General features: G+C 51.5%; 243 protein-coding genes, 7 tRNA genes and 10 pseudogenes (2 of these 260 cut by a window edge). 85 read left to right on the top strand and 175 right to left on the bottom strand.

Annotated elements, in window-relative coordinates; translation table 11 throughout:
• The 17 genes from arnD to xerD form a co-directional block, all read right to left on the bottom strand.
• On the bottom strand, positions 1-5 hold the start of the coding sequence (arnD, locus tag K6K13_RS03650; RefSeq protein ID WP_222159579.1) for a 4-deoxy-4-formamido-L-arabinose-phosphoundecaprenol deformylase. It extends 916 nt beyond the left edge of the window; only the first 5 of its 921 coding nucleotides appear in the window; its start codon is at positions 3-5; its stop codon lies off the left edge, out of view.
• Positions 2-1,981, bottom strand: coding sequence for a bifunctional UDP-4-amino-4-deoxy-L-arabinose formyltransferase/UDP-glucuronic acid oxidase ArnA (arnA, locus tag K6K13_RS03645; RefSeq protein WP_222159578.1), 1,980 nt, complete (start codon positions 1,979-1,981; stop codon positions 2-4). The genes arnD and arnA overlap by 4 nt, the downstream gene beginning before the upstream one ends.
• The gene (arnC, locus tag K6K13_RS03640; protein ID WP_222160952.1) at positions 1,978-2,970 is read right to left on the bottom strand and encodes an undecaprenyl-phosphate 4-deoxy-4-formamido-L-arabinose transferase; all 993 of its coding nucleotides are present in this window, start codon (positions 2,968-2,970) and stop codon (positions 1,978-1,980) included. The genes arnA and arnC overlap by 4 nt, the downstream gene beginning before the upstream one ends.
• A gap of 1 nt (position 2,971) precedes the next feature.
• Entirely contained in the window at positions 2,972-4,111 is a 1,140-nt protein-coding gene (gene arnB, locus K6K13_RS03635; RefSeq protein WP_222159577.1) for a UDP-4-amino-4-deoxy-L-arabinose aminotransferase, read from the bottom strand.
• A 396-nt stretch (positions 4,112-4,507) separates the two neighbouring features.
• Positions 4,508-5,050, bottom strand: coding sequence for a ferredoxin-type protein NapF (gene napF, locus K6K13_RS03630; protein WP_222159576.1), 543 nt, complete (start codon positions 5,048-5,050; stop codon positions 4,508-4,510).
• A complete protein-coding gene (locus tag K6K13_RS03625) occupies positions 5,050-5,643 on the bottom strand; it encodes a TorD/DmsD family molecular chaperone (RefSeq protein WP_222159575.1) in 594 nt (197 codons plus the stop codon). The genes napF and K6K13_RS03625 overlap by 1 nt, the downstream gene beginning before the upstream one ends.
• 55 nt (positions 5,644-5,698) lie before the next feature.
• Entirely contained in the window at positions 5,699-6,475 is a 777-nt protein-coding gene (locus K6K13_RS03620; protein ID WP_222159574.1) for a dimethyl sulfoxide reductase anchor subunit family protein, read from the bottom strand.
• A complete protein-coding gene (locus tag K6K13_RS03615) occupies positions 6,468-7,094 on the bottom strand; it encodes a DMSO/selenate family reductase complex B subunit (protein WP_222159573.1) in 627 nt (208 codons plus the stop codon). Before K6K13_RS03615 ends, K6K13_RS03620 begins: the two co-directional genes overlap by 8 nt.
• Before the next feature lie 13 nt (positions 7,095-7,107).
• Positions 7,108-9,543: a DMSO/selenate family reductase complex A subunit gene (locus K6K13_RS03610; RefSeq protein ID WP_222159572.1), complete on the bottom strand. Its 2,436-nt coding sequence runs from the start codon at positions 9,541-9,543 to the stop codon at positions 7,108-7,110.
• A 455-nt stretch (positions 9,544-9,998) separates the two neighbouring features.
• Positions 9,999-10,069 (bottom strand) — tRNA-Gly (locus K6K13_RS03605).
• 82 nt (positions 10,070-10,151) lie between these two features.
• Positions 10,152-10,835, bottom strand: coding sequence for a LysE family translocator (locus K6K13_RS03600; protein ID WP_222159571.1), 684 nt, complete (start codon positions 10,833-10,835; stop codon positions 10,152-10,154).
• A gap of 67 nt (positions 10,836-10,902) precedes the next feature.
• Positions 10,903-11,670, bottom strand: coding sequence for an AraC family transcriptional regulator (locus K6K13_RS03595; protein WP_222159570.1), 768 nt, complete (start codon positions 11,668-11,670; stop codon positions 10,903-10,905).
• 141 nt (positions 11,671-11,811) lie between these two features.
• Entirely contained in the window at positions 11,812-13,329 is a 1,518-nt protein-coding gene (gene lysS / locus K6K13_RS03590) for a lysine--tRNA ligase (RefSeq protein ID WP_222159569.1), read from the bottom strand.
• An 8-nt stretch (positions 13,330-13,337) separates the two neighbouring features.
• Positions 13,338-14,436 (bottom strand): peptide chain release factor 2 gene (prfB, locus tag K6K13_RS03585; RefSeq protein ID WP_222159568.1). Its coding sequence is split into 2 segments (ribosomal slippage): positions 13,338-14,360 and positions 14,362-14,436, totalling 1,098 coding nucleotides; the frame shifts between segments, so codons are not numbered across the junction.
• A gap of 249 nt (positions 14,437-14,685) precedes the next feature.
• Positions 14,686-16,419: a single-stranded-DNA-specific exonuclease RecJ gene (recJ, locus tag K6K13_RS03580; protein WP_222159567.1), complete on the bottom strand. Its 1,734-nt coding sequence runs from the start codon at positions 16,417-16,419 to the stop codon at positions 14,686-14,688.
• Between the two features lie 74 nt (positions 16,420-16,493).
• Complete coding sequence (gene dsbC / locus K6K13_RS03575) at positions 16,494-17,210, bottom strand: bifunctional protein-disulfide isomerase/oxidoreductase DsbC (protein WP_222159566.1); 717 nt, start codon at positions 17,208-17,210, stop codon at positions 16,494-16,496.
• A gap of 78 nt (positions 17,211-17,288) precedes the next feature.
• Positions 17,289-18,188, bottom strand: a complete 900-nt coding sequence (xerD, locus tag K6K13_RS03570) for a site-specific tyrosine recombinase XerD (protein ID WP_222159565.1) — start codon at positions 18,186-18,188, stop codon at positions 17,289-17,291.
• 318 nt (positions 18,189-18,506) lie between these two features.
• On the opposite strand from xerD, the gene K6K13_RS03565 reads away from it, so the two are divergent.
• Both K6K13_RS03565 and fldB read left to right on the top strand, forming a co-directional pair.
• Positions 18,507-19,832 (top strand): MFS transporter, encoded by a 1,326-nt coding sequence (locus tag K6K13_RS03565; protein ID WP_222159564.1) that lies wholly within the window; start codon positions 18,507-18,509, stop codon positions 19,830-19,832.
• 409 nt (positions 19,833-20,241) lie between these two features.
• The gene (gene fldB / locus K6K13_RS03560) at positions 20,242-20,760 is read left to right on the top strand and encodes a flavodoxin FldB (protein ID WP_222160951.1); all 519 of its coding nucleotides are present in this window, start codon (positions 20,242-20,244) and stop codon (positions 20,758-20,760) included.
• Positions 20,761-20,808: 48 nt separating this feature from the next.
• On the opposite strand, the gene K6K13_RS03555 is transcribed toward fldB, so the two are convergent.
• On the bottom strand, positions 20,809-21,240 hold the full coding sequence (locus K6K13_RS03555; RefSeq protein WP_222159563.1) for a protein YgfX: 432 nt from the start codon (positions 21,238-21,240) through the stop codon (positions 20,809-20,811).
• Complete coding sequence (gene sdhE, locus K6K13_RS03550; protein WP_222159562.1) at positions 21,221-21,487, bottom strand: FAD assembly factor SdhE; 267 nt, start codon at positions 21,485-21,487, stop codon at positions 21,221-21,223. Before sdhE ends, K6K13_RS03555 begins: the two co-directional genes overlap by 20 nt.
• Before the next feature lie 258 nt (positions 21,488-21,745).
• Between sdhE and ygfZ the strand changes: the two genes are divergently transcribed.
• Positions 21,746-22,747, top strand: coding sequence for a tRNA-modifying protein YgfZ (ygfZ, locus tag K6K13_RS03545; RefSeq protein ID WP_222159561.1), 1,002 nt, complete (start codon positions 21,746-21,748; stop codon positions 22,745-22,747).
• Between the two features lie 61 nt (positions 22,748-22,808).
• Here ygfZ and trhA read toward each other — a convergent pair whose 3' ends face one another.
• Positions 22,809-23,456: a PAQR family membrane homeostasis protein TrhA gene (gene trhA / locus K6K13_RS03540; RefSeq protein WP_222159560.1), complete on the bottom strand. Its 648-nt coding sequence runs from the start codon at positions 23,454-23,456 to the stop codon at positions 22,809-22,811.
• Positions 23,457-23,579: 123 nt separating this feature from the next.
• A pseudogene (locus tag K6K13_RS03535) lies at positions 23,580-25,090 on the bottom strand (alpha/beta hydrolase).
• A 437-nt stretch (positions 25,091-25,527) separates the two neighbouring features.
• Here K6K13_RS03535 and K6K13_RS03530 point away from each other — a divergent pair.
• A complete protein-coding gene (locus tag K6K13_RS03530) occupies positions 25,528-26,136 on the top strand; it encodes an HD domain-containing protein (RefSeq protein ID WP_222159559.1) in 609 nt (202 codons plus the stop codon).
• A 74-nt stretch (positions 26,137-26,210) separates the two neighbouring features.
• Here K6K13_RS03530 and gcvP read toward each other — a convergent pair whose 3' ends face one another.
• The 3 genes from gcvP to gcvT form a co-directional block, all read right to left on the bottom strand.
• The gene (gene gcvP / locus K6K13_RS03525; protein ID WP_222159558.1) at positions 26,211-29,084 is read right to left on the bottom strand and encodes an aminomethyl-transferring glycine dehydrogenase; all 2,874 of its coding nucleotides are present in this window, start codon (positions 29,082-29,084) and stop codon (positions 26,211-26,213) included.
• Between the two features lie 309 nt (positions 29,085-29,393).
• On the bottom strand, positions 29,394-29,789 hold the full coding sequence (gcvH, locus tag K6K13_RS03520; RefSeq protein WP_222159557.1) for a glycine cleavage system protein GcvH: 396 nt from the start codon (positions 29,787-29,789) through the stop codon (positions 29,394-29,396).
• 129 nt (positions 29,790-29,918) lie between these two features.
• Positions 29,919-31,013: a glycine cleavage system aminomethyltransferase GcvT gene (gene gcvT, locus K6K13_RS03515; RefSeq protein ID WP_222159556.1), complete on the bottom strand. Its 1,095-nt coding sequence runs from the start codon at positions 31,011-31,013 to the stop codon at positions 29,919-29,921.
• Positions 31,014-31,665: 652 nt separating this feature from the next.
• On the opposite strand from gcvT, the gene fucO reads away from it, so the two are divergent.
• Both fucO and K6K13_RS03505 read left to right on the top strand, forming a co-directional pair.
• Entirely contained in the window at positions 31,666-32,817 is a 1,152-nt protein-coding gene (gene fucO, locus K6K13_RS03510) for a lactaldehyde reductase (protein ID WP_222159555.1), read from the top strand.
• A gap of 149 nt (positions 32,818-32,966) precedes the next feature.
• Complete coding sequence (locus K6K13_RS03505; RefSeq protein ID WP_222159554.1) at positions 32,967-33,257, top strand: DUF1435 family protein; 291 nt, start codon at positions 32,967-32,969, stop codon at positions 33,255-33,257.
• A 79-nt stretch (positions 33,258-33,336) separates the two neighbouring features.
• Here K6K13_RS03505 and K6K13_RS03500 read toward each other — a convergent pair.
• Both K6K13_RS03500 and K6K13_RS03495 read right to left on the bottom strand, forming a co-directional pair.
• Positions 33,337-33,422, bottom strand: a tRNA-Leu gene (locus K6K13_RS03500).
• Between the two features lie 121 nt (positions 33,423-33,543).
• Positions 33,544-34,440, bottom strand: a complete 897-nt coding sequence (locus K6K13_RS03495) for a LysR family transcriptional regulator (RefSeq protein WP_222159553.1) — start codon at positions 34,438-34,440, stop codon at positions 33,544-33,546.
• Between the two features lie 112 nt (positions 34,441-34,552).
• On the opposite strand from K6K13_RS03495, the gene K6K13_RS03490 reads away from it, so the two are divergent.
• Entirely contained in the window at positions 34,553-35,551 is a 999-nt protein-coding gene (locus tag K6K13_RS03490; protein ID WP_222159552.1) for an aldo/keto reductase, read from the top strand.
• Between the two features lie 68 nt (positions 35,552-35,619).
• Here the strand turns inward: K6K13_RS03490 and rsmC are convergent, their stop codons facing one another.
• Positions 35,620-36,666 (bottom strand): 16S rRNA (guanine(1207)-N(2))-methyltransferase RsmC, encoded by a 1,047-nt coding sequence (rsmC, locus tag K6K13_RS03485; protein WP_222159551.1) that lies wholly within the window; start codon positions 36,664-36,666, stop codon positions 35,620-35,622.
• Between the two features lie 244 nt (positions 36,667-36,910).
• Between rsmC and K6K13_RS03480 the strand changes: the two genes are divergently transcribed.
• The 3 genes from K6K13_RS03480 to rimI all read left to right on the top strand — a co-directional run bounded on the left by K6K13_RS03480 (position 36,911) and on the right by rimI (position 38,491).
• Positions 36,911-37,456: a chorismate mutase gene (locus tag K6K13_RS03480; protein WP_222159550.1), complete on the top strand. Its 546-nt coding sequence runs from the start codon at positions 36,911-36,913 to the stop codon at positions 37,454-37,456.
• A gap of 162 nt (positions 37,457-37,618) precedes the next feature.
• The gene (locus K6K13_RS03475) at positions 37,619-38,035 is read left to right on the top strand and encodes a DNA polymerase III subunit psi (protein ID WP_222160950.1); all 417 of its coding nucleotides are present in this window, start codon (positions 37,619-37,621) and stop codon (positions 38,033-38,035) included.
• Between the two features lie 15 nt (positions 38,036-38,050).
• Positions 38,051-38,491, top strand: a complete 441-nt coding sequence (gene rimI / locus K6K13_RS03470; RefSeq protein ID WP_222159549.1) for a ribosomal protein S18-alanine N-acetyltransferase — start codon at positions 38,051-38,053, stop codon at positions 38,489-38,491.
• Positions 38,492-38,540: 49 nt separating this feature from the next.
• Here rimI and K6K13_RS03465 read toward each other — a convergent pair whose 3' ends face one another.
• From K6K13_RS03465 to fhuD, 3 genes are all read right to left on the bottom strand, one after another.
• The gene (locus tag K6K13_RS03465; RefSeq protein ID WP_222159548.1) at positions 38,541-40,799 is read right to left on the bottom strand and encodes a TonB-dependent receptor; all 2,259 of its coding nucleotides are present in this window, start codon (positions 40,797-40,799) and stop codon (positions 38,541-38,543) included.
• Between the two features lie 101 nt (positions 40,800-40,900).
• A complete protein-coding gene (gene fhuB / locus K6K13_RS03460; protein ID WP_222159547.1) occupies positions 40,901-42,865 on the bottom strand; it encodes a Fe(3+)-hydroxamate ABC transporter permease FhuB in 1,965 nt (654 codons plus the stop codon).
• Entirely contained in the window at positions 42,862-43,782 is a 921-nt protein-coding gene (gene fhuD / locus K6K13_RS03455) for a Fe(3+)-hydroxamate ABC transporter substrate-binding protein FhuD (RefSeq protein WP_222159546.1), read from the bottom strand. Before fhuD ends, fhuB begins: the two co-directional genes overlap by 4 nt.
• A gap of 63 nt (positions 43,783-43,845) precedes the next feature.
• Here fhuD and fhuF point away from each other — a divergent pair, with 63 nt between their 5' ends.
• Positions 43,846-44,592, top strand: a complete 747-nt coding sequence (gene fhuF, locus K6K13_RS03450; protein ID WP_222159545.1) for a siderophore-iron reductase FhuF — start codon at positions 43,846-43,848, stop codon at positions 44,590-44,592.
• 134 nt (positions 44,593-44,726) lie between these two features.
• Positions 44,727-45,206 carry a discoidin domain-containing protein gene (locus tag K6K13_RS03445; protein ID WP_222159544.1) on the top strand — a complete coding sequence of 160 codons (480 nt, stop codon included), beginning with the start codon at positions 44,727-44,729 and terminating at the stop codon, positions 45,204-45,206.
• A 100-nt stretch (positions 45,207-45,306) separates the two neighbouring features.
• Here K6K13_RS03445 and deoD read toward each other — a convergent pair whose 3' ends face one another.
• The 5 genes from deoD to K6K13_RS03420 form a co-directional block, all read right to left on the bottom strand.
• Positions 45,307-46,026 carry a purine-nucleoside phosphorylase gene (deoD, locus tag K6K13_RS03440; protein WP_222159543.1) on the bottom strand — a complete coding sequence of 240 codons (720 nt, stop codon included), beginning with the start codon at positions 46,024-46,026 and terminating at the stop codon, positions 45,307-45,309.
• Between the two features lie 50 nt (positions 46,027-46,076).
• Positions 46,077-47,300, bottom strand: coding sequence for a phosphopentomutase (gene deoB, locus K6K13_RS03435; protein ID WP_222159542.1), 1,224 nt, complete (start codon positions 47,298-47,300; stop codon positions 46,077-46,079).
• A 63-nt stretch (positions 47,301-47,363) separates the two neighbouring features.
• Positions 47,364-48,698 carry a thymidine phosphorylase gene (deoA, locus tag K6K13_RS03430; RefSeq protein ID WP_222159541.1) on the bottom strand — a complete coding sequence of 445 codons (1,335 nt, stop codon included), beginning with the start codon at positions 48,696-48,698 and terminating at the stop codon, positions 47,364-47,366.
• Between the two features lie 41 nt (positions 48,699-48,739).
• Positions 48,740-49,519 (bottom strand): deoxyribose-phosphate aldolase, encoded by a 780-nt coding sequence (deoC, locus tag K6K13_RS03425; RefSeq protein ID WP_222159540.1) that lies wholly within the window; start codon positions 49,517-49,519, stop codon positions 48,740-48,742.
• A 378-nt stretch (positions 49,520-49,897) separates the two neighbouring features.
• Positions 49,898-51,421 (bottom strand): methyl-accepting chemotaxis protein, encoded by a 1,524-nt coding sequence (locus tag K6K13_RS03420; RefSeq protein ID WP_222159539.1) that lies wholly within the window; start codon positions 51,419-51,421, stop codon positions 49,898-49,900.
• A gap of 289 nt (positions 51,422-51,710) precedes the next feature.
• On the opposite strand from K6K13_RS03420, the gene K6K13_RS03415 reads away from it, so the two are divergent.
• The gene (locus K6K13_RS03415; RefSeq protein WP_222159538.1) at positions 51,711-52,013 is read left to right on the top strand and encodes a GIY-YIG nuclease family protein; all 303 of its coding nucleotides are present in this window, start codon (positions 51,711-51,713) and stop codon (positions 52,011-52,013) included.
• 5 nt (positions 52,014-52,018) lie between these two features.
• Here K6K13_RS03415 and K6K13_RS03410 read toward each other — a convergent pair whose 3' ends face one another.
• Positions 52,019-52,528, bottom strand: a complete 510-nt coding sequence (locus K6K13_RS03410) for a GNAT family N-acetyltransferase (RefSeq protein WP_222159537.1) — start codon at positions 52,526-52,528, stop codon at positions 52,019-52,021.
• Positions 52,522-53,046 (bottom strand): ubiquinone anaerobic biosynthesis accessory factor UbiT, encoded by a 525-nt coding sequence (ubiT, locus tag K6K13_RS03405; RefSeq protein WP_222159536.1) that lies wholly within the window; start codon positions 53,044-53,046, stop codon positions 52,522-52,524. The genes K6K13_RS03410 and ubiT overlap by 7 nt, the downstream gene beginning before the upstream one ends.
• Before the next feature lie 504 nt (positions 53,047-53,550).
• Between ubiT and ubiU the strand changes: the two genes are divergently transcribed.
• From ubiU to K6K13_RS03390, 3 genes are all read left to right on the top strand, one after another.
• Positions 53,551-54,546 (top strand): ubiquinone anaerobic biosynthesis protein UbiU, encoded by a 996-nt coding sequence (gene ubiU / locus K6K13_RS03400; protein WP_222159535.1) that lies wholly within the window; start codon positions 53,551-53,553, stop codon positions 54,544-54,546.
• 25 nt (positions 54,547-54,571) lie between these two features.
• Positions 54,572-55,450, top strand: coding sequence for a U32 family peptidase (locus K6K13_RS03395; protein ID WP_222159534.1), 879 nt, complete (start codon positions 54,572-54,574; stop codon positions 55,448-55,450).
• A gap of 97 nt (positions 55,451-55,547) precedes the next feature.
• On the top strand, positions 55,548-56,579 hold the full coding sequence (locus K6K13_RS03390; RefSeq protein WP_222159533.1) for a luciferase-like monooxygenase: 1,032 nt from the start codon (positions 55,548-55,550) through the stop codon (positions 56,577-56,579).
• Positions 56,580-56,636: 57 nt separating this feature from the next.
• Here K6K13_RS03390 and cptA read toward each other — a convergent pair.
• The 11 genes and pseudogenes from cptA to K6K13_RS03335 form a co-directional block, all read right to left on the bottom strand.
• Positions 56,637-58,360, bottom strand: a pseudogene (gene cptA, locus K6K13_RS03385) (phosphoethanolamine transferase CptA).
• A 318-nt stretch (positions 58,361-58,678) separates the two neighbouring features.
• Positions 58,679-60,448, bottom strand: coding sequence for a DEAD/DEAH family ATP-dependent RNA helicase (locus K6K13_RS03380; protein ID WP_222159532.1), 1,770 nt, complete (start codon positions 60,446-60,448; stop codon positions 58,679-58,681).
• 176 nt (positions 60,449-60,624) lie between these two features.
• Positions 60,625-61,509 (bottom strand): lipoprotein NlpI, encoded by an 885-nt coding sequence (gene nlpI / locus K6K13_RS03375; RefSeq protein WP_222159531.1) that lies wholly within the window; start codon positions 61,507-61,509, stop codon positions 60,625-60,627.
• A 130-nt stretch (positions 61,510-61,639) separates the two neighbouring features.
• Positions 61,640-63,766, bottom strand: coding sequence for a polyribonucleotide nucleotidyltransferase (pnp, locus tag K6K13_RS03370; protein WP_222159530.1), 2,127 nt, complete (start codon positions 63,764-63,766; stop codon positions 61,640-61,642).
• Positions 63,767-64,066: 300 nt separating this feature from the next.
• Entirely contained in the window at positions 64,067-64,336 is a 270-nt protein-coding gene (gene rpsO, locus K6K13_RS03365; protein WP_222159529.1) for a 30S ribosomal protein S15, read from the bottom strand.
• A gap of 134 nt (positions 64,337-64,470) precedes the next feature.
• A complete protein-coding gene (gene truB, locus K6K13_RS03360) occupies positions 64,471-65,415 on the bottom strand; it encodes a tRNA pseudouridine(55) synthase TruB (RefSeq protein ID WP_222159528.1) in 945 nt (314 codons plus the stop codon).
• Complete coding sequence (gene rbfA / locus K6K13_RS03355; protein WP_222159527.1) at positions 65,415-65,816, bottom strand: 30S ribosome-binding factor RbfA; 402 nt, start codon at positions 65,814-65,816, stop codon at positions 65,415-65,417. Before rbfA ends, truB begins: the two co-directional genes overlap by 1 nt.
• Before the next feature lie 94 nt (positions 65,817-65,910).
• The gene (gene infB / locus K6K13_RS03350) at positions 65,911-68,553 is read right to left on the bottom strand and encodes a translation initiation factor IF-2 (protein ID WP_222159526.1); all 2,643 of its coding nucleotides are present in this window, start codon (positions 68,551-68,553) and stop codon (positions 65,911-65,913) included.
• Positions 68,554-68,579: 26 nt separating this feature from the next.
• Entirely contained in the window at positions 68,580-70,091 is a 1,512-nt protein-coding gene (gene nusA, locus K6K13_RS03345; RefSeq protein ID WP_222159525.1) for a transcription termination factor NusA, read from the bottom strand.
• Positions 70,092-70,112: 21 nt separating this feature from the next.
• Complete coding sequence (rimP, locus tag K6K13_RS03340) at positions 70,113-70,565, bottom strand: ribosome maturation factor RimP (protein WP_222159524.1); 453 nt, start codon at positions 70,563-70,565, stop codon at positions 70,113-70,115.
• A gap of 219 nt (positions 70,566-70,784) precedes the next feature.
• Positions 70,785-70,861 (bottom strand) — tRNA-Met (locus tag K6K13_RS03335).
• 441 nt (positions 70,862-71,302) lie between these two features.
• Here K6K13_RS03335 and K6K13_RS23070 point away from each other — a divergent pair.
• The 4 genes from K6K13_RS23070 to K6K13_RS03295 are packed head-to-tail and all read left to right on the top strand — an operon-like array spanning position 71,303 to position 79,241.
• Positions 71,303-72,097 (top strand): two-partner secretion domain-containing protein, encoded by a 795-nt coding sequence (locus K6K13_RS23070; protein WP_252120411.1) that lies wholly within the window; start codon positions 71,303-71,305, stop codon positions 72,095-72,097.
• 10 nt (positions 72,098-72,107) lie between these two features.
• Positions 72,108-74,393: a beta strand repeat-containing protein gene (locus K6K13_RS03330; RefSeq protein WP_252120410.1), complete on the top strand. Its 2,286-nt coding sequence runs from the start codon at positions 72,108-72,110 to the stop codon at positions 74,391-74,393.
• 41 nt (positions 74,394-74,434) lie between these two features.
• Positions 74,435-77,473: a beta strand repeat-containing protein gene (locus K6K13_RS23065; protein ID WP_252120409.1), complete on the top strand. Its 3,039-nt coding sequence runs from the start codon at positions 74,435-74,437 to the stop codon at positions 77,471-77,473.
• 16 nt (positions 77,474-77,489) lie between these two features.
• The gene (locus tag K6K13_RS03295; RefSeq protein ID WP_222159523.1) at positions 77,490-79,241 is read left to right on the top strand and encodes a ShlB/FhaC/HecB family hemolysin secretion/activation protein; all 1,752 of its coding nucleotides are present in this window, start codon (positions 77,490-77,492) and stop codon (positions 79,239-79,241) included.
• 57 nt (positions 79,242-79,298) lie between these two features.
• On the opposite strand, the gene K6K13_RS03290 is transcribed toward K6K13_RS03295, so the two are convergent.
• From K6K13_RS03290 to rlmE, 7 genes are all read right to left on the bottom strand, one after another.
• Positions 79,299-80,450 carry a hypothetical protein gene (locus K6K13_RS03290; protein ID WP_222159522.1) on the bottom strand — a complete coding sequence of 384 codons (1,152 nt, stop codon included), beginning with the start codon at positions 80,448-80,450 and terminating at the stop codon, positions 79,299-79,301.
• 365 nt (positions 80,451-80,815) lie between these two features.
• Positions 80,816-80,902: transfer RNA gene (locus tag K6K13_RS03285), tRNA-Leu, on the bottom strand.
• A 16-nt stretch (positions 80,903-80,918) separates the two neighbouring features.
• Positions 80,919-81,254, bottom strand: coding sequence for a preprotein translocase subunit SecG (gene secG, locus K6K13_RS03280; protein ID WP_222159521.1), 336 nt, complete (start codon positions 81,252-81,254; stop codon positions 80,919-80,921).
• Between the two features lie 252 nt (positions 81,255-81,506).
• The gene (glmM, locus tag K6K13_RS03275) at positions 81,507-82,844 is read right to left on the bottom strand and encodes a phosphoglucosamine mutase (RefSeq protein ID WP_222159520.1); all 1,338 of its coding nucleotides are present in this window, start codon (positions 82,842-82,844) and stop codon (positions 81,507-81,509) included.
• 6 nt (positions 82,845-82,850) lie between these two features.
• Positions 82,851-83,684, bottom strand: coding sequence for a dihydropteroate synthase (gene folP / locus K6K13_RS03270; RefSeq protein ID WP_222159519.1), 834 nt, complete (start codon positions 83,682-83,684; stop codon positions 82,851-82,853).
• Positions 83,685-83,960: 276 nt separating this feature from the next.
• The gene (gene ftsH / locus K6K13_RS03265) at positions 83,961-85,853 is read right to left on the bottom strand and encodes an ATP-dependent zinc metalloprotease FtsH (protein ID WP_222159518.1); all 1,893 of its coding nucleotides are present in this window, start codon (positions 85,851-85,853) and stop codon (positions 83,961-83,963) included.
• A 47-nt stretch (positions 85,854-85,900) separates the two neighbouring features.
• On the bottom strand, positions 85,901-86,530 hold the full coding sequence (gene rlmE / locus K6K13_RS03260; RefSeq protein ID WP_222159517.1) for a 23S rRNA (uridine(2552)-2'-O)-methyltransferase RlmE: 630 nt from the start codon (positions 86,528-86,530) through the stop codon (positions 85,901-85,903).
• 188 nt (positions 86,531-86,718) lie between these two features.
• Here rlmE and yhbY point away from each other — a divergent pair, with 188 nt between their 5' ends.
• Positions 86,719-87,012: a ribosome assembly RNA-binding protein YhbY gene (gene yhbY / locus K6K13_RS03255; protein WP_222159516.1), complete on the top strand. Its 294-nt coding sequence runs from the start codon at positions 86,719-86,721 to the stop codon at positions 87,010-87,012.
• 118 nt (positions 87,013-87,130) lie between these two features.
• Here the strand turns inward: yhbY and greA are convergent, their stop codons facing one another.
• Positions 87,131-87,607 carry a transcription elongation factor GreA gene (gene greA / locus K6K13_RS03250; protein ID WP_222159515.1) on the bottom strand — a complete coding sequence of 159 codons (477 nt, stop codon included), beginning with the start codon at positions 87,605-87,607 and terminating at the stop codon, positions 87,131-87,133.
• A 260-nt stretch (positions 87,608-87,867) separates the two neighbouring features.
• On the opposite strand from greA, the gene dacB reads away from it, so the two are divergent.
• Positions 87,868-89,316, top strand: a complete 1,449-nt coding sequence (dacB, locus tag K6K13_RS03245; protein ID WP_222159514.1) for a serine-type D-Ala-D-Ala carboxypeptidase — start codon at positions 87,868-87,870, stop codon at positions 89,314-89,316.
• 86 nt (positions 89,317-89,402) lie between these two features.
• Here the strand turns inward: dacB and cgtA are convergent, their stop codons facing one another.
• The 4 genes from cgtA to rplU all read right to left on the bottom strand — a co-directional run bounded on the left by cgtA (position 89,403) and on the right by rplU (position 92,476).
• Positions 89,403-90,575, bottom strand: a complete 1,173-nt coding sequence (gene cgtA, locus K6K13_RS03240) for an Obg family GTPase CgtA (protein WP_222159513.1) — start codon at positions 90,573-90,575, stop codon at positions 89,403-89,405.
• A 252-nt stretch (positions 90,576-90,827) separates the two neighbouring features.
• Positions 90,828-91,787 (bottom strand): DMT family transporter, encoded by a 960-nt coding sequence (locus tag K6K13_RS03235; RefSeq protein WP_222159512.1) that lies wholly within the window; start codon positions 91,785-91,787, stop codon positions 90,828-90,830.
• 99 nt (positions 91,788-91,886) lie between these two features.
• Positions 91,887-92,144 (bottom strand): 50S ribosomal protein L27, encoded by a 258-nt coding sequence (gene rpmA / locus K6K13_RS03230; RefSeq protein WP_132454179.1) that lies wholly within the window; start codon positions 92,142-92,144, stop codon positions 91,887-91,889.
• Between the two features lie 20 nt (positions 92,145-92,164).
• A complete protein-coding gene (gene rplU, locus K6K13_RS03225) occupies positions 92,165-92,476 on the bottom strand; it encodes a 50S ribosomal protein L21 (protein WP_222159511.1) in 312 nt (103 codons plus the stop codon).
• Between the two features lie 253 nt (positions 92,477-92,729).
• On the opposite strand from rplU, the gene ispB reads away from it, so the two are divergent.
• The gene (gene ispB, locus K6K13_RS03220) at positions 92,730-93,701 is read left to right on the top strand and encodes an octaprenyl diphosphate synthase (protein ID WP_222159510.1); all 972 of its coding nucleotides are present in this window, start codon (positions 92,730-92,732) and stop codon (positions 93,699-93,701) included.
• A gap of 12 nt (positions 93,702-93,713) precedes the next feature.
• On the opposite strand, the gene K6K13_RS03215 is transcribed toward ispB, so the two are convergent.
• Both K6K13_RS03215 and K6K13_RS03210 read right to left on the bottom strand, forming a co-directional pair.
• Positions 93,714-94,097, bottom strand: a complete 384-nt coding sequence (locus K6K13_RS03215) for a DNA-binding protein (protein ID WP_222159509.1) — start codon at positions 94,095-94,097, stop codon at positions 93,714-93,716.
• 255 nt (positions 94,098-94,352) lie between these two features.
• Positions 94,353-94,739, bottom strand: coding sequence for a DNA-binding protein (locus K6K13_RS03210; protein ID WP_222159508.1), 387 nt, complete (start codon positions 94,737-94,739; stop codon positions 94,353-94,355).
• A gap of 184 nt (positions 94,740-94,923) precedes the next feature.
• On the opposite strand from K6K13_RS03210, the gene K6K13_RS03205 reads away from it, so the two are divergent.
• Positions 94,924-95,205, top strand: a complete 282-nt coding sequence (locus tag K6K13_RS03205) for a helix-turn-helix domain-containing protein (protein ID WP_222159507.1) — start codon at positions 94,924-94,926, stop codon at positions 95,203-95,205.
• A 59-nt stretch (positions 95,206-95,264) separates the two neighbouring features.
• Here K6K13_RS03205 and mdh read toward each other — a convergent pair whose 3' ends face one another.
• Positions 95,265-96,215, bottom strand: a complete 951-nt coding sequence (gene mdh / locus K6K13_RS03200; RefSeq protein WP_222159506.1) for a malate dehydrogenase — start codon at positions 96,213-96,215, stop codon at positions 95,265-95,267.
• A 484-nt stretch (positions 96,216-96,699) separates the two neighbouring features.
• Here mdh and argR point away from each other — a divergent pair, with 484 nt between their 5' ends.
• On the top strand, positions 96,700-97,170 hold the full coding sequence (gene argR, locus K6K13_RS03195; RefSeq protein ID WP_222159505.1) for a transcriptional regulator ArgR: 471 nt from the start codon (positions 96,700-96,702) through the stop codon (positions 97,168-97,170).
• 68 nt (positions 97,171-97,238) lie between these two features.
• On the opposite strand, the gene tsaD is transcribed toward argR, so the two are convergent.
• On the bottom strand, positions 97,239-98,252 hold the full coding sequence (gene tsaD, locus K6K13_RS03190) for a tRNA (adenosine(37)-N6)-threonylcarbamoyltransferase complex transferase subunit TsaD (protein WP_222159504.1): 1,014 nt from the start codon (positions 98,250-98,252) through the stop codon (positions 97,239-97,241).
• A gap of 230 nt (positions 98,253-98,482) precedes the next feature.
• Here tsaD and rpsU point away from each other — a divergent pair, with 230 nt between their 5' ends.
• The 13 genes from rpsU to K6K13_RS03130 all read left to right on the top strand — a co-directional run bounded on the left by rpsU (position 98,483) and on the right by K6K13_RS03130 (position 114,647).
• Positions 98,483-98,698 (top strand): 30S ribosomal protein S21, encoded by a 216-nt coding sequence (gene rpsU, locus K6K13_RS03185; protein ID WP_001144069.1) that lies wholly within the window; start codon positions 98,483-98,485, stop codon positions 98,696-98,698.
• 137 nt (positions 98,699-98,835) lie between these two features.
• Positions 98,836-100,584, top strand: a complete 1,749-nt coding sequence (gene dnaG, locus K6K13_RS03180; RefSeq protein ID WP_222159503.1) for a DNA primase — start codon at positions 98,836-98,838, stop codon at positions 100,582-100,584.
• Positions 100,585-100,804: 220 nt separating this feature from the next.
• Positions 100,805-102,652, top strand: coding sequence for an RNA polymerase sigma factor RpoD (gene rpoD / locus K6K13_RS03175; RefSeq protein ID WP_222159502.1), 1,848 nt, complete (start codon positions 100,805-100,807; stop codon positions 102,650-102,652).
• Between the two features lie 158 nt (positions 102,653-102,810).
• A tRNA-Ile gene (locus K6K13_RS03170) sits at positions 102,811-102,886 on the top strand.
• Between the two features lie 505 nt (positions 102,887-103,391).
• A complete protein-coding gene (locus K6K13_RS03165) occupies positions 103,392-104,129 on the top strand; it encodes a glycine zipper 2TM domain-containing protein (RefSeq protein WP_222159501.1) in 738 nt (245 codons plus the stop codon).
• Positions 104,130-104,215: 86 nt separating this feature from the next.
• Positions 104,216-104,698: a hypothetical protein gene (locus K6K13_RS03160; protein WP_222159500.1), complete on the top strand. Its 483-nt coding sequence runs from the start codon at positions 104,216-104,218 to the stop codon at positions 104,696-104,698.
• 341 nt (positions 104,699-105,039) lie between these two features.
• Positions 105,040-105,990, top strand: coding sequence for a tellurite resistance domain protein (locus tag K6K13_RS03155; RefSeq protein ID WP_252120407.1), 951 nt, complete (start codon positions 105,040-105,042; stop codon positions 105,988-105,990).
• 49 nt (positions 105,991-106,039) lie between these two features.
• Positions 106,040-106,600 carry an SrfA family protein gene (locus tag K6K13_RS23060; protein ID WP_252120406.1) on the top strand — a complete coding sequence of 187 codons (561 nt, stop codon included), beginning with the start codon at positions 106,040-106,042 and terminating at the stop codon, positions 106,598-106,600.
• Positions 106,601-106,605: 5 nt separating this feature from the next.
• A complete protein-coding gene (locus K6K13_RS23055; protein WP_252120405.1) occupies positions 106,606-107,478 on the top strand; it encodes an SrfA family protein in 873 nt (290 codons plus the stop codon).
• Between the two features lie 8 nt (positions 107,479-107,486).
• Positions 107,487-110,555: a virulence factor SrfB gene (locus K6K13_RS03145; protein ID WP_222159499.1), complete on the top strand. Its 3,069-nt coding sequence runs from the start codon at positions 107,487-107,489 to the stop codon at positions 110,553-110,555.
• Positions 110,555-113,269 carry a putative virulence factor gene (locus K6K13_RS03140; RefSeq protein ID WP_222159498.1) on the top strand — a complete coding sequence of 905 codons (2,715 nt, stop codon included), beginning with the start codon at positions 110,555-110,557 and terminating at the stop codon, positions 113,267-113,269. The genes K6K13_RS03145 and K6K13_RS03140 overlap by 1 nt, the downstream gene beginning before the upstream one ends.
• Positions 113,263-113,508, top strand: coding sequence for a hypothetical protein (locus K6K13_RS03135; protein WP_252120404.1), 246 nt, complete (start codon positions 113,263-113,265; stop codon positions 113,506-113,508). The genes K6K13_RS03140 and K6K13_RS03135 overlap by 7 nt, the downstream gene beginning before the upstream one ends.
• A 182-nt stretch (positions 113,509-113,690) precedes the next feature.
• Positions 113,691-114,647, top strand: a complete 957-nt coding sequence (locus tag K6K13_RS03130; RefSeq protein WP_222159497.1) for an Rpn family recombination-promoting nuclease/putative transposase — start codon at positions 113,691-113,693, stop codon at positions 114,645-114,647.
• Here the strand turns inward: K6K13_RS03130 and K6K13_RS03125 are convergent.
• The 8 genes and pseudogenes from K6K13_RS03125 to K6K13_RS03095 all read right to left on the bottom strand — a co-directional run bounded on the left by K6K13_RS03125 (position 114,644) and on the right by K6K13_RS03095 (position 122,636).
• Positions 114,644-115,291 carry a tail fiber assembly protein gene (locus K6K13_RS03125; RefSeq protein ID WP_222159466.1) on the bottom strand — a complete coding sequence of 216 codons (648 nt, stop codon included), beginning with the start codon at positions 115,289-115,291 and terminating at the stop codon, positions 114,644-114,646. The two genes, K6K13_RS03130 and K6K13_RS03125, sit on opposite strands and share 4 nt — an antisense overlap.
• Positions 115,291-116,196 carry a phage tail protein gene (locus K6K13_RS03120; RefSeq protein WP_222159465.1) on the bottom strand — a complete coding sequence of 302 codons (906 nt, stop codon included), beginning with the start codon at positions 116,194-116,196 and terminating at the stop codon, positions 115,291-115,293. Before K6K13_RS03120 ends, K6K13_RS03125 begins: the two co-directional genes overlap by 1 nt.
• Before the next feature lie 380 nt (positions 116,197-116,576).
• The gene (locus tag K6K13_RS03115; RefSeq protein ID WP_222159464.1) at positions 116,577-116,918 is read right to left on the bottom strand and encodes a hypothetical protein; all 342 of its coding nucleotides are present in this window, start codon (positions 116,916-116,918) and stop codon (positions 116,577-116,579) included.
• A gap of 110 nt (positions 116,919-117,028) precedes the next feature.
• Positions 117,029-117,274: pseudogene (locus tag K6K13_RS23050) on the bottom strand (IS3 family transposase); the annotation flags it as partial.
• Positions 117,275-117,501: 227 nt separating this feature from the next.
• Positions 117,502-118,566 carry a CblD like pilus biogenesis initiator family protein gene (locus tag K6K13_RS03110; protein ID WP_222159463.1) on the bottom strand — a complete coding sequence of 355 codons (1,065 nt, stop codon included), beginning with the start codon at positions 118,564-118,566 and terminating at the stop codon, positions 117,502-117,504.
• A gap of 35 nt (positions 118,567-118,601) precedes the next feature.
• A complete protein-coding gene (locus K6K13_RS03105) occupies positions 118,602-121,232 on the bottom strand; it encodes a TcfC E-set like domain-containing protein (RefSeq protein WP_222159398.1) in 2,631 nt (876 codons plus the stop codon).
• Between the two features lie 128 nt (positions 121,233-121,360).
• Positions 121,361-121,801: a CS1 type fimbrial major subunit gene (locus K6K13_RS03100; protein WP_252120395.1), complete on the bottom strand. Its 441-nt coding sequence runs from the start codon at positions 121,799-121,801 to the stop codon at positions 121,361-121,363.
• A gap of 100 nt (positions 121,802-121,901) precedes the next feature.
• Positions 121,902-122,636, bottom strand: a complete 735-nt coding sequence (locus tag K6K13_RS03095; protein WP_222159396.1) for a fimbrial protein — start codon at positions 122,634-122,636, stop codon at positions 121,902-121,904.
• 665 nt (positions 122,637-123,301) lie between these two features.
• Between K6K13_RS03095 and K6K13_RS23525 the strand changes: the two genes are divergently transcribed.
• From K6K13_RS23525 to K6K13_RS03080, 3 genes are all read left to right on the top strand, one after another.
• Entirely contained in the window at positions 123,302-123,565 is a 264-nt protein-coding gene (locus K6K13_RS23525) for a helix-turn-helix domain-containing protein (protein ID WP_222160937.1), read from the top strand.
• 121 nt (positions 123,566-123,686) lie between these two features.
• Positions 123,687-123,926, top strand: coding sequence for an excisionase (locus K6K13_RS03085; RefSeq protein WP_222159395.1), 240 nt, complete (start codon positions 123,687-123,689; stop codon positions 123,924-123,926).
• Positions 123,927-123,936: 10 nt separating this feature from the next.
• A complete protein-coding gene (locus tag K6K13_RS03080) occupies positions 123,937-124,971 on the top strand; it encodes a tyrosine-type recombinase/integrase (protein ID WP_222159394.1) in 1,035 nt (344 codons plus the stop codon).
• 458 nt (positions 124,972-125,429) lie between these two features.
• Here K6K13_RS03080 and K6K13_RS03075 read toward each other — a convergent pair whose 3' ends face one another.
• From K6K13_RS03075 to K6K13_RS02945, 28 genes are all read right to left on the bottom strand, one after another.
• A complete protein-coding gene (locus K6K13_RS03075) occupies positions 125,430-126,716 on the bottom strand; it encodes a hypothetical protein (protein ID WP_222159496.1) in 1,287 nt (428 codons plus the stop codon).
• 111 nt (positions 126,717-126,827) lie between these two features.
• Entirely contained in the window at positions 126,828-126,953 is a 126-nt protein-coding gene (locus K6K13_RS23420) for a hypothetical protein (protein ID WP_286206779.1), read from the bottom strand.
• Positions 126,953-127,585, bottom strand: coding sequence for a tail fiber assembly protein (locus K6K13_RS03070; RefSeq protein WP_350338149.1), 633 nt, complete (start codon positions 127,583-127,585; stop codon positions 126,953-126,955). Before K6K13_RS03070 ends, K6K13_RS23420 begins: the two co-directional genes overlap by 1 nt.
• On the bottom strand, positions 127,582-128,193 hold the full coding sequence (locus tag K6K13_RS03065; protein ID WP_252120485.1) for a phage tail protein: 612 nt from the start codon (positions 128,191-128,193) through the stop codon (positions 127,582-127,584). Before K6K13_RS03065 ends, K6K13_RS03070 begins: the two co-directional genes overlap by 4 nt.
• Positions 128,194-128,228: 35 nt before the next feature.
• On the bottom strand, positions 128,229-128,717 hold the full coding sequence (locus K6K13_RS03060; protein ID WP_222159495.1) for a phage major capsid protein: 489 nt from the start codon (positions 128,715-128,717) through the stop codon (positions 128,229-128,231).
• A gap of 127 nt (positions 128,718-128,844) precedes the next feature.
• The gene (locus K6K13_RS03055; protein WP_222159494.1) at positions 128,845-129,804 is read right to left on the bottom strand and encodes a hypothetical protein; all 960 of its coding nucleotides are present in this window, start codon (positions 129,802-129,804) and stop codon (positions 128,845-128,847) included.
• A gap of 33 nt (positions 129,805-129,837) precedes the next feature.
• Complete coding sequence (locus K6K13_RS03050; protein WP_222159493.1) at positions 129,838-130,137, bottom strand: hypothetical protein; 300 nt, start codon at positions 130,135-130,137, stop codon at positions 129,838-129,840.
• The gene (locus K6K13_RS03045) at positions 130,134-131,759 is read right to left on the bottom strand and encodes a portal protein (protein ID WP_252120403.1); all 1,626 of its coding nucleotides are present in this window, start codon (positions 131,757-131,759) and stop codon (positions 130,134-130,136) included. The genes K6K13_RS03050 and K6K13_RS03045 overlap by 4 nt, the downstream gene beginning before the upstream one ends.
• A 2-nt stretch (positions 131,760-131,761) precedes the next feature.
• A complete protein-coding gene (locus K6K13_RS03040) occupies positions 131,762-131,986 on the bottom strand; it encodes a hypothetical protein (RefSeq protein ID WP_222159492.1) in 225 nt (74 codons plus the stop codon).
• Positions 131,986-133,584 carry a terminase gene (locus K6K13_RS03035; RefSeq protein ID WP_222159491.1) on the bottom strand — a complete coding sequence of 533 codons (1,599 nt, stop codon included), beginning with the start codon at positions 133,582-133,584 and terminating at the stop codon, positions 131,986-131,988. The genes K6K13_RS03040 and K6K13_RS03035 overlap by 1 nt, the downstream gene beginning before the upstream one ends.
• A gap of 39 nt (positions 133,585-133,623) precedes the next feature.
• The gene (locus tag K6K13_RS03030) at positions 133,624-134,271 is read right to left on the bottom strand and encodes a hypothetical protein (RefSeq protein WP_252120402.1); all 648 of its coding nucleotides are present in this window, start codon (positions 134,269-134,271) and stop codon (positions 133,624-133,626) included.
• Between the two features lie 257 nt (positions 134,272-134,528).
• The gene (locus tag K6K13_RS03025) at positions 134,529-135,116 is read right to left on the bottom strand and encodes a Rha family transcriptional regulator (RefSeq protein ID WP_222160945.1); all 588 of its coding nucleotides are present in this window, start codon (positions 135,114-135,116) and stop codon (positions 134,529-134,531) included.
• Positions 135,117-135,329: 213 nt separating this feature from the next.
• Positions 135,330-136,019, bottom strand: a complete 690-nt coding sequence (locus K6K13_RS03020) for a Rha family transcriptional regulator (protein ID WP_222159490.1) — start codon at positions 136,017-136,019, stop codon at positions 135,330-135,332.
• A gap of 215 nt (positions 136,020-136,234) precedes the next feature.
• Entirely contained in the window at positions 136,235-136,768 is a 534-nt protein-coding gene (locus tag K6K13_RS03015) for a hypothetical protein (protein ID WP_252120401.1), read from the bottom strand.
• Positions 136,765-137,292, bottom strand: coding sequence for a lysozyme (locus tag K6K13_RS03010; RefSeq protein WP_222159489.1), 528 nt, complete (start codon positions 137,290-137,292; stop codon positions 136,765-136,767). Before K6K13_RS03010 ends, K6K13_RS03015 begins: the two co-directional genes overlap by 4 nt.
• A complete protein-coding gene (locus K6K13_RS03005) occupies positions 137,292-137,546 on the bottom strand; it encodes an HP1 family phage holin (RefSeq protein WP_222159488.1) in 255 nt (84 codons plus the stop codon). Before K6K13_RS03005 ends, K6K13_RS03010 begins: the two co-directional genes overlap by 1 nt.
• Before the next feature lie 181 nt (positions 137,547-137,727).
• On the bottom strand, positions 137,728-138,474 hold the full coding sequence (locus K6K13_RS03000) for a BRO-N domain-containing protein (protein WP_222159487.1): 747 nt from the start codon (positions 138,472-138,474) through the stop codon (positions 137,728-137,730).
• Between the two features lie 266 nt (positions 138,475-138,740).
• On the bottom strand, positions 138,741-139,130 hold the full coding sequence (locus tag K6K13_RS02995) for an antiterminator Q family protein (RefSeq protein WP_222159486.1): 390 nt from the start codon (positions 139,128-139,130) through the stop codon (positions 138,741-138,743).
• Positions 139,127-139,285, bottom strand: a complete 159-nt coding sequence (locus tag K6K13_RS02990) for a helix-turn-helix domain-containing protein (protein WP_222159485.1) — start codon at positions 139,283-139,285, stop codon at positions 139,127-139,129. The genes K6K13_RS02995 and K6K13_RS02990 overlap by 4 nt, the downstream gene beginning before the upstream one ends.
• Complete coding sequence (locus K6K13_RS02985) at positions 139,282-139,743, bottom strand: hypothetical protein (RefSeq protein WP_222159484.1); 462 nt, start codon at positions 139,741-139,743, stop codon at positions 139,282-139,284. Before K6K13_RS02985 ends, K6K13_RS02990 begins: the two co-directional genes overlap by 4 nt.
• Before the next feature lie 2 nt (positions 139,744-139,745).
• Positions 139,746-139,946, bottom strand: coding sequence for a hypothetical protein (locus K6K13_RS02980; protein ID WP_222159483.1), 201 nt, complete (start codon positions 139,944-139,946; stop codon positions 139,746-139,748).
• The gene (locus tag K6K13_RS02975; RefSeq protein ID WP_222159482.1) at positions 139,943-140,290 is read right to left on the bottom strand and encodes a hypothetical protein; all 348 of its coding nucleotides are present in this window, start codon (positions 140,288-140,290) and stop codon (positions 139,943-139,945) included. Before K6K13_RS02975 ends, K6K13_RS02980 begins: the two co-directional genes overlap by 4 nt.
• The gene (locus tag K6K13_RS02970) at positions 140,290-140,742 is read right to left on the bottom strand and encodes a YbcN family protein (RefSeq protein ID WP_222159481.1); all 453 of its coding nucleotides are present in this window, start codon (positions 140,740-140,742) and stop codon (positions 140,290-140,292) included. The genes K6K13_RS02975 and K6K13_RS02970 overlap by 1 nt, the downstream gene beginning before the upstream one ends.
• A 201-nt stretch (positions 140,743-140,943) precedes the next feature.
• Positions 140,944-142,350, bottom strand: coding sequence for a DnaB-like helicase C-terminal domain-containing protein (locus K6K13_RS02965; protein ID WP_222159480.1), 1,407 nt, complete (start codon positions 142,348-142,350; stop codon positions 140,944-140,946).
• The gene (locus K6K13_RS02960) at positions 142,347-143,132 is read right to left on the bottom strand and encodes a helix-turn-helix domain-containing protein (protein ID WP_222159479.1); all 786 of its coding nucleotides are present in this window, start codon (positions 143,130-143,132) and stop codon (positions 142,347-142,349) included. Before K6K13_RS02960 ends, K6K13_RS02965 begins: the two co-directional genes overlap by 4 nt.
• On the bottom strand, positions 143,129-143,293 hold the full coding sequence (locus tag K6K13_RS02955) for a hypothetical protein (protein ID WP_222159478.1): 165 nt from the start codon (positions 143,291-143,293) through the stop codon (positions 143,129-143,131). The genes K6K13_RS02960 and K6K13_RS02955 overlap by 4 nt, the downstream gene beginning before the upstream one ends.
• Positions 143,294-143,326: 33 nt before the next feature.
• Positions 143,327-143,605, bottom strand: a complete 279-nt coding sequence (locus K6K13_RS02950) for a CII family transcriptional regulator (protein ID WP_222159477.1) — start codon at positions 143,603-143,605, stop codon at positions 143,327-143,329.
• Positions 143,606-143,815: 210 nt separating this feature from the next.
• Entirely contained in the window at positions 143,816-144,004 is a 189-nt protein-coding gene (locus K6K13_RS02945) for a Cro/CI family transcriptional regulator (RefSeq protein ID WP_222159476.1), read from the bottom strand.
• A gap of 104 nt (positions 144,005-144,108) precedes the next feature.
• On the opposite strand from K6K13_RS02945, the gene K6K13_RS02940 reads away from it, so the two are divergent.
• From K6K13_RS02940 to K6K13_RS02930, 3 genes are all read left to right on the top strand, one after another.
• Positions 144,109-144,840 carry a LexA family protein gene (locus K6K13_RS02940; protein WP_222159475.1) on the top strand — a complete coding sequence of 244 codons (732 nt, stop codon included), beginning with the start codon at positions 144,109-144,111 and terminating at the stop codon, positions 144,838-144,840.
• A gap of 595 nt (positions 144,841-145,435) precedes the next feature.
• The gene (locus K6K13_RS02935) at positions 145,436-145,807 is read left to right on the top strand and encodes an antitermination protein (RefSeq protein WP_222159474.1); all 372 of its coding nucleotides are present in this window, start codon (positions 145,436-145,438) and stop codon (positions 145,805-145,807) included.
• Between the two features lie 37 nt (positions 145,808-145,844).
• Complete coding sequence (locus tag K6K13_RS02930) at positions 145,845-146,126, top strand: hypothetical protein (protein WP_222159473.1); 282 nt, start codon at positions 145,845-145,847, stop codon at positions 146,124-146,126.
• Here the strand turns inward: K6K13_RS02930 and K6K13_RS02925 are convergent.
• A pseudogene (locus K6K13_RS02925) lies at positions 146,106-146,634 on the bottom strand (super-infection exclusion protein B). The gene K6K13_RS02930 and the pseudogene K6K13_RS02925 overlap by 21 nt on opposite strands.
• A 386-nt stretch (positions 146,635-147,020) precedes the next feature.
• Between K6K13_RS02925 and K6K13_RS02920 the strand changes: the two are divergent.
• From K6K13_RS02920 to K6K13_RS02905, 4 genes are read left to right on the top strand one after another with little or no spacing between them, the layout of a single operon-like run.
• Positions 147,021-147,203: a hypothetical protein gene (locus K6K13_RS02920; protein WP_222159472.1), complete on the top strand. Its 183-nt coding sequence runs from the start codon at positions 147,021-147,023 to the stop codon at positions 147,201-147,203.
• A complete protein-coding gene (locus tag K6K13_RS02915) occupies positions 147,196-147,504 on the top strand; it encodes a hypothetical protein (protein ID WP_222159471.1) in 309 nt (102 codons plus the stop codon). The genes K6K13_RS02920 and K6K13_RS02915 overlap by 8 nt, the downstream gene beginning before the upstream one ends.
• Positions 147,501-148,241: a phage recombination protein Bet gene (gene bet, locus K6K13_RS02910; RefSeq protein WP_222159470.1), complete on the top strand. Its 741-nt coding sequence runs from the start codon at positions 147,501-147,503 to the stop codon at positions 148,239-148,241. Before K6K13_RS02915 ends, bet (K6K13_RS02910) begins: the two co-directional genes overlap by 4 nt.
• Positions 148,225-148,848 (top strand): lambda exonuclease family protein, encoded by a 624-nt coding sequence (locus K6K13_RS02905; protein ID WP_222159469.1) that lies wholly within the window; start codon positions 148,225-148,227, stop codon positions 148,846-148,848. Before bet (K6K13_RS02910) ends, K6K13_RS02905 begins: the two co-directional genes overlap by 17 nt.
• Before the next feature lie 69 nt (positions 148,849-148,917).
• Here the strand turns inward: K6K13_RS02905 and K6K13_RS02900 are convergent.
• The 3 genes from K6K13_RS02900 to K6K13_RS02890 form a co-directional block, all read right to left on the bottom strand.
• A tRNA-Gly gene (locus tag K6K13_RS02900) sits at positions 148,918-148,995 on the bottom strand.
• Between the two features lie 15 nt (positions 148,996-149,010).
• Positions 149,011-149,472 (bottom strand): CCDC90 family protein, encoded by a 462-nt coding sequence (locus tag K6K13_RS02895; RefSeq protein ID WP_222159468.1) that lies wholly within the window; start codon positions 149,470-149,472, stop codon positions 149,011-149,013.
• 95 nt (positions 149,473-149,567) lie between these two features.
• Positions 149,568-149,768 (bottom strand): hypothetical protein, encoded by a 201-nt coding sequence (locus K6K13_RS02890; RefSeq protein ID WP_222159402.1) that lies wholly within the window; start codon positions 149,766-149,768, stop codon positions 149,568-149,570.
• 344 nt (positions 149,769-150,112) lie between these two features.
• Between K6K13_RS02890 and K6K13_RS02885 the strand changes: the two genes are divergently transcribed.
• Positions 150,113-151,279: a pectate lyase family protein gene (locus tag K6K13_RS02885; RefSeq protein ID WP_222159401.1), complete on the top strand. Its 1,167-nt coding sequence runs from the start codon at positions 150,113-150,115 to the stop codon at positions 151,277-151,279.
• Here the strand turns inward: K6K13_RS02885 and K6K13_RS02880 are convergent.
• From K6K13_RS02880 to K6K13_RS02860, 5 genes and pseudogenes are all read right to left on the bottom strand, one after another.
• Positions 151,272-151,517, bottom strand: a pseudogene (locus K6K13_RS02880) (integrase core domain-containing protein); the annotation flags it as partial. The gene K6K13_RS02885 and the pseudogene K6K13_RS02880 overlap by 8 nt on opposite strands.
• Positions 151,518-151,744: 227 nt before the next feature.
• Positions 151,745-152,836: a CblD like pilus biogenesis initiator family protein gene (locus K6K13_RS02875; protein ID WP_222159399.1), complete on the bottom strand. Its 1,092-nt coding sequence runs from the start codon at positions 152,834-152,836 to the stop codon at positions 151,745-151,747.
• 35 nt (positions 152,837-152,871) lie between these two features.
• On the bottom strand, positions 152,872-155,502 hold the full coding sequence (locus tag K6K13_RS02870; protein ID WP_222159398.1) for a TcfC E-set like domain-containing protein: 2,631 nt from the start codon (positions 155,500-155,502) through the stop codon (positions 152,872-152,874).
• A 128-nt stretch (positions 155,503-155,630) separates the two neighbouring features.
• Positions 155,631-156,071: a CS1 type fimbrial major subunit gene (locus K6K13_RS02865; protein WP_252120395.1), complete on the bottom strand. Its 441-nt coding sequence runs from the start codon at positions 156,069-156,071 to the stop codon at positions 155,631-155,633.
• A gap of 100 nt (positions 156,072-156,171) precedes the next feature.
• The gene (locus K6K13_RS02860) at positions 156,172-156,906 is read right to left on the bottom strand and encodes a fimbrial protein (RefSeq protein ID WP_222159396.1); all 735 of its coding nucleotides are present in this window, start codon (positions 156,904-156,906) and stop codon (positions 156,172-156,174) included.
• A 665-nt stretch (positions 156,907-157,571) separates the two neighbouring features.
• Here K6K13_RS02860 and K6K13_RS23520 point away from each other — a divergent pair.
• The 4 genes from K6K13_RS23520 to K6K13_RS02840 all read left to right on the top strand — a co-directional run bounded on the left by K6K13_RS23520 (position 157,572) and on the right by K6K13_RS02840 (position 160,504).
• A complete protein-coding gene (locus tag K6K13_RS23520; protein WP_222160937.1) occupies positions 157,572-157,835 on the top strand; it encodes a helix-turn-helix domain-containing protein in 264 nt (87 codons plus the stop codon).
• Between the two features lie 121 nt (positions 157,836-157,956).
• On the top strand, positions 157,957-158,196 hold the full coding sequence (locus tag K6K13_RS02850; RefSeq protein ID WP_222159395.1) for an excisionase: 240 nt from the start codon (positions 157,957-157,959) through the stop codon (positions 158,194-158,196).
• A 10-nt stretch (positions 158,197-158,206) separates the two neighbouring features.
• The gene (locus K6K13_RS02845; protein ID WP_222159394.1) at positions 158,207-159,241 is read left to right on the top strand and encodes a tyrosine-type recombinase/integrase; all 1,035 of its coding nucleotides are present in this window, start codon (positions 158,207-158,209) and stop codon (positions 159,239-159,241) included.
• Between the two features lie 318 nt (positions 159,242-159,559).
• The gene (locus K6K13_RS02840) at positions 159,560-160,504 is read left to right on the top strand and encodes an Rpn family recombination-promoting nuclease/putative transposase (protein ID WP_222159467.1); all 945 of its coding nucleotides are present in this window, start codon (positions 159,560-159,562) and stop codon (positions 160,502-160,504) included.
• Here the strand turns inward: K6K13_RS02840 and K6K13_RS02835 are convergent.
• The 8 genes and pseudogenes from K6K13_RS02835 to K6K13_RS02805 form a co-directional block, all read right to left on the bottom strand.
• The gene (locus K6K13_RS02835; RefSeq protein ID WP_222159466.1) at positions 160,501-161,148 is read right to left on the bottom strand and encodes a tail fiber assembly protein; all 648 of its coding nucleotides are present in this window, start codon (positions 161,146-161,148) and stop codon (positions 160,501-160,503) included. The genes K6K13_RS02840 and K6K13_RS02835 overlap by 4 nt on opposite strands.
• Entirely contained in the window at positions 161,148-162,053 is a 906-nt protein-coding gene (locus K6K13_RS02830) for a phage tail protein (protein WP_222159465.1), read from the bottom strand. Before K6K13_RS02830 ends, K6K13_RS02835 begins: the two co-directional genes overlap by 1 nt.
• Before the next feature lie 380 nt (positions 162,054-162,433).
• Entirely contained in the window at positions 162,434-162,775 is a 342-nt protein-coding gene (locus tag K6K13_RS02825) for a hypothetical protein (RefSeq protein WP_222159464.1), read from the bottom strand.
• A 110-nt stretch (positions 162,776-162,885) separates the two neighbouring features.
• Positions 162,886-163,131: pseudogene (locus tag K6K13_RS23045) on the bottom strand (IS3 family transposase); the annotation flags it as partial.
• 227 nt (positions 163,132-163,358) lie between these two features.
• Entirely contained in the window at positions 163,359-164,423 is a 1,065-nt protein-coding gene (locus K6K13_RS02820) for a CblD like pilus biogenesis initiator family protein (protein WP_222159463.1), read from the bottom strand.
• 35 nt (positions 164,424-164,458) lie between these two features.
• Positions 164,459-167,089, bottom strand: coding sequence for a TcfC E-set like domain-containing protein (locus K6K13_RS02815; RefSeq protein WP_222159398.1), 2,631 nt, complete (start codon positions 167,087-167,089; stop codon positions 164,459-164,461).
• A gap of 128 nt (positions 167,090-167,217) precedes the next feature.
• Positions 167,218-167,658 (bottom strand): CS1 type fimbrial major subunit, encoded by a 441-nt coding sequence (locus tag K6K13_RS02810; protein WP_252120395.1) that lies wholly within the window; start codon positions 167,656-167,658, stop codon positions 167,218-167,220.
• A gap of 100 nt (positions 167,659-167,758) precedes the next feature.
• Entirely contained in the window at positions 167,759-168,493 is a 735-nt protein-coding gene (locus K6K13_RS02805; protein ID WP_222159396.1) for a fimbrial protein, read from the bottom strand.
• Positions 168,494-169,158: 665 nt separating this feature from the next.
• Between K6K13_RS02805 and K6K13_RS23515 the strand changes: the two genes are divergently transcribed.
• Complete coding sequence (locus K6K13_RS23515; RefSeq protein ID WP_222160937.1) at positions 169,159-169,422, top strand: helix-turn-helix domain-containing protein; 264 nt, start codon at positions 169,159-169,161, stop codon at positions 169,420-169,422.
• Positions 169,423-169,545: 123 nt separating this feature from the next.
• Positions 169,546-169,611: pseudogene (locus K6K13_RS23510) on the top strand (hypothetical protein); the annotation flags it as partial.
• Between the two features lie 33 nt (positions 169,612-169,644).
• Here the strand turns inward: K6K13_RS23510 and K6K13_RS23505 are convergent.
• From K6K13_RS23505 to K6K13_RS02780, 4 genes and pseudogenes are all read right to left on the bottom strand, one after another.
• Positions 169,645-170,310, bottom strand: a pseudogene (locus K6K13_RS23505) (replication protein); the annotation flags it as partial.
• Positions 170,297-170,461 carry a hypothetical protein gene (locus tag K6K13_RS02790; RefSeq protein WP_222159462.1) on the bottom strand — a complete coding sequence of 55 codons (165 nt, stop codon included), beginning with the start codon at positions 170,459-170,461 and terminating at the stop codon, positions 170,297-170,299. The gene K6K13_RS02790 and the pseudogene K6K13_RS23505, both read right to left, overlap by 14 nt.
• 34 nt (positions 170,462-170,495) lie before the next feature.
• Positions 170,496-170,774 carry a CII family transcriptional regulator gene (locus K6K13_RS02785; RefSeq protein WP_222159461.1) on the bottom strand — a complete coding sequence of 93 codons (279 nt, stop codon included), beginning with the start codon at positions 170,772-170,774 and terminating at the stop codon, positions 170,496-170,498.
• A 203-nt stretch (positions 170,775-170,977) separates the two neighbouring features.
• A complete protein-coding gene (locus K6K13_RS02780) occupies positions 170,978-171,226 on the bottom strand; it encodes a Cro/CI family transcriptional regulator (protein ID WP_222159460.1) in 249 nt (82 codons plus the stop codon).
• Positions 171,227-171,320: 94 nt separating this feature from the next.
• Between K6K13_RS02780 and K6K13_RS02775 the strand changes: the two genes are divergently transcribed.
• The 7 genes from K6K13_RS02775 to K6K13_RS02745 all read left to right on the top strand — a co-directional run bounded on the left by K6K13_RS02775 (position 171,321) and on the right by K6K13_RS02745 (position 175,364).
• Positions 171,321-171,959 carry a S24 family peptidase gene (locus K6K13_RS02775; protein ID WP_222159459.1) on the top strand — a complete coding sequence of 213 codons (639 nt, stop codon included), beginning with the start codon at positions 171,321-171,323 and terminating at the stop codon, positions 171,957-171,959.
• Between the two features lie 458 nt (positions 171,960-172,417).
• Entirely contained in the window at positions 172,418-172,789 is a 372-nt protein-coding gene (locus K6K13_RS02770; RefSeq protein ID WP_252120400.1) for an antitermination protein, read from the top strand.
• Between the two features lie 333 nt (positions 172,790-173,122).
• Positions 173,123-173,392 (top strand): hypothetical protein, encoded by a 270-nt coding sequence (locus K6K13_RS02765; protein WP_222159458.1) that lies wholly within the window; start codon positions 173,123-173,125, stop codon positions 173,390-173,392.
• Between the two features lie 141 nt (positions 173,393-173,533).
• Positions 173,534-173,719, top strand: coding sequence for a hypothetical protein (locus tag K6K13_RS02760; RefSeq protein ID WP_222159457.1), 186 nt, complete (start codon positions 173,534-173,536; stop codon positions 173,717-173,719).
• Entirely contained in the window at positions 173,712-174,020 is a 309-nt protein-coding gene (locus K6K13_RS02755; RefSeq protein ID WP_222159456.1) for a hypothetical protein, read from the top strand. Before K6K13_RS02760 ends, K6K13_RS02755 begins: the two co-directional genes overlap by 8 nt.
• On the top strand, positions 174,017-174,757 hold the full coding sequence (bet, locus tag K6K13_RS02750; protein WP_222159455.1) for a phage recombination protein Bet: 741 nt from the start codon (positions 174,017-174,019) through the stop codon (positions 174,755-174,757). Before K6K13_RS02755 ends, bet (K6K13_RS02750) begins: the two co-directional genes overlap by 4 nt.
• The gene (locus K6K13_RS02745) at positions 174,741-175,364 is read left to right on the top strand and encodes a lambda exonuclease family protein (protein WP_222159454.1); all 624 of its coding nucleotides are present in this window, start codon (positions 174,741-174,743) and stop codon (positions 175,362-175,364) included. Before bet (K6K13_RS02750) ends, K6K13_RS02745 begins: the two co-directional genes overlap by 17 nt.
• 71 nt (positions 175,365-175,435) lie before the next feature.
• Here K6K13_RS02745 and K6K13_RS02740 read toward each other — a convergent pair whose 3' ends face one another.
• Positions 175,436-175,918 carry a CCDC90 family protein gene (locus K6K13_RS02740; protein ID WP_222159453.1) on the bottom strand — a complete coding sequence of 161 codons (483 nt, stop codon included), beginning with the start codon at positions 175,916-175,918 and terminating at the stop codon, positions 175,436-175,438.
• Between the two features lie 266 nt (positions 175,919-176,184).
• Positions 176,185-177,906 carry a hypothetical protein gene (locus K6K13_RS02735; protein ID WP_222159452.1) on the bottom strand — a complete coding sequence of 574 codons (1,722 nt, stop codon included), beginning with the start codon at positions 177,904-177,906 and terminating at the stop codon, positions 176,185-176,187.
• 109 nt (positions 177,907-178,015) lie between these two features.
• On the opposite strand from K6K13_RS02735, the pseudogene K6K13_RS23690 reads away from it, so the two are divergent.
• From K6K13_RS23690 to K6K13_RS02715, 7 genes and pseudogenes are all read left to right on the top strand, one after another.
• A pseudogene (locus K6K13_RS23690) lies at positions 178,016-178,126 on the top strand (IS5/IS1182 family transposase); the annotation flags it as partial.
• 356 nt (positions 178,127-178,482) lie between these two features.
• Positions 178,483-179,361, top strand: coding sequence for a Rha family phage regulatory protein (locus tag K6K13_RS02730; protein ID WP_252120399.1), 879 nt, complete (start codon positions 178,483-178,485; stop codon positions 179,359-179,361).
• A gap of 66 nt (positions 179,362-179,427) precedes the next feature.
• Positions 179,428-180,213 carry an antA/AntB antirepressor family protein gene (locus tag K6K13_RS23030; protein ID WP_252120398.1) on the top strand — a complete coding sequence of 262 codons (786 nt, stop codon included), beginning with the start codon at positions 179,428-179,430 and terminating at the stop codon, positions 180,211-180,213.
• A 9-nt stretch (positions 180,214-180,222) separates the two neighbouring features.
• Entirely contained in the window at positions 180,223-180,432 is a 210-nt protein-coding gene (locus K6K13_RS23685; RefSeq protein ID WP_434064592.1) for a ParE family toxin-like protein, read from the top strand.
• Positions 180,433-180,447: 15 nt separating this feature from the next.
• Positions 180,448-180,609: a protease FtsH-inhibitory lysogeny factor CIII gene (locus tag K6K13_RS23800; RefSeq protein ID WP_498072977.1), complete on the top strand. Its 162-nt coding sequence runs from the start codon at positions 180,448-180,450 to the stop codon at positions 180,607-180,609.
• Positions 180,610-180,757: 148 nt separating this feature from the next.
• Positions 180,758-181,000 carry an excisionase gene (locus K6K13_RS02720; RefSeq protein ID WP_350338148.1) on the top strand — a complete coding sequence of 81 codons (243 nt, stop codon included), beginning with the start codon at positions 180,758-180,760 and terminating at the stop codon, positions 180,998-181,000.
• 10 nt (positions 181,001-181,010) lie between these two features.
• A complete protein-coding gene (locus K6K13_RS02715; RefSeq protein WP_222159394.1) occupies positions 181,011-182,045 on the top strand; it encodes a tyrosine-type recombinase/integrase in 1,035 nt (344 codons plus the stop codon).
• 342 nt (positions 182,046-182,387) lie between these two features.
• Here K6K13_RS02715 and K6K13_RS02710 read toward each other — a convergent pair whose 3' ends face one another.
• The 6 genes from K6K13_RS02710 to K6K13_RS02685 are packed head-to-tail and all read right to left on the bottom strand — an operon-like array spanning position 182,388 to position 187,469.
• Positions 182,388-182,999, bottom strand: a complete 612-nt coding sequence (locus tag K6K13_RS02710) for a tail fiber assembly protein (protein ID WP_222159451.1) — start codon at positions 182,997-182,999, stop codon at positions 182,388-182,390.
• Complete coding sequence (locus tag K6K13_RS02705) at positions 182,999-184,501, bottom strand: phage tail protein (RefSeq protein ID WP_252120397.1); 1,503 nt, start codon at positions 184,499-184,501, stop codon at positions 182,999-183,001. Before K6K13_RS02705 ends, K6K13_RS02710 begins: the two co-directional genes overlap by 1 nt.
• Positions 184,494-185,165: a baseplate wedge 1 family protein gene (locus tag K6K13_RS02700; protein ID WP_222159450.1), complete on the bottom strand. Its 672-nt coding sequence runs from the start codon at positions 185,163-185,165 to the stop codon at positions 184,494-184,496. Before K6K13_RS02700 ends, K6K13_RS02705 begins: the two co-directional genes overlap by 8 nt.
• On the bottom strand, positions 185,162-186,361 hold the full coding sequence (locus K6K13_RS02695; protein ID WP_222159449.1) for a baseplate J/gp47 family protein: 1,200 nt from the start codon (positions 186,359-186,361) through the stop codon (positions 185,162-185,164). Before K6K13_RS02695 ends, K6K13_RS02700 begins: the two co-directional genes overlap by 4 nt.
• Positions 186,361-186,714 carry a contractile injection system sheath initiator gene (locus tag K6K13_RS02690; protein WP_222159448.1) on the bottom strand — a complete coding sequence of 118 codons (354 nt, stop codon included), beginning with the start codon at positions 186,712-186,714 and terminating at the stop codon, positions 186,361-186,363. The genes K6K13_RS02695 and K6K13_RS02690 overlap by 1 nt, the downstream gene beginning before the upstream one ends.
• Positions 186,714-187,469, bottom strand: a complete 756-nt coding sequence (locus K6K13_RS02685; RefSeq protein WP_222159447.1) for a Gp138 family membrane-puncturing spike protein — start codon at positions 187,467-187,469, stop codon at positions 186,714-186,716. Before K6K13_RS02685 ends, K6K13_RS02690 begins: the two co-directional genes overlap by 1 nt.
• Before the next feature lie 218 nt (positions 187,470-187,687).
• Here K6K13_RS02685 and K6K13_RS02680 point away from each other — a divergent pair, with 218 nt between their 5' ends.
• Complete coding sequence (locus K6K13_RS02680) at positions 187,688-188,050, top strand: hypothetical protein (protein WP_222159446.1); 363 nt, start codon at positions 187,688-187,690, stop codon at positions 188,048-188,050.
• Positions 188,051-188,086: 36 nt separating this feature from the next.
• On the opposite strand, the gene K6K13_RS02675 is transcribed toward K6K13_RS02680, so the two are convergent.
• From K6K13_RS02675 to K6K13_RS02495, 38 genes are all read right to left on the bottom strand, one after another.
• Entirely contained in the window at positions 188,087-188,434 is a 348-nt protein-coding gene (locus tag K6K13_RS02675; RefSeq protein ID WP_222159445.1) for an STY1065/STY2022 family phage-derived protein, read from the bottom strand.
• A complete protein-coding gene (locus K6K13_RS02670; protein WP_222159444.1) occupies positions 188,434-189,537 on the bottom strand; it encodes a baseplate hub protein in 1,104 nt (367 codons plus the stop codon). Before K6K13_RS02670 ends, K6K13_RS02675 begins: the two co-directional genes overlap by 1 nt.
• A 2-nt stretch (positions 189,538-189,539) precedes the next feature.
• The gene (locus K6K13_RS02665; protein ID WP_222159443.1) at positions 189,540-189,842 is read right to left on the bottom strand and encodes a phage baseplate plug family protein; all 303 of its coding nucleotides are present in this window, start codon (positions 189,840-189,842) and stop codon (positions 189,540-189,542) included.
• Complete coding sequence (locus K6K13_RS02660; protein ID WP_222159442.1) at positions 189,839-190,462, bottom strand: phage baseplate protein; 624 nt, start codon at positions 190,460-190,462, stop codon at positions 189,839-189,841. Before K6K13_RS02660 ends, K6K13_RS02665 begins: the two co-directional genes overlap by 4 nt.
• Positions 190,462-192,456 (bottom strand): transglycosylase SLT domain-containing protein, encoded by a 1,995-nt coding sequence (locus tag K6K13_RS02655; protein ID WP_222159441.1) that lies wholly within the window; start codon positions 192,454-192,456, stop codon positions 190,462-190,464. Before K6K13_RS02655 ends, K6K13_RS02660 begins: the two co-directional genes overlap by 1 nt.
• Entirely contained in the window at positions 192,446-192,598 is a 153-nt protein-coding gene (locus K6K13_RS02650; protein WP_222159440.1) for a DUF6889 family protein, read from the bottom strand. Before K6K13_RS02650 ends, K6K13_RS02655 begins: the two co-directional genes overlap by 11 nt.
• 35 nt (positions 192,599-192,633) lie before the next feature.
• Complete coding sequence (locus K6K13_RS02645) at positions 192,634-193,059, bottom strand: phage tail assembly chaperone (RefSeq protein ID WP_222159439.1); 426 nt, start codon at positions 193,057-193,059, stop codon at positions 192,634-192,636.
• Between the two features lie 3 nt (positions 193,060-193,062).
• Positions 193,063-193,503, bottom strand: coding sequence for a DUF3277 family protein (locus tag K6K13_RS02640; RefSeq protein ID WP_222159438.1), 441 nt, complete (start codon positions 193,501-193,503; stop codon positions 193,063-193,065).
• A gap of 9 nt (positions 193,504-193,512) precedes the next feature.
• Positions 193,513-194,658 carry a DUF3383 family protein gene (locus K6K13_RS02635; protein WP_222159437.1) on the bottom strand — a complete coding sequence of 382 codons (1,146 nt, stop codon included), beginning with the start codon at positions 194,656-194,658 and terminating at the stop codon, positions 193,513-193,515.
• A gap of 3 nt (positions 194,659-194,661) precedes the next feature.
• A complete protein-coding gene (locus tag K6K13_RS02630) occupies positions 194,662-195,204 on the bottom strand; it encodes a phage neck terminator protein (protein ID WP_222160939.1) in 543 nt (180 codons plus the stop codon).
• Entirely contained in the window at positions 195,197-195,601 is a 405-nt protein-coding gene (locus K6K13_RS02625; RefSeq protein ID WP_222159436.1) for a head-tail adaptor, read from the bottom strand. The genes K6K13_RS02630 and K6K13_RS02625 overlap by 8 nt, the downstream gene beginning before the upstream one ends.
• Before the next feature lie 2 nt (positions 195,602-195,603).
• On the bottom strand, positions 195,604-196,104 hold the full coding sequence (locus tag K6K13_RS02620) for a phage virion morphogenesis protein (protein WP_222159435.1): 501 nt from the start codon (positions 196,102-196,104) through the stop codon (positions 195,604-195,606).
• Positions 196,104-196,520, bottom strand: a complete 417-nt coding sequence (locus K6K13_RS02615) for a DUF4054 domain-containing protein (RefSeq protein WP_222159434.1) — start codon at positions 196,518-196,520, stop codon at positions 196,104-196,106. The genes K6K13_RS02620 and K6K13_RS02615 overlap by 1 nt, the downstream gene beginning before the upstream one ends.
• Positions 196,489-196,791, bottom strand: coding sequence for an STY1053 family phage-associated protein (locus tag K6K13_RS02610; RefSeq protein WP_222159433.1), 303 nt, complete (start codon positions 196,789-196,791; stop codon positions 196,489-196,491). Before K6K13_RS02610 ends, K6K13_RS02615 begins: the two co-directional genes overlap by 32 nt.
• 45 nt (positions 196,792-196,836) lie before the next feature.
• Entirely contained in the window at positions 196,837-197,778 is a 942-nt protein-coding gene (locus K6K13_RS02605) for a DUF2184 domain-containing protein (RefSeq protein ID WP_222159432.1), read from the bottom strand.
• Positions 197,779-197,789: 11 nt separating this feature from the next.
• Complete coding sequence (locus K6K13_RS02600) at positions 197,790-198,284, bottom strand: structural cement protein Gp24 (protein ID WP_222159431.1); 495 nt, start codon at positions 198,282-198,284, stop codon at positions 197,790-197,792.
• Between the two features lie 11 nt (positions 198,285-198,295).
• Positions 198,296-199,492 carry a DUF2213 domain-containing protein gene (locus K6K13_RS02595; RefSeq protein WP_222159430.1) on the bottom strand — a complete coding sequence of 399 codons (1,197 nt, stop codon included), beginning with the start codon at positions 199,490-199,492 and terminating at the stop codon, positions 198,296-198,298.
• A gap of 52 nt (positions 199,493-199,544) precedes the next feature.
• The gene (locus K6K13_RS02590) at positions 199,545-200,093 is read right to left on the bottom strand and encodes a phage head morphogenesis protein (protein ID WP_222160938.1); all 549 of its coding nucleotides are present in this window, start codon (positions 200,091-200,093) and stop codon (positions 199,545-199,547) included.
• A gap of 61 nt (positions 200,094-200,154) precedes the next feature.
• Positions 200,155-201,600, bottom strand: a complete 1,446-nt coding sequence (locus tag K6K13_RS02585) for a DUF1073 domain-containing protein (RefSeq protein WP_222159429.1) — start codon at positions 201,598-201,600, stop codon at positions 200,155-200,157.
• 245 nt (positions 201,601-201,845) lie between these two features.
• Positions 201,846-203,246: a PBSX family phage terminase large subunit gene (locus K6K13_RS02580; RefSeq protein WP_222159428.1), complete on the bottom strand. Its 1,401-nt coding sequence runs from the start codon at positions 203,244-203,246 to the stop codon at positions 201,846-201,848.
• Entirely contained in the window at positions 203,173-203,988 is an 816-nt protein-coding gene (locus tag K6K13_RS02575) for a hypothetical protein (RefSeq protein WP_222159427.1), read from the bottom strand. Before K6K13_RS02575 ends, K6K13_RS02580 begins: the two co-directional genes overlap by 74 nt.
• 2 nt (positions 203,989-203,990) lie before the next feature.
• Entirely contained in the window at positions 203,991-204,218 is a 228-nt protein-coding gene (gene lysC / locus K6K13_RS23680) for an Rz1-like lysis system protein LysC (RefSeq protein ID WP_434064603.1), read from the bottom strand.
• Positions 204,148-204,516: a DUF2570 family protein gene (locus tag K6K13_RS02570; RefSeq protein WP_222159426.1), complete on the bottom strand. Its 369-nt coding sequence runs from the start codon at positions 204,514-204,516 to the stop codon at positions 204,148-204,150. Before K6K13_RS02570 ends, lysC begins: the two co-directional genes overlap by 71 nt.
• Entirely contained in the window at positions 204,513-205,040 is a 528-nt protein-coding gene (locus K6K13_RS02565; RefSeq protein ID WP_222159425.1) for a lysozyme, read from the bottom strand. Before K6K13_RS02565 ends, K6K13_RS02570 begins: the two co-directional genes overlap by 4 nt.
• Entirely contained in the window at positions 205,040-205,294 is a 255-nt protein-coding gene (locus K6K13_RS02560; RefSeq protein WP_222159424.1) for a phage holin, read from the bottom strand. The genes K6K13_RS02565 and K6K13_RS02560 overlap by 1 nt, the downstream gene beginning before the upstream one ends.
• Positions 205,295-205,376: 82 nt before the next feature.
• On the bottom strand, positions 205,377-205,604 hold the full coding sequence (locus K6K13_RS02555) for a putative hemolysin (protein WP_222159423.1): 228 nt from the start codon (positions 205,602-205,604) through the stop codon (positions 205,377-205,379).
• Between the two features lie 167 nt (positions 205,605-205,771).
• Positions 205,772-206,593: a phage antirepressor N-terminal domain-containing protein gene (locus K6K13_RS02550; protein WP_222159422.1), complete on the bottom strand. Its 822-nt coding sequence runs from the start codon at positions 206,591-206,593 to the stop codon at positions 205,772-205,774.
• Between the two features lie 225 nt (positions 206,594-206,818).
• On the bottom strand, positions 206,819-207,157 hold the full coding sequence (locus K6K13_RS02545; RefSeq protein WP_222159421.1) for an antiterminator Q family protein: 339 nt from the start codon (positions 207,155-207,157) through the stop codon (positions 206,819-206,821).
• Complete coding sequence (locus tag K6K13_RS02540) at positions 207,154-207,312, bottom strand: helix-turn-helix domain-containing protein (protein WP_222159420.1); 159 nt, start codon at positions 207,310-207,312, stop codon at positions 207,154-207,156. The genes K6K13_RS02545 and K6K13_RS02540 overlap by 4 nt, the downstream gene beginning before the upstream one ends.
• Positions 207,309-207,671: a RusA family crossover junction endodeoxyribonuclease gene (locus K6K13_RS02535; RefSeq protein ID WP_222159419.1), complete on the bottom strand. Its 363-nt coding sequence runs from the start codon at positions 207,669-207,671 to the stop codon at positions 207,309-207,311. The genes K6K13_RS02540 and K6K13_RS02535 overlap by 4 nt, the downstream gene beginning before the upstream one ends.
• Positions 207,668-207,958: a DUF1364 domain-containing protein gene (locus tag K6K13_RS02530; protein ID WP_222159418.1), complete on the bottom strand. Its 291-nt coding sequence runs from the start codon at positions 207,956-207,958 to the stop codon at positions 207,668-207,670. Before K6K13_RS02530 ends, K6K13_RS02535 begins: the two co-directional genes overlap by 4 nt.
• A 2-nt stretch (positions 207,959-207,960) precedes the next feature.
• Positions 207,961-208,476 carry a phage N-6-adenine-methyltransferase gene (locus K6K13_RS02525; protein WP_222159417.1) on the bottom strand — a complete coding sequence of 172 codons (516 nt, stop codon included), beginning with the start codon at positions 208,474-208,476 and terminating at the stop codon, positions 207,961-207,963.
• A complete protein-coding gene (locus K6K13_RS02520; RefSeq protein ID WP_222157262.1) occupies positions 208,473-208,910 on the bottom strand; it encodes a recombination protein NinB in 438 nt (145 codons plus the stop codon). The genes K6K13_RS02525 and K6K13_RS02520 overlap by 4 nt, the downstream gene beginning before the upstream one ends.
• Before the next feature lie 171 nt (positions 208,911-209,081).
• Complete coding sequence (locus K6K13_RS02515; protein ID WP_222159416.1) at positions 209,082-210,458, bottom strand: replicative DNA helicase; 1,377 nt, start codon at positions 210,456-210,458, stop codon at positions 209,082-209,084.
• The gene (locus tag K6K13_RS02510; protein WP_222159415.1) at positions 210,455-211,267 is read right to left on the bottom strand and encodes a replication protein; all 813 of its coding nucleotides are present in this window, start codon (positions 211,265-211,267) and stop codon (positions 210,455-210,457) included. Before K6K13_RS02510 ends, K6K13_RS02515 begins: the two co-directional genes overlap by 4 nt.
• Positions 211,254-211,418, bottom strand: coding sequence for a hypothetical protein (locus K6K13_RS02505; protein WP_222159414.1), 165 nt, complete (start codon positions 211,416-211,418; stop codon positions 211,254-211,256). Before K6K13_RS02505 ends, K6K13_RS02510 begins: the two co-directional genes overlap by 14 nt.
• 33 nt (positions 211,419-211,451) lie before the next feature.
• Positions 211,452-211,730 carry a CII family transcriptional regulator gene (locus K6K13_RS02500; RefSeq protein ID WP_222159413.1) on the bottom strand — a complete coding sequence of 93 codons (279 nt, stop codon included), beginning with the start codon at positions 211,728-211,730 and terminating at the stop codon, positions 211,452-211,454.
• Positions 211,731-211,927: 197 nt separating this feature from the next.
• Entirely contained in the window at positions 211,928-212,152 is a 225-nt protein-coding gene (locus K6K13_RS02495) for a transcriptional regulator (protein WP_222159412.1), read from the bottom strand.
• 89 nt (positions 212,153-212,241) lie between these two features.
• On the opposite strand from K6K13_RS02495, the gene K6K13_RS02490 reads away from it, so the two are divergent.
• From K6K13_RS02490 to K6K13_RS02450, 9 genes are all read left to right on the top strand, one after another.
• Complete coding sequence (locus K6K13_RS02490; protein WP_222159411.1) at positions 212,242-212,592, top strand: hypothetical protein; 351 nt, start codon at positions 212,242-212,244, stop codon at positions 212,590-212,592.
• A 474-nt stretch (positions 212,593-213,066) separates the two neighbouring features.
• Entirely contained in the window at positions 213,067-213,438 is a 372-nt protein-coding gene (locus tag K6K13_RS02485; RefSeq protein ID WP_222159410.1) for an antitermination protein, read from the top strand.
• 106 nt (positions 213,439-213,544) lie between these two features.
• Entirely contained in the window at positions 213,545-213,748 is a 204-nt protein-coding gene (locus K6K13_RS02480) for a hypothetical protein (RefSeq protein ID WP_222159409.1), read from the top strand.
• The gene (locus K6K13_RS02475; RefSeq protein WP_222159408.1) at positions 213,745-213,981 is read left to right on the top strand and encodes a hypothetical protein; all 237 of its coding nucleotides are present in this window, start codon (positions 213,745-213,747) and stop codon (positions 213,979-213,981) included. Before K6K13_RS02480 ends, K6K13_RS02475 begins: the two co-directional genes overlap by 4 nt.
• A gap of 145 nt (positions 213,982-214,126) precedes the next feature.
• A complete protein-coding gene (locus tag K6K13_RS02470) occupies positions 214,127-214,255 on the top strand; it encodes a protease FtsH-inhibitory lysogeny factor CIII (RefSeq protein WP_222159407.1) in 129 nt (42 codons plus the stop codon).
• 70 nt (positions 214,256-214,325) lie between these two features.
• Entirely contained in the window at positions 214,326-214,607 is a 282-nt protein-coding gene (locus tag K6K13_RS02465; RefSeq protein WP_222161238.1) for a hypothetical protein, read from the top strand.
• Positions 214,556-215,179 (top strand): ERF family protein, encoded by a 624-nt coding sequence (locus tag K6K13_RS02460; RefSeq protein WP_222159406.1) that lies wholly within the window; start codon positions 214,556-214,558, stop codon positions 215,177-215,179. Before K6K13_RS02465 ends, K6K13_RS02460 begins: the two co-directional genes overlap by 52 nt.
• Positions 215,180-215,593, top strand: coding sequence for a single-stranded DNA-binding protein (locus K6K13_RS02455; protein WP_222159405.1), 414 nt, complete (start codon positions 215,180-215,182; stop codon positions 215,591-215,593). It abuts the gene before it with no gap.
• A gap of 75 nt (positions 215,594-215,668) precedes the next feature.
• Complete coding sequence (locus tag K6K13_RS02450) at positions 215,669-215,992, top strand: hypothetical protein (RefSeq protein WP_222159404.1); 324 nt, start codon at positions 215,669-215,671, stop codon at positions 215,990-215,992.
• Between the two features lie 9 nt (positions 215,993-216,001).
• Here K6K13_RS02450 and K6K13_RS02445 read toward each other — a convergent pair.
• The 3 genes from K6K13_RS02445 to K6K13_RS02435 all read right to left on the bottom strand — a co-directional run bounded on the left by K6K13_RS02445 (position 216,002) and on the right by K6K13_RS02435 (position 216,816).
• Positions 216,002-216,078 (bottom strand) — tRNA-Lys (locus K6K13_RS02445).
• Positions 216,079-216,091: 13 nt separating this feature from the next.
• Positions 216,092-216,520, bottom strand: coding sequence for a CCDC90 family protein (locus K6K13_RS02440; RefSeq protein WP_222159403.1), 429 nt, complete (start codon positions 216,518-216,520; stop codon positions 216,092-216,094).
• Between the two features lie 95 nt (positions 216,521-216,615).
• Positions 216,616-216,816 carry a hypothetical protein gene (locus K6K13_RS02435; protein ID WP_222159402.1) on the bottom strand — a complete coding sequence of 67 codons (201 nt, stop codon included), beginning with the start codon at positions 216,814-216,816 and terminating at the stop codon, positions 216,616-216,618.
• Positions 216,817-217,160: 344 nt separating this feature from the next.
• Here K6K13_RS02435 and K6K13_RS02430 point away from each other — a divergent pair, with 344 nt between their 5' ends.
• Positions 217,161-218,327, top strand: a complete 1,167-nt coding sequence (locus K6K13_RS02430; RefSeq protein WP_222159401.1) for a pectate lyase family protein — start codon at positions 217,161-217,163, stop codon at positions 218,325-218,327.
• Here the strand turns inward: K6K13_RS02430 and K6K13_RS02425 are convergent.
• The 5 genes and pseudogenes from K6K13_RS02425 to K6K13_RS02405 all read right to left on the bottom strand — a co-directional run.
• Positions 218,320-218,565 (bottom strand): annotated as a pseudogene (locus K6K13_RS02425) (integrase core domain-containing protein); the annotation flags it as partial. The gene K6K13_RS02430 and the pseudogene K6K13_RS02425 sit on opposite strands and share 8 nt — an antisense overlap.
• A gap of 227 nt (positions 218,566-218,792) precedes the next feature.
• Positions 218,793-219,884 carry a CblD like pilus biogenesis initiator family protein gene (locus K6K13_RS02420; protein ID WP_222159399.1) on the bottom strand — a complete coding sequence of 364 codons (1,092 nt, stop codon included), beginning with the start codon at positions 219,882-219,884 and terminating at the stop codon, positions 218,793-218,795.
• Between the two features lie 35 nt (positions 219,885-219,919).
• The gene (locus K6K13_RS02415; RefSeq protein WP_222159398.1) at positions 219,920-222,550 is read right to left on the bottom strand and encodes a TcfC E-set like domain-containing protein; all 2,631 of its coding nucleotides are present in this window, start codon (positions 222,548-222,550) and stop codon (positions 219,920-219,922) included.
• A gap of 128 nt (positions 222,551-222,678) precedes the next feature.
• Positions 222,679-223,119, bottom strand: a complete 441-nt coding sequence (locus K6K13_RS02410) for a CS1 type fimbrial major subunit (RefSeq protein ID WP_252120395.1) — start codon at positions 223,117-223,119, stop codon at positions 222,679-222,681.
• A gap of 100 nt (positions 223,120-223,219) precedes the next feature.
• On the bottom strand, positions 223,220-223,954 hold the full coding sequence (locus K6K13_RS02405; RefSeq protein ID WP_222159396.1) for a fimbrial protein: 735 nt from the start codon (positions 223,952-223,954) through the stop codon (positions 223,220-223,222).
• A 665-nt stretch (positions 223,955-224,619) separates the two neighbouring features.
• Between K6K13_RS02405 and K6K13_RS23500 the strand changes: the two genes are divergently transcribed.
• The 5 genes from K6K13_RS23500 to K6K13_RS02380 form a co-directional block, all read left to right on the top strand.
• On the top strand, positions 224,620-224,883 hold the full coding sequence (locus tag K6K13_RS23500) for a helix-turn-helix domain-containing protein (protein WP_222160937.1): 264 nt from the start codon (positions 224,620-224,622) through the stop codon (positions 224,881-224,883).
• A gap of 121 nt (positions 224,884-225,004) precedes the next feature.
• Entirely contained in the window at positions 225,005-225,244 is a 240-nt protein-coding gene (locus K6K13_RS02395) for an excisionase (protein ID WP_222159395.1), read from the top strand.
• A 10-nt stretch (positions 225,245-225,254) separates the two neighbouring features.
• Positions 225,255-226,289: a tyrosine-type recombinase/integrase gene (locus tag K6K13_RS02390; RefSeq protein ID WP_222159394.1), complete on the top strand. Its 1,035-nt coding sequence runs from the start codon at positions 225,255-225,257 to the stop codon at positions 226,287-226,289.
• Positions 226,290-226,371: 82 nt separating this feature from the next.
• The gene (locus K6K13_RS02385; RefSeq protein ID WP_222159393.1) at positions 226,372-227,214 is read left to right on the top strand and encodes a hypothetical protein; all 843 of its coding nucleotides are present in this window, start codon (positions 226,372-226,374) and stop codon (positions 227,212-227,214) included.
• Positions 227,211-229,011, top strand: partial view of a vWA domain-containing protein gene (locus K6K13_RS02380; RefSeq protein ID WP_222159392.1) — the 5' portion only. It continues 161 nt past the right edge of the window; the window shows 1,801 of its 1,962 coding nt (coding positions 1-1,801); its start codon is at positions 227,211-227,213; its stop codon lies beyond the right edge, outside the window. The genes K6K13_RS02385 and K6K13_RS02380 overlap by 4 nt, the downstream gene beginning before the upstream one ends.

The following is a 229,011-nucleotide window of genomic DNA, read 5'->3' as shown; positions in this document are numbered from 1 at the left end:
TTCATGGGGTAGAATCCGGTGAAGCGTTAGCGCGCAGGAAAAAGTCCAGCGTTTCGTCAATCGTCTGACGGATCTCAACCTGAGGCTCCCATCCCAAAAGGCGGCGGGCATTGGCGATGCTCGGTTTACGGTGCTCCACATCCTGATAGCCCTTGCCGTAGTAACTGCCGCTCTCCACCACGCACATGCCAGCAAATGGCGGATAGCTATGCCGAAGCGGATGACGTTCAAAGCTTTCGAGCAACATCTGCGCGAGTTCGCGGATACTGGCCTCATTCTTCGGGTTACCGATATTGATGATTCGCCCATCACAGGCGTTATCACGATTTTCAATGATGCGGAATAACGCCTCGATGCCATCATTGATATCGGTAAAACAGCGCTTCTGTTCACCACCATCAATCAGCTTGATGGGCGATCCTTCCACCAGATTCAGGATCAACTGCGTAATGGCACGCGAACTGCCGATTCGGGCAGCATCCAGACTATCAAGCCGTGGCCCCATCCAGTTGAAGGGGCGGAACAGCGTGAAACGCAGCCCCTGCTTCTCGCCGTATGCCCAGATCACCCGATCCAGCAGTTGCTTCGATACCGAATAGATCCAACGCTGTTTGTTAATCGGCCCAACCACCAGCGATGAGCAATCTTCATCGAACACCTTATCGCTGCACATTCCGTACACTTCAGACGTAGAAGGGAAGATGATGCGCTTGTGATGTTTGACACAGCTACGCACGATTTTCAGGTTCTCTTCGAAATCCAGTTCGAACACCCGCAGCGGATTGCGCGTGTATTCAATCGGCGTGGCAATGGCAACCAGCGGCAAAATCACATCACATTTTTTGATGTGATACTCGATCCACTCCGAGTGAATGGTGATGTCGCCTTCAACAAAGTGGAAACGCGGGTTAAGCAGGAAACGGGCAATGGCATCGGAACCGATATCCAGGCCGTAGACTTCGTATTTTTCATCTTGCAGTAACCGTTCCGTCAGGTGGTTGCCGATAAAACCGTTTACCCCGAGGATCAATACCCGCACGCGCGTTGGCTGACACGGCAAGCGGGCATTCAGCCTGGCCCCTTCCACCATGCCCACGGTTTGTGCCAGTTGCTCACCCGCCATAAATACACTGTTATCACTCTGCCCGGTCACTATCTCCAGCGCATCGCTGCCGCAGGCAACCACCAGCGGTGAGACAGATAATACCGTTCCACTCGGTGCACAAGGGAAATCCTGCCGCAGACGGGAAGACCACACCGTCAAGCGTGTTGCACCGGCATAACAAAAGGCACCCGGCCACGGGTCCGTGACCGCCCGCACCAGGTTGTGCAATTCATGCGCAGGTCGCGACCAGTCCATCCGCCCCGCCTCCGGGGTTCGCCGGGTGACATAGCTGGCCTGTGCGTGATCCTGTTCCTGTTGTGGATAGTTACCGGATTTGATCGCTGGCAGGATATCGCGTAACAGACTGTCTGCGGATTCGCACAGTTTATGGTGCAAACCAGGCGCATCGTCATCTGGTGCAATATCGACCCGCTGTTGTGCGATAATCGGGCCTGCATCGGGTTCTGACGTCATGCGGTGCAGCGTGACGCCCGTTTGCGTCTCTCCGTTGACCAATACCCAATTCAGCGGTGCGCGACCACGGTATTGCGGCAATAGCGAGCCATGCAGGTTAAATGCCCCTAAGGGGGCGCACTGCAAAATCGCGTCACTCAGCACGCGGCGGTAATAGAAAGAAAAAATGACCTGCGGCGCGAGCGCGCGAATGCGTTCACGCCACAGCGGATGATTCACGTCTTCCGGTGTATAGACAGGAATACCCATTCTGGCGGCAATACGCGCCACTGAGCCAAAAAACGGATTTTCACCGGGCGTATCCGCATGGGTGAAAATAGCACTGATGCGATAGCCAGAGGCCAGCAAGGCATTGATGCCAACGCATCCCATATCATGGTAAGCAAAAACAACGGTATTCATTTCACATTACTTTCTTGGCGAGTCTCGTCTTTGCGGGTCTCACCCTTAACGACGCGTTGCACAAAATAACGAGGGCGAGCACGCACATCGTTGTAAATACGGCCAATATATTCACAGAGTATCCCCATCCCCACGAACTGGGCGCCGATAAAGCTGAACAAAAAGGCGAACAGCATGAAAACGCCCTCGGCCGCCCACTCGGGCCCAAGTACCAGACGCAACGCTACCAGCACAAAGGTCAGCAAGAACCCTGACAGCGCGATAGCACTACCTATCACGCTAAGCAGACGCAAGGGGGTCGTGGTCAGGCAAGTCACCAGGTCATACATCAGGCTGATCAAACCGATCATGCTGTATTTGGAATCGCCGTGCTGGCGCTCAGCGTGCTCGACAGGAATCTCCGTCGCCTTACGCGCAAAGATATTGGCAAGGATGGGGATAAAGGTGCTGCGTTCGTGGCAGGTCAACATGGCATCGACGATATGGCGTCGATAAGCGCGCAGCATACAGCCATAATCGCCCATGACCTTGCCGGTGGTACGCTGGATAAAACGGTTTATCAGGCGCGATGATATTTTGCGAAACAGGCTATCCTGACGGTTTTGACGCACCGTGCCGACCACGTCGTAGCCTTCATCGGCCTTTGCCACCAAACGCGGGATCTCTTCCGGTGGATTCTGGAGATCGGCATCCAGCGTAATGATCACATCGCCCGAGGCATGGCTAAATCCCGCCATGATCGCGGCATGCTGACCGTAATTCCGGTTAAGCAATACGGCAATCACGTGGCTATCTGGCATTTCACTGGATTGCACCATCAGTCGCGCCGAATTGTCATTGCTGCCATCATCAACCAATACAATCTCATAGGCCCTACCCAACGTTTCACAGGTCGCCACCGTGCGCTGAATCAGCGCAGGCAGGCTCTCTTGCTCGTTGAATACCGGGATGACAACGGAGACTTTTTTTATCGTAGGAAAGGTAAACATATCAACCGCAGGCAAGTTTGCGCAGCGCATCGATAACGCGTGATGTGTCGTCATAAGTCATATCCGGAAACAGGGGAATGGATAACAGGCGTTCGCTGTTCCATTCCGTATGAGGAAGTTCAAGTGCGGGAAAACGTTCACGGTAAAATTTCTGGGTATGGACAGCGCGAAAATGCAGACCAGTGCCAATCCCTTGCGCTTGCAGTGCAGCCATCAACGCATCGCGTGAAATACCGCAGCGTTCTGCATCAACACGCAAAATAAACAGGTGCCAGGCGTGGTGATGGGGCCATTCAGGCTGACGTAGCGGCAGCAGTGGCGTATCGGCAAGCGCTGATAAATAGCGTTGCGCAATCTCCTGACGCTGCTGATTAATATGCGCCAGCTTGCCAAATTGCACTAACGCAATCGCGGCATGGATATCACTGAGATTGTATTTGTACCCCGGTGTTATCACTTCTGCCTGTGGTGCTCGTCCCTGTGCGAGTCTGTCATAGGCATTCACGCCCAGTCCGTGAAATTTAAGGCTGCGGATACGTTCGGCAAGCTGGTCATTATCGGTGACCACCAGTCCGCCCTCGGCACAGGTCATATTTTTGATGGCATGAAAGGAGAAAATCGCGGTGCCTGTCGCCCCAACAGGGGCGCCGCGATACTCGGCCCCGACGGCATGAGCAGCATCTTCAATAACGGGGATGCCGTGACGATGCCCGATGGCGCGAATCGCGTCTATATCGGCGGGTGCGCCAGCGTAATGCACGGGAATAATGGCGCGCGTGCGAGGCGTGATAGCCGCAGCAATGGCCTCAGGTGTGACCATCAGCGTATCGCGATCGACGTCCACCATCACGGGCACAGCGCCAAGCAAGACAATCATGTTGAGGGTAGAAACCCAGGTCAGCGAGGGGGTAATAACTTCATCGCCAGGGGAGATATCCAGCGACATCAAGGTGACGTGCATCCCGCCCGTCGCAGAACTGACCGCAATGGCGTGCTTGTTGCCAGTCAATGTACAAAAAGCAGCTTCCAGTTGCTGATTTTTTGGCCCTGAGGTGATCCACCCGGATAACATGACCGTATTCACGGCAGCAATCTCTTCCTCTCCCAAAGAAGGGCGAGAAAAAGGTAAAAAATCAAGCATGACATTATCCTGGTGATAAAATAATAAGCGTAAAAAACGTCATAGTTTCACCACCTTAATTTATACTCCCTCACAAAAGAGAATAAGAAAAAATCTGGCTGATAAATATAGCCGAGTCCCGTTTTTTAACCATTACAAATAATGATACATGTATGCATTACTAAAATAACTCAGATTAACACCCTAAACAAGCCCCATCCGAATTGTGTTTAAAATACGTTTAATTAAACCACTCAATTAAAAGTTCAATCAGTGCTTATTATTTTATACATTCATTGATGTTTTATTTAAAATTAATAATGGTCATTGGCGTCACAATAACATGATGTTTAAAAATAAAAATCACAGTGTCACTGCGAAAATGACGGTATGACGGGGGAGATATTGACGCGTTATTTAAGCGAATGGGGTCAATGAAATTGCCTGGATTTCACACTGAATCAAGCATTCTCCACAGCCATAACACCGCGCGTTGTCGACATCCGGCAATCCGCGCTCACTGAGGGAAAGTGCCTGACTCGGGCAGGTATCGATGCAACTACGGCAGTGGCGTTGCTGACTGATGCAGGTAGCGCCGATCGTCGGACGTAATCCGGTATCAAAGTGTGCCTGCGGCAATAGCGCCCCCGAGGGGCAATGCGCGATGCATGTCTGACAGCCATCGCAACTGGCGTATTCAATGGCCAACTGCGGATAACCGTCTTCATTGACGGTCAACACGCCCATTGGGCAAGCCTTAACGCACTGCTGGCAACGGTTACACTGTTGATAAAACTGCGGTGCAGGCAACGCACCAGGAGGACGTGGCGCACGCAGTTGAGCGCTATCGGGTAGCGGCTCAGGCGGGTGCGAGGCATTAAGAAAGGCGCGGAATAACCCGCGCCGACTGACGTAGCGATGAGACAAATATCCACGATAGTAGCGCTCATCCTTTTCCATTAGAAAAACATCCGTGGCGTTTCGGGCTGCAACCCATAATGACGCTGCATCCCTTGTAGTAGCAAGCGAGTCACGACGGCCAGTTGAGCGTAGAACGGGCTGTGAGGATTTTGCTGTAAGCGTTCCAGATAACGATCGCTCCAAGGCAGCAAATACGTTTCCAGCAGCGTGTGTGCGGCCTGCGCTTCCTCTCGTTCCAACAGTGCAGCGAGCGCCAGCAGCACCAACCCAAATTGATCCTCCGGCTCCTGCTGCGCACCAGTAAACGACAGCCCGTGCTGATGGAGGAAAGCGCGATAGCGAGCCGTACTTTCCCCCATGAGCAGGTTGTCGTTTTCCAGATAGACCGACGCCCAGGGCGGTGCAAACATCTCCCCCTGCCCTTCAAATAGCACCGAGTATTGCCAGATAAACGCGTCTGCATCAGGCACCGGCCAGTGCTGGCACAATGTTTCCATTTCGGTGCGCTCTGCCCAAGGGCACAGCGTGGGCAGCGCAGATAAGCTCACAACAATAGCCTGCACATCGGGGTGTGTCGGCGGATAGTAAAAGAGTGCGCCCAGAAAACGTGGCAACACGGCTATAGATGACATCGGGCTCTCCCCTTAGGATGCCGCCCCGAGCGATCGCTCGCAGGGCGGCACGGCATTACATCGGTAACGTCCACAGGTTATAGAACGCGACACGGCCCGCCAGCTCAGCAACAATCACCACCAGCGCACTGGCCGCCAACAGTGAGCGTCCGGTGTTATAACGGACATGCACTATCGCCCCCACGACCCCCACCGCGAGCAGAATGGCCTGCGCACTGAACCAGGCAAGCTGTGCACTGGTCAGCGCACTGTCTGCGCTCATCAAGGTTGCCATGTAGCCCGGACGCAGGCAGAAGCTCGCCAGCGTCGCCACTACGCTAACGGCCAGCCCAATCCGGCGTGCACCCAATACCGCCGCCAGCGCACCGCCACCAATCATCGGCGTCAGCAGCATCATCAACAGCGTGTAGCTGGTGTTCCAGGTCGCCACGGTCGGCAACTGATAAATGCGCGGGATAGCCAACAAGAACAGCACCCCCACCACCGCAGCGATCCAGGTCAGCGCGCTGAACAGGCGTTGTGCGCCGCGATTAAGCAGCAACCCCAGCGCCCCGAGACCGCCGAACGCGCAAAACAGCGACGACAGCACGATTTCGTTGCTCATCGGCGAGTGCCCGGCGCGCAGCAGCACGTTCATGGCACGCAGTGGCTGCCCGAGATGCAACCCCGCGATCGGCAGGGCCAGGCCAAACAGACACATTGCAGCAAACAGCCCAATCGCTAACGGCCGCGCCTCCACCTGTTTTAACACCCCCGCCACCAACAGCAGGATAAACGCCCCCACCGCACTCTGCGTGAGCACGGTAAAAAACACCAAAGGCAACTCATGCATGGCGCACCTCCTGCAAGTTTTGAATAGCACCGTCTTTATCGCCGCTCGGCCGCGCTTTCGGGTGCGGTTTGACGATCAGATTCGGGTGCGTCAGCGACGCAGAAGGTAACGGTGCGATCTCGTTTTCGGTGCCGTATTTGGCACGCAGTTCATCAATAGGCCCAAAATCCAGTGCGCGTTGCGGACAGGAATCGACACAGATCGGACGCAGATTTTTCTGCAACCGATCCAGACAGCCGTCACATTTGCGCATCACCTTGGCGTGCGCATCAAACTGCGGCGCACCGTAGGGGCAACGCATCTCACAGTAACGGCAGCCAACGCACACGTTCTCATCCACCAGCACCAGCCCATCCTCTTTACGCTTGTGCATGGCACCGGTTGGACAACCGGCCACACAGGTCGGATCGTCACAGTGGTTACAGGCGATCGACAGGTAGTAGCTGTAGGTGTCGTTTTGCCAGGATTCGCCCTCTTTTACCCAATTGCCGCCGCCGTATTCATAGACACGGCGCAGTTTCGGGCCAAGATCCAAATCTTTATTATCCTTGCAACTGACCTGACAGGTTTTGCAGCCCGAACAGCGCGAGGAGTCAACATAAAAGCCATATTGTGTCATCAGTTATTTCCCCTTAAGCGCGCTGAATCTCAACCAGGTTGGTGTGTTGCGGATTACCTTTCGCCAGCGGCGAAGGATCCTGGGAGGTCAGGGTGTTAATGCACCCGCCAACATCGACGCCCGCGCTGTCAAGGCGCGTCCAGGCCCCTTGCGGCATAGCGGCGACGCCAGGGAGAATACGCTGTGTGACTTTGCAGGGGATTTCCACCACGCCGCGGTCGTTAAATACCCGCACGCGATCGCCAGATTTCAGTTGGCGCGCCGCCGCATCTATCGGGTTGATCCAGACTTCATCCGGCACGGCTTCATGCAGGAATTGTACGTTGCTGTAGGTGGAGTGGGTGTGGCCCTTGGTATGGAACCCACTGAGTTGCAGCGGATATTTGGCCGTCATGGTTTTATTGAGATGAGATTCACGCACCACGCAGAACTCAGAGATCGCCGGAATACGATCGCCTTCCGGCAACGTCCAGGTTTGAGCCAGTTTGGCTAGCGCTTCGGAATAGATCTCTATCTTGCCTGACGGTGTTTTCAGCGGATTGGCCTGCGGATCTGCTCGGAAATCCAGAAAGGCAATACTCTGTTTTTCCGTCGCGATCTGTTGATCGATAACGCCCTTCTCTTTCGCAACAGACCACTCCGGCAAGTAGGTGCGTTTCTCTTTCACCTGTTGGTAATGTTTCTCCACCCACTGCGCCTGCGTGCGGCCTTCGGTGAATTGTTCTTTCAGCCCCAGATGACCCGCGATATCGGCACAGATGTCGTAGGTGCTGCGCACTTCCCACATCGGCGTGATGGTTTTCTGGATAGCGATCATGTAGTTGTGCGAGCCCGTTGAGTACGAGCTATCAACCAGATCTTCCGCTTCCAGATAGCTGGTTTCCGGCAGCAAAATATCGGCGAACTTGGCGCTGGGCGTGATGTGGTTATCAATCACCACGATGGTTTCACACAGGGTGTCATCCGCCAGAATTTTACGCGTACGGTTGATATCACCGTGCTGGTTCAACAGCGCCTGCCCTGCCTGATTGACCACCATTTTAATGCCGACGCGCAGCTTTTCCGCGCCTTTCACGCCCATGGTGGTGGCCGTCATTTTTTCCGGATTCAGAATGGCATCCGTCCAAAGATAGCAAGGGATCGAGGTTTTGATCGGGTTGCTGCCCACGGGCAAGGTTGGAACACCGTAGGGTGTACCATAAGGCCAGTTGCCGTTGTTGGTGCCCTGCAACCCAAAGTGACCGGTAAGCGCTGGCAATGTCTGGATAGCGCGTACGGTTTGTTCACCGTTAGCGTGGCGCTGCGGCCCCCAGCCCTGACCGATATAGCAGGCGCGCGCACCCGCGATTTCCCGCGCCAACTGACGAATGCGCACCGCCGGAATACCGGTAACGTTCGCCGCCCATTCTGGCGTTTTGGCAATACCATCTGGTCCGGTTCCCAGAATATAGTCCTTGTAGCTGGCATTCGGTGCCGCAGACGCAGGCAACGTGCTGGCGTCAAACCCGACGCTATAGCGGTTGACCAACGCTTCATCGATCAGGTTTTCGCTAATCAGGGTGTGAGCCAGCCCCGCGACCAATGCTGCATCGGTGGTTGGACGAATCGCTAACCACTCAGCATGCTGGGTGATGACGGAATCGGTGTAACGTGGATCGATGATCACCACGCGGGCCTGCGATTTTTCTAACGCGCGACGCAGCTCTTCCACCTGCCCGCCACCAGACATACGGGTTTCCGACAGGTTGAGGCCAAAAAATACCACCAGATCGGAATGGGCAATCTGCGTAAAGTGGCTGCCGACATAGGTACCGTGCGTATACGGCGTAGCAGTCGCGATTTGCGCGGTAGAGTAGGTGTTGTGATAGTTCAGGTAGCCGCCCGTCAGATTCAGCAGGCGTTTCCACGCGTGCGTTCCCTGATTGTGATAATAGGCGCCGGATTGATAGTTATAGTAGATCGCCTCATTGCCATATTTTTCAGCAATGCGCTTCATTTCCGAGGCGACAAACGCGGTCGCCTCTTCCCAACTGATGCGTTTGAATTTGCCTTCACCGCGTTTACCGACACGCTTCATCGGGTATTTGATGCGATCCGGGCTGTAAACGCGCCAGCGGTTAGAACGCCCGCGCAGACAAGGGCGAATCTGGTGTTCACCGAACACGCTGTCATCTTTGGCATCTTCCGGCTCGATACGCACGATGCGATCGTCCTTCACAATCACCTTCAGCGGACAGCGACTGCCGCAGTTAACCAAACACGCACTGTGACGAACGGTTTCATTGTCATTCACCACACCGGTTGGCGTCACCGACGGTTGAGCATTGGCAGAAAACGGCAAGCTGATAGCGCTGGTAATCGCCACCGCCGAGCCGATTTTCGCGGCATCGATCACCGCGTCCCGACGAGATATTTCCTGGTGTAAAAGGTCTTCAATAATTTTCTTCATGATTATTATCCCACTTTGCTTACCCTGCTAACCATAAAGGCTTGCTAATAATGTGGGATTGATATCGATCAAGCGGGTAGGAGCTATTACCCCCAAAAGGGTAGATATGTGATCACGGAACGTCGTTATTTACTTAAATATACAGCGATTTTGGTATTAAATGCTGCTTTTGTTCAAAATATCAGGTAATGATAATGATATTTATTGCTGTTTGTGAATAGTATTTCATCTATCTATAAGCAAATGAAAACATCACTATGCAGAATTTATAAAAGATATTTACCTTGAAGATCAAAAAACAGCCTCCCGTTTATTTACACAAAAAATCAACAGGTTAAATGAAACGTTCTCAAGGCACGCTCGGCGACGTTATCGGGGAAATACGGGAAAGTGTGTACATCAGCCTGAGCCATTGGCGAGAACAAGGAGACTACACAGATCAACGCATAGATTTGCGTAAGTGAAGGGAATCGAACCCTCGTATAGAGCTTGGGAAGCTCTCGTTCTACCATTGAACTACACTCGCATCAGGTGTGCGTTGCGCATTATAGCGCTATCCGCTTGCCGGGCAAGCAAAAACCCGGCGAAAGTGGTGGCGTATTGAGCAATCAGTCAGCCAGCGTCAGCGGGACCAGCAACGTTTGGTAGCCGTGGTAGATAACCTGCACGGCAAAATAGGCAAACAGCAGTGCCGAGATGACATAGCAGTAAAAGGTCAGCAGCCCTTGCAGCGCTTGTCGGCCAAACTTGATCATGCCCGCCAAAAACAGCGTCCACAGCAGTCCACCGATAAAGAAACCGCTGAGAAACACACTCACCATCAGCGTTGAGCCGTCCGTTGACTGCGCGATAATCGAGCCGCCAATCGCAGCAAACCACAGCAGCGCGGTCGGTGATGCCAGCGCCATCCCCATGCCGCTCAGAAAATCATAGCCGCGAAACCGTTTTGCTACCGTCGCCGCATCCACGACATCCGCATCCACTGGCGCTGAACGCTGCGTCTGATAATCACGCCAGGCCATACGCGCCATGTTCCACGTCATCCACAGCAGAATGGCACCGCCACCAATCCACAGCGCCCAGCGTACCGGCAGCGCGGTAAAAATAACCGCTAAACCAAACGCGGAAAGTGCCGCGTAAACCAGATCGCCAAAACAGGAACCAAAGCCAATCATAAACGCGGCACGCGGCCCGTCACGCATACCCCGATTAATGATCGCCGTATTCACCATCCCCAAATCCAGGCACAGCGAGAGGGAAAGCAAAATGCCATTAAGCACCACTAACAACATAACCGCCATAACTCCACAGACATCAACAATACGCACAAGTCTACGGGGTAGATGGCAGGACGTATTGTCAGAAATTGATACGCTGAAAACGCCCCGGCGTCATGGCATTAAAGCGGTTGAAGGTTTTGGTAAAGTGCGCCTGATCGGCAAAGCCAAGACTAAGCGCAACCTCACTGATACTCATGCCCTGACGCAGCAACTCACGCGCTTTGCCGATACGGCGCTGCATCAGCCAGGCCAGCGGCGGCATACCGGCTTCCTGATGAAAACTGCGCACCAAATGCGCCACGGTAATGTGTTCATCACGCGCCAACGTATCCAGATTGGGCGGTTCTGCCAGGCAATCGAGTAAACGCGCCTTGATGCGTTTGACTCTGCCACCCTCGCTGACCATCTTTAACGGCGCAGGGCTGCCCATGTCGTTGTCCATCAATGCGGCCAGTAGCAGCACCAGCCGCTCCTGATACATCGCCCCCTCGCCTGGCTCATCGCTGGGGCTTGCCAATAGCTTCAACTGTTGCGCCAGAACGGGAGTCTGTTGCACGCCTTGTGCAAACCGAAAGGCACGACCAAAGAAATGCTCAAACGCGCCGGGTTGTACGTAGAGTGAGGCACATTGCCAGCGCCCATCGCTGTTATCACCACTTTGTAGCTGATGCGGATTGTAGGTGGTCACCATCAGGGGATCGACATCAAAGGTGTTGCCATCCAGCCAGACATGCTCCACGCCGTTAAGATTGGCGCTAATCACATATTCATCATGGGTGTGGCGTGGAAATCCGCCGGTATTTTCTAACAACGCCAGTTCAAACCAGCCATCACGATAGGTGATCATGGAGCCACTTCCCCCCGAAACAGAAGCGTGACGGTAGCATTTTTCGCTGTGGGTTTACCAGCATGGCTCGCGGGATGACCAGGGATAAAAAAAACCCCATGCAAGCATAGGGTTTATTACGCATCCGTCGTTCGAAGAAACTTACTTCTGCGGACGCATCGCTGGGAACAGGATCACGTCACGAATGGTGTGGCTGTTGGTAAACAGCATCACCATACGGTCGATACCGATGCCCAGTCCCGCGGTTGGCGGCAGACCGTGTTCCAACGCGGTAACGTAGTCTTCATCGTAGAACATGGCTTCGTCGTCACCCGCATCCTTTGCACGTACCTGATCGGCAAAACGCTCCGCTTGATCTTCTGCGTCGTTCAACTCGGAGAAGCCATTACCAATTTCACGCCCACCGATGAAGAATTCGAAACGATCGGTGATTTCCGGGTTGTCATCATTACGACGCGCCAACGGGGAGACTTCCGCCGGGTATTCGGTGATAAAGGTCGGTTGGATCAGATTCGCTTCCGCGGTTTCTTCGAAGATCTCGGTCACGATACGGCCCAGACCCCAGCCTTTTTCGATCTTGATCCCGAGAGATGTTGCAATCGCCGATGCTTTATCAAAATCGTCCAGATCCGTCACGTTGGTTTCCGGACGATATTTGCAGATTGCCTCGCGCATGGTCAGCTTCTCAAACGGCTTACCAAAATCAAACGTCTGATCGCCGTAAGGCACCGTGGTACTGCCCAGCACGTCTTGTGTCAGGGTGCGGAACAGGCTCTCGGTCAACTCGATGAGATCTTTATAATCGGCATAGGCCATATAAAGTTCCATCATGGTGAATTCCGGGTTGTGACGCGGCGAAACCCCTTCGTTGCGGAAGTTACGGTTGATTTCGAACACGCGTTCAAAACCCCCCACCACCAGACGCTTCAGGTACAGTTCCGGCGCAATACGCAGATACATGTCAATATCCAGCGCATTATGGTGAGTCACAAAAGGACGCGCGGAAGCGCCACCGGGAATCACCTGCATCATCGGGGTTTCAACTTCCATAAACCCACGTTCCACCATGAAACGGCGGATACCGGACATGATCTGCGAACGCACGCGGAAGGTGTTGCGCGATTCATCGTTGGCAATCAGATCCAGATAGCGCTGGCGATAGCGGGTTTCCTGATCCGCCAGACCGTGGAATTTGTCCGGCAGCGGACGCAGCGCCTTGGTCAGCAAACGCAGTTCAGTACAATGGATGGAAAGCTCACCGGTCTTGGTTTTGAACACCTTGCCACGTGCGCCCAGGATATCGCCCAGATCCCACTTTTTGAACTGTTCGTTATAGATGCCTTCCGCCAGGTCGTCACGCGCCACGTACAGCTGAATGCGGCCACCCACATCTTGTAACGTCACGAACGAGGCTTTACCCATGATGCGGCGCGTCATCATACGACCCGCCACGACCACGTCGATGCCCAGCGCTTCCAGCTCTTCGTTTTCTTTATCGTCGTAAGCCGCATGCAGCGCATCAGAAGTGGAATCACGGCGGAAATCATTAGGAAAAGCGATACCGTGTTCACGCAGCGCCGACAGCTTTTCGCGGCGCGCTTTCAATTCGTTGTTCAGATCCAGCGCCTGATCGGCACCCTGTGATTGTGACTCAGCCATGTGACTTGTTATAACCCCGCTTTTAAACTTGCTTCAATAAATCGGTCCAGATCGCCATCCAACACAGCCTGGGTATTACGCGTTTCCACCCCGGTGCGCAGGTCTTTGATTCGGGAATCATCCAGTACGTAGGAACGAATCTGGCTGCCCCAACCGATATCGGACTTGTTGTCTTCCAGCACCTGCTTCTCAGCATTTTTCTTTTGCATCTCAAACTCATACAGCTTCGCTTTCAGCTGCTTCATCGCTTGATCTTTGTTCTTGTGCTGGGAACGGTCATTCTGACACTGGGTAACAATGTTGGTGGGCAAGTGGGTAATACGCACCGCAGATTCGGTACGGTTAACGTGCTGTCCACCGGCACCGGAGGCGCGATATACGTCAATACGCAGATCTGCCGGATTGATTTCGATATCAATATCATCATCCACTTCCGGGTAGACAAACGCGGAACTGAATGAGGTATGGCGGCGACCACCGGAGTCAAACGGGCTCTTACGCACTAAACGGTGCACGCCCGTCTCGGTGCGCAGCCAGCCAAACGCATAGTCACCGATAATCTTGATGGTGGCCGATTTGAGACCCGCGACTTCCCCTTCAGACTCTTCAATCACTTCGGTCTTGAAGCCTTTGCTCTCGGCCCAACGCAGGTACATGCGCAGCAGCATGCTGGCCCAATCCTGCGCTTCCGTGCCGCCGGAGCCGGATTGAATATCGAGGTAGCAGTCGGCGCTGTCGTATTCGCCGGAGAACATGCGGCGGAATTCAAGCTGTGCCAGCTTGGCTTCCAGCCCATCCACTTCGGTGATGGTATCGTTGAACGTCTCTTCGTCGTCCTCTTCCACTGCCAGTTCAAGCAGGCCGGAAACGTCTTCCAGTCCCTGTGTCATCTGATCGATGGTGTCGACGATCGCTTCTAGCGAGGAACGCTCTTTACCCAGCGCTTGTGCGCGCTCAGGTTCATTCCAGACGTCGGGCTGTTCCAGCTCGGCGTTTACTTCTTCCAGGCGTTCTTTCTTGGCATCATAGTCAAAGATACCCCCTCAGAACAGCTGTCCGGTCAGACAGGTCCTGAATGCGGTTTTTTACCGGATTAATTTCAAACATGATTAGCGTCTTACGTTAGCCGTCAAACGACGGAGAAAAATGGATATATACCCTAAATAATTCGAGCTGCGGGAAGGCGGCAAGCGAACGAATCCCGATGAGCTTACTCAGGTAAGTGATTCGGGTGAGCGAGCGCAGTCAACGCACCTGCAACTTGAAGTATGACGGATATAAACCGGTTATTCTAGCGGAATACACACCAGGTTTACAGCCGTCTGGCGCAATTTTACCCCTGCGTGCAATGACTCACTACAGCGGCCACAAATGCTGTATCAACAATTGCACACTGCGTTTACCGCGAAACTCGTTAACCTCAAGGCGGTAAGCCAGCTCAGCCTCACGAATGCTGCTGTCGGGCCAGCAACGGGTATCCACGTTAAACGCGATACCGTCCAGCAGCGGACCGCCGTTAACCGGCTCTACCATCAGCTTCAGGTGACGCTCTTTCAACAGCTTCTGCTGCAAGATACGAAAACGCCCGTCAAACGTGGGCTCAGGAAACGCCTGTCCCCACGGCCCGGCATCGCGCAGCATCTCTGCCGTCACCAGATTCAGTTCGGTTTGTATCAGTTCACCGTCCGACCAGATAACGCCTTCCAAATGCGATTCATCCAGCCACTCGCCGACCAGTTCACCAAAGCGCGCGCGGAAAATATCAAACTGATGCTCTTCCAGCGATAGCCCCGCCGCCATCGCGTGACCGCCAAATTTAACCATCAGCCCTGGATAGCGGGTATCCAGGCGCTCCAGCGCATCGCGCAAGTGCAGACCGGGAATCGAACGTCCCGATCCCTTGAGCACGCCCTCACCCGCCGGTGCAAACGCAATCACCGGGCGATGGAAACGCTCTTTAAGCCGCGATGCCAGAATACCGACCACGCCCTGATGCCATTCGGGGTGGTACATAGCGATGCCCATAGGCAGTTGATCGAGGCCGTGCTCCAGCTTTTCGCACAGTTGCATGGCTTCCGCCTGCATCTCTTGTTCAATTTCACGCCGCGCCAGATTGAGCGCATCCAGATCGCTGGCCTGCATCCGCGCTTCGACGATGTCATCGCACAGCAGCAGCGCCACGCCAATCGACATATCATCCAAACGTCCTGCCGCATTGAGACGTGGCCCAATCGCAAAACCCAGATCGCTGGCCACCAGTTGGCTGGCATCGCGATTAGCGATTTCCAGCAAGGCGCGAATACCAGGGCGACACTTGCCGGCACGAATGCGATTTAGTCCTTGCGATACCAGAATACGGTTATTCGCATCGAGTGGCACCACATCGGCCACGGTGCCTAGCGCTACCAAATCGAGCAGTTCGGCCAGCTTCGGTTCCGCCAAGCTTTGCTGGCTAAACCAGCCGCTGTCGCGCAGACGCACAAACAGCGCCATCATCAGATAAAACGCTACGCCGACACCGGCCAGCGATTTGGAGGGAAAAGAACAGTCGCGCAAATTGGGGTTAATCATCGCATCGGCGGCAGGTAACGTTTCCCCCGGCAAGTGATGGTCAGTCACCAGCACCTGAATGCCGCGCTGATGGGCATCATCCACGCCGGCATGGGATGAAATGCCGTTATCCACCGTCAGGATCAACTCTGCGCCTAGCTTCTCTGCTTGCACCACCACTTCTGGACTCAGGCCATAGCCATCTTCAAAGCGGTTCGGCACCAGATAGGTCACCTGGCTACCGCCCATGCTGCGCAGCGCCAACACGGCCAGCGCGGTGCTGGTCGCGCCGTCGGCATCAAAATCACCGACCACGACGATGCGCCGTTGTTCTGCCAGCGCCTGCTGCAGCAACGCCACCGCGTCATCAATGCCATCAAGCAGGCGATAATCAAGCAGACCACGCAGGCTGCGATCCAATTCCTGGCCCTCGGTGACACCGCGCTGCGCGTACAGACGACGTAGTAACGGCGAAAGCGTTGCAGGAAGCCCACTGCCTTCCGCCAGCGGACGCCGGCGGAGTATGGTTTTTAATTCCACTGTATTTTCAATTCCACTGCGTGACGGCGTGCATTACACGTTATCGTTTTTTAATGGAGCAACTGGACGACAATTTACGCGCCCGGTTTGGCCGCCGCTCGATGCGCATTCAGCATGGCTAACATCTCTTTCGGTGCCTGATAACCCGGAACCACGGTGCCGTCTTCCAGCACGATCGCTGGCGTGCCTTGCACACCGAACTGAATGCCCAGTTCGTAATGCGCACCGATATTAGTCTTGCAGGTTGCCGGGGAGATAGCCTCACCGCGCGACGCGGCGTCATACGCCTTGTTACGGTTAGCGGTGCACCAAATAGACTGCATGTCTTTTTCCGTCGGCGAATTCAACCCCTGACGCGGGAAAGCCAGGTAGCGAATGGTAATGCCCAGATCGTTGTAGTCTTTCATCTGCTCATGCAGTTTATGACAGTAACCACAGGTGATATCGGTGAAAACGGTAATCACATGTTTTTCCTGCGCCGCTTTGTAGACGATCATTTGATCCTGCAAGGCATCCAGTTTGCCCTTGAGAATCTGGTTGGTCACGTTCACCGGCGTGCCGCCATCCAATGCGTAGAGCGGCCCTTGCAGCAGGTGTTTGCCATCTTCTGTTACGTAGAGCACGCCGCTTTCCGTCAACACCGTTTTAAGGCCAGCGACCGGCGCAGGCTGGATCTCTATTTTTTCAATGCCCAGTTTGGTCAGCGTCTGCTTAATCGCCGCGTCGTCGGCGTGTACTGCGCTGCTCGTCGCCGCGAGCAGTAAGGAAAGCGCCATTAGCCCTTTTTTCATCGTATTCAGTCCCGTTCATGCTGTATTCCGCCGGTAAAGGGCGCGTTCAGCCGTCTACCCTTTGTTTCGCCTGCAATCTCAGGCGCGCGGATGATGCTGTTGATGCAATTGCTTCAGCCGTTCAGTGGCAACGTGTGTGTAAATTTGCGTTGTTGAAAGATCGCTATGTCCCAACAACATTTGTACGACACGCAAATCAGCCCCGTGGTTCAGCAAGTGCGTAGCGAAAGCATGGCGTAAAACATGCGGTGAAAGCTTCTCACTGTCAATGGATGCCAGCACGGCATAGTGTTTGATTCGGTGCCAAAAGGTTTGGCGCGTCATCTGCTGCGCCCTGGAGCTTGGAAACAGCACATCCAGCGTTTGTCCGTTCAGCAACCAGGGCATACCGTGCTCAAGGTAGCGCTCCAGCCAATAAATGGCCTCTTCCCCGAGCGGCACCAGCCGTTCTTTATTGCCTTTACCAATCACCCGCACGACACCCTGGCGTAAACTGACATCTGCAATGGTCAGCCCCACCAGTTCCGAGACGCGCAGCCCGGTGGCATACAGCACCTCAAGCATGGCTTTATCGCGCAGTTCGAGTGGTTCTTCGACACAGGGCGCTTGCAGCAACGCATTCACCTGCGCCTCGCTGAGGTCTTTGGGCAAACGCTGGGGCAACTTAGGAGAAGACAATACCGCGCTGGGATCGTCACTACGCCGTTTTTCCCGGTATAAATACTGAAAAAAACGACGCATGGCACTCAATAAACGCGCCGAACTGGTCGCTTTGTATCCCCCTTCCACGCGTTCGGCGAGATAAGCTTGCAGATCCAGCGCCTGCACCTGCAATAAATCATTGTCAGCATGCTCCAGCCAATCGGCCAGTGCGGTTAAATCTCGCCGGTAGGAGGTCAGCGTGTTGTCCGCCAGGTTTCGCTCCAGCCACATAGCTTCAAGAAACTGTTCGATATGTGCCCGATCCTGTGCTTGCATACGCTTCTCCTCGCTGTACGGCGTGCAGGGTAAAACCCTGTGGTTATTATGCCCGAAGTGACGGTAAAAGGGGCAGGATCATCACCTGAATTCGCGCCGCCGATTTTTCATGCAAATTTATTTTATGCTGCATTATTCAGCGACAGACGCTACAAAATAGGGTAAAGCATAACTTATATCACAGGAAGTATTTACAATCGCGCAACTCGCCAAAGCAGGCTCTGTAGCCGCTTTTTCACTTTTTGGGCTAGCATTGAAATGCTTTTTTTCTGTGACTAGAATGACAGTTCTGTCGATAAAAAAAGATAATAGAGTCCTATGCAAGCCACCATCACGCCCACTCTCGATGCAGAGGCGGACGCAGCCCCGGTTAACTCCCGCAGTAAGGTTGTTGTCGCTTCATTGATCGGAACCGCGATCGAATTTTTCGATTTTTATATCTATGCCACTGCCGCTGTGCTGATTTTCCCGCATATTTTCTTCCCGCAGGGCGATCCGACCGCCGCGACGCTACAGTCGCTCGCCACCTTTGCCATTGCCTTTGTGGCTCGCCCGATTGGTTCTGCGCTGTTTGGCCACTTCGGTGACCGCGTCGGCCGTAAAGTGACGCTGGTCGCTTCTCTGCTGACCATGGGGATCTCTACCGTACTGATCGGCCTGCTACCAACCTACGCAAGCATTGGCATTTTCGCACCGTTGCTGCTGGCATTGGCGCGTTTTGGTCAAGGACTGGGTCTGGGCGGTGAGTGGGGCGGAGCAGCATTGCTGGCTACCGAAAACGCACCCGCCCACAAGCGCGCACTGTATGGATCATTCCCGCAATTGGGCGCACCGATCGGCTTCTTCTTCGCCAACGGCACGTTCCTGCTGCTCTCCTGGTTATTAAGCGAAGAGCAGTTCATGACCTGGGGATGGCGCGTGCCTTTCGTTGCCTCGGCGGTATTGGTCTTGATCGGCCTGTATGTGCGTGTCTCTCTGCACGAAGCGCCCGTGTTTACCAAAGCAATCGAAGCGGGCAAGAAAGTCCGTATTCCGCTGGGAACGCTGCTGAACAAGCATCTGAAAGCAACCATTCTTGGCACGTTCATCATGCTTGCTACCTATACGCTGTTCTACATCATGACGGTCTATTCCATGACCTTTGGCACCTCGCCAATCCCCAAAGGGCTGGGCTTCTCGCGTAACAGCTTCCTGTGGATGCTGATGGTAGCGGTTATTGCCTTTGGTCTGCTGATCCCGGTTGCCGGACTGTTGGCAGATGCCTATGGCCGCCGTAAGACCATGATTGTTGTTACCTGCGGCATGCTAGTGTTCTCGATGCTGTTCCCATCCCTGTTAGGATCTGGCAGCCAACCGCTGGTAATGTTATTTCTGGTGCTGGGCCTGGGTCTAATGGGCTTAACCTTCGGGCCAATGGGTGCATTGCTGCCTGAACTGTTCCCCACCGAAGTGCGTTATACCGGCGCGTCGTTCTCCTATAACGTTTCGTCGATTCTGGGCGCATCGGTTGCACCGTATATTGCCGCCTGGCTGACCGCCAACTACGGTCTGTTCTACGTGGGTGTCTACCTGTTCGCCATGGCGTCCTTAACGCTTATCGCATTATTGCTGACCAAAGAAACACGTCATCAGGCACTCGAATAAGCCTTACAGGCAAACGTGAAGCGGGGTGAAGGTAATCTTCACCCTTTTTTTTACACCGTGTTTTCTCACAGCACACGCACCCGACATCTACGCCATATCCTAAATAATTCGTGTTGCAGGACAAAACGTTAACATTTTGAACGGCACCTGCGCTGGCCCGTAGGGTGAATCTCAGGGATGAGATTCATCAATCCCGATGAGCTTACTCGGGTAAGTGATTCGGGTGACAAACCTGCCGGGAGCAGATTTGAACGCCGTGTGCGGCGGCCTCGTTAGAGGTGAGGTCCAGGGATGGGCCGAATAACCAACGCCGCCAACGCACCTGCAACTTGAAGTATGACGGATATATACCTCGCTGTAAGATTCGGTTAGGCTTATGGCAAGTTTGTTTAATACGCTGCAATTGCATATGAAAATTGGTTTGTTCTACGGCTCCAGCACCTGCTACACCGAGATGGCAGCAGAAAAAATTCGCGATATCTTGGGCGAATCGCTGGTCGACCTGCATAACGTGAAAGATGTCGATACGCAGAAGATGGAAGAGTATGAATTCCTGATTCTGGGTATCCCAACGTGGGATTTCGGTGAGATTCAGGAAGATTGGGAAGCCCTTTGGGGACAGCTATCCTCGTTGAATCTGCAAGGGAGAATCGTTGCGCTGTATGGCATGGGTGACCAGCTAGGCTACGGTGAATGGTTCCTTGATGCCCTCGGCATGTTGCATCAGCAGCTGGCCGCGAGCGGTGCAATATTTATTGGCTATTGGCCCACCGAAGGCTATGAGTTCACTACCACCAAACCGCTCACGCCGGATGGGAAATGCTTTGTCGGGCTGGCGCTTGATGAAGTGAATCAGTATGACCTAAGCGATGAGCGCTTACAGCAGTGGTGTGAGCAGATTTTACTGGAAATGGCTGAGCAGATGTAATCGCCGGAAAGACATCAGCCGACAGCGTGCTGCCGGCTGAACCTGAAACTACTGTGCGTCCGGGTTTTCTCCCGCCCACGCCTTATTCTCCAGCAACAGCTGGCGCAAGTGTCGCCACTCCTGCTTATCCATGTTGTCTGATGCCAGCCAGAGCCGCTGCCGCCGCTTGCCGTCACTGCGCCGCAGCGACAGTAAGATACCGTTTTTCAACATCCACGGACGGCGGATAATGCGCCAGCGATGATGCTGCCACTCTAGGTTTGCTTCAGCCTGCAACACGATTTCGCCGTGGCGCGCTTTGATATTACGCTGGCTGCGGATAAACCCGAACACCACCAGCGTCATCAGCGAGAGCCAGAGCACCGCATAACCGTCCGGCCACGGTGCCAGCAGAATCAACAGCAGCAACGGCCCGTGCACCAGCAAAGAAAATACCTGCATGCGCCAGGAGACGCGTAAATCACAGCGCCACAGGGCCACGATCTTTATTTCGCGTCTGAATAAGAGAGATCATGCGTTTCGGTTCCCCATCTTCCGGTTCTCCGTGGTTCATCAACCAGTTGAACAGGTCAGGGTCATCGCACTGCAATAAACGCACAAAAGCGCGTTTGTCATCATCGTTTAGCACATCATACTCATGTTCAAAAAAGGGCATGATGGCGATATCCAATTCTCGCATTCCTCGGCGGCACGCCCAGTGAATTCGCGCCTTATTATCGATATCCATTGCTTTTCCTACTTTTTATCGACGCCAACGTGTAGTGTAACTCGGATGTCTAGATAAACATTCAACTAAATGTAACATTTTGACATATTTTAGCGCATATTAGCGTATCGCGCAGAAGGACATCGATCGCGCGCACTCAGTAACGCTTTCAAATATGCTAACTGAAAATCATGGGGGCAATGGCACGAATAACTGCTTGCAAACCCTGCAAGCTCTTTTACCATTAGGCCAAACGCAAACCTTCGCGAGGATGGTTACATGGCAACCCCATTTCCCTTTGCTGCACAAACCGTTAAATCAAACGCCATCATGGCCTCGGCGCAGCTTCCCGCTACGCTGATAGCACTTGATGACTGGGCTCTGGTGACGCTGACCGGCCCGGACACGCGCACTTACCTGCAAGGCCAGGTAACGGCCGATGTTAACGCGTTAGCCCCCGATCAACATGTACTTTGCGGCCACTGTGATGCCAAGGGCAAAATGTGGAGCGCACTGCGTCTGTTTGCCCACAACGATGGCTTCGCTTATCTGGTACGTCGCAATCTGCGTGATACGCAGTTAAATGAGTTAAAAAAATACGCCGTATTCGCCAAAACCACTATCGCCGCTGAGGACAATCTCCAGCTTATCGGTGCTGCGGGAAGCACTATACGCGAACGTTTAGCCGAGGTCTTCTCTGCGCTGCCAGACAGTGAGCACCCCGTCGTCAGTCACCCCTTCGGTACGCTGCTCTATTTTTCCCTTCCTGCTGAGCGTTTCCTTCTGGTACTGAACCAAGAAGGCACCGCCGCGCTAAGCGCCGCACTGGCAGACAGCGTACAATGGGCCAACAGTCAACAGTGGCTGGCACTGGATATTGAATCCGCACTGCCGATTATTGACAACGTAAACAGCGCGCAGTTCATCCCGCAAGCAACGAATATACAGGCACTTAACGGCATCAGTTTTAATAAAGGCTGCTACACCGGGCAGGAGATGGTGGCGCGGGCAAAATTTCGCGGAGCCAACAAGCGGGCGCTTTATTGGCTGGCGGGCACGTCACCGCGCGTGCCAGAAGCGGGCGAAGATCTGGAACTGAAAATGGGTGAAAACTGGCGTCGCACCGGTACGATACTCGCCGCCTGCCCGTTAAGCGATGGCACACTGTGGGTGCAAGCGGTACTGAATAACGATCTGGAAGCAGATAGCGTATTGCGAGTGCGGGACGCAGCCGAGAGTCAACTGAGCCTGCAACCGCTGCCTTACTCACTGTCTGAATAATGTCGTCACTGAACGCCGTTTCTGTTTCTACTGGAAACGGCGTCAAAGGGAAATTTAGCGGCTAAACGTAAAGGTAGATCGCCAGAAAATGGCACAGGCTGCCACCCAGGACAAAACCATGCCAGATGGCGTGGTTATAGGGGATACGTTTACAGACGTAAAAAATCACGCCTAACGTATATACCGCGCCGCCCACCGCCAATAAGGTGACACCAGCCGGTGCCAACACCTGCACCAACTGATAAATCACAATCAGTGACAGCCATCCCATCACCAGATAGGTCACCAGCGACAGCACTTCAAAACGATGCGCGAAGGCCAGCTTAAATAACACCCCGACCAGCGCCATGCTCCAAATGACAATCATCAGGCCACGGGCCAATGGCGAATCCAGCCCCACCAACAGAAATGGCGTGTAAGTACCCGCTATCAGCAGATAGATGGCGCAGTGATCGAACCGTTTGAGCCAGGGTTTAGCGCGCGGACTGGGAATCGCATGGTAGAGCGTGGAGGCCAGGAACAGCAGAATAATGGTGCCGCCATACAAACTGTAGCTGGCGATAGCCATGCTCGTCGCGCCATTGTCCACCGCTTGTACCAGCAACAGCACCAACCCGACTATCCCCAACACCACGCCAGCGCCATGACTGATACTGTTGGCTATCTCCTCCGCCAACGTATAACCCGCATTACTCTCTGATTTCACCATATTCCGTTTTTGCTCCCGGTACGATTGGCAGTACAAACTTCGCGCAATCTCATCGAGCAGAGTGTAATCGAGAATAGTTTCAGAGTACAAGCGCACGCTGAAACTATTTATCAACCCGGCATGCTACTGGGCTTGAACCGAACCCGGCATGGGCCCCGGTTCCCTTTCGCCAGGAATAACCTCATCAATGCGCTGCATCATGTAGTCATAGAAGGGGTTGGAAGAAAGGCGCAGCAACGTATCCAAATCGAGAATCAGTACCCCACGTTCACCGCGCGCGGCAATACGTCCGAGTGGAATACCAAACTCATAGGGCGGCGTGGAGAAACGGCCATAAAGCGAATCGCTGTCAGAAAACGGCAGCGCGACGTGCGATAGCGAATAGACATCTTCGGGGTAATCCATCCCGAGATCGCGGCGCGTGACTTCCATACTGCCCGATTTGGTGTCAAAGGCGACCGCCTTTGCGCTGTGTACCGATGCATTGGTGATAACCGTCGTGCCGTACAAACGGGGGGTCGGCGGCAGCCATTGCCCAATCGCCGCTGCTGACGCGTCCCGCAGTAACAGACCGAAATTGATGGTGCGATTGACATAAACAGCACCAAATCATTGTCGTTTTGCGGCAGCAGATTATAGAACGCGCTAATCACCGCCCGTGTGCTGACGGTAAAATCCATCACTGACTGGAAGGTGATAATCGGCGGGAGTTCTGACAGCCTGCGCTGCCGCGCTTCCTGCTCAAGCTGTGACTGCAACACGCTGGTGAGCAGATAAGACTGGCGCGCACCGTTCACCGGGAACGAGTTGTACTTGAACGGGTTGAATTCCGGCACAATACCGAGCCAGGCCGCTTTGGCAAACGGCGGGAAAATCGCGGGTAACCCGGCTAAACCGGCGAAACGTGCGTAAGCCGTAATGCCAATCATCGGAGAGATCAGGACCAACTGGTCGGCCTTGGGCAACGAGGGATCGCTAATCGTATCGAGCGCATATTTCAACGTTAGCGCCCCGCCGTTAGAAAAACCAACGATATGCAGCGGTAAGCGTTCTCCCCCGTTCGTGGGCGTAACAAAATGCGCGGCTTCGCGCACTGCTAAACGCGTGGCCGCCAGCCAATCTTCCCAACGGACTTTGGTCAATGCACCGGGCACGGTACCGTGTGCCGGAATACGCAGACCAATGGCGACAAAGCCGTGCTGACGATAAAGCTCAGCCACATTGCGCATACTATAGGGAGAATCGGTTAGCCCATGCAAAAGCACCACCGCACCTTTGGGCTCGCCTTCCGGCATCAATTCATAAGAGTGGTTCCAGTTATGAGCAAAGCGCCCGGCGTAAACGGGGCTGCCGACAAAATAGCGGTTTAAGGCGACCTGCTCATCCCTGTCCAGCGTCTGGGTGACTTGCTCGGTCACTTGCTGAAACAAGCGCTCCTCATGAGCCAGATACTGTTCCCAGTTAGCACGATCGAGTTGATCAGGCGTCATCTCTGTCGGCACATAAATATGCCAAGGCGCCAGTGCAGGTCCCCGCTGTGAGTCAAACACCCGAATAACCAGAAACGTCAACGCAATGGCCAACACGATAACCACCGCATATTTGATCGTGCGTCGAATGATACGAATAGGCATCATTGCCCCCTTATTATTAGCGCTTTTATCCCCGTCATACTTCAAGCTGCAGGTGCGTTAGCGGCGTTCAAATCTGTTCCAGACAGATTTGTCACTCCCTTGCCGCCTTCCTGCAACTCGCATTATTTAGGGTGAATTGTGATTTTTACTTCGCCCTGTCACGGACTCAATGCCAACCTCGCCTTATGCATTGCGCATAGTGCGTTTGGGATGATCGGTAAAACAGATTGTTTTGTGCCCTGACTATAACGATAGTCGACAATTCCCCCTCCCGAAAGGTCTGTTATAAGACGGAATAGTCAGTGCCAAAGGGACGTCAGCGCGGAATAAAGCGTGTAAATTCTCACCCGCTTCCCCTACAATGAGCCGGTTTTGTTTGACTGCGCAGTGTTTGATACAGCCGCGTTTGACACATCTTTGGATGTAAGGTGGTTTTGATGTCCCTGGCTTTACCCACTCTTGAGTTCGGTACGCTGACCGAAGTAGTTGGTTTCCTGATGGAAATTGATAAGCTAAAAAGCGTACAGCGTCGTTCAAAAATTATCGGCAGTTCCCGCCACGAAGATTCCGCAGAGCACAGTTGGCACTTTGCCGTTGCCGCGATGAGCCTGGCACCCTACGCCAGTCAGGACGTGGATATTCAGCGCGTGATTCAAATGGCCTTGGTGCATGATATCGTCGAGATCGATGCTGGCGACGTGATGGTCTACGATCTTAGCGCTCGAGAAGCGATTCAGGCGCAGGAAGAAGCTGCTGCCGTTCGGTTATTTGGCCTGCTGCCCGAACCGCAACGTCAGCATTTTCTGCAACTGTGGCAGGAATATGAAGCGGGCGACACCGCGAACGCGCGTTTTGCACTGATGATCGACCGCATTATGCCTATCCTGATGAACCTGCATAACGGTGGGCAAAGCTGGGTCGAAAACGGTATCCGACTGGAGCAAGTATTGGGACGCGCCAGCTTTATTGCCGAGATCAATCCTGAACTGTGGCGCTACCTGAAAGATCACCTGGAAACGGCGCAGGCCAAAGGGTGGTTAGGGTAATAGCGGCTTGTCTGATACAAACAGCCCGACAAAAAACCCGCCATACGGCGGGTTTTCATTTTTTATAACCTGAATTACGCGTAATCGCCAATCGGTACGCAAGAGCAGAACAGGTTGCGATCGCCGTACACGTCATCAAGGCGTTTTACGCTCGGCCAGTATTTATGCTCAGCCCCTGCCGGGAATACGGCCAGTTCGCGACTGTAGGGATGCGACCACTCACTGACGATCTCCTGCTGGGTATGCGGCGCATTCACCAACGGGTTGTCCTCCAGCGGCCATTCACCCTGCTCCACACGCTGAATTTCTGCACGGATCGCCAGCATTGCATCAATAAAGCGATCCAACTCGACCTGACTTTCTGATTCCGTCGGCTCTACCATCAGCGTTCCCGCCACCGGGAACGACATGGTCGGCGCGTGGAAACCATAGTCGATCAAACGCTTGGCAATATCCATTTCGCTGATGCCAGTGCTCTCTTTCAGCGGACGAATATCCAGAATGCACTCATGCGCCACACGGCCATCACGGCCGGTGTAAAGCACCGGATAAGCGTCCTTCAAACGCGTTGCGATATAGTTGGCATTGAGGATCGCCACCTGACTGGCGTTCTTCAGTCCTTCAGCTCCCATCATACGGATATACATCCAACTGATAGGCAGGATGGACGCGCTGCCAAAAGGTGCAGCAGATACCGCGCCCTGCGTGGTCAGCAAGCCATCAATCTGCACCACCTGATGCCCCGGTACAAACGGTGCCAGATGGGCTTTCACCCCAATCGGTCCCATACCCGGCCCGCCACCGCCGTGCGGAATGCAGAACGTTTTATGCAGATTCAGGTGCGACACATCCGCGCCAATGTAGCCCGGCGTGGTGATACCGACCTGCGCGTTCATGTTTGCGCCGTCCAGATACACTTGTCCGCCATGTTGATGCACAATCTGACACACTTCACGAATGGTCTCTTCATAAACACCGTGCGTGGAGGGATAGGTCACCATGATGCAGGAGAGGCGATCGCCCGCCTGCGCGGCTTTCTCCCGCAGATCGTGCAGATCAATATTCCCTTGTTTGTCACACGCCACCACGTCTACCGCCATACCGGCCATCTGTGCTGATGCCGGGTTAGTGCCGTGCGCAGAGCTTGGGATCAGACACAGCGTGCGCTGAGCATCGCCTCTGCTCTCATGGTAACGGCGAATGGCCAGCAAACCGGCATACTCGCCCTGCGCTCCCGAGTTGGGCTGCATACACACGGCATCATAACCAGTGAGTTGCACCAACCAACCGGAAAGCTGTTCGATCATCACACGATAGCCTTGCGCCTGTTCCGGTGGACAGAACGGATGCAGTTCAGCAAACTCCGGCCAGGTGATTGGCAGCATTTCCGCCGCCGCGTTCAGCTTCATGGTGCAAGAACCCAGCGGGATCATCGCACGGTTCAGCGCCAGATCTTTATGGGCCAAGCGATGCAGATAACGCATCATCTCGGTTTCACTGTGATAACGGTTGAACACCGGGTGGGTCAGAATGGCATCCGTGCGCAATAACGCAGCGGGAATGGACGACGAGCCACCGCTGAATGCCGCATCCAGCGTAGCAATCGACAGACCGTGCCCCTCTCCCAGCAGCACGTCAAACAACGCTGCGACATCTTCTCGAGTGGTGGTTTCATCCAGCGTGATACCGACGCCGTGATAGAGATCGGTACGCAGGTTGATCACGGCATGCAACGCGCGTTCGATGACGGCATTCTTGTCGCTAACCTCAACCGCCAGCGTATCAAACCAGGTGGTGTGCCACAGTTTCAAGCCCCCCTGCTGCAACCCGGCGGCCAGAATATCGGTTAAACGATGAATACGTTCAGCGATACGCTTGAGTCCCTGCGGCCCATGATACACCGCATAGAAACCGGCGATATTCGCCAGCAGCACCTGAGAGGTGCAGATGTTTGAGTTGGCTTTTTCACGGCGGATATGTTGCTCACGCGTCTGCATCGCCATACGCAGCGCCGTGTTACCCGCTGCATCACGCGAAACGCCGATAATGCGCCCCGGCATGGCACGTTTATATTCATCCTTGCAGGCGAAGAAAGCCGCATGCGGACCACCGTAGCCCATCGGCACGCCAAAACGCTGGGCGGAGCCAAACACAATATCAGCGCCCTGTTTGCCCGGTGCCGCCAGCAGTACCAGAGCCATGATATCAGCGGCGACACTGACGATGATCTTGCGCGCATTCAGTTGCGCGATCAGTTCGCGGTAATCATGCACTTCACCGTAGGTATTCACCTGCTGCAACAGCACGCCAAACACACCTTCCGTTTCCAACGCGGCGGCGACATCGCCGACCACCACTTCAAAACCAAAGGTCTCGGCACGGGTGCGCACCACATCCAGCGTTTGCGGATGCACATGCTCCGCCACGAAGAAGCGGTTAGCCTGTTTCAGCTTGCTGACGCGTTTGGCCATTGCCATCGCTTCCGCTGCTGCCGTCGCTTCATCCAGCAGAGAGGCAGAGGCCAGCTCCAGCCCGGTCAAGTCTTGCGTCATCTGTTGAAAATTCAGCAAGGCTTCTAACCGCCCTTGCGAAACTTCAGGCTGATAAGGCGTATAGGCAGTGTACCAGCCGGGATTTTCCAGCAGATTACGCAAGATAACCGGTGGCATATGCACAGCGGTGTACCCCATGCCGATATAGCTTTTGTAGCGCTGATTGCGCCCGGCAATCGACTTAAGCTCCGCCAACGCCTGATGCTCGGGCAGCGCATTGCCTACCGCTGGCGGATTGGGCAACTGGATATCTGCCGGCACAATCTGTCGAATCAACGCCGACAAGGAATCTGCGCCGAGCGTTTCCAGCATGTGAGCCTGCTGCGCGGGCGTAGGGCCGATATGACGTTCCACGAAAGCGGCGTCATGTTCGAGTTGGCTGAGAGTCTGAGTCATTAGGGGTATTTCCTGCTTCAAGCAATTGTTATACCCGTCATACTTCACGTTGCAGGTACGTTGGCGGCGTTCGTTATTCGGCCCATCCCTGGACCTCACCTCTAACGAGGCCGCCGCACGCGGCGTTCAAATCTGTTCCAGACAGATTTGTCACTCCCTTGCCGCCTTCCTGCAACTCGAATTATTTAGGGTATAGAACGTTCATGGCAAACAACAAGTGCGAACGCGGTTGACGGCGCTCACTGCCTTACATTCTGACAAATCGATTTACCCCGTGATGCGCGATAAAACCGTCACGGGGTGACAAGGTTATTCGTCTTCTTCTAACAGCGCCTGATAAGCCGTGGCATCCAACAGATCGTTCAGTTCGTTTTCATCAGACGCTTTGATACTAAACAACCAACCGTCGGCATAAGGCGCGCTGTTGACCAGCTCCGGTTGCCCTTCCAGCGCATCGTTTACTGCCAGGATCTCACCGCTCAAAGGCGCATAGATATCTGAGGCGGCCTTGACCGACTCCGCGACAGCGCAGTCGTCGCCCATCGCAACCTGCGTGCCAACGTCAGGCAAATCGACAAAAACCATGTCCCCTAACAGTTCCTGGGCATGTTCGGTGATACCGACACGATAGACACCCTCGCCTTCGGCCTGGACCCACTCATGGGATGAGGTGTATTTCAACGCGGTTGGGATTGTGCTGCTCATTGCCTGCTCTCCTTAAAAATCGCTTCGTCGTATCGAATCGCGCGATACCCGCCTTCGTGCAACACGAAGGTGCTGCGGCATATATCGCGCTAACGTTAATCAATAATCATGGTCAGATCGGGGACCGCGTCAAACCAGTGCCTTTCCGCCACGAATAAATACCGGTTTGGTTACCTCTACGGGCACTTCGCGCTGGCGAATTTGCACCACCGCCGTGTCACCAATACCTTGCGGCACGCGGGCCAGTGCAATACTGAAACCCAGCGTGGGAGAAAAGGTACCGCTGGTTATCATGCCTTCTTGTACCGTGCCACTCGCATCGGTAAAGCGCACAGGCATTTCATGGCGCAGCACCCCTTTTTCACGCAGCACCAGTCCGACCAACTGCTCAGTGCCTTCGCGGCGTTGATGGGTCAGCGCGTTCCGACCAATAAAATCCCTGTCTTCCGGCTGCCAGGCGATGGTCCAGCCCATATTGGCAGCAAGCGGTGAAACGCCTTCGTCCATGTCCTGTCCATACAGGTTCATGCCCGCTTCAAGGCGCAACGTATCGCGCGCCCCGAGGCCACATGGTTGCACACCGGCCGCCAGCAGTTGTTGCCAGAACGTCACTGCCTGCTCTGCGGGCAGGGCGATTTCATAGCCCGGCTCACCGGTATACCCAGTGGTAGCAATGAAGTAGCCGCCGGTTTGCACGCCGAAAAAGGGTTTCATGCCCGTCGTTGCCGCGCGTTGTTCCGCACTGAGTAACGCCTGCACTTTCTCCTGCGCCAATGGCCCTTGCACAGCAATCAGCGCCAGTTCGTCGCGTTCCTGCCACACCACGTTGAACGCGTTGGCATGTTCGGCGATCCAGGCCAGATCTTTCTCCCGCGTGGCGGAGTTCACCACCAGACGGAAATGCGTTTCCGTCAAAAAGTAGACGATGAGATCGTCAATGACGCCCCCCGAGGCGTTTAGCATCCCGGTATAAAGCGCCTTACCCGGTTGCGTAAGTTTGGCAACGTCATTCGCCAGCAGATAACGCAGGAATTCGCGCACGCGTGCGCCCTGTAAATCCACAATGGTCATGTGCGACACATCGAACATGCCCGCATGACGCCTCACGCTGTGATGTTCATCCAACTGTGAGCCGTAGTGCAGCGGCATCATCCAACCGTGAAAGTCGACCATCTTCGCGCCATCGGCGACATGCTGCTGATACAACGGAGTTTGCTGTGTCATTTTTTCCCGAACCTCTCCTTGCGAACGGCGCGAATCACGCCACGCAAACGCTTTCTTTGCGTTGAACTTACCACCTCTTCCACAGGGCTACCACACCCTTTGTCATAAGTTAAACTATATATCAGCCGTAGAAGACAAAAAGAGTGCCAGAGCACAAGGCAACGAAACGCGCCAAATTAAAGTCATTAATTAGGATAAAACACCAATAACTTAGGATTAAAACAAAAATAGTGACACAAATATTCACATCACTAGAGAATGATCGCCGCAACGATATTTACAATGGATTAGTTTTTGTAATGCAAAAAAATGGCTGAAATTAGATTATTTCAACCAAAGGCCACGATCGCGTCGTGGTGGCAAAAACGCTAAAGATGACGGCGATCACACCCACCTTGCGCTCACTGCCATCGCCTCACCGCCGATGGCAACGAGGGGAAGGCAATTTATCTGTCACATATCCATACTGATTAAAAGGGTAATATCGATTTATCAGCGATCCATCACGGTCTTTCCGGTATTGATGGCATAGAAGCTAACGCTATGAGGATTAACATTTCGCGCCTTGAGGGCGTTTCCCGCCCCGCTCGCTAGCGCTACCCGACCCTTTTCAGCACCCATTTGAAATCAAAATGTTATGGAGAATATGACGATGACCCAAAGAATGATCCTTAACGAAACCTCGTATTTTGGTGCGGGGGCGGTTAACCATATCGTGGAAGAGATAACCCGGCGTGGTTTCCACAAAGCACTGGTGGTTACCGACAAAGACCTGGTGAAATACGGTGTGGTAAGTAACGTCATCTCACTGCTCGATCAGGCGGGCCTGCCCTACGACGTATACGATGACGTGGTGCCTAACCCCACTATCCGTGTGGTGACCGCAGGCATTGAGCGCTACAAGGCCGCGCAGGCCGATTACCTGATCGCCATTGGTGGCGGTTCGCCGCAGGATACCTGTAAAGCGATTGGCATCATCATTAACAACCCGGAATATGCCGATGTACGCAGTCTGGAAGGCGTTGCGCCTACACGTCGCCCCAGCGTACCGATCTTCGCGATCCCGACCACCGCAGGCACCGCTGCTGAGGTCACGATTAACTACGTGATCACTGATGAAGAAAAACGACGCAAGTTTGTCTGCGTCGATCCGCATGACATCCCTATCGTCTCATTTATCGACGCCAACATGATGGCCAGCATGCCCGCCTCACTCAAGGCGGCAACCGGCCTGGATGCCTTGACGCACGCGATTGAAGGCTTTACCACCAAAGGCGCGTGGGAACTGACCGACATGCTGCATCTGAAGGCCATCGAAATCATCAGCCGTTCGCTGCGCGATTCCGTGGCGGGCCATGCCGCCGGCGTGGAAGCCATGGCGTTGGGGCAGTACGTCGCTGGCATGGGCTTCTCCAACGTGGGCCTGGGACTGGTTCACGGTATGGCACACCCGCTGGGCGCGTTCTATGACACCCCGCACGGCGTGGCAAACGCCATCCTGCTGCCTCATATCATGGCGTTCAATGCGGATTATACCGGTGACAAATTCCGGCAAATCGCGGTAGCAATGGGCGTCGCGGACGCACAACAGATGCCGATCGCGCAAGCGCGGGAAGCGGCCATTGCCGCCGTGAAGCAACTTTCTCAGGATGTGGATATCCCAGCACGTCTGCGCCAGGTGGGCATGAAGGAAGAGGATATTCCGGCGTTGGCGCAGGCCGCCTTTGACGATGTTTGCACTGGCGGCAACCCGCGTGATGTGACACTGGAGCACATCACGGCGCTATATCAGTCAATTTACTGATTCCCCCCTCACAGATTTCCCTTCACTATTTCTACTCCCCCGGCATCGCTTGCCGGGGTTTACGCCTGTCTGTAAATGATATAAATTCACATATGATATTGGTTATCATTATCAGTCATGAGTTTCATCATCCATAGAGGAACGCAGCCATGCTAACCGCAATGATTACCGCATGCGGATTATGGGGTGCCAGTTGGTGTCTGGGTAAACGCCTGAGCAGTGCCTGGGGTATTCTGCTACCCGCCGCACTGATGCCGTTGCTTGCACTGCTCGATCTTCAACTCAACAGTTGGAAGCTGATCGTGGCAATTGCGCTGCTGGCGACCGCTGTCATGCTGTTCCATCCCCGCTTGCGCCATTATCTGCTGCTGCCTTCCTGCATTGCACTGGCGGGTGGATTGAGCGCGTTAGTGGTCGCATTCAGAACGACGTGGCCGTAACGGGCAATATGTCCCGTAGTACCAGAAAAATGTTTGATCGATACGAATAAATAAAAAAGAAGGGAAAAACATTAAGAAATGGTGCGAAGAGAGGGACTTGAACCCTCACGTCCGAAGGACACTAACACCTGAAGCTAGCGCGTCTACCAATTCCGCCACCTTCGCAACGCCGTCACACGATCTGCATCGTGCCACCACGGGGGCGAATTCTAGAGATTTTCTCAACAACGTCAATGATTATTTCCGCTTGGGCGCTGGGTTTGCTGCAAAAATCGTCATATTGACCTTATAACGGACGCGCGAAGCACTCCCGCAACCAATCGATAAACACGCTGACGCGCGGTGCCAGGAAATGCCCGGCAGGGTACATGATATATAACGGCATATCCGGTGGCGGCATCTCAGGCAGAACCTCCACCAGTTCACCGCTTTCCAACCAGTGCCGCACACCATAACGCGGAGACTGGATCAGCCCCAATCCGGCACGACACGCCGCCACATAGACATCCGCCCCGCTGACATCGATCTGGCTGTTTAGGGTACGCTGCTCGCACACCCCCTGCGACATAAAATCCAGCGGATAGTGGCGGGTGGTGCGCTGAGAGAAATAGCCCACTGCTTGATGTGTGGCTAAATCATCCAGCGTTTTAGGTATACCATAGCGCTCAATGTACTCTGCCGACGCGCAGGTTACCTGCTCCAACGCGGGAAGATGGCGCGCAATTAACGACTCATCTTCCACCTGCCAGGCGCGCAGTACACAGTCTACCCCCTCACGCAGCACATCAATCGATGCATCATTGGCGCTCAGGCACAGCGTAATCTCTGGGTAGCGCTGATAAAACTGCGGCAGCGCGGGAATCACAATCTCACGCGCCAGCGAGTGTGGCATATCGACGCGAATACGCCCGGAAGGGCGCAATTTCTGGCGTGAGAACAGCGTATCCGTTTCGTCTATCTCTGCCAGCAATCGCAGGCAGCGCTGGTAGTAAATCTGTCCTTCAGCCGTCACCTGTACCTGACGCGTAGTGCGTAACAACAACCGGACGCCAAGACGCGCTTCGAGCCGCTTGATCGTATGGCTGACGGTGGCACGCGGTAAATTCAGTTTTTCAGCTGCCCGACTGAAATTACCCAGTTCGATAATCCGCACAAAGGTGCGCATCGCCTGAATATTATCCATCCACACCCCAATTGTTGGTGATTTTCGAACAGTGTTGCACATTATCCGCCATTTATCTTTATTACATGAACAATCACACTGTTTCCATCTTACGAGCGAGGGAGAATACACAATGCAACAACGTCAACTTGGCAAAACGGGACCGCTGGTTTCCAGCATCGGGCTTGGCTGCATGGGCATGAGCGACTTTTATTCGACCGCGCAGGATGAAAAAGAGGCGATCGCCACGCTGCACCGCGCACTGGAACTGGGCGTTACGCTACTGGATACCGCCGATATGTATGGCCCACACACCAATGAAGCGTTGGTCGGGCGCGCCATCAAAGGCAAACGCCAGCAGGTGGTGCTCGCCACCAAGTTTGGGATCATGCGCGATCCGAGCAACCCGCATGCACGCGGTGTCTGTGGTCGTCCGGATTATGTACGCCAGGCAGTCGAAGGCAGCCTGAAACGCCTCGGTGTCGATGAGATTGATCTTTACTACCAGCACCGCGTCGATCCGAGCGTACCGATTGAAGAGACCGTCGGCGCATTGAGCGATTTGGTGACCGCTGGCAAGATCCGCTACATCGGATTAAGTGAAGCGCCGGTTGCATTGCTGGAACTCGCACACCGCGAACACCCAATTACCGCGCTGCAAACGGAGTATTCTCTCTGGACGCGCGATGTGGAAGCGGAGATCCTCCCGGCGTGCCGCCGGTTGGGGATTGGCTTTGTCCCCTATAGCCCGCTCGGGCGTGGCTTTTTAAGCGGTACGTTACGCAGCCCGGAGGATTTGGCTCCGGATGATTTCCGCCGTACCAATCCGCGCTTTATGGGGGATAACTTCGCCAAAAACCTGGCACTGGTTGAGCAAGTAGAACAACTGGCGCAGGCAAAAGGCGTCCCCCCTTCGCAGTTGGCGCTGGCATGGGTATTGGCGCAGGGTGACGATATCGTGCCAATTCCGGGCACCAAACGTCGTCGCTATCTGGAGGAGAATATCGCCGCACTGGATGTTCAACTGGCACCAGAGGAAGTGGCAGCGATTGAAGCCATCTTCCCCTTCGCCGCCGCCGCAGGCGAACGTTACGGCACGGAGAGCATGGCCACCATTAATAGTCTCCGCTAACCGCGCGTGACACGCAATACCAGTAGCAGCATTACGGGCCTCGGTGTATCACCAAGGCCCGTACACGGTTAGCGAGCAGTCGATTTGGCATGCTTGCTGGCACGCGTTAATGTGGCCTGATACACCTTAAAGCGCCCGGTTTGCGCCAGCACTTCATGGTTACCAAAAGTGGCATCCAGCAATGCCGGATAAGGCAGGAAGGCGTTAGCGACAATGCGTAACTGCCCGCCGATATTCAGGTGCTTGGGCGCTTCACGAATCAGACGATCGGCCGCACTCAGGCTGGTTTGCAAGCCATCGTGAAACGGTGGATTGGAGACGATCAGGTCAAAACGCCCGGCGATATCCGAGTAAACGTCGCTGGCAATCACATCACCTTCCAATTCGTTTAACGTCAATGTCGCACGGCTGGTCAGCAACGCTGCCGCGTTGACATCGCTCAGCGTCAAGCGCAGCTTAGAGGACTGTTTTGCCAACACCGCTGCCACTACGCCACTGCCGCTGGCAATATCCAGCACCTTGCCTTTCATGTGCGGCGCAAAGGTGGATAACAGCAGCGCGCTGCCGACATCAAGACCATCGCGGCTAAAGACGCCCGGCAAGGTCGCGACCGGCACATCCTCGACGTAATAGCTGTCTTTCCAGTCATCGAGATTAAACTCAACAGAAGCGTCTAATTGACCATGGTAAAGCCCACAGCGCCGCGCGCTGTCAATTTTGGTCAAGGTGGCAAAGCCTTCGAGAATGCCTTCCGCGCTGCGCACACCGCTGCGGTTCTCACCCACTACAAAAATCTCGCTGCCAACGGCAATATGCGATAACAGGTCGGCGAGCTGGAACTGTGCTTCCTGTTTGCTCTTCGGCCAGTAGTAAATCAGGGTATCGCAAGCGGCAACCTGCTCAGCATCCACCAGCAAACCAAACTGCGCGTTATCGCCCATGGCTTTGTTCAGCGGTAACCAGTGGTGATATTGCGTGAGATGCACGTGCACCTCCGCCGCGTCAAACTGCGCTGGTAACGTGTCTTGAATGTCGCCGGCAAACAGCACGCGGCGTGAAATAAATTCGTCACTGTGGCGCAGTATCACTTCACTGGCGGGGGTTAATGCTGACATCAGGTGTTCGCTCCTCAAAAATAGAACGGCGATTATACCCTAAATTCACCCGGTTGCAGGGGCGCAAAACGGCAAGAATGCAAACACAACGCCGTTGCCAGCTTTGGCAATGACGCGCAGGTACGCGAGATGGCTATCTATTAAGCCTGCGTTTATTAACGCATTTGGCTGACCCGCTATTATTCCCATCGATGGAATCTACATCGAAGGCATATATCCCCCTAACAGCAAAAGGTGACGTTAAATGTTTAGTAAAGTGTCAGCAAGGTCGCTACTTTTAGCCGGACTGTTTTTTTCCGAAACAGCATTAGCCTCCCCGGCTGATTGCGGCGATCTGGCCTCATTGATTAACCAGCGGTTGTCTTACATGAAGGATGTGGCAGGGTATAAAGCGGAAAAACACCTTGCTATTGAAGACGTCCCTCAGGAAATCAATGTGCTGACCAACTCAGTCGCAGTGGCAGAAAAGCTCGGGTTGCGCGGCGAGTCGGTAAAACCGTTTATCCAGGCACAGATGGATGCCGCTAAAGCCATCCAATATCGTTACCGCGCTGACTGGCTGTCTGTTGCAGAAAGTGGCTGGCGGCCAGACCCACTGCCTCAGGTAAGATCAAAAATAAGCGTGTTGAACACCGATATTCTCTCTTGCATTACGGCAACCTTGACTCAAGGCGAGCAGTTCACCGACAAGGTCACCTTTCTCCATATTCTTGACCAGGCTAACTTAAAAGACAGCGACAAAGAGCGCATCTGGTACTCATTGCAACAAATCACATTGAAGCGTCATTAACGTGAACTCTTTTACTTTCCGCTGAGACCGGTGTGAAAAATACGGCAATGGTCATTATCAGGCGTAAAGGGGAACGCGCTGCTGCGGTTCACTTTATTGGCGCATCCGTATCAGGTTTGTTAGCATAGCGCAGCTATCATGGCGAACCGAGCACGGGATATCATGGCACCAAGACGCGATTGGCTTTTACAACAGATGGGGATTACGCAGTGGACGTTACGTCGCCCCACGGTGTTGCAGGGCGAGATTGCCGTTACCCTGCCCGCTCAAACGCGTCTGGTGATCGTTGCCACTCCGCTCCCCGCCGCCCATGACCCTCTGATTGGCGATGTGCTGCACAGTTTCTCACTGCGCCCTGAACAGGTGTATCCCCTTACACCGGAACAGATTGCCATGCTACCCGCCTCGACGCATTGCCATAGCTGGTGCCTGGGGGTTGATGTGCCGCCCACCTGGACGGGTGTGCAATTGAACAGTCCGACGCTGGACGCGCTTTACGCCAACCCCAGTGCCAAACGCGCCCTGTGGCAACAAATCAGTGAACATCTTCCCTTGCTGGCAGCCTCAGAGGCCCATTAATTCAGGTTGTTTATCATGCACGTTATTTCGCCCCTCACGCCCCACGATTTGCACGCTGCCTTTGCCATCGAAAAGGCAAGCCACGCTTTTCCGTGGACGGAAAGCACCTTTAACAGTAATCAGGGCGAATGCTACCTGAACCTGAAATTAACGCTCGACGATGCGCTGGTGGCGTTTGCCATTACCCAGGTGGTGCTGGATGAAGCGACATTGTTCAATATTGCCGTGCATCCCACCCACCAACGGCAAGGCCACGGTCGGCATCTGCTGGAACAACTGATTGAAACGCTGGAGGCGCGCGGCATTACCACGCTGTGGCTGGAAGTTCGCGCGTCCAACGCCAACGCCATCGCCCTGTATGAGCAATTGGGGTTTAACGAAGTGTCGCTGCGGCGTAACTATTACCCGGCGGCCAATGGGCGCGAAGATGCGGTGATCATGGCGTTGCCGCTGTAAATCATAACGCGCCTGCGCCAGTAAATCCTGGCAACAGGCGCGGTCAGTATTAGAAATCCACGGATACCGAGAGTTTCAGCGAGCGCGGATCGCCCTGTGTCACGTACGTTCCGCTATCATCCACCGAGGCCCAATATTTTTCGTTGGTGACGTTCTCGACATTGGCACGCCACACCAGCGTATGATCGTTCATTGGCGTACTGTAGCGCACACCCAGATCCAATCGCGTCCAGGGTTTCAGTTTTAACGTATTGGCTTCGTTGGCGTATTGTGAACCGTAACGCAACACGGTGCCAGACAGCGTCAAGCCCTCCACCGAGGGGATATCATATTCACTGCCAAACACCAGTTGGTAACCGGGTGTGCCCACCACGTCATTGCCGTCATTGGCGCCTGCGCGCGTTTTGGTCAGAGTGGCATCCAGCCAGGTAGCGCTGCCGTTAAGGCGCAGACCATACATCGGCTCACCAAACACATTCAGTTCCACGCCGCGATTACGCTGCTCGCCGTTCAGACCATAGAGCTTGGTCACAGGATCGATAAAGCTGTTTGGTCGCTTGATCTCGTAAAACGCCAGCGACCCGCCGACGCGCTGATAGTCAAATTTAATCCCAACTTCATTTTGCTTGGCGACGTAGATACCTGATACCTGTCCACGGTTCAACGCTTCCGAGGATGACGTTTTGGTGCCAGGCTGCAATGCCTCAATGTGGTTAGCATAAAGCGAAACGTGTTCCCAGGGTTTTACCACAATGCCCAATACCGGGCTCACCTTAGTACGATCAAAACGCCCCCCGGTGCCGCTCTCAATACCGGAGTATTCATAATTGCGCACCAGAATCTCCTGGCGGCGCAGCCCGGCGGTAAAGCGCACGCTGTCATCCAGCACCGAGAGCGTATCCGACAGTGCCAGCCCCCAGTTTTGCATACGGTTGCGTATTTTCGGTGAGTCCATGCTCCCAGCGCTGCTGGTGGTCGCAGGAAAATCTACTACTGGCGTGTTATAGATATTCGTGGCGTAGTCATACTTGGACATGGTGTACGCCACTTTGGTCTTGGTATGGATACCCGAATAACCCAGGTTGACTTCGTGCTTGATCGGGCCGGTATCAAAATTACCGCGAATACCCGCCAACGAGGCAGTGTTCTGAGCGATATACGCCGTGCTTAAACGCCCGAGCGTCGCGCTACCGTCACCGGCCAGGGTCAATTTCGGCGTGCTGTAATTGCCTATCTCTTCGGTGTTGCTTAGGCCAAGGCCAGAATAGAGCGTCCAATGATTATCCAGATCGTACTCGCCGCGCAGCATCCCGAAGCGGGATTTCATATCGGTGTAGATCCAGCGCTGGCTGTAGTTATGGGTATTGGTTGGCGGTTCAGGGATGGCTTGTAACCCGGTAGTCGAAACGTTAATCCCCAAACGCCCACCGTGCAGATACTGATGCTGGTAGCCCGCATCCAGTGAGGAACGGAAACGATCGCCACGATAATCCAGCACGACGGCGGCCAATGAAACCCGCTCGCGTTGATCGTCAATCGCGGCTTCGCCTTCGCGGTGCAGCAGGTTGACGCGTACCCCAAAGCGGTTATCGTCGCCAAAACGCCGCCCAACATCGAGCGCGCCCCCAACCTGTGAGGAAGAGGTGTAGTCCAGCGTAGCGCGCGTGAGCGGCACATCGTCAGCGTGTTTAGGCTCCACGTTTACTGCACCGCCCACGCCGCTGCCGCCTGCGGAAACACCGTTAAGAAACGCGTTGGACCCTTTCAGGATCTCAACCCGATCAATCATGTTGGTGGAAACAATCTGACGCGGCATCACACCAAACAGGCCGCCCATGGTGATGTCATCGCCGTCCAGTTTAAAGCCGCGAATACGGTAGGCTTCCGCAAAGTTGCCGTAGCCGCGCACGCTTTGCACCGAGGCATCGTTCTTGACCACATCGCCCAAGGTTTGCGCCTGCTGTGATTCAATCATTCTGCTGGTGTAGCTGACGACATTGAACGGCACATCGCGCGCATTTTGCTGGCCGAGGAAGCCGACGCGTCCGCCGTTGGCGATCTGTCCATCCAGATAAGCAGGCACCAACTGATCGCCACCGGCACGGAAGTTATCTTCCGCTTTGGCAATCACCGTCATGGTATCTTTGCTGTTTGCGCCATCGCTTGGAGAGGCCGGCTGTGCTGCCGTGTTGGCAGCCACTGAGGCGGTGTCCTGTGCCAGAATCGGCAATGCCATCGTGCCACAGAACGCCCCGATGAGCACCGCAAGCCGGGTTGGCTTACGTGCTATATGAATTAACGCTGTCATTTTTATCCCTTTATTGCAAATGTAAATCATTATTATTCTGCTTCGCAATTATGCGAATTCGATTTACAAATGCAAGCAGCGATACGCTTTACTTCTTACTCTCAGGCAGAATGTTGCCGACGTAACAGCAGGATAAAATACGGCGCCCCCAGGAATGTCGCTAACAGACCGGCAGGAATTTGATAAGGGAAAATCAACACGCGCCCCAGCCAATCGGCAATCAGCATCAGCATGCCGCCAAGCAATGCAGCGATAACAACCTGTTGCAATGCGCGGCGAAACCCGAGAAAACGGGCAAGATGGGGCGCCATCAAACCAACAAAACTAAGCGGGCCGATCACCAATGTCGCGGTTGCGACCAGGCCTGCCGCCAGCAGTAAAATCAACATACGCGCAGGACGCAACGCAACCCCCACGGACTGGGCCACGCTCGCGCCCAGCGGCATGATGGCAATCCAGCGGCGTATCAGCGGGGTAGCGCTCAGTAATGCCAGTGCAATAAGGGCCGATATGTACGCCTGCTGCGGACTGACTTTATAGGTTGAACCGGCCAGCCAGGCCAATAGCGCGCCGGTACGGGGATCGCCACTCGCCAAAATAAACGTCAGCAGGGTAGAAAACACGGTACTCAGCGCAATCCCCACCAACAGAAGACGACTGGAAGAATAACCGCCGCGGTTCGCCAACAGCATGATCAGCAGCAGTGTGCCACCCGCACCGGCACTCCCCGCCAGCCAACGCCACGATGACACATCCCCCGGAACCAACAGCAGCAGCAAAACCACGCCAAAAGCAGCCCCCGAGGTGACGCCCAGCACTTCCGGGCTGGCCATCGGATTTCCTGTCAACTTCTGCATCAAGGCGCCCGCGACAGCCAGCATCGCACCCGCTGAAAGCGCGGCAGTCACGCGCGGCCAGCGCCATTGCCACATCTCATGCAGCGACCAGTACCAGCCGTTTTGATCTTGTCCGCTGGCCAACGCAATCAACAGAAGGAGCAGCAACAACGCCGCGTAGAGGGTCAATAGCGGCGTGCTCAGCGCGCGTTCACGCACCGATTGGTGAACCGTGTCCACCGAAGGCACATTCACATGGCGCAGATGTGGCAGTAACCACAGCATAACCGGCGCGCCCACCAGTGCGGTCGCAACCCCCGTCGGTACCTCGCGCCAGTAGTGTGCAAGCAGAATGATGCACTGATCGCTGATGACCAGCAGCAGAGCCCCCACCAGCATCGCCAACGCAAGCTGCGGCCCGAACCTTCTGGCACCCAACATGCGCGCCAGTAACGGGGCAAACAGACCAATAAAACCGATCACACCGGCTACGCTCACCAGCATGGCACTCAGCACCATGGCGATGCCCAACCCGGCGATACGCGCCATCGTCAGGTTTACCCCCAGACTGCGGATCACAGCGTCGTCCAAAGCCAGCATCGCTAACGGACGGATCATCAATAACACGATCACCAGGCCAATCAGCATCCGAGGCCACAGGAACGAAACGGCGCTCCAGTCATACTGATTGAGCATACCGCTGCCCCACAGAAACAGGCTTTGCAAACGTTCATGGTTGAACAGCGTCAGCAAACTTTTCACCGCACCACAATACAGACCCACCACCAATCCGGCGAGAATCAGGGTAATGGGCGACATACGCCGCCCCGATGCCACCCCAAACACAATGGCACCCGCTGCTATTGCACCAACAATCGTCGCCAACTGCCGCGTTGTCTCTCCGCCAGGCAGGGCCCACAGCGTTGCCAGAGCCAAGCCTAATTGCGCGCCCGCAGAAACGCCGAGCGTCGCAGGCTCCGCCAGCGGGTTACGCAAAATTTGCTGAAACAACACGCCAACCAGCCCCAATGAGGAGCCTACCAGCAGTGACAGCACCGTCCGGGGTAGCAGGCTGAAATGAAACAACATCTGGTTGGCATCTTGCCCATCCGGGTTCCAGATGCTGTGCCACCAGAGGTGTGACGGTACCAGTTGACTAAAATTCACGCCAGTGAGCCCAATTGCCACCAACGTCAGCGCAGATAACCACAGCAGGCCAAAAGTTCTCATGCCTTCGACTCCAACGCCTGCACCAGAAGCCGTGCAAAGCGTAGCGCTGAGAACGTTGCACCGTAAAACCAGACCGCAGGCAAGGTCTTCCAGCGGTTGTCCCGAACAAAGGGCATCATGCGCCACAGCTCTGATTGGGACACCGCATCCAGCAGTGCGGTATCGCCCTGAACAAAGAACAGCGCTTGAACATCCTCATAGCGCACCAGGCGCTCAATGCCTACCACGGCGCTTCCCCAAAAGTTGGTTTCTTCCTGCCAGGCATTGGTTAAGCCGAGTCGGGTGAGCACGTTGTTAAACAAGCTGTTATGGCCCATAACCAGCGCACGGCGGCTATCAAGCAGCGAGAACAGCAGCAAAGGACGGGGCGAATAAGCACCAAGCCGTTGTGCCAGGGTATCCAGTTCACGATCACATTCGATCAGATGCTGTTCAGCAATACGCGTCAGGTTCAAGCGTTGGCCGAGCAAAAGCAGATCGCGCCGGGCGGCATCAAGCGGTTGGTGTTGCGCATCGCGGAAACCTGACGCGAAGCAAGGCGCCAAACGGGTCAATGGTTCAATATCGGGCCCAAACCCTTGCGACACCAGAAACAGAGAGGGATTGAGGCGTTGCAACAATTCCATATTGGGCTCGTTGCGTAACCCGACATCAATCACACGGTCAGACAACGCTGGCTCCACCACCCATCGGTGATAATTGCCCTTCTCCGCCACGGCAAGCGGCGTAATGCCCAGAGCCATCAGCAGTTCCACGGGTCGCCACTCCAGCGCGATTATCCGCTCAAGATTGACAATAGGGTCAGATGCCGAGACAAAGCCCGACGTAAACCATGGAGAGAGCGCAGCCAGTTTCAATAAATGACGGCGAGAAAAAGCACCCGATAAGCCAATCATGAGAAAAGTAATTATTATCATTCCAATTTTGCGTCGTATTATGCAAAATCCTCCTTCTGTTGCCAATGCCCCATCGGAGTCGGTGTGAATAGCTGTGGCCTAGAACAACAACATGCGGAAATCAGACGCGCAATAGAAACGCGTTTTTTGCTCTCTGCGCCTGACGGGGCCGCACTTTTTCCCACTACGCTGCTGCAAGCGCCGCTAACAGCGGGACTGCCATCATGGTTGCACACGCTGACCCAAGGGCAGCCAGAGCAGGCGATTCCCTACCTGATATCCAGATGGTCACAGTGGTATTTTGCGTTACTGGTTGCACCCTGGGTCTATGTCCACCTGCGCCATCAGTGGCAACTTCCTTATCATCTGACTGATATTGCTTATGTGCAGAGCGAACAAGGCACGCCACAACGCTTTGTGCTCTCCTCGCTCGGCAGTCCAGTTGAGGAGCGCCAGTGGCAGGCTTTTTTACCGCTGATCGATGAACACATCGCTCCCGTATGCCAACAGCTCTCCGCACTCTCAGGGCTAAGTGCGGCGCTGTTTTGGAATAATGCTGGCGTGCGTTTTTACCAGGGGATGAATCAGGCGGAACAAGAGGGGGCGGATGTGCGCCACGCTGCTGATTTACTTGATAGAGCAGAGCTTGCCAACGGCGAAAAAAATCGTCTGTATCAACCGATCCGTTTACGTACCCTTCCCTCTGGTGAGCAAAAAAAGGAACGGCGGCACTGCTGTCTGATTTATCGTCTGGAAGGCGGAGCTCTCTGCCCGAGCTGCCCACGTTTGCGCGCAGAACACCGCAAACGCACAACAGGTATAAAAGGCTGACCACATTTTGCTGCTACGCCGATCGCAATAACGCGACGCGGGTAACTGAAATAGCATTTCTTTTTTTTCATACTCTCATTTCACATTAACGCAACGGATCTGCGTTCCTTTATCCCTGTGAATGAGGTAAAAAAATGAAAAAATACGCTCTGGTCACTGCCTGTGTGTTAGGCCTGTTTTCACTTTCTGCTACCGCCGCGCAAGTCACCAATGTTACCGCTTCCGGCTATGACTCCGATAAGGGCCATACCCCAGCCAACATTGCTGACGGTAACAACAAAACGCGTTGGGCGGTAAACGGTGAAGGTTGGGTGCAGTTGGAACTCGATAAGGCGCAATCCATTGAAAACTTTGTCTTGGTGCCGTTCAAAGCGGAAGAGCGCAAGCTGAAGTTCTCTGTGTCCTACTCCGCTGATGGCAAGAGCTGGACCAAGCTGGCTGATAATCTGGTCACGTCTAACGATGCCAAAGAGGGGGAGAAATTCACCTTCCCTGCGGTCAACGCGCGCTTTATCAAGCTGGAAACGTTTGGCACCGATACCAATAAATGGAGTGCCATCAACGAAATCACGTTTAACAGTGCAGCACAGGTTCCTACGCGAGCCATTAAATAAGCCCGTTGTACCCTGACCGCGTTGTAATCACGCAGAACTGATAACCAAAAGCCCCGGCCAAACAGATGCCGGGGCTTTTTTATGAGCGCTACCCATCGGATTAGCGGCGATCGCCCAACAGCACAGATTCCAGCGCAATGGTGATCATGTCATTGAACGCGGTTTGGCGTTCATGCGACGTGGTCTGTTCGCCGGTGCGAATATGGTCAGAGACGGTGCAAATGGCCAACGCCTTGGCACCAAACTCAGCCGCGACGCCATAAATCCCCGCGGCTTCCATTTCGACGCCAAGAATGCCGTATTTTTCCATCACGTCGAACATCTGCGGGTCTGGCGTGTAGAACAGATCGGCAGAGAACAGGTTGCCCACCCGAACGGTAATGCCTTTATCCTGAGCCGCGTCAACCGCATTACGCACCAGATCGAAATCGGCAATAGCTGCAAAGTCATGATCTTTAAAGCGCAGACGGTTTACTTTTGAATCCGTGCATGCGCCCATGCCAATCACCACGTCATACAGCTTCACATCCTCGCGCACCGCACCGCAGGAGCCAACACGAATGATGGTTTTCACATCGTATTCCGTGATCAGCTCTTTGGTATAGATAGAGCAGGACGGGATACCCATACCGTGCCCCATCACCGAAATCGCGCGCCCTTTGTAGCTGCCGGTATAGCCCAGCATGCCGCGCACATTGTTGACTTCACGGGCATTTTCCAAAAAGGTTTCGGCAATGTACTTCGCACGCAGCGGATCGCCCGGCATCAGTACAACATCGGCAAAATCCCCTTTTTCCGCATTGATATGTGGCGTTGCCATTTTTTGATTCCTTATAGAGTACGTCGTGTGAATTCAGTAAATACCGGCGATCACAGCATCGAGGTGCCGTAGTCCATAGCGGACACGCCAAAATAGTGCGCCACCGTTTGGCCGACATCAGCAAACGTGGAGCGGTGCCCGCGCGAACCCGGCGTCACATTCGGCCCATAGATCAATACCGGCACATGTTCGCGGGTGTGATCGGTGCCCGGCCAGGTGGGATCGCACCCGTGATCGGCGGTCAGAATCAGAATATCGCCCTGTTTAACCCGCGCCAGCATTTCCGGCAAGCGGCGATCGAACAGTTCCAACGCTGCTGCGTAGCCAGCAACATCGCGTCGATGGCCATAGGAAGAGTCAAAATCAACGAAATTGGTAAAGACAATGCTATCGTCGCTTGCGGCATCCATCTCTTTCAGCGTGGCATCAAATAACGCATCGATACCGGTCGCTTTGACCTTCCTAGTGATCCCCACCTGGGCATAGATATCGGCAATCTTGCCAACGGAAACCACCTGCCCGCCTTTTTCATCCACCAGTTTTTTCAGTACGGTAGGCGCAGGCGGTTCAACGGCTAAATCGTGACGGTTACCGGTGCGTTGAAAATTTTCCGGCTTATCGCCAACAAAGGGGCGAGCGATAACACGCCCAATGTTGTAGCCCCCATCGGTAAGCGCCTCGCGCGCGATGTCGCACAGTTCATACAATCGGTCCAGCCCAAAGGTCTCTTCATGACAGGCGATTTGGAACACAGAGTCGGCCGAAGTGTAGAAAATCGGTTTCCCGGTTTTCATGTGCTCTTCACCCAGTTGCTCAAGGATAACGGTGCCGGAAGAGTGGCAATTGCCCAGATACCCCGGCAAATTGGCACGTTCTACCAACAAATCCAACAATGCCTGTGGGAAGCTGTTTTCCTGATCGCTGAAATAGCCCCAATCAAACAGCACCGGCACCCCTGCCAACTCCCAGTGGCCCGACGGCGTGTCTTTACCAGAGGATATTTCACTGGCGTGCGCATACGCACCGATGATGTCTGCCTTAGCATCCAATCCCGCAGGGAAATGCCCGGTAGAGGCTTCCGCCGCCTTGCCCAGCCCTAAACGGGTTAAGTTCGGCAGATGGAGTGGCCCACTACGACCTTGATTGGCTTTGCCCTCGGCGCAGGCTTGCGCAATGTGACCAAGGGTATCAGAACCGGCATCGCCAAAACGCGCCGCATCTGCGCTGCTACCGATGCCGAATGAATCCAGAACCATAATAAATGCACGTTTCATTGTTTTCTCTCATCTTTCGTAAGCGACGTTTGCGTTGCTCGATGTTGCACCAGTGACTCGCGGTTAATCAGCCTGATCGGCACCGATACAGCGATAAACCATTGGCATGGCTATTGGCGATTCATCACCAATGCTGATGGCGGTTTGCACCGCCAGCGCCGCCGCTTGCCATACGGTTTCACTGTTGGCATGAATTACCGCCAGAGGACGCGAGGCACCCACGCTCTCGCCCACGCTCACCACAGCGTCTAACCCGACGCTGTGATCGATAGCATCCCCCGCCTGACGACGACCGCCGCCTAGCGCGACCACCGCCATGCCGAGCGCCCGGGTATCCATCGCAGTAACGATACCGCTGCGGACGGGAAACACCGGTTTACTGAGTACGGCTACCGGTAAATAAGCGTCCATCTGCTCGACAAAATCCGTTGGCCCGCCCTGTGCTGCCACCATACGGCCAAATACCTCAGCGGCGCGTCCACTATCCAGCACCGCTTGCAGACGCTGGCGTGCCACATCAGGGGTTTCTGCAAGACGGCCTGCCTGCAACATCTCAATGCAAAGCGACATGTTAACATCATACAGCCGGGAATTACGGTGCTCACCCGTTAAAAACCGAACCGCTTCACGGACTTCCAACGCATTACCCGCACTCGATGCCAGCACCTGATTCATGTCGGTTAACAGCGCCGTGGTACGGCAACCCGCTCGATTTGCTACGCTAACGATGGATTGCGCCAGCTGTTCCGACAGCGCGTAAGTGGGCATAAAAGCGCCCGAGCCCATTTTGACATCCATCACCAACGCATCCAGTCCTTCCGCCAGCTTTTTACACAGTATTGAGGCGGTGATCAATGGGATAGAGTCGACCGTTGCGGTGATATCACGCGTGGCGTAAAAACGCTTATCGGCAGGTGCCAGAGAACGGGTTTGCCCGATGATCGCCACGCCAACCTGACGAATGATGTCGCGAAACCGCTCGTCTTCCGGAAAGATGTTGAGGCCGGGTATCGACTCGAGTTTGTCCAGTGTGCCGCCCGTGTGGCCCAAACCGCGCCCGGATATCATCGGCACATAGCCGCCGCACGCCGCCACCATGGGTCCCAGCATCAGGGAGGTGACATCGCCTACGCCGCCCGTCGAATGCTTGTCCACCAGCGGACCATTCAGGTTGAGATCGCCCCAGTGTAATCGGCTGCCCGAATCGCGCATCGCCAGCGTTAGCGCCACGCGCTCATCCATGGTCATGTCGCGAAAACAGATGGCCATCGCCAGCGCGGCGATCTGCCCTTCTGAGACGCTGTTATCGCATATCCCATTGATGAAAAAACGAATTTCATCTTCGCTCAACGTCTTGCCATCACGCTTGTTGCGAATGATTTCCTGAGTCAGAAACACAGCCATGCCTCCCGATCAAACTGCCGTAATGCACCACGCCATCAGTAGCCCGACGACGAGGGAGCGCCCTTCTGCCCCAACGTAGTCAGGAGATCGCCTAACAGGCCGGATGCGCCAAAGCGGAAGTGGCGGACATCGGCCCACCCTTCACCCATGATGTCATCAGCCAGCTTCAGGTAAATCGCCGCATCCTGTGCGGTGCGCACACCGCCTGCGGCTTTGAAGCCCACGCGATCGCCGACGTTTTTATCACGAAGGGTTTGCAGCATGATTTCAGCGCTGTGCGGCGTGGCGTTAACCGCCACTTTTCCCGTGGAGGTTTTAATAAAATCGGCGCCAGCATCGATGGCTATTTCACTTGCCTGACGAATCAAGGCATCCGTTTTTAACTCACCGCTTTCAATGATCACTTTCAGCAGCACGCCAGCCTTCTGGCACAGCGTGTGGCAGGCAGCCACCAGCGTATGACCGGTTTCCGTGTCCCCCGCCATTAATGCACGATAGGGAAACACCACGTCCACCTCATCGGCACCATAGGCTATCGCCGCCAGGGTTTCCGCGCAGGCGATATCAATATCATCACCGCCCTCAGGAAAATTGGTTACGGTCGCAATACGGATGTCTGGCGTGCCCTGCTCACGCAGCGTTTTACGCGCCAGTGGGATAAAACGGGGATAAATACAGATGGCAGCCGTGTTTCCTGCCGCGCTGCGCGCCTGCTGACAGAGTGCGATCACCCGCGCTGGTGTATCATCGTCGTTCAGGGTGGTCAAATCCATTAGCCCCAGCGCACGTTGCGCTACAGCAGTTAAGTCAGTCATAGCAATATCCTGTATGTTATGGTTTTTCACGCTTTATTGTGAGAATAATAACAAAAAACAAGTATAATGTAATTTAAACAACATTAATGCGGTCAGAGTCACTCTTCCACCATGCTGCTCGATAAGTATAAGACGGGAGGAGAGATCGCGATGTGCCGTGGGCTATTAATGGGGCGGCAAGGACGTTATATACCCTCAATAATTCGAGTTGCAGGACAAAACGTTAACGTTTTGAACAGCGCTTGCGAATGAATCCCGATGAGCTGCCTCAAGTAAGTGATTCGAGTGGATAAGCCCAGCCAACGTACATGCAACTTGAAATATGATGGGTATAACGGGTCAGAGAGAAACACATCCTTGTGTTTCGATTGATGATAATCAGATGCGGAATGCACCAACGGCCATACTGAGCTCTTCTGCACGTTCTGCCAGCGAACTGGCAGCAGCAGATTCATTCACCAACGCCGCGTTCTGCTGAGTGACCGTCTCCATTTGTGAAATCGCCGTATTAATTTGCCCAATCCCTAAACTTTGCTCATGGCTGGCAGTGGAGATTTCGGTCACCAGTGAGGCCACCTGCTTAATCTCCGTCACCACCTCTTGAATAGCATTACCCGCATTCCTGACGACATGACGACCTTGGCTCACTTGTTCAACCGAGGCGTTGATGAGCTCATTAATCTCTTTAGCCGCACTGGCACTGCGCTGCGCCAGCGAACGTACCTCTCCGGCCACCACGGCAAAACCACGCCCTTGCTCACCGGCTCTCGCCGCCTCTACGGCGGCATTGAGTGCCAAAATATTGGTTTGAAACGAGATGCCCTCAATCACGTTAATGATGCTGGTAATTTTCTGCGATGAGGTCACCATCAGCTCCATCGCCGCAATCACCTCCACCATCATGTCCCCGCCTTTGACCGCCTGCTGAGAGGCAGACACCGCCAGCTGGCTGGCATGTGCTGCATTGGTCGCATTCAGCGTTACCGACGAGGTGATTTGCTCCATTGAAGCAGCCGTCTCTTCCAAAGAACTGGCCTGTTGCTCGGTGCGAGACGAAAGGTCGATATTGCCGCTACTGATCTGGCCGGACGCTGTGGCAATGATATCGGCATTGCGGTGAACGCGTTCAACGATACCAGTCAGGTTCAGCATCATCTCTTGTAATGCCGTCTGAAGTTGCCCCATTTCATCACGCGACGTGATGTCAACCTGATGGGTAAGATCGCCACCCGCGACGCTCCTCGCCACTTCAACCGCATGCTTGATGGGCACCGCAATCGACATAATCAATCGCCAGCCGGAAAAGGCTACTATCAAGACACCGGCTAAAAATATAATCACAACCATTGATAATATCTGACTCAAATCACTTTGAGATTCAGAATATAGTGCACTGCCGACGTCAGACTGAAGCTTGATAAGCTGGTCGATAATCTGTTGTAACGGTAAATACTCTTTTTTTAGCGAATGGTTAATAATATCTTCCAACTTATCTTTGTCATGATTCTTTATGGCATTGATAGCAGGAATAATAACGTTCTGATGATACGTTTCGCGTAATGCAGCATACTTTTCAAACAGCGTTTTCTCTTCGCCTGTCAGATAGGTATTACTGTATAGCGTCCATTGTTGATCATAGGTTTTAAGTGCATTTTCAATCTGGCCTAGCGCATTACTGACATTATCTGGCTGGGCCAGATCAACGCTGGCGATTTCAAACATCACGCTGTCCGTCTGGCGAGTGACGTTAGCCAAATACCCCAGTGCCACCAACCTGTCGTTATACAGGGTTTTCATCGACTGATTAACGTTATTAATACCCGATAGTCCTATTATCGTAACGACACCCAGTAGTAATGCCATCAACGTCATAACTGAAATCAATTTTAATTTAATGCTCATAGAAAAATCCCTGGATAGAAGATTTACCAGCATAGCGATCCCTGGATTAAAGTATTCATCGCGTCTCAAAAAAAATTTTAAAAACAATGAACGCCCCGATAAGATATATTTACATCTTATGCCCTTTAAAAAGGGGGCTATTCATACTAAAAAGGAAGTGCGTCGCGTTATATTATCAAGGCAAGTAAAGTTATCGTTACATCAAAGACGCATTAAATATAAGGTTTTTTGAATTCAGCGCTTCGGGCTACACTGCGCTTATCGTGACTGATAAAGATGCCCCTTACCCATGACAGACGCCTTACGCCCCCAATGGCAACTCTATATGCTGCGCACCGCCAACGGCGCACTTTATACTGGCATCACGCGCGATATAACGCGCAGAGTGGCACAACATCAGGATGGAAAGGGTGCAAAGGCACTGCGAGGAAAAGGCGAACTGACACTGGTGTATCACTGTGAAGTGGGGGATCACACCACGGCGTTACGGCTGGAATACCGTCTCAAGCAACTGAGCAAGCAGCAAAAAGAGAGGCTGGTACGCGACCAGCCGACGGCACTCTCTGACTATATATGCATCGATATTCCCTGAAGCGATCAGGGGAGAAAACGTTGGAAGGGCGCAGCATAATCCACAATGCCACTCACGCCTTCAAAATGGTTATCGGAAAGCGGATACATCTGGAAGGCGTCATCGCTATCAGGCCAGCGGCAGCGTAACTGCTGCTCCCGCGCAGGCACAAAGCCAAAACGGGCATAATATGCAGGAGAACCAAGTACCACCACGGCGGTGTAGCCAAACTCGTTTAGCGCATCCAGCCCTTCGTAAACCAGTTTTTCTCCCCATCCTTGGCAGCGCAGCGTTTCATCTATCGCCAGCGGCCCCAAAGCGACCCATTGTCGGTCTTCCTCTGCGATGGTTACCGGGCTAAAAGCGACGTATCCCATCACTACGCCTTCGTCATCCGTCGCGACAACGCCAAGTGTTAACAGCCCGTCTTCTCGCAGTTGATGAACCAGTTCGGCCTCTGCCGAGGTGGGAAACGCACGACGCAGCAGCGCATCAATACCTGCTGCATCTACCGGAATTTCCACCCGTACTAACATGTTGTAGCCGCGCGATCGTCAGCGTGCATCGCGCCCTCATGTAATCCCGCCTCAACGAAATCGGCTAAACGCAGCAGGCCAATACGCAACGGCGCAGGCATGGCATCCAGATCGATAGAATCCATCAGGTTTTTAACATACAGACCCAGTTCGGTGTCCCCCTCAATGCGCAAGCGACGCTGGAAAAACAGCGTATCGGGATCTTCACGACGTGCGGCGATCAGCACCAGATCGTTGGCTTCAGCACTGAAACTGACGTCTTCCACTTCATGCTGGCTCACTACCAGGCGATCGTCTCGCAAGGTGACGAACCAGGTCAGCCCAACATCACGGACTTCTACTTTCAGCCAGCGTTCTGTCAGAAATGACAGCTCGCCTTCATCCAACGCCTGCTGAAACTGCCAGCTCAGCACCCGTTCCAACACCTGCCGCTGTATGGCAAATGGGTTAAAATTCAGAGGCTTACCTAACAAGCCCGGACCTTGACGCACAATCTGTGCCCGTAGTTTTTCCAACACTGATGTACCCCTTATAAAGCAAACCGTTCAATCCAAGCCACTCACCCGCCGAACGCAGGCTCCACTCAGGCCATGCGCACCGCATGTGCTGCTTTTCTCATCAGGCTATTTTGCCACAGCCCAGTACAGCAGACGCGATGCCGGGTCAATAATTTCATTATTATGCACGGAAATCTCGGTAATGCATGCAAGCAATCCCTATTCATTACACGATAAGCTGGCCTAAATCAAAGTCCTGCACCAGCGGGTTAATTAAGATTCCCTAACGTTAAAGAAGGGTCATGCGTTGATAATCGATTGTTATACCCTAAATAACTCAAGTTGCAGGAAGCCGGCAAGCGAACGAATCCCCAGGAGCTTACCCAGGTAAGTGACTCGGGTGAGTGAACGCAGCCAACACACCTGCAACGTGAAGTATGACGGGTATATACCCATTTTCCGCATGCCCCCCCCTGCATCAGCCCTGACATGACATCAGGCAGCCTGATGAATGAGGAAACCCGTATGGAATTACTGTGCCCCGCAGGGAACCTGCCCGCACTGAAAGCGGCAATTGATAACGGTGCCGACGCTGTTTACATCGGGCTAAAAGACGATACCAACGCACGCCACTTCGCCGGGTTGAACTTCACGGACAAAAAGTTGCAGGAGGCGAGCGACTATGTGCATCGCCATCAGCGCAAACTACATATCGCCATCAATACGTTCGCCCACCCCAACGGCTATCAACGCTGGGAGCGCGCTGTCGATATGGCCGCCAACATGGGGGCCGATGCGCTGATCCTGGCTGACCTTGCCATGCTTGAGTATGCCGCAGAGCGCTATCCGCATATTGAACGGCACGTCTCTGTACAAGCATCTGCCACTAACGAAGAGGCAATTCGTTTTTATCAGCGCCATTTTGCGGTTCACCGCATCGTACTGCCTCGCGTGCTGTCGATCCATCAGGTTAAACAGTTGGCGCGAACCAGTCCGGTGCCGCTGGAAGTGTTCGCGTTCGGCAGCCTGTGCATCATGGCTGAAGGTCGCTGTTACCTCTCCTACTACCTGACGGGAGAATCTCCCAATACCGTGGGTTCCTGTTCGCCTGCTCGTTTTGTGCGCTGGCAGCAAACCGAAAAAGGGATGGAATCGCGCTTGAACAATGTCCTGATCGACAGATATCAGGACGATGAAAATGCCGGTTATCCTACCCTGTGCAAAGGGCGTTATCTGGTCGGGGGCGAGCGTTACCACGCACTGGAAGAGCCAACCAGCCTGAATACGCTGGAGTTACTGCCGGAGCTAATGGCAGCCAACATTGCCTCAGTGAAAATAGAAGGACGCCAGCGCAGCCCAGCCTACGTCAGCCAAATCACCCGCGTCTGGCGACAAGCCATTGACCGTTGCCTCGCGTCTCCCAGCACCTTCACCCCGAGTGCGGAGTGGATGTCGGCGCTCGGGGCAGTGGCAGAAGGCACGCAGACCACGCTGGGTGCGTACCACCGTAAATGGCAATAAGCGGCAGGTGAGAGAAGAGAACAGTATGAGATATGCGTTAGGTGCCATCCTTTACTATTGGCAAAAAATGGATGTGGAAGCCTTTTATCAGGCAGCCAGCCAGAGCAGTGCCGATATTGTCTATCTGGGTGAAACGGTGTGCAGCAAGCGGCGCGCCATCAAGGTGGGCGACTGGCTCGATATGGCAAAGCAACTTGCCGCCAGCGGCAAGCAAATTGTGTTGTCTACATTGGCGTTGATTCAGGCCCCCTCAGAACTCAGCGAATTGAAACGCTATGTGGAAAACGGTGAGTTCTTGCTGGAAGCCAACGATCTCGGCGCGGTGAACATGGCCGCAGACCGGCATTTACCCTTTGTCGCGGGCCATGCGCTTAACTGCTACAACGCCCACACGCTGCGTCTGTTGCATAAGCAAGGGATGATGCGCTGGTGCATGCCGGTTGAACTTTCCCGCGACTGGCTAAGCGACCTGCTCGACCAATGCGATGCCCTCGGTTTTCGCCATCAGTTCGAGGTAGAAGTGCTGGGTTACGGGCATTTGCCGTTGGCTTACTCAGCGCGCTGTTTCACCGCTCGCTCAGAAAACCGCGCCAAGGATGAGTGTGAAACCTGCTGCATCAAGTATCCGCAGGGGCGCGCCATGCTGTCGCAGGAAAATCAGCAGGTGTTTGTGCTCAACGGTATCCAGACCATGAGTGGTTATTGCTACAACCTCGGCAACGAACTGGCATCGATGCAAGGCTTGGTGGATATCGTTCGCTTGTCGCCGCAGTCGCTGGATACGCTGACCCTGATCGATAGCTTCCGCGCCAATGAGCAAGGCCAGACACCGCTGCCCCTGACGCAAGATGCCGATTGTAACGGCTACTGGCGACGCGTCGCCGGTCTGGAATTGGTATCCTGACAGGCGTCGGGCGGCTCGCCGCCCGATCGCCCGTTTTGAATATAAAAATGTGCGAGCGTGCGCAATACTGTGAAAAAAACACAGTGAGCCTGCCGCAATGTCAACCGATACCCAAACAACACTGTTTTCTCACGATATCCCGTTTTCCGTTCTGGATTTAGCGCCGATCCCACAAGGCGCCACGCCCAGAGACGCCTTTCATCACTCGCTCGATCTGGCGCAGCACGCGGAAAAATGGGGCTACCACCGTTATTGGTTAGCCGAGCACCACAACATGACCGGTATCGCCAGCGCCGCAACCTCGGTGCTGATCGGTTATCTTGCTTCTGGCACAGAACGCATCCGGCTAGGATCCGGTGGCGTCATGCTACCAAACCACTCCCCGCTGGTGATCGCCGAGCAGTTCGGCACGCTGGAATCACTCTACCCTGGGCGTATCGATTTAGGCTTGGGACGCGCGCCGGGCACCGATCAACGCACCATGATGGCCCTGCGTCGCCACCAGAATGCGGAAATCGACGATTTCCCCCGCGACGTACAGGAATTACAACGCTATTTTGCCGATGCTCAACCAGACCAGGCGGTGCGCGCCGTGCCGGGCCAGGGCTTGCAGGTGCCGCTTTGGCTGTTGGGCTCCAGCCTCTACAGCGCACAATTAGCGGCAGCATTGGGGTTACCGTTTGCCTTCGCCGCGCATTTCGCCCCGGATATGTTGCTTCAGGCAATGGCATTGTATCGGGAGAAATTCAAACCCTCTAACACGCTGAACAAGCCCTATGCCATGGTGTGCGTGAACGTGATTGCGGCTGAAACTGAACGCGATGCGCGTTTCTTGTTCACCTCGGTGCAACAGCAGTTTCTGAATTTGCGTCGTGGGCAACCCGGACCGCTGCCTGAGCCAGTGCAAAATATGGATTCACTCTGGTCTCCAGCCGAACAGTTTGGCGTGGATCAAGCGCTGCGTTTGGCGATCGTCGGTGACAACAGTAAAGTGCAGCATGGTTTGCGCAGCTTGCTGCGAGAGACTAAAGCAGACGAGATAATGATCAACGGACAGATCTTTGATCATCAAGCGCGAAGAGACTCTTTCGAGCGGATCATGCAGATACGTCAGTCTGTGATCGGCTAACGTCATGTTATCTGGTAGAGAGGGAAGCCCCTCTCTACCACAGCGACAGCCTAAAGGTTATTTTTCGCCTGCGGTGTAAGGCAAGCTGTCAAAGGTGCGCAGTGCCTTCTTACCGTAGGGATCGCCGATCAAACGTTTTGATTCTCGAAACGCAGGGCTGACCAGGCTTTTTTCCGGTTCCTGAATATCGTAGCTAAGCCCTGCCAGCGTTGACCAGGTATGTAGCAGATGCGCATTGCTGTATTTCCGGTCTACGTAAGGGGCATAGTCGATCGGGTGATCTTTCTGCCACTGTGGCGAATTCCAGAGAATGAACGGCACGGTGTACATGGTACGCGTCGGTGCAGACTCATCGCGCCCGAGCACGTTGTGCGGCGGCGTCTCGTAAACGTCTTCACCGTGATCCGAGAAGTAAAGCAGGAAGCCATTCGGCCGCGTTTTTTCAAAGGTTCGGATCAGCGTTTCGACCACGTAATCGTTGTACAGCTCAGCATTGTCGTAATCGTTGTAGACTTCGACGTCGCTGTCGCTCACGCCGTCAGGAATGCCTTCTCGCCCGACAAATTTCGTTGTCTCTTCCGGATAACGAAATTTGTATTTCATGTGAGTGCCTAACAGGTGCACCACAATGAATTTCTTCTCAGCGGGATCGGCCAACACCTTTTCAAACGGGGCAAACACCACGTCATCGTACTGGCGCGCGCTTTGCGTGCGCTGATTGTTCATATAGAACTGTTCGTCCGTCTGCTGAGAGAACACGGTCAGCAACGTATTGCGTTTGGTCATGGTCTGCTGATTAGTGATCCAGAACGTTTTATATCCGGCCTGTTTCATCATGTTCATCAGCGAGGGCTTGGTCAGATAGAGATCCGGCTGCAACTCATCGGCAAACGTTAGCGCCTGCTGCAAGATTTCAATGGTGTACGGACGTGAGGTCACGACATCGTTGAACACGACCAGATTGGGATCGCTTTTACGCAGCGCGTCCAGACGGGGCGTGGTTTCACGACCATAGCCATACAGACTCATACGACTACTGGTGGTTGACTCACCGATCACCAGCACCAACGTGCGCGGCGTATCGCCGTTCGCATCTTTCAGGTTTGCCAGCGGAGGTAAGGCCGCATTCTGCTTGAGCATTTCTGTCATGCTTGCCAACTGCTGGCGATACTCCACGTAACCCGCAATATACTGCCACGGCGCGGTGGTGGACATACGGCTTGCCAGATAACCGCTGGCTTCTGCCAGTGTTTCGCCCTCGTTATGCATTTTTTTATAAAGAGGAACACCAAACAGCACCACGGCAATTAAGGTACATACCGTCACTTTATATTTCAACGGCAGGTAAACCGGTCGTACTTTACGCCACAGCAACCCAACGATCACCGTATAAAAAATCAATATAGCCAAAACTTTCAGACTGAAATATTGACTTACATATTCACCGGCTTCTTTGCTATTAGACTCGAACATCACAAACATAACGCTTTGTGAAAACTCTTGTTTATATATCGAGTAATAACCCAGGGCGATCAGAGAGGTTATCCATAACAGAATACCCAGTACGCTGCTAATGATTTTGGTTCTGGCAGGGAAAACAAAAACCGGGATCAGCCATGCCATAGCAAGCTGTAAAGTAACGAATCGCGTAATCCCGTAGTGCCGCTATGACCAGTCAGAACAATGACAAGCTGGAGTGCGCAGGAGAAAAACCAAAAATAGAGCAAAAGCCATCCGAGCGAACGCCAACTAAAGCGTTCCTTAACAAAGCGTTCAGACATAGTTAATTCCACACAACGTTGTTATTTTTTATGCAGCGCCAAACAGCACTACTTTTATGAGGTCTCTTTTTTTAGTCCCTCTCTTCCGGCACCGTAATAACCACGCCGAAAAGCTGGACTATCCCTTTAAAACCTTAAAACAAAATTAAGATCAGCCGGTGAGTCAAAAAAAACGGCCCACCATTATCGGCGGGCCGCTTTTTATACCAAAAAAGCAACAAAGGTAAAAGTTATGTAAGGGACTATTTTATGTTTTGAAGCGAAGTGTTGAACTTCGCCTCAAAGATAAGCCAATACACCGATTACCCAAGGTGATTTTTATTGACCAATATCAGCAGGACGGCGGCGCGGAGCGCGTTGACCTTCACTGCGTTGACCATCACGGTTGAAATTACGTTCGAACGGTTGTGCATCGCCGATCAGTTGCATGTTCATCGGCTTGTTCAGGATACGCGTACGGGTAAAGTGCGTCAGCAGATCGCCCGGCATGCCCTTCGGCAATTCGATGGTGGAGTGCGATGCGAACAGCTTGATGTTGCCGATGTAACGGCTGCTGATATCCCCTTCGTTGGCAATAGCGCCAACGATATGGCGAACTTCAACACCATCATCACGACCCACTTCGATGCGATACAGCTGCATCTCACCCACATCACGGCGCTCACGACGCTGCGGGCGTTCACCGTCATTGCTCGGGCGACGCTCGCCACGGTCGTTACGATCATCACGATCGCGGAATTCACGGCGCGGACGACGCTCAATCGCCGGTTCCGGCGGCAGGATCAGCGGACGCTCACCTTGCGCCATTTTCAACAATGCCGCTGCCAGCGTTTCGATATCCAGCTCTTCAGCCGGTTGCAGCTTAGCCAGCAACGCACGGTACATATCCAGATCGCTGCTTTCGAGCTGCGACTGCACTTTGGCAGCAAACTTCGCCAGACGACGCTCGCCTAACAGTTCAACGTTCGGCAGGTCGACTTCAGGGATTGTCAGCTTCATGGTGCGTTCAACGTTGCGCAGCAGGCGGCGTTCACGGTTTTCCACAAACAGTAATGCACGACCAGCACGACCGGCGCGGCCAGTACGGCCAATACGGTGCACGTAGGATTCTGCATCCATCGGAATATCGTAGTTCACCACCAGGCTGATACGTTCCACATCCAGACCGCGTGCCGCAACGTCGGTGGCGATCAGAATATCCAGACGACCATCTTTCAAGCGCTCCAGCGTCTGCTCACGCAGCGCCTGGTTCATGTCACCGTTCAGTGCCGCGCTGTTGTACCCACTACGCTCCAGGGCTTCAGCCACTTCCAGCGTTGCATTCTTGGTACGCACAAAAATAATGGCGGCGTCAAAATCTTCCGCTTCCAGGAAACGCACCAGCGCTTCGTTCTTACGCATGCCGTGCACAGTCCAGTAGCTCTGGCTGATATCCGGACGCGTCGTCACGCTTGATTGAATGCGCACTTCCTGCGGATCTTTCATAAAGCGGCGCGTAATACGGCGAATCGCTTCCGGCATGGTTGCCGAGAACAGTGCCGTTTGGTGCTGAGCCGGGATCTGGGCCATGATGTTTTCAACATCGTCAATGAAGCCCATACGCAACATTTCGTCAGCTTCATCCAGCACCAAACCACTCAGGTTGGAAAGATCGAGCGTACCGCGTTTCAGGTGATCCAGCAGACGTCCCGGTGTACCAACAACAATTTGCGCACCCTGGCGCAGCGCACGCAATTGAACGTCGTAGCGCTGGCCGCCATAGAGCGCTACCACACTCACACCGTGCATGTGTTTAGAGAAATCATTACAGACTTCAGCCACCTGCACCGCCAACTCACGGGTCGGTGCCAGCACCAGCATTTGCGGCGCTTTCAGTTCAGGCTTGATATTGTGCAGCAGCGGTAATGAAAACGCCGCCGTCTTGCCGCTACCGGTCTGGGCCATACCCAGCACGTCGCGGCCATTAAGCAAATGAGGAATACATTCTGCCTGGATGGGAGAGGGCTTCTCATATCCCAGATCCGACAGTGCATTCAAAATAGGAGCGGACAGCCCCAGGTCAGCAAAAGAGGTTTCAAACTCTGCCATGTAAACGTGCCTCATAGTGAAATGGCGGCCAGTCTACACGTAACTTGTCGAGAAAATACTCAGTCATTTTCATTGAAAAGTGTGAACCGGCTCAAATTAGATTAAAAAACGAACAAAAAAGCCCTCGCCCGTTAAGGCGATGGAAACGGTGGTTCCCGGCTGATTACGTTCGTCAGCTATTGCTGGTCCGATCCTGATAGGTCGTCTTGCTCTTGGCCTAACAATGCCAATTCCAACAATGCATAGCGGTGCTCAACAAAGTTATGTACGTTGTTGGCAACCGTCAGCTTGAACAGCGCCATGGCGTTGTTCTTGTCCCCCAGACTTAGGTAGTGCTTACCTAAATAGAAGTCAGTTTCACTGAGATGCTCAGCGAGCGAAGTGTTATCCGTTGCTTCTGCCTTCAGGCGCTCCATCAGCACAGCTTCACTGATGTTGCCCAGGTAGAATTCGACAATATTCCATCCCCAAGGACCTCTTTCTGCACTGTCATAACGCTTCTTCAGCGCGGCCTTGGCAGCATTGGGATCTATCTCCCGCTCAGCCAAATACAGCCATAACGTACGGAAAGGATCGTTCGGATCGTCTCGATAAAACGCCAGCAGATCATCCTGCGCTAACAGGTAACGACCGCCATAATACAAGGCGATGCCCCGGTTCAAACGCGCATAATTGTAAGTTGGATCAAGCTCTAGTACAGAATCAAACGCTTCATAGGCAGCATCAAAATTGCCTGCCTGCGTTAAATAAATGCCGAGGTAGTTAAACACCTCCGGCATATCCGGACGGATTGATAGCGCTTGTGAAAAATCATTACGCGCTAACGCTCTCAGTCCGAGACTATCATACAGCACTCCGTGCTCATATAATAGCTGTGCGCGTTCGTCATCGGTTAACGCCCGACTGGCAAGAATTTGTTCCATGCGCGCCAAAATGACTTCCTGCTGTAAAGCAGGCTGCACTGGAATTGCCAATACCGCGTTTTTACGCCAATCCGTGTTGCTGCATCCTGCCAGCATAAGTGCTGTCGCAACATAACACCAGCGTAAGAAAGGCTTCATTTCCCACTCCCGAAGACAAACATTGGATGAACATCCTGTCCCCGCACGCTCAATGTGAGGCTATCCGCGCCTCACAAATGCCCAACTCCCCGCCGAGGCAGGGAGTGGCAAAATAACAGCAAAACGGCTGTTATTCTTCCTCAGAAGGCGCTGTAGCAGCGGCATCCTGAGGCTGAGCAGTTGCTTCCTTGATACTCAAACGTACACGGCCCTGACGGTCAACTTCCAGTACTTTAACCGGAACTTCCTGACCCATTTGCAGGTAGTCAGTGACTTTCTCAACGCGCTTGTCAGCGATTTGAGAAATGTGTACCAGACCTTCTTTGCCGCCGCCAATCGCAACGAACGCGCCGAAATCAACGATGCGCGTTACCTTACCTTGGTAGACACGACCGACTTCGATTTCTGCGGTGATCTCTTCGATACGACGAATCGCATGACGCGCTTTCTCGCCGTCGGTTGCGGCGATTTTCACCGTACCGTCATCTTCGATCTCGATGGTGGTGCCCGTTTCTTCGGTCAGCGCACGGATCACAGAACCACCTTTACCGATAACGTCTTTGATCTTGTCGACGCTGATCTTGATGGTGTGGATACGCGGTGCAAACTGAGAAATATCACCACGCGGCGCGCCGATAGCCTGTTCCATCACGCCCAGAATGTGCAGACGCGCACCCTTGGCCTGATTCAGTGCAACCTGCATGATTTCGCGGGTGATACCTTCAATTTTGATATCCATTTGCAGTGCGGTAACGCCTTCGCGGCTACCGGCCACTTTGAAGTCCATATCGCCCAGGTGATCTTCGTCACCCAGAATGTCGGACAGCACCACAAAGTTATCGCCTTCTTTCACCAGACCCATTGCGATACCCGCAACGGCGGCTTTGATCGGCACGCCAGCATCCATCAGCGCCAGAGAGGCACCGCAGACAGAAGCCATGGAAGAAGATCCGTTGGATTCTGTGATTTCAGATACCACACGCACCGTATACGGGAACTGAGCGGCAGTAGGCATCACGGCCAACACACCACGTTTCGCCAGACGACCGTGACCAATTTCACGACGCTTCGGCGAGCCAACCATACCGGTTTCACCCACAGAGTACGGAGGGAAGTTGTAGTGCAGCAGGAAGCGATCGGTAGTTTCACCGGTCAATCCATCAATATTCTGTGCATCACGCTCGGTGCCCAGCGTCGCCGTTACCAGCGCCTGAGTTTCACCGCGAGTGAACAGCGCAGAACCGTGGGTTCTCGGCAGCACGCCAGTACGCACATCCAGCGCACGGATCATGTCTTTTTCACGGCCATCGATACGCGGTTCGCCACGCAGTACGCGGCTGCGCACCACATTTTTCTCGATGCTGCCCAGAACGTCCTGAATCTCACCCGCATCCAGCGTGTCGTCCGCAGCCAACAATTGGGCTTCAACGTCAGCTTTGATGACGTTGATTTGTTCGTAACGTTCTTGCTTCTCGGTGATGCGATAAGCATCGCCCAAGCGCGCTTCAGACAGTGCCTGCACGCGTTCCAGCAACGCAACGTTGACGGCCGGCGCCTGCCAATCCCAACGCGGTTTACCCGCTTCTTTCACCAGCTCATTGATGTTGTCGATAACCACCTGTTGCTGCTCGTGGCCAAATACCACCGCACCCAACATTTGATCTTCGCTCAGCAGATCCGCTTCGGATTCCACCATCAACACAGCGCCTTCGGTACCGGCAACCACCAGATCCAGACGACTCTGTTTCAGTTCATCAATGGTCGGGTTCAGTACAAACTGGTCGTTGATGTAACCAACGCGTGCAGCACCAATCGGCCCGTTAAACGGCAGACCTGACAGGCTCAACGCCGCAGACGCACCGATCATCGCTACGATATCTGGGTTGATCTGCGGATTTACAGAAACCACCGTTGCGATAACCTGCACTTCATTGACAAAACCATCGGCAAACAGCGGACGGATCGGGCGGTCAATCAGACGCGAAATCAGGGTTTCGCCTTCGCTCGGACGGCCTTCACGACGGAAAAAACCGCCAGGGAAACGGCCCGCAGCATAAGTACGTTCTTGATAGTTAACGGTCAGCGGGAAAAAGTCCTGACCGGTTTTAGCCTTTTTCGCCCCGACAACGGTGACGAAAACAGCGGTGTCATCCATGCTGACCATAACGGCAGCAGTGGCCTGACGTGCCATCATGCCCGTTTCGAGCGTGACGGTATTCTGACCGTATTGAAACTTACGTACGATAGGATTTAGCAAAATAATATCCTTTACTCAGGGTTTATCATTCTCGGGTTTACCAGATGCCAGCCGATGTCGTTGTGTTCGGCACAGCGTCTCCCCGTTGATTACAAACCATCTCACTACATCCTCGCGACTAATGACAACCCTCACGTCATGCTGGAACGAGTCCAAAAAGAGACATGAAATTTCTCATTAGCCGCGCGAACCTCTGTAGCGAACGGCGACGACAAAGTCGGTAATACATTACTCTGTTTTGCAAGCACTTCCTAGAAGAAAGGGGCCCTATGAGGCCCCTTCCCACTGAAACTCGCCAGATTAGCGACGCAGACCCAGACGCTCGATCAGGGTAGCATAACGCGCTACATCTTTACGCTTCAGGTAGTCCAGCAGCTTACGGCGCTGAGAAACCATACGCAGCAGACCACGACGGCTGTGGTGATCCTTTTTGTGCTCGGAGAAGTGGCCTTGCAGATGGTTAATCTGCGCGGTCAACAGAGCAACCTGCACTTCGGTAGAACCACTGTCGTTAGTGCCACGACCGAAGTCTGCGACGATTTTTGCTTTAGCTTCAACGCTTAGAGACATTGTAATACTCCAAAACAGTATAGATAAAAAAACAGGTGCCGATCTCTAATTCAGCAACCTATGTAACCTATTAAAAATAGGCCGCGCCATTCTACTCTCAGCCATGGCCGATCGCAAGGCAGACACGGTAAGCCTTATTCCGAGAATTCGACCACCAGACGCTTGGGTGCCACGCGTCCGGCGTCATCGATAATCCCCATACCAATAAACGCACGGGCATCGCCTTCGGTGATACGAACCATCCCTTCAACAGGAGCGTTAGCCGCCGCAACAGCCTGCCCAAGTTTGAGATAACCTGCCACAGCTGGCGGCAGATTCACCTCAGGATAATTGCTGACCGGGCTGTCCATCGGCATCAGCAGCGGATCCAGCACCGCCTCAAGGGATTGCCCTTCCGTTTGCGCTTGCGCCAACAGGGCTTGCAGTTGATCCAAGGTGACCATGCGCTCTGCCGGATAAGTGGCAACCTGCACGCGGCGCAGATAAGTCACATGAGCACCACAGCCGAGCATTTCACCGAGATCGTCAATGATGGTGCGAATGTAAGTGCCTTTGGAACAGTGAATTTCCAGTTCCAGCTCATCGGCATCGTGACGAATAAACAGCAGTTCATACACGGTGATATCACGAGCTTCACGCGGGACCGTGATCCCCTGGCGCGCATACTCGTACAATGGGCGGCCCTGGTGCTTCAGCGCGGAATACATCGATGGCACCTGCTGCGTGGTACCACGAAAGCGTTCCAGTGCCTCCGCCAACGCCTGCTCGGTAAAGGTCACCGCGCGCGTTTCCACCACATTGCCATCGGCATCTGAGGTGTCAGTACGCTGGCCCAGACGCGCAATCACCCGGTAGCGTTTATCCGAATCCAGCAAATACTGGGAAAACTTGGTGGCTTCCCCCAGGCAGATCGGCAGCATTCCGGTCGCCAGCGGATCCAGCGCACCGGTGTGTCCGGCCCGGTTGGCATTAAAAATGCGCTTTACCTTTTGCAGCACGTCGTTGGATGACGCACCTTGCGGTTTATCCAGCAATAACACGCCGTGGATATCACGGCCGCGACGAAGAGGACGACTCATCAATCCTCCCGATCGTCGTCACCGTTGGCAGAACGCTTCTCGGCATCGCTGCGCAAGACGTTGGTCACCAGGTTGGACATCCGCATCCCTTCCACCAACGAGTTGTCGTAGGCGAAAGTCAATTCCGGCACCACGCGCAAACGCATTGCCTTACCCAGCAGCACACGAATAAAACCGGAAGCATCCTGCAATGCTTTGATGCCCGCTTTCACCTGCTCGGGTTCGTTATCGTTCAGAAACGTCACAAATACCTTGGCATACGCCAAATCACGTGACAGATCGACACCAGAAACCGTCGCCATGCCAACGCGCGGATCCTTCACTTCACGCTGAAGAATAATGGCGATCTCTTTCTGCATCTCTTGCGATACGCGCTGAGTGCGACTGAATTCTCTAGCCATAATCGAGTCCTCAAGGAAAAATCAGGGGGCACTAAGGCCCCCTATAAGTCAATACGACGTGCAAACGTTGCGCGTCTCGCCATACCCTGACTGGTTAAGCGATAGTACGTTTGATCTCGATAATTTCGAACACTTCGATGTTATCGCCAACACGCACGTCGTTGTAGTTCTTCACGCCGATACCACATTCCATGCCGTTACGTACTTCGTTAACGTCATCTTTGAAGCGGCGCAGAGATTCCAGCTCGCCTTCATAGATAACCACGTTGTCACGCAGCACACGGATAGGGTTGTGACGTTTCACGATACCTTCCGTCACCATACAGCCAGCGATCGCGCCAAACTTCGGTGATTTGAACACATCGCGAACTTCGGCCAAGCCGATGATCTCTTGCTTGTATTCCGGTACCAGCATACCGCTCATCGCCTGCTTCACTTCGTCGATCAGATCATAGATGACGGAGTAGTAACGCAGATCCAGACTTTCTGCTTCGACAACGCGACGGGCAGACGCATCGGCACGAACGTTGAAGCCCAGAATGATAGCGTTGGACGCTGCGGCCAGCGTCGCGTCGGTTTCGGTGATCCCACCGACGCCGGAGCCAACAATCTTCACTTTCACTTCGTCGGTAGAGAGTTTCTGCAACGAATCGGCAATCGCTTCCACGGACCCCTGAACGTCGGCTTTCATCACGATGTTCAGTTCGGACACTTCGCCTTCGGTCATGTTGGCGAACATGTTTTCCAGTTTGGATTTCTGCTGACGCGCCAGTTTCACTTCGCGGAATTTACCTTGACGATAGAGCGCCACTTCACGGGCTTTCTTCTCGTCACGCACCACGGTGGCTTCATCACCCGCAGCCGGAACACCGGACATACCGAGGATTTCTACCGGAATGGACGGACCCGCTTCGGTAATTTCACGGCCCAGTTCATCACGCATGGCACGCACGCGACCATATTCGAAACCGCACAGCACGATATCACCCTTGTTGAGGGTACCTTCACGCACCAGAACCGTAGCAACCGGGCCACGACCTTTGTCCAAGAAGGATTCAATCACCACGCCGCTTGCCATGCCTTTGCGAACGCCCGTCAGTTCCAACACTTCTGCTTGCAGCAGAATGGCATTGAGCAAATCATCAATACCAGTACCGGCTTTGGCTGACACAGGGACAAACTGGCAATCGCCGCCCCACTCTTCAGGGATGATGCCATATTGCGTCAATTCATTTTTGACGCGATCCGGATCGGCTTCTGGCTTGTCAATTTTATTGACCGCAACCACCACCGGCACCTTGGCCGCTTTGGCGTGTTGCACGGCTTCGATGGTCTGCGGCATCACACCGTCATCGGCAGCAACCACCAGCACCACGATATCCGTTGCCTGTGCACCACGTGCACGCATCGCGGTAAACGCGGCGTGGCCCGGGGTATCCAGGAAGGTGATCATGCCATTTTCAGTTTCAACGTGGTAGGCACCGATGTGCTGGGTGATCCCGCCCGCTTCGCCTGCCGCCACTTTGGTGGAGCGAATGTAGTCCAGCAGTGACGTTTTACCGTGGTCAACGTGACCCATGATGGTCACGACCGGTGCGCGCGATTCTGCCGCAACACCCATATCACGGTCGCTCATTACCGCTTCTTCAAGCTCGTTTTCGCGACGCAGGATAACCTTGTGGCCCATTTCTTCCGCCACTAACTGGGCCGTTTCCTGATCGATGACCTGGTTGATGGTCGCCATGGCACCCAGCTTCATCATGGTCTTAATGACCTGAGAGCCTTTCACCGCCATTTTGTTCGCCAATTCGGCAACCGTCACGGTTTCACCGATTATCACGTCGCGGTTAACTGCCTGAGCTGGCTTATTAAAGCTTTGCTGCAACGTGCTGGTCTTACGCTTGCCTTTACCACCACGGGTTGCGGCACGCGCTTCTTCACGGTCAGCTTTATTTTCAGACAGGCGGTTGCCTTTCTTCTGCTTAGGCGCTTTAGCTGTCCGGGTGCGGCTACGAGAATTACTCTCGACTTCACGATCGTTTTCATCTTCAGCGACGCGGGCATGGTGCGACGTAGTGACGTGATAGTCAGTGCTATCCTCTTCTTCACGCGGTGTCTCACTGGCCCATTTAGCGGCATTTTCTTCCGCCATACGGCGTGCTTCCTCTGCAACACGGCGCGTATCTTCTTCGACCTTGCTGCGAACAGCATCTTCAGATTTACGCTTCAGTTCAGCAGCCTCAGCTTCACGGCGGGCCTTATCTGTCGCAGGAACAGACTTTGTCGTACTATGATTATGTTGGTTGCTCACTTTTTCTTTTTCCGCTGTGTCACGCTTGGCTTTTTCAGCGGCCTCTCGCTTGGCTTGCTCTTCAGCTTCACGTTGAGCCAGTTCTTCCGCTTCCTGCCGTGCACGCTCTTCTTCTTCAGCCTGCTGACTGCTCAGCGGATCGCGCTGAACATACGTGCGTTTTTTGCGGACTTCAATCTGCACTGATTTACTTTTTCCGCCAGTGCTCGGAATATTCAAGGTACTGCGCGTTTTACGTTGTAGAGTCAACTTACCGGCCGCAGAACCGCGTTCGCGGTTCAAATGCGCCAGCAGCGTCTCTTTTTCCTGCTGAGACACGTTGTCCGATGCAGACTTGGTAATTCCCGCATCAGCAAACTGCTGTATCAGGCGGTCTACCGGAGTCTGAATCTCAACGGCCAGCGATTGTATGGTCACTTCTGTCATGCTGTTCCTTTCCTGCTACAGTGTCGTTATTCGTTTTCGTCGCCGAACCAGCAGATATTACGGGCGGCCATGATCAACTCACCGGCCTTCTCATCGTTCAGCCCTTCAATATCCGTCAGATCGTCAACGCCCTGCTCAGCAAGATCTTCCAGCGTACATACTCCACGCGCGGCGAGAGTGAACGCCAACTCGCGCGGTAAACCCGGTAAACTGAGCAAATCTTCCGCCGGTTGGCCACTGCCACGGCTTTCTTCCTGCGCTAACGCCAACGTGGTCAATGCCGCTTTGGCACGTTCACGCAGTGCTTCGATGGTTTCCTCATCCAGACCATCGATCTCCTGCAGTTCCTTGATAGGCACATAGGCCAACTCTTCAAGTGAGGAGAAACCTTCTTCAACCAGCACAGTGGCGAACTCTTCGTCGATATCCAGGTGCTTGGTAAAGACGTCGATCGCCGCGTGTGCTTCCGCCTGATGCTTGGCTTGCAGGTCTTCAACGGTCATCACGTTCAGTTCCCAGCGGTCATCTGAACGGTGCTGTTTCAGCAATTGAGAAGCCAGACGTACGTTCTGCCCGTTGCGGCCGATCGCCTGTGCCAGATTGCTGGATTCCACGGCGATATCCATGGTGCAGGTATCTTCGTCAACCACGATGGAAACAACGTCTGCCGGTGCCATGGCGTTGATAACGAACTGTGCCGGATGATCGTCCCACAGAATGATATCAATGCGTTCGCCGCCCAGTTCGCTGGATACGGCCTGTACACGCGCACCGCGCATGCCCACGCATGCACCTACCGGATCGATACGCTTGTCATTGGTTTTCACCGCGATTTTAGCGCGAGAACCCGGATCGCGAGCCGCCGCTTTGATCTCGATAACTTCTTCGCCAATTTCCGGTACTTCAATGCGGAACAGTTCCACCAGCATCTCAGGGCGTGAACGGCTGACAAACAGCTGTGCGCCACACGCTTCCGGTCTTACTGAGTACAGCACGCCGCGAATACGGTCGCCCGGACGGAAGTTTTCACGCGGCAGCATATCTTCACGGCCAATCACCGCTTCTGCGTTGTTGCCCAGATCCAACGAAATGTTGTCGCGGTTCACCTTTTTGACCACGCCCGTGACGATATCGCCTTCCTGCTCACGGAACTGATCGACCACCATGGCACGTTCAGCTTCACGTACTTTCTGCACGATAACCTGTTTAGCCGTTTGCGTGGTGATACGGTCAAACGTGACGGATTCAATCTGATCTTCAATGTAGCCGCCGAGGTCGATGCTCGGATCTTCAAATTGAGCCGCTTCCAACGTAATTTCACGCGTCGGTTGCGTCACTTCATTGACGGCAACCCAACGACGAAAGGTATCGAAATCGCCGGTTTTGCGATCGATGCAAACCCGAACGTCAATTTCCTGTTCGTATTTTTTCTTTGTTGCTGTCGCTAAGGCAGTTTCCAGTGCTTCAAAAATTTTTTCGCGCGGAACGGCTTTTTCGTTGGAAACTGCTTCCACAACAGCCAGAATCTCTTTGTTCATCCTAGTTGCCTCATCCAAACTTTAAAAGTGGGGTACCAGGTTCGCCTTCTGGATGTTGCTCAGTGCGAACACTTCATCTTTGCCTTCCACTGTTACGGTAATCATCTCACCTTCAACGGATTTGATAATTCCCGCCCATTTACGACGGTTTTGTACCGCCATGCGCAGCACCAGGGTCACTTCTTCGCCGAGGAAACGCACGTAATGTTCTGCGATGAATAAAGGACGATCCAGGCCAGGTGATGACACTTCCAGGTTATAGGCAACCGTAATGGGATCTTCAACATCCAGCACCGCACTCACCTGGTGGCTGACATCAGCACAATCATCAACTGTGATGCCGTCTTCACTATCAATATAGATACGCAGCGTCGATTGGCGACCACGGATAAACTCAACGCCCACCAATTCGTAGCCTAATGCTTCAACGGGTGCCGAGATCATCTCTGTCAATTTCTGTTCTAATGTGGACAAGCCCACCCCCAAGACATAAAAAAAGGGCTAAAAGCCCAGTTATGTTGTTGCCAAATAACAAAAAACCCCGAAATATCGGGGCTTTATGTAACTGGACCCTATATACCGCAACAGGCTGCGGTATTACTTCTCGCAAGGATTTTTTCAAAAAACCGCTGTGGGTGTCATAACCGCCACTCACAGTTCATTTGAAAAAAAACTTAAGCGAAAGAAGTGATTTGGTTGCGGGGGCCGGATTTGAACCGACGACCTTCGGGTTATGAGCCCGACGAGCTACCAGGCTGCTCCACCCCGCGTCCGAAAACGTGGCAAATAGTACGCCGCCAACCGTGAAAAAGCAAGCTATCAATCAGAGATGATGCGAGGACAAGATCTGAAATCTTTCTCTATTCTATTGAAAAGAAAAGACAGTTGTCAACCCTTGAAAAACAACACGTCGCGCGCGCACAAAAAACAGAGAGAAACGTCTTAATTCAGCGCAAAAAACGCTGAAAAAAACACCGTTTAAGTCGTATCCTTTTTTTAAGAAACTAAATTAGCAAAAAACACTCCGCATTGTGATGAAACTCACCATTTAAAACAACAAATAGCACACCGAATCAGCATTTAATCCTTACACAACGCTCACCTACTCACTTTATAACCCATTGAGTGAAAATGTAAATTTACCGTAAAATTAGAGTGTGATAATAAGGAAAAGAAATTTACAACTATCACTATTTTTAGGAAACATGCTAATGACATCGCCTTTTTTAGTAACATCTTGTTATGCACAGCACAGCAAAATTAACACCAGGTTTAATAAACGCATCATCGCACTCGTGGTAAGCGCCGCTATCACCGCCCCAACGTTGGGTGCAACGTTGCCTGGCGGTGCCACGGTCGCAGCGGGTAACGTGTCTATTGGCGGCAACGGCAATGCGATGACGGTAACTCAGCAATCCAATACTGCCATTGTTAACTGGAACAGTTTTTCTGTCGGTCAGGGCCAATCCGTTAATTTTATCCAACCGAGCAGTTCCTCGGCGATCCTCAATCGGGTAACCGGCTCCACGCGCTCCTCGATCGCGGGCACGGTAACAGGGAACGGGCAAGTTTATCTGATCAACCCGAACGGTATTGCGATCACCTCCTCCGGTTCAGTAAAAGTGGGCGGTGGATTTGTCGCCTCAACGCTGGACATCAAAGATGAAGATTTCCTTAAAGGAAAACGCCAGTTTACCGGAAATGGAAACTCAGCAGAGGTGAGTAATGCCGGGATCATCAGCGTAGGGCGCGGCGGATATGCGGCCTTGATGGGTGGCAGCGTAAAAAATGACGGACTTATCAATGTACCGGTAGGCAAAGTGGGCTTGGGAGCCGCCGAGAAAGCCACGCTCGATCTCTCTGGCGATGGTTTCCTTCAAGTTGCCGTACCGAGCACCTCCGGTGTGAAAGAGGCGTTAATTCAGAATAACGGGACCGTATCAGCTGACGGCGGCAACCGCACGCAATGCCGTCCGCAACGCCATCAACCTCTCCGGCGTTGTTGAGGCTAACAGCGTGGGCGGCCAAAACGGCGCGATCACCATTGGCGGCGGCGAAGGTGGCAACGTTACCGTATCAGGCACCGTGACCGCCACGTCGGCGCAGGGCAATGGCGGTAAGGTGAACATTACCGGCGATTCGATTGCTCTGGCAGGAGCCACGGTGGATGTCTCCGGTAAAACGGGCGGTGGCACCGTTAATATTGACGGTGAACGCCAAGGCAAAGGCAGTACACAGCGCGCCACGACCACCACGCTTGATGCCACCACCGTGGTAAAAGCAGATGCAACCACCGATGGCAACGGCGGTAATGTTATTGTGTGGTCAGATAAGCATACCCACTTTGCGGGCAACATCAGCGCTCGCGGCGCAGGTGCTGGCAGCGGTGGCGAAGCGGAAGTCTCCGGCAAAGCGACACTGGCTTACACGGGCAAAACCGATCTGTCGGCAGACAGTGGTAAATACGGTAACCTGCTGCTCGATCCGCACAATGTGATTATCTCATCGGCCGCCGATACAGGGGGTGGGTTCAGCGCCAGCGCCGATGATAGTGTGATTAATGCCAACACCCTGCAAGGGGCGCTGGCATTGGCGAATGTCACCGTTTCGACGGGCTCAAGCGGTACACAGAGCGGTGATATTACCGTTGCCAGCAATATTGGCTGGTCTGCCAATACGTCGTTAACGCTGGAGGCCGCGGGTAACATTGCCCTTAACGGCAATATTTCGGCCACTGGCACCAACGCCGGTCTGGCACTCAATTATGGCAGTGGCAAAGACTACACGTTGCTATCGGGCAAATCCGTCACCCTGTCAGGTGCCAATTCCTCACTCTCTATCGGTGGCGAGAATTACACGCTGATACGCTCGATGGCACAGTTGGATGCCATCAACACCACCGGATTATCGGGTCGTTATGCGCTGGCGCAGAATGTGAATGCCAACGGCACCACCTACAGCAGCGCCCTGGTCGGAACATCACAAGGCACGGCATTTAGCGGCACCTTCACCGGTCTTGGCAACACCATCTCTAATCTGAAAATCAGCAGTGCCGATGCGTATGTAGGTCTGTTTGGCTACAACACGGGCACCATCAGAAATATCGCGCTGACCGCGGCGCAATTAACCGGCTCCTCCACCGCTACCTTCTATGCCGGTTTGTTAGCAGCCTATAACACCGGGACGATCGCCTATGCCTCTGCGGCCGGCACCTTGACGCGCACCTCCACCGCCACCACCTATATGGGTGGGTTGGTTGGGCTCAATGCAGACACCGTCAAATACGCCCACTCTGGCGCGACAGTCAGTGCCACATACACCTCCAGTTGGTCCTATTGGGGGGGGCTGGTTGGCCAGAATAACAAAGACATCTTACAGAGCTACTTTGACGGTGCGCTCAATCTTTCAGGCACTACGGGCAACGGTCTCCAATATACCGGGGGATTGGTTGGTTATAACTTCAATAACAGCAGGATAATGCAAAGCTATTCATCCGGTAGCGTGAAAGGCTCCGGGATGAGTGGTGCCGTTGGGTATGTCGGTGGGCTGGCAGGCGCCAATGCGGGATCTGTGCTCAACAGCTATGCAACGGGAGCCCTGAATACCGGCTTAAATGCCCAAACAGGCGGCTTAGTCGGCAACAACCAGTCTGGTACCATTTCAGGGAGCTATGCCAACAATACCATTACGACCACCTCTTCATTTGCGTCTGGCGGATTGATTGCCTCTGGTAGTAGTGGAAGGGTAATTAACTCGTATTGGAATAAAGAAACCTCAGTCAGTTCAGGCGTGGGAGCTGCCACGCAGCCAACCCAATCCATAGCAGGATTGACCAGCGCGCAAATGAAAGACCCCAGTAATTTCAGCGCATTGGACAGCACCGTATGGGCACCAGCAACGGGCACCGCAGCACCTAATTTGTTCGGTTTCTCGGGCGTCGTGGGTGTGGCACAGAATGCCGTTTACGGCGCGACACCGACAACAACCTATTACGGTGCCGGTTTCTGGAACGCGATAAGCGGCCGTTTAACCAATGGGCTTCAGCTTACAGACAGCGTTGGCGTTCATACATTGAGCACCGCAGGGCTAACCGCCGTTAACGCGAGCGGACAAGCAGCAAACATCATCAGCCTTGGCGGCACGGTGACGCCCGCGCTGCTGACCATTACCGCGAATAACATTGGCAAGGTCTATGGCAGCAACTTCCCCTTCGCTTCCTATTCCGCTTCCGGGTTAGTCAACGGGGATTCGATTAACTCGATGACCTATACAAGCACAGGGTTCTCCCCTATGCCGACGTAGGCAGCTACAGTCTCGCAGTCAGTGGCGCGGGCGGTGTCGGCTTGTCCAACTATACAATCCGTTATAACAGTGGTGTTCTGAGCGTCACACCAGCGGCACTCACCATCAGCGCTGATAACGCCAGTAAGATTTACGGCAACAGTGCCAATCTCGGTTATACCGCCGCAGGTTTGGTGAACGGCGATACGATTGACGGACTGACGCTGACCAGCGCCGGTAATGCCACCAACGCCAACGTCGGCAGCTACGGCATCGCTGCCAGCGATGCCACCGGCAGCAAACTGGGCAACTACACCATCAGCTATAACGATGGCACGCTACTCGTCACCCCGGCAGCGCTCACTATCAGCGCCGATAGCACCAGCAAGATCTATGGCAACAGCACAAACCTCAGCTATACCACTGAGGGGCTGGTAAACGGCGATACGATTGACGCTCTGACGCTAACCAGCGCCGGTAATGCCACCAGCGCCACGGTCGGCAGCTACGACATCACCGCCAGCGATGCCACCGGCAGCAAGCTGGGCAACTACACCATCAGCTATAACGATGGCACGCTGACCGTCACCCCGGCGGCGCTCACCATCAGCGCCAACGACGCCAGCAAGATCTACGGCAACAGTGCAAACCTCGGTTATACCGTTGAAGGACTGGTGAACGGCGATACGATTAGCGGGTTAACGCTGACCAGCGCCGGTAACGCCAGCAGCGCCAACGTCGGCAACTACGACATCACCGCCAGCGATGCCAGCGGCAGCAAGCTGGGCAACTACACCATCAGCTATAACGAGGGCACGCTGACCGTCACCCCGGCGGCACTGACCATCAACGCCAACGACGCCAGCAAGATCTACGGCAACAGTGCCAACCTCGGTTATACGGCAGCGGGTCTGGTGAACGGTGATACGATTGATGGACTGACGCTGACCAGCACTGGTAACGCCAGCAAAATCTACGGCAGCAGTGCAAACCTCGGTTATACCGCAGCAGGTCTGGTAAACGGGGATACGGTTGACGGGTTAACCCTGACCAGCGCCGGTAATGCCAGCAGCGCCAACGTCGGCAGCTACGGCATCACCGCCAGCAATGCCACCGGCAGCAAACTGGGCAACTACACCATCAGCTATAACAATGGCTCGCTGACCGTTACCCCGGCAGCGCTCACTATCAGTGCCGATAACACCAGCAAGATCTATGGCAGCAGTGCAAACCTCGGTTATACCGCAGCAGGTCTGGTAAACGGCGATACGATTGACGCTCTGACGCTGACCAGCGCCGGTAACGCCAGCAGCGCCACGGTCGGCAGCTACGGCATCACCGCCAGCGATGCCAGCGGCAGCCAGCTGGGTAACTACACCATCAGCTATAACAATGGCTCGCTGACCGTTACCCCGGCAGCGCTCACCATCAGCGCTGATAACATCAGCAAGATCTATGGCAGCAGTGCAAACCTGGGTTATACCGTTGAAGGACTGGTGAACGGCGATACGATTAGCGGGTTAACGCTGACCAGCGCCGGTAACGGCAGCAGCGCCAACGTCGGCAGCTACGGTATCACCGCCAGCGATGCCACTGGCAGCAAACTGGGCAACTACACCATCAGCTATAACAATGGCTCGCTGACCGTCACCCCGGCGGCACTGACCATCAACGCCAACGACGCCAGCAAGATCTACGGCAACAGCGCCAACCTCGGTTATACCGCAGCAGGTCTGGTAAACGGCGATACGGTTGATGGGGTAACCCTGACCAGCGCTGGTAACGCCAGCAGCGCCAACGTCGGCAGCTACGGTATCACCGCCAGCGATGCCACCGGCAGCAAACTGGGCAACTACACTATCAGCTATAACAATGGCTCGCTGACCGTTACCCCGGCGGCACTGACCATCAGCGCCGACAATGCCAACAAGATCTACGGCAGCAGTGCCAACCTCGGTTATACCGCAGCAGGTCTGGTAAACGGCGATACGGTTGACGGATTAACGCTGACCAGCGCCGGTAACGCCAGCAGCGCCAACGTCGGCAGCTACGGCATCACCGCCAGCGATGCCACCGGCAGCAAACTGGGCAACTACACCATCAGCTATAACAATGGCACGCTGACCGTCACCCCGGCAGCGCTCACCATCAACGCCGACAACGCCAGCAAGATCTACGGCAACAGTGCCAATCTCGGTTATACCGCAGCAGGTCTGGTAAACGGCGACACGGTTGACGGGTTAACCCTGACCAGCGCTGGTAACGCCAGCAGCGCCAACGTTGGCAGCTACGGTATCACCGTCAGCAATGCCACCGGCAGCAAACTGAGTAACTACACCATCAGCTATAACAATGGCACGCTGACCGTTACCCCGGCAGCGCTCACTATCAGTGCCGATAACACCAGCAAGATCTACGGCAGCAGTGCAAACCTCGGCTATACCACCGCTGGTTTGGTAAACGGCGATACGGTTGATGGGTTAACCCTGACCAGCGCCGGCAACGCCAGCAGCGCCAACGTCGGCAGCTATGGCATCACCGCCAGCGATGCCACCGGCAGCAAACTGGGCAATTACACCATCAGCTATAACAATGGCTCACTGGTCGTTACCCCGGCGGCGCTCACCATCAGTGCCGATAACGCCAGCAAGCTTTATGGCCAAACAGCAACGCTCGGCTATCAGGCTAACGGCCTGTTGAACGGAGATAGCGTCGAGTCGGTAACCGTCTCAAGCTCAGGTGCCGATCGTTCAGCGGCAGTGGGGCAATATGCGGTGGTAGCTGAAAATGCGGTGGGCGATCGCCTTGCCAACTACAACATTACCTACGTGAATGGCGCATTAACCGTCGATCTGCCAATCCCCACTGATTTACCGCTCGCGGCCAATATTGGTAACCGTTTCGCGACGCAAAACCTGACGCAACAGCTGACGGGCTCCAACATGGTTGTCACGCACGATGCCACTACAGCCCCTACCACACAGGGACAACCAGGCGGCAGCAGTGCCAATAATGACGTTATGGCCACTGTCGAGCCTCGCCTTGCAGGCGCGGTATGTATGTTAGGCGCGGACTACGCACTTTCTTGCTCAGGCAAATAATAAAAAGAGATTTTTGATGCGAGTATCATCTTTATTTTCACCAGCGTTTTTATCACCGACACTGCTCAGCCTGTGCATCGGTATCGGCCTCAACACAAGCGCAGCATCGGCTGCGCCATCTGCGGGTCAATTAGCGCAACCCACTTATGCCCCTGTCCAGCAGCGGGACAGCGGGCGGATCACATTGCCAGCAACCACGGGTCTGCATGCGCCGCAAGGTTCAGAACAGCTGTACGTTGTACCATCAGGCCTCATCGTTGAAGGCGGCTACCCTGAACTGGCGCAAGAAACGGCCCGCATTGCGTCCACGCTGAAAGACAAGAGAGTCTCAGCAGCCCTGCTATTTGCTGCGGCACGAGAGTTGGAAGCCGCGTATGCCAAGGCAGGATACCTGCTAACGCGCGTCACCTTGCCGCCTCAGCAAATTAATGACGGCGCACCGCTAAGAGTCATCATCACCGATGGCTTTATTGAAAAAATCGATGCTTCCGCCTTTCCGATCACGGCGCGCCGCCGAATGGAAAGCATGCTGGCTCCACTGGTAGGAGAAAAGCGCCTTACGCGTAGCATGCTTGAACGTCGTTTACTGCTGGCGGGCGATACGCCGGGCGTGATGCTTAAATCCACCCTGCAACCAGGAAGCCAACCGGGATCAACCGTGTTGATCGTCGATGGGCGTTATAACCCTATCACTGGCAGCGTTTCACTCGATAACGGGCAGTCTGATGAGCTTGGCAAATATTCACTCGGCGTCGGCGGAGAGCTCAACAACATCACCGGTTTAGGCGATCAGCTCTATATGCGGTTGAACGGTTATCCACGTGGTGATGATCCCATCATGGACAGCGAGCCACGCAGCCGCCAGTTTGCGCTTGGGCTTGTGGTCCCTTTGGGTACTGACGGTTTCTGGCTAAACCTTGAAGGGGTTGATAGCCGCACCAAACCGACATCAGAAACGGCCGTCACCACCCGCGATCGGTATCACCGTTTCTCAACCCGCGTGGGATACCATTGGCTGCGCGCCCGCGACATCAACACCTCGACGCTGATGGCGTTGGATATTCAGAATGAGCAGCAGAATCTGCAACTCAACAGTCTTGATATCCCGTTCACACAGGATAAGCTCCGTGTCTTGCGTCTGACGCAGTCCTTTGATGTCACGACGGATTACGCTTCCCGCTTTTCGTCCTCCCTGACCGCGTCTTTCGGCATAGATGGACTCGGAGCCAGAAAGGGGAATGCTGACCTCCCCATGAGCAAAGACGGTGCTAAACCCGATTTCCAAAAACTGGAACTGACCATGAACTACAGTCAGGGGTTGGCTGACGGCAAGGTGCAACTCTCTCTGGCGGGATTGGCACAAACGGCATTCAATAACGTATTGCCCTCTTCCGAGCAAGTCGCTATGGGCGGTTCAAGTTGGATCTCCGCTTTCGACTCCGGCACGATGAGCGGTGACAGTGCGTTGGTAGGGCGCGCCGAAGTGGGCCTTCCACAGCCATTAGGCGCCTTTTCCTGGGCACCGACCTTTGGTAACGCGCTGATGCCTTACGCCTTTGGCTCACTGGGCACCGTTGGGCTCTCGAAACCGACGGCGTTAGAACAAAAAGAAGTGCACGGCAGCGCGTACGGGGTGGGCTTACGTCTGAGTACCAGCCAGATAGCCAGCCCTAACAGCGCCATGGTCTCCGTTGAATATGCCCGAGGTAAACAAAGCGGCGAACCCGATGACGACCGTGTCAATCTGCGCGTGTTAACCTTCTTTTGATCGATGCAATCCCCCGTATCCCGCAAGGGATGCGGTGTTTTCGCTCCCCCCTCACCGCTAGCGTTGGCGAATACCGCCACCTAGCGGTTTGTTCTGGTTAATATTCACCGCCAATTTATCTTGCAGAGCCTGAATCGCAGGCGATATCACCCGCTTGCGATTTGGTGAATCGTGCTGAACCGAAGCATTGTCAGTAATAGACGACTGCGCCTCAAAACGCTTAGTCATTGCCGATAGATGTCCCGGCCAAGGGCTGATAGTGCGGCGTGTAGCCGACAGGTTATTCAAGGCAGCACGGGAGGACGCAGGGCGCTGCACGGCGGGGGCGTCCGATACGTTCGGCGTGCTATCTCTTTCATTGCCAGGCCATGTCGTCGGTCGCGTCAGATCGCTGACGGGATATTTCGAGACGTAATGCCCGTAAGCATCGACAGAAACGAATGCCTTGAAGCGCTCAGCGTGCTCACCGGATAGGAGTATTTTTGCCTGTGCTTTATCACCATTGAAAAAGGTTTTAAGTGTATTACCTGTCATCATCGCGCTGATATTGCGTTGCGGATTCGCGGTCATTTTTTGGCATAGATCGGCCAGACTCGTGAATGTTAGCGTTTTGTCTTGCAAAACTTTCATGGCGGTTTCACCACGGAACTCCCCATTCGTTCCAGGACGCGTATCAATCTTCACCTTGGAGATCGCCCGTCCTTCCATAGGATTGGTGATAAATAAGAGATCGTTACCCTGTCGAACCAGTGAAATAGGCTTGTTGAAATAGATGTAATCGCCCTGGCAACGGATATTGTCGCTGCTAAACAAATGGCTCGTTGGATTTTTAAGGAGGTAATCAGAAATCATTTTTTCATCGCTGTCGATACTGCTAGCACTACTATTAGACTTTCCGTCGTTAAACAGCGGGCTCAAGATGCTTTTTGCCGTCACGATATTCGCTCTCTCATGATAGACCATTGCTACCAACGGGTCCATTTTGCAAGCCATCCCATCATTAGCGGAAGCCTTTTGCATCGGCATACGCGAGGGAGTGGACGCATCCTTTCCCCATTTGGCTGTAATGCCTTTGAAAACGTCACCGATACCGACAAATACCTTTTTTACCGTAGTAGAAAAGGAGCAAGAACGGTTACTGATGCCCGATAAGAGCTGTTGCCATTTACCCTTCGGTGCCGCTTTTTGGGGTTCAGTACGCGTATTCACACCACCGTCTCCGATGCTGATGGCCCTTGATCCATTCACTCGCGTTGATTGTATGATCCCGCTATTGTTTACCGTCATTACGCTTGTACCTCTCGTTAATTACTCATCATTTCATGACTTACAACTATGTAGATTGCCAATAGAGCGGCAACAGGTGTGACGATGATTATTTCATAACCAGCACAATGAAATTTTAAGAGAACGCCCTTCAGCGATGAGTCATGAATGCAACACGCATTGCTTGATACAGCAGTCAGTACAGGAATGAAGATAGTGGCCGAGGCCAGAGAGATAAGTGTACAGCGAGCAATTCAATACAGGAATTAAAACAAAAAAAGACGTCAATCGACGTCTTTTCTTATTATTGGTACCGAGGACGGGACTTGAACCCGTAAGCCCAATCGGGCACTACCACCTCAAGGTAGCGTGTCTACCAATTCCACCACCTCGGCATCCGAAATCTGTTACTTATTTGGGAATGTCACTCGCAGGCGCAGCCGGTGCTGCTGGCGTAGCAGGCTGTTCAACCTGAGCTGGCTGGCCCAGATTATCCCACTCACTGCCGCCCTTGCTCTGATGTGAACTCATGTTCCCTAAGACCAGGCTGAGGACGAAAAACAACGTCGCCAATACAGCGGTCATACGTGTCATAAAGTTACCGGAACCGCTCGAACCGAACAACGTTGCCGATGCTCCAGCTCCGAACGAGGCACCCATATCAGCACCTTTACCTTGTTGCAGCATGATCAGACCTACCAGGCCTAATGCGATCAACAAGAAAATGACTAAAAGAGCTTCGTACATGATAGTACCCGTAACTGTTTCCCCATCATCTGGATGAGGAGGCTAAATTCTCGCGGAAAACCGCACACATCTCGCTCAACGGACAGCGTTAGTCCCTGCTAGAGCGGGTCTGAATACTAACCAAACCCACTGAGCGACGCAAGTGTATTTTAGAAAGATCAATGCGATTGCGGAAAAAAACGGCTAAAGCCATCAACGGGTGCTGAGGTTGCCTTCACAAGGCGTAAAAAAGGCAACCCGACACCCGAGAAATCAATGCGCAGCCTTCACGACATCCGCAATCTGATTGGCAAGACTGATAACCAGTGCCTCATCTTCCCCTTCGACCATCACGCGAATCAAAGGCTCGGTACCTGACTTACGCAGCAGTACGCGACCGCGTCCCGCCAGCGTTTTCTCCACCTCTGATACCACGTTTTTCACGGCGTCGCTTTCCAGCGGATCGCTGCTGCCGGTGAAGCGTACGTTGACCAACACCTGAGGGAACAATTTCATGCCGCTACAGAGGTCGTGAAGGGACATATGGTTGCGTACCATCGCCGTCAGCACCTGAAGGCCGGCAATGATGCCATCACCCGTGGTGGTTTTATCCAGCAGAATGACATGCCCGGAGTTCTCTGCGCCGATGCGCCAGCCCTTCTCCTGCATTTTTTCCAGCACATAGCGATCGCCCACTTTGGCACGAGCAAATGGGATCCCCAGTTGTTTCAATGCCAGTTCCAGACCCATGTTGCTCATCAATGTACCCACCGCGCCGCCGCGCAGTTGCCCTTGACGCAACCCTTCACGGGCAATGATATAGAGGATCTGGTCGCCATCGACCTTATTGCCTTCGTGATCCACCATGATCAAGCGATCGCCGTCGCCATCAAATGCCAGACCAACGTCCGCCTTTTCCGCCAACACGCGGGATTGAAGCTGACGCACATCTGTTGCACCGCAGGATTCATTGATATTCATGCCGTCTGGTTCACAGCCAATGGCAATCACCTTTGCGCCCAGCTCACGCAACACGCTCGGAGCAATGTGGTAGGTCGCACCATTGGCACAATCCACCACGATTTTTAACCCACTCAAGCTCAGTTCGTTCGGGAACGTGCTTTTACAAAACTCAATGTAGCGCCCGGCAGCATCCACAATGCGATTCGCTTTGCCTAATTCAGCCGATTCCACGCAGGTCAGCGGTTTATCCAGCTCAGCTTCGATGGCTTCTTCGACTTCATCCGGCAGTTTTGTGCCATCGATAGAGAAAAACTTGATGCCATTATCGTAGTAGGGGTTGTGTGATGCAGAGATAACAATGCCCGCTTCAGCACGGAAAGCGCGCGTCAGATACGCCACGGCAGGTGTCGGCATCGGGCCAGTAAATGAGGCCGATAACCCGGCGGCGGCAAGCCCAGCTTCCAACGCAGACTCCAGCATATAGCCAGAAATACGCGTATCTTTGCCGATAATGATTTTGCGCGATCCGTGGCTCGCCAGCACCTTACCGGCAGCCCAACCGAGTTTTAACACAAAATCCGGGGTGATGGGCGTCTCGCCCACTTTGCCTCGCACACCATCCGTACCAAAATATTTGCGGTTACTCATTCGTTATTATTCCTTCTCTGCCAACGTGGCTTCGACAACTCGCATCGCGTCAACCGTCGCTTTTACATCGTGTACGCGAATAATATGCGCGCCCTGCATGGCAGCAATGACTGCGCAGGCGACGCTACCATGTACGCGCTGGAGCGGAGGAACATTGAGCAGTTGTCCCACCATGGATTTTCTCGACATCCCGACCAGCAGCGGTAAACCAAAATGATGCAACTCCGGCAAATGCGCCAGGAGGCGGTAATTATGCGACAAATTCTTACCGAAACCGAACCCGGGATCCAGCAGCAGGCGCTCTTTTTCAATGCCAGCCTCGGCGCACCGTACGATCTGCTGTTGGAAGTAGGCGTTTACCTCGGCCACCACATCGTCATAATGCGGGTTATGCTGCATGGTTTTCGGCTGACCTTGCATATGCATCAGGCAAATCGGTAACCCGGTTGCCGCTGCGGCTTCCAGTGCGCCCGGTTCCTGCAATGAACGAATATCGTTAATCAGATGGGCACCAGCCTGCGCCGCTGCACTGATCACCTCGGGTTTGGACGTGTCAACCGAGAGCCAGGCATCAAAGCGCGCCGCCAACGCCTCAACCACCGGGATAACACGATCCAGCTCTTCCTGCACGCTGACATCCGCCGCGCCGGGGCGCGTGGACTCGCCGCCGATATCAATCAGCGTAGCCCCTGCGTTGACCATCTCTTGCGCATGGCGGATAGCTTCATCGAGGGCGGTGTATTTGCCACCGTCGGAAAATGAATCCGGCGTAACGTTGAGAATCCCCATCACCTGAGGATGAGTGAGATCCAAAATGGCATCATGGGCAACTAGTTTCATCACCTTCTTCCTTTAACAACCGGGTTATCAATAAAGAAAAACCCCGGCAAGCCGGGGTTTTAAAAGAGGGGGTCAACAGCGCTATGACCGGATAACACTATCACATAACGCTGCTATACCCGTCATAGTTCAAGTTGCAGGCATGTTGGCTGCGTTCGCTCACCCGAATCACTTACCTGAGTAAGCTCATCGGGATTCACTCACTTGCCGCTGTCCTGCAACTCGAATTATTTAGGGTATATAACCGTGCACGCGGTAGGCTGCACTTCTCGCTTATCAGCTTGGCTGTGCTGCGGTCGGCGTACCGCCACCGTTGCCCGGTTCATTGTTGCTGACCGGTGCACTTTCCCATCCCGCAGGCGGACGCACATCACGGCGTGACATCAAATCATCAATTTGCGGCGCATCGATAGTTTCGTACTTCATCAGCGCATCCTTCATCGAATGCAGCACATCCATATTCGCCATCAACAGCTCACGCGCCCGCACGTAGTTACGCTCAACCAGTGATTTAACTTCCTGATCGATAATGCGTGCCGTTTCGTCAGACATGTGTTTTGCCTTGGCAACTGAACGGCCCAGGAACACTTCGCCATCTTCTTCTGCGTACAGCAACGGCCCCAGTTTTTCTGAGAAGCCCCACTGCGTTACCATGTTACGCGCAATAGAAGTTGCCACTTTGATGTCGTTCGACGCACCGGTGGATACTTTTTCTGCGCCATAGATAATCTCTTCCGCCAGACGACCGCCGTACAGCGTAGAAATTTGGCTCTCCAGCTTCTGACGGCTGGCGCTGATCGCGTCGCCTTCCGGCAAGAAGAAGGTCACACCCAGTGCACGACCGCGCGGGATAATGGTGACCTTGTGCACCGGATCGTGCTCCGGCACCAGACGACCAATAATCGCATGGCCCGCCTCATGATAAGCGGTAGACTCTTTCTGCGCTTCCGTCATGACCATAGAGCGGCGTTCTGCCCCCATCATGATCTTGTCTTTGGCTTTCTCAAACTCCACCATGGAGACCACGCGTTTGTTACCGCGTGCAGCGAACAGTGCCGCCTCGTTCACCAGGTTTGCCAAATCGGCACCGGAGAAGCCTGGCGTACCGCGCGCAATCACCGAGGCATCCATATCCGTCGCCAAGGGAACGCGACGCATGTGCACTTTCAGAATCTGCTCACGACCACGAACGTCCGGCAGGCCAACCACCACCTGACGGTCAAAACGGCCCGGACGCAACAATGCAGGGTCAAGTACGTCAGGACGGTTGGTTGCAGCAATCACGATAATGCCTTCGTTGCCTTCAAAACCATCCATCTCAACCAGCATCTGGTTCAGGGTTTGTTCACGTTCATCATGACCACCGCCCAGACCGGCACCACGTTGGCGGCCCACGGCATCGATCTCATCGATGAAGATGATACAAGGCGCTGCTTTCTTCGCCTGCTCGAACATGTCACGCACACGAGATGCACCAACACCCACGAACATTTCAACAAAGTCAGAACCGGAAATGGTGAAGAATGGCACCTTCGCTTCGCCGGCAATTGCCTTGGCAAGCAGGGTCTTACCCGTTCCCGGCGGCCCTACCATCAGGATGCCTTTCGGAATTTTACCGCCCAGTTTCTGGAAGCGGCTGGGCTCGCGCAGGTATTCCACCAGTTCGCTCACTTCTTCTTTGGCTTCATCACAGCCAGCGACGTCAGCAAACGTGGTTTTAATTTGATCTTCGGTCAGCATGCGCGCTTTGCTTTTGCCAAAGGACATGGCGCCTTTACCGCCACCGCCTTGCATCTGACGCATGAAGAAAATCCAGACGCCAATCAGCAACAGCATCGGGAACCAGGAGATGAAGATCGATGCCAGCAGGCTCGGCTCTTCCGGCGGTTCACCAACCACTTTCACATTCTTGGTCAGCAGGTTATCCAGTAGCTTGGGATCGTTAACAGGAATGAAGGTGGTGTAGCGGTTGCCATCTTTTCTTGTAACGTTAATCTCACGCCCGTTAATACGTGTTTCACGGACCTGCTCCTGATTCACCTCAGTCAAGAAGGTAGAATAGTCCACCCGGCGGCCATTTGACTCGCTGGGCCCAAAGCTCTGGAATACGGACATCAGCACCACTGCGATGACGAGCCAGAGAATCAGGTTTTTAGCCATGTCACTCAATGGATTAACCTCATATTACAACTGTGTTAAAAAACAGCGTTAGGGTACTACAGTTTACGCCCTGTCGCTACAATGTACACTTCACGAGAACGAGCACGCGAAGCATCAGGCTTACGAATCTTCACTGTTGTGAACAGGGAGCGAATTTGTCGCAGATATTCATCAAAGCCATCTCCCTGAAAGACCTTCACCAGAAAACTTCCGCCCGGTGCCAGAACATCCCGACACATTTCCAACGCCAACTCAACCAGATACATGGCTCTTGGAATATCCACGGCGGGGGTCCCGCTCATGTTGGGCGCCATGTCTGACATCACAACCTGAACTTTATTATCCCCTACCCGCTCCATCAAGGCGCCAAGCACTAATTCATCACGAAAATCGCCTTGAAGGAAATCGACACCAACGATGGGATCCATTGGTAAAATATCGCACGCGATGATCCTGCCCGCATTGCCGATCTGCGTCACCACGTATTGAGACCACCCACCAGGCGCAGCGCCCAGATCTACTACAGTCATGCCCGGTTTAAACAGTTTGTCAGTGCGCTGTATTTCATCCAGTTTAAACCAAGCGCGAGAGCGTAGCCCCTTTTTCTGCGCCTGCTGTACATATTTATCGCTAAAGTGTTCCTGCAACCAGCGACTGGAGCTTGCAGAACGCTTTTTATTTGCCATCGGCTTTCCAACTCTTTGTTATGTACAACAACCCACTTGCCATTAACCATCAACTTGTCATTTACAACGGGTCTTGCTTAACACCGACGCCGCTAAAGATCGGCCCATCAACGTCACCAAATTGGTTATAATGGTGAGATGGCGGTAGAATGACCCGTTTTCAATCCCAACCTAAGTAAAAAAGACACATGAATCTAAGCAACAAACAAAAACAGCACCTCAAAGGCTTGGCTCACCCACTCAAACCGGTGGTTATGCTGGGTAATAATGGCCTTACCGAAGGTGTTCTGGCTGAAATTGAACAATCGCTAGAACATCATGAGCTGATCAAAGTTAAAATTGCAACTGAAGATCGGGATACTAAGGTATTGATTGTTGAAGCCATTATCCGCGAAACCGGTGCCTGCAACGTTCAGGTTATCGGCCATACGCTGGTGCTGTATCGCCCGTCGAAAGAACGTAAAATTGTGTTACCCAAGTAACAAATTATAACACTGTGTTTCACATTTAACGAAAAGGTGCCATGCCTGTTCGTTAGAGAAAAGGCCGCATGCGGCCTTTTGCTTTTCTTTACACAATTTGCCGATTTAATCGGCGAAATTACAGATAGGCCACTTTCAGGATCTCATATTCGACCAGACCACCGGGCGTTCTGATGGTCACGACATCATCCTGCTCTTTGCCAATCAACCCGCGGGCAATCGGTGAATTGACAGAAATCAGGTTTTGTTTGAAATCCGCTTCATCATCGCCCACGATGCGATAGGTTTGTTCTTCTTCCGTGTCCAGGTTCATCACGGACACTGTTGCACCAAAAATGACGCGCCCATTGGCTGGCATTTTTGTCACATCAATCACTTGTGCATTGGACAACTTGGCTTCGATTTCCTGAATGCGGCCTTCGCAAAAGCCCTGCTGTTCGCGCGCCGCATGGTATTCAGCATTCTCTTTTAAATCACCGTGTTCACGAGCATCAGCAATCGCCGCAATGATTTCCGGACGGCGAGTGCCTTTCAAGAATTCTAGCTCTTCACGTAGTTTTTCTGCACCACGCAATGTCATCGGAAATTGTTTCATATCTTCAAACCTCTAAGAAACTTGTAAGACGTTCATTATCGTCATCCTGACGCTTCAACAAACAATGCGACAGACGGTCGGTATGCCAGCGCTCCCTGGCAATAAACAAAAGTAACCTGACCCGGAACAAGGTTTCAGGTCAGGAGCGATTTTGCATTTTGATACGTATTTTAACCCAGAGTTCCATAAGGGTCATCGTTTACTTTAGACCGCATTGCGCCGTAGTATGACCCCACGTTACCCTGTTGTAAGCTGAGATTATGCGTTTTTTATCGACTTTTTCCGGACTTGCCTGCGCAGTTGTGCTACAGAGCTCTGTATTATCGGCTCACGCAGCAAGCATTAACGATCACATTCAATACCTGCCGGATGGCGCTAATTTGGCGTTTTTGGCACAAAAAATAGGCGCCAGCAGTCCGGCAGTGGCTTACAACAGTGAACAAATGGCATTACCCGCCAGTACACAGAAAGTGTTGACGGCGTTAGCCGCTTTGCTACAGCTAGGTCCAGATTACCGTTTCGTCACCACGCTGGAAAGCCATGGTGCAGTGAATGCTGGAAAATTGAACGGTAATTTGGTGGTACGCTTCAGCGGCGACCCGACACTGAAGCGCCAGCAGATCCGTAATATGGTCGCCGAATTGAAAAAACGCGGCGTACAAAGCATCGCTGGTGATGTGATCATCGATACCTCGGTGTTCGCCAGCCATGACAAAGCACCGGGCTGGCCGTGGAACGATATGACACAGTGCTTTAGCGCACCGCCGGGCGCTGCCATTGTCGATCGCAACTGCTTTTCCGTCTCCCTCTACAGCGCGCCTAAAGCGGGTGACAACGCGTTTATTCGCGTTGCCTCCTACTACCCTGTCCAGATGTTCAGCGAAGTGCGCACGCTAGCCAAAGGCTCATCTGATGTGCAATATTGCGAACTGGACGTGGTTCCGGGCGAATTAAACCGTTTCACACTGACCGGCTGTCTGATGCAACGCGCCGAACCGTTACCGCTGGCTTTCGCTATTCAGGATGGTGCCAGCTACGCCGGTGCCATCGTTAAAGATGAGCTGTTACAAGCGGATATCCGTATCACGGGCAGCTTACGTCGCCAAACGCTGACAAGCCCTGCGGGCACCGTGCTGGCTCAGACGCAATCCGCACCGCTGCATGACCTGCTCACCATCATGCTGAAAAAATCCGACAACATGATTGCAGACACGGTTTTTCGCACCATCGGGCATGAACGCTTCAGCGTGCCAGGCACCTGGCGTGCCGGAGCCGACGCGGTGCGTCAGATTCTACGGCAGAAAGCGGGCGTCAATCTGGACAACAGCATTGTGGTTGACGGATCTGGCCTGTCGCGCCACAACCTGATTTCACCCGCCACCATGATGCAGGCGCTGCAATACATCGCTCAGCACGATAACGAATTGAAATTCATTGAGATGCTGCCATTGGCTGGTTACAACGGTACCTTACAGTACCGTGCCGGACTGCATGAAGCCGGCGTTAACGGCAAGGTTTCCGCCAAAACCGGTGCGTTGCAAGGGGTGTATAACCTTGCAGGCTTTATCACTACGGCCAGTGGCCAGCGCATGGCTTTCGTGCAATTCCTGTCGGGCTATGCGGTTCCCCCTGAAGATCAGCGCGCACGCCGTGTGCCGCTGGCGCGCTTTGAAAGTCGTCTTTACAAAGATCTTTATCAGAGCAATTAACATAAAAAAGCACGATCCCAAAAAGGGATCGTGCCAAGGGTAGCGTAATCAAGATCCTCCGTCAGCGGAGGATCTTCGCATGAGAATTACTTCTGATAAATGATCTCGACGCCTTCGTCGTCATCCTCGTCCCAGTCGTCATCCCACTCTTCTTCAGCTTCATTTTCCACGGCGGCCAGTTGCTCACGGTGGTAGTCATCCCACATGAACTCGACTTTTTCAGGCCCTTTCTCTTCGATAGCCATGGCTTTCGGCTGTGTTTCCAGGAAGTTCATCACATCCCAGCACAGTGCGTTGACGCCAGAACGGTTAGCCGCAGAGATCAGGTAGTATTTACCTTCCCAACCTAATGCTTCGGCAATCGCTTTAGCACGCTGCTCTGCTTCCTCTTTCTCGATCAGGTCGACCTTGTTGAACACTAACCAACGCGGTTTTTCTGCCAGAGAAGCACGGTATTGCTGCAACTCATTGACGATCACTTTGGCATTTTCTACCGGATCTGATTCGTCGATCGGCGCAAGGTCGATCAGGTGCAGCAGCACACGACAGCGCTCCAGGTGTTTGAGAAAACGAATCCCCAAACCCGCGCCTTCGGAAGCACCTTCGATCAGCCCAGGAATATCGGCCACGACGAAGCTTTTCTCGCTGTCCATGCGTACCACGCCCAGGCTAGGCACCAGTGTGGTGAAGGGATAATCCGCCACCTTGGGCTTAGCGGCAGACACCGCGCGAATAAACGTCGATTTACCGGCATTCGGCAACCCCAGCATCCCGACATCTGCCAGTAGCAACAATTCCAGCATCAGAGAACGTTCTTCGCCTGCTGTACCGCTGGTTTTCTGGCGCGGTGCACGGTTAACCGACGATTTGAAACGGGTATTACCCAGTCCGTGCCAGCCGCCTTTCGCCACCATCAAACGCTGCTCGTGGCGCGTCATATCGCCCAGCACCTCTCCGGTACTTTCGTCCAGTACGCGCGTACCAATCGGCACCTTGATGGTAATATCTTTACCGCGCTTGCCGGTACAATCACGGCTTTGCCCGTTCTGACCGCGCTCGGCGCGATACGATTTTTCAAAGCGAAAATCGATCAACGTATTCAGGCTTTCATCCGCCAACAGATAAACGTCGCCGCCGTCGCCACCATCACCGCCGTCCGGACCACCATTGGGGATATATTTTTCACGGCGGAAGCTAACACAGCCATTACCGCCATCACCAGCCACCACCAGAATGGTCGCTTCATCTACAAACTTCATTCACTCTCTCCGCAACAACCTTTAGAGATTACCTATCATCAGACGCCATGCATCAGGACATTGTCGGTTCTCTTTGGCGTGATGCTTTCATGGCATGACGCGTAAATAACCGCCGCGCATCATGCAAAAAAACGGAACGTAACAGAACCAGCCTCGCAAGGGAGCGGCATTGTACCCGCTTCCCGCACTGATTTCATCTGTATTAAAAATAAACAGTACACACCACCATCGATAGCCTCAGGCTAGCGCGCATTACTTTGGCACAGGTATGACACTATCGCGTTTTCTTCCCGGAAAAAAACGGTGCCCAATCGCGGAAAACATCGCCCCGGAGACCACGACAAACGCCCCGATATAACCCACAAGATTTAACGCCGGGGTGGCAAAATAGAGCGGCCACAGGATTGCTAACAGGTCAGAGAACAACAGGGTAAACAGCGGCGTCAAGGTAATAATGGCACTCACCTGTGCCGCCTGCCAGCGCGCCATCGCCTCAGCCAATGCGCCATAGCCAACCAATGTATTCACACCGCAGAAAAGCAAACAAATCAACTGCCAGCGGGTCAGTTGAAAAATGGTCTCGGGGTACGCCCACGGCGTAATACACAATACACACAGGACGTACAGCAGCAGCAAAATCTGTTGTGACGACAGGCGGCGCAGTAATACTTTTTGCGCCACGCCGTAACTCACCCACACCGTAGCGGCGCCCATTCCCAACAACACACCCAGGGTGTAATCCGTCAGTCGGGTAAAAATTTCAATCAGACTGGCGTTGAAAAACAACAGCATACCGCACAGCAACATCATGGCACCGATAATCTGCGTGCCACGCATTTTCTCTTTCAAAATAAGCACGCTGGCGAACATCATTCCCACCGGGGAAAGTTGTCCAATCACTTGCGATGTGGTCGGGCTTAAAAACTTGAGTGAGGAGCTGAACAGCACAAAGTTACCCAGCAGCCCGCCAGTGGCAATCAACAACAACACCCACCAGCGCCGATGGCGAAAAAGACGCAGCGGCGGCAACTGACGACGAGAGAAAAGAATGATCCCAAGCCCAATCGAGGCCATAAAAAACCGATACCACACCACGGTATAGGGCTCCATGACAACAAGCACCTGCTTCATGGCGATGGGCAGCGCGCCCCAGCATACTGCCGCCGTCAAGGCCAGGCTCAGCCCGATGCCAGCCTGCTGTTTCGTCTGCATGGTTCTCTCAGTTTATTGCGGGTGGTGAAGGGATATGGAAATGTAAAAAGCCCCGCAACGAATTGCGGGGCTTTATATCTGTAAGACCTAACTCGAAAATTACTCAGCTACGATGCTGATGTATTTACGGTTTTTCGGGCCTTTAACTTCGAACTGGACTTTACCGTCAGCCAAAGCAAACAGAGTGTGGTCTTTACCGCAACCTACGTTAGTGCCCGCGTGGAATTTAGTACCACGTTGACGAACGATGATGTTGCCAGCCAGAACGCTTTCACCGCCGAAACGTTTTACGCCCAGGCGTTGTGCGTTGGAATCGCGGCCGTTACGAGTCGAGCCGCCAGCTTTTTTGTGTGCCATTTAATCCGCTCTCCTAAGTCTTAAGCGCTGATGCCAGTAATTTTCACGTCAGTGAACCACTGACGGTGGCCCGCTTGCTTACGGTAGTGTTTACGGCGACGGAATTTAACAATCGTTACTTTCTCACCGCGACCATGGGCAACAACTTCTGCCTTGATCTTGCCACCATCGACGAAAGGAACGCCGATTTTGATTTCTTCACCATCTGCAACCATCAGAACCTGGTCAAATTCAACAACTTCACCAGTTGCGATGTCCAGCTTTTCCAAGCGAACGGTTTGACCTTCGCTTACTCGGTGTTGTTTGCCACCACTTTGGAAAACTGCGTACATATAAAACTCCGCTTTCCGCGTACTCATATTGAGTATTCGAGCACGCTATAAATATTCACAATAGGGCGCGAATTCTACGCAAAAAACCTACCGATGACAAGTGCAGATTCGAGAGAATTGAAGAAAAAGAGTACAGGTTATACACGACCATTTATCTGTGCCATTTTTCAAGTACAATCAGTCCACAATAACCATTGAAGCCGGTATGGAACCGACCCTAACCACGGCGTACAGAAAAAGCACTGGCACAGATATGAATCTAGAACAGATCACAGCATTAGCGGCCCATGATATGAATGACGTCAATGGCGTTATTCTGGCACAACTTAATTCAGATTTTGTACTTATCAACCAGATTGGCAATTACATTATCGGTGGTGGCGGTAAGCGTATTCGGCCCATGATAGCCGTACTGGCCGCCCGCGCGCTGGCATATGAAGGTGATAAACATGTGACATTCGCCGCATTGATTGAGTTTATCCACACCGCCACGCTGCTGCATGACGATGTCGTGGATGAATCCGATATGCGTCGTGGCAAGGAAACGGCCAATGCCGCTTTCGGCAATGCAGCCAGTGTACTGGTTGGCGATTTCATCTATACGCGCGCGTTCCAGATGATGACCAGCCTGGGCTCGTTGCGCGTACTGGCGCTGATGTCTGAAGCGGTCAACGTCATCGCTGAAGGCGAAGTACTGCAACTGATGAACTGTAACGATCCGGATATCACCGAAGAAAGTTATATGCGCGTCATCTACAGTAAGACGGCGCGCCTGTTCGAAGCGGCAGCGCAAGCCTCTGGGATCCTGGCGGGTGCCACCGATGAGCAAGAAAAAGCGTTACAGGAATATGGGCGTTATCTCGGCACGGCATTCCAACTGATTGACGATTTACTGGATTACAGCGCCGACGGTAAAACCTTAGGTAAAAATACCGGTGACGACCTGAACGAAGGCAAACCCACGCTGCCGCTGCTACACGCCATGCGTAACGGCAATAGCGAGCAATGTGCGATGATCCGCAAGGCTATCGAAGAGGGCAATGGTCGCCATCTTCTGGAACCGGTGCTTGCTGCCATGCAGCAGTGCGGCTCGCTGGAATACACCCGGCAGCGTGCAGAGCAAGAGGCGGATAAAGCCATTTCCGCGCTTCAAGCGCTGCCGCCGACCCCCTTCCGTGAGGCATTGGAAGGCCTGGCACATATTGCCGTGCAACGCGATTATTAAGGCGTCCGTGCGCTATGTTGTTGATGCGTTCGGAACGCTTGCGATCTCAAGGCGTGACAACATGGCAATCGCACCTTCGCGCAGCACAAAATCGATCAACGCTTCCTGCTCACTGATAGAGAGTTTTTCAAATATCTGAATCCAGGAAGCCAACAGCGGCTTGGCAAGCGTCGTATAGGTCGGTGGTGATATTTCAGTCATCTCCCGAATCTGGAGCCGCTTGCGCACCTCCTGCGGTAAACTCTCTCGCGCATATTCAACGGCTCGCCCCTGCACCCCTTTTCGTTTACGTTTTTCCCAGCCTTCTTCTCTGGCGCGTTTGTTAAGGCCTTGTCTCGATTTTGGCAAACCTGCTATGCCCAGTAGCTCCTGGGGCGTCAACCATGCTTTTTCCATTCGCAACATCCTCCATAAACGGCATTAACGCACGCCAAGGTGACGGTCGATGCTCTACACCGCCGCCTTGGTTTCCAATAATGAAAACACAAACAACAATAAATTTCCTAATAACACATAACCGTTACCGATTAAATTAGCGATTAGGTGTTATATATTGGACTAAAACGCACGCTGACGTTGAAACGGGAACTGAACAAAGAAGGCAGGCAAGCGGAGCGTACACCATCCGCAAAAGAGGACATCAGCACAGAGTCAGGCAGCGGATGGGTCATCAGGTGCGGCGTCATCTGACGATGAAATCCGCAACTGAGACAACACAGAGGCCATACCATAACGCAAGATATGCGCGACCAGCGCCTCTCTTTCATGCTCAGAACACTGTTGATAGATCTGAATCCAGACGGCCAGCATATCGGCCTGACGTACCGCGTAGGATGAAGGGGTTTCTTGCAGTGAAAGCGAATGCTGCACCTGCGCTGGCAGACTATAGAGGGAGTATTCAACGCCGCGCCCTTGAACCCCTTTATGACGGCGCTTTTCCCACCCGTCTTCCCGAGCACGTTTATTTACGCCTTGCCGTGTTTTAGGCAATCCCGCCATCCCCAGCAATTCAGCAGTGGTGAACCACTCTTTTTTCATAGCCTTTCATCCTGATAGTGCGATGCATTACAAAATTTAATTTATTAGGAACACCGTTAGGGAAATTATTGGAAATATAATGGTATATTTTTTCCTAATTCCGTTAACGCATTCCATGCGTTTAACTGACAAGCGTTATTTATACCACCAATGGACCATTATCTTGTAGCAAGAAGGAAAGATTATGAGCGCAAGGAAACACGACTGGCACCCTGCGGATATCATTGCCGCACTCCGTAAAAAAGGCACGACACTGGCGGCAGTCTCACGAGAAGCGGGATTGAGCTCCTCCACCCTGGCCAATGCGATATCACGCCCCTGGCCCAAGGGTGAATGGCTTATCGCCAAGGCAATCAGCATTCATCCCGCTGAAATTTGGCCCAGCCGTTACTACGATCCGAAAAGTAACATGCTGATTGATAGGAAGAAATTTATCAGACCTGACGATCCTCACCCAAAATCCTGATATAAAAAAGCCGGAGCACCTTCTCTCCGGCTTATTACGATCTGGCGTTCAGGCACCGATTAACCGCGTACTGAGCCACTCACAAAGGATTCACCCAATTCGATATCCTGTCTCAGGGTGCCCAGCATGTTATCCAGAGCCTGTTTTTCAAACGGGCTCAGTGCGCCAATCGCTTTACGTTCAACGATGCCGGATTTGCCCAGCAACAGCGGTTGTGCGAAGAAGCGGGCATGCTCGCCGTCACCTTCCACATAGGCGCATTCCACGACCCCTTCGTCGCCTTGCAGAGCGCGTACCAGAGAGAGTCCAAAACGTGCTGCCGCCTGACCCATGGAGAGGGTTGCCGATCCGCCACCGGCCTTGGCTTCCACCACTTCCGTACCCGCATTCTGGATACGCTTGGTAAGATCCGCCACTTCCTGCTCGCTGAACGTTACGCCAGGAATTTGCGATAGCAGGGGGAGGATCGTGACACCAGAGTGACCGCCAATCACAGGAACTTCAACCTGTTGCGGCAGCTTACCCTTCAGTTCCGCCACAAAGGTGTTGGAGCGGATAATATCCAGCGTGGTTACGCCAAACAGCTTGTTCTTGTCGTACACACCGGCTTTTTTCAGTACGTCCGCGGCGATCGCTACCGTCGTGTTAACCGGGTTAGTAATAATACCAATGCAGGCTTTCGGGCTGGTGCGGGCAATCTGTTCTACCAGATTGCGCACAATCCCCGCATTCACGTTGAACAGGTCAGAACGGTCCATGCCCGGCTTGCGAGCGACACCGGCCGAGATCAGAACGATGTCCGCGCCGACCAGCGCTGGGGTAGCGTCTTCACCGCAAAAGCCTTTGATAGATACTGCTGTAGGGATATGACTCAGATCAACGGCGACGCCCGGCGTCACCGGAGCAATGTCATAAAGAGATAATTCTGAACCTGAAGGAAGCTGGGTTTTGAGCAGGAGCGCGAGAGCCTGACCGATACCGCCTGCTGCTCCGAGAACTGCAACTTTCATCCTAAACTCCTTATTATCGTAAAAGTAAAAATGCCGTGAATTTGTGCAATAAACCACCAGACATGAGTAAAATCAGGAGGTTTAAACGGCTTACCGCGCGGATGTCGGCCATGCCGAGACCTAAATATCAGGTCATGAAAAAGAAAAAACTATGTCATTAATAATAAATCAAAATCTGTCGAGTGATTTGTAAGGTAAGTAAAGTTATAAGTAAGTGAGTAAATAATGCAGCGCGCATCACGTTCAGTACGATGGCGGCTACATTACACCGAACTGCAGCCAGTAAACAACCTCATTCCGATAACATTTGATTTACTTTTATGTGACTAAACACACATTTTTTTTCATCAATCACGTCATTTAAACATTTTAGTGCGGTTATCGTACTGAAACATGTCGAGCCACTTCTTTAAGCGCCCATATTGCATAAAAATTCACCCAACTGCATAATGCACGCATCAACGATCACAACAAACGGTGCAGAATGCGTAACTCCACGAAACAGGAAGATTTGGTCAAGGCGTTCAAGGCGCTGTTAAAGGAAGAGAAGTTTAGTTCTCAAAGCGAGATCGTATTGGCGTTACAGGACGACGGTTTTGAAAATATAAACCAATCGAAAGTATCACGTATGCTGACCAAGTTTGGTGCGGTGCGCACGCGCAATGCCAAAATGGAGATGGTTTATTGCCTGCCAGCAGAACTGGGTGTGCCCACCACCACCAGCCCGCTGAAAAATCTAGTGCTGGATGTCGATTATAACGATGCGGTTGTGGTTATTCACACCAGCCCGGGCGCTGCGCAATTGATTGCCCGTTTGCTGGATTCACTGGGAAAATCGGAGGGGATTCTGGGCACCATTGCCGGGGATGACACCATTTTCACCACGCCAGCGCGCGGCTTTAGCGTTAAACAGCTGTTCGACGCTATTTTAGCCCTGTTCGAACAAGAACTGTAGTGACCCGCGAGGGGTGCGGACGCAGTGACGCACGCCAGATACCCTTATCTGGCGTGGGACTGACTGGATCAAACGGCAGGCAACTCCGCCAATGGCCAACGTGGACGCACGCTCACGCCTAGCTCCTGAGTTTCATTGTGCAACAGCCTCACACTGCCCGCATAGGCAATCATCGCGCCATTATCGGTACAAAACTCAGGCCGCGCATAAAACACCGCCCCGCTCCGTTTGGCCATGATCTCTGTCAGGCGAGCGCGCAGTGTGCGGTTGGCACTGACTCCGCCGGCCATCACCAGACGTTTAAAGCCAGTCTCATCCAACGCGCGGCGACATTTTATCGCTAACGTATCAACCACCGCATCTTCGAACGCGCGCGCAATATCAGCACGGGTTTGATCATCGTTGCCATTGGCACGAATGGTATTGGCGGCAAAGGTTTTCAAACCGGAAAAGCTAAAATCCAATCCTTGTCTGTCGGTCATTGGGCGAGGAAAGGTAAAACGTGAAGCATCTCCACCCTGTGCCAGTTTGGACAACATCGGCCCTCCTGGGTAATCCAGTCCCAGCAGCTTTGCCGTTTTATCAAAGGCTTCACCGGCTGCATCGTCAACAGACTCTCCCAGCAAGCGGTATTCACCGATGCCAGTGACGCTGATTAACTGCGTGTGACCGCCAGAGACCAATAGCGCCACAAAGGGAAATTCCGGCGGATTATCCTCCAGCATTGGGGCCAGCAAATGTCCTTCCATGTGGTGAACCGGAATCGCCGGCACGCCCCAGGCAAACGCCAACGCGCGCCCAACCGTCGCACCGACCAGCAATGCGCCCACCAGCCCAGGGCCGGCAGTGTAGGCCACACCATCGATGTCCGATGCGGACAGCGTTGCCTCTTTCAGGGCAGCCTGAATCAGGGGAACCGTTTTACGCACGTGATCGCGCGAGGCCAGTTCCGGCACGACACCACCATAATCAGCATGTAATTTTACTTGGCTATACAGTTGGTTAGCCAATAACCCGGCATCCGTGTCATAAATCGCCACCCCGGTTTCATCACAGGAGGTTTCAATACCCAATATGCGCATCGTTCTACCTAACGTTCGTTGCCACGCAAGCCGACATCCACTTGCCACTTGCTTCATACAACAGATAGTCTACCATTAACGGTTTGGATTTTCTGCTCTGCGTGCGCGTTGGGTGTTTTATGATCGCCGCAATGCTTTACAAGCGCATCACGTTTGCAGTAGAATTCCGCACCATTTTGAAAAGGCTGGCACAAGGCCAGCACATACCGAATTATTAAGGTGAGAGGCACATGCCGGTAATTAAAGTACGTGAAAACGAGCCGTTCGATGTAGCGCTGCGTCGCTTCAAACGTTCCTGTGAAAAAGCGGGTGTTCTGGCTGAAGTTCGTCGTCGTGAGTTCTATGAAAAACCGACAACCGAACGTAAACGCGCTAAAGCTTCTGCGGTGAAACGTCACGCGAAGAAACTGGCTCGAGAAAACGCACGCCGCACTCGTCTGTATTAATTTCTGGAGGCCTGGCCTCCACCGCGTGATTAATCCGCAGACTTAGCAGTTGCATACGAAGGCCGTGCTTTCCGAAAGGAAGCGCGGCTTGTTGTCGTTTATAAGCTATCGTTTATTTGTATTAAAAACAGGGGCTTATGGCTGGACGAATCCCACGCGTCTTTATCAATGACCTGCTGGCACGCACTGATATCGTCGATCTGATCGACGCGCGCGTGAAGCTCAAGAAGCAGGGCAAGAACTTTCACGCGTGCTGTCCGTTTCACCATGAGAAAACCCCGTCTTTCACCGTAAACGGTGATAAGCAGTTTTACCATTGTTTCGGTTGTGGCGCGCACGGCAATGCCATCGATTTTTTAATGAACTACGATCGCTTGGAGTTCGTTGAAAGTATCGAAGAATTAGCATCCATGCACAGTCTGGAAGTGCCTTATGAATCCGGCACTGGCACCACAGCGCTTGAGCGCCATCAGCGTCAAAGCCTGTATGAACTGATGGGACAACTGAGCGAGTTTTATCAGCAGGCGTTAAACCAGCCAACGGCAGCCGCCGCCCAAGGTTATCTGGCGCAACGTGGCCTGAGTGCGGAAGTGATTAGCCATTTTGCTATTGGCTTCGCCCCAGCGGGCTGGGACAAGGTATTAAAGCGCTTTGGTCGTCACGATGAAGATCGTGAAACCCTGAGCGATGCGGGGATGCTGGTTAAAAATGAGCAAGGGCGTACCTATGACCGCTTCCGTGAGCGCGTCATGTTCCCGATCCGCGATAAACGCGGCCGTGTTATCGCCTTTGGCGGACGCGTGCTGGGAGACGGATTGCCCAAATACCTGAACTCGCCGGAAACTGAAATTTTTCATAAAGGCCGCCAATTGTATGGCCTTTACGAAGCGCAACAAAATCACACGGAACTAAAACGTCTTCTTGTGGTTGAAGGTTATATGGACGTGGTGGCGCTGGCGCAATTCGGTATTGATTATGCCGTCGCGTCACTGGGCACTGCCACGACGGCAGACCATATTCAAATGATGTTCCGCGTTACCGATCAGGTGATTTGCTGCTATGACGGTGACCGCGCAGGCCGAGATGCCGCCTGGCGCGCCCTGGAAACGGCGCTACCCTATTTGAATGATGGTCGTCAGTTGCGCTTTATGTTTCTCCCTGATGGGGAGGATCCGGATACTCTGGTGCGTAAAGAGGGTAAACAAGCGTTTGAACAGAGGATGGAGCAGGCGCTGCCGCTCTCCACGTTCTTGTTTGATACCCTGCAACAGCAAGTGGATATGAGCTCTCCAGAGGGCAGAACCAAGCTCGGAAGAGATGCATTGCCGTTGATTGGTCAGGTGCCGGGAGAAACCCTGCGGCTGTATCTACGTCAACAGCTCGGCAACAAACTGGGGATTCTTGACGATCGCCAACTGGATAAACTGCTGCCAAAAACGGCAGAACAGGCGCAGCCCTACCAACCGCCCCAACTAAAACGCACAACTATGCGTATACTAATAGGGTTGCTGGTACAAAATCCGCAGTTGGCAGCATTGGTGACGGCACCTGATGGGCTGGCATCATCAAAGATGGCTGGCGTGCCGCTGTTTATTGAGCTGGTGAAAACCTGTCAGGCGCAACCCGGTCTGACCGCAGGGCAGCTTCTGGAGTTTTACCGGGAGAATAAATCAAGCCCACAGCTTGAAACCATGGCAACCTGGAACCACATGATCGTTGAGGACAAGGTAGAAGAGACGTTTATCGATACCTTGACTACCCTATATAACCATATGTTAGAGGAGCGGCTGGAAGCATTGATCGCGCAGTCACGTTTGCGGGGATTGACCGCAGAAGAACGTAACGAAGTGCACATGTTGAACCAGGCGCTTACAAGAAAGAACTGATTACAGAGGCTTAATTGCCGATAACCAGCAGGGTGAAGCCCTGCCAAAGCCGCTAGAAGGGGCTGCGGCGAGAAGAAGAAATACCCCGAATGTTATTGTTGGCTATACCCAATAGCTTTCAACGACCAGGCGAGCGAAAGGCACCTGCATCGTGAAAGATGACCGGTATAATTATTCCGACCGACACCAACCTAATACTCTGAAGTGTGGATACCGTCTTATGGAGCAAAACCCGCAGTCACAGCTGAAGCTACTTGTCACCCGTGGTAAGGAGCAAGGCTACCTGACCTATGCTGAGGTCAATGACCATCTGCCGGAAGATATCATCGATTCCGATCAGATCGAAGACATCATCCAGATGATTAATGACATGGGCATCCAGGTGATGGAAGAAGCACCGGATGCGGATGACCTGCTGTTGGCAGAAACAACATCTGACACCGATGAAGATGCCGCAGAAGCTGCTGCTCAGGTGCTCTCAAGCGTAGAGTCCGAAATTGGGCGTACTACCGACCCGGTGCGCATGTACATGCGTGAAATGGGCACTGTTGAGCTGCTCACCCGCGAAGGTGAAATCGACATCGCCAAGCGGATCGAAGACGGTATCAACCAGGTTCAGTGCTCTGTTGCCGAATATCCTGAAGCGATCACTTACCTGTTGGAACAATACGATCGCGTCGAGGCCGAAGAAAGCCGCCTCTCCGATCTGATCACCGGGTTTGTCGATCCCAACGCCGAAGAAGATCTTGCGCCTACCGCAACCCACGTCGGCTCTGAATTGTCCAGCGAAGAGATGGACGATGACGATGATGATGACGAAGAGAGCGAAGACGACGACGATGCGGAAGAAGACAACAGCATCGATCCAGAGCTGGCACGTCAGAAATTTACCGAGCTGCGTGAACAGTACGAAGTCACGCGTCAAACGATCAAAGCCCATGGCCGTAACCACGCTAAGGCCGCGGAAGAGATCCTGAAGCTCTCTGACATTTTCAAGCAGTTCCGTTTGGTGCCGAAACAGTTCGATTTCCTGGTCAACAGCATGCGCACCATGATGGATCGCGTTCGCACGCAAGAGCGTTTGATCATGAAACTGTGCGTTGAACAGTGCAAGATGCCGAAGAAAAACTTCGTCACGCTGTTCACCGGTAACGAAACCAATGACACCTGGTTCTCCGCCGCCAAGGCCATGAACAAGCCCTGGAGCGAGAAGCTGGTTGAAGTGGAAGAAGACGTGCAGCGCAGCTTGCAGAAGCTGCATCAGATCGAAGAAGAAACCGGCTTGACTATCGAGCAGGTGAAAGACATCAACCGTCGCATGTCGATCGGTGAAGCCAAGGCACGCCGCGCCAAGAAAGAGATGGTCGAGGCGAACCTGCGTCTGGTTATTTCTATCGCCAAGAAGTACACCAACCGCGGTCTGCAATTCCTGGATCTGATTCAGGAAGGTAACATTGGTCTGATGAAAGCGGTAGACAAGTTTGAATACCGTCGTGGCTATAAGTTTTCTACTTATGCCACCTGGTGGATCCGTCAGGCGATCACCCGTTCTATCGCCGATCAGGCGCGGACTATCCGTATTCCCGTGCACATGATCGAAACGATCAACAAGCTGAACCGCATTTCGCGTCAGATGTTGCAGGAAATGGGCCGTGAGCCGACGCCAGAGGAACTTGCCGAACGCATGCTGATGCCGGAAGACAAGATCCGCAAGGTGCTGAAGATCGCTAAAGAGCCGATCTCCATGGAAACGCCGATCGGTGATGATGAAGATTCGCATCTGGGCGACTTCATCGAAGATACCACGCTGGAGCTGCCGCTGGACTCTGCAACGTCAGAGAGCCTGCGTTCAGCCACCCACGATGTGCTGGCTGGCCTGACCGCGCGCGAAGCCAAAGTACTGCGTATGCGTTTTGGTATCGACATGAACACCGACCACACGCTGGAAGAGGTGGGCAAACAGTTTGACGTTACACGTGAACGTATTCGTCAGATTGAAGCCAAGGCGCTGCGCAAGCTGCGTCATCCAAGCCGTTCCGAAGTGTTGCGCAGCTTCCTGGATGATTAACAGCATCTAAATGGAAATAGGAAAAAGCCCTCAACACTGAGGGCTTTTTTATCGTAATTATAACGATAACAATGGGCTAGACTGCATACAAAACCAGCATATGGGCAACGTTGCTCTAGACCTGCCCCGCCATGTTACCGTATAATTCACGCCCACATGGCCCCTTAGCTCAGTGGTTAGAGCAGGCGACTCATAATCGCTTGGTCGTTGGTTCAAACCCAACAGGGGCCACCAAAATTTTGCTGATAAATCAGATGATTAAGCCACTTCTTGCGAGGTGGCTTTTTTGTTGGTTGCAAGTATTGTCCTTTTCGGTTTTCCAAAAACCAAATACCATCCAATATGCCTCCCTTGCCGCAAGGTTCGAAAAGCGAAAATGTCCTCTAGTGAGCGGAGCATAACTTCAATTCTAAAGGTCTGTAATATTTTAAATGATAGTGATCAAATCTGGTGACAATCATTCATGAAACAATGTATAAATCCTTAACACATTTATACATTAATGTTAAGTGTGCAAAAAACGACCAGAACTAAAATATTGAGATCAGCCGAAACCAAATTAAATTATTAAAAGATCTCAATTTGGAGTGATTTATTCTGTGACGACGAAAAATTGGCCTATATAAAAGCGTCCAAATAAAAGCGTTCCTCATTAGATACATCTTCACGCAAATGAAATTTATGACGGTACGATCCTTTCTTCGCTTGCTCTATTTGATTATTTAAGGACGAAACACAGATGAATATTATTAGTCGTAGTGCAGCTTGCCTTCTTGTATCCACAACGCTGGTTCTTAGCGGTTGTGCCAACACAGGGAGTTCTCTGTTAGCAGGCACCAAACCCGATGCGCGATTAACCAGTGGTGAGCAATCCAAATTCTTTAGCGCTTCCGGTGCACAAGGTTGTGGTCTTGGTGCTCTGGCTGGGGCGGGTCTTGGCGCTCTGGCCGGCTCCCTAAAAGGCAATAGTAAAGATGCTTTGATCGGCGCAGCTATTGGTGGGGCTGCCGGTTGTGCTGTTGGTATGACAGCCAACTACTATCTCGACTCATTGCAAAAAGATTACGCAACGACGGGAGATCGCCTGAAAGCCATGGACACAGATATTAGTAAGGATACTTCGGCAGTAGAGAAAACGACCCTTACCATGAAGCAGGTTATCAGCGAGAATCAGGCAACGCTGGCTAAAATTAGTCAGCAAAAAAACAAGGCCGGATTTGATAAAGCCAACGCAACAAAAGAGTTGTCCCAAATCGATGCGAATATTAAGTTGATGAAGGACAAAATCAAGGTAATGAAAGATAAAGATGCTGCGTATAAAGTCGCATTAAAAGCACAAGAGACCAATAACAAGGCGGATAAGGCTAAGTTGGAAGTCTTGAACAAAGAATATGCCAAGCTGAACAGCCAGATTACCGCTCTGGAAGCAGAAGCGAATGGCTTGTTCGAACAGCGCCAAGCTATTTCCCTTGGCTAAATCTGATGGGCCGAGCTAAGTATCGGCCCTATTTATGGCAACTATTAGCCTCCTACTTTTATTTTCCCTGATTCATGGACAATGTCATGAGAAAATATGCACTACTCGCCTCAATGCTGCTTGCTGGTTGCGCCACTACCCCTCAAGACTGTGATTTGCACGCACAAGACCCCAGTTTTATCACCAAATTGAACTGTGCCACCTCCGGCGGCTACAGACAAAAAATTGACCAACAGGAACAGCAAGTACTGCGTAGCCAGAAAGAAAATGAGCTTGCCAAGCAAGAGCTAACCAGTACTCAAGACAAGCAAAAAGCGTCGAATCAGTTATTGGCAAGTGAACAAGCCAAACTGGCGGCCATACGTTCGGATTTGACACAGACACTTAATCGTCTTAAATCCAGCAAAATCAAAGGAAAGGACAGCCAGCAACAACTTAAGCGTCTGCAAGAACTCCAGCAACAATCGCAACATGCGAGCAGTGAAAGTGAGATCGCCACCATCGAGCGAAAAGTTGCAGAAGCCAAGAAGAAAGTTGAAGCGCTTGAAAAAGCGAATACTCTTCGCTAACAGCATGAAATAAAACATAGAAATAGCAGCGAAATACACTTCCTGCTATCGATTACTGGTGCCACTGACAACGACGATGCTATGTTATGCAACGATTAACAAGTGCTGCTGCAATTGATGATTCAACTCTGGCAACTTATGAGAAGACTGTTGCTATTATACACCGTCATCTTCCCTCCTCTTTGGCGCTACTCTATGCATCGGTCCGCCGTAGCCCAGAAGGGAACCTGGAGTGGTGGACAGCGCGCCAATGACTTGCAAGACCACTCTCAACGCTGAATGAAGCGGAACAACGCACAGTTCAAGATAAACGCCAGAAATACCAAGAGATAGTGGCCAGCTTGATTGAACAGCTTAGAGCACGCGGCGATAGTCAGTCAGCTCAAGCGCTACAACAGCTACTCACCCATTCTCATGGGCTGGCCTGCTATGACGTGGGTGGAGAGCCTGTCTTAATCAACTGGGCAATCCCGTTAGTAGTAGAACCGCTTCCCGTTGTCACCGCCGTACCTTGGTGGCGACGCTTACTTCCCTGGCTACTCTTGCTTCTTTTATTATTACTGTTAGCACTTGCCTACTGGTGGTATCGATGCAACACACACAATGATACAGCCACTCAGGCACCGATTGTGGAGCCTGCCCCTGCTGTCGCCCCGCAGCAACCAGAGCCTGTGCCTGTGCCTGTGCCCGAGCCTGCGCCTGCGCCTGCGCCTGCGCCTGCCAATACCAAACTGACCAAAGATAACCCCAGCATCAAGCTCGCTAAGCAAAAGGATTTTGGAAAAATCAAGGTCAATCTGACCTGGCAACAGGGCAAACATCAGCGCCCTATCGATCTCGATATCGCAGCATTTGTTCGCCTTAAAAGCGGGGAGCTTGGGGGAGCAGAAGCGCTCAGTAAGTTCTTTGGCAATTACGAAAAACCGCCCTATGCAATATTGCAAAAAGATCTACGAGATGGGGCCGATCAAGACGGTGAATGGATTTTTATCAACGGAAGTCACTGGCAAGAGATTGATGAGGTACTGATTTACAGCTTTATCTACGGCGGAACGGATAATTGGCAAGGCACTGATGCAACGATAACCCTCTATGTACCAGGGCAACGGCCTATCAGTACCACGCTGGCAAATGGAAGTAACAGCAATCCCGTAGCAGCGATCGCCAGATTAAAAAATGTCGATGGCGATATCAAAGTTGAACGACTCAACAGCTTTTTCAGCACACGAAAGTCTATGGATAAATATTATGGCTGGGGCTTCACATGGATGGCTACTGGGGACAAAGAGTAATCATATCATGATGACTTTCGTTAATTCACAGCCGCAAAAGGTTTAGACAATGCGAAATTCGATTCAGGGACCATTGCTACGTACGGGTCATAACTCCTCATTCAAAGCGCTCGGTGAAACTGGCTATCCCGTATTCAAAATGGCTTTTCAGTTACGCGAAGCTATTTATCGTCTTGATGCAGGGCGCGATCTTGCTCGACACTTGGCTATCCCACAAAACGATCAGGGCGGCGATCGCACTGACTGGTACAGTAGCTTTCCTGGCGATATCATTCCCTGGAGCACAGCCAACGAGACCGAGCGCGCATCCGCGCGCCATCAATTCAGTGAATTCCAAACAGCCGTACAATCCTTAAGCGAGCAACTGCTCAATGCAGACCAAAGCGGAACCGGTGGCGACCGTAAGGTATTTGCTCAGCTACTAAAATCGGTCGTGTATTTCCCTGATTACGACTTTGTCTATCTGGTTGACGGAGTGCTCGTTATTACCTTCTGGGGTTTTATCCACCAGAGCGGCGAACAACGTAATCCTATGCACTGGTATTTCCCGATTCGGTACCGGTGCAAACCCCGCCTGCTGCAACAGCGCAACAGACCGAACAACCAATGATACCCGTGACTGGAACCCATCCCGAGGCAGAAAGTATCAAGCGATCCTGGTTCTGGAAGTGGCGTTGGTTGCTGGGATTCTTGTTGTTACTGCTGTTACTCGCGCTCTTGTTGGGTTTACTGCGTGGTTGCGCCCCATCGCTCCCCCTACCAGGTTTGTCAGGATTATCAGACAAGGCCGCTGTTAATGTTCGCAATGACAGCGTCTCCTCGTTGAATACGCAAACACACTCAGATAAAAGCGTGTCAACGTTGACGAGTGAAAGCAATATCGATTCAAGTCAGACCTTAGAGAGCAAGCAATCCCCAGCAGCAACGGGGAATAAAAACAATACAATCGATGATAAGCATCAACCGGCGAACAATGCCGACGCTGCAGATGCAGAGAAATCGTCAGACCCTGTTCAGCCCAGCACCCCGCCTTCTCAGGCTAGTGAAGCGCAGCAACCCGAAGTCGCCCCCAACACCGTACCACCAGCGATACCAACGCAGGGAGAACCGCTGACACTTCCTCCCGCCGTACCCGATGGTCCGGCTCAGTTTCTCAATGGACAATGGCGTGCTAACGGTGGCATTCAGGATAAGCTCACAGGCCGACCGCTCCAATTGCAATACAACTTTGATCAAGGCAACGGTACCGTTAGCGTGCGTCAATCCAGTGGTGTGACCTGTAATGGCCCCGCTAAAGGCAGCGTGCAGCAAGGCACTCTCACCATCACTAATCCAGAGCAGATGACATGCAGTGACGGCTCAAATTTTATTGTTCCAAACGTCGAGTGTAAGTCACCAGCCTCTGGTCGCACTGATTGTATCGGCAGCACTGATGGGGAAAAATCCTTCCCAATCCGCATGCTTCAACCCAATATCTCACAGGGATGATTTAAACTATGTTGCCTGAGATTGTTTCTTTCGATCGTCAAATCACATTGGTCGGCGACTCCGGAATCCAGTTTATGGATTTTGGTTTAACCCTCGGACACCTGCCTGCGGGTGAATTTGTTAAATTGGCTAACGGTGTACTCACCCGACTGATCTATAACGAGCAGCGCGATTACTATTTCTACCAACCCACGGCAGAGAATATAGAGAAGGCCAAAAGCCAATACGATATTCCGGTGGATAAGAGTATCAAGCTATTTGATGGCGTCTGGTTACCGCTTCCTCTGTTTCGTTTTAGTCCGCCCAATGTCTATCAGGAAGGCCCTCTAAACTGGGCTCGTTTTCGCATAGTGAAGCTGGCTAAACCCGATATGGACGGCCACAGCCACCGTGTGACACTGGCTATCGATACTCGCATTATGGCCAAACAGCACTCCGCCGCCGATCTCAGTCCCAACCAGGAAGACGTTAATTCGGGCGCGACATTTGCCGTGGCCACCGCCACCTATGCACTCAATTGGTATCTGACTCAGGAGTGGGTAACCGATTGGCTAAAAGAGGTGTTTAAAGAAACCAGCAAGGGGCGAGACATTGACGAACGCGAACAGGAACTCGCACAACACTATCCAGTAGCCCACTATCTCAACCTGCTGTCGTTGATGTCTATCCCGATAGAAGGGATGCAAAATGAGACAGCGCCACACATTGAATTGCCACAATTTCGGATGATCGCTAATAGAGAAACGAATGCCATCAAACCGATATCGGTCGATTTGGTCCTTGACGTTGGTAATTCACGGACGTGCGGTATTTTAATTGAGGATCACGGGCAATCGGGTTCAGGTTTAATGCAAAATTACGTATTGAAACTGCGCGATCTCAGCACCCCAGAGCACATCTATACCGATCCCTTTGAAAGTCGTGTCGAGTTCTCGCAAGCCTTTTTCGGCAAAGACCACTGCTCTGTGCGTAGCGGACGCCACGATGCCTTTCAATGGCCAACGATCGCTCGTATCGGCGGTGAGGCCAGCCGCTTAGCTGCACGCCGTCGGGGCAGTGAAGGCTCTACGGGGTTATCCAGTCCCAAACGCTATCTCTGGGATGAGAAATTTTATGGCCAAGGTTGGCGCTTCAACGGTAGTTACGTGCAAGACACGAATCCATTAGCGACTGCGGCCCCGTTCGCCAACTTGATCGATGAGAGAGGCGAGGCACTGCACACCATTGAAGACGAGATGGATCGCATTCCGATATTTACTCCTCGCTATTCACGCAGTGCGCTAATGACTTTCATGCTGTCTGAAGTATTAACCCAAGCCATTAGTCAGATTAACAGCCCGGAACAGCTTATTCGTCAAGGACATGCGGGTATCCCCCGCCAGCTTAGGCATATCATTCTTACCGTTCCACCGGGCTTACCAATGGCCGAACGTTGTATTCTCGATGAGCGTATGCGTCAAGCCGTTGGCCTGGTTTGGAAATCCCTGCGCTGGCACAGCGGCGAGAATGATCCCTATCAGGATGAACAAGAATCGCCCGACCACGCGAAAATCAAGGTCCCGCTGCCCAAAATCCGAGTAGAGTGGGACGAAGCCTCCTGTGCTCAACTGGTGTATCTGTATACCGAAATTAATCAGAACTTCGCTGGCCACCCAGAGGTGTTCTTTAATACGCTTGGTCGGCCCGATCGCAAAGCACGAGAAACGATCTCGATCGCTTCGATCGACATTGGCGGCGGCACCACGGATTTGGTGATTACCGATTATCGTTTGGATCATAATGGTCTGGTTGGCGGTGGCGCTAATGCACATATCATCCCCCAACAGCGCTTTCGCGACAGCTTCAAAATCGCAGGCGATGACATACTGCTTGATGTGATTCAATCCTACCTTCAGCCTGCCTTCGAGCAAGCGCTCCGAGAAGCGGGTGTTGTCTCCGTCGAAACACTGATGTCTCAATTGTGTGGTTCTCAAAACATCAGCGCATCAGAAGCCGTTCTGCGCCAGCAGCTTAGTCTACAACTGTTCGTACCGTTGGCTCTGTATATTCTAAGAAGTTACGAGCAATACGATCCTCTGGATGAACAAACTCATCGCGTGATTAACCAACGCGTGGGTGAGTTGCTCCCTACTGGCAGCATCAGTGACGAGGTGGAGGGATTTGTTCGCCGAGAAGTACAAAAAGCGGGTGGCACCAATGATTTCAAACTGGCAGAGATCAAGCTCAATCTGCCATTGGTGAAGCTGCACAATGATTTTTGTGCGGGCGAGTTCAACATCGGTAAGGTTCTTACCGCATTGTGTGAAGTGTTGTCCTGCTATCATTGCGATCTGTTGCTGCTCACGGGTCGACCTTCACAATTGCCGGGTATTCAGGCCATTATCCGCCGTAATCTGCCGCTCCCCCCCGGACGGATATTGCCGTTGCATGGCTATCAGACAGGAACCTGGTATCCGTTCCACAAAAATGGCCATATCGACGATCCCAAGAGTACTGCTTCAGTAGGTGCAATGCTGTCTCAGCTGTGCGCCAATCACAGTATTCCTAACTTCCATTTCCGCACCTCGGCGCTGAAGCCCTACTCGACGATTCGTCACATCGGCACCATCGATATGGATAACCTGATCCACGATGCTGAGATTATCTATCGTCATATCGAATCGGACAACGGCCAGATCACGCTGCCCACAATCATCGGCGAAGATGGGGAGGAGACAACGCAAAGCATCATTATGCGCGGCGACCTGCGACTGGGCTATCGCCAGTTGGATGCCGAACGCTGGTCTGCAGCACCGCTTTACACCCTGCGTTTTAGTGAAGAAGGTCGTAAAAAATTCTCTTCAGCGACCTCCACAGATAACGGTTCACCCTATCTCAAAGTGCGGCTGACAATTGATAAAGGAAACCGCGCTCGCAAGTTGAGATTGATCAGCGATCGCCTGACGGTCTTAGAAGTGAGCAGTAACACCGACAAAACGTTTAGCAAACGAGATGTAGAACTGGAACTCAATACTATGCCCGAGACCGGGCTCATAGACAGTCGACACTGGCTTGATAGCGGGAGTGTAAAAAAATAATGATTAATGAACAGCAATCCCTCACTCAAGGTTGGTCAGCTATTGCCCAGGGTTGTAAAGAGGCATTGGGTTGGGTAGACGCCGTGCGGCCAAACTCCCGCCGGCTGGATAACGAGGCCGACAAGCTCACCTTAAGCCTGTTGCGCACATGCAACCAGGCCAACAGCCTCACCCAAGTGGCTACCACACCGATGACAGTGGGTTTTTTTGGCATCTCACAAGCCGGAAAATCATACCTGATATCAGCGTTAGCCGCAGGCAACAATGGCATGCTGGAAGCAACATACGGTAATCGGCGGGTAGACTTCATTAAAGAAGTCAATCCCGTGGGGGGAGGTAAAGAAGCTACCGGATTGGTCACTCGCTTTACCAAACAAATCCCCTCTTCTCCAGTCGGCTATCCCGTACCGTTGCGCCTGTTTAGCGAAATTGATCTGGCAAAAATCCTGGCTAATGCCTGGTTTAACGACTTTAACCATGAGCAATTAAGCTACCAGCTCGATGAACATCGCATTGAAGAACACCTACGCCCCTTCTTGCCGCGTGCTGAACAAAGCAAAACACACAATGGCGTCAGCAGCGAAGATGTCGTTGCATTATGGGACTATCTCAACGCGTCGTTTAAAAAATCAGTGGAAAAACTTGAGCATGCCTATTGGCCACAGGTGCTGAAAATCGCACCGATGCTCAGCTCAGGCGAACGCGCAAAACTGTTCTCACTACTGTGGGGCGAACTGCCTGCACTGACTGAAACTTATCGATCATTAGCGGCGGTGTTAGACAAGCTTAATCATGCTCGGATGGTTTTTGCACCGCTAGAGACGCTGATCGATCAAAGCAACGGCAGCATCATGAATGTCGATAGCCTCAATCGCCTTGGTTCACACCAAGATCGTAACGTCGAGATCCGCTTCTGGGATGACAATCAGCAGATCAGTAGTGCCAGTTTGTTACAAGCAGAGTTAGCGGCATTAACCACAGAGCTGATCTTTCCTTTGGCAGAAGTCGCCAGTGAAAGCATCATGAATCACGTCGATTTACTCGACTTTCCCGGTTACCGCGGTCGCCTCAAAATAACGTCGATCGAAGATGCGGGCCGGGATGGCCACAACCCGATATCCCAGCTACTGCTACGCGGCAAGGTGGCTTATCTTTTCGAACGTTACACCGATAACCAAGAAATGAACGCACTGGTCGTGTGCGCCAGTTCAGCCAAGCAAAGCGACGTTGCCGATGTCGGCCCGGTGTTGAATCGTTGGGTGGAAAAAACCCAAGGAAAGAGTGCAGCAGAGCGTGGTAAAAGCAAGCCGGGATTATTCTGGGCCATCACCATGTGTGATATGCGCATCAACAACAGTCTGCAACATACTGAAAGCCAGTTGAAAGAGGGCTGGGAAGGTATGCTGCACATGACACTGCTTGAACGCTTCGCACAATATGACTGGCTGCAACAATGGGCACCAAACCAAGCCTTCAACAACTGCTTCCTTGTCCGTAAACCAGGGATCGATAACCCCTTCCTTGTCCTTGAAAAGGAAGCGGGTAAAGAAACGCTGAAGGAAGTATCGCTGACTGAACGCTATCATGCTGTGCTCGACACGATGAGCAACGCGTTTATCAATGGGAAAAATGTGATTGAGCACGTCGCTGAACCAAAAGCCGCATGGCAGGCAATGCTCACCCTCAACGATGGGGGCATGTCCCGCCTGACCCAAGCACTGCGTGGCGTCGCCCATCTGGACTTTAAACTACAGCGTCTGCGCCAACAATTACAGACATGTCGTCAGGAAACCGGTGATCAACGACTTGGTCGCTGGTACGAGCATGACGGTGACGGTCAACAAGCCCAGAAAAAGGCCATTGCCAAAACCTTGTGGCAGGGATTGTCAGCTTGCCCGCTCAGCATGGGAGAAATGATCAACCGTTTAGATCTTCCCCCCCATGAGCTGAACAACATCTATCTGAGCATCCGCGACCAAGATCAAGGACCACAAGAAGCCAGCGACGAACGCCCTCAGAATGGGTTTGCGAGCAACCCATTTGCTAACAACCCGTTTGCTGACAATCCATTTGCAAACGATCCCTTTACTGCCTCCCCGATGGAGGAGTCGGTGGCCGTCGTTGAACCAACGCCCGCCACGAAAAGGATAGGGCAAGACGATGAGTTCGCTCATCAGGCATTCAAAGCCTGGGTAGCTCACTTAAGAGAACTACCACAACAAACCACCCAATGGCATCAGCTCGGTATGAACAGCGAGTTGATTAACTTGCTAAGCGAAGAACTGATAACCGCAGCCACTCGCCAGGATCTCGAAGGCACATTAAAGCTCGCGCTGGCGGGTCAAGAGCAAGCTGGTACGCGCCGTGAGCACTTAATGGCACGTCAAGTGCTGCGGGCCCAATTGGTGATGCGTGATTTTATTGCCTGGTTTGGCTATCTCTCGCTGCCTGAAGAACAGGTTCCTAGTAGCTATATTGGGAACAAAGATAAAGTGTTTACCCACAAAACCCAACTTGCCAGCGATGAACTACCGCAACTGCCAACGATAGCACCGCAACCAGGGGTCTCCTACCTGGGTGATTGGTTGTCAGCACTGATGACCATCATTCTGGACAATGCAGGCCATAGCGCCACTCGCGATATTTCTGTCGAACATAACCGGCAACTCGGTCAAATCATCGCCAAATTGAAACAAGAGAATATGCCATGCTAGCTAAAATCATCGCCTGCCAACCAGCAGAGCCGGGTACAGCACAACTGATGGTCCGCCTGCGCGGCGAGCAAGCACTGCTGACCAGCCTGACGTTTATCATTTGCAACAATGAGCAAAACTACCTCCAACCTGACGGTAGCTGGAGTCCTGCTCAACACTGGTTTACCATCGATGGCGGCTATCCTTTGCTTAGCAGAGTTAAAATAAATAAAAACCATTATTATCAATATATTGAATGACTTTATCGCTCAAAAAACAGGCAACAAAACACGACAAAGCACGACAATACACGACATTTTTATCAATAACTTGCCGTCCATTTCGACTTTCCAACACCCTTCCTTAGGTGTCACAAATCACATTCACCCCGCGCTGGAAATCCCGATGGCATACCGTAACCTGAGCAAGGTATACTTCGCCGATGACAACATCCTCACTTTCCCAACATGATTCTCTGTTCAAAAAGTTTCTCGGTGATATCGCTGTGGCCCGAGACTTTTTGGAAATCCATCTACCACCACACCTGCGTGAGCGCTGTGATTTCAGCACACTTGCGATGGAGTCCGGCAGTTTTATCGAAGACGACCTGCGCACCCAGTGTTCGGATATGCTCTATTCCGTGCAGACAAATGCGGGGAGAGGCTACATTTATACACTCATCGAGCACCAAAGTAGCCCTGAGAAGTTAATGGCGTGGCGTTTAATGCGTTATAGCATGGCAGCCATGCAGCGCCACCTAGAGCAAGGCAACGAGACCTTGCCCGTGGTCATTCCACTCCTGTTCTACCACGGCACCACGTCGCCCTACCCCTACAGCACCCAATGGCTCGATTGCTTTACTGACCCTGAACTGGCAGAATCAGTCTATACACAGGCATTCCCGCTGGTCGATATCACCGCTATGCCGGATGATGAAATACTCTCTCATCGGCGGGTAGCACTGCTGGAATTGGTGCAAAAACACATCCGTACTCGGGACATGCTGGAACTGGCAGGAGATATCGCCCGCCTGCTCAATCTATGGGCGATACCTAAAGAGCAGTTTCGTAGCCTGATGTACTACATTGTAGGTCGAGGCGAAACCTCAGACACCAGACAGTTCTTGCATACCATAGCCGCACAGACACAAGATTATCAGGAGGATGTCATGACCATTGCAGAACAGCTACGCCAGGAAGGTCGCCAAGAAGGCATTCACCTCGGTCGCCAAGAAGGTCGCCAAGAAGGACGCCAAGAAGGACGCCAAGAAGGCGAGCATACCGCCTCGCTCAACATTGCAAGGCAACTTCTCGCCAACGGCGTTGAACGTACTCTTGTCAAAATGTCGACCGGCCTTTCCGACGACGAGTTGGCTACCCTGTTCGACGACCGACGCTAATTCACCGTTTTTCCACCTTCGGGCGCTTCCGGCCAGTCGATATCCGGCGCTGTGCTGATATCAATGCGGCTCAGCTGCACCCGGTACGTTCTCCACCCCTTTAACGCGGTTTTCTCTTCATGAGTAGCCATATCCAGATCAACCGCATCGCTCAGCGTCTCAATGCGGGTATTCGCTACAGTAAGGCGTGAGCTTAACTCCTGTTGTGCCGCCTGCTGCTCAGCTAGTGATTCCGCCGCTTGCTGGGCTTTCGTGTCTGTCACCCACTTTTTTCCGTTCCACTCATCGAACTCGGTCTCGGGCTTCAGTAACGTGACATTATCCGGCAGTTCGCCGAATTGGGTGACAGTCTGTTCCTGCCGTGTTTCTGTGCCGTAAACCGTTTGCCCGCGATGATCGGGTGAAAATTCCCACAACTTGCCATCAGCCGAGCGATGCAGCGCTTGCCCAACAGGCGGTAACTCTGGTTCATCGGGGTAACTGTGGGCGGGAAGGCCTACACCAAGCATGAGATACTCCATGCTGGCGCTGTGGTATTCGCGCGTGAAATGATGCGCGCGATAGACAGTGATCCAGCCAGCCTTTTTGCTGAGTCCATTTTCGCCTAATTCGGCAGTCTCAATATCAGTAGAATAGTTGCTCATTATGCTGCTCTCACAATGTAGTTAAAGGCGATGTTGCGCGGGCGGGTTTCGTTAGCGGTTCGTGTTTGTAGCGATGAATCAAACACCCCGCGTGCGCCAAAACTATTGCGTGTTGATACCGCGTCGTAATTAACCCTCGCGGTGCTGTCGATGTATAAGGCCCCGCAGGGGGGATAATCGATACCTCCACCGGCGGCTTGATCGTCCATAGCCCATTTTGCTGTTATCGGTTGCATCGCATCATTCTGCGCTGAGAGCAGTGAACGCCCAGGATCAACATCGCGCCCATCATCCCAGCCACGAATAAATTCGCCGCGCAGGTCAGGTAACACTCCAGACGGATAGGCAAGCGCCAATTGCGGATAGGTGGTTTTGTTGAATGTCTGGCCGTTGCACTGGAGCCAACCAGCGGGCGGGGTTGATAAGGCATAGGGAACGGGAGAGCCAACAGGAAGATCCAACGGCAAGGTAATGTTAGCTGTACCATCAAACGGAACGCCGTTAATATTTCTGGGAGTGGACAGTTTACTTGCTCCGTTTGTGGAAATATCAACCAGATCCTCTTTAATGTCGTTAATTTCTGTCTGAACTGTATTGCCGGATGTTCCCACAACCAATCCGGCCCCTGATGTTGCGGCTAGTTGAATTAACACATCAGCCGCGCTACCGGACTCCGGCAAAACCCCAATAGGCTTACCGCCAGAAACCGCCAGTATTTTCCCTTCGAGTTGGGTGATTGGCGGCAAGGGTGCCACAAACGGATCAGGGGCGCGGATAGTGCGCTGATAAAGAGTCAAATCCCCTGAAAACGGATAGGTGGAACGGAATGTGATTTCGTCATACCCGATGCGAATTGGGTTAGTGCCTTCTACCTGCCAACAGTCACCGTAAATGCTGAAAACCATGGTCCCATTAGCAACATCCCTCGCACCGTCAAAGTCAGACGCTCGCCGCCACATAACCGGCCCCGCTAACCATATCCCATTATCGCGCTTGTCATCCTGGTTCATCAGCAGGACGCGCATATCCTGCGTTGTGGTTACTGTCCCTGTCTCCCGCCATCGTTGACGAGGTTATCCTCTGCTCACCGAAAGTTGTTACATTGTGATCGGCAGAAATAGCCACTGGCGGCTTTACTGCTACTGAAGTTGTAAGGCCAAAAAGCCGATCTTCTGATGTTGCTGGCATTGACTTTTCTCCAGGCGTGAGTCGTCACCACAGAGCAAATCTGCGGTGATACTCTGAAGCATATTTATTCGGATAAGAAATAACCCGGAACCCCGGGTTATTTGCCGCTTTTCTCGGTTAGCAGGATAACGTCAGATACATTGCCGTGTTCGTCATAAGCAATTTCATAAGCTACACGATTGCCATTTGCGGATGATTCTATTGGAGTCCCGACAACCTCCCACTGCCCAAGCGTTAATACATCGGCGGCGGCATGTCCAACAGCCCTCCCAGCTTTAGCCCCACCACCATACCCTTGAGTAAATTTCCAGATATCCCACTTCTTCCCATCATGCTCAGTCTGCGCAATTGGGTACCCAAATTCCCCAAGCAGAATGCTACGCGGAGTGCCTTTCTTAAAAAGACTGACATCCTTCTTTTCAGGTTGCTGGGTAGCCATATAAACGGAGCAATTTGATAAAAAAAACGGAGAGAATTGCAATCAGGAAGGTTGTTTTTATTTTCATTTCATCACGTTGATGTGTAAGTTAGAGGTGCATAGTGTAGTGGTCAACTAATACTGGCCACCGCATTAGACTGTATGTAGAACCGTCGCTCAGAGTCGTTTGGCGTTAAGCCGCCGTTATACCAGTGAGCCCAGATAGCGCTGTAATACCCCGTGATGTAGCGGATCATCGCGTCATGGGCTTCGCTGAAGCTGTTGTAACCCTTTGTCGGCACCCATTCTGTCTTCAGGAGGCGCAAGAACCGCTCCATTGGCGCATTATCCCAGCAGTTACCCCGCCGCCTTAACGTATATGTAGCCGTGGTCGACAACCCGCTTTGCGGCTTCGAGCTTAAATTCCGCCGTAAAATGTTTACCCATGAGGTCACCTGTCGTGTTGGTGAGGTGAGCATATCACCTCCGATCAGGTGGCCAGTACCAGTGTGCCACTACACACTTTGTTGCATTTCGTTTGGGAATTGGGGATTGAATACATGACCCAAAAAGGATTCATCCCGTCAGGGTGAACGCTGTTTTTTCAGCTGGTGCTTGGGGTATAGGTGACCGTCACCGTCCCGGTATAATCGCCGCTGTGTTTAGTTGAGGGCTTAAAAGTCTGGGTGGTAAATGTCAGCGGCGCCGGAACACAATACGTGGATGTCGTGTAGTCTGGCAGGGTGACCAGTCGTGCGGTGAACCCCCCATCCGGTGCTGTCCAGGTGATGGACTCGCCATTCTTCACCGTCTGCGCAGCGCGGGTAACCGGATTTTTTACCGTGATGGCAAAGTCAATGCGGTCTGCCGCATCCGCCGCACTCCCTCCGGTCCGGTAGACGGAGAAAAGACCCGAGGTACGGTCTGAAGGTGAAGCCCCCTGATCACTTAGCGACAGGATTATCGTTTTTCCTGCCGCATTCGCGCCGTCATACAGACACATATCCAGCGAGGCCGAACCGCTTGTGGTTGTCGATAAGAGCCCGCGAACGTCCAGGTCAACAGTTGCATCTGTGGACGCAAAGGCCGGGAAATACACCTGCTGGGCACTTTCTGAGGTGACAGTCAGAGTGATGCTGGCAGTCCAGGTGGCCACATACGTAGCTGGAGAATAATTGTAGTAATCCATCACCAAAGTGGCGCGCCAGACTCCGTCAGTCAGGCTGCTTAACTCACTCTGCGCGATACTATAAGTAAGTATTGGCGCATAAAGACCACCAGAATTTACCCCGGTCCAAGGTTTAAATGAATTGGCCGATCCAATATTACGCACTCCAGCCACAGTCAGGGTCTTTGTCTGCCCGGTGCGGTCCTGGGTGAACGTCAGCGTAATGAAGCCCGGGGCCAAGCCAGTCCAAGAAAGGGCTGTCGGACAAGCTCCATTGGTGCTGTCCGTGCTGCTTTTACAGACCATGCCTACGTTAGTTGAGTTCGTCCCAGTACTGCTGCCAACGATAACCTTATTCCAGATATACAGCGGGGCGGGCAGCGAACTGGTGTCCATCGTCTCCGTCACGGTCGTCGTGTTGCTTGTCGGCAGGTCAGCCAGCACAGGCAGCGATACCAGCCAGCACAGGGCTGTCAGCCAGCAATAAATGTTTGTTTTCATCGGCTCTCACGGTCTGGATTATTGGTGTAAACGTATTAGTCTGTCATTGCTACCGGGCTGTTTGTACGCTCTGACCCGGCGGTCATCAGGGTAACCTGACGACGCTCTGCTGACGGCAGATGCGCCATATCTGTGCGCTGGCACGTGGTGGCACCCAGATAGCGAACGACATCGCGTACTTTCCGCACCTTCAGTGCACACACCCAGAACCGGTCTGCCCGCATAACGTACAGCTGGTCCATGCGTGACTCCGTCTCCATGGTAAAACCGCCGTCACCGACTGACGTCCATGACGCCACATTGAGGGGGATAGCGCCCTCAAGAGGCTGACGTGAACCATCAAGCAACCGGCCGAGCCAGATATAGCGCGGACTCACGGTAACCTCTTTATTAAGTATTTTACCGGGAGCCATAAAGGCCGTGGTCGTGCCCGTACCCCGGGTGATTTCAGCCGCCACCCCGTCAGAGGGGACGCCCGACTCATTGATACTGAATCTGCTTTCCTGATATCCCTGCGTCGTAAACACTGCCCGCCGCCCGCTTGTGATATCCGTCCGACGCCCGAGACCGGAGATACTGACCCGGGAACCGGTCTCGCCATCACTCTGCCCGACGGAGACACCAAAGGCTGAGGCCGCGCCGTCATTACTCCAGCGCCCCAGCGCCACGCCTGACCGGTCCACCACCAGGGAGGAGTTGTAGGCTCCGCTGCTGCCAAAGGTATGCCGGCGGCTTCCTGAACGGTCCCACGCATCACTTACCGTCAGCGTGCCATCACCGTACTGACTGCCGGTACTTCCGGTGACCGAGCCATTCACCGTATCAGTATTGACGCCTGACAATGCCACGCCTATGCGGTCATTTCCGTTATCTTCGCCATATTGGGTCATTGATGTACTGTACCCAAGCTGACTTCCACTTGGCTGTCCAGACTGCCAGCTGACGCCGGCGCTGGTTGTCCGGCGAGCTCCGCCTGAAAGTTTCGTACTGCGGGATATTGATACCCCGATATACCCGCCTTTGTCGGGGCTGCTGTAGGTGCTGACATTTCTGACATAAGCGCTCAGCCGCGTGTTTATATTGAGGCCATTGACAGCAAAGCTGCGATTCAGACCAAGCTGCCAGTTCTCGCTACGGGAGCGGGACTGGTACACCTGTTCCCAGGGGGCACCGGCATTATATTCAGCACTGTTTTCATCCAGGTCCTGACGGTAAACATAACGCCCCTGATTATCGCTAAGGGTATAACCCACAATGACCTGCCAGCTCATTACGGGAACAGACAACATCACGCTGGTGTTTTTGTAGCAGCCCGTGAAGTCATAAATATGCGAGCGCTGGACATTACAGTCATCCGCCGTCCGTGATGTGCGGTAAAAGCTGAGAGCGAAACCATCGTTGTAACTCACCTGCTGGGTATTCCCTCGGGAACCATCGCTGCCTTGCAGCGAGCTGACCCGCGTGCTCAGCTGCCCCCCCGCGTCAAATCCATGAAGCCAGTCGGCTGCCGCTTCGGCATATTCAGACTCACTGAGTACAGCCGTTCCGGCCGTAAGCGCCAGCGTGTCTGTCAGAGGGAGGCGACCGCCGGCATGCATGACAAAATGCTCATGTGAAGCATCCGTAGTCATGGAGGAGCGTTCACTGTCCGGTGAACCCGCCTGCAGGAACCACTGAAATCCGTTCCCCCACCCTATCTCCTGGCGGGTATAAAGCTGTGATTCCGTTCGTACGAGCTGGTTATTCTCATAAATACGCAAGGTCAGCGTGTAACTGCCCGCCGGTAACATACTGGTATCGAGTAACTGCATGCCGGCTTTGAGGTAGAACGTGTTGAGCAACTGATTATCCCGGTAGGCATCCACTCGCGCATCCCGGGGTAAAAACAGGTTCACAGGCGTGCCTGCTGACATTTTGCTTTTATTTGCCCACGCCAGAGTCGACCCCATACGAAAGCCGCGAATGCGCCCTATCGGCAACTGATTCAGGGCTATATTCCCCCCCGCATTCGTATAGATATCCTGAGAATTCATCAGTCCGGCCTGGATATAGATGCGTTTCAGAAAATCCTGCCTGAAATACGCATTAGAGGCTTCCGCCTGCTGGGTACCGGAATGACCAGAACGCTGGCTCAGCCAGCTCCAGTCCACATTGGCATAGCTGGTTTCTCCCAGCCCGAGAGTGCCATTACCTCTTAATGTCAGTGATTGATACTGACCCGTCGTGGCCAGATTTAGAGCCTGCTGGTGAATAAGTGCATTGCGGCCTGCTGGCGTGGCCTGGTAATAACCACTGTCTTCAGGCTCGTGAAGAGTGTAACGGTCGCTGAGAAACAGTCTGACTACATTATTGTTTTCATCATAAATAAGACCGAGGCTGTCTGTTTTGAGATAATCACAGCCGACACGCCCCCGGTGGGCACTGCATGATAACTGGCCATTCCTGCTCAATGGCAGATGAAGTTTTTTTGTCAGCAGGGAATCAAGTCCGGAGGGATTGCCGTAAAGTTTCGCGATGGCCAGCGATAATTTATCAGGCTCAAGAAAGGTTATATTTTCAAGGTCCACCCGGATACGGGCCATGCCAAGAGACTGACCATATACCTGAACCTCTGACTGAAATTCCTGACCCTGAATCAACTCTTCAAACCCTGCCGGGACACGCATAGTGGCATGAGATATCGCTGGAATGATGACTGCAAAAGGAAAGAGAATACTACAGACTGGAAATCGGTTCACATAAAACCCGCACAGAAGATACCTGACGGGGTTGCCGCCAGGTATGAATTAATAAATCAGGAGCCTTGGCTTGTTGCCTGCGCCAGAACCAGGGAGACGGTTCCGCTGTAGTCACCCGCAGTACTGACAACACCCTTGGTTGTCTGGGATATCACCAGAGGGATTGTGATTGAGCCGTTAGTAATCCCGTTCGGGAAATACTCGGCAAACTCCAGTTTCGAGCTCGCCGTATTAAGCTCGATACCGTTCAGCGTCACCGTAAGAGGGATGGTGGTGGTCGTCGTCGGTGCGCTCAGTGATGGTGAACTTGTTGCCAGGGCAATAGTCAGGTCAGCAGTGGCTGAGTTAGACCAGAGCTTCACACTCCTTGAGACGGAATTGAGCCCATGACTCGGCAAATACGACATGGCAATGGTGTCCGGCAAAGCCGTGCCGTCAGAGAGCGTGATATCCACGGTCGGATCAATCGATGCCGTGACGGTGATGTCTCTTGTCACAGCATGCGCGGATGTGAAAGTCAGAATGGCTGCAGAAAGCAGTGAATATGAAAGAATTTTTTTCATCAGTTACCCTTAAATCAACTGTTCTTAAAAAGTACTATGGCAATGCCTCAGGCGTTATCTCCTTCACATTGCCGGTTGTAACATCTGTATATTTAAACTTGTACTGCTCACCTGGTTTGAACGTAAAATCTTTAAGGATGACCTGCATATCTGGATAAATTGTTTTCACTTTGTTTTGCCATTTGCAGTTCCCCTGCTTATCACAGATGCCAATTTCCTTTAATTGCAATCTGACCGTACCATCATTTAAGATTTCAGATGAGCCCGGACGGTATTTCATGCTGACCACTATATTCTGAGGCGGCACATGCAATAAAACACCCCAGATTATATTGACACCCACCCGGGTGGAAATATCTTTATTTGATGATTTCCCGGTAATCTCAGAAGAGAAGGTGTTTTTATCTACAGACTCAAAGTAAATACGCCAGGTTGTTTCTTTCTCTGGTGGTAACATTGATACAATTCGGACAATCCTTTCACTGCCGGCTGCCAGCGCAATTTTCGAGGGCACCACAGCAATGCCGGTATCACCGCCAATATCGGAGACAACTTCACGCTCCTGCGGCGTGCCGGGATTTTCTATTCGTTTCAGCGTCACTTTAACAAATTGCACATCATCATCTTTTGATACAAGCGTCAGTTGCCTGGTGCTTTTGTCATCAAGAGAGGCTACCATCGGGTAGACGTACATTGCCGCGACAGCATCTGCAGCCAGAAAAAAACAAAAAAACGCAGTCACACCGAAAATAAGTGAACGAAGCCGCATGACAAACCTTAATAAAATTAATATTCATTTATCTGAGCCGGTAACAAACAGATTAAAACAGTTCCATGCCCAGCATAACCGAGAGAGAAAAACACACGCCCCGACCGTTGGTGACGGCATATATACGTATTTACGGCGCATTAAGACGATCATGTATTCAATACGGGCTTTGTTGAATAATAGTGAATCATGCTGTTTTTCCATGCAATTTTTGGTTGAAAATGCTTGTCACATCAGGTGTACAGTTTTATCTAACTGCATGATTTTGCGTTGCGATGATCTGTCGTTTCACCGGGGGTGCAGCATAAAATATGTTTATTCAACAAAGCCTTCAATACGTTGATTGGCTATCAGAAATAATACCCCCACACAATGAACGTGCCGATGATACTGTCGTGCGAACTTTCCCAAAACACCCCTTTGAGAGCATTATACACAACCACACATAGATCGTCAAGACTTATCGAAATAAATTATTTGATAGTCACACACTACGGATTCCCGGCATAAACCGCCCAGGCAAAACGGCACTATCGGAAAAAATGTCCAATATTTATTTTGATGATCGGATTTATTGCCCCATTCCCACTCGAAACGCAACAAAGTGGCACACTGGCCAGACCCGGATAAAATGAGCGTTCTGGCCTTACTGGAGAGCCTGTTGCATACAGGGAAAACATCTGACTCAGAAAGAACGGTTCTACATCGAAAAGCGACGTGGTGAAGGTGTCAACCAAGCTACCATCGCCAGAGAGCTTGATATGCCTCGCTCGACCATCAGCAGGGAACTCAGACGCAATACCGACCCCACTTTCAATGGCGTCTACTGCTGTAGAAGGGCGGACAAATCAAATGGTGATTTAGGGACTTATATCATTGGCGCTGACACGACCTGCACCAGCACCTTAATCAAGGCTGTTACCGCCTGAAATCACCTTCATCACCGCACACCCTGCCTGCAACCTTCACGGTACCGTTTCTGAGATTCACAAATCCCCCCTTGCCACCATGACAAATGGCGCAGCGGCTTGATTTTAGCAGAGGTAAATAATGGCATACATCACCTTATCCGAGTGGAACCGGCGGCAAACCCGTCCGCGCTGCATGGAAACCGTCAGGCGATTGGTCAGGAGCGGAATGATTTTTCCCGCACCGATACGAGATGGGCGCGAATATCTGGTTGAGGAAAACGCCTGCAAGCTCACCCAGAACAAAAACATTGGCCCATCCAGCGCCCTTCACCCCACCCTGTTATCGAGGATAAGACATGGCACGCCGGAGAAGCCATAAGAACCGCGATTTGCCGCCAAACCTGCAACCGCGCAATGGCGGCTATTTTTGCTACCGTGACCCGCGCACCGGAAAAGAGTATGGCCTGGGCCGCCATCGACAGGGGGCCATTACGCAAGCCATCGCCGCTAATATGGCGATTTATGGCTCATCAAAACCATCACCGCTCGTTGACCGCATCAACGACACACAGGTGACTACAGTTAGCGAATGGACTGAACGTTATCTGAGGATACTCGAAGGACGGAAACTCAAGCCGAAAACGATGAGCGAGTACAATAAATACCTGAAAGCAGTCAATGCCCACTTAGGTGAATTCGCTATTCAGCAGGTAGAAACCAAAGACATTGCCTCGTTCCTTCATCAGTGGGTAAAAGAAGGAAAAGTGACAATGGCGAACTGCATCAGGGCGTTGTTACGTGACCTGTTTCGTGAAGCGATTGCTGAGGGGCTACTCAAAAGCAATCCTGCCGAAGCCACCCGAAACCAACGTATAAATATTCAACGGGGGCGCATAACCCTGGATGCGTGGAAAGTCATCCGCAAGGCAGCGGATAGATTACCCGCCTGGGTCGGGCCCTGCCTTGACCTTGCTTTGGTGACAGGTCAACGCCTCGGCGATATACAGGCGCTATGCTGGGAGGATTTAAAAGACGGACGGCTTTACATCAAGCAAGCAAAAACAGGCATGATGCTGGCGTTTTCCCAGACAACCCGCATCGACTGCCTCAATTTATGCCTTGCTGATGTACTGAACCAGTTCAGGAAATTAAACAACGGAATAGCGCATATTGTCGCAAACACCAAATACAAGCAATTTGCCGCAAAAACGATATCTGCCGCTTTTTTGAAGGCGCGCCGTATATCAGGATTAACATGGGAACGCAAACCTCCCTCATTTCATGAAATCAGAAGCCTGGCGGCACGACTCTACACTGATGAGAAAGGGAGGGATTATGCGCAAAAATTGCTCGGACATAAGTCATCAGAGATGACGGATAAATACCGAAATGTCAGGGGCGCTGAGTGGACTGAGATTGAGTAATTTCGATCGAATTTCGAGTAATTTCGACCGATACGCTATAACATATTGAATAATAATCTCGGTATTTTTATGGCGCTATGGCATGCTTAGCAGAGTTAAAATAAATAAAAACCATTATTATCAATATATTGAATGACTTTATCGCTCAAAAAACAGGCAACAAAACACAACAAAGCACGACAATACACGACATTTTTATCAATAACTTACCGTCCATTTCGACTTGCCGACTCCCTTCCTTAGGCGTGACAAATCACATTCACACCGCATTTTTACGCCATAACACGGCACAGTCCCCCCCCCGCTGCCTGAGCGCATTTTTGTATACGGGGACCCGTTGGTGATTTGAGACTTTTGCTTTGCCATGGGGACCTGATGTTGAAACGACTGTAGCGTTCAGATTCGCCAATCTCCTGAAATTTCGATTTATTCAATAAAGCCTACACTCTCTACAACTATTACCGAGCGTTGCACTTATTATCTAAATTCGCGCAACATAATGTTTTATTATTCAATAAAGCTACTTTAGAAAAATTCACTTTAGAAATGAAATTAACCTTTTTAAAATACTCAACTTCATCTTTTAATTTAATTTCATATTCACCTGGATTGCCATATGAATCTATAAAAGATGCTACTGCAAAGTAAGGGGCTTTTCTTTCTGGAGCATCACCAATCCAACGGTGGGGTTTAGTATCCTCATCGTTTATTGGGAATTCAATCTGATAATTAACCACTGTTAATGTACCGTTATCCTCTTGTTTTTCTATTTTGTCCTTAAAGTAGGGATAGCACTTATATGTGTAACCATTCCCATCCAATATAATGCTGTCATTTATAATAATTTCCCTATTTTCATCTGCAGAATACCAAAAATTCAAATAGAAGCTACCATATTTTGTAAAAGCAGAAAACCAAACAGGAACATTGCTCGCACCAAAAAGATTAAAACACTGTTTGTCTTCTCTTGTAAAATCACATAACCTATCCATATTTAACATAGTATTGTTAATTACACAGGTGTCATACGCCTCTTCGGTTTCAATAATACTAGGGTGTTTTTTAAAATAAAAAGATAATTTATGTGAAGATAATATATTAGTGTTGTCTGCATGTGTGTTTCTTGGAAACATAGTATATATATTTTTTTGCACCTTTCCTGAATAATGTTCACTTGACCTTCCCAAGTACTTGCTGAAACTTGTCCATCCTAATTCATGTTCGAGTTTTTTATTAGTATATGTCACATAAACTTGTTCGTCATATATTGACTCTTGCTCTATTGCCTTGATGTGAATTTTTTTCTCTGGGCAATCTGATGATTGAAATCCCGGTGGTGAAAATTTTACACATATTTTATACTCACCTGCTTTGATAGCTCTAACGAAATATTTTATCTCTGTAACATTTTTTTCATGTTGATATAATTTTCTGCCATGAAGATCAGTAATTGGAGTTACATATTCATATTGGTTTCTATCAATAATTACATAAGGTGATAATTCATTTTCGTTTTCGCAATAAAAACTTAAATAGTTAATAAGTTGTTTTTCAGATACATTCAATACATTACCTTCCTCATCATTAAGGGCAATTTTTATCATAATGCATGCTTGATGTAACCCATTAGAATAAATCTTTGCTTTTTCAAGTAAAAAACAACACTCTTGTTTTAATATATTAATTTCTTGATAAATTAATACATTGAAAACACTTACTTTTTTTACTTCACTAAAAGAATCCATACTGTATCTCCTGAAAACAAACAAATTTATATAAAGGCATCAACGCGTTAAGCCCATCTATGTACACCTGCTGCTCGTTCACTTTCGCGGACAGGTCTTGTATCGCTTCAATCAGTAACGCGATATGCTGCCGTAGCTGACGACGTTCACCTCTTTGATGACCGTGCCATCAGGTGCGTGGTAATCACCCCAATTGCTCACCGCCTCAGGCAGGAGCTTTTCCAGCTCATCGGCCATCACTCCGACACTACCGGCCAGTCGATATCCGGCGCTTTGCTGATATCTACACGGTTAAGCAGCACGCGATATTTTTTCCACGCGACAAGCTGCGCCCTCTCTACTTCCGTGGCCATATCGAGGTCTGCTGCATCCTGTAGCGGCTGAATACGCGCACTCGCAACGGTCAGCCGTGAAGCTAATTCCTGCTTTGCCGCCTGCTGCGCCGCTTGGACTTCTGCTGTGTGTTGGGCGGCTTTGTCTGTTACCCATTTCTTGCCGTTCCAGGTATCAAATTCCGTTGCCGGAGCCAGTAGCATTACCGCTTCGGGTAGCTCACCCATCGCCGCGACAGTCGAGGCTTCACGTGTCCCGGTGTTGTAAACGGTTTTACCCCGATAATCGGGTACATGCTCCCAAGACAACCCGTCAAGGCTGCGCCGTAATGCCTGACCCGCCGGCGGCAACACCGGTTTATCGGGGTAACTGTGCGCAGGTAAACCTACGTCCGCCATCAGATATTCATCACTGGCACTCAAGTATTCCCGTGTGTCCGGATGCACATGATAGACCGTGATCCAGCCAGCCTTTTTGCTGAGGCCGTTTTCGCCTAATTCGGCAGTCTCAATATCAGTGGAATAGTTGCTCATCATGCTGCTCTCACAATGTAGTTAAAGGCGATATTGCGCGGGCGGGTTTCGTTAGCGGTTCGTGTTTGTAGCGAGGAATCAAACACCCCGCGTGCGCCACTTCTCGCACGTGTTGATACCGCGTCGTAATTAACCCTCTCGCTGCTGTCGATGTATAAGGCCCCGGAGGGGGGATAATTGATGTCACCGCCAGCCGCCATATCGTCTATCACCCATTTTGCTGTTATCGGTTGCATCGCATCATTCTGCGCTGAGAGCAGTGAACGCCCAGGATCAACATCGCGCCCATCATCCCAGCCACGAATAAATTCGCCGCGCAGGTCAGGTAACACTCCAGACGGATAGGCAAGCGCCAATTGCGGATAGGTGGTTTTGTTGAATGTCTGGCCGTTGCACTGGAGCCAACCAGCGGGCGGGGTTGATAAGGCATAGGGAACGGGAGAGCCAACAGGAAGATCCAACGGCAAGGTAATGTTAGCTGTACCATCAAACGGAACGCCGTTAATATTTCTGGGAGTGGACAGTTTACTTGCTCCGTTTGTGGAAATATCAACCAGTTCCTCTTTAATATCGTTAATTTCTGTCTGAACCGTATTGCCAGATGCTCCCACAACCAATCCGGCCCCTGATGTTGCGGCTAGTTGAATTAACACCTCTGCCGCGCTACCGGACTCCGGCAAAACCCCAATAGGCTTACCGCCAGAAACCGCAAGTATTTTTCCTTCGAGTTGGCCGATTGGGGGCAAGGGTGCCACAAACGGATCAGGGGCGCGGATAGTCCGCTGATAATGTCCTGGTCAATTTTGCGATTGAGCACGGCCATTGTTGTACCTTGCATAATGGCGCGTTGATCGCCCTGGCTGGCAAAGACGTTGTAATTTGTCTTACGCACCAGATCGTGCCATTCAACCAGCGTTGCTGTGTATTGATTCAGGTTGTCTGCGCGCGCGGGGATCATGCCGTTAACGCCACGCGTCACCGCGGTAGCGCCACCAGAGTCGGCCACCAGGAATACAAACTGGTTTCCCTTTGGAATGCCGTCAGTAATGGTAGTTTGTCGAACCAGTGATTGGTTCTGTTCGAAACCGGCAATGAATTCATTGCGGTATAGTGTTTGAAACGCGGTACTCGCCATTTTTTTATTTCCTCATCGGTTGAATATGGCACCGAGGGGGTATCCTTTCTTCAAGCAATAGCGGGGTGTCCTCAGTGAAGAGGGGCCGTTGCTTGCAAAACGGGGCCGTATGTGCGGATTTGTACTGCTAGGTGAAACGCTCTTTTGCTTCGAGAAGTTGCATATAGCGATCTTGCATTTTCGAATCTTTGTTGTAGGCAGATCGATTCTCTTTCATTACTTTCTCTATCTGCTCAATCTCGGTATCAATTGCCGATATGTTGTTTGTGCCGGGAACAACTGTGCCCACAGGGTTAACTTGGCGAGCGAGATCAACGAAGAATTTAGCGACGCCAGGGTTGTTGAATATGGATACGCCGTCAGCGGTTTGCGCGCCCAGGAAGAGCTCTTTAGCATCCTGCGGCAAACCTTCCAACATGCCGTTAATCAGATTGATGTTGCGCCGGTACTCAGGGCCCCACTCTTGCCGCAATTCATCTTCCGTGCTTTGCTGGGCGGCAAGGTTACGCTCATGGCGCTCAACCATTTCCTGCTCAATCTGGCGCTGATTCCACTCGATAGCAGCTTGCACATGTTCTTTAGAAACGTTCTTGCCGTGCATCTCAGCCAGGAACGAACCAACGCGAGCCCTTTCCGCATCATCAAACACGATGCCAGATGGCAACCCATCAAGATAATCATCCGATTTATCGGGAACATCGTTCTCTTTGCGCCAGTTCGCTAACTCTTCATCAGTTGGCTTATCAGGCAACTTGGCAGTTTTGAATTCACCGGAACTGAGCTTGGCTTGCAACTCGCGATGCGCCTTTGCCAAAGCCTCTGGCGACGAGTAGCGCTCAAGCTGTTTACGGTACTTGGCATCATCGCCAGCCAACTGATCGCGCCAGTTCTCAGGAAATTTCTGTGGTGCTGCCGGGGGTTCTTTATCCGGCGAGTTGAGAACGTTCGTTGTCTCAGCATTGGCGGTGGTTTCTTGCTGCGCTGTGGTTTGCTTCTCCTGCGTAGCCGTTGCTGTAGGTGCGCCGTCTGCGCTGCCTTCATCGCCTGCTTCGGCATAATATTTCAGGAGCATGTTTCGAAAAAGCATGGGATTTCCTCAAAAAAAAACCGCCGAAGCGGGTTATTTAGGGGGTGATTGTTTCTTTCGCTGCTTGGATTGCTCTATCATAGCACCGGGCAGGTTGACCATCTTCACCAACTGAGCGCCAATAAAGCGCTTGCCCTCTGCAAATGCTGTGTCTCGCTCACTATCGGGGCGATAGCTAAGGTCGTAATAGCCGGTAATATCCATCAGCGACTTCATAATTAGCTTTTGCTGTTCTTCGCTTGCTGTTCCTGCATTTAATGTCTTGAACGCATACACAACATTCAGGTTGTCAGCCCATAGATAAGGCTCATATGGTGCTGGTGCTTTCGTCATGCCGCCCCCGCGAGTGATTGAACTGACTGAGCGGCGTTTGCCACATCGCTTACCGTTTGAGCACCCTGCTGCAATTGTGCAACCTCTGCTGCTTGCTGTTGCATTGCTTGATTTTGCTGCTGAATCTGTGCCACTTCATCTTCACTGCGTAGCCATTTGGCCGGAGCGCCAGAGCCAGAGATTGCATCGCGGATCATGCCGTTGACATCGACATTTACAGCGCCGGGAGCCTGCTCAAGTTGCGCAGCACCCAGCAGAATCTGTGCAACAGCCTGAGCCTGTCCTTGCTTCTCTTGGCCCAGCGCAGTCTGTAGCGGGCTTTCAAACGTAAACTGAACATCTTCACCCTGTAGCGATTCCGGTATGTCATAGACCGAACCGAATGCCCCGGCCCGCATCAGTTTATTAAACGTCATATCGCACAGGTCGCCGTTGTATTCCGGCTCCATCGGAGAGAATAGCGGCGTTGCCTGCCGAATGTACTCTTGGACACGCTGACTAACTTCATAAGCTGTCATACCGCTGGTATCGGGCAAAGTCAGGCTGTTCAGGTAAAATGCCTGGTGGATCATCGAACGAACATCGTCGCGGATGTTAATCCCGGTCGGTAGTGATGTGCTCTTGCCAAACTCGGCGATCACGTTTCGGATATCAGTATCAAGCTCGATATCAGCCCAGGTTATACCGCCCGCCATTAGGTTGAAGTCATCGCGGAACACCTCGCGATTTGCCACCATTGGCGGATCCACTGATTTCTCGCCAGCTTCCAATAACACGCGGGTAATAGACTGAATCAGCCGCGCATCTGGTAGCGCGACGATAGTTGCTGGTGAGTATGCATATTGAGAACCAGATACCGTTTGCCAGCGTGGAAGGCAATAAATTTTGTCGAATGATGGAGTCTCTTCCATCACGTGTTGATTATCCACGTCAATGTAGATGGAGACGAAAGGCGCATTGAATTTCTTTCCTGTCTGATAGTACTCAGACGGAACAACAATGTGGCGACACTTAATCTTCTGGTACGGGTCTTTCTCCAACGCGCCATTTACTTTCTGCGCCACGTTGTTGCCAAACAGATGCTTTAAATCACGCGCTGTTGGCTCCCACTTGCGATGAATAGTATCAATCGCACCCTCTGCATTTTCACACCAGGCCAAATCTCGAAGGTGCCAGCAACGATACAGAAGGCCATCTGCGTTTCTGTTTAGCTCAACACTGATGGCACACTGCCCGAATGCCGCGTAATCGTGATCACCTTGTTTTGTGGCTTTCACAAACTGTGTGCGTTTGTCATACATGGCGCGATATTGAATATCTCTTGCCCATTCGAGCCAGACTTTAGCTGACTGATTCGGTGAGTTTTCACCAACGGAGAGAGTGAACCATTTTCCCCGGCGCAACATCGTAGAGAAAGCATCACCCAACTCGCGACGGGCCAGCGTTGGATAAGAAGTCATTAGGTGATCGGCGAACTCAGCCCCCAGAGACCGGCATATTGTGAAATCAGCGCGCTCAGGGTAGAAGTTTTCTGCGGTTTCTTGCCAGAGCGACAGCAAAGTCGTTTTCTTTCCGAACAGGAAATCGCCCTGTTTTATCAACTCACTCGCTCTGCTATCCATCGTTAACCACCCAATCGATTACTGCCACCCGTTAAAATAGTGCTACTACGTCCGCTTCGCTGTTGCTGTGCGATCACGCTCTTACGCCTTGCCGCTTTAACTGCATCCATATCCTCTGTCGGCATTTCCTTTTCTGGCTCAGTGGCCACCGTTACATTCGGAGAACTATTACCCGTCCCGAGAATTGACCCGACAATATTTCCAACTGCCTTAGCCGCTCCACTCATTATCGTTTCCTCTTCATTTTTGAATGCCCAAGATTGACCGTGGGCGCAGCATTGCTGGAGCGGACTCTATAGCCTCCCCTTACGTTGAATTGCTTCTCGCCGTCGAACCAAGACATGACCACCGAGTCACCGTCATCGGGTGATCTGCCGAGACGCGCTTTTAGTTTTTCTTTCGGTTCAAGATGAATGACGCCGCCATCATGCGCTCGCTTAACCACGTAGGTTGGCGCTGTCAGGTCGGAAAGGAGCGCCTGGTCGTTGGGGAGTGCGATTTGAGAGCCACCTGGCTGGTCTGGATTGAGTGCCTCACGAAACGACCAATAAGCCTCCGTTCTAATGTTGTAGAATTTGAGCTTTTTATCCTGCGTCCGCCTAACCGATGGTTTGATCCCCATGAAAGAGACGGCATCAACGCCGTTCTCTCTCAAATGCGCGTAGGCGTCGCCGCCCCACCCGCCACCGATATCAATAATGACCTTTGCACCGTCGCGCCTTTTTGATATGACAATCCCGGCGACATCAGTACCACCAGGCGTGTCTTTGCCTGGGACCTTGATTAAAATCGCAAACCATGAGCCATGTCGTGGAGACAGGACGGTATTATCAGAACCGCCTTGAGCCACATCTACGCCGATGGCGCACATAGGTACGTTTATAGGCGGTTGCGGGGTCCAGCGCTGCATTGCAGCCTGTACCCATGCTGTCGGTATACATTGATACGGGTCGTCTTCTAATGATGCCTGGAAGCGACCGTCTCGGTATGCATCACGCAACGCTTTGGGAAGAAGATTAAGCGTTCTGGAGTATTCTCCATCAGCAAATAGATCGGGATTGTCACTAAGCCTAGCCGGTATGAAGGTGCGTGATTTAGCCTCAATGGGTGAACCCTCTGGTGCATAACCGTGCGGACCTCTACCATTTACTTCAACCTCTTCACCCTGCTCGTTACGAATGTACCAGCGTAATTCCCCAGGGTTAGCTGGGTTTGGATGGTTAGGATCAAGCCATGCACCCCACCGGCGAATCACCCATAGGCCAGTAGCACTCGTAGGTGGGTTCCCGGTTGCTACAACACGACAGCGTTGCCCTTTTGTAGCAGAACGATTCCAGATAGTAATAAATTCGAACTGCGTTTCGCTAAAGTCCGTCACTTCGTCAAAGCAAATCAGGTCGTGGGGGTCGCCTTTATAGCGCTGCTTATCCACTTCCATTTCGCAGCCGCCGTACTGGATTAGCTTCTTTCCATAACGCCAAACCAGATCAGAACCGTTCCACCCATCACGAGAGCCATCAAACAAACGCCCAATTAACTCAGCCTCTGCGAGCTTCTTTGCATCCTCTCGAATGCGTCGCAGTATCAGCGAGCGCTCATGATTCATGACTGCTAAGCCATTAATTAGCGCTGACTTGCCGCCACCCGCCTGACCGCCATAGAACAGTTCATCGGCTTCACAGTAATATGCTTCTGTTTGTGGGCCTGGATTTGGCACCCATAACATTTCACCCGTGGCCTTCATCACCTCTTTTTCAACCTCTGCCAACTGTGCAGGGTTAAGCCCTGAAAGGCGATCCAGTACGTCATCAAAGGAAATTGTCATGGAGAATGCCTGATTTGTCCTTGATTAATCGCAGCGACGCTATGTGCCAGAACTTTCTTTCATTGATTGGGTGAACACGAATGCAACCCGGCGAGCCAGGTCATTGATGTTTTTTTCTTTGCTGTCATCACCAGTGGTTGGTGCGACTTCGGTATCTAGCCCGTAAGCCTGCCGCTCCAGTCCAATAAGATTCCTCAGTGCTTCACTGAGAGCCTTAACGGCTTTCACTCGCTCCGGCATCCCTATTATCGCACGGTAAATCTCGTTCAGCTTGTCGCGCCCGTTATCGTCTGGCTCAATCAGCAAATCACCGAGTTTGTGCAACGCTTCAACATCTGCACACTGAGCACCCAGTTCATCAAACAGAGCGTTGGTTATTTCCCGTGCACGCTTGATATCTCCGCGCTGAGCCATGCGCACCGTCGCGATAACCTCAGCAGTGGCCTCTACAAGTACGCGCTCGGTGAAAGTAACTTCACTCCGTACCTGTTTGCGTACCTCCGCTTTGCGTACCAAATCGTCGGCACGCTCTCTCACCTTTGCTGCGAGGTCACGCGACCAATCATCGCGCTTTGCCCGCTTACGTATGGCACCTTCACTAATACTATGCTGTGATGCGATTTCCCGGAGTGACAGCAAACCAGCGCGGTAAGCCGATTCGATGGCCTCCCAGTCCGGTTTTGCCATGGTTATTTCCTTTCTTGACGTTGCGCTTCTATTTGCCGAATGCTCTCGATTTCGTCATTTCTTTTTGGGCTGGTACTTCATCGCCCATGCCTTTGCTATGCGAAAGCAATCGTCAAATATCTTCCCCCTCCCTGATGCTGAGCTTGAACAGCGGTAGTGGTCTAGCGCTTTGTTTGCACACATCTGAGCTACGGAGATAGCAAACCCGTCACTGATGAGTTTCGACTTCACGTTAGCGTGGATGAAATCAGGATGGTTCATGCTGGCTCTCCATCAGGGAAATCGCCCAAATCGCACAACCTGAACTGGATAAGGTCTTTAACCAACTGCTCGGCTTTCTTAATGGCCTTCTTTTCTTTCTTACGCAGGGTGAACAAAGCACTTACTACCTGAGCATGCTCCTTAAAGGAAAACTTTTCAGCGGCTGCAACACGATTTTGCATCTCGCTGATTGCCATCTCTGCCAATCCGGTGAAATCAAGTAGGTTAATATCCTTGCCACCTTCGAGAGCGGTCATGTGATCGAATACCTGCGCCTGAAGTTCGTAGCTGTAGCTCATTGCCATCAAACAGGCTTCACGCTTAAAGAAGCGGTAGCAGGGATATGTGCGACCTTTTTCGTCTGTGTAATCTGCTAAAAATTTAGCAGATTGATTTTCGCCCAATACTTTGGGCGTTTTCGCCATGAAATTATTGTGTTGAAGACGACGATACTTCTTGCATGGGAACTTCAACCCCTCGGCTTCTGCTTTCGCTTTGCGTTCGGCGTTAATGTAATCGACCATTTCAAGACTGCTCATGGTCGGGGCTTCATGGCTGGATAAAACAACTAATGATGTAGTCATAGCGGTAGCTACCTTATAGAAACGGGCCTTGTTGCCCAGAAACGCTTGCGCATAGAGACGGCTACCGGCCTGAACCAGCATTTCTCCAAGGCTTGTTTCTGTAAGACTCTATGCTTTGATTACGCCGGGCATGGCGTGTGGGAATATTGCAGGACACAAAAAAAGGGCCAGGATTAACCGAGCCTCAACGTTTCTCTTTCGCTTTTTGTCATACTAAGCTGCCAGTCGGTGTTGTTCTTCAATCAGTGGCTGGCGATGGTTTTTGGTGAATATTCCCATCAGCGTGCCCTTGCGTTGTTCAACGTCCCAGCCCATGCCAATGAATACCGTATTGGCGCGTTGCAGTTCGGTAATGCAGTGGATTTGCTCTGGCGTCAGATAGTCACGGATGGATTCTTTCTTACCTATTTCATGGTGGACGCGAAATTTTGCGGATGTCATACCCAGTGCAATACGGTTTATTAAATCTGCCTCATTGCTGAAGTGATGTGGCGCAATGGTTTTCCCCTGAGCCTCACGCTCATGCTTGATAGCGTCAGTCATTGGGCGGTACTCAAGCTGGGCGGTATTGCGATCTATTTTTTTGCCCGCTAATGCCTTGCGCATACGAAAGAATTCAGCAACTAGACGCTTTTTAAAAGCACGCACAACATCATTGTTGCGCATATAGGTAATTAAGAGTGTAGTTTGCTGCTCGTTGAGAAATGCAACACGAAGAGGCTTGCCACCACCTTGACTTCTTTCAACCATACGGATTTCAAATCCGAGTGGCCCGAACTCTTCCAGATCGGCTTTATTACGGTCAACAAGCTTGATGATGGTGTCATGATCTTTCTTAACACCTTCAGCAATCTCCATAGTATTCGCTACGAGATCAAGTTTCTTTATTTCCACTAATTGCATCACTATTTCCTTTTGGTGATAGAGCCTGCCTCGTAGACAGGAGTGGCCCAAGAGGGGTTAGCGATGAAACCGCCACTCTGTCTCAGGCTCATATCCCGAAAGACTCTTGGTTTTGTGCGCACGAGGATGCGCAGGCGAAAAGAAAGCCCCGGACGGTGCCGAGGCTCATTGTTTGGTTTCGCAGACGTTCCACTTCTTCACAGCGTTGCGCCGTGTCAGTGGTTGCGTGACCCTTCAATTTCCCTGATACCTGACAGTTGGCTATTCGCCTGGTCAATCACCGTCAGCAGCGGATCAATCCAGTAAACGGCCTGCGCGTATGTCAATCGGCAGGCGGTGGTAATGGCGCTAACACTGGCTGCGTCAGACTTGCCGGTAGCGGTGTGCATTGCGCTGGCACGTAGACTGTTCGTGTAGTCGAGCAACCGGCTAGCAACATCATCAGGAACGCACCGGCGGCTAGCCGGTTCACACTTGATGATGGTGCGGTAAACACGCTGCTTTTCATCGGATTGGGCCCTAATGTTGATGCCGTACTGATTGGCCTGGCGCGCTATTTCATTGAAGCGTTGAAACTGGAACGCCTGACCCGCAATGACAGCCTGCTGACCAGCGCTGATCTCGTCAGAGGCTTTCTGGCCGCGTTCTGCTACATCAGCACTCCAGCGTAGCCCTTGCACGTACCCACCGAGTGCTATTCCGGCCAACAGGGCCAGTCCGGTAATTTGCCAACCGCGAAGGATTTTCATACTCCCAGCCCCCAACACGAAAGCGCTGATTCCTGATCACGCCGCGCTATCTGCCCGTAGCAGTTGTTTGAGCGGATACGACAATCTTTGCCCCCGTCCCAAATCCAGCGCTTAATCTCTTTACAGGCACCCATCAGATCGCCTGCATTCAATTTGCGGTAGAACGTTGAGGTGAAGCAGTTACCGGGGCCGATGCTCCACGGACAAAACGAGGCAATACCGACTTTTTGCACCTCAGTGAGCGGCACGTTAACGTTACGATCCACCCAATCGAGCGCTTTTTGCTGCTCTATGGCGTCAATCTTTGCGCACTGTTCAGTGGTCAGCTTCATGCCCTTCACGACTGGCTTGCCATCTACCCGTGTCACGCCACCGCAAATCGTCCAGATACCGCCGCCATCAGGGTAGGCATTCATACGGACAGACTCTTTTTCAGTCTGGAATTGCGCCATCATGACAGGTGCTAATGCGCCAGCAGCAATAAGCGCCAGCATTGCCGCACTGAGTTTGCTTGCTTTCGACATCACGCACCGCCTTTTTCCCTTAACTGGTATTCCTTCCTGCGGTAGTACCAGTTGATAGCAAAGGTGCCGATAGTGCAGACCATACCGACGATGATCGCCCAATCACCGAGCGTTAACCCGGCCATTTTGTTTGCAAGCAACCATACGCTTTCTTTTGTTGCCTGAGCGTAGGCTCGGGCAGATGCGCCCAGCCCTATTAGCCCCGTTCCGCTTCCGTATGAAAGCCTGCTGTAGAGAGTGCTCATTCGTGTCATAGCCTCATCCGCTAAGTGGGCGCTGTGTGTTACTGAAAAGGGGAAATAAAAAAGCCGAGCAATTAGCTCAGCCTTGAATGTGAAAAGCCCCAGCGTTTAGGCTAGGGCTTGAGTTCGATAAGTATCATGACGCAGTAGTCACTCTTACCATGATATTGCGTTTTTTACGTACGTAAACACCTTATTGGCGATAAAGTAAATTTTTTACGCCGGACTCGCATAACTTATCCAGAGCGAGCATTCCGTCACGTTCATTATCCTGAAATTCCAGCATTTGGCCTTTCATCTTTTCGATCATCAACTCCATGTCGCCACGCCGCCTGACTACCGAGCGGATAACCTCTTTCTCGAAGTCGTAGACTACCGAGTTGAATCTTGAGGTAACTTTCAACAGTCTGCGACATTCTTCACCGAGGGCTGGCAAATCATTTACTGAGAAGGGCTCCGGTGATGGTCTACCGGTTACAGAACGCAGGCAATGCCATACACCAGCATTCCACGCCCTCTCGAACTTCATGCCATTGGTCATTAGCCAGACAAGGCGAGTAAGGTTGCTCATATCGTTAGGTGACAACGGTTCTACTGCTGAGTTTCTCTCGTAGCTGCCCGTCTTACGGATTGTTGGCAAGACTTCATTAAATACCCAATCCTGAAATTGCTTCGCTTCTGGCTTGTTGCTGCGGAAGATGACGCGGTAGAGGTTCGGTTCGTTGACAAAAGTCAGGTGCTGCTTGCCGCCTTCTGTAGGGATTACATTTTTTGTAACCCCCTCCATATCCATTTGAAAACGGGATGGGCTTGCTACTGTAACAGCAAGAATATCGCATACATCTTTCAGACAGAACCACGGCTCACCTTCAATAAGTTGAATGCGAACATCGTGGGTTTCATGAAATGAAAACGCTACTGGGGTAGTTGCTTTTGTCATGATAGATACCTCTGGTTAGGTGTACTATCACCACTACCGAGACCAATCGATAGGTGGTGAACTGTGCGGAATTGGTCTTCCCGGCCTAACCGTCCGGTGAGCTTTGTGGCTCTTCCACACAGCCCACCATAATCTGAGTATTGCTGTGCTTTACGCATAAAAAAACCGCTAACGCGGCTTATGAGTCGATTAGGTATCTGGGAGACCAATCCCAACAGTCGATTTTGCGACTGCAAGGTAAATATAGCCCCGGATACTCTTCATCGTCAAGCTACGGCCTCACGGCTGACGTATTTGTCCATTTCCAGTCGGATATCCAGCGCCATGAGATAGCCGTCAATGATGCCCTCAGCGTTTTGTAGCTTCTTGCCTATGTGCCCATCAGAGCAATGGTGCTCATGAGCCAATTGCATAAATGTTTTGCCAAACACGTAATAATCAAACAACAGGTTATGGGGCACTGGATGTTTACTACGTAACCCAGCCATAACGTTAGAAATAATGAGTCCATCATCATCACAGCACTGAATGCGACTACGAACCCTTGACGGAATAAGCCCGGAAAAACCCGCAGCAACAGGAGGCCAGCAAACATCCTCTCGGTTATCTGCCACCCATGCGCCCCAGCGCTCCATAACCTGCTGTATATCTCTCATTTCACCGCCCCCCAGTTTTTGCCGTTCCTGATGCTGTAGATATGCTGCTTGCTGGTCTCGAATTTCCTCGCCACCTCAGCCACCGGCATGCCGGAGTACAGTAGCGCCCGGATAAGCGGAATATCTTCCGCCGTCAGTCGCACACGCTGTCTCATGCCGCTTCCCCCACGCGATAGGTAACGCCCTCCTGATACCAGGGTGGTAGCGTGAACTCGATTCGCCAGATATTTCCGCCGGCCCGTAATTCCCGCAGGCGCTTGAGCTCAGTTTTCATGTGCTGATAAATCTCATCCATCTGCCACGACTTTAGCCGCACCGGCACTGCTGCCAGATGCGCCACGCGGTCAATAACCCTCTCCCCATAAGTGATACTGGCGTGCATCGTGAACTCATACGGATCTTCACCCAATTTACGGTGGCAGCCGGCGCAATGAGCAAAAGCATTGAAGGGATGGTATCGGGTTGCCTTGTGTCGACGGGACTTGAAGTGGGAGCAATGAAGATGGCCGTGGTCGTGATGAAAATAGTTACCGCAATAATCGCACTGCCAGTTGGTTCTCTCGCGCACAAGCTCAGAAAATACCGCGTCATGCTTATCGCGTTTTAGCGCCATATTTACCTCCACATCCTGTTAACCATTGAGCGTGGCGTTGGTTTGAGGTAGTGCTGTTCATAAAGGGTGACAACGACATCCCAGTATTTCGGGTCGCTGCTCAGTGACCTGACAGCGCGATAGCCGTTGTCTTTGTAGTGCCTGACGAGGAGCTCCGCCTCTTCACTAGTTAACCCATCGTACTTGAAAGGTATTTTCTTCATCCGACTCTCCCAAAATAATCCCCTGAATAACGCACCTCGCGCAGTAGTTGGTCAAATCTCCTCACCGCCTCAACTTGCTTGCTTTTGCGTGCACGAGGCTGCTTATCCTTTGCACCTAGCGGCCTGCCAGTGGCTATCTCCCCATTAAGTAGCTCGGTCGGGGAATACAGGTAAGAGCCAGCGTTACCGGTTCTAGCAAGCTCGCCACGGTTCATCATGTTGTTCACGGCGAATGCGATATTGCCGCTGAGAAAGCCATGTTTTTGACAGTATTCGCGTATCTGGGTGTAAGTTGCTTTGTCGTGAGATTTGAAATACTCACGGATCCGTTTTCGTGTGCTCATTAGTTCTGCGCCTGTTTGAGTTTTTTATATTCGCAGTCGTTAGGTATCGTCAGGTTGCACCCGATTTCACGCGCCCACCCCTCTACCTGCGTGAGATAGAAATGCATGTCGCCCGTATCGAGGCCTGCCGTATGCCGTAGACGGTTTACCGTTGTTTTTGCACCCGTCACCACATCAACCATTTCTCTACCTGCATAACCCAGATACGTGTGTTTCATAGCGTCTTTAACCCATTCTGGAGACGCAAAAGGCTTGCCGCGCTTAATCAGATAGGCGCTGATTTCTGCGTACCACCTGTGGGAAAGGCTGTTCTGAGAGGTGCTGCGCTTGTCACGCCACGGTTTGATTATGAGGCGGTAACATTCGCCAGATTCGAGAAGGGGTTGTAGCTGTTGGCCTATGGCCTGAAAGTTGCTCTTGTGAAGACGGATGCCATCTTTCGATAGCTCCAATAATTACTCCTTGTCAGGTTCATTTTTGAACAGTTCAATAAACGTTTTCAGGTTTTTTCGTATTCGTTCATCACGCAGCAGGAAGCGTGTTTTATCCATCACCCACCTCTGAATTTACCCACCCAAACAAAAAGGGCCGCTATTGCCAGCAGCCCCACGATGAATTCTGTTAGATACGCTGTCATGCCTATTTCCCTCGCTTTAAAATCCCATGACTTCCTTCAGCGGCTTTCTGTTCGCCTGTTTACCGGCTCGCCGCTCAGCCTCTTGCTGGTCACAGGGGTAAATTTCTACATCGCGTTGGTCAACGTACACTGTCCCCGTTTTGCCATGCCGATTGAGGCGAAGAATGAGTTCAGTTAACGTTTCGTCGGCGTGGTCGTCGTAAACGCGCTCCTTGTAAATACCCAGCCAATAATCACAATCCTGCTCAATCTGACCACTTTCCCGGCTGTCACTGGGCATGGGGCGTTTGTTGGCACGCTCTTCCAGATTGCGGTTTAGCTGGGTCAGTAACACCACGACAGTATCCAGTTCTTTGGCAAGATTCTTCAGCGCCTTGGTGATATTGCCAAACGCCAGCGCATTGGTATCGGCTTTATCGGTCGTCATCAGCGTCAGGTAATCCACGCCAATCATGCCGATTTTCCCTTCGCTCCGTTTTAGTTTCCGGCACTCTGCCTGGATGTGCGCCAGCGTCATCCCCGGTTGATCGTCCAGCCAGATCCGAGGGTGATTGCGCATCCGTTCAACCGCCGCGTAAACCTTTTTCCAGTCTTCCTGATTTTTCGCTCCCTGATAGAACATGTCGGTGTTCACGTGTGCCTGCTGCCCTACCATGCGCTCGAAAATCTGTTCTTCTGACATTTCCAGACTGAATATGGCGACGGGGAGCTTCGCGACATCGCCCATATGCAGAGCCATCTCGGTCATCACCGTCGTTTTTCCCATCTTGGGCCGCGCACCTATCACGAACAGCGAGCCTTTAACGATAAATTTCGGGTACAGCAGTTTATCCAGGTCGGGTATCCCTGTTGACAGGCCACGATGGGCCTCAGGATCATTACAGCGCGCTTCAATCGCCAGTATCCACCGGTCGGCAACCTCGTCAATGCGCCGTAATCCCTGTCGGTTGCCGGTTTGAGCATAGTCGGTTGCTTCGGTTATCAACCGTTGGGCAACGTCCAGTTTTTCCGCTGCGCTCATCCCGTTCCGTTCGTAAAACAACGCCGTGATCTGGTTAGCCTGACGCAGTGCAAAACGTTCTGTAGCCTTGTCCCGCACGACATGGGCATATCCCACCACATTAGCGGCACTGGGCGTATTTTTTGCTATCTGGGCCAAGTAGGAAAATCCACCTACCAGATGGAGCAAACCACGGTTTTCTAATTCGTCGTTCACCGTGAGGCTGTCGATAGTCTTGCGGTGTATATTCATCTCCTTCAGCACGGAAAATATCGCCTGGCAATGACTGCTGTGGAACGATTCGGGTTTGAGAAAAGCCATCACGCTCTGAGCATTGTCGCTCTGCGCATCCAGTAGCAGGCTACCAATCACCCCTTCTTCCGCATCCAGACTGTACGGCACGGTCGGTATACTTTGGGTCATAACGCACCCTCGCGGGTTTTCAGCAGGGTATCGCTGCGTAGCAGGTAATCAAAATTGGCCTGCCACTGACGGGGATTTTCGCCAAAGTAAAACGGCTTGGCGGTCTCCATGAAGTACTGGAAATACTTTCCGGCGGCTTCTGGCGTGGGCTCTGCCAGCTCGCTCAACAGTCGCTTGATAGCCCGGCGGCGGGCATCGTTCAGGGTCGAGGCATTGGGCAGGCGATTTCCCGCGGCATCATTGTAAGCCTGAAGTACAGCCTGATAGTCAGGTGGCGCTGTTTTGGTTTTTTGGCTTTGCAGGGAAGACCCTTCATCGCCCCCGGTAGGGGGTAAGGGGGGTTTAGGTTCCATGACTGGTTCAAAAGAGTGACTGATTCTGGGTGCAGCAGATGCACCATCCCCTGGTGCAGCATTTGCACCATGTGGTGCAGGAGATTCACCATGGGGTGTAGCAGTTGCACCATCAGAGGATGCAGGACATGCACCACTCTTCAGTGATTCTTTTTCCCCTTTCTCTAACGTAAGGTGGTAAATGTTTGACTGATTAATACCGTTGCTTCCCTTGCGTTTTTCTATCCAGAGAAAGCCACTTTTTTGCAGAGACTGAACATGGCCTTGAACGGTGCGCTCTGCCATTTCACACTGTTGAGCAATATGGGGAATAGACGGCCATGCCTCCCCTTTGTAGTTGGCATTATCAGCCAGTTTAAGGAGAACCAGCTTGCGTAGCGGGTTGCCAACTTTGATACTCATGGCCTTAGCCATTAATAACATGCTCATTTGCTTTTCTCCTCGGACTCATGCTGAGCCAGGTAAAGTTGCTGTTGCAGGCGGAAGAATTCGGCGAATTTCTTCGCCGCATCCTCTGGCATCAATGTTTCGGGGTCAGGATGAGGACGACACGTGCCCTTTTGCTTGAAATTCCGGCTGTTTCGTGCCATAATTCCTCCTGAAATCAAATGGTTTGTTGTTTGTTACGCCGGAAAAGTGTTTGCCCACTGACCGGCTTTTTCTTTGGTCAAATACCCCGCCAGCCGTTTGGCTAACTCAGCCATTTCATCATCGGCAATGCCGTAGTTCAGCACGGCCAGCATCAGGCTGACCTGGCGAAACAGACCGTTCTTCCAGCGACTGACCTGGTACTCCGGTACGTTCATGGCGGTGGCAAAGGCTTTCTGTCCTATCAGGGCTAACTTGTTGAGTAGCGCCGACTCGATGTGAGCAGCTTTCTTGCTTTGTGTTGCAGGATTCATGTGTGATACTTTCCTTATAGAAATGAATAAGTAATCAAATGCGCATGTAAATACACGGCACCAGTGGTGTCATTGGGTGATCAACAGACGTGACGAAGCCGTGAGCCAGTCACATTGAGTGTGTTACTGTGGGATGTTGCGTTCGCCACGTTGTCGGTGGCTTCCGTAGGACGACTGTCCGTTGTGAAGAGCAGTGACTTACATAGATCTCTATTTTTTAAAACTAGGGAAAGGTTTTATTTCCTCTCCCTTCACAGACTCATCGGGCATAACTGTAACAAAAATATTACGTCCAGCCCGGATCGCTTTACTAATTGCACACTGAATCACGCCAAAGTCATAAGCAGTTTTCGCTTGTCCATGAATTTTGACGTAATCAACTAGTGTCATCTTGATCATGGCGAACCTCCGTTTTACTTATGGCTCTAGAATACATCAGGTATTCAAAACAATCAATACCTCTAATATTTTGATGGCAATACAATTGGTATTATCATGTACCCATGAAAAAGAAGACATTTTTGAAAAAACCTTTAACTCCCGAGCAGCAAGCTGATGCCGTAAGGTTGAAAGCTTTGTATGAATTAAAAAAGAGAGAGATGGGCTTTACACAATACACAATAGCTGACTCATTAGGCATCTCCCAAGGAGCTGTAGGGCATTATCTTAATGGTAGAAATCCGTTAAACGTGCCGATAGCCTCCGCGTTCGCATCACTACTGGGAGTGCAAATCAGTGATTTTAGCCCCTCGCTGGCACAGACTGTTTCACAATATGTCACTAGCAATTCAAGTACAGACGCTACATTTACAGCCCTAAAAGCGTATGAATACCCCTTATTCAGCACCATTCAAGCTGAATTTTTTACCAACGCAGAAAAATCATTCTTCTTATCTGATGCTAAGCAGTGGGTATCAACAACCCGCAAAGCAAGCGATAGCTCCTTTTGGTTAGAAGTTGAAGGTCACTCCATGACTTCACCTACAGGTTCTCGGCCAAGTTTTCCAGAAGGAATGCTAATACTCGTAGACCCTGAAGAATCTGTAACACCCGGCGATTTCTGTATAGCTAGCATGGATGGCATTGATTTTACCTTCAAGCGTTACATCAAAGATGGTGGGATCTCTTACTTAGAGCCTCTGAATCCGCACTTTCCCTTGCTAAAATGTCACGAAAGCTGCCAATTGATTGGAAGGGTGATACACGCGCAATGGCCGGAGAACACATTCTATTGAACTCATAGTGCTGACTTAACAGCAATTTTTAAAATATTCACTATCTCCCCCCCCCACCTATCCTCACTAACCAACTCAACTTGGATCTGTTCGATCTCTTCCTTTCACTAAGCATTCACGCTCTGCGCAAGATTTCTCGCATAAAGATTTTTATAGGCAGTTAACAAATGCTGATCATCTGATGCGAAAATATTTAAATTAAATAAAATCATAAGCATGAAGTATCAATACCAAATTTAATTACCCATTGTATTTACTTTTAAAATATCCAAGGTATTCTTAATGCATCAACCCACCAGCCAGACCGTGGACCAGCAACCCGCAACGGCAATACCCCGGCAGGCAAGACCTCGAGTTACCCGCCGATTGCCTGAGCGTAAGTAGCCAGCCCGAGGCACACGAACATGACGGCGGTTGGGGAAAATCTCAAATACATGCTCTTTCAAAACGAGCCTTGCGCTCTACGGAAGGCACCGACAAAGTGCCGAACCTTTGCCCAGATGTTTTTGGGGTGTGGTGGGCTGAATAAAAATTATAGCCAACACAAGGACTATACCCCTTCACCGCACCACCAAAACCATCTGTTGGAGGACTCATGGCTACTATCATTTACCGTAAATCCGTTAATCCTGTTAGCAAAACCAACGCCGCTATTCGCCGTCATGCCAGACGCAAGGCAGAAGCCATCCGTCGTGAACTGGTGACATTCCGTATCGATAAAGCTTTAGGTCAGAAGCCAGAAAAACGCAAAGCGCTTAACCGCATTGAATTGGCCTTCAAGCGCAAACGTACGCCACGAATTTATTTCGGCATACTGGCGAGGTTCAGGAAGCAAATTAACCATTTCGCCAAAATGTACGACAGGGTTAAGCGTCTTAGCAATCTAATCTGGTACAGCAAACCGAAAACGGAGTACGGCATTACCGCCAGAGCAAGCCAGACGTATACATTGCGGCTCGATAATTGAATGTAAGCCGAGCAGTATTTATAAAGCGAGGTGAAATATGAATGCCAAAGATGACCACAGCTATGCGTTAAGCGTGATTGCTACAAGGGAGCGTGAAATTCACGAATTAAGGTATGCAATCATGAACATACGCTATGTGCTACACATGGCTGGAGCCGAACTCCCGCTCAATGAAACCAGTACACTAGGTCTGAGTACCGCACTGGCAATAGTCGATGCTGCCACTCTCCACCTTATACCGCATGACGACATGCTTGTTGAGCCATACCCTGAACTCGATGCAAGAGAAAAGTGCGGCTCATTGCCCTTTGACCGATAATTTTTCAGCCCTTTCTTGTTCGATTAGCTCATCAATGATGATCATCTAACTTTCCAGCGAAACGGATGTAACACCGGTCATAAAATTCATCGGGTATTGAGAATTTGTCTTTGACCTTGCGATCACTACCTAATCTGGTTCCAGCATAATTAAGCAACCCCTTCACCACCAATCCTATCGCAGCCTCATCACCTTCATCCGTGAGCAGGATGTTATTGGCACTTACGGCACAGGAAAGATGATATTTTTCCTTGAGTGTTAATGACTCAAAAATATCGAAGATGGACTGTTCTTCACGCGCTTTTGCTTGGCGCTCACTTAATGCTCTGGATCGTGAGGATATCGCCTGATGCGCAGAATTTGCAGCGCCGTTAAGCACATAGCTAACACAGAACAGCAGTATGTAGTACATCCAATAGTCAAGAAGAATTTCAGGGTTGTGAAGGTTAATCCATTCTTTCGCACTGGTTGGCAGAGCCACTATCAAGACAATCAGTATGATAATCATATGAATCAACTAGTTAAGTGTCACTCCTTGCAGGAAAATACCCATTAATTCCTGCCACCATAAGTTGTTCATCGGTGCGACTCTCTTTGCTCTCTGTAGGGGTGATCAGAGTTTATCCGATTTCTCGCTGTAGGGGTACACGAGAACCCTCTCCGCCTGAGAGGGTCACCAAAGCAGGCACTTACATACATGTCGCTACCGATGTAAAACTGGCCCACTCAGGGTGAAAAAGGCCGTTCTTGCATTCAGCACACACAATTCCGCCTATCGTTAATACTCTCACTGCAAATACCAGCATTAGCCGCGAGCAGGCAATGCAAGTATTCATCGCTCTGAAATACAGCCTTATCCCGCACACTCGAATCTAATCAATCAGGAGTTACCCAATGGCATACATCAATGTCAGGGCTATCCCTATGGGTAGCTCAGGTTTCGACGCCATTAAAACAATCCAGTACCACAAGATAAACACCCTCAGCAGCGCATCGTTTGTGCCTAAAAGCTGGCTGCAACGGTTATTCGAGCAGCTTATTGCAACGGTTAATCAGAAGGGGAACCCCAATGCTTAATCCATCAAAGATACAGGCTATTCGCAAAATCATGGAAGAAATGCCGCCTGAAATAACCGAAGACTGTTACGCAGAGGCTGAGCAATTGGCGGAGAAGTCTATCGAAAGGTTTCGTGACTCGCTCAGAAGGCACTGGCCCGACGCTTACACCGAGCAAGCCTGTGAGTACATGGAAGATAGCGATGTTGATTATCAGGAAACAGAAAGCCACCGCATATTTGACGCTATTTTCTACCGAGTAAAGGTTGAGCGAGCTTTTTGGATTTATGACAGGCAGAACAGCACGGAGGATGCAGCATGAGCACAGCATTAACAACCATGGCTGGAAAACTGGCTGAACGCCTTGGCATGGCACCCGGCACCGAATTGATGAGCACGCTCAAGAATACGGCGTTCAAGGGGGCTAGCGTCACTGATGAGCAATTTACCGCCTTGCTTATCGTTGCCAACCAGTACGGGCTTAACCCGTGGACGAAAGAGATTTACGCATTCCCTGATAAGGGCGGTATTGTCCCGGTTGTTGGTGTCGATGGTTGGGCGCGGATCATTAACGAACATGCGCAATTCGATGGCATGGAATTCAGCTACGATAAGGATGAGGGCGCATCCACTTGCAGGATTTACCGCAAAGATCGCAAACACCCCACTGTAGTCACCGAATACATGGGCGAGTGTAAGCGCAATACCCAGCCGTGGCAATCACACCCCACCCGTATGCTACGCCACAAGTCACTGATCCAGTGTGCACGCATGGCATTTGGCTTCGCGGGCATTTACGACAGTGACGAGGCGGAGCGGATCATCGAAAGCAGCCCGGCAAGCGTTCTCGTCGGAAAGGAAACGGATGAGCGCCGCCCTGCACTCATTGCCCGGTGCGAAGAGGCGGCTCAGATGAGCATGGAAGTCTTCGCTGAAACATGGAAGAGCCTCTCGCAGGAAGAGCGCCAGATTATCGGCAATGCAGAGAAGGAGCGCATCAAGAACACCACCCCATTCGAAGCAGAATACAGAGAGGTGGAGCATGCAACAGCGCAGTGATGAATGGTTTTCCGCCCGTTGTGGCAACGTGACCGCCAGTCGCCTGTCTGACGTGATGGCGAAAACGAAATCTGGATACGCTACCAGCCGTCAAAACTACATGGCAGAGCTTATATGCCAGCGCCTAACCGGAAAGGTGGAAGCAAGTTACTCCAACGCCGCCATGCAGCGCGGCACTGAACTTGAACCGGTGGCGCGGGAGATGTACCTGCTTAACCAATTTGACGCAGAAGTGACGGAAGTGGGATTTATTCCCCATCCAGATATCGCAGGATTTGGTGCATCGCCTGACGGACTCGTAGGGTGCGATGGTCTGATTGAAATCAAGTGCCCCAATACATGGACGCATTTAGAGACCATCAAGACTGGTAAGCCAAAACAGCAGTACTTGCTCCAAATGCACGCCCAAATGATGTGTACGGGCCGAAAGTGGTGTGATCTTGTCAGCTATGACGACAGGCTACCGCCAGACCTTGCCTATTACCAGTTGAGAATTCATCAGGACGATAAATTGGTTGCTGAAATAGAGGAAGCGTTGACCCAGTTCCTGGCTGAACTTGAAAGAGAACTTGAGGCTATCAGGACCTTAGCCAAGATAGCAGCATGAGTGCATGCACGTCGTCGGGCGGCTATACAGGTGAGTTCAGTCTGACGCTGGAGCGGAGTTGCTGAAAGCTGGAGGGTCGAGCAGGAATCGAACCCGCATCTTACGGTTGGGGAACACGTACGCTCTTCCACACTAAGCTACCGACCCAATGGGCAGAATTGCTCAAAGGGCTGTGACGAGAAAAGCTTTCACAACCAGAGAGAGAATACCCAAAATTCCAGCACTCAGCATCCAGCGAATTAACTTCTGCTCGGAGCGAATACCCGCCATTTCAAGCTGTAAATCTTTGCGGACGATTTCCATATCCTTGCGCACGTTGCCAATCTCTGCGGACAGGTCCTTACGCACATCGGCTATCTCTGCGGACAGGTCCTTACGGACATCGGCTATCTGAGCGTCGGTCTTCTCGAAGCGATGAGCCATATCTTTACGGACATCGGCGACATTTCGGTTTACTTCGGCAATTTCGTGCTTGACTTCAACTATATCGGCCTTGGTGGCCACATCCGCCACCTCATGAGACTTGCGTACGACGAGCGAAATCGCCTTAGCTTGTTCTCTGGAGATACCAGCGGTTTCAAGTTCTTCTGACGCCTGCAATGTATCAAATGCAACCTGGCCCATGGGGAAATCCTCCTGTGTTAAGCCAAGTGTAAGCGATCTGACCGCCAATCTGCAAAATTTTACCCGTTAGTCCTCTGATAACTACATACGTTTAATTATGGAGAAATTGTTATGTCTAAATTAGTTGTCATTGAAAATGCCACGATGCGTTGCTGAGAAAGAAAATCAGGCCCTTTATCCCGCCGCGAAACGGGGCGCAATAGTGGCCGGACAAGTACCATTAACGTAACCATGCGGTGGCGAATCAGCGTCTGAGCGGCTTTGTTGAATAATAGTGAATAATGCTGTTTTTCCATGCAAGTTTTGGTTGAAAATGCTTGTCATATCAGGTATACAGTTTTATCATGAGGCCTAACTGCATGATTTTGCGTTGCGAGGATCTGTCGTTTCACCGGGGGTACAGCATAAAATATGTTTATTCAACAAAGCCATAAAATGCTTGTCACCTCAGTTGTACAGTTTTCTCATGAGGTCTAACTGCATGATTTTACGTTACGAGGATCCGTCGTTTCACTGGGCTGCCAGCATAAAATCTATTTATTCAACAAAGCCTATCCATTGGACTAGTTTGGAGCTTATAACAGAAAATCAATAAGCACCCAGGCACTGAAAAACGTTAAGTTAATAGGGTATATTTAAAATGTTTTTTTTGAATAAAAAATTGCTGATAAATCTCTCTTTATTACTAGCTTCATCAAACTTTTCAGCTTATGCTGATGATACTGGAGGTTATTCAAATACAGTTGGTGGTGACAGCGAACCTGCTGTTTTAGTAAAAACACTTAGCGAATTGGAGGATGCTGTATATAGCGGTAAACACCATATCGTTATCGATGGTGTAATTTATGGTGGAGCAGGTTTAACTACCATACTCTTTGCATCGACTGCTAATAATAACACAACCATTGAAGGAGCCCCTGGAGGCAAAGCAGCTCTCGAAAATATACAGCTGAAATTTGACGGTGAGCTATTACCATTAGGAACAAATATAGAAAACATTAAGATATCAAACCTTAATTTCTATGGTAGGATTTCTGATTTACAGGCAATGCCTAAACAGGTTGTGGGAGATAATGATAGTACTAAAACCGCAGGTATTAATTATGAAGGTATTTCTCTACGGCGTGTTAGCAATGCTCTGATTACTCACTGTAATATTTATGATATCAGTGATGATTTAATCAGCATTACAATGAGTTCAGACAATGTAACACTATCCTATAACCACTTCTATTTTAATGATGATTGGGTTAATATGCAGCCAAATCCTGTCTGGAATTGGGTGGGCAACGATAGCGATTTAGCAGGTGAAAGACTAGCGATGCTTGTTGGCTATAACCATGATGACTCTTGGCTAGTGACGAAACTACTGCACGTAACCATACACCATAATTGGATTGGTCCAAATATGCGAGGACGGCCACTTCTTCGCGGTTGGGTTCATGTGTATAGCAACTATTTCGATAATAGCAAAACTTATTCAGCAACTGACTACAATATAGGTACTGATGGTCATAAGTATCCTAAAAAACAGTACGATGCTTTACAGATAAACAGTGGGAGCATTGTCTACTCTGAATCAAACTACTTTCTTTCAACTAACAACACCAACAAGATATCTGAGGATAGTAGTGGTTATAGTTATCAGTTTTTTGAAAAGAATAATATATATAGTTCAATAACAGGACAATCAGCTACAGGTATAAACTTTAATGATTTACCTGTCAGTTATTCTTACACTGTAACTGATAGTGAAAGTGTACCTGAATATGTTATGGCAAATGCTGGGCCTGTAGTGGTCAACTAATACTGGCCACCGCATTAGACTGTATGTAGAACCGTCGCTCAGAGTCGTTTGGCGTTAAGCCGCCGTTATACCAGTGAGGCCGGATAGCGCTGTAATACCCCGTGATGTAGCGGATCATCGCGTCATGGGCTTCGCTGAAGCTGTTGTAACCCTTTGTCGGCACCCATTCTGTCTTCAGGAGGCGCAAGAGCCGCTCCATTGGCGCATTATCCCAGCAGTTACCCCGCCGCCTTAACGTATATGTAGCCGTGGTCGACAACCCGCTTTGCGGCTTCGAGCTTAAATTCCGCCGTAAAATGTTTAACCATGAGGTCACCTGTCGTGTTGGTGAGGTGAGCATATCACCTCCGATCAGGTGGCCAGTACCAGTGTGCCACTACACACTTTGTTGCATTTCGTTTGGGAATTGGGGATTGAATACATGACCCAAAAAGGATTCATCCCGTCAGGGTGAACGCTGTTTTTTCAGCTGGTGCTTGGGGTATAGGTGACCGTCACCGTCCCGGTATAATCGCCGCTGTGTTTAGTTGAGGGCTTAGAAGTCTGGGTGGTAAATGTCAGCGGCGCCGGAACACAATACGTGGATGTCGTGTAGTCTGGCAGGGTGACCAGTCGTGCGGTGAACCCCCCATCCGGTGCTGTCCAGGTGATGGACTCGCCATTCTTCACCGTCTGCGCAGCGCGGGTAACCGGATTTTTTACCGTGATGGCAAAGTCAATGCGGTCTGCCGCATCCGCCCCACTCCCTCCGGTCCGGTAGACGGAGAAAAGACCCGAGGTACGGTCTGAAGGTGAAGCCCCCTGATCACTTAGCGACAGGATTATCGTTTTTCCTGCCGCATTCGCGCCGTCATACAGACACATATCCAGCGAGGCCGAACCGCTTGTGGTTGTCGATAAGTCTGCATTGTTCAGCCCGGAAACGCCCAGGTCAACAGTTGCATCTGTGGACACAAAGGCCGGGAAATACACCTGCTGGGCACTTTCTGAGGTGACAGTCAGAGTGATGCTGGCAGTCCAGGTGGCCACATACGTAGATGTCCAGTTGTAGTAATCCATCACCAAAGTGGCGCGCCAGACTCCGTCAGTCAGGCTGCTTAACTCACTCTGCGCGATACTATAAGTAAATATTGGCGTGTTTCTTGGATCTCTATTAAAAGTTACCGAGGTCCAAGGGCTATAATTGGACTCTCGATTATTACGCAATCCACTCACAGTCAGGGTCTTTGTCTGCCCGGTGCGGTCCTGGGTGAACGTCAGCGTAATTAAGCCCGGGGCCACATCATTCCAAGTAAGGGTTGTCGGACAAGCACCATTGGTGCTGTCCGTGCTGCTTTTACAGACCATGCCTACTTTATATGAGCTACTCTCAACGCTGCTGCCAACATCGCTGCTGCCAACGGTAACATTATTCCAGATATACAGCGGGGCGGGCAGCGAACTGGTGTCCATCGTCTCCGTCACGGTCGTCGTGTTGCTTGTCGGCAGGTCAGCCAGCACAGGCAGCGATACCAGCCAGCACAGGGCTGTCAGCCAGCAATAAATGTTTGTTTTCATCGGCTCTCACGGTCTGGATTATTGGTGTAAACGTATTAGTCTGTCATTGCTACCGGGCTGTTTGTACGCTCTGACCCGGCGGTCATCAGGGTAACCTGACGACGCTCTGCTGACGGCAGATGCGCCATATCTGTGCGCTGGCACGTGGTGGCACCCAGATAGCGAACGACATCGCGTACTTTCCGCACCTTCAGTGCACACACCCAGAACCGGTCTGCCCGCATAACGTACAGCTGGTCCATGCGTGACTCCGTCTCCATGGTAAAACCGCCGTCACCGACTGACGTCCATGACGCCACATTGAGGGGGATAGCGCCCTCAAGAGGCTGACGTGAACCATCAAGCAACCGGCCGAGCCAGATATAGCGCGGACTCACGGTAACCTCTTTATTAAGTATTTTACCGGGAGCCATAAAGGCCGTGGTCGTGCCCGTACCCCGGGTGATTTCAGCCGCCACCCCGTCAGAGGGGACGCCCGACTCATTGATACTGAATCTGCTTTCCTGATATCCCTGCGTCGTAAACACTGCCCGCCGCCCGCTTGTGATATCCGTCCGACGCCCGAGACCGGAGATACTGACCCGGGAACCGGTCTCGCCATCACTCTGCCCGACGGAGACACCAAAGGCTGAGGCCGCGCCGTCATTACTCCAGCGCCCCAGCGCCACGCCTGACCGGTCCACCACCAGGGAGGAGTTGTAGGCTCCGCTGCTGCCAAAGGTATGCCGGCGGCTTCCTGAACGGTCCCACGCATCACTTACCGTCAGCGTGCCATCACCGTACTGACTGCCGGTACTTCCGGTGACCGAGCCATTCACCGTATCAGTATTGACGCCTGACAATGCCACGCCTATGCGGTCATTTCCGTTATCTTCGCCATATTGGGTCATTGATGTACTGTACCCAAGCTGACTTCCACTTGGCTGTCCAGACTGCCAGCTGACGCCGGCGCTGGTTGTCCGGCGAGCTCCGCCTGAAAGTTTCGTACTGCGGGATATTGATACCCCGATATACCCGCCTTTGTCGGGGCTGCTGTAGGTGCTGACATTTCTGACATAAGCGCTCAGCCGCGTGTTTATATTGAGGCCATTGACAGCAAAGCTGCGATTCAGACCAAGCTGCCAGTTCTCGCTACGGGAGCGGGACTGGTACACCTGTTCCCAGGGGGCACCGGCATTATATTCAGCACTGTTTTCATCCAGGTCCTGACGGTAAACATAACGCCCCTGATTATCGCTAAGGGTATAACCCACAATGACCTGCCAGCTCATTACGGGAACAGACAACATCACGCTGGTGTTTTTGTAGCAGCCCGTGAAGTCATAAATATGCGAGCGCTGGACATTACAGTCATCCGCCGTCCGTGATGTGCGGTAAAAGCTGAGAGCGAAACCATCGTTGTAACTCACCTGCTGGGTATTCCCTCGGGAACCATCGCTGCCTTGCAGCGAGCTGACCCGCGTGCTCAGCTGCCCCCCCGCGTCAAATCCATGAAGCCAGTCGGCTGCCGCTTCGGCATATTCAGACTCACTGAGTACAGCCGTTCCGGCCGTAAGCGCCAGCGTGTCTGTCAGAGGGAGGCGACCGCCGGCATGCATGACAAAATGCTCATGTGAAGCATCCGTAGTCATGGAGGAGCGTTCACTGTCCGGTGAACCCGCCTGCAGGAACCACTGAAATCCGTTCCCCCACCCTATCTCCTGGCGGGTATAAAGCTGTGATTCCGTTCGTACGAGCTGGTTATTCTCATAAATACGCAAGGTCAGCGTGTAACTGCCCGCCGGTAACATACTGGTATCGAGTAACTGCATGCCGGCTTTGAGGTAGAACGTGTTGAGCAACTGATTATCCCGGTAGGCATCCACTCGCGCATCCCGGGGTAAAAACAGGTTCACAGGCGTGCCTGCTGACATTTTGCTTTTATTTGCCCACGCCAGAGTCGACCCCATACGAAAGCCGCGAATGCGCCCTATCGGCAACTGATTCAGGGCTATATTCCCCCCCGCATTCGTATAGATATCCTGAGAATTCATCAGTCCGGCCTGGATATAGATGCGTTTCAGAAAATCCTGCCTGAAATACGCATTAGAGGCTTCCGCCTGCTGGGTACCGGAATGACCAGAACGCTGGCTCAGCCAGCTCCAGTCCACATTGGCATAGCTGGTTTCTCCCAGCCCGAGAGTGCCATTACCTCTTAATGTCAGTGATTGATACTGACCCGTCGTGGCCAGATTTAGAGCCTGCTGGTGAATAAGTGCATTGCGGCCTGCTGGCGTGGCCTGGTAATAACCACTGTCTTCAGGCTCGTGAAGAGTGTAACGGTCGCTGAGAAACAGTCTGACTACATTATTGTTTTCATCATAAATAAGACCGAGGCTGTCTGTTTTGAGATAATCACAGCCGACACGCCCCCGGTGGGCACTGCATGATAACTGGCCATTCCTGCTCAATGGCAGATGAAGTTTTTTTGTCAGCAGGGAATCAAGTCCGGAGGGATTGCCGTAAAGTTTCGCGATGGCCAGCGATAATTTATCAGGCTCAAGAAAGGTTATATTTTCAAGGTCCACCCGGATACGGGCCATGCCAAGAGACTGACCATATACCTGAACCTCTGACTGAAATTCCTGACCCTGAATCAACTCTTCAAACCCTGCCGGGACACGCATAGTGGCATGAGATATCGCTGGAATGATGACTGCAAAAGGAAAGAGAATACTACAGACTGGAAATCGGTTCACATAAAACCCGCACAGAAGATACCTGACGGGGTTGCCGCCAGGTATGAATTAATAAATCAGGAGCCTTGGCTTGTTGCCTGCGCCAGAACCAGGGAGACGGTTCCGCTGTAGTCACCCGCAGTACTGACAACACCCTTGGTTGTCTGGGATATCACCAGAGGGATTGTGATTGAGCCGTTAGTAATCCCGTTCGGGAAATACTCGGCAAACTCCAGTTTCGAGCTCGCCGTATTAAGCTCGATACCGTTCAGCGTCACCGTAAGAGGGATGGTGGTGGTCGTCGTCGGTGCGCTCAGTGATGGTGAACTTGTTGCCAGGGCAATAGTCAGGTCAGCAGTGGCTGAGTTAGACCAGAGCTTCACACTCCTTGAGACGGAATTGAGCCCATGACTCGGCAAATACGACATGGCAATGGTGTCCGGCAAAGCCGTGCCGTCAGAGAGCGTGATATCCACGGTCGGATCAATCGATGCCGTGACGGTGATGTCTCTTGTCACAGCATGCGCGGATGTGAAAGTCAGAATGGCTGCAGAAAGCAGTGAATATGAAAGAATTTTTTTCATCAGTTACCCTTAAATCAACTGTTCTTAAAAAGTACTATGGCAATGCCTCAGGCGTTATCTCCTTCACATTGCCGGTTGTAACATCTGTATATTTAAACTTGTACTGCTCACCTGGTTTGAACGTAAAATCTTTAAGGATGACCTGCATATCTGGATAAATTGTTTTCACTTTGTTTTGCCATTTGCAGTTCCCCTGCTTATCACAGATGCCAATTTCCTTTAATTGCAATCTGACCGTACCATCATTTAAGATTTCAGATGAGCCCGGACGGTATTTCATGCTGACCACTATATTCTGAGGCGGCACATGCAATAAAACACCCCAGATTATATTGACACCCACCCGGGTGGAAATATCTTTATTTGATGATTTCCCGGTAATCTCAGAAGAGAAGGTGTTTTTATCTACAGACTCAAAGTAAATACGCCAGGTTGTTTCTTTCTCTGGTGGTAACATTGATACAATTCGGACAATCCTTTCACTGCCGGCTGCCAGCGCAATTTTCGAGGGCACCACAGCAATGCCGGTATCACCGCCAATATCGGAGACAACTTCACGCTCCTGCGGCGTGCCGGGATTTTCTATTCGTTTCAGCGTCACTTTAACAAATTGCACATCATCATCTTTTGATACAAGCGTCAGTTGCCTGGTGCTTTTGTCATCAAGAGAGGCTACCATCGGGTAGACGTACATTGCCGCGACAGCATCTGCAGCCAGAAAAAAACAAAAAAACGCAGTCACACCGAAAATAAGTGAACGAAGCCGCATGACAAACCTTAATAAAATTAATATTCATTTATCTGAGCCGGTAACAAACAGATTAAAACAGTTCCATGCCCAGCATAACCGAGAGAGAAAAACACACGCCCCGACCGTTGGTGACGGCATATATACGTATTTACGGCGCATTAAGACGATCATGTATTCAATACGGGCTTTGTTGAATAATAGTGAATCATGCTGTTTTTCCATGCAATTTTTGGTTGAAAATGCTTGTCACATCAGGTGTACAGTTTTATCTAACTGCATGATTTTGCGTTGCGATGATCTGTCGTTTCACCGGGGGTGCAGCATAAAATATGTTTATTCAACAAAGCCTTCAATACGTTGATTGGCTATCAGAAATAATACCCCCACACAATGAACGTGCCGATGATACTGTCGTGCGAACTTTCCCAAAACACCCCTTTGAGAGCATTATACACAACCACACATAGATCGTCAAGACTTATCGAAATAAATTATTTGATAGTCACACACTACGGATTCCCGGCATAAACCGCCCAGGCAAAACGGCACTATCGGAAAAAATGTCCAATATTTATTTTGATGATCGGATTTATTGCCCCATTCCCACTCGAAACGCAACAAAGTGGCACACTGGCCAGACCCGGATAAAATGAGCGTTCTGGCCTTACTGGAGAGCCTGTTGCATACAGGGAAAACATCTGACTCAGAAAGAACGGTTCTACATCGAAAAGCGACGTGGTGAAGGTGTCAACCAAGCTACCATCGCCAGAGAGCTTGATATGCCTCGCTCGACCATCAGCAGGGAACTCAGACGCAATACCGACCCCACTTTCAATGGCGTCTACTGCTGTAGAAGGGCGGACAAATCAAATGGTGATTTAGGGACTTATATCATTGGCGCTGACACGACCTGCACCAGCACCTTAATCAAGGCTGTTACCGCCTGAAATCACCTTCATCACCGCACACCCTGCCTGCAACCTTCACGGTACCGTTTCTGAGATTCACAAATCCCCCCTTGCCACCATGACAAATGGCGCAGCGGCTTGATTTTAGCAGAGGTAAATAATGGCATACATCACCTTATCCGAGTGGAACCGGCGGCAAACCCGTCCGCGCTGCATGGAAACCGTCAGGCGATTGGTCAGGAGCGGAATGATTTTTCCCGCACCGATACGAGATGGGCGCGAATATCTGGTTGAGGAAAACGCCTGCAAGCTCACCCAGAACAAAAACATTGGCCCATCCAGCGCCCTTCACCCCACCCTGTTATCGAGGATAAGACATGGCACGCCGGAGAAGCCATAAGAACCGCGATTTGCCGCCAAACCTGCAACCGCGCAATGGCGGCTATTTTTGCTACCGTGACCCGCGCACCGGAAAAGAGTATGGCCTGGGCCGCCATCGACAGGGGGCCATTACGCAAGCCATCGCCGCTAATATGGCGATTTATGGCTCATCAAAACCATCACCGCTCGTTGACCGCATCAACGACACACAGGTGACTACAGTTAGCGAATGGACTGAACGTTATCTGAGGATACTCGAAGGACGGAAACTCAAGCCGAAAACGATGAGCGAGTACAATAAATACCTGAAAGCAGTCAATGCCCACTTAGGTGAATTCGCTATTCAGCAGGTAGAAACCAAAGACATTGCCTCGTTCCTTCATCAGTGGGTAAAAGAAGGAAAAGTGACAATGGCGAACTGCATCAGGGCGTTGTTACGTGACCTGTTTCGTGAAGCGATTGCTGAGGGGCTACTCAAAAGCAATCCTGCCGAAGCCACCCGAAACCAACGTATAAATATTCAACGGGGGCGCATAACCCTGGATGCGTGGAAAGTCATCCGCAAGGCAGCGGATAGATTACCCGCCTGGGTCGGGCCCTGCCTTGACCTTGCTTTGGTGACAGGTCAACGCCTCGGCGATATACAGGCGCTATGCTGGGAGGATTTAAAAGACGGACGGCTTTACATCAAGCAAGCAAAAACAGGCATGATGCTGGCGTTTTCCCAGACAACCCGCATCGACTGCCTCAATTTATGCCTTGCTGATGTACTGAACCAGTTCAGGAAATTAAACAACGGAATAGCGCATATTGTCGCAAACACCAAATACAAGCAATTTGCCGCAAAAACGATATCTGCCGCTTTTTTGAAGGCGCGCCGTATATCAGGATTAACATGGGAACGCAAACCTCCCTCATTTCATGAAATCAGAAGCCTGGCGGCACGACTCTACACTGATGAGAAAGGGAGGGATTATGCGCAAAAATTGCTCGGACATAAGTCATCAGAGATGACGGATAAATACCGAAATGTCAGGGGCGCTGAGTGGACTGAGATTGAGTAATTTCGATCGAATTTCGAGTAATTTCGACCGATACGCTATAACATATTGAATAATAATCTCGGTATTTTTATGGCGCTATGGCATGCTTAGCAGAGTTAAAATAAATAAAAACCATTATTATCAATATATTGAATGACTTTATCGCTCAAAAAACAGGCAACAAAACACAACAAAGCACGACAATACACGACATTTTTATCAATAACTTGCCGTCCATTTCGACTTTCCAACACCCTTCCTTAGGTGTCACAAATCACATTCACCCCGCGCTGGAAATCCCGATGGCATACCGTAACCTGAGCAAGGTATACTTCGCCGATGACAACATCCTCACTTTCCCAACATGATTCTCTGTTCAAAAAGTTTCTCGGTGATATCGCTGTGGCCCGAGACTTTTTGGAAATCCATCTACCACCACACCTGCGTGAGCGCTGTGATTTCAGCACACTTGCGATGGAGTCCGGCAGTTTTATCGAAGACGACCTGCGCACCCAGTGTTCGGATATGCTCTATTCCGTGCAGACAAATGCGGGGAGAGGCTACATTTATACACTCATCGAGCACCAAAGTAGCCCTGAGAAGTTAATGGCGTGGCGTTTAATGCGTTATAGCATGGCAGCCATGCAGCGCCACCTAGAGCAAGGCAACGAGACCTTGCCCGTGGTCATTCCACTCCTGTTCTACCACGGCACCACGTCGCCCTACCCCTACAGCACCCAATGGCTCGATTGCTTTACTGACCCTGAACTGGCAGAATCAGTCTATACACAGGCATTCCCGCTGGTCGATATCACCGCTATGCCGGATGATGAAATACTCTCTCATCGGCGGGTAGCACTGCTGGAATTGGTGCAAAAACACATCCGTACTCGGGACATGCTGGAACTGGCAGGAGATATCGCCCGCCTGCTCAATCTATGGGCGATACCTAAAGAGCAGTTTCGTAGCCTGATGTACTACATTGTAGGTCGAGGCGAAACCTCAGACACCAGACAGTTCTTGCATACCATAGCCGCACAGACACAAGATTATCAGGAGGATGTCATGACCATTGCAGAACAGCTACGCCAGGAAGGTCGCCAAGAAGGCATTCACCTCGGTCGCCAAGAAGGTCGCCAAGAAGGACGCCAAGAAGGCGAGCATACCGCCTCGCTCAACATTGCAAGGCAACTTCTCGCCAACGGCGTTGAACGTACTCTTGTCAAAATGTCGACCGGCCTTTCCGACGACGAGTTGGCTACCCTGTTCGACGACCGACGCTAATTCACCGTTTTTCCACCTTCGGGCGCTTCCGGCCAGTCGATATCCGGCGCTGTGCTGATATCAATGCGGCTCAGCTGCACCCGGTACGTTCTCCACCCCTTTAACGCGGTTTTCTCTTCATGAGTAGCCATATCCAGATCAACCGCATCGCTCAGCGTCTCAATGCGGGTATTCGCTACAGTAAGGCGTGAGCTTAACTCCTGTTGTGCCGCCTGCTGCTCAGCTAGTGATTCCGCCGCTTGCTGGGCTTTCGTGTCTGTCACCCACTTTTTTCCGTTCCACTCATCGAACTCGGTCTCGGGCTTCAGTAACGTGACATTATCCGGCAGTTCGCCGAATTGGGTGACAGTCTGTTCCTGCCGTGTTTCTGTGCCGTAAACCGTTTGCCCGCGATGATCGGGTGAAAATTCCCACAACTTGCCATCAGCCGAGCGATGCAGCGCTTGCCCAACAGGCGGTAACTCTGGTTCATCGGGGTAACTGTGGGCGGGAAGGCCTACACCAAGCATGAGATACTCCATGCTGGCGCTGTGGTATTCGCGCGTGAAATGATGCGCGCGATAGACAGTGATCCAGCCAGCCTTTTTGCTGAGTCCATTTTCGCCTAATTCGGCAGTCTCAATATCAGTAGAATAGTTGCTCATTATGCTGCTCTCACAATGTAGTTAAAGGCGATGTTGCGCGGGCGGGTTTCGTTAGCGGTTCGTGTTTGTAGCGATGAATCAAACACCCCGCGTGCGCCAAAACTATTGCGTGTTGATACCGCGTCGTAATTAACCCTCGCGGTGCTGTCGATGTATAAGGCCCCGCAGGGGGGATAATCGATACCTCCACCGGCGGCTTGATCGTCCATAGCCCATTTTGCTGTTATCGGTTGCATCGCATCATTCTGCGCTGAGAGCAGTGAACGCCCAGGATCAACATCGCGCCCATCATCCCAGCCACGAATAAATTCGCCGCGCAGGTCAGGTAACACTCCAGACGGATAGGCAAGCGCCAATTGCGGATAGGTGGTTTTGTTGAATGTCTGGCCGTTGCACTGGAGCCAACCAGCGGGCGGGGTTGATAAGGCATAGGGAACGGGAGAGCCAACAGGAAGATCCAACGGCAAGGTAATGTTAGCTGTACCATCAAACGGAACGCCGTTAATATTTCTGGGAGTGGACAGTTTACTTGCTCCGTTTGTGGAAATATCAACCAGATCCTCTTTAATGTCGTTAATTTCTGTCTGAACTGTATTGCCGGATGTTCCCACAACCAATCCGGCCCCTGATGTTGCGGCTAGTTGAATTAACACATCAGCCGCGCTACCGGACTCCGGCAAAACCCCAATAGGCTTACCGCCAGAAACCGCCAGTATTTTCCCTTCGAGTTGGGTGATTGGCGGCAAGGGTGCCACAAACGGATCAGGGGCGCGGATAGTGCGCTGATAAAGAGTCAAATCCCCTGAAAACGGATAGGTGGAACGGAATGTGATTTCGTCATACCCGATGCGAATTGGGTTAGTGCCTTCTACCTGCCAACAGTCACCGTAAATGCTGAAAACCATGGTCCCATTAGCAACATCCCTCGCACCGTCAAAGTCAGACGCTCGCCGCCACATAACCGGCCCCGCTAACCATATCCCATTATCGCGCTTGTCATCCTGGTTCATCAGCAGGACGCGCATATCCTGCGTTGTGGTTACTGTCCCTGTCTCCCGCCATCGTTGACGAGGTTATCCTCTGCTCACCGAAAGTTGTTACATTGTGATCGGCAGAAATAGCCACTGGCGGCTTTACTGCTACTGAAGTTGTAAGGCCAAAAAGCCGATCTTCTGATGTTGCTGGCATTGACTTTTCTCCAGGCGTGAGTCGTCACCACAGAGCAAATCTGCGGTGATACTCTGAAGCATATTTATTCGGATAAGAAATAACCCGGAACCCCGGGTTATTTGCCGCTTTTCTCGGTTAGCAGGATAACGTCAGATACATTGCCGTGTTCGTCATAAGCAATTTCATAAGCTACACGATTGCCATTTGCGGATGATTCTATTGGAGTCCCGACAACCTCCCACTGCCCAAGCGTTAATACATCGGCGGCGGCATGTCCAACAGCCCTCCCAGCTTTAGCCCCACCACCATACCCTTGAGTAAATTTCCAGATATCCCACTTCTTCCCATCATGCTCAGTCTGCGCAATTGGGTACCCAAATTCCCCAAGCAGAATGCTACGCGGAGTGCCTTTCTTAAAAAGACTGACATCCTTCTTTTCAGGTTGCTGGGTAGCCATATAAACGGAGCAATTTGATAAAAAAAACGGAGAGAATTGCAATCAGGAAGGTTGTTTTTATTTTCATTTCATCACGTTGATGTGTAAGTTAGAGGTGCATAGTGTAGTGGTCAACTAATACTGGCCACCGCATTAGACTGTATGTAGAACCGTCGCTCAGAGTCGTTTGGCGTTAAGCCGCCGTTATACCAGTGAGCCCAGATAGCGCTGTAATACCCCGTGATGTAGCGGATCATCGCGTCATGGGCTTCGCTGAAGCTGTTGTAACCCTTTGTCGGCACCCATTCTGTCTTCAGGAGGCGCAAGAACCGCTCCATTGGCGCATTATCCCAGCAGTTACCCCGCCGCCTTAACGTATATGTAGCCGTGGTCGACAACCCGCTTTGCGGCTTCGAGCTTAAATTCCGCCGTAAAATGTTTACCCATGAGGTCACCTGTCGTGTTGGTGAGGTGAGCATATCACCTCCGATCAGGTGGCCAGTACCAGTGTGCCACTACACACTTTGTTGCATTTCGTTTGGGAATTGGGGATTGAATACATGACCCAAAAAGGATTCATCCCGTCAGGGTGAACGCTGTTTTTTCAGCTGGTGCTTGGGGTATAGGTGACCGTCACCGTCCCGGTATAATCGCCGCTGTGTTTAGTTGAGGGCTTAAAAGTCTGGGTGGTAAATGTCAGCGGCGCCGGAACACAATACGTGGATGTCGTGTAGTCTGGCAGGGTGACCAGTCGTGCGGTGAACCCCCCATCCGGTGCTGTCCAGGTGATGGACTCGCCATTCTTCACCGTCTGCGCAGCGCGGGTAACCGGATTTTTTACCGTGATGGCAAAGTCAATGCGGTCTGCCGCATCCGCCGCACTCCCTCCGGTCCGGTAGACGGAGAAAAGACCCGAGGTACGGTCTGAAGGTGAAGCCCCCTGATCACTTAGCGACAGGATTATCGTTTTTCCTGCCGCATTCGCGCCGTCATACAGACACATATCCAGCGAGGCCGAACCGCTTGTGGTTGTCGATAAGAGCCCGCGAACGTCCAGGTCAACAGTTGCATCTGTGGACGCAAAGGCCGGGAAATACACCTGCTGGGCACTTTCTGAGGTGACAGTCAGAGTGATGCTGGCAGTCCAGGTGGCCACATACGTAGCTGGAGAATAATTGTAGTAATCCATCACCAAAGTGGCGCGCCAGACTCCGTCAGTCAGGCTGCTTAACTCACTCTGCGCGATACTATAAGTAAGTATTGGCGCATAAAGACCACCAGAATTTACCCCGGTCCAAGGTTTAAATGAATTGGCCGATCCAATATTACGCACTCCAGCCACAGTCAGGGTCTTTGTCTGCCCGGTGCGGTCCTGGGTGAACGTCAGCGTAATGAAGCCCGGGGCCAAGCCAGTCCAAGAAAGGGCTGTCGGACAAGCTCCATTGGTGCTGTCCGTGCTGCTTTTACAGACCATGCCTACGTTAGTTGAGTTCGTCCCAGTACTGCTGCCAACGATAACCTTATTCCAGATATACAGCGGGGCGGGCAGCGAACTGGTGTCCATCGTCTCCGTCACGGTCGTCGTGTTGCTTGTCGGCAGGTCAGCCAGCACAGGCAGCGATACCAGCCAGCACAGGGCTGTCAGCCAGCAATAAATGTTTGTTTTCATCGGCTCTCACGGTCTGGATTATTGGTGTAAACGTATTAGTCTGTCATTGCTACCGGGCTGTTTGTACGCTCTGACCCGGCGGTCATCAGGGTAACCTGACGACGCTCTGCTGACGGCAGATGCGCCATATCTGTGCGCTGGCACGTGGTGGCACCCAGATAGCGAACGACATCGCGTACTTTCCGCACCTTCAGTGCACACACCCAGAACCGGTCTGCCCGCATAACGTACAGCTGGTCCATGCGTGACTCCGTCTCCATGGTAAAACCGCCGTCACCGACTGACGTCCATGACGCCACATTGAGGGGGATAGCGCCCTCAAGAGGCTGACGTGAACCATCAAGCAACCGGCCGAGCCAGATATAGCGCGGACTCACGGTAACCTCTTTATTAAGTATTTTACCGGGAGCCATAAAGGCCGTGGTCGTGCCCGTACCCCGGGTGATTTCAGCCGCCACCCCGTCAGAGGGGACGCCCGACTCATTGATACTGAATCTGCTTTCCTGATATCCCTGCGTCGTAAACACTGCCCGCCGCCCGCTTGTGATATCCGTCCGACGCCCGAGACCGGAGATACTGACCCGGGAACCGGTCTCGCCATCACTCTGCCCGACGGAGACACCAAAGGCTGAGGCCGCGCCGTCATTACTCCAGCGCCCCAGCGCCACGCCTGACCGGTCCACCACCAGGGAGGAGTTGTAGGCTCCGCTGCTGCCAAAGGTATGCCGGCGGCTTCCTGAACGGTCCCACGCATCACTTACCGTCAGCGTGCCATCACCGTACTGACTGCCGGTACTTCCGGTGACCGAGCCATTCACCGTATCAGTATTGACGCCTGACAATGCCACGCCTATGCGGTCATTTCCGTTATCTTCGCCATATTGGGTCATTGATGTACTGTACCCAAGCTGACTTCCACTTGGCTGTCCAGACTGCCAGCTGACGCCGGCGCTGGTTGTCCGGCGAGCTCCGCCTGAAAGTTTCGTACTGCGGGATATTGATACCCCGATATACCCGCCTTTGTCGGGGCTGCTGTAGGTGCTGACATTTCTGACATAAGCGCTCAGCCGCGTGTTTATATTGAGGCCATTGACAGCAAAGCTGCGATTCAGACCAAGCTGCCAGTTCTCGCTACGGGAGCGGGACTGGTACACCTGTTCCCAGGGGGCACCGGCATTATATTCAGCACTGTTTTCATCCAGGTCCTGACGGTAAACATAACGCCCCTGATTATCGCTAAGGGTATAACCCACAATGACCTGCCAGCTCATTACGGGAACAGACAACATCACGCTGGTGTTTTTGTAGCAGCCCGTGAAGTCATAAATATGCGAGCGCTGGACATTACAGTCATCCGCCGTCCGTGATGTGCGGTAAAAGCTGAGAGCGAAACCATCGTTGTAACTCACCTGCTGGGTATTCCCTCGGGAACCATCGCTGCCTTGCAGCGAGCTGACCCGCGTGCTCAGCTGCCCCCCCGCGTCAAATCCATGAAGCCAGTCGGCTGCCGCTTCGGCATATTCAGACTCACTGAGTACAGCCGTTCCGGCCGTAAGCGCCAGCGTGTCTGTCAGAGGGAGGCGACCGCCGGCATGCATGACAAAATGCTCATGTGAAGCATCCGTAGTCATGGAGGAGCGTTCACTGTCCGGTGAACCCGCCTGCAGGAACCACTGAAATCCGTTCCCCCACCCTATCTCCTGGCGGGTATAAAGCTGTGATTCCGTTCGTACGAGCTGGTTATTCTCATAAATACGCAAGGTCAGCGTGTAACTGCCCGCCGGTAACATACTGGTATCGAGTAACTGCATGCCGGCTTTGAGGTAGAACGTGTTGAGCAACTGATTATCCCGGTAGGCATCCACTCGCGCATCCCGGGGTAAAAACAGGTTCACAGGCGTGCCTGCTGACATTTTGCTTTTATTTGCCCACGCCAGAGTCGACCCCATACGAAAGCCGCGAATGCGCCCTATCGGCAACTGATTCAGGGCTATATTCCCCCCCGCATTCGTATAGATATCCTGAGAATTCATCAGTCCGGCCTGGATATAGATGCGTTTCAGAAAATCCTGCCTGAAATACGCATTAGAGGCTTCCGCCTGCTGGGTACCGGAATGACCAGAACGCTGGCTCAGCCAGCTCCAGTCCACATTGGCATAGCTGGTTTCTCCCAGCCCGAGAGTGCCATTACCTCTTAATGTCAGTGATTGATACTGACCCGTCGTGGCCAGATTTAGAGCCTGCTGGTGAATAAGTGCATTGCGGCCTGCTGGCGTGGCCTGGTAATAACCACTGTCTTCAGGCTCGTGAAGAGTGTAACGGTCGCTGAGAAACAGTCTGACTACATTATTGTTTTCATCATAAATAAGACCGAGGCTGTCTGTTTTGAGATAATCACAGCCGACACGCCCCCGGTGGGCACTGCATGATAACTGGCCATTCCTGCTCAATGGCAGATGAAGTTTTTTTGTCAGCAGGGAATCAAGTCCGGAGGGATTGCCGTAAAGTTTCGCGATGGCCAGCGATAATTTATCAGGCTCAAGAAAGGTTATATTTTCAAGGTCCACCCGGATACGGGCCATGCCAAGAGACTGACCATATACCTGAACCTCTGACTGAAATTCCTGACCCTGAATCAACTCTTCAAACCCTGCCGGGACACGCATAGTGGCATGAGATATCGCTGGAATGATGACTGCAAAAGGAAAGAGAATACTACAGACTGGAAATCGGTTCACATAAAACCCGCACAGAAGATACCTGACGGGGTTGCCGCCAGGTATGAATTAATAAATCAGGAGCCTTGGCTTGTTGCCTGCGCCAGAACCAGGGAGACGGTTCCGCTGTAGTCACCCGCAGTACTGACAACACCCTTGGTTGTCTGGGATATCACCAGAGGGATTGTGATTGAGCCGTTAGTAATCCCGTTCGGGAAATACTCGGCAAACTCCAGTTTCGAGCTCGCCGTATTAAGCTCGATACCGTTCAGCGTCACCGTAAGAGGGATGGTGGTGGTCGTCGTCGGTGCGCTCAGTGATGGTGAACTTGTTGCCAGGGCAATAGTCAGGTCAGCAGTGGCTGAGTTAGACCAGAGCTTCACACTCCTTGAGACGGAATTGAGCCCATGACTCGGCAAATACGACATGGCAATGGTGTCCGGCAAAGCCGTGCCGTCAGAGAGCGTGATATCCACGGTCGGATCAATCGATGCCGTGACGGTGATGTCTCTTGTCACAGCATGCGCGGATGTGAAAGTCAGAATGGCTGCAGAAAGCAGTGAATATGAAAGAATTTTTTTCATCAGTTACCCTTAAATCAACTGTTCTTAAAAAGTACTATGGCAATGCCTCAGGCGTTATCTCCTTCACATTGCCGGTTGTAACATCTGTATATTTAAACTTGTACTGCTCACCTGGTTTGAACGTAAAATCTTTAAGGATGACCTGCATATCTGGATAAATTGTTTTCACTTTGTTTTGCCATTTGCAGTTCCCCTGCTTATCACAGATGCCAATTTCCTTTAATTGCAATCTGACCGTACCATCATTTAAGATTTCAGATGAGCCCGGACGGTATTTCATGCTGACCACTATATTCTGAGGCGGCACATGCAATAAAACACCCCAGATTATATTGACACCCACCCGGGTGGAAATATCTTTATTTGATGATTTCCCGGTAATCTCAGAAGAGAAGGTGTTTTTATCTACAGACTCAAAGTAAATACGCCAGGTTGTTTCTTTCTCTGGTGGTAACATTGATACAATTCGGACAATCCTTTCACTGCCGGCTGCCAGCGCAATTTTCGAGGGCACCACAGCAATGCCGGTATCACCGCCAATATCGGAGACAACTTCACGCTCCTGCGGCGTGCCGGGATTTTCTATTCGTTTCAGCGTCACTTTAACAAATTGCACATCATCATCTTTTGATACAAGCGTCAGTTGCCTGGTGCTTTTGTCATCAAGAGAGGCTACCATCGGGTAGACGTACATTGCCGCGACAGCATCTGCAGCCAGAAAAAAACAAAAAAACGCAGTCACACCGAAAATAAGTGAACGAAGCCGCATGACAAACCTTAATAAAATTAATATTCATTTATCTGAGCCGGTAACAAACAGATTAAAACAGTTCCATGCCCAGCATAACCGAGAGAGAAAAACACACGCCCCGACCGTTGGTGACGGCATATATACGTATTTACGGCGCATTAAGACGATCATGTATTCAATACGGGCTTTGTTGAATAATAGTGAATCATGCTGTTTTTCCATGCAATTTTTGGTTGAAAATGCTTGTCACATCAGGTGTACAGTTTTATCTAACTGCATGATTTTGCGTTGCGATGATCTGTCGTTTCACCGGGGGTGCAGCATAAAATATGTTTATTCAACAAAGCCTTCAATACGTTGATTGGCTATCAGAAATAATACCCCCACACAATGAACGTGCCGATGATACTGTCGTGCGAACTTTCCCAAAACACCCCTTTGAGAGCATTATACACAACCACACATAGATCGTCAAGACTTATCGAAATAAATTATTTGATAGTCACACACTACGGATTCCCGGCATAAACCGCCCAGGCAAAACGGCACTATCGGAAAAAATGTCCAATATTTATTTTGATGATCGGATTTATTGCCCCATTCCCACTCGAAACGCAACAAAGTGGCACACTGGCCAGACCCGGATAAAATGAGCGTTCTGGCCTTACTGGAGAGCCTGTTGCATACAGGGAAAACATCTGACTCAGAAAGAACGGTTCTACATCGAAAAGCGACGTGGTGAAGGTGTCAACCAAGCTACCATCGCCAGAGAGCTTGATATGCCTCGCTCGACCATCAGCAGGGAACTCAGACGCAATACCGACCCCACTTTCAATGGCGTCTACTGCTGTAGAAGGGCGGACAAATCAAATGGTGATTTAGGGACTTATATCATTGGCGCTGACACGACCTGCACCAGCACCTTAATCAAGGCTGTTACCGCCTGAAATCACCTTCATCACTGCACACCCTGTGTGCAACGTTCACTACCGCATTTCTTCGATTGGTCATTCCCCCACCCGCTCACCGTCATGACAAATGGCGCAGCGGCTTGATTTTAGCAGAGGTCAATGATGGCATACATCACCTTATCCGAGTGGAATCGCCGGCAACCCCGTCCGCGCTGCATGGAAACCGTCAGGCGATTGGTCAGGAGCGGAATGATTTTTCCCGCACAGGTTTGGCGTAGCCAGAGATTTAACCAGAGCAGCAAGTTTCCGTTTTCGCTCGTCGTTGGCTTCAACAGCGTGAGGCAGTCTGTCACCCACGGCTTCGTTGTAGGCGTTCAGGTAGTTGTCGTATTGGATTGGGTTTGATTTTCTTTTGGATGGTTTTTCACCCTTCGCACTTTCACCCGTAGGGGGTAAGGGGGTATTTGTATTTATTGTCTTTTGAATAATGTCTTTTGTGTTTAGCTGAGTTGGCTTATGGCTATTAGCTGACTTGGCTAATGTTTCTTTAGCTGGTTTGGCTAATGGTTTGCTGACTTGGCTAACCCACTGAGAAACGATTTTGTTAACGCCAATTTTCATCCCATCACTGACCAAAAAATTACGCTCAATAAGCTGGCGTTTTGCGGCGCAAACATGCGTATGGTGAATGCCTGTAATGGCTGCTATCTGTGTATTAGTGAGACGATCCATTGCTTTGTTAAATCCGTAGGTCTTGCGCATAACGGCGAGCATGACCTTCAATTGCCGAGCGGTTAAATCGGCCATTAAAATGCTGTCTGTAAGCTCGTTGGCAATGCGCATGAAGCCATCATCTGTATCCGCCACGCGATGCTCCATAACCTCTTCTGAGGTGTGAACCAGTTTTAGGTTAGGTGCGGCCATCTTTTTTCACCCTCGATTTAGCCAGTCTGAAAACATCGATAAGCCGCTTAGCGAACGGCCTGTTATTAACGGCAGCGACAACTAATCCATCAGGTGAATCAGGGTGCGTTCTTTCCTCTTCCTGCTTGAGATTCTGGCTGTTTCGTGCCATAATTCCTCCTGAAATTAATGAGTTATTTGCGTTTCTAAGCCGGAAAAGTGTTTGCCCACTTACCGGTTTTTTCTTTGGTCAAATACCCCGCCAGCCGTTTGGCTAACTCAGCCATTTCATCATCAGCAATGCCGTAGTTCAGCACGGCCAGCATCAGGCTGACCTGGCGAAACAGGCCGCTCTTCCAGCGACTGACCTGGTACTCCGGTACGTTCATGGCGGCGGCAAAGGCTTTCTGTCCCATCAGGGCTAACTTGTTGAGTAATGCCGACTCGATGTGAGCGGCTTTCTTGCTTTGTGTTGCGTGGTTCATGTGTGATAATCTCCTTCTAGAAACAAATAAGTAATTAAATGCGCATGTGGATACACGGCACCTGTATTTTGGTGATCAACAGACGTGACGAAGCCGTGAGCCAGTCACAGTGAATGTGTTACTGTAGGATGTTGAGTTCGCCACGTTGTCGGTGACTTCCGTAGGACGAGTGTCCGTTGTGAAGAGCGGTGCTGCTGGTTAGGCTATGTGTAATTCAGGCCACTGGTTTTAAGTTGGCTATGATTTACATTCCCCCCAAATACAGTGTCCACATTTTCCGTATACAAACTGGGTTCAAACTTAAGTTTTGTTTTCGTTAATTTTTCAATCAGAAGCGCGTATTTCCAAGGGATTATTGCTTCCCATAGACTGACTGTAGACTTAGAAACCTTTAGAGCTGTGGCTGTGGCGGTTGTGCCCCCGAAGTAATCAATTACTTGTTTTTTAAACATAACTTTTCCTATGCATCATGTTTTACATATTTAGTTTAAATAACAAAACAAAAAAGATCAATAAACAAAACATATCTTGTTTGATAATACGAACATGAAAAAAACAACACTCTCCGAACGCATCAATCAACGAATGCGGGAATTAAACCTCAAAAGCAAGGATCTAGCTCAAGCAACTAGAGCCTCCAAAGGTTCGGTTAGTCAATGGATTAACGGTGGAAACGAACCCTCCGCAAGGTATGTAACAGCCTTGGCAAGAATATTGAAAGTCAGTGAAAAATGGTTACTTGAAGGCGGAAAAATCGACAATGTTATAATTACTGATACCTGGAAAATTCCCTTAATATCCCTCCAACAAGCTGTAAAATGGAGAGATGTTATTATGGATAATAACTTAAATAACATTAAGTTATGGGTAGAAACCTCTGGAAAAGCTCCGCGTTTTTCCTTCGCCATTCAAGTTGAAGGGGATTCAATGCTGAACACATCTGGTTCAGGGCCTTCTCTTCCTGAGGGATCAATTTTGCTCATTGACCCTGAATATAAAATAGCAAGCGGACTTATTGTTGCTGCGTACCTTCCAGAAACAGATTCAACCATAGTAAAAAAATTGACAATTGACGGCCCGAATTTATACCTAAACTCACTAAACCATAATTACAAGCCAATTCAAATAAATACATTAGATACCATCATCGGCGTCGCTATTCGAACTCAAATGGATCTCGTCTAACCCCTCCCTGTTAATGAATAAATTATAACCCAATAATCATTGGGTTATAATTTAACTCGCAAAAGCACACCGCCCATTAGTTTAAAAAACAAAACTTTAATTTGACAGAAATTGTTTTGATATATAAACTCTATTCCATCACCCCACCAGACAGCCTTCAGCCAGACGGTGGACCACCAACCCGCAACGGCAATACCCCGGCAGGCAAGACCTCGAGTTACCCGCCGATTGCCTGAGCGTAAGTAGCCAGCCCGAGGCACACGAACATGACGGCGGTTGGGTAAATTTCAAATACATGCTCTTTCAAAACGAGCCTTGCGCTCTACGAAAGGCACCGACAACGTGCCGAACCTTTGCCCAGATGTTTTTGGGATGTGGTGGGCTGAATAAAAATTATAGCCAACACCAGGGCCACCACTGGCTCACCACACCACCAAAACCATCTGTTGGAGGGGAGCATGGCTACTATCATTTACCGTAAATCCGTTAATCCTGTTAGCAAAACCAACGCCGCTATTCGCCGTCATGCCAGACGCAAGGCAGAAGCTATCCGCCGTGAACTGGTGACATCACGTATTGATAAGGTATTGGGGCAGAAGCCAGTAAAACGCAAAGCACTTACCCGCATTGAATTGGCCTTCAAGCGCAAACGTGCGCCACGAGTTAATTTCAACTTACTGGCCAGGTTCAGAGAGCAAATTAACCATTTCGCCAAAATGTACGACAGGGTTAAGCGTCTTACCCATCGTATCTGGTACAGCAAGCCGAAAACGGAGTATGGCATTACCGCCAGAGCAAAGCAGACGTATACATCACGGCTGGTTCATTGAATTTGAGGTTGGGTCGTGCTGCTTGGAGAATATGGCGTTATTTCAAACACCACCACAGGAGCCACCATGCAAAAGCTCATTGACGAAAATATTTTGATAGCCAACGGAAAATTGAATGATGCAACTTAATAAACCTCATATCACGACCTTCAATCAACCTGATCACAGGGAAAGGGGCGTTATCACTTACGGTAGTAATGGCGTTGTTGAATAAATAGGTATTATGCTGCACAGCCATAAAGGCTGCGGATTTCCTTAACGTAAAATCAGTATGTTACACCCAGGGCTTGGTGGTGCATCCCGGGGTGAGCAGCATTTTCGTCCAAAACAGGTGTGTCAGAACAGCATCATTCCCTATTATTTAACAAAGCCGATTTTACGTTGCTGGGATCAGTCGTTTCACTGGGCTGCCAGCATAAAATCTATTTATTCAACAAAGCAGGTAGTAATAATATTAACCATCCTCATTATTTGATGAACACTCAAATTCTCCCCGGGGATGACAGTGAAACAAAGGAATATAAGTTAACCCTTGCCTATCTAACGGAAGAAAATAAGTGGCTCAAAAAGCAGGTGAAAAAATTAACGGGTATCTATGACTGAAACACTTCCAGCATTCCCATCATCCGCTTATCGCCGCAATCAACATCACACTGATAATAGATAACACTGAACTATCTCTTTATACCCGCGCCGATATTCATCGGTAAAATTATACATCAATCCAAATCAAGGAAAACCACGATGGAACTTGCTATCGCGGGCGCACCCACCGTGCGTCCTGAAATTAAATTTGACCCGATTCGGTCAATCGAACATCACCGCTCAAATATCGTCACGGGCCAGAGCTTCAAAAACAAAAGCTGGCTGCAACGGTTATTCGAGCAGCTTATTGCAACGGTTAATCAGAAGGGGAACCCCAATGCTTAATCCATCAAAGATACACGCCATTCGCAAAATCATGGAAGAAATGCCGCCTGAAATAACAGAGGACTGTTACGCAGAGGCTGAGCAATTGGCGGAGAAGTCTATCGAAAGCTTTCGTGAACCGCTCAGAAAGCACTGGCCTGATGCTTACACATCGCTAGCCTGTGAGTACATGGAAGATAGCGACGTTGATTATCAGGAAGCCGAGAGTCAGCGAGTATTCGACGCCATTTTCCACCGGGTGAAAGTGGAAATGGCTTTTTGGATTTATCACAGGCAGAACAGCACGGAGGATGCAGCATGAGCACGGCATTAGCAACCATGGCTGGAAAACTGGCTGAACGCCTTGGCATGGCACCCGGCACCGAATTAATGAGCACGCTCAAGAATACGGCATTCAAGGGCGGTAGCGTAACCGACGAGCAATTTACCGCCCTGCTTATTGTTGCCAACCAGTACGGACTCAACCCGTGGACAAAAGAAATTTATGCCTTTCCTGACAAGGGCGGCATTGTTCCGGTTGTGGGGGTCGATGGATGGGCGCGCATCATTAACGAACATCCGCAATTCGATGGCATGGAATTCAGCTACGATAAGGACGAGGGCGCATCGACTTGCAGGATTTACCGTAAAGATCGCAAACACCCCACTCTAGTCACCGAATACATGGGCGAGTGTAAGCGCAATACCCAGCCGTGGCAATCACACCCCACCCGCATGCTGCGCCACAAGTCACTTATTCAGTGTGCACGCATGGCATTTGGCTTCGCGGGCATTTACGACAGTGACGAGGCGGAGCGGATTATAGAAAGCACGCCAGCAAGTGTTGTTGCTGGACAAGAGACGGACGAGCGCCGCCCTGCACTCATTGCCAGGTGCGAAGAGGCGGCTCAGATTAGCATGGAAGTCTTCGCTAAAACATGGAAAAACCTGACCCACGAAGAGCGCCAGATTATCGGCAATGCAGAGAAGGAGCGCATCAAGAACACCGCCCCACTCGAAGCAGAATACAGAGAGGTGGAGCATGGAACAGAGAACTGATGAGTGGTTCGCCGCCCGATGTGGCAATGTGACCGCCAGTCGCCTGTCTGACGTAATGGCTAAAACCAAATCGGGCTATTCTGCCAGCCGTCAGAACTACATGGCAGAGCTTATATGCCAGCGCCTGACCGGGAAGTTAGAGAGCGGATTCGCCAATGCAGCCATGCAACGCGGAACAGACCTTGAGCCGATAGCGCGTGAAATGTACCTGCTTAACCAATTTGACGCAGAAGTTACGGAAGTGGGATTTATTCCCCATCCAGGTATCGTAGGATTTGGTGCATCGCCTGATGGCTTGGTCGGAAATGATGGCCTGATAGAAATAAAATGCCCCAACACATGGACGCATTTAGAGACCATCAAGACCGGTAAGCCGAAAAACCAATACCTACTCCAAATGCACGGCCAAATGATGTGTACGGGCAGAAAATGGTGTGATTTTGTCAGCTATGACGACAGACTACCGCCAGACCTTGCCTATTACCAGTTGAGGATTCATCAGGACGATAAACTAGTTGCTGCAATAGAGGAGGCGTTAACGCAGTTCCTGGCTGAACTTGAAAGAGAATTTGAAGTTATTAGAAACTTAGCCAAAGTGGCGGCATGAGTACCTTCACGTCGTCGGGCGGCTGCGCAAACAGGTGAGCCAGCTGACGCGGGAGGCATGTTGCTAAAATATCAAAGCAGCTTAATGACCACAGTGACAATAGTCGATGCCAGACCAGCTATAGCGAGCATCACCGCACTCAGTTTTATCAATAGTCCATTTGCAGTGTGTTCAACATCCTTACGAAGCAAGGCTATATCTGCGGACAGATCCTTACGGACATCGGCTATCTCTGCGGACAGGTCCTTACGGACATTGGCTATCTCTGCGGACAGGTCCTTACGGACATTGGCTATCTCTGCGGACAGGTCCTTACGGACATTGGCTATCTCTGCGGACAGGTCCTTACGGACATTGGCTATCTCTGCGGATAGGTCCTTACGGACATCGGCGACATTTCGGTTTACTTCGGCAATATCTGCCTTGGTAGCGACATCCGCTACTTCATGAGACTTGCGTACCACGAGAGAAATTGCTTTGGCCTGCTCTCTCGAAATGCCAGCAGTTTCAAGCTCTTCTGACGCCTGCAATGTATCAAATGCGACTTGGCCCATGGGGAAATCCTCCTGTGTTAAGTCAAGTGTAAGCGATCTGACCGTCAATCTGCAAAATTTTGCAAGTTAGCCCGGCGCTGGGCGTTGTTGAATAAATAGATATTATGAGGTGCAGCCATAAAGCTGCAAATTCCCTTGATGTAAAATCAGTCTGTTACATCCAGAGCGTGGTGATGCATCCCGGAGCGATCAGCATTTTAATCCAAAACAGGCTTGTCATAACAGCATCATTCACTTTTATTTAATAAAGCTTATTTCACTGCCAATCACTGCATGGATAAATCAGAAGACAAGTTATCGATGACATACTTTGTAATATCCATAATATAAAGTGTTAGACTGTCGGCATTCAACAGTCTTACTTGATCCATAAAAGCTTTGCTCTTGGAAATATTCTTAACATTAAAAAGATTAAAAGCTATGTTGTTTTTATCACATATAATTTTTAGGTATTTACCAAGTGAGATGAATTCTGGGTGTGTTATTTTAAGTAATGACAAGTCGATATATTTGTGTTCATCCTCGTTTGTAATTTCCCCTAAATTTATAAAATCTGACAACTCTTTTATGGCTTCTTCTAAATCAGGAAAAGCATCCTTCTGTTTATCATGATAGAAAAAATCTATAGTATCTTCAACATAATGAGTAAGTTCATGAATTATCATATTTTCCACATTAATCGACGTTTTTCTGGTATTTACAGTTGAATTATAAGGATTTCGACTAAATATGCTATCAGCACAAAAAACTATTGATTTCTTCTTTTTCTCCGCAAAGCAGTTAAAAGCATAGGGTAACTGTACAAATTTCTCTATATGGGTAACACTTTCAAAGCTGCTCATATCTTTCAGTAAAGCAGAAAAAAAATAACTCCCTTCTTCAGATTTTTTTTCTACTTGTTTTGTCGATGCGATATAAATATTCTCGAATGCATTCTCCATGATTTCTTTAATGCTTTTATTTATTTTACTGACAACAGCCTTAAAAAAAATAACTGATTTAGTTAAACGGTTCGGTTCTACAATTTGAGAAAAGTAGTTGTTAATATAACTATTAAAAGGAGAATTATTATCTAATGATTTTAATGCAAAATGTAATTTTTCAATCTTTCCTGCAAGTTGAGAGAACCCTGCGGTTATCACATCTTTACATTCTAACATATACTGCAGGGAATTTTTTTTTATTGATTTTATTTCAGAAAAAATATAATTATTTTGTCCCATGTATTCATCTAAAAGTTGAATCAATGATTCAAGATCTATGGAAAAGTCTTTGTGATATATTAAGAGTTCAGCATCTGCGAGACTAATATTTAATCTTTTTTCAGAATGTGAGATACTTTTATCAAAAAAACTATTATTCTCATCAAAAATCACATCGATTATTTCTTGCTTTATTGAATGAAAAGATATATCAAAATCATCTTTATCTAATTTTAATATTTTAAGTGTCTCCTCGCAGATTTTTTTATAATCTACATGTCTATTAAATTTATAATATCTTAGTTTGTAAGCTGTTTTTGCAAACTCAAGTAATTTGTCTACATTCATAGCATTACCGATTTTTATAGCAGCTTCAGCACCTATGTGGCTAAATAAAAAAAACACAACAGGGATTATTTTTTTTAAATTTTTCATCCCATCATCTTTTTCTAAAACTGTTTTTCCTATGTTGGTTTTTGGGTTGCACAAAGAAATCTCAGGTTGAAATTGATTAAATGTTATTTTAACTATTTCATTTTCATTGTAATTTATATTGTTTGCTATACATATGTGGTTATCTTTTAATGATCTGGGGTTTCTTAATAGCTCGTGTATAATATTAAAGCAATTTTTATCACCTTTTTTAGCCGTGTATTGACCATATAAAATATCATTTTCTTCAAAGATATCTGCATCTTTTAAGTATTTTTTTGTTTTTATTGGAGGAATTTTATCTTTTGTGCTTGACAGAAAATCACATATGGAAACTTCATTTTTCATACCCATAACATATACTCCTAATTAATCAGGATCGGATCCAACTCCGAAGTGGCTTTGCTGAATAAATCGATTTTTTATTGGATTGGGGGGGTATGATAGCTGCATCCGTTTCAACATAAGGTTACCATGGCAAAAAAAGTTTAAAATAACCAACGGGTCCGTCTACAACAATGCTCTCAGGCAGCGCGGTTCATTGGCAGTTTGGTTTCAAGCGCCTGCAATTGCTCGGACTCACTGAGCGAAAGTCACGTCCCAGCAGCAAGCATCCCGACAAAGAGAAGCTGTTCTGGTCGCTAACAGAGAAAGGCTTGCAATTTGGCAAGAATCTCACTGACCCAGCCAATCCTCGCCAGACGCAGCCCCATTTCTACGACAGTCTGTTTCCAAGGCTCTTAGGAGTCATGATGAACGGTGTAGCAGCATAAACCAACATATTGACGCAAGGAGAACCCATGCGCTATAGTCAAGCTGCATCTGCAAATTCAGGTGCCGGGCGTGACAACCCGATGATGAAACCGCGACAACGACACGCCGCGAGCGTGTTTTTTGTTGCCTGAAAGCTACACCTCTATGGTGGGCTGGATGGGGCAGTCGAAAGACTGGCCGGGCGGTTTCTCCGGTATTGTCACCCCCGTTCAGTTCACCACCTACGAGCGTGACAACTCTGGTGGTGATAACACAAAGAAACCATCGGAGGTCATCATGACACTTCAACAAGCCCTTGCTACACCCAAAGTCACGATCCATAACGGTAAAGCTGTTACTACATCCAAGGACGTTGCCGATTATTTCACTAAGCGCCACGATAACGTTTTACGGGCCATAGATAACCTTGAATGCTCCCCCAAATTTAACGCCCTCAATTTTGAGGCGGTTGATTATACTGATCCAAAAGGCGAAAAACGCCCGATGTTTGAGATGACCAAAGACGGCTTCGTCTTCCTCGTCATGGGCTTCACTGGCAAGAAGGCCGCAGCGTTCAAGGAAGCTTACATCGTGGAGTTTAACCGCATGGAGGCAGAGCTTGGCTCAATACCGAAATACAAACCACAGGCCGCCGAACTATTCAGTAATGATGACGTTGACAGCCTCACCCGCCTCGTTTGGAGCATGAGCAACGGCTTTCATTTTGACCGGGCATGGAGTAACGCCATCTGGTATGCCCTGCGCCGCGTAACGGGCGTTACCTCCCCTCAGCACTTCGAAATCCGGCAACTCCCCCTGCTGGCCGAAGAGTGCCGCCGTATCTACAGCATTACCAACACGCTCAAGGGTGCCATCTTCGACGCAGAGAAGGAGACGATACGCCGTGTTCTGCGTCATCGCGAGGATGAGGCTATCGTACTGGGCGAGATGCAGCACATGCTTGAAGAGAGCACGCAGCAGCATTACGGCGTGATGACCCACGCGCTCGAAAAATGGCAACAGGCGAACGTTAGCCAGTTCCTTCAACGCCACTAATCACTAATCCCGCCCCGGTATCGTACCGGGGTTTCATTAATCACATTGACTTGTGAGGACCTTACTATGTCTAAAGAACATCAACTGATTGCCATCGAAACCAATAGCATCAATGGCGAAGCCGTCCAGACGGTTAACGCCCGTGACCTTCACGAGTTCCTGAAGGTCGGCAAGGATTTCTCCAACTGGATTAAAGACCGCATCAAGCAGTACGGATTTGTCGAAAATATTGACTATGTAGTTTTCGCCAATTCTGGCGAAAACCCCAACGGAGGCCGCCCGGTCAAGGAATACGCTATAAGCATCGATATGGCGAAAGAGCTTTCGATGGTCGAGCGCAACGAGAAAGGCAAAGAGGCGCGCCAGTACTTCATCCAGTGCGAGAAACAAGCCAAGGCTGCTGTTGCCCTACCGCAACTCAATGACCCGACATGGCTGCGCGGAATGCTGCTGAACTATACCGAACAGGTGGAAGAACTTAAGCAAACCGTGGACAGCCTGGAAAACCTGTTCCAGGTCGGCATGACGCCAGTCAAGTTCTGCAAGCAACTTAACGGTGTGAATATTATGGGAGTAAATCTGTTCTTGGCAGAGCGTAATTTTCTTTACGACGCACAGCAAGAAGAAAACAAGCCCTATGAATGGCGTGTAAAGGCGTATGCGCGAGATAAATACTTTACCGAGAAAACGGTCACCGTTAACACCGAAAAAGGCAAGAAACAATTTTATGAAGTCATTCTTTTAAAAGAAGGTGCCAAATGGCTGTATCGCCACTATCTGAAAAACGAGCTTCCGATGAAGAAAGGCTGGAACGGTGAATTTACCCACGACAAATATATTCAGGCTGCATAAGGAAAAATTATGAAACCTAAAATACCTAACAGGATAAGAGAGCGGGAGAAGTTATTTAAGCGCTTATACCGTGAAGGACTTATCCATGCAAGACGCCTACGACGAACCGGTTATTTATCAATACGACTCTCCCTCTACTGGCGCATGTTATCCAAAGATAACGGCCTGAGTTGGCAAACCATGAGCCATGCAAAATACGATACCCAAATCACAATATAAAAACAGGAGCACCCCATGCATTATGCATTCGCGGGTCATGCTGCCCTCATGGGGAGCTATCACCCGCAAGAAACCCACCTGGATAAATGGGTTCAATGGTTGAGAAACGGATACCGAAAGGTTATCGATATCCTCGAACTGACTGACAAGCCTCTACGACCTGTTCCAGCCCGTTAATCAAGGCTGTGACATGGCAGTCTGAAATCACCTTCATCACTGCACACCCTGTGTGCAACGTTCACTACCGCATTTCTTCGATTGGTCATTCCCCCACCCGCTCACCGTCATGACAAATGGCGCAGCGGCTTGATTTTAGCAGAGGTCAATGATGGCATACATCACCTTATCCGAGTGGAATCGCCGGCAACCCCGTCCGCGCTGCATGGAAACCGTCAGGCGATTGGTCAGGAGCGGAATGATTTTTCCCGCACCGATACGAGATGGGCGCGAATATCTGGTTGAGGAAAACGCCTGCAAGCTCACCCAGAACAAAAACATTGGCCCATCCAGCGCCCTTCACCCCACCCTGTTATCGAGGATAAGACATGGCACGCCGGAGAAGCCATAAGAACCGCGATTTGCCGCCAAACCTGCAACCGCGCAATGGCGGCTATTTTTGCTACCGTGACCCGCGCACCGGAAAAGAGTATGGCCTGGGCCGCCATCGACAGGGGGCCATTACGCAAGCCATCGCCGCTAATATGGCGATTTATGGCTCATCAAAACCATCACCGCTCGTTGACCGCATCAACGACACACAGGTGACTACAGTTAGCGAATGGACTGAACGTTATCTGAGGATACTCGAAGGACGGAAACTCAAGCCGAAAACGATGAGCGAGTACAATAAATACCTGAAAGCAGTCAATGCCCACTTAGGTGAATTCGCTATTCAGCAGGTAGAAACCAAAGACATTGCCTCGTTCCTTCATCAGTGGGTAAAAGAAGGAAAAGTGACAATGGCGAACTGCATCAGGGCGTTGTTACGTGACCTGTTTCGTGAAGCGATTGCTGAGGGGCTACTCAAAAGCAATCCTGCCGAAGCCACCCGAAACCAACGTATAAATATTCAACGGGGGCGCATAACCCTGGATGCGTGGAAAGTCATCCGCAAGGCAGCGGATAGATTACCCGCCTGGGTCGGGCCCTGCCTTGACCTTGCTTTGGTGACAGGTCAACGCCTCGGCGATATACAGGCGCTATGCTGGGAGGATTTAAAAGACGGACGGCTTTACATCAAGCAAGCAAAAACAGGCATGATGCTGGCGTTTTCCCAGACAACCCGCATCGACTGCCTCAATTTATGCCTTGCTGATGTACTGAACCAGTTCAGGAAATTAAACAACGGAATAGCGCATATTGTCGCAAACACCAAATACAAGCAATTTGCCGCAAAAACGATATCTGCCGCTTTTTTGAAGGCGCGCCGTATATCAGGATTAACATGGGAACGCAAACCTCCCTCATTTCATGAAATCAGAAGCCTGGCGGCACGACTCTACACTGATGAGAAAGGGAGGGATTATGCGCAAAAATTGCTCGGACATAAGTCATCAGAGATGACGGATAAATACCGAAATGTCAGGGGCGCTGAGTGGACTGAGATTGAGTAATTTCGATCGAATTTCGAGTAATTTCGACCGATACGCTATAACATATTGAATAATAATCTCGGTATTTTTATGGCGCTATGGCATGCTTAGCAGAGTTAAAATAAATAAAAACCATTATTATCAATATATTGAATGACTTTATCGCTCAAAAAACAGGCAACAAAACACAACAAAGCACGACAATACACGACATTTTTATCAATAACTTACCGTCCATTTCGACTTGCCGACTCCCTTCCTTAGGCGTGACAAATCACATTCACACCGCATTTTTACGCCATAACACGGCACACCGCGTCACAAATTGGCACAGTGCGACACGCATACGCCACTCGCCTAACCCTATGGCTGTTCTGGCCACTCAATATCAGCAGCATTCACATCAACACGACTCAGCAGCACCGCATATTTCTTCCATTCAGTCAGCGCGGCTTTTTCTTCATCCGTAGCGATATCGAGGTTAATCGCATACGTCAGTTCATTGATGCGTGACACAGCGGTCGCCTTACGCGATGCAAGTTCCTGTTCCGCAGCTTTGCGCGCAGCAGTCGCTTGCGCCTCCTCATCGATCACCCATTTTTTGCCGTCCCACACATCAAACTCACTTTCTGGCTTCAGCAGCGTGACGTTATCCGGAAGTTCGCCGAATTGAGTAACCGTCTGCTCCTGTCGCGTTTCAGTGCTGTAAACCGTTTGTCCACGATAATCTGGCGAGGACGCCCACGACTTGCCATCCGCCGCGCGATGTAGTGCTTGACCAGCAGGCGGAATTTCTGGCTCGTCAGGGTAACTGTGGGCTGGGAGACCCACGCCGAGCATGAGGTATTCCATGCTCGCGCTTTGGTATTCACCCGTTTCAGTGTTGACATGATAGACAGTGATCCATCCTGCTTTTTTGCTGAGTCCGTTTTTGCCTAATTCGGCGGCTTCAATATCTGTTGAATAGTTGCTCATTATGCTGCTCTCACTATGTAGTTAAAGGCGATGTTGCGTGGACGGTTTTCATTTGCTACTGGCACGACATTCCCTGCATTGAATGCATACTGGCAACCAGCGGAGCTGACATTATTATTGGATGTGATCAAACCCTCCAATCTTGTAAATGCGCCCTCCCCAACCGACGATGAAGCACCCTCTGACCAGGCTAAGCCATTATTTGCAAACTTCCCGGTGATATTTCGAATTGCATCCCCTTGCGCGCTTAACAATACTCGGCCGGTATCAACCCCGCGTCCGTCATCAGCGCCGCGAATAAACTCGGCCCGCAAATCGGGCAGAACGCCGCTGGGATAGCGGGATGCTAAAACCGGGTATTGCGTCGTATTAAAAGATTGACCGTTGCATTTAAGCCAACCGGATGGCGCTACGGCGCCGGGGAACGGGAGCGGAATACCTGCTATGTCACTGACTGCCAGTGCGCCTATAGCGGCTGGTGTTAAACCTGCACTCCCAGGCACCTTCCAGATACCGTTGGCGTCAGATTCAGCGTTGTGTCCTTGAGACAAAAACCTGCCGGAAACTCCCCCGATTATAGCGTTTAGCGTTTTACCGGCTAAAACCTGAATATCAATGTTGCCATTTTCTCGGAGCGTAATTGAATTGGCCGCCGTGGAATGCTGATTAGCCCACGCTACCGCAAAATCGGCACCACCTTTTCCTATGTACCAATGTGGTGTGTCGTCAGCCTTTTGCCCGCGAATAAAGCATGATTGATTGTCAGCAAGTGCTTTTATCTGCAACGCCTCACTACTGCGGTTGAAAATCTTTTTGCCAGTAATTGTCTGGTCGGTATCAAGGGTGGCCTGTGGACGCCACGATCCCCAACTCGGGTTTTCAAAATAACGAACAGCAATATTACCTACATTTGTGATGGGGTACGCGATAAGGGTTGCATAGTTTGATGAACTGCGCTTGAAATCATACACAGCGGCGAAACCAGCTCCATTAACTAACGCCGTATTTCCAGAAACCACCATGCTGGGCTTATCCTGAAGGTAGGTCAAAAGGTTGGTTGCATCTGGCAGCACCACAGAATTACCACCAACCCCGCCATGAGCGCCATTAATCATTAATGCTCCGGCAGTTGCGTCCAGTAGGCTTGCCTGTTTCACCAACCCAACATTCTGGCGAAACTGCGCTTTATCAGGAATGTCAGCGCCGTTCTGGTCTTTTCGTAGAAATACATCATCACCAGCAGTAATTAACTCTGACAATTTTGCGACAAAACCAGAAAAATCCCCATTATCGATAACATCGCTATTGCTTTTATCTGCAACAAATTGCGCCAGCGCAGCAGAAATAAACGTCGATTGCCGTAGCGCTTTATTTATTTGCGCAGATGACGCCTTGCCGGATGTGAAACCGCTAAGCAGTGCTGGCAAGCTTTCCCATTCAGATTGTGGTGTGACGTTTGCACTCGCCGCAGTGGCAAACGGTTTAAAATCATTCTTAGCCATTTAATGATGTCTCCCATGCGCCAGCATCAAACCCGGCGATATATTTATTTTCGATATCAAAACCGAAAAACTGATTCCCAACTGACGGATACAGGACCTCCCCTGAAAAAACGCCAGCAGCTTTTACTGTTAAATATCCCTGCCGAATGACTGCCAATATTTCCCGTGAAACTGAATCTATGGACGTTTCCGGGAACACCCACACAGAGATCGTCATATCCTGATTATCAATAATCTGCATGCTCAGCCCCGACCCAGCTGTTGCAAACTCCAGAATCGCAGGCAGAGAGTCGTTTTGCCCGTCCCATTGGTTAATCGCAATTTTTGTGCGAAGCACAATGCGGTACGCTTCATCGGATAAATCGACAAAACCGGAGTCAGGATCAAACGCTCGCTGCCAGACACCCTGGTCATAACCAATGTTGTCAGTGTCGAATGAAAAATAAACACCGACGATTGGCTGCATAACAGTACGTGAACGGCCTATCCATTCCCCGAGAATGTCCAATTGATCGCCAGCCGCAATATCGATATCGAATGCGCTAACCAGCGCCTGCATTTGGCTGGAAACATCGATTAACGGACGCGTTGCTAAATCGACATGCTGGACGAACAAGGGTTTTGTTACGTTGTAGTTGGGGATCAACTCGGTGTATTTGCTCATGGTGCCACCGTGATCGATATGTTGTCGGCGCTGCTTATTGGTGATTCATCGTATGCAGTCACTACATTAGTAGGCGCTACACTGCCCGATGTACGCCCCAGTTTTAATTCTATAATGTCGTAGTATCGTGCATCGCCGCCGCTCACTACGCCAAGGTTGGCCGGGGAATAAACGCGGCTCAGCAACACATCATCACCGATATCGAGTGAGTTGATGTAGTCAGCAATCGAGCGCTTCATTTGCTCATCTACCGCTGTTGTGTAACCCGTAAACACACGCATCGAAATTGAAACAAATATCGGGACATTAATCGGGCGAGAGAACCGGATCACGTGATTATTACCATATTTGTCCGGTACGGTTACGGCTGTACTGCCGAACGTCGCCACACCTTGTCCTTTCTTCCCCCGGATTGTCTGTGCAATCTGTGTGACGTTTCCGCCCTCAACAATGGCGCTGATCGAATGTGCCGGCAGTCTGTTAGCGTCAACAGAACCCGTGTCATTTTCATACAGCTTGTGACGTGTCACGCCATCAATTCCCGCTAGCGCGCCATCTACAGCTTCAAAGGGAGTCAGTGATGCAATCGCAACGCTACGCGCCTGACGTACGCGCAATGCCGCATCAGTTTCTACTGCTGCGCCTACATCTGCCGCACCAGGATTGGTTACAGACAACCATCCCCGCGTCGGCGTGTTAATCTGATTGACTGAGTTCGCAACGGCGGCCACGGCACCTGCTGTCGCACATGTCGCAGTAACAATGACGTTACCGTCAATGCCAATGCTCACTGTTGCAGGAAGATCCCAGATAACGCCGTTGGTATCCTTTACCGAGCCGTTTGTGATGGTTGTCCCTGCTACGCCAGTTAGCGTCACATCGACCGTTGAATTGACCACGGCATGACGTGAAATCCCGTTGATTTTAACATTACGTGTCAGACCATCCGACAGCGCGGTGGAGGGCGAAAACGAGTTATACACTGCAATCGCAGTGGTATTGGCATCATGAATAGCCAGTGCCACCAGCGCCACCATCTGGCCGTCTTTGCTGTCCGGGTCAAGATACGCATCACTGCCGTATATCTGTCTGAAATAGTCAGTAATGGTGCTGAGGATTGTCTGATAATCGGGCGCAGTTATCCCCTGAGCGGTTACCGTTGCCGATAAGCCCAGCGTGTCAAGATTTAAGGCCATTACGCCTCCGAGGTTACTGTCGTTGTTCCGTAGATTGTTTCGATGGTCGCAGTAAACGATACGCGCCGCGTGGCGCTGTTTACTGTCGTGTTGAACTCAGTGATGGCACTGACTCCCTTCGTATCAAGAATGCGCTGACGAATAGCAAGGTTATAAATCTCCGACCGCTGTTTTCCGAGTACGGACTGTTTCCACGGCGTACCCTCAGTGGTATCGAGAAACCATTGCCCGCGCCAGAGTTCGAAACGGGTTTTGACTGCCTGTGCCACCGCTTCAGGTGAGTTAATCAGCCAGGTGTCATCGCCCTGCCCGAATGTGTAATCGCCGTCCGCACTTTCTCGTCTATATCGCATCAGTTCGGCGCTCCTGTATCTCCACTGCCTGGCTGCACGCCGCCGTGCGTGTGCGTCATTAAGCTCTTACCGCCCGCCTTAACATCGTTAGTCACAGTGACCGGCCCTTGCATTGTCGCCGTGCCGCCGCTAGACCCCATACCTTGCGACAGGTTGCCGTTAATCGTGACATCGCCATTCAGTACGATGCTGGGCGATGTGATTTCGGTACCGCCCTGCGCGCTGGCGGTCAGCTTGCCCGGAGTGGTGACGGTGATGTCGTGACCGGAAGCCACCTCAACGAACGCCGCGCCATCATCGGTACGTAGCTGTGCTGCGCTGGTGCTGATACCGCTAATCTTTTTCGCCTGCGACTGTGGACCGACGATAACGAACGCATCCGAAAAGTCGTGCATGCGATCGTCTGCCGGCTCTTGTACGCCGCCCGATTGCCACCAGAAATCAATGCAGCGATCGGCAAAGATAATCAGGCACTCATCACCCGGTGAGACAGGAAATGTCAGCGTACAGCCGCCGCCACGCGGGAAGACTACGGGCACGTCCACCAGCAGCGGTAATGGCAGTGATGACACGTTGCCATCTGCGTCAGTGTCCTGCCCTCGGATGGAGGGTTGAACAACACAAGTCACGGTGTCAGGGTTGAACGACTGCACAATACCGGGCAACGCCACGCGAATAGCAGCGGAGAGTTGATCGGTGGCCGTGCGCAGCATTTCCTGCTCGCTGTCAGTTTGTGATTTGAGTGATACGGGCATCTTTTCTCCAGATGAAAAAAAACCGCTCGGTGGCGGTTTACTGATCAAATGTCAGGATTTTAAAGGCAAGTAATGCGTGTTACTGATCTTTTTTGCAGCCCTTGATATACGCCTTGCTTAAAACCACGGTTACGTCGTGATTTGTTGCAAGCCAAATGCTGCTCATGATAAGCCGTAGGGCTATTTTAAGTTTCTCGATATAAGGACCAGTAATTTTTATGCCAAAATCAGAAACATCCATAGTATTACCTCCAGATATTGGAAGGGGAGTGCTACCTTTAATTCAGGATAACATACCAGAAAGTGAATACGAGGTTCGCAGAAGAATAAAGACCTTTGACTCTATAGGCACTGGCGTTAGCACTGGAAGTGCTTTAGTTGATATTACAATTATTGTTGCATCATCGTCTCCAGCTTGTATAGCTATTGCATCGATAATTAGAAAGTGGATACAAGCCAAATATTCAAAAAAAGTAACGCTAACGACGGAGAAAGGCTCAATTAAATTTGAAAACCTGTCAGCGGACGAATTAATGAAAGTGGTAGAAGAATGCAAAGAAATAAAATTTAAAGATAAATAATATTTAATATTAATGTTAAGCCCACTCAGTGGTGGGCTAATTCACCCGCACACAATCATACGACCAAAACCGTCGAGGTTCATCCATGCTTTTGCGGATGACTTCGACGTTGAGTATGGGTTTTCCGTTGCGGTTTATATGATCCAAGCCAAGCCATCGGCCCATTGTTGAATCGAACAACATCCATTGAAATTTAACGTTGCCATAATCATCTTTTTTATCAAAGAAAATGATTTTCTGGGTTTCAGGCTTGGCACCATTAATATACATCAGGCCATCATCGTGAGCCTTAAGGGTAAAGTCCCCACATTTCATCGCTGAAAAAGCAGGTGAAGATGACACAGCTATTAAAGAAAGCAATATGCCAAATGATAAACTTCTCATCAGTAACCCTCTTTCTTTGCAGCAGATGTTTCCATCATATCCTTTTTCCCCTTCGCCAGACACAGCATATCCATATACCACGCCTGCCCACGCGTATCGCCAGTATAGGTGATCATGCCCACAAAGTAATCACCATCTGCATCAATGCCCGGTCCGGCGTAATCGATGTCGGTGTCTATCATTTTGGGCGGCTGCGGCGTGTTAACGTTCAGCACCCCGTCCTGATTTTCTTCCCGTAACCGCGCGTTCGCTCTGGCAACGTCTGCGTTTTCCAGCGCTGCACGGTACACTGACGCCTGATCGATACGTATCAGCCCGCCCAGTTTGATGTTGGGGTTAATCAGGCAACGCACATTAACCCCTCCGCCCATGGTTTGCTGCGGCATACCAATCAGGCCGGTATTGGCATTCAGCACGATAGCCTCATGAATATACTTATCCTCGGGCACGATATGCACCTGGTTGTTTTCATACCACCAGAGCGCCTTATTGCTCTCGGCGATTTTGTTCATCAGGTCGGCGGTGGTGCTGTAAATCACGCGACCGCGCGGAAATACGGTGGTGTTTATCACATCCGGTACCGCACCACGTGTAATGCCAAAGGGCTCGTAGGATTGCATGCCCAGGTTAAACAGATCGTTATGGGTCCAGCCTGCCGCCACCGTGGTTTTTACCCGCGCCTGTAAATGCCCTTCCCAACTGTCCAGGCACTGGATCAGGATCCAACTGTCGGTAGGGTTATCCTTGCCCTTGATGGTAAAGCGGATATCACCGTTAAATATCAGGCCATAGTTGCGGTCATCAGACTGGCCCACGCTATCGGCATCCACCTCACGGGCCACGCCCACCTCACTGGCGTTGACATCAGCGGCAATACCGTCATAGCCGGCTATCGCCCGGATAAGGCTAAACTCATTGCCCATAATACGATTCTGCGTATCGGGTGACAGGTTATAAATCCGAAAATTACCCACAAAGCCGTTATGGATAGTGTTGGGCATTTTTTCGATTTTAAACGTTACCTTGAAATCTGACAGGGAAATGCCCTGGCCGTCTTTATCCAGCAGTTGCAACTCAAAATGACGCATCCAGTTGGTTGACATGGTTACTCCGTAATGACGTAAAGGTGACTGAACGTACCGAGATCGGTTTTGGTCGGGTTGGCCTGTCCCGCGATATCGCAGACCACGCCCAATTGAAAATTCAGGGACAGATGGGCATATTGCGCCAGCAACTCTGCGCCGGTGATTAACGGTATGCCGTTGATTAATGCCGTTCCGGCGCTGTCCATTAAATCCAGACTCCAGAAGGTGTCGCGCCAGAGAATGCGTATCTGGTACGCGGTACCCGCCAGCGTAATGCCAAAGGTCTGGTTGTTGGGGGTTAACGGGATTTCAGTGACAGTCATTTAAGCGCCCCTGTTACCGTACTCCCCATTTTACCCAACACTGATTGGTTCACTGCTGCGGGGGTCTTGGTACCCGAGTTCTGCACCGCAGAGGTGCTGACGCCTTGTGTCATATTCTCTTTTGACGCAACGGTAATGGCTTGTGTCTGGGTAAAAATCACCTCACGCAGGGTGACGGTCGCCATCAGTACGTTTTCGCTGTTTTTGTCAGTGGTGACATCCAGCGAGCGGATCAGCATATTTTTGTACTGTCGCTTGCCCGTCGTGACATCAAACGGTAAACGGCTTCGCTGTAAATCCAGCAGTTGTTGGTAAATCTCTTTGGGGCTGGTCCCCAGACTCAGGCCAATCCTTGTGGTATCCAACAAACCGCTATCCAGCAATGAGCCGCCCCCGGAAAAACCGACTTCCATCACCACTTCTGACGGTCGCCGATAAGCGTGATCAGCCACGAACGCCGCGCCGGATGCGCTGGCCCCATCGCTTGCACTGGTGGGCCGCTCTACCGGGTGTTCGGTAATTTCCAGCACATCGGTGTGCTTTTCGGTGATCACCATGTCGGGGATAATAATACTGATAGCGCGGCTGCGCTGGTTCAGCAACACAGATAACACATCCATTATCGCGGCCCTCGCGTTTGCGTCAGTCGTGAGTTAACCCCGTCCTGTTTTCCGGCAATAGCATCAGCGGTTTTGTTCGCATCCATCGCCCCATTGACCGTGATGTGGGTTTCCTGATTAATGGTCGCCCCGGGCATATTGCTGCGCACTTTGGGGATATACTCACGTGTTTCCCTGGGCATCAGCGCCATGCCGTGTTTTTGCACGTTGCCGATCCCCCAGTTGTAGGACGCCAGCGCCTTATCCAGATCCCCGCCGTTGGCCTTAATCAGTTGCGCCAGGTATTTGGCGGCGGCTTGTGCCGATTTCATGGGATCGAAAACATCATTCCCACGCAGTCCCATATCGCGCGCCGTTCCGTCCATAAACTGAAACAGGCCCTTGGCCCCTGCACCAGATACCGCGAACTGATTGCCCCTTGATTCGGTGGTAGCCACGCTACGCAGCAGGCCAGCCGGTAATTTGTAGAGGCTCTCCAGTTGGGTAAACAGCGGTCCCATCCAGCCTAAAAGTTGCTCACCTTCTTTTGACGCTTGGGGTCGCGCTACTGGCGCACCGCCCATCCATTCCGGCAGATACTGATTCAGTGCATTATTGGCCTTGGTGTATAGCCCCTCAGCCACGGCCGTCACCCCTTGCCCCATCGGACTGTCGGCCACGATACTAGCAGCGTCTTTCAGCGAGTCCCAGGCACCAGAGAAATCGCCGCTGACCAGTTTTTTCAGCGCATCCACCAGCGCACCAACGTACTTAATGGCGCTGCGTACGCTTTCGATAATCTGGTCAAACAGCCATTTACCGGAAAAGCGTGAGGTATCGATGTCGATAAACTCAAGAAATGCCTTGATGGCATCCCAGACCGCTTTACCCAGATCGACGACCTTGTCATACAGCGCGCCAAAGTCACCGCTGAGGCCACCAATGGCTTTTTTGGCGTACTGGATACCTGGCTCCCACTTCGACCAGTCAATCAGGCTTTGCCCACCCTCTTTCCAGGTGGCGTAATCCTCCACCAGCGCGGCCAGTGCCGCAGCCAGCGCAATAATGCGCCCAATGGATGACATCGCGAACGCGCTATTGAGCAAGCGCCAGGCCACCACCATTGCCCCAAATGCGGCAATCACCTGCTTAGTGGATTTATCCAGCGAATTCCACCAATCAATAATTGCCCCTGCCGCTTGTACCAGCCGATAAACCACCCGGCCAATAACGTCTGACATCCACAGCACAGACTGAATAACGACGGTGATGCCTTTTTCGATTTTGGGGAAGTTATCGATGATCAGTTTGCGGAAATTATCGATAGAGCCGGACAGACCGCTGGCGAGATTGGCGCCAATTTTGTCCCGCGCCATGCCTGCCATCATGCCGAAGGAACTCAGCGATGTGACAAAGCGATTAGAGGAAACCGCTGCTTGATCGGCATTGAAACCGATGGCTTTTGCGGTGGCGGTATATTCTGCACTGAACTGTCCCAGCCCGCGTCGCATTGCCATCAGCGTGTTTTCGTCAATGCCAAGCATCTGTGCATACTGATTGGCGCGATACATGGGCATGGTGTTGAGACGCTGGCCCACGCCGGTAAAGATCGCCGTCATATCGCGCATCTGACCACTGGCGTCACGCGTCTGCACACCAAGACGATTTAAGAATCCCTCTGCGCCGGGGCTGTTACGCATAAAGCGTGAGAGATTTTCCAGCGATCCGCGCGCCGCTTCCGCGTTACCGCCCACCTGACCCACGGCGTAACCAATTTGCTGTAACCCAGCGACTGTCGCCCCGGTACGCTGGGAAGACCAGTAGAGCCTATCCAACCCGCTGGCTATCTGGGTCGTGAAGGCCACAACGGACAGTGCAGCCGCTTCAACCACAACGCCCAGCTTAACGACCGTTTTGGTCACACCAACGATTGTGGCATCAAATTTCGCCGCCCCGGCATCGTCGATATCGAAACCCAGAGAGATCAGGAACGATTTCATGATTTCAGCGTTCATTGTCCTCTCTCCATTTGGCAATGCGGTATTCGTTGTCGGCCTTTACATCCAGCCAGTCATTCATTCGGGCGATATCCGCCAGATCGACGGTACCGTCTTTAAGTGCGGTGTAGGGGATATACCCGGCATCCACCGGGCGCATGAGGTAGTCATCGCCGTCAGGCAGCGACTCGAGGGTTAATCCGCTGTCGGAGTGATCATCTCGCTGGTAGGGAGTTCGCGCAAAAAATTTCCCAGACTATCGGCGACCACCTGCGCCACCAGCGAGAGCAACGTCATCAGGTCAATGTCATCAAACATCAGTTGCCCCTGGCTGAATACTGCCGCCCACCCCTTCTCATGCTTGCGTGCTACCACAGCCAGACAGGGATGGATAATGGCGTTCACGTCCTCATCAGGCAGCCCGGCCAGCACATCCGCTATCTTCGGTAAGGTGCTTTCCAGTACCGAACCAAGGTTGCCGCCAGCAGCCCGCGCTTTCAGCGTGGCAAAGTCCGACACCAAGCCGGCAAGCAGCGGTAGCAATTTACGCGTGACTTTTAACTGGTCGAATACGTTAAGTTTGTCCAGACGGTATTCCTGACCTTTGAGTGATATTTCCATCAATTAAAACTCTCCGAGCAGTTGGTCGATTTTGCCGCAGTCAAACACCCACGACACCGTATTACCGACTTTGGCATTAGCGTGATCCGGTTGCTTTTGGAACGCGACAGAGCGCGCGGTTGTCGTGTCACCTGACGCTTTGTTGCGCACCACGATGACGTTATTACCCCACGTCGCGGACGACTGGCTCTGCGCGTTATACATCAGGGATAATTTTTTGTTTACCGGGGAGGTCTTCAACAGTGTGACCGTGATAGCGCCGGATTTTCCCGCGTGCAGGCTGTGCATCACTTCGCCGTCTGCCCCAACAGTCATGGTGTTTTTCGCCTCAGTCATGACGACAGTGATCCCTTCTTCTGAGGCCGCCGAGCCATAACCGAGATCGACGATCCCGGTGGGGCCAGCAAGGGACGCGGTAACGTCCAAAAATGAATATGTGCTCATTGCTCCCCCTTAACGGACAACGTTGATTTGCACGTCGGCGTAGTGAACCGCGCCGGCCAGTTTGCACGCCACCTGAATAACCGGCGCTTTACGGGCTTCGCGGTCTGCCTGCGCTTGCGAGGAAATCGGCTGCGCGTAGACGTAATAGCCTTTTGTCAGCGTGTCACCGCTTGCCAACTGCCCGATCGGTCCACCATTCCACACCCCGGGAGCAACCAGGCCATTCGTCACGCTCTGATCCATGGATTGCTCAACGTTCGCCAGCAGGCGTGTAACACCAGCGTCGGTTTGCGGCACCTTTGTTATGCTGGTGTACAGCACGTTGTACAGGTTGGTCTGCACGTAGTTTTGCAGCCAGTCCAGTCCATGGCGTTCGTCAAAGAAGTCGCCGTTTGCCATGACACCCTGCTGAAGAATTGCCGTGTCGTTTTCGTAGTACACGTAAACGTTGCAGTTTTTCGCATCAACGGCGGCGGCCTGATTAATTTGCAGGGTTTCGTACGTGATGCCGGGCTCCTGCTTGAACTTCAGCGTAATGGTGGTGTTGCTGCCGTTGAAATTCACGGTAAACGCGCGACCAAACGCAGACAGCGCCGCGTATTTGCTGCTGGTGGAATACTGCGTGAAAGTGCGTGCATACCCCGCCGCCTTCAGCTTTGATGCCAGATCGTCGGTGCTGGTTGTGCTCAGTGTTGCCGGCGCATCAGTAGTAACGGCAAAGATGCGACTGACGCGGGCCGACTCAATCGCCGCCGCCACCGCCAGCACATCGGCATCCAACAAATCTGCGCTGTCAGCCACCCCCAGACCGTACCAGTTAGTGAACTGAAGGGAGGCATTAACGGCCTGAATCATCGTCTCAACGGTTCCGGCTTCTCCGGCTGCAAGCGTTTTCGCCCAGCGCCCTATATACACCTGTGTCGGTTTCGGGGATTGAGAAAAGAACACCGTGGCGGCGGCATATTCTGGCGAATCCGTGCCAAAGTCCTGACCGATATCTTCAGTGCCAGAATAAAGCCGCAGGCGTTCGGTGACGGGAATGACGGTTGATGTGCCGAGTATCAGCAATGAGCCAAAGTTTCGGCCTGTCGCCGCCGTGGGCGACATGATGACATCAACGTTGACAACATTGGACAACGGTAAGCCCTGATCCATGAATTAACCTCCAAAGAATACTGGCGCATCCACCAGCGTTTTGATGTTGTACGTGCGCGTGTTTTTACGGGATAGCGAGACCGTGATGTCGTAGCGGCGCACCCACTGGTTGTTAATGAGCTCGGGCAGGTTATAGAGAGTCCCGGCATCCACCAGCGACAGCCCGGTAAGATTTAGCTCGCCGTTGTTCTGCTCAACGAAAATCCCTGCGCGGAACGTGGCCGCCGTGCTGGCACCGAGAGGCCCATAGAAGCAGCAAATCACCGTCACCGTTTCCCATGACCACTGCTCTGACTGCGCATCGGATATCTGCACATCAGACTGGCTTAGCGGCTGAGGAACGGTGGTGATACCGAAAGCGCACCAGGTCGCCCCGTTGTTGGGGATCGGCGACTGTGGGTCAGTCCAGCGCGGAAAAACCAACTCAGCCGGCAAACCAGAAACACCGCGGATCCATCGGCTAATTTCCCGCTCCAACGCCTGGTCATAGGCAGGCATATCGCCGACAGGGGTCAGATAGCCACGCGCGGTGCTGTCGTTACTCAACAGGCGTCCCTCCGTTAAAATCCACCAGCTCACAATGTGCCTGCACAAATCCGGCACCGTAACGGGTATACGGGTCAACGAACGTCACGCGATAATCGCGGCCACTGTAGGTCACGACATCAGCATCCAGTCGCGGTGCGCTGTCAGTACCTGGCTGGCCCTGTGTCAGCCGGAACGTCGTCACGATAAGAATTGCACCACTGATGTTTTGCCCGGCGGCCATACGCCGTGCTTCCAGCGAGCGATCAACCGTTACCACGCCGGAAAACGGGATGTCTTGCGATGTGTTAGTTGGAAAATTGTCTTCATCCACCGTCTGAATTTGTCGGTGGCATATCAGTGACGTGTCGAGAAAGTCCGGGTCCATCAGGACGTCGGACATATCAAGTGTTGGCATGTTTACTTCCTCACGACATAGGTGATGGAACGCAACAGGTAACCGTGTGCATAGAGCGGCTTTTCACCGGGCAACCCGTTAGCCCGTCGCTTTTCGAGCGTATTCTCTGAAAGAGGCGCAAGCCGGTCACCATCACTGATCACCTTCTTCGCACCATCAGAAGCGATAATCCCTGCGCGCTCGAGTTCACGCTCAGCACCCGCAGCATTACCCTCAAGTGCCAGTTCCGCGGCCGCTTTCAGGTGTGCTGTTGTCCGCGTCTGCGTATCTTCAATGCCGATATCGAGGAAAGGGCGCGGGGGCAGCGTAACCACCTCCCCGTCGATTTCGACCGTGGCCCCGGTGGATTGCAGGTAACCGATTTCGGCGTTGTTCAGTTTGCCTCCCTCGCGCGCTGCGTTGCCCTCGGGGATACCCACCAGCACGTCCATTCCTGACAGACGCGTGATCGCATCAATAATCGAATCAGCGTTATCCGCTGTTACCTTCACGCCACTTTTCATCACGGCGTACCTAACTGAATGGCACCAGCGCCGAATATCATCAGGTATTCCCAAAATTCAGAGCCGTAGCGTGTGTTATTCCAGAACCCGGCATCAGCATTCAGCGTATTGCTCGCGTCGTAACTCGCCGACACTTTATCTACGGCTTTAGCCGTCATAATCCCGGAGTTAGCACCACCAGCCCCGCCGACAGCAGCAGAGCGACTATCAGCAGCATTCAGCGCCATGTAGTGCGCCACAAACAAGCACACCACATACGGGAAGACGTCAGGCCCGAAACGGCTTTCGCTCATTAGGGCATCAGCGAGAACCAGACGCGCCTGAATCATTGGTGTGGGGTATTTTGTTTCGTCTGCAAACTGTGGGAACGTCTCCCTGAACTTATCAGGCGTCGGTAGACTTGGACTTCTTGCCATTGGTGGATGCCTCCGCAATCTGCGCTTCCAGCTCAATGACTCGAGCATCTTTTTCCGCAATCTGCGCTTCCAGCTCCGCAATGCGCGCTTCATATGCAGCAATGCGCGGATCTTCTGTCACTGCCGGTGCTTCACCATCAGGCGAACAATGCGCTTTCACAAACCAGTGCTCGGCCACTGTGTCGGCCACGTCGTGAAACCCAGCGGCAAACGGCGTTATTTTTGCACCATCGTTGAAGTTGAACGCGGTCAGTACATAGATTTTCTTCATCACAATTCCTTAGAAAAAAGCCCCTTCGCAGGGGCTGTATCTGGATTAAATGCCATCCATGTAATTCAGGGTTTCCTGATAAACCGGTTCAACCGCACCCAGCTTGCCGTAGTAGGTCACCAACTGATACAAGCCGCGATACTGGATCGGCACGCTTTGCAACGGCACCATCGGGAAGCGCACAAACTTCTTATCGTTGGTGTAGGCCACCATGCGATCGGTACCACCGACACCGCGCCCCTTCACCCATTTAACCGGACGAATGTTCAGCGGCTTGCCGTTCTGGTGATAAGCGATGGTGTTTGTTTCCAGGTAAGTCAGTAGCGACTGGTTGCCGGCACTGGAAACGATGGTACTGGCCAGAAACGAATACTGCTCAGGTGGGATCAGCAAATCTTCCGGCACTTTTGAGTAAGCGGAACGGGTCCATGCATTGCTCAGCACCTGGTTGATGCTGGCACGAATTTCGTCGGTGGTTGAGGTTGCCCACGTTTTGGTCGCGTTGGTCGGCGTCACCTGCGGCAGGTTAAGCAGCCCTTTAGCGCCTTTTGCCGAGTCACCGATGTAGACCTGCTCGTCGGTGTCCATATTCCACTTCAGTTGCATGCCATCGTATTTCTGGGTATCGATGGGTCGCCCTACCTGTGCCGCGGCATTCAATTCGATGACGGTCCAGCCAAGCTCCATGCCCCACAATTCGAGCGGGAAGCCCTTTTTCTCGATATCAACATTGACGCCAGCAATTGCAGTGGCCAGCGGGCTGATCCAGTTTTTGCCATTGGCGTTGGGCGTACCCGCAGCAGCAAAGGTGGTGTTGGTGAAGGAGCTGATTTCGTCAGCGATAGACACGTCTTCACGCAACTGAATATCCCGGCTCCATGTCTGCGAGGTCAGAGGCAGGTTCAGCGTCTGGTCGAGGCGTTCCAGCTCATGAACAAGAAAGGCACCAGAACTGTCAATGGTGGCCTGGTCAAATGTCATTGGCATTTGCAGTTTCCTTAAATATTAAAGGCCAGTTCAATGTTGCCGTTCGCGTCGCCGGGGCCATTGAAGTAAGCGTTAGTGATCTGCACGGTATTCGTGCCATCAGCAGCAGCGAGAAAGGCACCCAGAGGACTGGTAGCGGAAGGTGTGGCCACGCGCATATAAACAGCGCCGCCGAGCGTCACAGCGCTGGCATCTGCACCGAGATTCACCGTGACATACCCACGCTTCATGCAGTCGCCCGCAAAGTTGTAGCCGGTACCAATCTGGCGCACCTTGTCAGGCTGGGAGGCGGTCGGGTAAGGACGAACAAAGATACCCACCACAACAGCAGCGGTATCAGCGGCCTCGATAGGTACGAATTTACCTGCGGAAAATTTCCCAGCGAGGCCGTATGCGGCGAATACCTTCGTACTGTCCAGCGTCTGCGGTTCAACCGTCAGATCCTGCGGACGAGAGATAGCACCGGCGATGCCCGAAGGCATCCGGTAGAGAAGCGTGTTATCCATTGATTACCCCGTTAGCGTTTAGCCCAGATTTCCTTCGCGGCGGCGTTAATCTCCGCGATGGTTTTGGTGGTGTTGGTGTTCATTGAGCGGAAACCATCAGTGGTTTTAGCTGCGGTATTGCGGTTTTTCGCCAGTTCAGAAACGGCGGTAAAGGCCATATCAACCGTGGTTTTTTTCAGTTTGGTGATATCGGCATCACCCACTATGGAACGCACCAGAGACTGATCCGCAGACACGAGAACCTGACGTTTAAACGCTGTCGGTTTCGCTTTGGTGGGCAACTGAATGCCGGGTTGAATGAGGTCAGCGCGATAAGCGGCGTCGCCGGTAACCCCCCCCTCTTCCTCTTTTTTCTCCTCTTCATCATCGTCACCAGTTGCGGGCGCTGCCGGTGTAAGTTTGGCAACCGCTTCGATCAGCGCTTTACCCCATGCGGGAATATCCTCCTCTGCATCACCGGTACCCGGCAACGTAGGGGCCGGCATCGGGCTTTGCGGGGACAAGTTGATAACCACGCCGCCCGGGGTAACGGTGGATGACACATCGTCATCACCAGTCATATTGTCAGGCGGGTTATCGATCAGGTTCGCCATTTCGGCGGCGTCATTGGTTTTACGAGCGCGAACAAGACGCTCCCACCAATTTTTGGCTTTGTTTGGCATGCTATCTCCAAGTGCGCAGCGTGAACCGGCCCGCCCGTTTGGGACAAGGGCCAGATGATTACCAGTTATCGCGTACTGCTCCGCGACGCCTGGCGATAGTTGACGGTAATCTGCGTCATAACCGCAGCTCACCTCGTCATCACCGTTTTCAACCGCTTCGACGGCTTCTGGTGTTTTTGCAATAACGTCAGCCACCAGCAGATCGGATTTATCGCCCTCCCCGCGCCTGACGTTCTGAATATGTCCGTTAGCCAGTTGACGCCAGTTCTGCGGCGTGACAAAAATAATGTTGCCGTTGAAGTCCTTCGGATGACCGATAGTGACGGCCATCGCTTCAAAAGAGGCCATCGTGCGTTCGCTGAACACCTCTTCCGGCGTCCGACGAACAACTATCACCCCCTGACTGTCAGATTCAATCTCCGGCAACTCTTCGGCACCGTAGGTCTGTTCGCCAATGCGTCCAATCGGGACATCTTTAAACAGGATTGAGCCGTCGCCCAACTGAAAGCGGGTATTCCCCAGACGGGTTTTAAAGAAATATTTCATGGGTTACCTGCTGGATTTCGGGTATAAAAAAAGTCGCTTGATGGCGACCTTGTTATTTTCTTGGCTCAGGTACATGAACCTCTGACCAGCATTTGCAGTTCGGCAGACAACCAGCATGGCCGGTCATACCGTCAAGCGTTGGTGGGTTATCCCACCGGACGAATTTATCTTTCATTTTTCGGTGTGATGGCCGCGTACCAGCCCCCTCGATACGCCACCAGTACCCTTCCGAGCCAACGGCCAGCGCACGGGCCTGAGTCAGCGCCCCTGTTGCTCTGCCTATTTCGGTACGGGCTATCATGCGTGCTCTGCTGGCGACCACATCACCGGACTGCATAATCATCTCGTATAGCGCGTCGGGACGTTCGCCACGGATCACCGCTTCTATGGCCCGCTCCTGTATCTCAGATACACGGCTTGCCGCCTCCAGCGGTAGCGACTTCATGCACTGAATCTGACGCGCCACGATATCCCGCGCAACCGTACCGACTGGCTTATTACTCACAACATCGCGCAACCCAGTGGATATTTCCTCAGACACCGACCGCCACTGGTTCCACTCCTCTTCCTCAACCTGGGCGAACATCTTCTTGCCGACCATTTCCGCCCAATCGCCGATCACATCCGAGTAATCCACCAGCGTATTCGCTATCGAGTCAGCGCTATTTTGAGAGCCATCGTATGAACCAGCCACGATCGCGCCGATTTGCTGCGCTATCGCCTGTAGGCTTTTCAGATACTGGCGCTCCGATTTGCGGCGGAGGCCCGGCTTCAAGTTCAGACTCCGCCCACTCTTTCGCCGCATTCTTAATATCCTCGTCCGTTATTGAAGCACCGACGCCCGTCACATCTGCCAGTTCGCGCAGGTCCGTCAGGGCAGCGGCAGGAGACATGCCTAAATCCCGCACAGCGGTAGCCAGCGCGGTAGTGGTATTGGTCGCTACCGTGGAGCGGTCTGTGTCGCTCATCTGCCATAAGGGATTAAACTCAAATGTGAAATCTTGTGGCAAGGGCTCGCCAAACTCAGAACGGTGCAACACATCGAATAGCAGGCGGATGTGGGGCCTTAAATCTCGCTCCTGTAGCGTTCCCACATCATCGTAGTAATTTGCAAGGTCAGCATCGCCGGTTGAAAACCCCTTCGGTGACTGGCGGAACAGACGCACCAGGGGAATGCCAACAGCCCCAGCGATATCCTCTTTAAACTCGCTCAGCAGGTCCGATAAGCCAGCAAAAGAATACGAATGGGTTTCAAACGTATCCTCCGCATCAAACAGGGACATCCCTTCGTTGGTCTGGAACTGGCGGACCATGTCCATATTTTTGAGCAGCGCCTCAAAGGGCTTGCCGCCCATGGCAATAATTTCGCGCAACTTTTTAATCTTCGCGGTACGCAAGTGCGCCTTATAGGCCAACTGTGCTGCGCCAACGCTGGTGCTGTCGTAGGAGGTCAGTCGGTCAAAAATACGCTCGACAATCGACATGCCCCATTCGTTTTCGGTGATTTTCTGCTGATACGGCAGCTTCACACCGTCCATACGGATCAGGCGACTATGGTGAACCGTCCATGCGGGCAATCCCTGTGCCGTCGTCACGATGTCATAAAACTCTGGCTTGCCGAGGTTTGGCCCCAGCGCCTTTATGCGCCTGGTGAGCTGTGGGTTAATCATCCAGCGGTCGAGGACCGCCAGCCCCTTAAAACTCCCCTTCCCGACTTTATCCAGCACCAGCGGGGTCAGCGGTGCCTGCCCTTCAATGAGGATCAGCGCGACAGCCCCACCGTACAGCCGGGACCATTTCAGCGTCTCGTTGAGGCAATCCCATAATTGAAGCTCATCAAAGCGTGATTCCAGAACCCCGCGTCGCTTAGGGTCAATCTCGCTGGTAATGCGCACACCCTTTTTGGTCATGTCGTCTGCCTTTGAATCAACGGCAGCGCCAATAATCCAGGAAGAGCGGTAGGCGTATTCAATCAGCAGTCGGTTGCGGCTGGTGTAGTTTGCCCGGTAGGTCGATGCGGCGTGCTGGTTAGGCTGCTGCATGCCGACACGGGCCACAAAGTTATCGTACGAATCCGCCGTGGCGACTCGTCCTGTTTTTTTCGCCATGGTGATAATGCTCCGGTTTTCGATACCCGTGACGGATAAGATGATTTGTTAAAAATCGGCCCGATTTAACATAATGGCCCTTTTGCGCACCACTGAAACAGCACTCATCACGCGAGGTGAGTGAAGCTCTTATTTCGCTATGTTTTCTCTCGGAAGTTGGTCAAAAAGTGGTGAATAAAACATGCATAAAATTGGGGTTAAAATGCATAGCTGGTTTTCTCAGTGAAACGGCTATTCCCCGCATTTTACTCCCGTCCCAGAGCCTCCCAGACATCCATGGCAGTATCGGTCGGCGCAAACGCCATGATGAAAGCATCAGCAACGTTCGGCGACGGCACATCACGCTTAGCCAGGTCTTTCTTGCTCTCCACCATTACACGCCCGTTCTTGTCAAAGTCACGGTGCGGCGTGGTCAGTTCCAGCTTTAGCTTTTCCAGTAACGGGCAGGATGAATCAATACTTATCAGCTCATCCACTGGGTACTGCTCACCGTTATTGACGGCGTTGAAGGTATTACGGAAGCGATCGGCCACCAGCCACCAGGCCTGCGCCTTTAGGTTGGCAAAGAAGTCCTTATTCGGAATGCCAATATATTCATAGTCCGGCTCGTTCACGCCAGCGCCAGCATTGAATCGCTGATAGTTGATGCGTGAAGCGTTCATATTCTCTCGTCTGCGGTCCTCATTAATCTCTGAGAATTTGGCACCAGCGGAAGCCCCAACGCCTATCGAGTCGTAGACAATATCCGCATCGCGTTCCATGGCTGCCTGATACGTACGCTGGCAGCTTTTCAGTAATTCGTCTTCCTTGGCCTTCCACTCATCAGCCCAATACACCACCGATCCGTAGCGATAGACGTTGGCGCATTTGTCCGCACCACTGTCCGCAACATCAAAGCCTATGCGCTTACGCCCGCTGGGTTCAAAATTCAGAACTTTATGCGCATCAATAGCCGCCTCAATCCACGACAGCTTGATAATGGCCGCGTCATCATCTGATTCAGGCACCCCCTCATAAACGTGCGTGAACCCATCCGGGTCACGGCGACGGGCCGCATCGATAACCTTCAGCATGGTGTCAGACAGAAACGGGTTTTCATCGTAGTTAATTTTGCGAATCAGCGTATCTTCCGGTGGATCAACGACAAAATTACGCCACACATAATCGGTAACCAGCCCAGGATTGAAGATAAACCAGCACTCAGAACCCGCTTTGCGGATCGTTGGCTCCAATATCTTCCACTGATATTCCGTCAGCGCATGGGCCTCTTCAAGCCACAACACGCTGATACCTTCCAGCGACTTAATCTCTTCGATGTTGCGCCAGAGGCCGTAAAACACGAATTCAGAACCGGTAACCCGGTTGATGATTTTGTTGTTCAGAATACGGAAACGATGCCGCAATCCAAACCGGTCAATCTGGATTTTCAGCAGGGTATACACCGATTCTTCAATTTTATTCTGGATCTGACGGGCGCAGCAAAAACGGAGGTTATATTTATTCGCCAGGAATATGGCAAACCCGGCAGCATCCCACGACTTCGAAGAGGAGCGCCCACCAAACAATACCTTGTTACGCGCCTGCGTCGTCCAGAAGTTCCGCAGAACCGGATTCAACGTCGGTCTGGATGTCAGAATAGAAGTCATTGAGGTCACGCTCTCCATTGCCATCGTCAATACCAGCATCCCGGCGCAGACGATCCGCTTCCAGTGATACCTTGTCAGTGGCCGCGATACGGTAGTCAGTATCTGCGAATATTTTCCCAACGGTAGCCAGCGTTCCTGTTATGGACTCAATACGTACTGTGTTGCGCATCATGGCTTTTTCGGCGGCGCTGATATTTTCCAGCAGCGTTTTCTTTTGCTGAGGCTCTTCGGCGTCCTCAAGCTCCGTTAACCACCGACCAATATTTTCGGCGGCAACAAGATTGCTGGCGCGCAACCGGAATAGTTCATCCTCAAGCGTCAGCCCCCTAGCGTCTTCTGTAACGGCATCAGTCCAAAGCATTCTCCGGGCATAGCCGCCGTGTTTAAGTGCGGCCTGGTTGCCGTGTTGGAATGGGGGGTGATTTGTGACGACTTTCCGCTGAGTTGGTTCGGGTTTCGTATTTGACGGAGAGTTGATTCTCTCCGTTGCGTACTTTTCTCCATCGTCAGAACTGGCAGGGGTTCGGTTGGTACGCACACTGTTTTTTTTCGTACCGCTTTTGCGTACTTGCGTACTTTTCTGCGTACCACCTTTTTTGTTGCGTACCCAGCCCTGCTTTACAGCTCTTTTGCGTATGGCTCCCTCGGTTATCCCGTCGCCATACTGTTCTGCTATTTCACGGAGGGGCAACACTCCGGCCCGGTACGCCGTTTCGATGGCCTCCCAGTCCGGTTTTGCCATGGTTATTTCCTTTCTTGGCGCTGCGCTTCGATTTGCCGGATGCTTAGCTTGTCAGCGTTACATTTCTCAATAACGGTCAGTAGTTCTTCATTCAGCTCTACGCTCTTGCCGTAGGGCATTTGATACGGAATTTCAGGTGCTGGACAGTCCTGTAGAAGTTCAGCGGGGATCGGCACGACGGGTACCCTTACGTATTCTGTCCGCGTGCTCTCGCAACCGGCTAACGACATCATCAGGAACAGGCCGAATAGCACATTCATCAGTCGATAACTTTTCACGGATGTAAACCACGGTGTTTTCTGACCGCTGTTGTATACGCTGTTTCTCATCGTGATTGACCTGGGTAATGGCGTTGAAGATGCGTATTGAATGGATCACATTTCCAGTGATGGTTTCAGCCTGCTGCTGTTGCCGCTCTGCTGCTTCTAGGTCTTTCGCTGTGTCACTGTATTTATCGTGGTAGTGGTAGACACCGAATGACAGCGCGGCAATGAGAGCAGCGAGAGCGGCATAGATATATAGCCTCATGCGCCCAGCCCCCAGCAAGAAAGCTCTGATTCCTGGTCACGCCGCGCTATCTGCCCGTAGCAGTTGTTTGAGCGGATACGACAATCTTTGCCCCCGTCCCAAATCCAGCGCTTAATCTCTTTACAGGCACCCATCAGATCGCCTGCATTCAATTTGCGGTAGAACGTTGAGGTGAAGCAGTTACCGGGGCCGATGCTCCACGGACAAAACGAGGCAATACCGACTTTTTGCACCTCAGTGAGCGGCACGTTAACGTTACGATCCACCCAATCGAGCGCTTTTTGCTGCTCTATGGCGTCAATCTTTGCGCACTGTTCAGTGGTCAGCTTCATGCCCTTCACGACTGGCTTGCCATCTACCCGTGTCACGCCACCGCAAATCGTCCAGATACCGCCGCCATCAGGGTAGGCATTCATACGGACAGACTCTTTTTCAGTCTGGAATTGCGCCATCATGACAGGTGCTAATGCGCCAGCAGCAATAAGCGCCAGCATTGCCGCACTGAGTTTGCTTGCTTTCGACATCACGCACCGCCTTTTTCCCTCAACTGGTATTCCTTCCTGCGGTAGTACCAGTTGATAGCAAAGGTGCCGATTGTGCAGACCATACCGACGATGAGCGCCCAATCACCGAGCGTTAACCCGGCCATTTTGTTTGCAAGCAACCATACGCTCTCTGTAGTTGATGCGGCGTAGGCTCTGGCAGACACGCCAAGGCCCATTAAGCCCGTCCCGCTTCCGTATGAAAGCCTGCTGTAGATAGTGCTCATTCGTGTCATAGCCTCACCCCGCTAAGTGGGCGCTGTGTGATTTACAAAAGAAAAGGCCCACCGAAGTGAGCCTTAATATAAGAAGTTGAAATTATTTGTTATCGCGACGGTACAGGGTCCATTCTTCAATGCGCTCACCGGACGGAAGGTTGCAGTAACCAGCTTGTCCTTGATCCGTATTTACAATATCAAGTTTCCCGCCCAGTTTAAGGCAGTACACAGAGGCGGGGTTAGCCATGCCCATTACCGGCTCCTGTTTCGGTTGAACGGAACATCCCGCAATCAACATTACCGCCCCAGCAATCATAAGTTTTTTCATAGCAGCTCCTTTTTAACAGGGAGATGCTATCCAAACATACCTCAGAAAGCAAAAAGCCCCAACCACCAGAGGGCGTTGAGGCTTCATGTCCTGCGCGCTTTTTCCGCAGCATGAGGATATTATGTGTCCGGACGTCCGGACAGTCAAGCATTTAACTGGTTTTTTGATCAGTTAATCAACCGCATCAGATTTTCTTTAACGAAGCTTCGGCGTTCATCTTCGTTGGTGAGCACAACGACCCCACGCTTTTCCAAGTATTGGAATAGTGTTTCAATATTCCCTATAAAACAATTAGAGGCAACCACTTCCGTCCGTGTCACTGAGCCATCTTCATAGTCAATAACAATTCTGCCAGAGATAGCGGGCAAGCTATTTTGTGAAGATGCTCTGTCGATAAATTCACCCTTAATCGGTACACGAGCGGCGAGAGATAATGCCTCGGTAAAATTATCTTCGGGAATTTCTTTATAGCTGCAACCAAAGTGGCTTTTCAGTGCTGACCACAGCGTGATGGTTGCTTTGCCCTGATGTTCATGTGGCACGCTCTTACCGCGAGTAAGTACCAATTGCTTTATGGCCTCCTGCTGCTCTATGGTGAGTTGGCCAGATTGAGGTTTCTTTTTGCGGGGATTGATGACTTCACCCTTAGTCCAGTATTTGTAGAGTACGTCATCGCATTCGTCCTGATACTGGATCACTTTGTCGCGGATTTCGGGCTTGACCTTGTTGGGGCTGATGGTCTGAAGCCATCCAGCAAGTTTTCGAAGAGGTAAGCAAAGCATTTTTCGCGATTTACCATCATCTGCAACTATTTCGATTTCCGAAATAGTTGAAGTAAATCTCTGCTTTAACTTAACAAATTGAGCAGCCCAAATCATCCCCATACCTTCAACAATGGGCTTCATGGGTGTGTATGGCTCGTCATTGCGGGTAACGATGTATAACTCAACGCCGTGGAAAGGGACGGATATTGCGGATTGTGTCATCATTTTCGTATCCTTTTCTAGAGGAAACCCGACAGGCTCGGGCGGCCAAGTGCTAGAAACTTGTACGAAGGCAAGCGGGCTTATTCCCATTGCTGGTATTTTATTCGCCCACACTCGGCCATATCAAAATATGGACACAAAAAAGCCGCAAAACTAACGGGAGCGGTAGCCGTTCGTAAGGTGTTTCTAGCACCTAGGAGTAACTATAGCTGGGAACATCATTTTGCGTCAAGCCGCCTCCAAAAGCTCAGCTACACGGCCCGCAATGTAGGCTTCAGCGCGAGCAAGGCATGCTGTAACGTAATCTGGACGATTTTCAATCTTTCTGGCTATAGCCCTGCACGACACCTTCCCCTTGTAATACGCCACCACGATATCGTAGCCCAGCGGGTCGAAGTGCTTGAGCCGCCCTACCGCACGGTCAACTGTCTCTCCATCCGCATCGGACAGCATGGGCCGGAGATCGCTGCTCGCCGTGACGAAGGGCCATGCTGCCTTGTACTCAGTGCCAATGCGTGAGCCGCTCCAGTTTCCCCATGCCGTCAACAGGTATCGAATATCTCTCATTTCACCGTCCCCCAGTTTTTGCCGTTCCTGATGCTGTAGATATGCTGCTTGCTGGTCTCGAATTTCCTCGCCACCTCCGCCACCGGCATGCCTGATTCCAATAGCGCACGGATAAGCGGAATATCTTCCGCCGTCAGTCGCCCTCTCTTTCTCATGCCACCTCCAATTCAGTGATGACGATATCCATACTGCCGCCCTTCACTCGCTCACCGCGCCTTACCCTGAAATCGTCTATCTGTTCGTCGTCCAGCATGAAGCCCGCATGCGTGAGCGAATCGAAAACCGCCTTTTGCAGGTTGTCGAGGTCACGGCGTCGCTTGTCTGGCGCGTTGGCGATGATGGAAATTTTCAGTCTTGCGGGCGTGTTGATATCGAGGTTTTGCTGCTGGATTATCTGGATGATTCTTTGTCGGTATGCTTTGCCTTTCTCGCTGATATAGTGCCTGTGTCGCGCGTGTCGCCAGTAGGTGTTTAGGCTTGGCGGCCACGGCAGTTTCAGGTGATATTCGGTCATCGCTTAATCTTCCCCTGCGCCAGTAAAATCGCCTGTGTACGGATGACGCCTTCCAGATGATGCAGCCGGGCATAGTCGGCATCGGTGATACGCGTACGGCGGTCGATTTCGTCATGACACCCTGAACAAGCCCATGCGCCGAAAAGGTCGTCAGGCTTCATGCCGATGCCGCAAATGCCGGACATTCGGTAATGGGCCAGCACTACAGTTTCAGCGTTGCCGTTACAGATGCCCGAGAGCCTCACCTGACACTCTCGGCCTCTGGCCTCTTTCCTAAGATTCGCCATAGCTACCTCCACATCCGGTTAATCAGCGTGTGTTTGCTTACCACGGTCATCCCTTTAGGGGTTGTTCGCCACGGTCGCCAGATGAACAACACGCTGCCCTTGCTGTTACCCGCCTTGCCTTTTTTGCCCGTTTCAGCGCTGATAAATGACAATCGGCCCTCGGTGATGAAGCGCACCTCATCAACCGTTTTCTGCGCCTGTGCGAACCATGCCGTCGAGGTATCAGCAGGCAGCAGCATAACGACCGTTTTATTCTGCTTGCGGCTCTGCTCAGCAGCTTTATCAACCCAAGGGCGGATATTGCTGTACGGGGGATTGCAGAAGATGGCTCCCCTGCTGCCCCAGTCACAGGCAAGGGCATCATCCTCTGGCGTCAGATACAGACGGCACAGGGTATTGTCGTGGTCAGCGGCAGCATCAAGGTAGAAGCCAAACTCCGCATCCAGCGCCTGGAAGACCTCGGGTGGTGTTCGCCATGTGTCCTTGTGCTCTGGTCTGGTGTGTGATTTTAGTGTCATCCGACTCTCCCAAAATAATCCCCTGAATAACGCACCTCGCGCAGCCTGACGCCGTTGCCGACCGACCAGGCCTGGGCGTACTCAATCAAACTGTTCATGCGCTTTACGCCCATCTGAGCCGTGCTCTCGCGGATGCTGCAAAACTCCCCCTCCAGCCCCGTCACCACCTCCCCCGGCCTGCCGGTAGCGATGGCATGTCCCGAGACAAACAGCGCCTTCCAGTCCAGCAGCGGGCGCGGTTTATCTGCCCACACCACCTGACGCGAAACATCGGTGCATAACGCATGAAACAGGTCGTTCTGCGGTAATGTCCGTTTAGCATCGTTGATGGTGATTTCGAGGGGGCGGTGTGGGTCGGTGGGCAGGGAATCAATAAACGCTTTCAGGTTTTCTCGTACTTGTTCATCACGCAGAAGGAAGCGTGTTTTATCCATCACCCACCTCTGAATTTACCCACCCAAACAAAAAGGGCCGCCATTGCCAGCAGCCCCACGATGAATTCTGTTAGATATGCTGTCATTCCTATTTCCCTCGCTTTAAAATCCCATGACTTCTTTCAGCGGCTTTCCGTGTATCCCTTTTCATCACTCCTCCTTTTTGTTTGCCTAGACGTCAGCGCCTTTTGCGTACCTGCGCACCCTGGTTTCTGTCTGCTGCCTTGTCGTGCACTTCTCCCGCGCTTCGTCTTGGTCGCACTCAATGAAATGACCATTAACGAATCGTTGGTAGACTGTGCCAAGTGAGCCGAATCGGTTTTTTGTGACGATGATTTCTGCGAATGGAGCGGCGGGTGAATTCTCGTTATACACCGCGTCGCGGTAGAGCATGATGATTGAGTCGGCATCCTGTTCAATGCTGCCAGAGTCACGCAAATCGGCGTTGGTCGGGCGCTTGTTAGGTCGCTTCTCAACGTCTCGTGATAGCTGACTAAGCGCGATCACTGGCGTTCGCAGCGTCTTGGCCATTGCCTTTAGGCTCCATGAGATATGGGCTATGGCAAGGTCGTTACGCTCCGCTTTCGGTTTGGCGATCAGCCCGAGATAGTCTGCCATGATTAACGATAGCGCCGGGTGCTCCTGCTTGTGCCGCTTGGCAATGGCTACGATTTCCTCCACCGTCAGGCGGCAAGCATCGACTACCCATACGTCAAGATCTGCCAGTCGGTTAATCCCGTCAACAATCCTAGCCCATCCCTCATCGTCAAGGTTTGAAGGGTTACGCAGCAGACTTACCGACATCCGCCCTGCCCCGGCTATCGAACGCTCAACGACCTGTAGAGAACTCATTTCCATGCTGAAAATCAGAACGCCCCTCCGCTGGTTCTCCCCAGGTAACTTCCGGTTTGCAACGCCTTCGGCAACCTTAAGCGCCAGTTCCGTTTTCCCCATGCCGGGCCGGGCGGCGACGATCACTAAATCCTCAGCGTTCATACCCCCGGTGATCGCGTCCAAGTCGTCAATCCCTGTTTTCAGCGTGTCGGACTCTTCCCCGTTTTTCAGGCGGCGCTCTAACGTGTTGGTGTATTCGGAGATGATGTCTCCAAGGCGAACCGGCTTCACTTCCTGCTTCGGCTTTCGAATGCCTGACAGTCGGTCGATAAGTTCGTCCATCGCCACGGTCGCCACTGCAATCGATGAATTTCCGATTGTCCCGCGCATCTCGTCAACAGCAGAAACGAACATCCGGCGCTGGTACATTTCAGTAACCACATCGGCATAGCCACGCAAGTTTGCTGCGCTGGGGCAGCTACGCGCCGTTTCCATGATGTCGGCAAAATGTTCGTCTCCGCACTCTTCTGCAACCATCAGGGAATCAATCATGTTTCTGGTGCGTGCCTGTTTACGGATCACCTCATAGGCTCGTTTGTAAATCGGGATCGCGAATGTTTCCGCATCCAGCGTTGCCAGAACGTCAGTTGCCGTTGGCGTTAAACCGCCGATCAGCAAACCACCAATAACACTGGCCTCGATATCCTGTCTCATAGCGTACCCTCCCTGATTTTCGTCAGCGTCTTGCGTTGAAGCAGGTAATCAAAATTAGCCACCCAGCCCCGGTCATTGTCGCCAAAGTGGAACGGCCTGGCAGCAGCCATAAACGCCCTGACGTATGACCTAAAGCCGTCTAGGTTTGGCGTAGCCAGAGATTTAACCAGAGCAGCAAGTTTCCGTTTTCGCTCGTCATTGGCTTCAACAGCGTGAGGCAGTCTGTCACCCACGGCTTCGTTGTAGGCGTTCAGGTAGTCGTCGTAGTTGATTGGGTCTGATTTTCGTTTAGAGGGTTTTTCACCCTTCGCACTTTCACCCGTAGGGGGTAAGGGGGTATTTGTATTTATTGTTTTTTGTATATTGTCTTTTGTGGTTAGCAACTTCTGCAAAGGTCTGTTAGCAACTTCTGCTAAACTTTTCTTAGCAGGTTTAGCTAATGTTTTGCAGAATCCGTTATTTTTAGTTTCCCACTCAGAAATGTTGGTGTTCATACCTATTTTTCGGCCTTCTTGCAGTAAAACTTTCCTCCTGACAAGATTGTTTTTAGCTGTTGAGCAATGGGTGAAATGCTTCCCTATCATCACCTCAAGCTGTTCGTTGCTTATCCAATCCAGCTTTTTGCTGTACCCGTATGTTTTTCGCCAGACGGCCATGACGATGCAGAGTTCAGTCTCTGGCAGCCCTGAACACATTGTTGCATCGAGAAGATCATTAGCCAGGCGCAAGAAACCATCTTCTAACTGCGCCACGCGATGCTCCGTCACCTCTTGCGAGGAGTGAACCAGTTTTAGGTTAGGTGCGACCATCTTTTTTCACCCTCGATTTAGCCAGTCTGAACACATTGATGAGCCGCTCACCGAACGGCTTGTTATTGACGGCAGCGACAACTAATCCATCAGGTGAATCGCGATGCACACGTTCCTCTTTCTGCTTGAAATTCCGGCTGTTTCGTGCCATAATTCCTCCTGAAATCAATTGTTTTGTTGTTTATTATGCCGAAAAAGTGTTCCCGCACTGTTCGGCTTTTTCTTTGGTCAAATACCCCGCCAGTCGCTTGGCTAACTCAGCCATTTCATCATCGGCAATGCCGTAGTTCAGCACGGCCAGCATCAGGCTGACCTGGCGAAACAGACCGTTCTTCCAGCGACTGACCTGGTACTCTGGTACGTTCATGGCGGCGGCAAATGCTTTCTGTCCCATCAGGGCTAACTTGTTGAGTAATGCCGACTCGATGTGAGCGGCTTTCTTGCTTTGTGTTGCGTGGTTCATTTGTGATACTTTCCTTGTTGAAAAAAATAGGTTATCGGATGCACATGTAGAAACACGGCACCTGTGTTTTGGTAATCAACAGACGTGACGAAGCCGTGAGCCAGTCACAGTGAGTTTGTTACTGTGGGATGTTGAGTTCGCCACGTTGTCGGTGGCTTCCGTAGGACGAGTGTCCGTTGTGAAGGTGGTGCTACTGGTTAGGCTGCTTGTAATTCAGGCCAAATTTTTTCCCAGTCATTTCTTAACTCTTTTCGGGGTACCACCCCGTTACTGATGCGTTCAATTTCAACGCATCTAGCTGGGGATACTGAAGACTTACCTGATGCCATTTGACATAAAAATGAAGGAGATACCCCCAATGCTTTGGCAAATGCCTTATGTCCCCCAGTATCCAGAGAAGAAAGATATTCTTTAAGTCTCATTATTCCCTCCTTTACCAGAGAGTTTATTTAAAACTAAACAATGTGTCAAGTTCTTGCTTCTTTAGCAATAACTAAAGACAATCATACCTATGGACATGAAAGAAATTCGGCGGAAACGCCTAAAAGAATGGTTCTCAGATCGATCTCTTCCCACAAGGGAGAAGAGCTTTTTGTCTCAACTGACAACAGGTAAAGCATCTTTCGGAGAAAGGGCGGCAAGACGTATTGAGCGGGATTATGGCATGCCCGATGGATACTTAGACACAGATAATGAGAACAAAATAAGGAACTTAAACCCTCAGCATTTATTGCTTATTGAATTATTTGATAGCTTGACAGAAAGCGAGGCAGAACAACTCCTAAAAGATTTAAAACTCAAGAAAAAACATAATGATAAGCTATTTGAAGAAATGCTGAAAAAGCGTAATATCCGCGCTTAAGCTACTTCAAACTCGTCTTTTTACTTTTCTCTAGCCTGCAAATAGCACCTCCGGCAGGCTAAAAAACTTTTATAAACAATAACAAATGCGAATTCTCGCCGAATGGTTTATTTTTCATTTGACTATAAGTTTAGTTTTAAATAAACTAAATCCCATCAACCCACCAGACAGCTACAAGCAGACGGTGGAACACCAACCCGCAACGGCAATACCCCGGCAGGCAAGACCTCGAGTTACCCGCCGATTGCCTGAGCGTAAGTAGCCAGCCCGAGGCACACGAACATGACGGCGGTTGGGGCAAATTTCAATACATGCTCTTTCAAAACGAGCCTCGCGCTCTACGGAAGGCACCGACAACGTGCCGAACCTTTGCCCAGATGTTTTTGGGGTGTGGTGGGCTGGATAAAAATTATAGCCAACACCAGGGCCACCACTGGCTCACCACACCACCAAAACCATCTATTGGAGGGGAGCATGGCTACTATCATTTACCGTAAATCCGTTAATCCTGTAAACAAAACCAACGCCGCTATTCGCCGTCATGCCAGACGTAAGGCAGAGGCCATCCGGCGTGAACTGGTGACATCCCGTATCGATAAGGTATTGGGGCAAAAGCCAGTAAAACGCGAGGCGCTTAACCGAATTGAATTGGCTTTCAAGCGCCAACGTGCGCCACGAATTAATTTCAATTTACTGGCCAGGTTCAAAGAACAAATTAACCGTTTCGCCGAAAAGTACGACAGGCTTAAGCGTCTTAACCATCGCATCTGGTACAGAAAACCGAAAACGGAGTATGGCATTACCGCCAGAGCAAAGCAGACGTATACATCACGGCTCGTTCATTGAATTTGAGGCTGGGTCGTGCTGCTTGGAATATATGGCGTCATTTCAAACACCGATAACGGAAAATACCCTGAAGTTATTAAACGATTGAGGAGCATGAAATAGAGTTATGCCAGATAATGTAGATATAGCCAGCCAAAACGAAGAAGCCTTTCGCCAACACCAGATCACCAATCATCGAGAGAAGGAATTACCGGTTAACGGGCGCTGCTATAATTGTGACGAGCCAACCGAGGGTAATTTCTGCTGCAAAGAATGTCGGGAAGATTGGGAAAAGCGAAAGTATTTTGATAGCCAGCGGAGGATTGAATGATGCAACTTAGTAAGCCTCATATCACGACCTTAAATCACCCTGATTTCGGTGACATGGTCGCTGTCACCAACGGCAGCAATAATATTCATTATTCACGTTATTTGATGAGCATCAATACTCACCCATGTGACGACCATGAGACAAGAATATACAAATCAACCATCGCCTTTCTGGTGGAGGAAAATAAGTGGCTCAAAAAGCAGGTGAAAAAATTAACGGGTATCTATGACTGAAACACTTTCAGCATTCCCATCATCCGCTTATCGCCGCAATCAACATCACACTGATAATAGATAACACTGAACTGCCTCTTTATACCCGCGCCGATATTCGTCGGAAAAATTATACATCAATCCAAATAGTTAAACGGAGAACGCCATGCAATATGCCTTTGCAGGGTGGCCTATTGCTGGCCGCTCGGAAACACAGTTAGACCGAATTATTAACATCATTAAAGCCGCTGCTAAATGGCTTAAAGACACGTTAAACCAGCGAGGTGAGCCGTGAAATCTAATCCGTATTTTATAAAAGCCCAAGAGCTATGCAGGGAAGCCGTTCTTTACAGAAATAAAGAAAAATGGCACTCGGCGATAAGGCTATTACGGAGAGCCAGAAAGTGATTCATCACGGCATTCAGAAAACGCCAGAGTTAAGCCGGTTAGCCAGGTTGAATTATCTCACAGAGGCACTCTACTGGCGCAATGCAGGCAACCGGGAAGAAAAAAAGAAAGCGCTGAAATTAGCCCTGTTAGAGCGCCTTAATAAACGCTATTTACTCGATGAAAACATGTCATTCCGAGGTGATAAATGGAGACAAAAAAGGTCTATGCCGCCATCAGCGCGGTCGCTGCTGAATTAGCTGAACGAGGCATTAGCAAAGAAAAAAAACAGGGAAGCCAGGTGACATACGCATTTCGGGGGATTGATGATGTGTATAACGCACTGGCTCCGGCCCTGGTAAGGAATAAATTGCTTATCCTGCCGCGCTGCACAGAACGCACTTCATGTGAGCGAACCAGTAAAAACGGCGGTGCATTGTTTTACATCACTGTTCGCGCTGAGTTTGATTTTGTCAGCACCGAAGACGGCAGCATTCACACTGTGGTTACCTATGGTGAGGCAATGGATACCAGCGACAAAGCCACTAACAAAGCCATGTCAATAGCCTACAAATACGCCGCGTTTCAGGCGTTCTGCATTCCAACGGAAGAGACCACTATCGATCCTGACGCTGAGTGCCACTATGTAGCTCCACTTAGGCCTGATGAAATTCTGAAGAACTTCACAGCGCAGGCTGTTGACTGCCTATCTCTGGCAGAGCTTCAGGCAGCCTTTGAAGAGGTGTGGCGGCCTTTACGCGGAACGCCTCATCAGGCCGCCGCAAAAGACGTATACGACATTCGCAAATCTGAACTGAAACAGGCGGCATAAATGGCAATTAACCTCATCGTAGCATCAGGGAATATCGGCAAGGATGCCGAACAGCGCTGGACGCCAAACGGAAAGTGTATCGCGTCCTTCTCCCTACCGGTAAAGCAAGGCTATGGAGAGCATGAGAAAACATCGTGGGTGCAATGCCGCCTGCTTGGGCCCAGGGCTGAAAAGCTTCCTCAGTACCTGACTACAGGAACAAAAGTTATGGTAACTGGAGAGTTTGCACTGGATGAATGGACAGATCCGCAAGGCAATAAAAGAACCGCTCCTGTGATTATCGTGAACGATATCGATTTTGGCGGGCAGTCACACAAGCAGGAGCAGAAAGGAAGTCCCTCACAGGGAGCATCGGCACCCGCACAGCAGCATAACCAGCCTGCAATCGATTTTACGGACGATATCCCCTTTTAAGGAATACCCCCACTCTCACCGCAGCACGATAGCCAATAGGGACGGCTTTGTGCTGCCTGAATTTCAGGTGACGTTATGACCTATGAAGAATTAACGCCTGACGAAAGGCAATATTACAACCGACTGGATGCGGGGAGAAAGGAACGCTACCTAAAGACTATTCCTATAGTCAGAGGAGCAATGGAAGCTGTAGACGCTGGCGAAAAAGGATTGCCTCACCCACGGTTAATTAACTGGGAAGAAAAACGGGTGGCATGGGAAAATCGCGTGATATTGGCCGAAGAGAAGCGGATCGCAGCGGAAGCAAATAGAGTTTATGCCAAAGTAGAAATTGACCCATCTAAAGACGAACGCTTTAAGAATTACATAGGGCGTTACGGTGCTGTCAGATGCGACTAATCCTAAATATGGCGGGTTGTGCAGGATTTTAACCTGCGACCGATGGTATTAAGAGTCCACTGCTCTACCAACTGAGCTAACAACCCTGAGACAAATTAATTAAAGGGCTGTGACGAGAAAAGCTTTCACAACCAGAGAGAGAATACCCAAAATTCCAGCACTCAGCATCCAGCGAATTAACTTCTGCTCGGAGCGAATACCCGCCATTTCAAGCTGTAAATCTTTGCGGACGATTTCCATATCCTTGCGCACGTTGCCAATCTCTGCGGACAGGTCCTTACGCACATCGGCTATCTGAGCGTCGGTCTTCTCGAAGCGATGAGCCATATCTTTACGGACATCGGCGACATTTCGGTTTACTTCGGCAATTTCGTGCTTGACTTCAACTATATCGGCCTTGGTGGCCACATCCGCCACCTCATGAGACTTGCGTACGACGAGCGAAATCGCCTTAGCTTGTTCTCTGGAGATACCAGCGGTTTCAAGTTCTTCTGACGCCTGCAATGTATCAAATGCAACCTGGCCCATGGGGAAATCCTCCTGTGTTAAGCCAAGTGTAAGCGATCTGACCGCCAATCTGCAAAATTTTACCCGTTAGTCCTCTGATAACTACATACGTTTAATTATGGAGAAATTGTTATGTCTAAATTAGTTGTCATTGAAAATGCCACGATGCGTTGCTGAGAAAGAAAATCAGGCCCTTTATCCCGCCGCGAAACGGGGCGCAATAGTGGCCGGACAAGTACCATTAACGTAACCATGCGGTGGCGAATCAGCGTCTGAGCGGCTTTGTTGAATAATAGTGAATAATGCTGTTTTTCCATGCAAGTTTTGGTTGAAAATGCTTGTCATATCAGGTATACAGTTTTATCATGAGGCCTAACTGCATGATTTTGCGTTGCGAGGATCTGTCGTTTCACCGGGGGTACAGCATAAAATATGTTTATTCAACAAAGCCATAAAATGCTTGTCACCTCAGTTGTACAGTTTTCTCATGAGGTCTAACTGCATGATTTTACGTTACGAGGATCCGTCGTTTCACTGGGCTGCCAGCATAAAATCTATTTATTCAACAAAGCCTATCCATTGGACTAGTTTGGAGCTTATAACAGAAAATCAATAAGCACCCAGGCACTGAAAAACGTTAAGTTAATAGGGTATATTTAAAATGTTTTTTTTGAATAAAAAATTGCTGATAAATCTCTCTTTATTACTAGCTTCATCAAACTTTTCAGCTTATGCTGATGATACTGGAGGTTATTCAAATACAGTTGGTGGTGACAGCGAACCTGCTGTTTTAGTAAAAACACTTAGCGAATTGGAGGATGCTGTATATAGCGGTAAACACCATATCGTTATCGATGGTGTAATTTATGGTGGAGCAGGTTTAACTACCATACTCTTTGCATCGACTGCTAATAATAACACAACCATTGAAGGAGCCCCTGGAGGCAAAGCAGCTCTCGAAAATATACAGCTGAAATTTGACGGTGAGCTATTACCATTAGGAACAAATATAGAAAACATTAAGATATCAAACCTTAATTTCTATGGTAGGATTTCTGATTTACAGGCAATGCCTAAACAGGTTGTGGGAGATAATGATAGTACTAAAACCGCAGGTATTAATTATGAAGGTATTTCTCTACGGCGTGTTAGCAATGCTCTGATTACTCACTGTAATATTTATGATATCAGTGATGATTTAATCAGCATTACAATGAGTTCAGACAATGTAACACTATCCTATAACCACTTCTATTTTAATGATGATTGGGTTAATATGCAGCCAAATCCTGTCTGGAATTGGGTGGGCAACGATAGCGATTTAGCAGGTGAAAGACTAGCGATGCTTGTTGGCTATAACCATGATGACTCTTGGCTAGTGACGAAACTACTGCACGTAACCATACACCATAATTGGATTGGTCCAAATATGCGAGGACGGCCACTTCTTCGCGGTTGGGTTCATGTGTATAGCAACTATTTCGATAATAGCAAAACTTATTCAGCAACTGACTACAATATAGGTACTGATGGTCATAAGTATCCTAAAAAACAGTACGATGCTTTACAGATAAACAGTGGGAGCATTGTCTACTCTGAATCAAACTACTTTCTTTCAACTAACAACACCAACAAGATATCTGAGGATAGTAGTGGTTATAGTTATCAGTTTTTTGAAAAGAATAATATATATAGTTCAATAACAGGACAATCAGCTACAGGTATAAACTTTAATGATTTACCTGTCAGTTATTCTTACACTGTAACTGATAGTGAAAGTGTACCTGAATATGTTATGGCAAATGCTGGGCCTGTAGTGGTCAACTAATACTGGCCACCGCATTAGACTGTATGTAGAACCGTCGCTCAGAGTCGTTTGGCGTTAAGCCGCCGTTATACCAGTGAGGCCGGATAGCGCTGTAATACCCCGTGATGTAGCGGATCATCGCGTCATGGGCTTCGCTGAAGCTGTTGTAACCCTTTGTCGGCACCCATTCTGTCTTCAGGAGGCGCAAGAGCCGCTCCATTGGCGCATTATCCCAGCAGTTACCCCGCCGCCTTAACGTATATGTAGCCGTGGTCGACAACCCGCTTTGCGGCTTCGAGCTTAAATTCCGCCGTAAAATGTTTAACCATGAGGTCACCTGTCGTGTTGGTGAGGTGAGCATATCACCTCCGATCAGGTGGCCAGTACCAGTGTGCCACTACACACTTTGTTGCATTTCGTTTGGGAATTGGGGATTGAATACATGACCCAAAAAGGATTCATCCCGTCAGGGTGAACGCTGTTTTTTCAGCTGGTGCTTGGGGTATAGGTGACCGTCACCGTCCCGGTATAATCGCCGCTGTGTTTAGTTGAGGGCTTAGAAGTCTGGGTGGTAAATGTCAGCGGCGCCGGAACACAATACGTGGATGTCGTGTAGTCTGGCAGGGTGACCAGTCGTGCGGTGAACCCCCCATCCGGTGCTGTCCAGGTGATGGACTCGCCATTCTTCACCGTCTGCGCAGCGCGGGTAACCGGATTTTTTACCGTGATGGCAAAGTCAATGCGGTCTGCCGCATCCGCCCCACTCCCTCCGGTCCGGTAGACGGAGAAAAGACCCGAGGTACGGTCTGAAGGTGAAGCCCCCTGATCACTTAGCGACAGGATTATCGTTTTTCCTGCCGCATTCGCGCCGTCATACAGACACATATCCAGCGAGGCCGAACCGCTTGTGGTTGTCGATAAGTCTGCATTGTTCAGCCCGGAAACGCCCAGGTCAACAGTTGCATCTGTGGACACAAAGGCCGGGAAATACACCTGCTGGGCACTTTCTGAGGTGACAGTCAGAGTGATGCTGGCAGTCCAGGTGGCCACATACGTAGATGTCCAGTTGTAGTAATCCATCACCAAAGTGGCGCGCCAGACTCCGTCAGTCAGGCTGCTTAACTCACTCTGCGCGATACTATAAGTAAATATTGGCGTGTTTCTTGGATCTCTATTAAAAGTTACCGAGGTCCAAGGGCTATAATTGGACTCTCGATTATTACGCAATCCACTCACAGTCAGGGTCTTTGTCTGCCCGGTGCGGTCCTGGGTGAACGTCAGCGTAATTAAGCCCGGGGCCACATCATTCCAAGTAAGGGTTGTCGGACAAGCACCATTGGTGCTGTCCGTGCTGCTTTTACAGACCATGCCTACTTTATATGAGCTACTCTCAACGCTGCTGCCAACATCGCTGCTGCCAACGGTAACATTATTCCAGATATACAGCGGGGCGGGCAGCGAACTGGTGTCCATCGTCTCCGTCACGGTCGTCGTGTTGCTTGTCGGCAGGTCAGCCAGCACAGGCAGCGATACCAGCCAGCACAGGGCTGTCAGCCAGCAATAAATGTTTGTTTTCATCGGCTCTCACGGTCTGGATTATTGGTGTAAACGTATTAGTCTGTCATTGCTACCGGGCTGTTTGTACGCTCTGACCCGGCGGTCATCAGGGTAACCTGACGACGCTCTGCTGACGGCAGATGCGCCATATCTGTGCGCTGGCACGTGGTGGCACCCAGATAGCGAACGACATCGCGTACTTTCCGCACCTTCAGTGCACACACCCAGAACCGGTCTGCCCGCATAACGTACAGCTGGTCCATGCGTGACTCCGTCTCCATGGTAAAACCGCCGTCACCGACTGACGTCCATGACGCCACATTGAGGGGGATAGCGCCCTCAAGAGGCTGACGTGAACCATCAAGCAACCGGCCGAGCCAGATATAGCGCGGACTCACGGTAACCTCTTTATTAAGTATTTTACCGGGAGCCATAAAGGCCGTGGTCGTGCCCGTACCCCGGGTGATTTCAGCCGCCACCCCGTCAGAGGGGACGCCCGACTCATTGATACTGAATCTGCTTTCCTGATATCCCTGCGTCGTAAACACTGCCCGCCGCCCGCTTGTGATATCCGTCCGACGCCCGAGACCGGAGATACTGACCCGGGAACCGGTCTCGCCATCACTCTGCCCGACGGAGACACCAAAGGCTGAGGCCGCGCCGTCATTACTCCAGCGCCCCAGCGCCACGCCTGACCGGTCCACCACCAGGGAGGAGTTGTAGGCTCCGCTGCTGCCAAAGGTATGCCGGCGGCTTCCTGAACGGTCCCACGCATCACTTACCGTCAGCGTGCCATCACCGTACTGACTGCCGGTACTTCCGGTGACCGAGCCATTCACCGTATCAGTATTGACGCCTGACAATGCCACGCCTATGCGGTCATTTCCGTTATCTTCGCCATATTGGGTCATTGATGTACTGTACCCAAGCTGACTTCCACTTGGCTGTCCAGACTGCCAGCTGACGCCGGCGCTGGTTGTCCGGCGAGCTCCGCCTGAAAGTTTCGTACTGCGGGATATTGATACCCCGATATACCCGCCTTTGTCGGGGCTGCTGTAGGTGCTGACATTTCTGACATAAGCGCTCAGCCGCGTGTTTATATTGAGGCCATTGACAGCAAAGCTGCGATTCAGACCAAGCTGCCAGTTCTCGCTACGGGAGCGGGACTGGTACACCTGTTCCCAGGGGGCACCGGCATTATATTCAGCACTGTTTTCATCCAGGTCCTGACGGTAAACATAACGCCCCTGATTATCGCTAAGGGTATAACCCACAATGACCTGCCAGCTCATTACGGGAACAGACAACATCACGCTGGTGTTTTTGTAGCAGCCCGTGAAGTCATAAATATGCGAGCGCTGGACATTACAGTCATCCGCCGTCCGTGATGTGCGGTAAAAGCTGAGAGCGAAACCATCGTTGTAACTCACCTGCTGGGTATTCCCTCGGGAACCATCGCTGCCTTGCAGCGAGCTGACCCGCGTGCTCAGCTGCCCCCCCGCGTCAAATCCATGAAGCCAGTCGGCTGCCGCTTCGGCATATTCAGACTCACTGAGTACAGCCGTTCCGGCCGTAAGCGCCAGCGTGTCTGTCAGAGGGAGGCGACCGCCGGCATGCATGACAAAATGCTCATGTGAAGCATCCGTAGTCATGGAGGAGCGTTCACTGTCCGGTGAACCCGCCTGCAGGAACCACTGAAATCCGTTCCCCCACCCTATCTCCTGGCGGGTATAAAGCTGTGATTCCGTTCGTACGAGCTGGTTATTCTCATAAATACGCAAGGTCAGCGTGTAACTGCCCGCCGGTAACATACTGGTATCGAGTAACTGCATGCCGGCTTTGAGGTAGAACGTGTTGAGCAACTGATTATCCCGGTAGGCATCCACTCGCGCATCCCGGGGTAAAAACAGGTTCACAGGCGTGCCTGCTGACATTTTGCTTTTATTTGCCCACGCCAGAGTCGACCCCATACGAAAGCCGCGAATGCGCCCTATCGGCAACTGATTCAGGGCTATATTCCCCCCCGCATTCGTATAGATATCCTGAGAATTCATCAGTCCGGCCTGGATATAGATGCGTTTCAGAAAATCCTGCCTGAAATACGCATTAGAGGCTTCCGCCTGCTGGGTACCGGAATGACCAGAACGCTGGCTCAGCCAGCTCCAGTCCACATTGGCATAGCTGGTTTCTCCCAGCCCGAGAGTGCCATTACCTCTTAATGTCAGTGATTGATACTGACCCGTCGTGGCCAGATTTAGAGCCTGCTGGTGAATAAGTGCATTGCGGCCTGCTGGCGTGGCCTGGTAATAACCACTGTCTTCAGGCTCGTGAAGAGTGTAACGGTCGCTGAGAAACAGTCTGACTACATTATTGTTTTCATCATAAATAAGACCGAGGCTGTCTGTTTTGAGATAATCACAGCCGACACGCCCCCGGTGGGCACTGCATGATAACTGGCCATTCCTGCTCAATGGCAGATGAAGTTTTTTTGTCAGCAGGGAATCAAGTCCGGAGGGATTGCCGTAAAGTTTCGCGATGGCCAGCGATAATTTATCAGGCTCAAGAAAGGTTATATTTTCAAGGTCCACCCGGATACGGGCCATGCCAAGAGACTGACCATATACCTGAACCTCTGACTGAAATTCCTGACCCTGAATCAACTCTTCAAACCCTGCCGGGACACGCATAGTGGCATGAGATATCGCTGGAATGATGACTGCAAAAGGAAAGAGAATACTACAGACTGGAAATCGGTTCACATAAAACCCGCACAGAAGATACCTGACGGGGTTGCCGCCAGGTATGAATTAATAAATCAGGAGCCTTGGCTTGTTGCCTGCGCCAGAACCAGGGAGACGGTTCCGCTGTAGTCACCCGCAGTACTGACAACACCCTTGGTTGTCTGGGATATCACCAGAGGGATTGTGATTGAGCCGTTAGTAATCCCGTTCGGGAAATACTCGGCAAACTCCAGTTTCGAGCTCGCCGTATTAAGCTCGATACCGTTCAGCGTCACCGTAAGAGGGATGGTGGTGGTCGTCGTCGGTGCGCTCAGTGATGGTGAACTTGTTGCCAGGGCAATAGTCAGGTCAGCAGTGGCTGAGTTAGACCAGAGCTTCACACTCCTTGAGACGGAATTGAGCCCATGACTCGGCAAATACGACATGGCAATGGTGTCCGGCAAAGCCGTGCCGTCAGAGAGCGTGATATCCACGGTCGGATCAATCGATGCCGTGACGGTGATGTCTCTTGTCACAGCATGCGCGGATGTGAAAGTCAGAATGGCTGCAGAAAGCAGTGAATATGAAAGAATTTTTTTCATCAGTTACCCTTAAATCAACTGTTCTTAAAAAGTACTATGGCAATGCCTCAGGCGTTATCTCCTTCACATTGCCGGTTGTAACATCTGTATATTTAAACTTGTACTGCTCACCTGGTTTGAACGTAAAATCTTTAAGGATGACCTGCATATCTGGATAAATTGTTTTCACTTTGTTTTGCCATTTGCAGTTCCCCTGCTTATCACAGATGCCAATTTCCTTTAATTGCAATCTGACCGTACCATCATTTAAGATTTCAGATGAGCCCGGACGGTATTTCATGCTGACCACTATATTCTGAGGCGGCACATGCAATAAAACACCCCAGATTATATTGACACCCACCCGGGTGGAAATATCTTTATTTGATGATTTCCCGGTAATCTCAGAAGAGAAGGTGTTTTTATCTACAGACTCAAAGTAAATACGCCAGGTTGTTTCTTTCTCTGGTGGTAACATTGATACAATTCGGACAATCCTTTCACTGCCGGCTGCCAGCGCAATTTTCGAGGGCACCACAGCAATGCCGGTATCACCGCCAATATCGGAGACAACTTCACGCTCCTGCGGCGTGCCGGGATTTTCTATTCGTTTCAGCGTCACTTTAACAAATTGCACATCATCATCTTTTGATACAAGCGTCAGTTGCCTGGTGCTTTTGTCATCAAGAGAGGCTACCATCGGGTAGACGTACATTGCCGCGACAGCATCTGCAGCCAGAAAAAAACAAAAAAACGCAGTCACACCGAAAATAAGTGAACGAAGCCGCATGACAAACCTTAATAAAATTAATATTCATTTATCTGAGCCGGTAACAAACAGATTAAAACAGTTCCATGCCCAGCATAACCGAGAGAGAAAAACACACGCCCCGACCGTTGGTGACGGCATATATACGTATTTACGGCGCATTAAGACGATCATGTATTCAATACGGGCTTTGTTGAATAATAGTGAATCATGCTGTTTTTCCATGCAATTTTTGGTTGAAAATGCTTGTCACATCAGGTGTACAGTTTTATCTAACTGCATGATTTTGCGTTGCGATGATCTGTCGTTTCACCGGGGGTGCAGCATAAAATATGTTTATTCAACAAAGCCTTCAATACGTTGATTGGCTATCAGAAATAATACCCCCACACAATGAACGTGCCGATGATACTGTCGTGCGAACTTTCCCAAAACACCCCTTTGAGAGCATTATACACAACCACACATAGATCGTCAAGACTTATCGAAATAAATTATTTGATAGTCACACACTACGGATTCCCGGCATAAACCGCCCAGGCAAAACGGCACTATCGGAAAAAATGTCCAATATTTATTTTGATGATCGGATTTATTGCCCCATTCCCACTCGAAACGCAACAAAGTGGCACACTGGCCAGACCCGGATAAAATGAGCGTTCTGGCCTTACTGGAGAGCCTGTTGCATACAGGGAAAACATCTGACTCAGAAAGAACGGTTCTACATCGAAAAGCGACGTGGTGAAGGTGTCAACCAAGCTACCATCGCCAGAGAGCTTGATATGCCTCGCTCGACCATCAGCAGGGAACTCAGACGCAATACCGACCCCACTTTCAATGGCGTCTACTGCTGTAGAAGGGCGGACAAATCAAATGGTGATTTAGGGACTTATATCATTGGCGCTGACACGACCTGCACCAGCACCTTAATCAAGGCTGTTACCGCCTGAAATCACCTTCATCACCGCACACCCTGCCTGCAACCTTCACGGTACCGTTTCTGAGATTCACAAATCCCCCCTTGCCACCATGACAAATGGCGCAGCGGCTTGATTTTAGCAGAGGTAAATAATGGCATACATCACCTTATCCGAGTGGAACCGGCGGCAAACCCGTCCGCGCTGCATGGAAACCGTCAGGCGATTGGTCAGGAGCGGAATGATTTTTCCCGCACCGATACGAGATGGGCGCGAATATCTGGTTGAGGAAAACGCCTGCAAGCTCACCCAGAACAAAAACATTGGCCCATCCAGCGCCCTTCACCCCACCCTGTTATCGAGGATAAGACATGGCACGCCGGAGAAGCCATAAGAACCGCGATTTGCCGCCAAACCTGCAACCGCGCAATGGCGGCTATTTTTGCTACCGTGACCCGCGCACCGGAAAAGAGTATGGCCTGGGCCGCCATCGACAGGGGGCCATTACGCAAGCCATCGCCGCTAATATGGCGATTTATGGCTCATCAAAACCATCACCGCTCGTTGACCGCATCAACGACACACAGGTGACTACAGTTAGCGAATGGACTGAACGTTATCTGAGGATACTCGAAGGACGGAAACTCAAGCCGAAAACGATGAGCGAGTACAATAAATACCTGAAAGCAGTCAATGCCCACTTAGGTGAATTCGCTATTCAGCAGGTAGAAACCAAAGACATTGCCTCGTTCCTTCATCAGTGGGTAAAAGAAGGAAAAGTGACAATGGCGAACTGCATCAGGGCGTTGTTACGTGACCTGTTTCGTGAAGCGATTGCTGAGGGGCTACTCAAAAGCAATCCTGCCGAAGCCACCCGAAACCAACGTATAAATATTCAACGGGGGCGCATAACCCTGGATGCGTGGAAAGTCATCCGCAAGGCAGCGGATAGATTACCCGCCTGGGTCGGGCCCTGCCTTGACCTTGCTTTGGTGACAGGTCAACGCCTCGGCGATATACAGGCGCTATGCTGGGAGGATTTAAAAGACGGACGGCTTTACATCAAGCAAGCAAAAACAGGCATGATGCTGGCGTTTTCCCAGACAACCCGCATCGACTGCCTCAATTTATGCCTTGCTGATGTACTGAACCAGTTCAGGAAATTAAACAACGGAATAGCGCATATTGTCGCAAACACCAAATACAAGCAATTTGCCGCAAAAACGATATCTGCCGCTTTTTTGAAGGCGCGCCGTATATCAGGATTAACATGGGAACGCAAACCTCCCTCATTTCATGAAATCAGAAGCCTGGCGGCACGACTCTACACTGATGAGAAAGGGAGGGATTATGCGCAAAAATTGCTCGGACATAAGTCATCAGAGATGACGGATAAATACCGAAATGTCAGGGGCGCTGAGTGGACTGAGATTGAGTAATTTCGATCGAATTTCGAGTAATTTCGACCGATACGCTATAACATATTGAATAATAATCTCGGTATTTTTATGGCGCTATGGCATGCTCAGCGGCAATGGTTTTCGCATTGGCCCAACCTTGCTTGACCCCCTGCTGGCGAATGCGAGTCAGGTACAAATTCAAGTCAAGTTGGCCTCGGGCGAAACACGCAATACCACACTACAATTGGTGCGAGACGATCTGCTCTCATCCGGTGCGCGTGGCCAAACCGGTGATTACAGTAGCAGTAGCGTATTGAGCACGCCGGAACCAGAACCCGCCGAGGCCCCGGCCCCCGAATCGATGCCCTTGCCTGCGATTGAGCCCGAACAAGCACCGCTACCGCCACTGTCAGCCACGGCAGATCTCAAGCGCAACAGCCAGCCGTCGCGGGTGCCAATGCTCGCTGCCGCACTGGTTGTGCTGCTGCTTGCTGTTGGGGCACTCTGGTGGTTTCTGGGACGGGATACGACAACCAGTGCCGCCAAAGCAGCAGACACGCAACAAGAATCCTCAGCGGTATCGGCTTCATCGACGACGCCGTCAGACAAACCCGCCGCCAACGATTGCTCACCCGCTACTCTGAATAGTCAGAAAGAGCTCGAATTCGTACAAAGTTGTGTGCAGCAAAAACTCGATAGCGACAAGCTGCTGGAAATTGTCCAGGCGGCAAAAAACGCGAATAAATGCGGTGTTGCACAGCGTCTGTATGCCAACCGAGCCCAAGGGGGCGACAGCAAGGTCGCACTCGCTTACGCCAGTGAATACGATCCGAAAGATCACAAGCCAAGTGAATGCTTTAAAGAAGCCGATCGAGACACGGCGGTTTATTGGTACGAAACGGCTCTACAATCCGATCCCGATAACCAAAAGGCCAAACAGCGTCTCGAGGAGTTGAGAAAATGATAAATTTTCCAATTCTGCGGTTAATTTTGCCTTTGTACGGGCTGTTTCTCGCTGGCCACGCGCTTGCTGCTGAGGGCAACAAGCCGCTACTGCAAGAAGGAAAAAAAACCTTATATCAGCGGGTACTCACCACGCCAGGCTGCAAACTGGGCAAAACGGCCGGGGATGATAAAGGGCAGTTACAACCCGCTTTCAGTAGCCTTTATGTTTACCAAAAAGCCGACGCCAATGGAGAAAGCTGGGTCAACGTTGGGCCAGATAGCTATGGAAAAACCATCGAGTGGTTACCGAAATCCTGCACCGTTGACTGGAAAATGCAGTTGACTCTGGCGTTCACTAACCCCGCCAACCGCGATCGTCTGCTGTTTTTCAAAGAGAGAAAAAGTCTGGATGATATTCTCGCCGCACCAGATCCCGTGTCACTGGTAGCACCACTGCGTGCCAAACTCAAACGAGAAGGCCAGGCAGAAGGCGTGCAAGCTCAGGAACCTGAGTTTTTTATTGATCTGCAAAAGCAGTTTTACCTGCTGCCCATCTTGAGCGGCGAAGAAGTCATGACTGAAGAGGGGTTCTACACGCGCCTGCTAAACGTCGCGTCGGTCAGCAAGGCGGATCCCAACGCCAAACAGGTCGAAGATGTAAACCAACTCAAAGGGTTCAATGCCACGGTAGTCTTCGTCATCGACTCCACGATTTCGATGGGCCCTTACATTGAGCGCACCAAGGAAGCGGTGAACAAGATCTATGACAAGATTAAACAGGAGAACCTCGGAGAGCAGGTTAAATTTGGTTTGATCTCATACCGTTCAAACACCAAAGCGGTGCCTGGCCTTGAATACAGAACCAAAATATATGCCGACCCCAGTCAGGTTAAAGATGGCAAGGATTTCCTTAACAAGGTCGCAGATCTGAAAGAGGCCAAGGTATCGAGTTCCTTATACGATGAGGACGCCTATGCCGGTGTGCAATCAGCGATTGATGACATTGACTGGAGCAAGTTCGGCGCTCGCTATATGGTTCTGATCACCGATGCAGGGGCAATCGATGGCAGTAACAAACTCTCAGGAACAGGCCTGGATGCCAAACAACTGCGCCTGGAGGCTGGTAACCGAGGCATTGCTATCTACACCTTGCACCTGAAGACACCTAGCGGCAAAGATAATCATGCCAAGGCCGAAAGCCAATACCGCGATCTCTCCAACTTTGATAGTACGCAATCCAACCTTTACCAAGCCGTGAATGCGGGCGACCTGAATGCTTTTGGTCAGCAGGTTGATGCCCTGGCAGCAGCCATTACCGAACAGGTCAAGTCAGCCTACATGGGCGAGCCTGCCGTGGGAAGCGCGCTCTATGCCAAAGATGAAGGTCAAAAAGTGACGCCAGAACAGAAACTGCTTCAGGATACGGCATTGATCGGCCATGCCATGCAGTTGGCTTACCTCGGTAAAAAGAATGGCACGCAAGCACCGCTGGTATTTAAGGCCTGGATCAGCGATCGCGATCTGATCAAGCAGAACATCCCAACAACCGACGTTAGGGTGCTGTTGACCAAAGGGCAACTGAGCGATTTGAGCGATGTCGTAAACCAGATTCTACACGCTGCAAATGAAGGTATCATTTCGCCAACCAAAATGTTTGAGCGCCTACGTACCGTCGCAGCCACTATGGGGGCCGATCCCAACCAACTCAAGCAGCAGGAAAACACCAAGATCACTGAGCTTGGCGTATTGGGAGAATATCTCGCTGACCTCCCCTATCGCAGCGACGTCCTGAACCTCGACGAAGAGACATGGAAAA

Origin of the sequence: Symbiopectobacterium purcellii (assembly GCF_019797845.1) — a bacterium.
In the GTDB taxonomy this organism is placed as follows: domain Bacteria; phylum Pseudomonadota; class Gammaproteobacteria; order Enterobacterales; family Enterobacteriaceae; genus Symbiopectobacterium; species Symbiopectobacterium purcellii.
Note: the sequence above shows the minus strand (reverse complement) of the source record. Positions and strands in the feature narration are given on the sequence as shown.

Bases quoted from the DNA above. Each gene is read 5' to 3' on its own strand.
- K6K13_RS03055 (WP_222159494.1), bottom strand. From the start codon at position 129,804: ATGCTTTTTCGAAACATGCTCCTGAAATATTATGCCGAAGCAGGCGAT.
- gcvH (WP_222159557.1), bottom strand. From the start codon at position 29,789: ATGAGCAGCACAATCCCAACCGCGTTGAAATACACCTCATCCCATGAG.
- K6K13_RS02690 (WP_222159448.1), bottom strand. From the start codon at position 186,714: ATGCGATATAGACGAGAAAGTGCGGACGGCGATTACACATTCGGGCAG.
- K6K13_RS02505 (WP_222159414.1), bottom strand. From the start codon at position 211,418: ATGGCACGAAACAGCCGGAATTTCAAGCAGAAAGAGGAACGTGTGCAT.
- rlmE (WP_222159517.1), bottom strand. From the start codon at position 86,530: ATGGCAAATAAAAAGCGTTCTGCAAGCTCCAGTCGCTGGTTGCAGGAA.
- truB (WP_222159528.1), bottom strand. From the start codon at position 65,415: ATGAGTCGTCCTCTTCGTCGCGGCCGTGATATCCACGGCGTGTTATTG.
- K6K13_RS02545 (WP_222159421.1), bottom strand. From the start codon at position 207,157: ATGAGAGATATTCGATACCTGTTGACGGCATGGGGAAACTGGAGCGGC.
- K6K13_RS02655 (WP_222159441.1), bottom strand. From the start codon at position 192,456: ATGAACGCTGAAATCATGAAATCGTTCCTGATCTCTCTGGGTTTCGAT.
- K6K13_RS02440 (WP_222159403.1), bottom strand. From the start codon at position 216,520: ATGGGCCAGGTTGCATTTGATACATTGCAGGCGTCAGAAGAACTTGAA.
- sdhE (WP_222159562.1), bottom strand. From the start codon at position 21,487: ATGGATATCGATAATAAGGCGCGAATTCACTGGGCGTGCCGCCGAGGA.
- K6K13_RS02695 (WP_222159449.1), bottom strand. From the start codon at position 186,361: ATGGCCTTAAATCTTGACACGCTGGGCTTATCGGCAACGGTAACCGCT.
- K6K13_RS03105 (WP_222159398.1), bottom strand. From the start codon at position 121,232: ATGCGTGTCCCGGCAGGGTTTGAAGAGTTGATTCAGGGTCAGGAATTT.
- K6K13_RS03075 (WP_222159496.1), bottom strand. From the start codon at position 126,716: ATGGATTCTTTTAGTGAAGTAAAAAAAGTAAGTGTTTTCAATGTATTA.
- rpsU (WP_001144069.1), top strand. From the start codon at position 98,483: ATGCCGGTAATTAAAGTACGTGAAAACGAGCCGTTCGATGTAGCGCTG.
- K6K13_RS02430 (WP_222159401.1), top strand. From the start codon at position 217,161: ATGTTTTTTTTGAATAAAAAATTGCTGATAAATCTCTCTTTATTACTA.
- K6K13_RS02975 (WP_222159482.1), bottom strand. From the start codon at position 140,290: ATGAGCACACGAAAACGGATCCGTGAGTATTTCAAATCTCACGACAAA.
- K6K13_RS02915 (WP_222159471.1), top strand. From the start codon at position 147,196: ATGCTTAATCCATCAAAGATACAGGCTATTCGCAAAATCATGGAAGAA.
- K6K13_RS02625 (WP_222159436.1), bottom strand. From the start codon at position 195,601: ATGCCAACACTTGATATGTCCGACGTCCTGATGGACCCGGACTTTCTC.
- K6K13_RS03295 (WP_222159523.1), top strand. From the start codon at position 77,490: ATGCGAGTATCATCTTTATTTTCACCAGCGTTTTTATCACCGACACTG.
- K6K13_RS02570 (WP_222159426.1), bottom strand. From the start codon at position 204,516: ATGAGGCTATATATCTATGCCGCTCTCGCTGCTCTCATTGCCGCGCTG.
- K6K13_RS23685 (WP_434064592.1), top strand. From the start codon at position 180,223: ATGAAACCTAAAATACCTAACAGGATAAGAGAGCGGGAGAAGTTATTT.
- mdh (WP_222159506.1), bottom strand. From the start codon at position 96,215: ATGAAAGTTGCAGTTCTCGGAGCAGCAGGCGGTATCGGTCAGGCTCTC.
- K6K13_RS02890 (WP_222159402.1), bottom strand. From the start codon at position 149,768: ATGGAAAAACAGCATTATTCACTATTATTCAACAAAGCCGCTCAGACG.
- K6K13_RS02670 (WP_222159444.1), bottom strand. From the start codon at position 189,537: ATGTCAACCAACTGGATGCGTCATTTTGAGTTGCAACTGCTGGATAAA.
- K6K13_RS03125 (WP_222159466.1), bottom strand. From the start codon at position 115,291: ATGAGCAACTATTCTACTGATATTGAGACTGCCGAATTAGGCGAAAAT.
- K6K13_RS02595 (WP_222159430.1), bottom strand. From the start codon at position 199,492: ATGAAATATTTCTTTAAAACCCGTCTGGGGAATACCCGCTTTCAGTTG.
- K6K13_RS02665 (WP_222159443.1), bottom strand. From the start codon at position 189,842: ATGACTGTCACTGAAATCCCGTTAACCCCCAACAACCAGACCTTTGGC.
- xerD (WP_222159565.1), bottom strand. From the start codon at position 18,188: ATGCAAGCACAGGATCGGGCACATATCGAACAGTTTCTTGAAGCTATG.
- trhA (WP_222159560.1), bottom strand. From the start codon at position 23,456: ATGGTGAAATCAGAGAGTAATGCGGGTTATACGTTGGCGGAGGAGATA.
- K6K13_RS02590 (WP_222160938.1), bottom strand. From the start codon at position 200,093: ATGGTCGGCAAGAAGATGTTCGCCCAGGTTGAGGAAGAGGAGTGGAAC.
- K6K13_RS03085 (WP_222159395.1), top strand. From the start codon at position 123,687: ATGGCATACATCACCTTATCCGAGTGGAACCGGCGGCAAACCCGTCCG.
- K6K13_RS03420 (WP_222159539.1), bottom strand. From the start codon at position 51,421: ATGAGCATTAAATTAAAATTGATTTCAGTTATGACGTTGATGGCATTA.
- K6K13_RS03020 (WP_222159490.1), bottom strand. From the start codon at position 136,019: ATGCAATTAGTGGAAATAAAGAAACTTGATCTCGTAGCGAATACTATG.
- K6K13_RS03030 (WP_252120402.1), bottom strand. From the start codon at position 134,271: ATGGCAAAACCGGACTGGGAGGCCATCGAATCGGCTTACCGCGCTGGT.
- K6K13_RS03135 (WP_252120404.1), top strand. From the start codon at position 113,263: ATGCTAGCTAAAATCATCGCCTGCCAACCAGCAGAGCCGGGTACAGCA.
- K6K13_RS02785 (WP_222159461.1), bottom strand. From the start codon at position 170,774: ATGAACCACGCAACACAAAGCAAGAAAGCCGCTCACATCGAGTCGGCA.
- K6K13_RS02550 (WP_222159422.1), bottom strand. From the start codon at position 206,593: ATGATGACACAATCCGCAATATCCGTCCCTTTCCACGGCGTTGAGTTA.
- K6K13_RS03610 (WP_222159572.1), bottom strand. From the start codon at position 9,543: ATGAAGAAAATTATTGAAGACCTTTTACACCAGGAAATATCTCGTCGG.
- K6K13_RS02470 (WP_222159407.1), top strand. From the start codon at position 214,127: ATGCAATATGCCTTTGCAGGGTGGCCTATTGCTGGCCGCTCGGAAACA.
- K6K13_RS02485 (WP_222159410.1), top strand. From the start codon at position 213,067: ATGGCTACTATCATTTACCGTAAATCCGTTAATCCTGTAAACAAAACC.
- K6K13_RS02680 (WP_222159446.1), top strand. From the start codon at position 187,688: ATGCCAAAATCAGAAACATCCATAGTATTACCTCCAGATATTGGAAGG.
- K6K13_RS02580 (WP_222159428.1), bottom strand. From the start codon at position 203,246: ATGACTTCTATTCTGACATCCAGACCGACGTTGAATCCGGTTCTGCGG.
- K6K13_RS02995 (WP_222159486.1), bottom strand. From the start codon at position 139,130: ATGAGAGATATACAGCAGGTTATGGAGCGCTGGGGCGCATGGGTGGCA.
- dsbC (WP_222159566.1), bottom strand. From the start codon at position 17,210: ATGAAAAAAGGGCTAATGGCGCTTTCCTTACTGCTCGCGGCGACGAGC.
- K6K13_RS02490 (WP_222159411.1), top strand. From the start codon at position 212,242: ATGGACATGAAAGAAATTCGGCGGAAACGCCTAAAAGAATGGTTCTCA.
- K6K13_RS02480 (WP_222159409.1), top strand. From the start codon at position 213,545: ATGCCAGATAATGTAGATATAGCCAGCCAAAACGAAGAAGCCTTTCGC.
- greA (WP_222159515.1), bottom strand. From the start codon at position 87,607: ATGAAACAATTTCCGATGACATTGCGTGGTGCAGAAAAACTACGTGAA.
- K6K13_RS03140 (WP_222159498.1), top strand. From the start codon at position 110,555: ATGATTAATGAACAGCAATCCCTCACTCAAGGTTGGTCAGCTATTGCC.
- K6K13_RS02745 (WP_222159454.1), top strand. From the start codon at position 174,741: ATGGAACAGAGAACTGATGAGTGGTTCGCCGCCCGATGTGGCAATGTG.
- K6K13_RS02935 (WP_222159474.1), top strand. From the start codon at position 145,436: ATGGCTACTATCATTTACCGTAAATCCGTTAATCCTGTTAGCAAAACC.
- K6K13_RS02450 (WP_222159404.1), top strand. From the start codon at position 215,669: ATGACCTATGAAGAATTAACGCCTGACGAAAGGCAATATTACAACCGA.
- rpoD (WP_222159502.1), top strand. From the start codon at position 100,805: ATGGAGCAAAACCCGCAGTCACAGCTGAAGCTACTTGTCACCCGTGGT.
- K6K13_RS02940 (WP_222159475.1), top strand. From the start codon at position 144,109: ATGAAAAAGAAGACATTTTTGAAAAAACCTTTAACTCCCGAGCAGCAA.
- K6K13_RS03530 (WP_222159559.1), top strand. From the start codon at position 25,528: ATGTCCCTGGCTTTACCCACTCTTGAGTTCGGTACGCTGACCGAAGTA.
- gcvP (WP_222159558.1), bottom strand. From the start codon at position 29,084: ATGACTCAGACTCTCAGCCAACTCGAACATGACGCCGCTTTCGTGGAA.
- K6K13_RS02585 (WP_222159429.1), bottom strand. From the start codon at position 201,600: ATGGCGAAAAAAACAGGACGAGTCGCCACGGCGGATTCGTACGATAAC.
- K6K13_RS02755 (WP_222159456.1), top strand. From the start codon at position 173,712: ATGCTTAATCCATCAAAGATACACGCCATTCGCAAAATCATGGAAGAA.
- arnC (WP_222160952.1), bottom strand. From the start codon at position 2,970: ATGTTTACCTTTCCTACGATAAAAAAAGTCTCCGTTGTCATCCCGGTA.
- K6K13_RS02635 (WP_222159437.1), bottom strand. From the start codon at position 194,658: ATGGATCAGGGCTTACCGTTGTCCAATGTTGTCAACGTTGATGTCATC.
- K6K13_RS02555 (WP_222159423.1), bottom strand. From the start codon at position 205,604: ATGAAAAAACTTATGATTGCTGGGGCGGTAATGTTGATTGCGGGATGT.
- deoD (WP_222159543.1), bottom strand. From the start codon at position 46,026: ATGGCAACGCCACATATCAATGCGGAAAAAGGGGATTTTGCCGATGTT.
- nlpI (WP_222159531.1), bottom strand. From the start codon at position 61,509: ATGAAGCCTTTCTTACGCTGGTGTTATGTTGCGACAGCACTTATGCTG.
- K6K13_RS03465 (WP_222159548.1), bottom strand. From the start codon at position 40,799: ATGACAGCGTTAATTCATATAGCACGTAAGCCAACCCGGCTTGCGGTG.
- K6K13_RS02475 (WP_222159408.1), top strand. From the start codon at position 213,745: ATGATGCAACTTAGTAAGCCTCATATCACGACCTTAAATCACCCTGAT.
- K6K13_RS02435 (WP_222159402.1), bottom strand. From the start codon at position 216,816: ATGGAAAAACAGCATTATTCACTATTATTCAACAAAGCCGCTCAGACG.
- K6K13_RS02885 (WP_222159401.1), top strand. From the start codon at position 150,113: ATGTTTTTTTTGAATAAAAAATTGCTGATAAATCTCTCTTTATTACTA.
- K6K13_RS03160 (WP_222159500.1), top strand. From the start codon at position 104,216: ATGAGAAAATATGCACTACTCGCCTCAATGCTGCTTGCTGGTTGCGCC.
- K6K13_RS02760 (WP_222159457.1), top strand. From the start codon at position 173,534: ATGGAACTTGCTATCGCGGGCGCACCCACCGTGCGTCCTGAAATTAAA.
- dacB (WP_222159514.1), top strand. From the start codon at position 87,868: ATGCGTTTTTTATCGACTTTTTCCGGACTTGCCTGCGCAGTTGTGCTA.
- rimI (WP_222159549.1), top strand. From the start codon at position 38,051: ATGCACGTTATTTCGCCCCTCACGCCCCACGATTTGCACGCTGCCTTT.
- K6K13_RS02415 (WP_222159398.1), bottom strand. From the start codon at position 222,550: ATGCGTGTCCCGGCAGGGTTTGAAGAGTTGATTCAGGGTCAGGAATTT.
- K6K13_RS02515 (WP_222159416.1), bottom strand. From the start codon at position 210,458: ATGAGACAGGATATCGAGGCCAGTGTTATTGGTGGTTTGCTGATCGGC.
- K6K13_RS03395 (WP_222159534.1), top strand. From the start codon at position 54,572: ATGAGATATGCGTTAGGTGCCATCCTTTACTATTGGCAAAAAATGGAT.
- K6K13_RS03115 (WP_222159464.1), bottom strand. From the start codon at position 116,918: ATGGCTACCCAGCAACCTGAAAAGAAGGATGTCAGTCTTTTTAAGAAA.
- K6K13_RS02945 (WP_222159476.1), bottom strand. From the start codon at position 144,004: ATGATCAAGATGACACTAGTTGATTACGTCAAAATTCATGGACAAGCG.
- K6K13_RS02895 (WP_222159468.1), bottom strand. From the start codon at position 149,472: ATGGGCCAGGTTGCATTTGATACATTGCAGGCGTCAGAAGAACTTGAA.
- K6K13_RS02870 (WP_222159398.1), bottom strand. From the start codon at position 155,502: ATGCGTGTCCCGGCAGGGTTTGAAGAGTTGATTCAGGGTCAGGAATTT.
- K6K13_RS02960 (WP_222159479.1), bottom strand. From the start codon at position 143,132: ATGAGCATGTTATTAATGGCTAAGGCCATGAGTATCAAAGTTGGCAAC.
- K6K13_RS23060 (WP_252120406.1), top strand. From the start codon at position 106,040: ATGCGAAATTCGATTCAGGGACCATTGCTACGTACGGGTCATAACTCC.
- K6K13_RS02465 (WP_222161238.1), top strand. From the start codon at position 214,326: ATGGCACTCGGCGATAAGGCTATTACGGAGAGCCAGAAAGTGATTCAT.
- rsmC (WP_222159551.1), bottom strand. From the start codon at position 36,666: ATGTCAGCATTAACCCCCGCCAGTGAAGTGATACTGCGCCACAGTGAC.
- K6K13_RS02645 (WP_222159439.1), bottom strand. From the start codon at position 193,059: ATGGAAATATCACTCAAAGGTCAGGAATACCGTCTGGACAAACTTAAC.
- infB (WP_222159526.1), bottom strand. From the start codon at position 68,553: ATGACAGAAGTGACCATACAATCGCTGGCCGTTGAGATTCAGACTCCG.
- K6K13_RS03165 (WP_222159501.1), top strand. From the start codon at position 103,392: ATGAATATTATTAGTCGTAGTGCAGCTTGCCTTCTTGTATCCACAACG.
- K6K13_RS02455 (WP_222159405.1), top strand. From the start codon at position 215,180: ATGGCAATTAACCTCATCGTAGCATCAGGGAATATCGGCAAGGATGCC.
- K6K13_RS02460 (WP_222159406.1), top strand. From the start codon at position 214,556: ATGGAGACAAAAAAGGTCTATGCCGCCATCAGCGCGGTCGCTGCTGAA.
- K6K13_RS03070 (WP_350338149.1), bottom strand. From the start codon at position 127,585: ATGATGAGCAACTATTCCACTGATATTGAGACTGCCGAATTAGGCGAA.
- K6K13_RS03380 (WP_222159532.1), bottom strand. From the start codon at position 60,448: ATGGCAGAGTTTGAAACCTCTTTTGCTGACCTGGGGCTGTCCGCTCCT.
- K6K13_RS23420 (WP_286206779.1), bottom strand. From the start codon at position 126,953: ATGGCCGATGAGCTGGAAAAGCTCCTGCCTGAGGCGGTGAGCAATTGG.
- fucO (WP_222159555.1), top strand. From the start codon at position 31,666: ATGACCCAAAGAATGATCCTTAACGAAACCTCGTATTTTGGTGCGGGG.
- K6K13_RS02525 (WP_222159417.1), bottom strand. From the start codon at position 208,476: ATGACACTAAAATCACACACCAGACCAGAGCACAAGGACACATGGCGA.
- fhuB (WP_222159547.1), bottom strand. From the start codon at position 42,865: ATGAGAACTTTTGGCCTGCTGTGGTTATCTGCGCTGACGTTGGTGGCA.
- K6K13_RS03040 (WP_222159492.1), bottom strand. From the start codon at position 131,986: ATGAGTGGAGCGGCTAAGGCAGTTGGAAATATTGTCGGGTCAATTCTC.
- K6K13_RS02615 (WP_222159434.1), bottom strand. From the start codon at position 196,520: ATGGCAAGAAGTCCAAGTCTACCGACGCCTGATAAGTTCAGGGAGACG.
- bet (WP_222159455.1), top strand. From the start codon at position 174,017: ATGAGCACGGCATTAGCAACCATGGCTGGAAAACTGGCTGAACGCCTT.
- fhuD (WP_222159546.1), bottom strand. From the start codon at position 43,782: ATGATAATAATTACTTTTCTCATGATTGGCTTATCGGGTGCTTTTTCT.
- K6K13_RS02820 (WP_222159463.1), bottom strand. From the start codon at position 164,423: ATGAAAACAAACATTTATTGCTGGCTGACAGCCCTGTGCTGGCTGGTA.
- K6K13_RS03495 (WP_222159553.1), bottom strand. From the start codon at position 34,440: ATGGATAATATTCAGGCGATGCGCACCTTTGTGCGGATTATCGAACTG.
- rplU (WP_222159511.1), bottom strand. From the start codon at position 92,476: ATGTACGCAGTTTTCCAAAGTGGTGGCAAACAACACCGAGTAAGCGAA.
- K6K13_RS02930 (WP_222159473.1), top strand. From the start codon at position 145,845: ATGAATGCCAAAGATGACCACAGCTATGCGTTAAGCGTGATTGCTACA.
- K6K13_RS02740 (WP_222159453.1), bottom strand. From the start codon at position 175,918: ATGGGCCAAGTCGCATTTGATACATTGCAGGCGTCAGAAGAGCTTGAA.
- K6K13_RS02575 (WP_222159427.1), bottom strand. From the start codon at position 203,988: ATGGCAAAACCGGACTGGGAGGCCATCGAAACGGCGTACCGGGCCGGA.
- deoB (WP_222159542.1), bottom strand. From the start codon at position 47,300: ATGAAACGTGCATTTATTATGGTTCTGGATTCATTCGGCATCGGTAGC.
- deoC (WP_222159540.1), bottom strand. From the start codon at position 49,519: ATGACTGACTTAACTGCTGTAGCGCAACGTGCGCTGGGGCTAATGGAT.
- K6K13_RS02875 (WP_222159399.1), bottom strand. From the start codon at position 152,836: ATGAAAACAAACATTTATTGCTGGCTGACAGCCCTGTGCTGGCTGGTA.
- fldB (WP_222160951.1), top strand. From the start codon at position 20,242: ATGAAAATTGGTTTGTTCTACGGCTCCAGCACCTGCTACACCGAGATG.
- K6K13_RS02825 (WP_222159464.1), bottom strand. From the start codon at position 162,775: ATGGCTACCCAGCAACCTGAAAAGAAGGATGTCAGTCTTTTTAAGAAA.
- K6K13_RS03035 (WP_222159491.1), bottom strand. From the start codon at position 133,584: ATGACAATTTCCTTTGATGACGTACTGGATCGCCTTTCAGGGCTTAAC.
- K6K13_RS02985 (WP_222159484.1), bottom strand. From the start codon at position 139,743: ATGGCGCTAAAACGCGATAAGCATGACGCGGTATTTTCTGAGCTTGTG.
- K6K13_RS02950 (WP_222159477.1), bottom strand. From the start codon at position 143,605: ATGAATCCTGCAACACAAAGCAAGAAAGCTGCTCACATCGAGTCGGCG.
- K6K13_RS02405 (WP_222159396.1), bottom strand. From the start codon at position 223,954: ATGCGGCTTCGTTCACTTATTTTCGGTGTGACTGCGTTTTTTTGTTTT.
- K6K13_RS02850 (WP_222159395.1), top strand. From the start codon at position 157,957: ATGGCATACATCACCTTATCCGAGTGGAACCGGCGGCAAACCCGTCCG.
- K6K13_RS03000 (WP_222159487.1), bottom strand. From the start codon at position 138,474: ATGACAAAAGCAACTACCCCAGTAGCGTTTTCATTTCATGAAACCCAC.
- K6K13_RS03390 (WP_222159533.1), top strand. From the start codon at position 55,548: ATGTCAACCGATACCCAAACAACACTGTTTTCTCACGATATCCCGTTT.
- K6K13_RS03565 (WP_222159564.1), top strand. From the start codon at position 18,507: ATGCAAGCCACCATCACGCCCACTCTCGATGCAGAGGCGGACGCAGCC.
- tsaD (WP_222159504.1), bottom strand. From the start codon at position 98,252: ATGCGCATATTGGGTATTGAAACCTCCTGTGATGAAACCGGGGTGGCG.
- bet (WP_222159470.1), top strand. From the start codon at position 147,501: ATGAGCACAGCATTAACAACCATGGCTGGAAAACTGGCTGAACGCCTT.
- K6K13_RS02920 (WP_222159472.1), top strand. From the start codon at position 147,021: ATGGCATACATCAATGTCAGGGCTATCCCTATGGGTAGCTCAGGTTTC.
- ispB (WP_222159510.1), top strand. From the start codon at position 92,730: ATGAATCTAGAACAGATCACAGCATTAGCGGCCCATGATATGAATGAC.
- K6K13_RS03620 (WP_222159574.1), bottom strand. From the start codon at position 6,475: ATGCATGAGTTGCCTTTGGTGTTTTTTACCGTGCTCACGCAGAGTGCG.
- rpmA (WP_132454179.1), bottom strand. From the start codon at position 92,144: ATGGCACACAAAAAAGCTGGCGGCTCGACTCGTAACGGCCGCGATTCC.
- K6K13_RS02420 (WP_222159399.1), bottom strand. From the start codon at position 219,884: ATGAAAACAAACATTTATTGCTGGCTGACAGCCCTGTGCTGGCTGGTA.
- K6K13_RS02720 (WP_350338148.1), top strand. From the start codon at position 180,758: ATGATGGCATACATCACCTTATCCGAGTGGAATCGCCGGCAACCCCGT.
- K6K13_RS03110 (WP_222159463.1), bottom strand. From the start codon at position 118,566: ATGAAAACAAACATTTATTGCTGGCTGACAGCCCTGTGCTGGCTGGTA.
- K6K13_RS03445 (WP_222159544.1), top strand. From the start codon at position 44,727: ATGAAAAAATACGCTCTGGTCACTGCCTGTGTGTTAGGCCTGTTTTCA.
- rpsO (WP_222159529.1), bottom strand. From the start codon at position 64,336: ATGTCTCTAAGCGTTGAAGCTAAAGCAAAAATCGTCGCAGACTTCGGT.
- K6K13_RS02840 (WP_222159467.1), top strand. From the start codon at position 159,560: ATGACAACATCCTCACTTTCCCAACATGATTCTCTGTTCAAAAAGTTT.
- K6K13_RS03130 (WP_222159497.1), top strand. From the start codon at position 113,691: ATGACAACATCCTCACTTTCCCAACATGATTCTCTGTTCAAAAAGTTT.
- K6K13_RS03410 (WP_222159537.1), bottom strand. From the start codon at position 52,528: ATGTTAGTACGGGTGGAAATTCCGGTAGATGCAGCAGGTATTGATGCG.
- lysC (WP_434064603.1), bottom strand. From the start codon at position 204,218: ATGTCGTTAGCCGGTTGCGAGAGCACGCGGACAGAATACGTAAGGGTA.
- K6K13_RS02660 (WP_222159442.1), bottom strand. From the start codon at position 190,462: ATGGATGTGTTATCTGTGTTGCTGAACCAGCGCAGCCGCGCTATCAGT.
- arnA (WP_222159578.1), bottom strand. From the start codon at position 1,981: ATGAATACCGTTGTTTTTGCTTACCATGATATGGGATGCGTTGGCATC.
- K6K13_RS03235 (WP_222159512.1), bottom strand. From the start codon at position 91,787: ATGCAGACGAAACAGCAGGCTGGCATCGGGCTGAGCCTGGCCTTGACG.
- K6K13_RS02640 (WP_222159438.1), bottom strand. From the start codon at position 193,503: ATGAGCACATATTCATTTTTGGACGTTACCGCGTCCCTTGCTGGCCCC.
- K6K13_RS23070 (WP_252120411.1), top strand. From the start codon at position 71,303: ATGACATCGCCTTTTTTAGTAACATCTTGTTATGCACAGCACAGCAAA.
- K6K13_RS02790 (WP_222159462.1), bottom strand. From the start codon at position 170,461: ATGGCACGAAACAGCCAGAATCTCAAGCAGGAAGAGGAAAGAACGCAC.
- K6K13_RS02735 (WP_222159452.1), bottom strand. From the start codon at position 177,906: ATGGGTATGAAAAATGAAGTTTCCATATGTGATTTTCTGTCAAGCACA.
- K6K13_RS23030 (WP_252120398.1), top strand. From the start codon at position 179,428: ATGTCTAAAGAACATCAACTGATTGCCATCGAAACCAATAGCATCAAT.
- K6K13_RS03415 (WP_222159538.1), top strand. From the start codon at position 51,711: ATGACAGACGCCTTACGCCCCCAATGGCAACTCTATATGCTGCGCACC.
- K6K13_RS02965 (WP_222159480.1), bottom strand. From the start codon at position 142,350: ATGACCCAAAGTATACCGACCGTGCCGTACAGTCTGGATGCGGAAGAA.
- K6K13_RS02990 (WP_222159485.1), bottom strand. From the start codon at position 139,285: ATGAGACAGCGTGTGCGACTGACGGCGGAAGATATTCCGCTTATCCGG.
- arnB (WP_222159577.1), bottom strand. From the start codon at position 4,111: ATGCTTGATTTTTTACCTTTTTCTCGCCCTTCTTTGGGAGAGGAAGAG.
- K6K13_RS02520 (WP_222157262.1), bottom strand. From the start codon at position 208,910: ATGGATAAAACACGCTTCCTTCTGCGTGATGAACAAGTACGAGAAAAC.
- K6K13_RS02775 (WP_222159459.1), top strand. From the start codon at position 171,321: ATGAAAAAAACAACACTCTCCGAACGCATCAATCAACGAATGCGGGAA.
- K6K13_RS02510 (WP_222159415.1), bottom strand. From the start codon at position 211,267: ATGGTCGCACCTAACCTAAAACTGGTTCACTCCTCGCAAGAGGTGACG.
- K6K13_RS02730 (WP_252120399.1), top strand. From the start codon at position 178,483: ATGGGGCAGTCGAAAGACTGGCCGGGCGGTTTCTCCGGTATTGTCACC.
- K6K13_RS03505 (WP_222159554.1), top strand. From the start codon at position 32,967: ATGCTAACCGCAATGATTACCGCATGCGGATTATGGGGTGCCAGTTGG.
- argR (WP_222159505.1), top strand. From the start codon at position 96,700: ATGCGTAACTCCACGAAACAGGAAGATTTGGTCAAGGCGTTCAAGGCG.
- ygfZ (WP_222159561.1), top strand. From the start codon at position 21,746: ATGGCAACCCCATTTCCCTTTGCTGCACAAACCGTTAAATCAAACGCC.
- K6K13_RS03010 (WP_222159489.1), bottom strand. From the start codon at position 137,292: ATGTCGAAAGCAAGCAAACTCAGTGCGGCAATGCTGGCGCTTATTGCT.
- dnaG (WP_222159503.1), top strand. From the start codon at position 98,836: ATGGCTGGACGAATCCCACGCGTCTTTATCAATGACCTGCTGGCACGC.
- glmM (WP_222159520.1), bottom strand. From the start codon at position 82,844: ATGAGTAACCGCAAATATTTTGGTACGGATGGTGTGCGAGGCAAAGTG.
- K6K13_RS03025 (WP_222160945.1), bottom strand. From the start codon at position 135,116: ATGACTACATCATTAGTTGTTTTATCCAGCCATGAAGCCCCGACCATG.
- napF (WP_222159576.1), bottom strand. From the start codon at position 5,050: ATGGAAAAGGATGAGCGCTACTATCGTGGATATTTGTCTCATCGCTAC.
- K6K13_RS02495 (WP_222159412.1), bottom strand. From the start codon at position 212,152: ATGAGACTTAAAGAATATCTTTCTTCTCTGGATACTGGGGGACATAAG.
- K6K13_RS03595 (WP_222159570.1), bottom strand. From the start codon at position 11,670: ATGATCACCTATCGTGATGGCTGGTTTGAACTGGCGTTGTTAGAAAAT.
- cgtA (WP_222159513.1), bottom strand. From the start codon at position 90,575: ATGAAGTTTGTAGATGAAGCGACCATTCTGGTGGTGGCTGGTGATGGC.
- K6K13_RS02605 (WP_222159432.1), bottom strand. From the start codon at position 197,778: ATGCCAATGACATTTGACCAGGCCACCATTGACAGTTCTGGTGCCTTT.
- K6K13_RS02565 (WP_222159425.1), bottom strand. From the start codon at position 205,040: ATGTCGAAAGCAAGCAAACTCAGTGCGGCAATGCTGGCGCTTATTGCT.
- K6K13_RS02805 (WP_222159396.1), bottom strand. From the start codon at position 168,493: ATGCGGCTTCGTTCACTTATTTTCGGTGTGACTGCGTTTTTTTGTTTT.
- nusA (WP_222159525.1), bottom strand. From the start codon at position 70,091: ATGAACAAAGAGATTCTGGCTGTTGTGGAAGCAGTTTCCAACGAAAAA.
- gcvT (WP_222159556.1), bottom strand. From the start codon at position 31,013: ATGACACAGCAAACTCCGTTGTATCAGCAGCATGTCGCCGATGGCGCG.
- K6K13_RS02835 (WP_222159466.1), bottom strand. From the start codon at position 161,148: ATGAGCAACTATTCTACTGATATTGAGACTGCCGAATTAGGCGAAAAT.
- K6K13_RS02700 (WP_222159450.1), bottom strand. From the start codon at position 185,165: ATGAGCAAATACACCGAGTTGATCCCCAACTACAACGTAACAAAACCC.
- K6K13_RS02650 (WP_222159440.1), bottom strand. From the start codon at position 192,598: ATGCGCCCGGTGGATGCCGGGTATATCCCCTACACCGCACTTAAAGAC.
- K6K13_RS03615 (WP_222159573.1), bottom strand. From the start codon at position 7,094: ATGACACAATATGGCTTTTATGTTGACTCCTCGCGCTGTTCGGGCTGC.
- K6K13_RS02685 (WP_222159447.1), bottom strand. From the start codon at position 187,469: ATGCCCGTATCACTCAAATCACAAACTGACAGCGAGCAGGAAATGCTG.
- K6K13_RS23800 (WP_498072977.1), top strand. From the start codon at position 180,448: ATGCATTATGCATTCGCGGGTCATGCTGCCCTCATGGGGAGCTATCAC.
- K6K13_RS03005 (WP_222159488.1), bottom strand. From the start codon at position 137,546: ATGACACGAATGAGCACTCTCTACAGCAGGCTTTCATACGGAAGCGGA.
- K6K13_RS02620 (WP_222159435.1), bottom strand. From the start codon at position 196,104: ATGAAAAGTGGCGTGAAGGTAACAGCGGATAACGCTGATTCGATTATT.
- lysS (WP_222159569.1), bottom strand. From the start codon at position 13,329: ATGGCTGAGTCACAATCACAGGGTGCCGATCAGGCGCTGGATCTGAAC.
- yhbY (WP_222159516.1), top strand. From the start codon at position 86,719: ATGAATCTAAGCAACAAACAAAAACAGCACCTCAAAGGCTTGGCTCAC.
- K6K13_RS03490 (WP_222159552.1), top strand. From the start codon at position 34,553: ATGCAACAACGTCAACTTGGCAAAACGGGACCGCTGGTTTCCAGCATC.
- K6K13_RS03480 (WP_222159550.1), top strand. From the start codon at position 36,911: ATGTTTAGTAAAGTGTCAGCAAGGTCGCTACTTTTAGCCGGACTGTTT.
- K6K13_RS02905 (WP_222159469.1), top strand. From the start codon at position 148,225: ATGCAACAGCGCAGTGATGAATGGTTTTCCGCCCGTTGTGGCAACGTG.
- K6K13_RS02780 (WP_222159460.1), bottom strand. From the start codon at position 171,226: ATGTTTAAAAAACAAGTAATTGATTACTTCGGGGGCACAACCGCCACA.
- K6K13_RS02500 (WP_222159413.1), bottom strand. From the start codon at position 211,730: ATGAACCACGCAACACAAAGCAAGAAAGCCGCTCACATCGAGTCGGCA.
- rbfA (WP_222159527.1), bottom strand. From the start codon at position 65,816: ATGGCTAGAGAATTCAGTCGCACTCAGCGCGTATCGCAAGAGATGCAG.
- K6K13_RS03095 (WP_222159396.1), bottom strand. From the start codon at position 122,636: ATGCGGCTTCGTTCACTTATTTTCGGTGTGACTGCGTTTTTTTGTTTT.
- K6K13_RS02830 (WP_222159465.1), bottom strand. From the start codon at position 162,053: ATGGTTTTCAGCATTTACGGTGACTGTTGGCAGGTAGAAGGCACTAAC.
- K6K13_RS02710 (WP_222159451.1), bottom strand. From the start codon at position 182,999: ATGAGCAACTATTCAACAGATATTGAAGCCGCCGAATTAGGCAAAAAC.
- folP (WP_222159519.1), bottom strand. From the start codon at position 83,684: ATGAAACTAGTTGCCCATGATGCCATTTTGGATCTCACTCATCCTCAG.
- K6K13_RS03050 (WP_222159493.1), bottom strand. From the start codon at position 130,137: ATGACGAAAGCACCAGCACCATATGAGCCTTATCTATGGGCTGACAAC.
- K6K13_RS02530 (WP_222159418.1), bottom strand. From the start codon at position 207,958: ATGGCGAATCTTAGGAAAGAGGCCAGAGGCCGAGAGTGTCAGGTGAGG.
- secG (WP_222159521.1), bottom strand. From the start codon at position 81,254: ATGTACGAAGCTCTTTTAGTCATTTTCTTGTTGATCGCATTAGGCCTG.
- K6K13_RS02540 (WP_222159420.1), bottom strand. From the start codon at position 207,312: ATGAGAAAGAGAGGGCGACTGACGGCGGAAGATATTCCGCTTATCCGT.
- K6K13_RS02535 (WP_222159419.1), bottom strand. From the start codon at position 207,671: ATGACCGAATATCACCTGAAACTGCCGTGGCCGCCAAGCCTAAACACC.
- K6K13_RS02980 (WP_222159483.1), bottom strand. From the start codon at position 139,946: ATGAAGAAAATACCTTTCAAGTACGATGGGTTAACTAGTGAAGAGGCG.
- K6K13_RS03045 (WP_252120403.1), bottom strand. From the start codon at position 131,759: ATGGATAGCAGAGCGAGTGAGTTGATAAAACAGGGCGATTTCCTGTTC.
- ubiU (WP_222159535.1), top strand. From the start codon at position 53,551: ATGGAATTACTGTGCCCCGCAGGGAACCTGCCCGCACTGAAAGCGGCA.
- K6K13_RS02705 (WP_252120397.1), bottom strand. From the start codon at position 184,501: ATGGCTAAGAATGATTTTAAACCGTTTGCCACTGCGGCGAGTGCAAAC.
- K6K13_RS03145 (WP_222159499.1), top strand. From the start codon at position 107,487: ATGTTGCCTGAGATTGTTTCTTTCGATCGTCAAATCACATTGGTCGGC.
- K6K13_RS02675 (WP_222159445.1), bottom strand. From the start codon at position 188,434: ATGAGAAGTTTATCATTTGGCATATTGCTTTCTTTAATAGCTGTGTCA.
- K6K13_RS02395 (WP_222159395.1), top strand. From the start codon at position 225,005: ATGGCATACATCACCTTATCCGAGTGGAACCGGCGGCAAACCCGTCCG.
- K6K13_RS03215 (WP_222159509.1), bottom strand. From the start codon at position 94,097: ATGGAAAAAGCATGGTTGACGCCCCAGGAGCTACTGGGCATAGCAGGT.
- K6K13_RS03060 (WP_222159495.1), bottom strand. From the start codon at position 128,717: ATGGCGAGTACCGCGTTTCAAACACTATACCGCAATGAATTCATTGCC.
- K6K13_RS02815 (WP_222159398.1), bottom strand. From the start codon at position 167,089: ATGCGTGTCCCGGCAGGGTTTGAAGAGTTGATTCAGGGTCAGGAATTT.
- K6K13_RS02610 (WP_222159433.1), bottom strand. From the start codon at position 196,791: ATGAAGAAAATCTATGTACTGACCGCGTTCAACTTCAACGATGGTGCA.
- K6K13_RS02560 (WP_222159424.1), bottom strand. From the start codon at position 205,294: ATGACACGAATGAGCACTATCTACAGCAGGCTTTCATACGGAAGCGGG.
- K6K13_RS02770 (WP_252120400.1), top strand. From the start codon at position 172,418: ATGGCTACTATCATTTACCGTAAATCCGTTAATCCTGTTAGCAAAACC.
- K6K13_RS03015 (WP_252120401.1), bottom strand. From the start codon at position 136,768: ATGAAAATCCTTCGCGGTTGGCAAATTACCGGACTGGCCCTGTTGGCC.
- K6K13_RS03600 (WP_222159571.1), bottom strand. From the start codon at position 10,835: ATGTTGTTAGTGGTGCTTAATGGCATTTTGCTTTCCCTCTCGCTGTGC.
- K6K13_RS02955 (WP_222159478.1), bottom strand. From the start codon at position 143,293: ATGGCACGAAACAGCCGGAATTTCAAGCAAAAGGGCACGTGTCGTCCT.
- K6K13_RS03120 (WP_222159465.1), bottom strand. From the start codon at position 116,196: ATGGTTTTCAGCATTTACGGTGACTGTTGGCAGGTAGAAGGCACTAAC.
- K6K13_RS03625 (WP_222159575.1), bottom strand. From the start codon at position 5,643: ATGTCATCTATAGCCGTGTTGCCACGTTTTCTGGGCGCACTCTTTTAC.
- K6K13_RS02385 (WP_222159393.1), top strand. From the start codon at position 226,372: ATGCTCAGCGGCAATGGTTTTCGCATTGGCCCAACCTTGCTTGACCCC.
- K6K13_RS02600 (WP_222159431.1), bottom strand. From the start codon at position 198,284: ATGGATAACACGCTTCTCTACCGGATGCCTTCGGGCATCGCCGGTGCT.
- K6K13_RS02860 (WP_222159396.1), bottom strand. From the start codon at position 156,906: ATGCGGCTTCGTTCACTTATTTTCGGTGTGACTGCGTTTTTTTGTTTT.
- K6K13_RS03475 (WP_222160950.1), top strand. From the start codon at position 37,619: ATGGCACCAAGACGCGATTGGCTTTTACAACAGATGGGGATTACGCAG.
- K6K13_RS03210 (WP_222159508.1), bottom strand. From the start codon at position 94,739: ATGAAAAAAGAGTGGTTCACCACTGCTGAATTGCTGGGGATGGCGGGA.
- K6K13_RS03205 (WP_222159507.1), top strand. From the start codon at position 94,924: ATGAGCGCAAGGAAACACGACTGGCACCCTGCGGATATCATTGCCGCA.